This window comes from Agrobacterium sp. MA01 (assembly GCF_009650195.1).
GTDB lineage: Bacteria > Pseudomonadota > Alphaproteobacteria > Rhizobiales > Rhizobiaceae > Allorhizobium.
In genome coordinates this window covers 1-230,686 of sequence record NZ_CP045854.1, presented here as the reverse complement: position 1 = coordinate 230,686, position 230,686 = coordinate 1, and the positions used below count along the sequence as shown (strand labels likewise).

Here is a 230,686-nt window from a genome sequence, read left to right as displayed (position 1 = left end):
TCGGACGAATTCACGGTGGAATTACCGTCCGGGCCGTCATAGCGGCCGACGATCAGACCATTTTCCAGGAACAATACGATCGAGCGACCATCCGTGGTGAAGAGGCCAGAGGGGGTGCGGTCTCCACCGTTGATCTTCAGATCCCACTCAATTTTCACATCATCATCGGCGCCGCCGTTGATGTCAGCCGCGACGAAATTCGACTGCTGAGCGAACTGAGCCGACATGTTCGGATCTTCGCCCTTCGTGCCGACAAACCTGAAGACGTTAAGAGGGCCGTCCACATCTTCGTTCTGCCGCTTGTCACTTTCATCGACCACAAGTGTCTCGTTAGTGTTGCGGGCAACTGCCGTCGGCACGTCATCCTTGATGGTGATCGTGAAGGCATCCTTGAGGATGACGCTGTCGCCATCATGGTCGGTCGCCTTGATGATCGAACCGAAATCGATCGCCTCGACGTCCTTGTAACGGAAACCGTCCTGCAGATCGGTGTTCTGACCTTTACCGAGATCATGGTCGAGCTGGTCATGAAGTTCGAAGGTGTAGGAACCGTCTTCATTGACCGTGAGCTTGAAGACAAGACGATCACCTTCGCCATAACCGGAATTGCCGGCGTCGTTGTCATAGGCGTAAAGCGTCCTGCCCTGGATGTCGTAGCTGAGCTCTGCTCCCTTGGACGACAGACCGAGATACCGCAGCTCTGAGACCGCCGTCTGCTCGCTGATGAAGGAGAAATTGACCGTATCGTCCGCGCCGCCCTTGATCAGGTTGGCGAGCGAACCGGAGATGAAGGCCGGACCCGGCTGGTTGTTGTTCGGGCTGCCGGTGAAGGAGCCGTCGCTGTTGCCGTCGTTCGGGCTGGTGCCGACCGAGCGGCTGGTCTTGATGTCGTCTTCGTCGACGAGGCGCTCTTCCTTGGCACCGCTCAGTTCCGGAACGTCGTCCTTGATGGTGATCGAGAAGGCATCTTTCAGAATGACGCTGTCGCCGTCAAAGTCGGTTGCCTTGATGATCGAACCAAAGTCAATCGCCTCGACATCCTTGTAACGGAAACCGTCCTGCAGATCGGTGTTCTGCCCCTTGCCCAGGTCGTGGTCGAGCTGGTCGTGAAGCTCGAAGGTGTAGGAGCCGTCTTCGTTGACCGTCAACTTGAAGACGAGGCGGTCCCCCTGGCCGTAACCGGCGTCACCCGCGTCGTTGTCATAGGCGTAAAGTGTCTTGCCTTGGATGTCGTAGCTGAGCTTGACGCCCTTCGACGACAGGCCGAGGAACTGAAGCTCTGAGACCGCCGTCTGTTCGCGGATGAAGGAGAACTTCACGGTATCGTCCGCGCCGCCCTTGATCAGGTTGGCGAGCGAGCCGGAAATGAAGGCCGGACCCGGCTGGTTGTTGTTCGGGCTGCCTGTGTATGAACCGTCGCCGTTGCCGTCGTTCGGGCTCGTGCCGACCGAGCGGCTCGTCCTGATGTCGTCTTCATCGACGAGGCGGTTTTCTTCACGGCCGCTCAGTTCCGGAACGTCGTCGCGGATCTTGATCGAGAAGGCATTGTTCAGCGAGACGCTGTCACCATCATAGTCCGTGGCCTTGATGAGGGCACCGAAGTTGATCGCGGTGACATCCTTAAACCACAGGCCATCCTGCAGGTCGAAGTTCTCATCCGAATTGGTCGGGCGCTCCCGGAAATCATCGCCTGGGGCGTCGTGGTCGAGCTGATCGTAGAGACGGAATTCGTAGGATCCGTTGCCATTCAGCTTCAGTTCGAAAACGAGGCGATCGCCAAACTGCGGGTCGTAGCTTTTGCCAAGTTCCGGGCCCGCGTTATCGAAGGCGTAGAGAACGCCGTTGCGAATTTCATAGCTGAGTTCGGCGCCCTTGGAAGAAAGGCCGAGGCTCTCCAGCATGCCGCGCGCGACATCACCGTTGATGAAGGAGAAGGTCAGCGATTCGTCGGCGCCAGACTTAACGAGACTTGCCAGCGAACCCGAGAGGAACGCAGGGCCGGGCTGGTTGTTGCCCTGGCTGCCGGTAAAGGAGCCGTCAGCATTACCATCGTTCGGGCTCGTTCCAAGCGATTCACCGGGGAAACGGTTACCCAATGTGGAAATGTCGTCTTCATCCACCGTGCGGTGTTCGGACGCGCCACGGACGAGTTCCGGAACGTCGTCGCGGATCGTAACGGAGAAGTAGCCCGTCAGCGGCACGCTATCGCCGTCGAAGTCGGATGCCTTGATGATCTGACCGAAGTCGATGTCCCGGACGTCGCCTTCGACATCATCCTGGAGATCGGTGTTCTGCCCCTTGCCGAGGTCGTGGTCGAGCTGGTCGAAGAGCTTGAATGCATATTCGCCGTTGGCTTCCACGGTAAGCGTGAAGACCAGGCGATCCGGCCCCGCATTGTAGACGACACCCGGCTCACCAGCGTTGACGAAGGCGTACAGCGTATCACCGATGAGATCGAAGGACAGTTCGCCACCCTTCGAGGTCAGGCCGAGCCGTGTCAGCACTGCACGGGCCGCGTCCTCATCAATAATCGAATAGGTCGTGAACCGGTTGTCCGCGCCGAAATCAACCATGCCGGCTAAGGAGCCGGACACTGTGGCCGGGCCAGGATTGTTCGATCCACGATCGCCCGTGAAGGATCCATCACGGTTGCCGTCGTTCGGGCTCGTGCCAAGCGACTCGCCCGGAATATCCCGACCAATGGTCGAGATATCGTCTTCATCCACCGTATGAGCGATCGGCCGACCGATGATCACCGGCTCATCGTCCTCGACGCGAACCGTAAACTTGCCATCGGCGCTGTCGCCATCGGAATCGGTTGCCGTGAAGGGGATCTCAAAGTCGAGGAAGTCGACCGGGTTCAGTTTCGGCCCCTCATCGCCATCGAAGATCGCGACCTGCAGTTCAGGACCATCAACCGGAGGCACCTCGATGACCGTGTCGCCGTCAGTCGGTTCATCAACGCGGACTACGGGCTCGTAGTGATCGAGATTGCCAACCAGCTCAAAGGTGTAGGAGCCATTGGCTGTCGTCGGGTTCAGCGTGATGATGAAAATCGTTTCACCTTCGCCCGGATATGGGAATTCGAGGAACTTGTCCCCTTCACCTTCGATGTACAGGGCCTTGAGCGGGCCGTCGAAGAAAGGCTTGTATGCGACCAGCTGATAGCCGCCATTCCACTTGCCGTCTGCGCCAGTGGTGTATTCGATGCGATAGGCCAGCCGGGAACCGTCGGAGCTCAGGCCCGCGAGACCAGGAATCGCCGCCTGGATCTCTTCCGATGTCGAAGAGGTGTCGAGGCCCGTAAAGCTGACTGTACGGCCAACCGGGTCATCACCGTTCGGCTCACCGCCTTCACCCAGAGTTTCGCTTTTGAGATCATTGTCCGCACCCCAGCGAATGCCGAGCGAACCTTCAGCCTTCGAAGTGCTCGAAAGCGGCATATCCGAGTCGGACTCCGAGTCCGAAACACGCTTTACGAGCTTTGACTCGACAACCTTGCTTGTGAGATCGTCTTCGTTGACAGAACCGCCGACCGGGGCGCCAATCGTCGGCGCATCGTCTTGCACGTCTATATTGAAGGTTCCAGTGACGCTGTCGCCGTCCTGGTCGGTGACGGTGTAGGTAAAGCCGAGGCGCAGGAGATCGTCAAGATCATCCTGGGAGCCGTTACTGCCCGCGTCAGGATGCTCGAGCTTGCCAAAAAGTTCGAAGGTGAAGTCACCCTCGACACGGTTGGTGATCGTGATGGTGAAGACGACGTTGCCGGCGGAATCGCGGCCTTCGAGCGCGAGGAAGTCGAGGTCCGCAGCGTCGGTCGGCGCCGGGAAGCTCGTGACCGTGATCGGGAGACCGCCCGAAGTGAAGCCGCCGAGAACCTTGAGGCCATCGCCTTCATTGACATCGGACGCGCCGACGAAACCGATGGCCGTGATCGTGCCGGAATCCGGGCCCGGATTGAAGGGCAGACGGCCGCTGATGATCTTCACGCCATCGCCGCCGGCAATGACAGCCTCGTCATAGATGAACGAGGTCGTCAGTGGGGTCGGGATGGAGGGCCGGCCATTACCACCGAACACGGCAGCCGTGCGAAGTTCGTCGCCGAAGCTGGTATCGCCCAGCAGATCTGCCAGAGCCAGATCTTCCGGGCCGGCGTCAATCGGATCGTCATTGAAGTTGCGGCTCGCAGCGGGCGTCGACTGGGCCGAGAAGGTCCCATCCGGCCCGGCCGCAACGTTGATGTTGCTCTCTTCAAGGGCGGCAAAGAGCGCGACCTGCGGCAGCTCGACATCGCCGACCACAAAGGTCGGGATGTTTGCAGCGCCACCAATCACGGTGATCTCGGTGCCGTCCGCCAGGACGAGGACGAGGTTTTCACCGTCGACCTGGAATTCGAGGTTGTCGAGTTCGATGCCAGCCGGCAGCGTCACGACATTCTCGTTGTCGGGCGTTACTTCGCTCGGGATCACGGCTGCGGCGACGTCAACCGGCTGCTGGGCCGGCAGGCGGTCGGTGCGACCGGCGTCGGGCGTTTCCGCCTGGGCGACCTCGATCCCTTCCACGGTCTCGCTTGCGAAACCCAGATGCTGCTCGACCGCAGAGTCGAACTCGTCGGCTGCGGAAGTATTGTCGATGCTGGACAGGCGCGGATCTTCGATGGACATGGTAACTCACCCCTTAACAAGTTGATCGCAGTTAAATCCCGATGCCGGGGCAAGTGCAACGGTTTCTTAACCCTGAATACATAACGGGTTATGCTTGCAGCGACCATTATTGAAAAAGAAGTTAATTTCGGACCGAAAAATCCTTTTATTTCTGCAGTTTACTCAAATTTTAACGAATGGGCACCGACGGTCGGAATGGCATCCATCGATTGCGCTAGCGAGTGCTGCTTCCACTTGAAGCAGCAACCATGGCAACCCTGAAAACGAGCAATGGCCGGACACTCGTCGAGTGGCCAGCCATTCAAATAAACGGGACGACGGGATCAGTCTTCCGCGAAGATCGGGTCGTCGATGAAGGGGCCGCCCTGATAGACCGCGATCGTATCAGCCGGCTTCGGCCTTGCGACATCTGCTTCGATTTCGGCGCGGAAGCGCTCGGCATTGTCTTTCGGCTGCCAGCCGAGATAAGAGACATGGGAATTGTCCCACCAGCGCGTGTCGTTGTTCGAGCATCCCCAGATCACCGGGCAGCCCAGGCGCGGGACGCGGAAGATGCATTCGATCATCGACAGAAAATCGTCGTAACTCATCCAGGTGGAGAGCATGCGATGGTTTTTCGGCTTTTCCATGCAGCTACCGATGCGCACCAGGGCCGTCTCCTGGCCGAACTTTTCGAAATACATGCGGGCGAGCGCCTCGCCGAAGCATTTGGACACGCCGTAAAGCCCATCCGGGCGCATGGGCATCTCGTGGTCGAGATACTCGTCCTGCCGGTAGAAGCCGATCGTATGGTTGGAGCTGGCAAACAGGATGCGCGGCATGTCGTTCGCGCGCGCGGCCTCATAGAGGTTATACAGACCGAGCAGATTGGCATTCATGATCTTGGAGAACTTGTCTTCAACCGAGATGCCACCAAGATGGATGATGGCGTCACAGCCTTCAACGAGCCTGTCGACGGCCGCCCGATCGCCAAGATCGCAAACCATTGCCTCCTCATGCGCCGCGACCTGACCGAGATCAACGATATCCGAGACCCTGACGATCTCCGCAAGCCCCTTCAAACGCCCGCGCATTGCGCTGCCCAACCCGCCGGCAGCCCCCGTCAGTAAAAGCCTCTTCACGCGCAGTCCTCCATGATGTCACACCTGAACTTATCATACAGGTTGCCCTGACCCGGTCAATATCGTAAACCTTATGGGCGACAGGCTGACAAAGTCCGACGCATCGATGATGATGTGCGCAGGTACACAGGGGCGGGGAAACACGTATGGCATTGCAGGCACGAAGCGAAGCGGGCTCAGGAACGCTTGTGGAGAAACTCGGCGACACGTTGCGCAAGGCGATCGGCGCCGGTCAGTTCCCGCCCGGCAGCAAGCTGCCGAGCGAGGCGCAACTGTCCGAAGCCCATGGCGTTTCCCGAACCGTCGTCCGCGAGGCGATCGCTTCGCTCCGCGCCGACCGCCTGGTTGAAGCCCGACAGGGCGCTGGCGTCTTCGTCCTCACCCCTCAGGAGCCGACGCCCGCGCCGCTGCTGATCGGCAATGTGGATCCGGCGCGCGTTTCGTCGATGATTGAACTCCTGGAGCTCAGAACGGCGGTGGAGGTAGAGGCTGCAGGCCTCGCCGCGTTGCGACGCTCCCCCGCCCAGGAAGAAGTCATACTTGAACGGCACTACGCTATCCGCGCCTGTCTTGAGGCGGGCCAATCGACCACGGAGGCCGACTTCGCCCTTCATCTCGCCATCGCCGAAGCCACCAACAATCCCCGTTTCCGTGAATTTCTTGCAATGATCGGCAAGAATGTCATCCCGCGGGCCGCATTGCGCGACGAAGACAGCGAGGAAGACCAGTCCGCATACCTGCGCCTCATCGATGCAGAACATGCAGATATCGTCGAGGCGATTTCCCAGGGCGACGAGGAGGCCGCTCGCGACGCCATGCGCCGACATTTGCGCGGCAGTCAGGCGCGCTACCGCGCCCTTTTGCGCGAGCAGCGCCAACCTGTACGATAACATTTGACATAGGCGTCGTTAATACGTATGACAACTTGGCCGGAGGAGGCCAAGAGAGGACATTCGAACATGACGCCGCAAGATATCAAGGCCGCGCTCGGCGCCGGCCTGCTCTCCTTTCCTGTCACGCATTTCGATGACGCAGGGAATTTCAAGTCCGACAGCTATGCAGAGCATGTGGCGTGGCTGTCAGGCTTCGACGCGCCTGTGCTGTTTGCAGCTGGCGGCACGGGAGAGTTCTTTTCGCTGACGCCATCGGAAGTTCCGCGCGTGGTTGCCGCAGCCAAGGAAGCCGCCGGGAAGACGGCGATCGTCTCGGGCTGTGGATATGGCACCGACATTGCCATCGAGATCGCGCGATCTGTCGAAAAGGTCGGTGCTGATGGCATCCTGCTGTTGCCGCATTACCTGATCGACGCGCCGCAAGAGGGCATGTACCAGCACGTCAAGCGCATCTGCCAATCCGTCGGCATCGGCGTCATGGTCTACAACCGTGACAATTCGGTTCTCGGTGTCGAGACGCTGCAGCGCCTGTGCGACGAGTGCCCGAACCTGATCGGCTTCAAGGATGGCACCGGCGATATAGGGCTCGTGCGCCAGATCACGGCGACCATGGGCGATCGCCTCACCTATCTCGGCGGCATGCCGACGGCTGAACTCTTCGCCGAGGCCTATCTCGGCGCTGGTTTCACCACCTATTCATCCGCCGTCTTCAACTTCGTGCCGGGGCTGGCCGTCGACTTCTACAAGGCGCTGCGCGCCGGTGAACGCGAGCGGTGCGAGACGATCCTCAAGGACTTCTTCTATCCGTTCATGGCTATCCGCAGCCGGCGCAAGGGTTATGCCGTCTCTGCCGTGAAGGCCGGTGTGCGTCTGCAGGGCTTTGCCGCCGGCAAGGTGCGCCCTCCCCTCGATGATCTGACGGCGGAAGAAGAAGAGATGATGGCCAAGCTTATTGCGCCGTGGAAGCGCTGAGCAAAGGACGCGCAGACATGAAGATCGCAGAGGTTCGCACCCATCTTCTCGAGCACAGGCTCGCCGTCCCGTTCCAGAGCGCTTCCATGCGCTTTGACCGGCGGGCGCATGTGCTGGTGGAGATCGTCTGCGACAACGGGCTGACGGGCTGGGGCGAATGCCTTGGACCGGCTCGGCCGAATGCGGCGGTGGTCGCGGCCTATCGCAACTGGCTGGTCGGCATGAACCCGCTGGAGACCGAGAAGATCTGGGCGGTTCTCTACAACGCCCTTCGCGATCAGGGCCAGCGCGGCCTGACACTCACGGCGCTTTCAGGCATCGACATCGCGCTCTGGGATATCAAGGGCAAGCATTTCGGTACATCCGTGTCGACGCTGCTCGGTGGACGCTTCCGCGAGAGTGTGAAGGCCTACGCGACCGGCAGCTTCAAGCGCGACGGCGTTGATCGGGTCGAGGACAATGCGAGTGACATCGCGCTCTATCGCTCCCAGGGCTTTCACGCATCCAAGATCAAGGTCGGTTTCGGGATCGAGGAGGATCTGCGGGTCATCCGGGCTGCACGCGAAGCAGCCGGCTCCGAGATGCGCCTGATGGCCGATGGCAATCATGGCTATGGTGTTCTGGAGGCCGTCGAATTCGGCCGCCGGGCTGCAGAGTATGGTCTCGACTGGTTCGAGGAACCCGTCGTCCCCGAACACCTCGCCGCCTATCGCGAAGTTCGGGCCAGGCAGCCGATCCCGGTAGCCGGCGGCGAAACCTGGCAAAGCCGCTGGGGCATGAAGGAACCGATCGAGACCCGCGCAATCGACATCGTCCAGCCGGATCTTGCCGGTGTCGGCGGCTTCACCGAGGCGAAACGCGTCGTCGATCTCGCGGCATTGCACGGTGTGCGGGTCGTGCCGCATGTCTGGGGCACGGCCGTGCATATTGCGGCAGCACTGCAGTTCATCGCGGCGATGGTGCCGGATCCGGTGCGCGTCAACCCGATCGAGCCGATCCTCGAATTCGATCGTACCGACAACCCCTTCCGCCAGGCCGTGATCCAGACGCCGATCGAACACGAGAATGGCGTCGTCGCCATCCCCAACGCTCCCGGGCTTGGCATCGAAATCAACCGCGATGCCCTGCAGGAATTCAAGATGAAGGACGAGGCATGAGCCTGATCCGCACCCTGTCCGGCGCCAAGCCAAAGATCGCCCTGCCGAAGGGTGCGATCGACACCCAGATGCATGCCTATCTGCCCGGCTATCCGGCTCTTCCCGGCGGGCCGGGCCTACCAGCCGGCGACCTGCCGACACCTGCGCAATATCGCCAATTCATGGACTGGATCGGCATCGATCGCGTCATCGTCACGCAGGGCATGGCGCATCAGCTGGACAATTCCAATCTCGTCGCATGCCTTGAGCAGTTCGGGGACATCGCCTGGGGCATCGCGGCCGTCGATGCCAGCACAAGCGCAGCCGAGCTCGACCGCTTGTCAGCGGCCCGCGTCCGCGGTGCACGCATCATGAACCTGCCGGGCGGCGCGGCCAATCTGACCAAGCTTGAGGAAGTGGACGCGATCGCTGCCAGCCGCGACTGGATGATCGCCATCCAGTTCGATGGTAGCGACATCCTCGACTACGAGGAGCGGCTCTCGAAACTGAAATCCCGCTGGGTGCTCGACCATCACGGCAAGTTCTTCTGCGGGGTCACGCCCGACAGCCCTCAGGTCAAGGCAACAAAGCGGCTGATCGACGGGGGACGCTGCTGGTTCAAGTTCGCCGGCGCCTACGAATCTTCAAAGACCGGCGGACCGGATTTTGCCGACGTCGCAGCCGTTGCCCGCTCGATTGCCGCCCATGCGCCCGAACGCATCGTCTGGGGCTCGAACTGGCCGCACAATCTGGCGCGAACACAGGCGGACTATCCAGACGATGCCGCGCTTGCCGACACCGTGCTTGGCTGGTTGCCCGATGAGGAAGCCCGCCGTCTCGCGCTCGTGGACAACAGCCAAGAACTTTTCGGCATCCCGCCTTCTGAAGGCAGATAGCCGAACTGCTAATCCGTCGAAACGGGAGGTTTCGACGGCTCAATCAAAGAGGAGGAAGACCAATGAAAACTGCCGCAATGCTTAGCCTCGCAATGGGGCTCACCCTTGGTGCGGGTGCTGCCTTCGCCCAGGAAATCACGCTGCGTTCCGCCGACATCCATCCCGATGGTTATCCAACGGTCGATGCCGTCAAGTTCATGGGCGAATTGGTCAAGGAACGCACCAACGGCCGCATCGCCATTCAGGTGATGAACAACGCCGCACTGGGCTCGGAAAAGGACACGATCGAGCAGACGCGCTTCGGCGTCATCGACATGAACCGCGTCAACAGCGCGCCGTTCAACAACCTCGTACCGGAAACCGTCGTCTTCGGCCTGCCCTTCCTGTTCCGCGACACCGAGCACATGCACAAGGTGGTCGATGGCGACATCGGCGACGAAGTGCTGGCTGCCTTCGAACCGCACGGCCTGATTGGTCTCGCCTTCTACGATTCCGGCGCGCGCTCCTTCTATTCGACCAAAACCCCGATCAACAGCCTTGCCGATCTCAAGGGCATGAAGGTCCGCGTCCAGCAGTCGGACCTCTGGATCGCGATGATGGAAGCCTTTGGCGCGAACCCGACGCCGATGCCCTTCGGTGAAGTCTATTCGTCGCTCGAAACTGGCGTGGTCGACGCTGCCGAAAACAACTGGCCCTCGTATGAGTCCTCGCGTCACTTCGAAGTGGCCAAGAACTACACACTGACCGACCATTCGCTGACGCCGGAAATCCTCGCGATCTCGAAGGTGACCTGGGACAAGCTGACACCGGAAGACCAGACGATCATCCGGGAAGCGGCAAAGGAATCCGTCGGCAAGATGCGTGAGCTGTGGCAGGCCCGCGAAAAGGCGTCGGAGGAGAAGATCCGTGCATCTGGTGCGAACATCATCACCGTCGACAAGGCGGAGTTCGCCGCTGCCATGCAGCCGGTCTATGACAAGTTCATCACCGATCCCAAGATGAAGGATCTCGTCGAGCGCGTTCGCGCCGTCAAGTGAGACAACAGACCGGCCGCATCCGAGATGCGGCCGGTTTTTTCTTATCCTGGATTTCGGAGGGATCCATGTTGCGTTTCATGCGGGCTGTCAGGCCCGGCCTCAGCTGGTTGAGCCGCGCCTGCCTTTATCTGGCCGGCCTCGGCGTGGTCCTGATGACCATCATCATCGGCTGGCAGGTTTTCGGCCGTTACGTGCTCAACGACACACCGAGCTGGTCCGAGCCCCTGTCGCTCCAGCTGATGTCCTGGTTCATCCTGCTGGGTGCTGCCGTCGGCGTGCGCGAAAGCGTGCATCTCGGGCTCGACATCGTTCGCCACAACATGGCGCCTCGCGTCCAGCGCCTGATGGATCTCGTCAGCCTCGGCCTGATCTGCCTGTTCGGTGGCGCCATGTCCTACTACGGGACGCAGTTGGCCATAGGCACCTGGACGGCTCGTATCCCGGTGCTCGGATGGCCGGGTGGCATAGATTTCATCCCGCTCATCGTCGGTGGCGCGATGATCTCCATCTTCGCGCTTGAACGCTTCATCGACACGTTCATCGGACAGGTCGAAGCAGTCGCCGACGAAATCGCTCAGGCCGAGGTGGTGTGATGGCCTATACGATCCTCTTCGGTACCTTCGCCTTCCTGATGGTCCTCGGCATGCCCATCGCTTTTTGCCTTGGGATCGCGTCGCTGGCGACCGTCATCTATATCGGCATCCCGCCGATTGTAATTTTCCAGCAGCTGAATTCGGGGATGAATGTCTTCGCCATGATGGCGATCCCCTTCTTCATCTTTGCTGGCGACCTGATGGTTCGTGGCGGCATCGCCTTCCGTCTCATTCGCTTTGCCTCCGGCTTCGTGGGACACATGCGCGGCGGTCTGGGGCAGGTGAATATCGTCTCATCGACGCTGTTCGGCGGCATTTCGGGTTCGGCGGTTGCCGACGCATCTGCTATCGGCGGCCTGATGGTGCCGCAGATGGCGGCGCGCGGCTACGATCGCGGTTACGCCGTGAACGTCACGATCAGCTCTGCCCTGATCGCCCTGATGATTCCGCCGTCGCACAACATGATCCTTTACTCGATCTCAGCGGGCGGAACGGTCTCGGTTGCGGATCTCTTCACCGCAGGCATCATTCCCGGGATGCTGCTGACCGTCGCCCTGATGGTCACCGCCTATGTCGTGGCCCGCAGACGTGGGTATCCGGCCGAACCCTTTCCCGGCTTCGGGAAACTGCTGGTCTTCTTCTTCGCCGCCCTGCCAGGTCTGTTGCTGATCGCAATCATCTTCGGCGGCGTGCGCTCCGGCGTCTTCACGGCGACCGAAAGCTCCTGCATCGCGGTTATCTACGCCTTTCTCGTCGCCGTTCTCGTCTATCGTGAGCTGAACTGGAGCGGCTTCGTGGAGGCGATCCTGGGGGCTGTGAAAACCACATCATTGGTGTTGCTCGTCATCGGCATGGCCGCTGCCTTTGCATGGCTCATGTCCTTTCTCCAAGTGCAGGTCACGCTCATCCAGCTGGTCAAGTCTATCTCGGACAATCCGATGGTCGTCCTGCTGCTGATCACCGTGGTTCTCCTGATGCTTGGCACCTTCATGGACATGGCGCCTTTGATCATCATCACGACGCCGGTCTTCCTTCCGATCGTCCAAGCCTTCGGCATCGATCCCGTGCATTTCGGCGTCATCATGATCCTGAACGCCGGGATAGGCCTGATCACGCCACCGGTTGGGACCGTGCTCTTCGTCGGCTGTGCCGTGGGCAAGATCACCATCCGGGAGGCGATGCAGACGATCTGGCCATTCTTTGGCGCCTGCGTGACGGTGCTTTTGTTGGTCACCTTCATTCCCGAAATATCGCTCTGGCTGCCAGCGCAGTTCAAGTGATCCTCCCGCCCTCGCATTCCGAGGGTTCTCAGCAGGGGCCTCGGCCCCTGCCTTTTTTCCTGCCCGAGCGACATAGTGCACATTCGATACTGTCATTTTGGCAAGTGAACCACACAAAATGACAGATTCTCGCCATTTCGGCGAAGCGCGACCACCGCTACAGTGATCCAACCTTTGTTTTCAACCGGTGGATCATGACAGCGCCAGCCCCTTCGGAAAAAGCCCTCGTCCCCTTCGTCAGCGTCGAAAACATGATGCGGCTCGTGCATCACATCGGAATCGAGCGCGCGCTCACCGAGCTTACCGACGTTATCGAAGCCGATTTCAAACGCTGGGAACTGTTCGACAAGACGCCGCGCGTCGCGTCGCATTCCCGCGAGGGCGTCATCGAGCTGATGCCGACATCGGATGGGGAGATCTATTCGTTCAAATACGTCAACGGCCATCCGAAGAACATGGCCGAAGGCCTGCAGACTGTGACGGCCTTCGGTCTGCTCGCCGATGTCTCGACTGGCTATCCGGTTCTGCTCACCGAAATGACCCTGCTTACGGCGCTGAGGACAGCGGCAACGTCCGCCATGGCCGCACGCCATCTGGCACCGAAGGGTGCGACCACCATGGCGATGATCGGCAACGGGGCGCAAGCGGAGTTCCAGGCGCTGGCGATGAAGGCCGTGCTCGGCATCACCCATGTCAGGCTCTTCGACATCGATCCGAAGGCAACGGAGAAAACACGGCGCAACCTGGAGGGCTCCGGCCTTCATGTCACGGCCTGCACAACGTCACAGGCGGCGATCGAAGGCGCGCAAATCATCACCACCTGCACCGCCGACAAGCAGTATGCGACCATCCTGACGGACAACATGGTCGGCGCCGGCGTGCACATCAACGCGATCGGTGGCGACTGCCCCGGCAAGACCGAGCTGCATCGCGATATCCTCTCCCGTGCCGACACCTTCGTCGAGTATCCGCCGCAGACGCGGATCGAAGGCGAGATCCAGCAGATGGATCCGGACTATCCCGTCACCGAACTCTGGCAGGTGGTCACCGGTCAGATCGAGGGCCGCAAGAGCGAGAAGCAGATTACACTGTTCGACAGCGTCGGCTTCGCGATCGAGGACTTTTCGGCGTTGCGCTACGTGCGCGAGCGCGTGCTTGGGACCGCCTTCTTCCAGTCCGTCGACCTGATCGCCGATCCGGACGATCCGCGTGACCTGTTCGGCATGCTGCAGCGGGCCAAGGGGTGATCAACCGGTCGGGGCGGCTGCGGCAATTTAAGCAGACAGAAATATTTGGGGCTTAATGTCTCCCTATGGCGGAGGAGCATGCCCGAATGAATGAAGTTGAACGCCTACGGATACTCGATCAATACGGCATTCTGGATACACCACTTGAAGAACCCTTCGAGCGTATCTCGGCTCTTGCACGCCTGATATTCGACACCCCGATCGTGCTAATTTCGCTGGTCGACGACCGGCGCCAGTGGTTCAAGACGAATATCGGCATCGATATTCGCGAAACCCCACGCGAGCAGGCTTTTTGCAACGAGACGATCCGGAGCGATGACGTGCTTGTGATCTCTGACGCAGAACATGATATTCGAACGGCACTAAATCCCCTCGTTACCGGTAGCCCGCACATTCGCTTTTACGCTGGCGCGCCCTTGATTACGCCCGAGAAGGCGCGACTGGGATCTCTGTGCGTCATCGACCGAGCACCCCGTCGCTTCGATGAGCGACAGAAGGCAATCCTTCAGTCGCTTGCCGGTCTCGTAATGAAGGAGATGGAACTAAGGCGGCAGACCGATCATGACTGGCTCACTGGCGCTACGTCTCGCTCCGCATTCTATGGAACTTGGGAGCGACTGGCCGCCCGAATGACGCCACCGTCGATCGGCCTGATCAGCTTCGACATCGATCACTTCAAGCAGATCAACGACCGATTTGGTCATATGGCAGGCGATCGTGTGCTGATCGACGTTGTGGAGGTGTGCCGTGGCGTCCTGCGCGATGGGGATGTGATCTCACGGATGGGAGGCGAGGAATTCGCCGTTCTCTTGCCGGGGGCTACTGCCAAGAGCGCGCTTGCCGTCGCCGAGCGGCTGCGCCAGGCCATCGAAAGTTCGCGGAGGCCAGAGGGCGATGGCACGGTCACGGCGAGTTTCGGTGTCACCATGCTCGATCAGAGCGACATTGGTCTGGCAGATCCGCTGCGACGCGCGGACGACGCTCTCTATCAATCCAAGGCCAACGGCCGCAATCGAGTCACCTGTTCCTGGGCCATGCCTGCGGAAATAGGCCCTGGCGTCGGTAGCGTGCGCAATGGGTCTTTAAGCAGATAGTCTGCCCGTTGGTCCGATCCGTTCATGCCGGCCCGAGAAGAATGTCTTCGGCTTCTTCACGTTCCATTTCGAGCACACGCTTGGCCAGATCGAAGCCGAAACCCTGGCGGGCAAAGGAGGCGATCTCCTTGCTCCAGCGGGCGTCATCGGCTTCAACATCCGGCCGGCGGAAGGGCCCGAAGGCCTTCTTGCGCGCGTAGACCACGGCCGAGCGAAAATCGTCGGCGTCGACGAGAACGGCTTCGACGATACTGCGGTCGACCCCCTTCTCAGCAAGCTTGCGGGCAATCGCACGCTTGGAGCGACCGCTGCGCGCCGCCGAATTCGCACGGATCTCGGCGTAATTCTGGTCGTCTAGCGCCTTCATGCTGCGCCCGAAGGCAAGGGCCGTCTCGGCCAGCGCGTTTAGCTGCCCCTCACTGATATCTTCGAACTTGCTGCGCGCCTTGCGCCTGATGGCGTCGGCGAGTTCCCGTTCGGTCATCATGCGCTTGGCAAGCCGATAGGCAGCCGAGTTCTTCGCCCAGGCCAACATGCGTGGCGTTGGCTGATCTTCAGTGGCTTTCGACGGTTCGTCCATGGGCCCGGTGTCCCAACTTCGTGGGCGATCGTCAACAGACTTCTGGACGGTCGGGATCGGTCAATGAGACCGCAGCCACTCCGCAAGTTCGGCCTCGGCGCGCTCGAGGGCGCTGTAGTTCAACAGCTTGCGCAGAAGCGCGACCGTCACCGCTCGTGCTCGAAGGTTGAAGCGCCCCTCGTCGCTGTCCTCGACCGACATCTGGTAAACACCGAGCTTTTCGTAAAGCTGCTGCAGACGGTTCTGGACGCTGCGGATCGACAGGCCCCGGCGCCGAGCGATCGTGCGGTCAGTGAGGCCGAGCGCGATATCCACCAGGATTTCGTATTCGCTGTCGCTGAAGCCTCGCACCTGACCGAGGCTCTTCTGCTGCATGCCGCGAACCTCGCGGTCGATGACGCATTGCGCCTCGACGAAGATGCTGCGAAGCGCGAGTTTCAGGCGCTCGTCGGAGGCTGATTTGAGCACGTAGCCGTAAGCTGCCCCATCCGGCACGATGCGGGAGACGCCACGCACATAGGCCTCGTCGGAATAGTTCGACCAGAAGAGAATGCGGGTATCAGGGCGCTCCTTCCAGATGGTGCGCGCCGCCTCAATGCCGTTGCGGGCGTTCATCTGCAGGTCCATGACGACATGGGCGGACTTGTGGTCGCGGGCAAGGCGCTCGCCTTCGGCCCCATTTCCGGCTTCGATGACCTTGTCGCATTCGGGAAGAGCGGCACAGACGGCCTCCAGCAAATACGACCGATGCAGCGGATCGTCTTCGACGATGAGAACCTTCACTTGATGTCCTCCAGCAATCCTGCCTTGGCAAGGGTAAGCGGCATCTGCACGCGCATTACCGTCCCTCGTCCCTCGCGCGTCGTCCCCAGTGTCAGCTTGGCGGAAATGAGCCGCGCCCGCGTCACCATATTGTCGATGCCGCCACCGGCGCTGCGGTCCGAGCGGGAAAGACCCTCCCCGTCATCGGACACCTCGATCGTCAGGGCATGTGCCGTACTCTTCAACTTCAGCTCCAGCACATTTGCCTGCGCATGGCGCACGGCGTTGTTGATGGCTTCCTGCGCAATCCGGAACAGGGCGATGCGGACAGACTGGTCGATGGTGTCGATCAGACCGTCCGTGTCGTCGCTGAGGCTCCAGGCAAGCTGCGAGCCGTGGTCGCGCACGGCGCGGTCGAGATGGTTCTCGATGGCGTGGGCAAAGCCGAAGAGCTGCAGGACGGAGGGCTTGGCCTCCTCGATGATTTCGCGGAGGTCCTGCATGCAATGCTGAAGGCCGCGTCCGACCGGCTCCAGCGCCTCGCCTTTCACGTCTCCTTCCTGCATGAGCCGATCGATGCGCCGCGACAGGCGGGTGAGGTCGGCGAGCGTCTGATCGTGCAGATCCATGCCGATGCGCTGCCGCTCGCGTTCCAGTGCTTCCGTCAGGCTCAAAGCCCCGGCCCGCAGCCCCTCCTCGCGGGCGCGTGCCTCGGCCTCGACGATCGCCGATTGTTTGGCCTGTTCGGCGGCTCTCAAGGCAAAGAAGTAGGGCGCGAGTAGGTCGGCGATGGACTGGGCATTGGCCACGTCCTGCTCGGTGTAGAAACCGACCGCATGCGACGAGCAACTGAGCGCGCCGATAACCTCACCGCGCACCTTGAGCGGTACATGGAGACGGCTGCGCAAATTGTGCTCGAAGATCGGGCGCGTGAAGGGCGTGTCGACGTGGTAGCGCGTTTCCTGCTGCGCATCATCCGTCAAAAGGAAGTCGATTTCGCCCCAGAGCAGGGTGCGGATCGGGCTGCTCGCGACCGGTGCGGGCGTGGTCTGACCCCAGAAGGTATCCAGGCCGGTCTCGTAAGCCGTGTGGTAGAGGCCGTTGACCATGGTGATGCAGACATCGAGGTGGTCATGCGGCACGATATGCGATACTTCGACGCCCACGGCCTTGATGGCCGAGCGGAAATCGAGCTGCCCGGCCAGGAGCCTGGATATGCCGAGATAGTGATCGAGCAGCGCTGACGGCGCGATCTTGAGCATGATGTCCTCCCCGCGACCACTCCCACGGCCGCATCTCCTTCATAACACATCTCGACAGGGTGGTCGTCCTGCGGGATCCCGCAGGACTTTGCGCAATTCCCGCAAACGTCCTGCCGTCCCGAACCTGTACAGGCGTCGCCATTGCCTCCATCCTGATCCTGCCGAGAAGAGGAACTCGGCGGGGAATTCAGACCGGGACACGCCCGGCTGTTTGGAGGAAACCGGTGCCAAGAGCGCCGGACAACAGGGAGTGAGATCATGAAGACCAGCAGAACCCTTCTGGCGAGCGCGGCACTGTGCCTTATCGCCACATCCATGCCCGCAATGGCCGATACATCGGCCAAGAAGATTGCCCTTTCGAACAACTATGCCGGCAATTCCTGGCGCCAGGCCATGCTGACCAGCTGGGAAAAGGTGACCGGCGAGGCCGTGAAGGCCGGACAGGTCGCAGCCGCCGACGCCTTCACGACCGCCGAAAACCAGGCGACCGAACAGGCAGCCCAGATCCAGAACATGATCCTGCAGGGTTATGACGCCATCGTCATCAACGCAGCCTCGCCGACGGCACTCAACGGCGCCGTCAAGGAAGCCTGTGACGCCGGCATCACCGTCGTGTCGTTCGACGGCATCGTCACCGAACCCTGCGCCTGGCGCATCGCGGTCGACTTCAAGGAAATGGGCCGCAGCCAGGTCGAATATCTCTCCGGCAAGCTGCCGCAGGGCGGCAACCTGCTCGAGATCCGCGGCCTTGCCGGCGTCTTCGTCGATGACGAAATCTCGGCGGGCATCCATGCCGGTGTCGAGCAATTCCCGCAGTTCAAGATCGTCGGCTCCGTGCATGGCGACTGGGCGCAGGACGTAGCGCAGAAGGCCGTCGCCGGCATCCTGCCGAGCCTGCCGGAACTTGTCGGTGTCGTGACCCAGGGTGGTGACGGCTATGGCGCGGCCCAGGCGATCGCTGCGGCCAACCGTCCGATGCCCGTCATCGTCATGGGCAACCGCGAGGACGAGCTGAAGTGGTGGAAGGAACAGAAGGACGCCAACCAGTATGAGACCATGTCGGTCTCGATTGCGCCCGGCGTATCCACGCTTGCCTTCTGGGTCGCCCAGCAGATCCTCGACGGCAAGGACGTGAAGAAGGACCTCGTCGTTCCCTTCCTGCGCATCGACCAGGACAATCTCGAAGCAAACCTGGCCAATACCCAGGCCGGCGGCGTCGCGAATGTCGAGTATTCGCTCGAAGACGCCCAGAAGGTCATCGATTCTGCGATGTAACCGACCGGAACCTCCCCGAACCGTCCGGCCTTCGGGCCGGGCGGTGTGGGGAACCTTTGGCGCGTGAGTGAGAGAGTTGTGCAGTATGAATGCCATGCTCGATAAGGACGATGGACGGCCCGTCGTCAGCGTTACCGATGCAAGAGTGAGTTTCGGCGCGGTGAAGGCGCTCGACGGCGTCACGCTGGAGATCGGCGCCGGAGAATGCGTCGGCCTGGTCGGCCATAACGGTGCCGGCAAATCCACCATCGTCAACGTCATCAATGGCGGACTCAGCCCGCATGAGGGCACAATCCGATACGGTCACGGCAGCGGAGGCCACAGCATCAATGCTGCGCGCGACGCCGGCATTCGCTGCGTTTTCCAGGAACTGTCGCTCTGCCCGAACCTGACGATCGTGGAGAACACCCGCGTCATGCATCGCAGCTTGAAAGGCTGGGGCTGGCGCAAGCGGGGTGCTGCCCTGATCGAGAGTAAATTGCAGGAAATCTTCCCGGGCCATTCGATCGACTGCCACGAGGCCGTCGGCACGCTCACCATCGCGGAACGCCAGATGGTGGAGATCGCGATCACCTTCTGCGAGATCGGCGCTCCCGTTCGTCTCGTCATCCTGGACGAACCGACTTCGTCGCTGGATGCGCGCCTTGCCGAGCAACTGCTCGCCTATGTCGAGCGCTTTGTCCGCGACGGTGGCTCGATCCTTTTCATCTCCCACATTCTCGGTGAGATACTCTCAGTTTCCAGCCGCATCGTCGTCATGAAAGACGGCAGGGTCGTCAGCCAGAGGCCAGCCGAGGAATTTTCAGAACACGGCCTGATCGAGGCCATGGGCAGCGTGGTGAAGACTCGCGAGGCCCGCACAAACCTGCAGAAGACGAACACGGCAAGTGTGCTGACCGCCGCACCGGTGCGCGGGCGCGGCCTCCCCTTCCAGGCCATGAAGGGTGAGATTGTCGGTTTCGCCGGTCTCGGCGGCCACGGCCAGACGGACATGCTGGTCGGCCTCTTCGAGTCCCGAACCGGCAACTGGCTGCGGGCCAATGACCCCGAAGTCGCCTTCGTCGCCGGCGACCGTGCGGTCAACGGCACCTTCACGCTGTGGAGCATCTTGAGAAACCTCAGCATCGGCATCCTGCCCGATCTGTCGCGACTGCAGACCCTGGATTTCGATCGGGAGGAGACGCTGGGCCAGACCTGGAAGGAGCGGATCGGCATCCGTACCCCCGACATGGACAATCCGATCCTGTCGCTCTCGGGCGGAAACCAGCAGAAGGTTCTGTTCGCCCGGGCGCTCGCCAGCCGCGCGCCCGTGGTTTTAATGGACGACCCGATGCGTGGCGTCGACTTCGGCACCAAGCAGGAGGTCTATGCGATCCTGCGCCAGGAGGCGGACGCCGGGCGGACCTTCGTCTGGTACTCGACCGAGATGGACGAGGTCTGCGTTTGCGACCGCGTCTATGTGTTCAACAACGGCATGATCGTTGCCGAACTGAAGGGGGACGAGGTGACGGAAGAAAACATCCTCTCCGCCTCCTTCCAGGAGGCCGCATGACGAGGTTTCTCTCAGCCGACGGCCTGCGCCTCGTCATCCCGGCCCTATCGCTGGTCGGGCTGCTCGCGGCGGTCTTCTATCTCCAGCCGAGGGCCATGAGCTATACCGGGCTCAACCTGCTGTTCAATCTCGCGGTGCCGATTGCGCTCGCGACCATCGCCCAGATGCTGATCATGACCGTCAACGACCTTGATCTGTCCATGGGCACCTTCGTCAGCTTCGTCGCTTGCGTGACGGCGACCTTCCTGCAGTCCTCGCCTCTGCTGGGTGTCCTCATTCTGATGGCAGCGATCGGAGTCTATGCGCTGATCGGCGTCATGATCTACCTCAGAGACCTGCCGTCGATCGTCGTGACGCTCGGCATGAGTTTCGTCTGGGGTGGCCTGGCGGTTTTGATCCTGCCGGCACCCGGCGGGGAAGCACCGGGCTGGATCCGCGCAATCATGACGGTGAAGCCGCCGCTCGTCCCGATGGCGATCTTGGCCAGCGTCCTGATCGCCGTCGTCAGCCACTATGTCATCATGCGCTCGTCCTTCGGCGTCGTCTTGCGCGGGGTGGGCGGCAATAGCCGCTCGGTTGCCCGGGCCGGATGGTCGATCATCGGCGCACGCGCCGCCGTCTATGGTCTTGCCGCCTTCTTTGCCGTACTCGCCGGCATGGCACTCGTGGGACTGACCACCTCAGCGGACGCCAATATCGCGCTGCGCTACACGCTGCTCTCGATCGCCGGCGTCATTCTCGGTGGCGGCGAATTCGTCGGCGGGCGCGTTTCGCCGATCGGTGCCGTCATCGGTGCGCTCACACTGACGCTGGCCGGCTCCTTCCTGTCCTTCCTGCGGATCTCGCCGGACTGGCAGATCGGCGCCCAAGGCGCGATCCTGATCCTCGTGCTGACGCTGCGTCTTGCCCTCAATCGCGCCGAAGGCCGGAAGGGCAAGTCATGACCCAAGCACTCTCCACGCTCTTCTCCCGGACCTGGATCTGGTCCTTCATTGCTGCGGCCAGCGTCTTCCTCGTCACCATCGTCTTCACGGGCGGGGCGAGCACCGTCGGGCTCGCACAGGCCGCCCTCACCTTCGGCGCCTTCTCGGTGCTGGTCGGCCTCGGTCAGATGCTGGTGATCACGCTTGGCCCTGGAAATATCGACCTCTCGGTTCCCGCCAACATGACACTTGCGGCAACGGTCTCGCTCAAGGTGATGAATGTCGAGAACAGCATGATCCTGACCGGGCTGCTGGTCGCCATCGGTGTCGGGATCGCTATCGGGATCGGCAACTATGCGCTGATCAAACTGCTCCGCATTCCGCCGATCATCGCAACGCTGTCGATGAGTTTCATCGTGCAGTCGACGGCGATCTGGACGAACCGGGGCTTGCGCATCAAGCCGCCAAGCTGGCTTGCGGACTTCACCACTTCTTCAACTGTGGGCATCCCGAATGTCGCGCTCGTTGCCTTGGTGTTCTCCGTCATCGTCTGGTACGTCCTCAACCGCACGGTCTATGGACGCTCGATCGCCGCGATCGGCCAGAGCATCCGCGCCGCACGCATGGCCGGCATCCCGATCGACGGCACGCGGCTTCTTACCTACCTGCTCTGCGCCGTGCTCGCCTCGCTGTGTGGCTATCTGCTCGCCAGCTTCTCCGGCGGTGCGGCGCTCAACATGGGCACGGAATATCTCCTGATGTCGATTGCCGTCGTCGTCATCGGCGGCACGGCGGTTGCCGGCGGGAATTCGAATGTTCCGGGGATATGGGGCGCCTCGCTCTTCATGTTCCTTGTCGTTTCGATGCTGAATACCTACGGTTTTGGCGCAGGCATCCGCCTCATTCTCACCGGTCTCATCATCATCGCCGTCATCATGCTGCCGACCACGCGCAGCGCCGGCAAAACCTGAAGCCCTGCCAGGATCGTCCCATGGAAAACCCGCATTACGAGATCCGCGACCCCCGCTTCTGCGACCTGCTCGTGTCAAGCGCCGGCTTGGATGAGCTTTACACCGGCTGCCGATGGGCCGAGGGTCCCGTCTGGTTCAATGATGGCGGCTATCTGCTGTTCAGCGACATTCCGAACGAACGCGTTCTGCGCTGGATCGAGGGTGCGGGAACCTCTGTCTATCGCTCACCGTCGCATTTCATCAACGGCAATACGCGCGACCGCGAGGGACGGCTCGTTTCCTGCGAACACGGCGGGCGCCGTGTCATCCGCACCGAGATCGACGGGACGATCACGACGCTTGCGGATCGCTACCAGGGCAAGCGGCTGAATTCCCCCAATGACGTCGTGGTGAAATCAGACGGCAGCGTGTGGTTCAGCGACCCGTCCTACGGCATTCTCTCTGACTACGAGGGCTACAAGGCCGACGAGGAACAGGCGAGCCGGAATGTCTACCGGCTCGATCCTACCACCGGCGAGCTTGCCGTCATGATCGACGACTTCCTGCAGCCGAACGGCCTTTGCTTCTCGCCGGACGAGACGTTGCTCTACGTCGCCGATTCCGGCGCCAGCCACAAACCGGATGCGCCGAGATACATCCGCGTCTTCGATGTCACCGATGGCAAGCGTCTGACGAATGCGCGCGTCTTTGTCCATATCGACAAGGGCATTCCCGACGGCATGCGGACGGATGTCGACGGAAACCTCTGGTCGAGCGCTGCCGACGGCGTGCATTGCTTCCATCCCGATGGCACGCTGCTCGGCAAGATCCTGGTGCCGCAGGCGGTCGCCAACCTGACCTTCGGCGGCCCGCGCAAGAACCGCCTGTTCATCACGGCCTCGACATCGCTGTACGCGATCTACACCGCGACACGAGGTGCGCAGACGCCCTGAGTCGCGCCCGACTGCATAAAAAACAGGACCGCCCGCTCAGGAGAACGGGCGGTCGCGCGGTCATGCCACGTGTGGGATATGGCACGACCGGACCGGCCTGGCGGCGACCGATGAGGCGATTACGTGAGGAAGAGCGATCACGCAGTCATGGATTTGAAAGCTTCGGCCTGGCTCTCTACCCAGCTTTCGAAGCTCTGCGGCTCCGTGCCCGTCAGCGTCTTGAAGTCACCAGTGACGCGAGCCAGACCACCGTTTCCGACCATCGTATCGATAGAGGCAAAGACGCGCGCGACGGGTTCGGGCAGACCAGCTCCAACCATGCCCTGCACGAGGCCTTCGACCGGAACATCGATCACGGTGATCTCCTTGCCGGCAGAGGCGGAGATGAGGGATGCCATTTCGCGATGCGTGTAGGAAGAAGAACCCGTCAGCGTGTAGACGGTCTTTTCCTTGTCTGCGGCGACGAGCGCCGCAGCAATCGCACGACCGATGTCATCGCGTGCGATGTGCGCCACCTTGCCGTCACCGGCAGCCGAGTACCAATGGCCCGAGGCAAGGGCGGGGCCTGCGCTCATCATGACGTTTTCGAAATACCAGTTGTTGCGCAGAATGGTCCAGGCCGGCACCGAGCTTGCCTCGATGGCCGCTTCCGTCCCTTCGTGGTCGGGGGCGAAGAGCAGAGCTGAGTTCACGGGCTCGGGCATCGAGGTGTAAAGCAGATGGACGACACCGGCCTTTTCTGCTGCGGCAACGGCTGCGCGATGCTGAACGAGACGATGTCCCGGCCGGTCGAGCGTATCCGTGCTGATGATCAGCACCTTTTCGGCCTCGGCGAATGCAGCCTCCATGGATGCGGCATCATCAAAATCGACCCGGCGCACCAACACGCCCTTCGCAGCCAGTTCTACCAGCTGCTCCGGCTTGCGGCTGGCAGCGATGATGTCGCCTGCGGCGACGCCCGAGGTCTCAAGGAGATGATGGACAACGCGCTGGCCGAGCTGGCCCGATGCGCCGGTGACAAGATACTTCGCGGTCATGGTTCTCTCATTTTCTGGACCCTAAACTTTAGGGATGGTTTAATTTACAGAGTAGGTCTATATTGCAGACTTCATATCTACCGTAAAGTAGGCAGTTTTTTAGAACCAGGTTCTGAGGATGGTACCGATGACAGCACATGGGAAGACGAAGACCGATTACACCGCAGCGATCCGTACGGTGATGGCCATGATCGAGACGCCGGCGAATACGGTTTTCGATGCCGGGAATTGCCCGGTTCGCGATGTCTTTTCCCATATCGGGGACAAATGGGCTTCCCTCATCCTACAGACGCTTGGCTACAGGCCGCACCGTTTCGGCGAGCTTAAGCGAGCAATCCCCGACATCTCGCAGGCCATGCTCACGGGTACATTGCGCAGCCTCCAGCGCGACGGTCTGGTTCATCGCGAGGTCTTCCCGACCCAGCCGCCAAGTGTCGAGTACAGGCTGACGGAGCTTGGGCAATCCTTATTGGGGCCAGTCGCGGCCCTGGTGGTCTGGACGGCGGAACATCATGGTCGCATCCGCGAGGCGCGGGCTCTCTATGATGGCGAGAATCCGCCCGTGAAGAAGAAGGTCGCAGCCGCCTGACTGGCATGCTTCGCTGGTCAGGAATTTGCTAACCATGCAGATGAACGAAAACGATACGCAGCACCCATAAATTACCCCCTTATATATGGGGGTATATTATGTTCAGAAGATTTCTCTGCGACCGCAGTGGCAATTTCGGCGTCTTGACGGCGATCCTGCTTGTGCCCGTCATCGGAGCGGCTGGCCTGGCCATCGATATCAGCAACGCGCTGACGGTGCGAAGCACCCTCCAGGCGGCTGCCGACGCGGCTGCGATCGCAGCCGTTGCCGAAACCTCCGCCGGCGTCATGCAGGCGATGCAGATGAAATCCGACGGACAGCTATCGGCTGCGATCGCAGATGCCAAGAAGGTGTTTCTCGGTCACGCCAAGATGTCTCAGCACTACGATCTCAAGAACTTCGATGTGGAAGTCGTCAAGACCGGAACCCAGCTAAAGGCCGTCTTCACCTTCAACGCGACCATTCCCACCACACTTGCACGGGTCATGGGGCAGAAGGACGTCACCGTCAGCGGCAAGGCCGAAGCCGTCTATCAGACAGACACATTCCGGGACTTCTACCTGCTTCTCGACAACACGCCGTCTATGGGCGTCGGAGCGACTCCGGCAGACGTCACCAAGATGGTCAACAACACCAGAGACAAGTGTGCCTTCGCGTGCCACATCGTCAAAAACGGTGTCGAGGACACGAACAGCTACTATTACCTCGCCAAGAAACTCGGCGTGACGATCCGCATCGACGTCGTGGCCAAGGCGACGGCAGCGCTCATGGACACGGCCAAGAAGTCGCGCAAGAGCTCCAATCAGTATCGCATGGCCGTCTACACCTTCGGCGAACGGGCCGAGGACACCAAGTTGCTGGAGGTCTCCGCACTTACCGACAATCTCGATCAGGTTCAGACCAAGGCGTCCAAGATTGGACTGATGTCGATCCCCTGGCAGGGTTATGACAACGACCAGCAGACAGATTTCGACCGCGCCCTCAAGAGTATCGGCGATCTCATGGGCGCGTCCGGCACCGGTGCTTCTGCAAGTGATCCGGAAAAGATCGTGTTCTTTGTCTCAGATGGAGTGGGCGACGCCTACAAGCCAAGCACCTGCACCAAGAAGACCACCAATGGGCGCTGTCAGGAGCCGATCGACACTGCGCAATGCGAAGCCCTCAAGAAGAAGGGCTATCGCATCGCCGTTCTCTATACGACCTATCTGCCGCTTCCCACCAATGACTGGTACAAGAGGTGGATCAGCCCGTTCCAGTCCGAAATCCCTACGCGCATGCAGTCTTGCGCATCGCCGGGTCTCTATTTCGAAGTGAGCCCGAGCGAGGGCATCGCAGACGCCATGAATGCGCTATTCCTCAAGATCGTGAGCACGCCCCGGATCTCCAGCTGAGAGTACGATCCGAGGGCTCAGCTTCTCCGCATGGGGAAGCCCTGCAGGGACACGGTGTTGCCGTCACTGAACGCCAGGCCCTCTCGCTCGAAGGCCTCTCGAATCGCGCTCAGCGAGGCCGGCCGCGTCGAACGCTCTCCCTCCCCCTCGATCCGCCGGATCGACGAGACCGATACGCCGGACTGCCGCGAAAGGTCTTCGAGGGTCCATTGCAACATGGCCCGTCCCGCCCGGATCTGCATCGGCGTCACCGAGGGATCGGCGGCAGACCCGCCGCTGCCCATCATGGCAAATTCCTGATGGCGGATGATCATGCCCAGCCATTCATGCGAGCGCCCACCCTTGTGAAGCACGGGCACTGCGCGGGCATGAAACCATTCATATTCACCGTCCGCCCGACGGATGCGCTGATTGGAGCTATAAGGAGAGAGCGAGGAAACAGCTTGTTGCCAGGCGGCGTTCACCGCTTCGCGATCATCTGGGTGGACCGCGCTTAGCCAGTTGCCGTCGAACATATCGGACTCACGTTGCCCGGTCAGCGTCGTCCAGCCAGAGGAAAATACGGGCTCGCCAGCCGCCGTCGCGCGCCATTCCATGGTCGCGACGGCGCTGATCAATGCTCTGTAGCGGCCGGTGCTTTCGTCCAGCGCCTGACGGCTCTCATGTTGTTGCGAGACGTCCTGGAGGAGCCCGATGGCGCGCGCCGGGCGCTGCTCGGCGTCAAGCACCACCTCGGACCGGAACTCGACCCAGCGCACGGTCCTGTCGCCGCGGATGATGCGAAAATTCCGATTCACAGGCACACCCGAGCGTATCAGCGACCAGATATCTTCGCAGAATGTGCGATCCTCCGGATGTACCTGGTCGACCAGATCCGTCATTCGGAACGGCAGGGTTTGCTTAACCCCGATCACTCGCAAGAGGCCCGGGCTGCAGCTGCATTGACCGGTGGTGATATCGCAGGTCCAGAAGCCTGTATTGCCGTTTTCTTCGACGAGTTTCAGGAAATGTGTCGACGAAACGCCTGATATCTTCCTGGCGGCAATAGACGCGTCTCCCGCCTGTGCGGAAGAGGCATCACCCAGGGCGGAATCCAGAAAACTTCTCATTGCAGTTCGGCAAAGTCCATCATGCGTCCGACGGGAAAGCCCTCGATCTCGGTCTATTGACAACAGTTCTCCCTGAAATGGGACGCTAGCGGCGGCGAAGGCTGCAGACAAGGGTGAAGTGGAAGATTGTGAATGCGCGCGGCCCGAAGGCGCAGCGTTTCTCTCCGCCATCTCAACAATACGTCCCGATCTCAAGCCTCATCCATGAGGAAACACGCAAGCAGCAGGCTTGTTGTTGGCCCATGATCATGGCAGGAAGTTTCCAGATGAGCATCACGAGAGAGCCATAGCATGTCGAACGTCATCAAGTTCGAGCGCCCGCCCGAAGACAAACCGCCGAAGCCGAAGGCCAGTGTTTCACCTTCGATGCGCAAGATCCTGATCTGGGCCGGGATCGCCGCGGCATTCGTGCTTGCATGGGCCTATTTTACCCTTGTCGGCGGCGGCGCTGCTCCGGCTTGAGCCCAAGGCTCCTCAGGCCTGCGTTACGGCATCCGGGACCAAAGCTCCCCGGGCGCCTATTACCCTACCCGCCAGTCTGGCGCCGGCGGCAACCGCATTCTCAACGGATGCGCCATTCAGTTCTGCAGCCAGGTAGCCAGCGTTGAAACTGTCGCCTGCAGCGGTCGTATCAACAACATGTTCGACCGAGGGGATGGAGAAGCGGGACAGTTCACCGCTGCTGCCTGCAAATGTGACGTCCTCGGATCCGTTCTTGACGATGACCCTTCGAGCCCCTTCCGCCTGATAACGTTTCGCCGTCGCGGCTGGATCGGCATCGCCAAACCATGTCGCCTCGTCTTCGAAGGACGGAAGGCAGAGGTCACTCACCGCGGCCGCCCGATGCACCCAGCCCCTCATGGTCTCCGGGTTGTCCCAGAGACGCGGCCGGAGATTGGGGTCGAAGACAACCGTTCCGCCCTTGCCTGCAAACTGGCCAAGCGCCTCGATCAGCGCCAGACGGTCCTGGTTCGAGAGAATGGCCAAGGTGATGCCGGACCAGTAGGCGAGATCCGCGCCCTCAAGTGCACGATTGAGGGCTGCAGGATCACTGGCGAGCCGCCTTGCGGCACTGTCGTTGCGCCAATAGGTGAAACTGCGCTCGCCGTCCTTCAACGTGATGTAGTAGAGCCCGATCGTCTTGTCGGGCAGGCGGCGGACATGGTCGGTCCCGATGCCCTCGCTCTTCAGGAAATCGACCATACTGTCGGAGAGCCCGTCCGTACCGACGGCGCTCACATAGTCGACCTGCCAGTCCTGCCCCAGACTGTGACGCAGGTAATAGGCGGTATTGAGCGTGTCTCCGGCGAACCCCATGCTGAGCATACCGGGTGAACCGGTCTCCGACAGCTCGCCCATGCATTCGCCGATCGATACGATCCGTCCCATCTTCATCCCCCCGCCTTGTCGCTTCCCGTTCCTACCTAGCGCGCCAGCCAACCGCCGTCGACGGGCAGGATCGTGCCGTGCACATAAGCGGAGGCGTCCGAGGCCAGGAAGACTGCGGCGCCACCGAGTTCTTCCGGATTGCCCCAGCGGCCTGCCGGGATCCGGCCGAGAATGTCGGTGGACCGCTTCGGATCTTCCCGCAAGGCGGTCGTGTTGTTGGTGACGAAATAGCCCGGCGCAATCGCGTTCACGTTAATGCCCTTGGCAGCCCATTCACAGGCCAGCAGGCGGGTCAGCCCCGCGAGGCCACTCTTGGACGCGGTATAGGAGGGAATGCGGATCCCTCCCTGGAAGGAGAGCATGGAAGCGATGTTGATAATCTTGCCGCGGCCACTCGGAATCATGCGCTTGGCGACGGCCTGCGACAGGAAAAAGGCCGTCTTCAGGTTGACGTCCATGACCGCATCCCAATCAGCCTCGGTGAAATCGATGGCATCGGCTCGGCGGATGATGCCGGCATTGTTGACGAGAATGTCGACCGAGCCGAAAGCGGATACCGCCGCTTCGACGATGTCGTCGACCGGCTCGATGGTCGACAGGTCGGCGGTAAAGGATGCGAAACGCCCACCTGCAGAGGCAATCATGGCCTCCGTTTCGCTCATGCCCGATCGGCCGACGCCGACAACAGCGGCACCAGCGCCGGCCAGTGCCACGGCAATGGCCTGACCGATGCCGGTATTGGCTCCGGTGACGATGGCCGTGCGGCCCGAAAGGTCGAAGGATGGTTTCATGATGCTACTCCCGGGATTTCTGGAAAGGATCGCCTGCTTGCTCTAGGCGTCAATGAAGAGGTCGGGATCGAGATGCTCGATGTCGTCCAGTTCCTCAGTCATGCGGCCGATATGCTGGCTCATGGCCAGAACCGCCGCACCGTCGTCGCGGTCACGGATCCCGTCGATGATCGCCGCATGCTCGGCGATGACGATATCCAGCCGCCCTGAACGGGGCAGCGTGATGAAGCGATAGCGGTCGATATGAACCTTGACCTGCGCAATAACCGTCCAGATTCCGGGGTAACCGGCGATGTCGGCGATCAACTGATGGAATTCTGTGTCGAGACGGTGGAAGAGCGGAATGTCGCCGGCCTCGGCCGCTTTTATCAGGGCCGCCTGATTGTCTTCGAGCGAGTGCAAGCGGCTGCCGTCCTTCATCGCGACAATGGCGAGCGAGACGGTGGTCACCTCGAGCGCCTTGCGGATAAGGATTGCCTCGTAGAGCGCACGGCGGGGTATGCGAGACACGAAAGTGCCCGACTGCGGATAGATCTCCACAAGTCCCTCATCCGCCAGTCTCAGCAGAGCTTCGCGCACAGGCGTGCGGCTGACACCGAAGCGCTGGCCGAGTTGCTTCTCGTTCAGGGTATCCAACGGCTTCAATTGCAGGCGGACAATTTCGTCCTGCAAGATCGCATGGATCTGCGTCGCAGCACGTCCATCCCGCGTCCTCCCGCGTTGATGATCGGCAGGAACAATGCGCGAGCGTAACCCGCTTTTGGACATTTCCGACATGCGGCCTCCGAAAACTGAGATACTAGTATATCAGTTTTCGGAGGCTGTAAATGCAAGGAGCCTCTGTTTCAAGCCACCGTTTCTGAAACAGCTATACACTCAGGAAAGGCAGTAACGCGATGACGTCACTTCTCGGCGCAGATCGCGTAGCGGTGCTGAGTGGCTCGCTCCAGGCCTTTGAAAAACGAGAAGTTCTTGCGTTGCGCCCTGTGTATAGCAGCCATGTCCTGATCAACGGTGATTTTTGAGAAGCCCGCCTTCTTCAGAAGATCTGCAACGGCATGCGCGTGAGCACCGCCGGAAAAATGAACGCGGGACAGGATACGGGTGTGCGTTTCGGCCATATCGGGTTTCGGGGCGCCGTGCAGGGCATCGCGGGCCAGACCGAGGCGGCGCGCGAAACCGGTCAGCTTTTTCAAGAGACGGGTCAATGTGGAGGTGTTGACGAAGTCGCCATCGACGATCAGCACCTTGCCACCCGGCTTCAGGACGCGGTGCCACTCCTTGAAGCAGGCAAGCGGATCGACGAGCGTCCAGACAAGGTGACGATTGGTGATCACATCATAGGCCTCGTCGTCCTCCATGGTGCGCTCGGCGTCACCCATCAGAAAGCGGATCTGTCGTCCACGGTCCTTGGCCTTTGCCTGCGCGCGCTCCAGCATTGGCTCGGCCCAATCCAGCCCGGTAACCTTGAAGCCGAGATCGTCGAGCAGGTGCGAGATCACGGCCGTTCCGCAGGCGAGGTCGAGCGCTGCCCGCCCCTCGCCTTCGCCGAGATGCTTGCGGAACAGGGCGTGCCAGGCCGCCCGCTCGTCTTCCGAAAAGATCTCGTGACCCGGCTGAGTGTCGAATGTCTCGGCCCGCAGAGACCAGTAGGCTTTGATTTCGTCGCGAAGGTCATGGTTGGAGAGGGAGCTAACGGCTTGCATTTTCACGGTCTTTCGGATTCGGGCAGAGAGGCTGGAACACTTCTAAAAGATAATTCTTGACTGATAAAGTCATAAAAACATAGATCACGACATAATCACAAGCAGGAGAACTGATCGTGTTCAAAATGGAGAAGGTGGCTTCTGCCGCCGCGATTTCGCTCGTCCTTTTTTCAAGCGTCGCGTTGGCTGGCGAGACCGTGAAGATCACGGACATCACTGGTCGTGAGGTCGAGGTGAGCGTTCCGGTCGAACGCGTCATTCTCGGCGAGGGTCGTCAGATCTACTTCACGGCAGCACTCGACACCGACAATCCGTTCGGCCGCGTCATTGGCTGGCGCGACGACTTCAAGAAGGCCGACCTCGATGGCTACAACATCTACCTGAAGAAATTTCCGGAGATGGAGAAGATCCCAACCTTCGGCGGCATGAAGGACGGCACCTTCGACATCGAGCAGGCAGTTGCACTGAAGCCCGACGTCATCATCATGAACACGGAAGCAAAGTCTGCGACTGAAGAGAGCGGTTATATCGAGAAGCTCGCCGCCGTTGGCATTCCGCTCGTCTACATCGACTTCCGCGAAAAGCCGATGGAGCACACGGATGATTCCATGCGCATCATCGGCAAGCTGTTCGGCAAGGAAGAGCGCGCCGAAGAATTCGTCAAGTTCCATGACGAGCAGATCGCCAAGGTGACCGACGTGCTGGCCAGCCAGACGGACCTGAAAAAGCCTGTCGTCTTCATGGAACGCGCCGGTGGCTATTCCGACGATTGCTGCATGTCCTTCGGCAACGAGAACTTCGGCAAGATGGTCGAACTCGCCGGCGGCGTGAACATGGCCAAGGACTTCATCCCGGGCACCTTCGGCACCGTCAATCCGGAGCAGATCATCGCATCGAACCCCGACCAGGTCATCGTGACCGGCTCGAACTGGGAACTGTATGTTCCCGGCGGCAAGTGGGTCGGCGTTGGTCCGGGCGCCGACAAGGCTGAAGCCGCGCGCAAGCTTTCCGAGCTGATGAAGCGCCCCGGCTTCACCGACATCAAGGCCGTCCAGGATGGCAATGTGCACGCGATCTGGCACCAGTTCTACAACAGCCCGTACCAGTTCGTTGCCGTACAGCAGATCGCCAAGTGGCTGCATCCGGATCTCTTCAAGGATCTCGACGCGGACGCCACCTTCAAGGACATGCATGAGCGCTTCCTGCCGGTCGATTACCAGCCTGGCTACTTCGCCTCGCTGAAGGCTGGCTCCTGACATCCATCCGGCCGGCCGGCGACCGCCGGCCGCTTGCCCTTGGGGGCGTAACCGACAGGAAAAGACTTATGGCCACCACCGTCGAAGCGGCCGCTCCGGCCTCCAGCGACATCTACCGAAGCCTGACGACGAAGCGCCTGGCAATCCTTGCCGGGCTTTCACTCTGTCTGGTGCTGTCGATCGCCGTCGATATGGCCTATGGCCCCGCGCGCTACACCCTGTCGGAAGTCGTCTCGACGATCTGGGATCCGGCCTCGGCAGGCAACCAGCTTCGGGTCGTCATCTGGGATATCCGCATGCCGATCGCGCTGATGGCCGTCACTGTTGGGGCGTGCCTGTCGCTTGCCGGTGCGCAGATGCAGACGATCCTGGCCAATCCGCTCGCCTCTCCCTTTACGCTCGGCATTTCGGCGGCTGCCAGTTTCGGTGCGGCGCTCGGGCTTGTCGCAGGCGTTGCCGTCTTTCCAGCGGCCGTGCAGTACATGGTGCCGATCAACGCCTTCCTGATGGCAATGCTCGCATCGCTCTTCATCTATGGCGTCTCGACCATGCGAGGCGTGACGGTTGAGACCATCATCCTGCTCGGCATAGCTCTGGTCTTCACCTTCAATGCGCTGCTTTCGCTGCTCGAATATCTTGCCTCTGAACAGGCGCTCGCCGCCGTTGTCTTCTGGACCATGGGATCGCTGACCAAGGCGACCTGGGGCAAGGTGGCGGTGACCTTCGCCGTGCTCGTCTTCTGCGTACCCCTCTTTGCGCGCCGCGCCTGGGCACTGACGGCGCTTCGCCTCGGTGACGACAAGGCCGCATCCTTCGGGGTCAATGTCCGGGCACTCCGGCTTGAGACTATGCTGCTCGTCAGCCTGCTCGCCGCCATCCCCGTTTCTTTCGTCGGGACGATCGGTTTCATCGGCCTCGTCGGGCCGCATATCGCTCGTATGTTGCTCGGAGAAGACCAGCGCTTCTTTCTCCCGGGTTCGATCCTCTGTGGCGCGCTCCTGCTGTCCGTCACCTCGGTCGTGTCGAAATTGCTGATCCCGGGCGCCATCCTGCCGATCGGTGTTATCACTGCACTCGTCGGGGTGCCCTTCTTCTTCTCCCTCATCTTCACCAACAGGAGGCGCGCATGGTAGCCCTCAGGCTTGAAGCGGTCGGTGCCCAATACGGTCGCCATCGCGTCTTCACCGACATCACCACCGGTGACATCGCCGGCGGAATGCTGACAGCTGTCATCGGTCCGAATGCGGCGGGCAAGTCGACGCTGTTCAAGCGGATAGCAGGCCTGCTGAAGGGCGAAGGCGTCATCCATGTCTCCGGAGAGGAGAGCCAGCGGCCGATTTGTTACATGCCGCAGGACACAGGTGCCAATGCTGTCCTGACCGTCTACGAGAGCATTCTGCTTGCATCCAAGCAGGGCTCTGGTTGGAAAGTGGCCGACGGCGAACTTTTTGAGATCGATCGCATTCTTGCTTCACTTCGGATTTCGGACCTCGCATTTCGAGATCTTGGGGAACTGTCCGGTGGACAACGTCAGCTCGTCGCCATCGCCCAGGCGCTGGTGCGCAAGCCGGAAGTGCTGTTGATGGACGAGCCGACGTCGGCGCTCGATCTCTTCCGCCAGATCGAAGTCCTTCAATTCATGCGCGAACTTGCAACCGAAAGCGGGATCACCGTTCTGATCGCCCTGCACGACCTGAACCACGCGATGCGTTATTGCGACCATGCGCTCGTGGTTGCGGACGGGCGACTGATTGCAAGCGGCGCGACTGCGGATGTGATCACGCCTTCCCTGCTTCGAGATGTGTACCGGGTCGATGCCCGCATTGAGGCCTGCACGCAAGGCCGGCCTCTCGTCATCGTGGACGCGGCGCTGGCATAAGCCCTTAGCTCAGCCCCATATAACGGCCGGGCTTGTGGTTGATCGCGAGGATCAGGTTGGCGATGGCAGCGCCCAGCACCGAGAGTGCCAACCGGTCGGCCGGCAGCACGAAGAAGGCGATTGCGAGGATCGTGAGATCGACACCAAGCTGGAAATAACCGGCGCGCAGCCCTGTCTTTTCCTGCAGATACATGGCGAGGATATTGATGCCGCCGAGACCCGTGCGGTGGCGGAAAAGCATCAGCAAGCCAGTACCGATCAAGCCGCCGCCGATCACCGTGGCGTAGAGTGGATCGAGATGGGAAAAATCGATCCATTGGCCGTTCAGCTTCGACAGGATCGACACCAGCGCCACGGCTGTGAAGGTGCGCAGCGTGAAGGCCCACCCCATGCGTTTGACCGCCAGGATGTAGAAGGGCAAATTGACGACGAAGAAGATGACGCCGAAGCCCCAGCCACTGACATAGGACAGAAGCAGCGCGAGGCCGGCGCTCGACCCGACCGTCAGCATGGTTTCGGTGTAGATCAGCGTCCCGAGCGACACGAACATCGTGCCGGAAATCATCGCGAGCACGTCTTCATAAAGGCGATGACGCTCTGCGCCCGCCTGGTTCACGGTGGTCGTGGTCATGGTTTCAGCCCAGAAGCGGTTTCAGAACAGCGGCGACGCGCGGAATATCCTGGCTCTTCAGGCCCGCAATATTGATGCGTCCAGAGGTCGGCATGTAGATGCCGTGATCCTTGCGCAGCGACAGCACGTCGGCTTCCTTGAGCGGCAGGAGCGAGAACATGCCCTGCTGCTCGGCGATCTGCGGCGCAAGCTGCCAACCGTCGCCGAGGGCCGTGGCCAGTTCGCGACGCAGGCCATTGAGACGGTCGCGCATGCTGTTCAGTTCGTCGATCCAGTCCTGGCGCAGGCTCTCTGTCGAGAGGATCGTGCGCACGACGGCCGCACCATGATCCGGTGGCATGGAATAGCTGGTCCGCGCCATGGTCACGAGATTGGAGCGAGCAATGTCGGCCGCCTCCTGCGTCTCGGCAACAGCAAAGATGGCGCCTGTGCGTTCACGGTAAATGCCGAAGGATTTGGAGCAGGAAACCGCGACCAAGGCTTCCGGCACTGCAGCGATAATGGTGCGCAGACCAGCGGCATCTTCCTCGATGCCGGCGCCAAACCCTTGATAGGCAGAATCGATCAGTGGCACGAGGCGACGTTCGGCGATCACGGCCGCGAGTTCTTCCCACTGGGCAGACGTGAGCGTGGCGCCGGTCGGGTTGTGGCAGCTCGCATGAATGAGCACGGCATCACCGCGCGGGGCGCTGCTCAGCGCCTTCATCATGCTGGCAAAGCGCACGTCCTGTGTCGGCACGTCGAAATAGGGATAGGTCTCAACGCTGAGGCCGGTGGCGCCGAAGATACCGGCATGGTTCGGCCAGCTGGGCAGACCAAGATGAATGCGGCCGCTGCTCGCGCGCGCGATGAGATCCGACGCAAGACGCAGCGCCCCCGAACCGCCGGGGGTCTGAACGCCCGCGGCGAACTTGCCCTGTCCCTTGCCGCCGACAAGATCCCAGAGCAGGTCGAGGAAGACCCTGTCGCCTTCCGGCGCCACATAGGACTTGCTGTCCTGCTTCTCCAACAGCTCCTTCTCGGCCGCCTTGACCGAGCGCATCACAGGCGTGCGCCCGAGATCATCACGGTAGACTCCGACCCCGAGGTCGATCTTGTCGGCGCGCTGATCGGCATTGTAGAGCCCGATCAGGGCAAGCAACGGGTCATTGGGCTGCGAGGCGAGCTTGTCGAACATCGGGGACCTTCGTCAAAGTGCAATTGTGTTGGACCAGAGATATCAAGTTTGCCGCGCAAAGTCTCTGCGGATTTCATGCCCGGCGTCAGGGGTGACTTAAGATGAATTGCCAGACATCCAGCTTTGACGATAAAATATTGCGCACTGATGGACGGTAGAGATCGATAATGGAAGCTCAGAGCGCCACACTGGACAGGATCGATCGGAAGATCATTGCCTGTCTTCTGAACGATGCAAGCCTGAACAATGCGGAACTCGCCGAGCGTGTCGGGCTGACCGCCGCCCCCCTTTCGCGTCGGCTCGCCAGACTCTATTCGAGCGGCATCATACGGCAGGCGATCGTGGTTGATGCGCCGCGTGTCGGCCTCGGCCTGCAGGCCTTCGTCGAAATCACCCTGGATCGCACGACGCCGCAGGTGGGCGAACGTTTTATCGAACATGTCGGCAAACTGCCCGAAGTAGTCGAGATCCATGCCGTTGCCGGCGACTTCGATTTTCTGTTGAAGATCTCGGTTCGTGACATGACGGACTACAAGCGCCTGATCTGGCAGGAGTTCGATCGCCTCGCCGAGATCAAGACAATCAGGTCGACGATGGTATTCGACAGTCCGAAGATCTCTTACGGCTATCTGCCATAAAGAAAAAGGGCGCCGACCGGGCGCCCTTTGTCATCGCATCAAGCTTTAGAAAGCGATCAACCGGCCGCCGCTGCCAGCTGGCGCTTTGCCATGCGGGCGCGGATCGATTCCACGTCGGCGCGCGGTGTCGCGGCAAATAGCGTGCGTGTATATTCGTGCTGCGGGTCCGAGAAGACCGCATCGCGTGTGCCGTATTCCACGGCCTCACCGTAATACATCACCATCACCTCGTCGGCGATGTAGCGCACAACCGAGAGGTCGTGGCTGATGAAGACATAGGTCAGGCCAAACTCTTCCTGCAGGTCGGCAAGCAGGTTCAGCACCTGGGCCTGGACCGAGAGGTCGAGCGCCGAAACCGGTTCGTCGAGCACGAGCAGCTTCGGATTGAGCATCAACGCACGAGCAATCGCGATACGCTGGCGCTGGCCGCCCGAGAACATGTGCGGGTAGCGGTTATAGTGCTCCGGACCGAGGCCGACCTTGATCAGCATTTCGGTTGCGCGTTCCCGCCGCTCGGCCGAGCTCATCTTGGTGTTGATGAGCAAGGGCTCGCCGAGCACATCGCCGATCTTCTGGCGCGGATTGAGCGAGCCATAGGGGTTCTGGAAGACGATCTGCACCTTCTGGCGCATGTCCGATGTTAGATGGCCAGGACGCAAGTCGACCTTCTGGCCGTCGATCAACAACTCGCCCGCCGTTGGCTCATCGATGAAGGTCAGGATGCGGGCAAGCGTGGACTTGCCGCAACCGCTTTCGCCGACGATGGCGAGCGTCTTACCCTTGTCGAGCTTGAAAGACACGCCTTTGACAGCGTGGACGATCTTGTCTTCCTTGAAGAGACCTTGCGACACACGGTAGTCGCGCTTGACGTCGCGAATTTCGAGCATCGGGGTTTGCATCTCTGTGGTCATGCGGCACCTCCCGTTTCTGCGGCGGCCAGGAAGTCGGAGACCGTCGTCAGGCGGTCGCCGGTGGCGTTTTCCGGCAGGGCCGAAAGCAGCGCGCGGGTATAGGGGTTCTTCGGGTTTTCGAAGAGCGAGAGCACATCGGCCTCTTCCATCTTCCGGCCCTTGTACTGGACGATGACGCGGTCCGCGGTCTCGGCAACCACAGCCATGTCGTGGGTGATCATGATGAGGCCCATGCCGGTCTCGGCCTGGATCTTCATGAGGAGGTCGAGGATCTGCTTCTGGATCGTCACGTCGAGCGCGGTCGTCGGCTCGTCTGCGATCAGGAGTTTGGGATTGCAGGCGATCGCAATCGCGATCATCACGCGCTGACACTGACCGCCCGACATCTGGTGCGGGAAGTGGTTGAGGCGTTCCGCAGGATCCGGCAGTCCGACCAGCTTGAAGAGCTCGATGGCGCGTTCGCGGCATTCCTTTTTGCCGAGGCCCATGTGCAGGCGCAGGACTTCCTCGATCTGGAAGCCGACGGTGAAGCAGGGATTGAGGCTTGCGACCGGCTCCTGGAAGATCATGGCGACATCCTTGCCGATCAGCTTGCGCCGGTCCGCTGCCGAGATCTTCTGGATGTCACGGCCCTGGAATTCCATCTTGTCGGCGGTGATCTTTGCCGTCCACGGCAAAAGGCCCATGACGGCAAGCATGGCGACAGACTTGCCGGAGCCGCTTTCTCCGACGATGGCAAGCACTTCACCCGGCTCCACCGACATCGACACGCCGTCGACGGCCTTGAACCAACCACTGGCCGTCTCGAACTGGACGGTGAGGTTCTGAATCTCGAGAAGTGCCATGATCAGGACCTCTTCAGCTTGGGATCGAGCGCATCGCGCAGGCCGTCACCCATGAGGTTGATGGCGAGAACGGTGATCAGGATGGCGAGACCCGGGAAGGTGACGACCCACCAGGCGCGCAGGATGAATTCACGCGCTTCGGCCAGCATCGTGCCCCATTCCGGTGCCGGAGGCTGCGCGCCCATACCGAGGAAGCCGAGGGCGGCTGCATCGAGGATGGCGTTCGAGAAGGAGAGCGTAGCCTGGACGATCAGCGGCGCCATGCAGTTCGGCAGGATCGTCTTGAACATCAGGCGGAAGGGACTTGCACCGGCTAGCCGTGCGGCCGTCACGTAGTCACGTGTCTTTTCCGACATCACCGCAGCACGGGTCAGGCGGACGAAATGCGGCTGCAGGACCAGCGCGATCGCGATCATGCCATTGGTCAGGCCGGGGCCGAGGATCGCGACGAGCACAAGTGCCAGCAGCAGCGACGGGAAGGCCAGGATGATGTCCATCAGGCGCATGATCGCGGTGTCGAGCCAGCCACCGTAATAGCCGGCGATGACACCAATCGCGATGCCCGTCGTCAGCGACAGCGTCGTAACGAACACACCGATGAACAGAGAATACTGCGAACCGTAGATCAGGCGCGAGAGGATGTCGCGTCCGACGGGATCGGTGCCGAGCACAAAGCTCCAGTTCCCACCTTCAAGCCAGGCGGGCGGAAGCAGAACCGCATCACGATATTGCTCGAAGGGCGAATGGGGTGCGATGACGCCGGCGAAGACGGCGATCAGCACGAGAGCGACGAAGACGACGAGGCCTGCGACGGCACCGCGGTTTTCGGAAAAGTAGAACCAGAATTCGGCCAGCATCTGGCGGCGCATCTGGGCGCTCGAAACCGGCTGGCTGGTTGTTGTCTCTGCCATGGGACTTTATCCTTCTAGTGGCGGATGCGCGGGTTGATCAGGCCGTAGAGCAGGTCGACGATGAGGTTCACGACCATGATGATGCCGGCAATCAGGAGGAGGCCTCCCTGGATGACCGGGTAGTCACGGCGGAACACACTGTCGACCATCCACTTGCCGATGCCCGGCCAGGAAAAGATCGTTTCGGTCAGGATCGCGCCGGCCAGCAGGACACCGATCTGCAGGCCGATCGTGGTGATGACCGGGATCATGGCATTGCGCAGCGCATGCAGGCTGACGACGCGGAAAGGCGAGAGGCCCTTGGCGCGGGCCGTCCGGATATAATCTTCCGACAGGACTTCCAGCATGGCCGAGCGCGTCTGCCGCGCGATGACGGCGAGAGGAATGGTCGCAAGCACGATCGTCGGCAGGATGAGATGGCTGACGGCCGAGGCAAAGGCGCCCTTCTGACCCGACAGCAGGCTGTCGATCAGCATGAAACCCGTGACCGGCGGGAAGAAGAACATCAGCGAGATGCGTCCCGATACCGGTGTCCACTGCAGGATGCCGGAGAACAGGATCATCAATAGAAGGCCCCACCAGAAGATCGGCATGGAATAGCCGACAAGGGCAATTCCCATCATGGTCTGGTCGAAGAATGAACCGCGCTTGATCGCAGCGATGATGCCGGCGGGAACGCCGATCGCGACGGCCAACAGGATCGCACAGATGGACAATTCGACGGTGGCGGGGAACAGCGCGAAGAACTGGTCGATGATCGGGCTCTTCGAGACAATCGAAGTGCCGAAGTCACCGGTCAGGACGCCGCCGAGATAATCGAAGTACTGGACGACGACAGGACGGTCGAGACCGAGCTGCGCACTGATCTGTGCGTGCCGCTCGGGCGACATGACGCGCTCACCGGAGAGCAGCGCAACCGGATCGCCAGGAAGAAGCCGGATGAAAGCGAAGGCAATGATCGAGACGCCGAGAAAGGTCGGGATCAAGACGGCGAGCCGTCGCAGGAGAAAGCCAAACATGTGTGAGACCTGTTGTTTAAGGGAGGTCGAACCACGGCACCAAGGCCATCTGTGGTTACCCGAAACGCTTCACCTGAGCTTTCGAGCATGACGCGAGATTGGTCTTGCATCAACGACAAACGCCGCGGGCTAGGCCCGCGGCGAAAGATTGCGTGTTCCGATTACTCGGCGATGTCGACGTTTTCGAAGGTGAAATCGCCAAGCGGGCTCTGGACGAAGCCAGAGACTTCCTTGCGCATCGGAACGATCGAGAGCGAATGGTCGATCGTGGCCCAAGGCGCTTCGCGCTTGAAGACGAGCTGCGCTTCTTCGTAGAGCTTGGTGCGCTCGGCCTGGTCGGAGGTGACCTTGGCCTTCTTCACCAGGGCGTCGAACTCCTCGTTGCACCACTGAGCGCGGTTGTTGCCGCCGACGGCAGAGCAGCCCAGCAGCGTGTCGAGGAAGTTGTCCGGGTCGCCGTTGTCGCCGGTCCAGCCGAGCATGACGGCGCCGTCACGATCCTTGGCCTTCGAGCGGTCGAGATACTCGGCCCATTCGTAGGAGACGATCTCGACGGTGACGCCGATCTTGGAGAAATCGTCCTGGATGATTTCAGCGGCGCGACGTGCGTTCAGCATGTAGGGGCGCGAAACCGGCATTGCCCAGACCTTCATCGAAAGGCCGGTTACACCAGCGGCTTCGAGTTCTGCCTTCGCAGCTTCCAGGTCATACGCGTCGTCCTGAGTGGACTGGTTGTAAGACCACATGGTCGGCGGGATCGGGTTCTTGGCCGGAGTCGCCATGCCCTGGAATACGGCGTCGACGATGGCTTCCTTGTTGATCGCCTTGTTCAGCGCCTTACGCACTTCCGGCTTGTCGAACGGAGCCTGGGTGGTGTTGTAGGCGAGATAAGCGACGTTCAGGCCTTCCTGTTCCATGACCGTCAGAGCCGGGTCGGACTTCATGGTCTCGACGTCGGCTGCGTTCGGGAACGGCATCAGGTGGCATTCGCCGGCCTTGAGCTTCTGGTAACGAACGGCGGCATCCGTGGTGATCGCGAAGACGAGATCGTCGATCTTCGGCGCGCCACCCCAGTAATCGGCGTTCTTCTTGTAGCGGATGACGGCGTCCTGCTGGTAGCCGACGAAGGAGAACGGACCCGTGCCGACCGGCATCTGGTTCAGCTGTTCCTTCTTGCCTTCAGCTTCGAGCTTGTCGGCATATTCCTTCGAAACGATCGATGCGAAAGGCATTGCGAGGTTCGCGAGGAACGGCGCTTCCGGCTTGTTGAGCGTGATCTTGACCGTCATGTCGTCGACCTTTTCGATCGACTTGATCAGCTCGGGGAAGCCCATGCCTGCGGCATATTCCCAGGAGGTGCCGGCAACATACTGGTTCCACGGATGATCAGCCTTCAGCTGACGGTCCAGCGAGAAGAGGACGTCATCGGCGTTGAAGTCACGCGACGGAGTGAAGAACTCGGTCGTGTGGAACTTGACGCCCGAACGAAGCTTGAAGGTATATTCGGTGCCTTCGGCGTTGACTTCATAGCTTTCGGCCAGACCGGCTTCCGCTTCGGTGGTGCCGGGCTTGAATTCCATCAGGCGGCTGTAGATCGGATGCGCGGAGGCATCAAAGGTCGTGCCGGCGGTGTACATGCCGGGATCGAAGCCTTCCGGCGATCCTTCCGAGCAGTAAACGAAGGTCTTGGCGCTTGCCGCGCCCGACAGGAAAGTGGCGGCAGCGAGTGCTGCAGCTGCAAGAGCGAACTTGGTTTTCATGAACAGTCTCCCAAAGGCAAAGGACGAGCGTCCTCGCCGGTTCTTTTGGTCCCGCGGCGCGTGGATCGCGCCCGTGTTTTGTGAAGGTCGGGGTCAACCGGTCTTCCGGCGATCGAAGGGTCTCCAGCCGCGCGTCGTAATCTGACAAGCAGCAGAGGTCGTCCACTCGATCACTGATGCAGTGTCTTATCGCCTTCGGAAACGTTGTAAAGAGAGATTCGGCTCAATTCCGTCACAGAATTGGTCTGGTTTTCGCCACAATAGACGGATGGCAGTTCAAATGTTTTCTAAAACGACAGGTCGCTTTGGGAACTCATCGAACATTAGAGATCTTTGATTGACCCTAAGAATCAAGGCCGCGCCACGTAGTGCGTCGCAAAAAGACAAGGACATTTGGCCGAGTCGCGGTGGTCTAGCAACGGAAAGAAAATTTATCAACCGATCAAAAAAAACAATGAAACGCAACGCCATCGGCACGGGCGAAAAGGGGAAGGAGGAGAGGCTTGGGGACCCTCTCCTCCTCTCCTTCAGTCACGCTTTGTGGGGAGAGCGACCGAAGAAGAAAGCATAGGCTGCAGGCAGAACCAGAATGGTCAGGACGGTTGCGACGAGAATGCCGCCCATCATCGCGTAAGCCAGCGGCCCCCAGAAGATGCCGCGTGAAATCGGGATCAGCGCGAGAACTGCGGTCAGCGCCGTCAGCATGATTGGGCGGAAGCGGCGGACAGCCGATCCGATGATCGCTTCACGCCGTTCCATGCCAGCTGCGATGTCCTGGTCGATCTGGTCGATCAAAATGATCGAGTTGCGGATGATGATGCCGAGCAGGGCGATAACGCCAAGGATCGCGACAAATCCGAAGGGGGCGCCTGAAATGAGGAGGGCCGCGGCGGCCCCGATGATGCCGAGCGGTCCGGTCGCCAGCACCAGCATGGCCTTGCCGAAATGCTGAAGCTGGATCATTAGCAGCACCACAATGACCAGCAGCATGATCGGCGCCTTGGCCGCAATCGAATTCTGGCTCTCGGCGCTGTCCTCCGCTCCGCCCTGGATCTCGATCGCGTAACCAGCCGGCAGGCTGTCGCGCAAGGACTGCATTTCGTCGAACATCTTCAAGGTCACGTCGTTCGATTGCAGACCGTCCGGCAAGGTGGCTCGCACCGTGATCGTCGGCAAACGATTGCGACGCCATTCGATGCCCTGCTCCAGCTTCGGCACGACCTTGGCAATCTGCGACAAGGGGATGAATGCCCCGAGATCGGTCGGGACATAGATCGAATTGACTGCCGTCAACAGGCGGCGGCTATCTTCCGGCTCCCGGGCCACGATCGAGATTGTTTCCTCACCGGCGCGAACATCGGCGAGTGGCGCACCGCTCATTGTCGCCTGCAGCATCTGACGCAGGCGCTGTGAGGAGACGCCGAGGGCACGGGCACGATCCTGGTCGACGACCAGCGTCATCGCGGGGACCGGCTCAAGCCAGTCGTCATGGACAGCCTGCAAAACGGGGTTCTGGTTGAAGCGCGCCTTTACCTGATCGGCAATGCGACGAACCTCGTCCCGCTCCGGTCCGCTTACACGCATCTGCACGGCCCATCCGGTCGGCGGCCCTAGGAACAGTCGATCGACCTTACCGCGCACCGAGGGGAAGTCTTCCGCCAGTGCCATGCGCAACTTGGTGATCAGACGTTCGCGCGCATCCTCGTCCCTCGCCATGACCAAGAGCTGGGCATAGTTCGGATTGCGCAACTGCTGGTCGAGCGGCAGGAAGAAGCGCGGCGCGCCCTCACCCACATAGGTTGCGACGAAGCGCTGATCCGGATCGGTCAGCAATACCGCTTCGAGGCGCCGGGCCTCCGCCTCGACTTCCTTGATCGAGGTACCCTCGGGCAACCACATGTCGACAAGGATTTCCGGTCGTGACGACTGCGGGAAGAAGTTCTTCGGAATGAACTGGAAGGACCAGAGGCTGACCGCAAAGATGGCGAGCGTCGAGACGATCACGATGATGCGGTGCTCCACCGCCCAGGAGACGGTCGCACGGAGGCGACGATAGAAGCGGGTGTCGAAAGCGTCGTGATGGCTGCCGGCATGGGCCCTCTGCTTCAGGATCATGTAACCGAGCCAGGGCGTGAAGTAGACGGCGACGAACCAGGAAATGACCAGGGAGATACCCACGACATAAAACAGCGAGCGGACATATTCACCGGCTGTCGATTCCGCGAAGCCGACCGGGATGAAACCGGCTGTGGTTATGAGTGTTCCGGTGAGCATTGGAAAGGCCGTCGAGGAATAGGCGAAACTCGCCGCATCCAGCTTCTCAAGCCCCTCCTCCAGTTTTCGCTCCATCATCTCCACGACGATCATCGCGTCATCGACCAGCAGGCCTAGCGCGATGATCAGGGCACCGAGCGAGATCCGCTGCAGGTCGAGCCCGAGTTCGTACATGACGGCGAAGGTTGCGGCGAGCACCAGCGGTATGGCGATCGCAATCACCAGGCCAGAGCGCCAGCCGATGGAGACGAAGGAGACGACGAGCACGATCAGCAGGGCTTCGCCGAGCGCCTTCATGAATTCACCGATTGCCTCGCGAACCACTTCCGGCTGGTTGGAAATCTGCGATACCTCGAGGCCGATTGGCAGCGTCGCCTCGAAACGCTCCAGCGTCTCCTCCACGGCATCACCGACATCGGTCACCTTGAAGCCCTTGGCCATGACGACGCCGACCTGGACGGAGTCCTTGCCGTTGAACCGGAACTTGCGCTGGTAGGGATCCTCGAGACCTTCGGTGACCGTGGCGATATCGCCCAGACGCGTGATCTGGTTGCCGGAATTCAGGCGCAGTTCGCGGATGTCTTCCGCGGCGGAGAAACCGCCATCGACGGATATGCGGACCGATCGGGATCCCGTGTCGATACTCCCGGTGGCATCAATCGCATTCTGGCCGGCAAGTGCGCTCTGCAGGTCGGTGAAGGTCAGACCGCGTTCGGCAAGCGCCTTGGACGACACTTCGATAAATATCTTCTGCGGTTGATCGCCCAAGATCACCGCCTTTTCGACCCCTTCGGTCGACAAGAGGACATCGCGCGCCTGGATCGCATGCTGCTTGAGCTCGGGATAGCTGTAGCCATCGCCGGTCAGCGCATAGAGCGTGATGTAGGTATCGCCGAACTCGTCGTTGAAATACGGGCCCAGCAGACCTTCGGGCAGCTCGTTCTCGATGTCGCCGACCTTCTTGCGGACCTGGTAGAAGGCATCAGCCACATCATCGGCATCGGTATTGCCCGTCACCTGCAGCGTGATGATCGCCGAACCCGGTCGGGTGTAGGACTTAACCCAGTCCAGATAGGGCGTCTCCTGCAGCTTGCGCTCGATCTTGTTGACCACCTGATCCTGCATGTCGGCCAGCGATGCGCCCGGCCAGAAGGCCTGCACCACCATGACGCGGAAGGTGAAGTCTGGATCTTCCTTCTGGCCCATTCGCATCAGTCCGAAGAGACCCGTAAGGATGATCAGGCCGAAGAGGAAACGGGCTATGCTGGGATGAGCGATGGCCCAACGGGACAGGTTGAACGAGCCCGGCTCGACAGGAGAGTTTGTCATGATTGAAATGTCCCGAAGGTAGGGGGCGCGCTGGGCTTACCGGGTTGCGGCGTCGGGCGTGACGGTGGCGGTTGTCGGACCAGCCTCGGCCGAGCGCGAGAGGTTCTCGTTGGCCAGCCGAACTTTCATGTCTTCCGCCATGAACTGCGTGCCTGCCACGACCACGAGATCACCGGGCTTCAAGCCTGCAGAGACCTGGATACCCGTATCGGAAAACGTGTCGATCGTGACCGATCGCGCATGGACCGTGGCGTCGGTCCGATCGACGGTCCAGACTTTCGGCTGCTTGGCGGCATCCTGAGCAAGGGCGGAAAGTGGCAGTTCGAACAGGCTCTTGTCCGATGGTGCCAGCGCCGTCACACGCGCGGTCATGCCAAGCAGGATCTGCGGATTGTCGGGAAGCGTGATGCGCACGGCAAAGGTTCGCGACGTTGCATCCGCGCTGCCCGCAACTTCGCGGACGGTGCCTTTGAGGGCAAGGCCATCCTTCGACCAGAAGCCGACTTCGACCTCCTTGCCGGGGGCGAATGCAAAGATCTCGTTTTCCGGCACTGCGATGAGTGCTTCCTTCTCCCCGTCGGCGGCGACCGTGACAACAGGGCTGCCTGCCGCCACAACCTGGCCGGCGTCCGCGCTGATGGCGGTGACAATGCCCGGCTTGTCCGCCTTCAACTCGCCATAGGCGACCTGGTTTCTCGCCTGCTCAAGCGAGGAACGCTGGCTGTCGCGCGTGGCGAGGGCCTGATTGTAGGTGAGTTGCGCCTGCTCAAGCTGCGCCTTGGTCGTCACCTGCTGGCGGTAGAGGGCATCTGCACGTTTCAGGGCGAAGTCCGCCGTTTCCAGCTGGCGGTCGGCGGCGGCGAGGCTCGCCTCGGCACTGCGCATCTGCAACTGGTAATCCGTCACATCGAGGCGCGCCAGAACATCACCCGGCATCACACGATCCCCAATATCGACCGGGCGCTCGATGATCTTGCCGGCCACGCGGAAACCGGTGGCGGCCTCACTGCGGGCCTTTACCGTTCCGGAATAACGCAATTCACGCGCGGTCGACGGCGCCTCGACTTCGATCACCTTCACGGGGCGAAGGCTCGGCTGCTCCACAGTTTCTGCCCCGCCTTCCGTGCAGGCTGCGAGCCCGAAGGCGGCGAAAAGGGACAATGCAGTCAGGGACAGGCGGGCGCTGGCGGACATAGTGGTTCCTCCCCGGCGGGGGTCTCAGACTTTGAGGGCTCGGATGGCAAATTCGGTCAGATCTTCCGGACTAGCGCGATTGGTCTTGCCAATACACTGGGCGACCATCTGGGGATGGTGCAATGGCGAGGTCGCCGCGCCGAAACAGCGCGCCGCATGGGCCGGATCGCCCTTGGCGAACTCTCCCTTTTCCATGCCTTCGGCAATGATGTCTGTCAGGATGGCCTGGATTTCGTCGATATGCTGATCAATGACGCCCCAGCTCTGCTCGATTGCGGCCACGACCATGTCATGCACCTTGCGCTCATCGAGCATGGTGGCCACGGTGAACTCGAAAAGCGTCATGGAATAGCGGCGCAGCCTTTCCTCCGCGCTGACCGGAAGGGCGGCGATGGACTGGGCGATTGACAGGCTCTGGTGCAAGAGGCGGGCGCAGACGCCCTCCAGCAACTCGCTCTTCGAGCCGAAAAACCTGTAGATGTTGGCAGGCGACATGCCGAGTTCCTTCGCCACATCGGCGACCGTCGTCTTGCTATAGCCATAGTGTCGAAACTGCCGCTCCGCCGCCTCGAGGATGCGGGTGGCCATATCGGCTGTTTCGGTGGCCTGGACTGCGCTTGGGGTCATGATGATTTACGTCTGACGATTTTTGACTTTCGTTAGTCGTAAATCAAAACTCCTCAGCGGTCAATCAGATGAGAGGATAGCGTGTGAAAATGTCGGGCACGGTCCCGCTGCGCAGCAGAACCACTGCGTGCGGGAATAAGAAGCGCCGATCACCGTGAAGAAAGACCTAAGATGCAGATATAACGCCCGAACTTTTAAGGACACCAAAGCAAACGCCTTGCGCAATATCCAAGTGGATGGGTGACACGATAAATATAGGAAGTTCGGGGAATGGTGCCCGGAGGCGGATTTGAACCACCGACACGCGGATTTTCAATCCGCTGCTCTACCAACTGAGCTATCCGGGCATCTCGGCTTGTTTGCAAAGCCTGCCGGTCTTTATTTCAAGACCGCCGGGGCGTTTCCCCGGGAGCGAGCGGGGTTATAACATCTTGTTCGGCCATGTCCAGCGGCTTCGACCACTTTTTTGAAGAAGATGTGAAAATCGCTGAAAGGTGAACGAGAACAAGGGGATCGGGGGAGGTCGCGAACAGGCTTTACGGCCAGCGAGCGATCAGTCGCGGTAGTCGTCGTCCGCCTTGGACTCGTCGTCGGCAACCGGGATGGCGTAGGAGCCCTTCAGCCAGCGCGAGAGGTCGAGATTTCGGCAGCGATCGGAGCAGAACGGGTAATTGTCCCGCGTCGAGGGACGGCTGCATTCGGGGCATGGCCGCGTCTTGCGCAGCGGCTCGACCTTGGCGGTCCGCTGTCCGTCTCCGTCCGCCATGGTCAGCCCTCCGTCCAGCCCGTATGCACGTCATAGCCCTCGCCCGAGAGCATCTGCAGCGTCTCGAAGAGCGGCAGGCCGACAACGTTGGTGTAGGATCCGACGATCTTCTGGACGAAACTGCCGGCAATGCCCTGGATGGCATAGGCGCCGGCCTTGCCACGCCATTCGCCTGACGCGAGGTAGCATTCGATGTCGTAGCCGGAGAGGCGCTTGAAGCGGACCTTGGTCTCGACGATCTTCTGGCGCAGCTTGCCATCAGGGGCGATCAGGCAGACCCCAGTGAAGACCCAGTGGCTGCGGCCCGACAGAAGATGCAGGGCCGAGGAGGCCTCCTGCATCAGTTCAGCCTTGGGCAGGATGCGGCGCCCGACCGCGACCACGGTGTCGGCAGCAAGAATGTAGCTATCGCCCCAGGTCAGATCCTTGCGCACCTGCAGATGAGCCGCCCTCGCCTTGTCTGCCGACAGGCGGCGAGCGAGCGAGCGCGGATGCTCCGACTTCTTCGGAGTCTCATCGAGATCCATCGGCATCAGGCGTGCGGGATCGATACCTGCCTGCTTGAGGAGATCCACGCGGCGCGGCGACCCGGAGGCCAAAATCAGCTTCTGTCTCAATTCCATCCGAACGCGCTCCTCAAGCCTTAAGGTCTTGGCCCAAGGTTTACTTGAAGCGGTAGGTGATACGGCCCTTGGTCAGGTCGTAGGGGGTCATTTCGACCAGGACCTTGTCGCCGGCGAGAACGCGGATACGGTTCTTGCGCATGCGGCCCGCGGTATGGGCGATGATTTCGTGTTCGTTTTCAAGCTTTACGCGGAAGGTGGCGTTCGGCAGCAATTCGGTGACGACGCCTGGGAATTCGAGGACTTCTTCTTTAGCCATAGAGTGGTTGTCTTTCCTGGGGTTTTAGGAGGGGCGCACGAGGGGCCCCTGAAAATGTGGGCGGAAACTACACAATCGCCCGGCATTTGTGAACCTTGTAGATTCGGCTTTTGGATTTTGTTTCAAGAGGGGCAAAACCGGCGCTAATCCGGGGCCAGAACCAGCCTGTCCCGGATCAGCTTCGTCAGGCGATCCCGCACGTCTCGATAGGCGGTGAGCCGCTGTTCGCGACTGCCGGTTTCGACGGTCGGATCCGGCATCGGCCAATATTCAACCTCGACCGCGGAAGACCGCGTCAATTCGAGGGCTGCGTGATGGGCTTCCGGCGTGAGAGTGATCACGAGGTCGAAGTAGTCGTCTTCCAGATCCTCCAGCGTCTGGGGCTGGCGGCGGCCGAGCGACAGGCCGATTTCATCGAGCACGACATCGACGAAGGGATCGCGCTCGCCCTTCTTGACGCCCGCAGAGGCAACCCAGGTGCCGGACGGCAGGGCCTGTCTTGCAATCGCCTCGGCCATGGGGCTGCGGATGACGTTTTGGCCGCACATGAAGAGGACAGCGCCGGGCCGCGACGGACGGCGGCTGTCGTCTGCGCCCTCGCTCATCGAGCCTAGCCCCGCCAATAGAGCACGCAGACCAGGGTGAAGAGACGCCGGGCAGTATCGAAGTCGATCTTGATCTTGCCGGAGAGCCTGTCCATCAGCGTCTGGGAGCCATCATTGTGGATGCCACGGCGGCCCATGTCGATAGCTTCGATCTGCGACGGCGTCGAGGAGCGGATCGCCTCGTAATAGCTTTCGCAAATCATGAAGTAGTCCTTGATAATCCGCTGCAAGGGCGTCAGCGACAGGATGTGCACGGCGACATCCTCGCCGGCCTCCGTCTTGATAGAGAAGACGAGCTTGCGATCCATCAGTGACAGAAAGAGGTGATAGGGACCGCCAGGATGGCCGGCGGGCTCGAACGAGTTTTCCTCGATCAGGTCGAAGATGGCAACGGCCCGCTCATGCTCGACATCAGGGGTCGAGCGCCCGATGGTCTCGTCCAGCACGACATCTGAGAGCCGGAAGTCGCCCGCCGCCATGTGCTAGTCCCCGAGATTGAGGCGGATGGCGACGGAGCGGGCATGGGCTTCGAGCCCTTCCGATTTCGCCAGCGCAATCGCAGCCGGCGCAAGCTTGCGCAACTGCTCCGGCCCGAGCCGCAGGATCGAGGTGCGCTTGACATAGTCCAGCACCCCCAGCCCAGAGGAGAAGCGTGCGGATCGCGCCGTCGGCAGAACGTGGTTCGAACCGCCGACATAGTCGCCGATCACTTCCGGCGTATGGCGACCGACGAAGATCGCACCGGCATTTCGGATGCCTTCGATCAGCGGCTCCGGATCGTCGACGGCGAGTTCCAGATGCTCGGCTGCGATGCGGTTGGCCAGAGGTATCGAATCCTCAAGCGTCTCGACCATGATGATCGCGCCGAAATCACGCCAGCTGGCCGAGGCCGTCTCGGCGCGCGGCAGGGATTTCAGCTGCCGTTCAACAGCCGCTTCCACCGCCTCGCCGAGTGCGCGATTGTCGGTGATGACGATGGACTGGGCGCCCGGATCGTGCTCGGCCTGGGCGAGAAGGTCGGCCGCCAGCCAATCCGGGTCATTGTCTTTGTCGGCGATGATGAGGACTTCGGAGGGACCGGCGATCATGTCGATGCCGACGGTGCCGAAGACGTGGCGCTTGGCTGCTGCGACATAGGCATTGCCCGGGCCGACGATCTTGGCAACCGGCGCGATCGTCTCTGTGCCATAGGCAAGGGCTGCCACGGCCTGGGCGCCGCCAATGCGATAGATCTCGGTGACACCGGCAATGCTCGCGGCTGCCAGCACCGTCGGGTTGATGGTCCCGCCCGTTGCCGGCACGACCATGACAACGCGCGGAACGCCTGCCACCTTGGCCGGCAGCGCATTCATCAACACCGAGCTCGGATAGCTCGCCGTGCCGCCAGGCACGTAAAGGCCGACGGCATCGATCGCCGTCCAGCGCGATCCGAGTCCGACCCCGATCGCATCCTCGTAAATGTCGTCCTTCGGCATCTGCCGGGCATGGTGACGCTCGATGCGCTCCGCGGCGAGCTTCAGGGCGTCGATCAGCTCAGGCGCAGTCGAGGCGAGTGCTGCTGCAATCTCTTCATCCGTCACCCGCATGGAAACGGATGAAAAATCCACGCCATCGAAGCGTTTGGAATAGTCGGCGAGTGCCGCATCGCCACGCGCGCGCACATCGTCGATGATCTTGCGCACGACATCGTTGACGTCGTCGGAAACTTCACGCTTGGTCGTCAGGAAGGCCGCAAAACGCGCCTCGAAATCTCCCGATGCCTGATCCAGCCAGATTGCCACGCCCCGTATTTCCCTCTCAAGCATTCTCAATTCAATCAAGCCGCGACGATTGCCCGCCACTCGGCCTCATCAGCCGGCCTCGTGAGCAAGCCCCGCGATCCAGCCGTCTCAGCCGGCCTCGTGTTCCGGCCGAGCCGTCGTTTCCCAGGCACCGCCGATATCGGCAAGCTGGGCCTCGATGCATTCCACTTCGAGGGCAACCATACCACCGCCTGCCAAGACGAGCTCGACGACGCCATCGGGACCGTCGCCCTTGGGCACGTAACGGATCGCGAGCAGGCTCATGACTTCCTCGGCCTTGCCTCGGTCGAAACCGATCGAGCGAACCGCCTCGACGCGCTTGAAGCTCAAGGCCGCACGACGGCGCTCGAAGCTCTTGGTTGCGCGTGCCGCCTTTTCCCAGACGAAGCGGTTGGCGGCGAGCGAAAACAGGCCCGAGCGGGCCGAAAAGCTCAGGTCACCGACCTTGAACACGGCGTCCTGCATGTGGGCCGAGATGATCGCGAGATCATCGGCATCGAGCGCCAGCAGCTTCAGGTCCGTCATGTCACCTCACAGTATCGCCTCTCGGCGGTGCCCGTCGAATTCATGTTTTGGACATAGGTTGCGGCTTGTCCAGTGGCAACGGGGCAAAAAGACTTTTCGCCCCGCATCGCTGTGAAAGAGTGCGCCCGAGCCGAGGGCTCAGTCGGTGATGCGCTCAACAATGGCACCGCAGCGGGTGAGCTTTTCTTCCAGACGCTCGAAACCGCGGTCGAGATGATAGACGCGGCTGACCATGGTCTCGCCTTCGGCGGCCAGGCCGGCAATGACCAGCGACACCGAGGCGCGCAGATCGGTCGCCATGACAGGTGCGCCACGCAGGCGGGTAACGCCTTCGATGCGGGCTGTCTGGCCCGACAGCGTGATCTTCGCGCCGAGGCGGGCCAGTTCCTGCACATGCATGAAGCGGTTTTCGAAGATCGTCTCGGTGACATGCGAGACGCCATTCGCGCGGGTCATCAGGCCCATGAACTGCGCCTGCAGGTCGGTCGGGAAGCCCGGGAAAGGTTCGGTGACGATATCGACCGGGCGGATTTGATCGCCATGGCCGATAACACGGATGCCGCCCTCGACGGCCGACACTTCGGCACCGGCGCGGCGGATTGCCTCGATGGCCGTGTCGAGGAGCGTGATGTCGGTGCCCGACAGCGTTACATCACCGCCGGTCATGGCAACGGCCATGGCATAGGTGCCGGTCTCGATGCGGTCCGGCAGGACACGGTGACGCGCGCCGGAAAGGCTGGTGACGCCCTCGATCGTGATGGTGGAGGTGCCGGCGCCTGAAATCTTCGCACCCATAGCATTCAGGCAGTTGGCGAGATCGACGACCTCAGGCTCGCGAGCGGCGTTGCCGATCACGGTCGTGCCGCGAGCGAGCGAAGCGGCCATCAGCATGACATGGGTCGCGCCGACCGAGACCTTCGGGAAGGTGTAGCGGGCGCCGATCAGGCCGCCCTTCGGTGCCTTGGCGTTGATGTAGCCGCCGTCGATCTCCATCTCGGCGCCGAGCGCTGTCAGGCCCTCGATGAAGAGATCGACCGGACGCGTGCCGATGGCGCAACCGCCGGGCAGCGAAACGCGGGCCTGGCCTTCGCGGGCAAGCAACGGACCGATGACCCAGAAGCTGGCGCGCATCTTCGAGACAAGCTCGTAAGGTGCGGTGGTATCCGCCACTGTGCGGCAGGTGAAATGCACCGTGCGCGAATAGGAACCGTCCTGATGTTCGCGGCGACCATTGACGGCGATATCGACGCCGTGATTGCCGAGAATGCGGATCAGGCCTTCGACGTCTGCCAGATGCGGCACGTTTTCGAGCGTCAGCGTATCAGACGTCAAAAGCGAGGCGATCATCAGGGGAAGCGCTGCGTTCTTGGCGCCCGAGATCGGGATGATCCCGTTCAACGCATTGCCACCAACAATCCTGATGCGATCCATAAGAGCCTGCGATACGGGCGAGAGATGCCCGCCTTTCCTTGAGAACGTGTGAGGGGAAGCCAATCCGGCGAGGCTGGCTCTTTAGACGAAAACAACGAGCGGTTCAATTGAAGCCGCAACGCTCGGTTAATCACCGGGTTTGGGCGAATTTGCGACAGGATTGGCATTGCCCATATCCCGATCACCGCCCTCGCCCTCCGCCGCGGGCTCCACCGAAGCAGCCTGCGCGGCCGGCAGACCCACGCCGTCTTCAGCCTCACCGGCTCGCCGTGCCCGAGACTGCTGCTTGCGACGGGCGAGATTTTCCCTGAGTTTCGCCGCCGCGCGCTCACGCCGCCGCTGTTCGGCGTCGGAGAGCGCACGTTTTCCACGATCGGCGAGCGGCGCGGCTTCGGGCCGGCCTTCGTCCGCTTCGCCCTTGTTTTCCGGGTCATTTGTCATGAGCGGGTGATATCCGATTGGATAAAAATCGCAAAGTGCCTTCCGCCCCCGTCACAAAACTTGGCTACACAAACGCTTTACGGCTTGCGCTGCCCGAAACTCTATGGCAATAGGCGCCTCGTTCCGGGCCGACCAAACGCGTCGCCCGCCAGATGCTGCTATAGCTCAGGGGTAGAGCACTCCCTTGGTAAGGGAGAGGCCGAGAGTTCAAATCTCTCTAGCAGCACCATTTTCACTCGCATATTCTGATTCACCTGACGTTGATGGTTGTTGCGCTACCAGTCGATTGACGGGTGCACTCAACCTAGGCCCGCGTGCTTTTCGACCATACGGGCTACTGCCCGCTTTTCGGTTTTGGAGCGAATCTGCCTGGAAGTCATTCGCGTGGGAATGAGGATGGTCTGTTGCACTTCATTGCGACGTAGCCTGAACGATCTTTCCGCTGCGGCAAGGCGATCGTGCCACGTGTAGCTGCCAACCGTGACGACCGTGAGCGTGTGAGCCTCAGCCAGTTGGTGCAGAGCGTTTTCCTTGCCGAGCACGGTCGTCAGCAATTCCTCGAAAGAGCCGAGCTCCAGAAAATCGCCGCTGCGCAAGGGGCCCTGAACCAGTTCACTACGCCTGTCTGGCGGCGAAAAGCCGGCGCGATCTGCCTCGCTCAGGGAATAGAGTTGCTCCCGATCGGCAAAGGACAAACGCAGGAAGACCGCCTGGACGAAAATGATTTCGGGGCTCATGTTGGTGATGATGCAACGCGCGGCAATCGTATCGCCGCCTCCCCGGGTGATCAGGATCTTGGGCCGGATCTGGTGCCGATAGCTCGAATAGAAAAGCTGCAGATAGAGCATCCAGACGCCCAGCATCGCGAAGCTCGAAAGAGCCGATATGATGCCGTGATTCTCCTTCAGCCAGATCCACATCGTCCGCTCCCTTCCCATGTCGAACGCCTCGAGCGATGGAAGGTTTCGCGCCCGTCAGAAAGACTGGGTGGCGAATCGGAGCTGCAGGTCCCCGGCCGCCCGGCGCACCAGTTCGGCCACTTCCGTCAGCTGTCTGGCGATGGGGCTCGTCTTTCGCCAGATCATGCCGATCCTCCGTGACGGCTGGGGGTCCTCAAAGCGGGCGATGGAGACGTCGGCGGAGCGGGTTTCGACCGGCATAGCAATCTCGGGAATGAGCGTCACACCGATCCCGGCGCCGACCATTTGGACAAGCGTGGAGAGCGAACTCCCGTCGAGAATCTCGCGTGGACGCACCGCCCCCATGTCGCAAAAAGAGAGGGCCTGCTCGCGGAAACAATGCCCCTCCTCCAGCAGAAGCAGGCGCATCTCGCGCAGCATTTCCCTGTTCGGCACCGGCTTGCCGGCATCTTCCTTCGGGCGGACGAGCACGAAGTTTTCCTCGAAGAGCGGCATCTCGGTCAGCGATGGCTCCGAGACCGGCAAGGCGACGATCGCCGTGTCCAGGCGGCCCTCTGCCAGTTCCTGCAGGAGCTTCGGGGTCACGGTTTCGCGGACATGGATATCGAGATCGGGGTTTTCGCGGGTGAGCGCTGATATCATGCCGGGCAACAGATAGGGGGCGACCGTCGGGATGACACCGATCCTTAGGCGCCCAACCAGATGTTTGCGATGAGCACGGGCGAGGTCGCCCAGTTCGTCGACGGAGCGCAGGATGTCGCGCACCCGCAGCAGGAATTCCTCTCCGAACGCAGAAAGGCGCAGCTGTCTGGCCGAGCGCTCAAACAGTTCCACACCGAGGGTCTCCTCAAGCTCCTTGATCTGAACCGACAGGGCTGGCTGGGAAATCGAACAGGCTTCGGCCGCGCGCCCGAAATGGCCATGACGGGCCAGCGCCTCGAAATAGCGCAGCTGCCGGAGTGTGAAATTGATCATAACCTAATCCTATGGAACTGATCACAATTTCCAACTTACATTAATCGAAAGGCTTTGCTAGAACAATTCCAGATGATGTCGGCGTGTCGCCTAAAGGGGGTGGCACAGCTGGTCTGGTTCCCAAGAAGCCAGGCGGACGACGGATCCGGCGGGACGCTCCAATGTCCTGTCGCCAGTTCATCGGGTTGTGATGCGGACGTGCTCTTCAAGAGTGTCAGCAATCCGATCCTGGGAAAGCGGGTTCTTCAAGGAGGCAATTTATGGATACCCTGAGCAACAAAGGCACCGGCAAATGTCCGGTCATGCATGGTTCGAACACGGAAAGCGGCGCAAACGTCATGGCCTGGTGGCCGAATGCGCTGAACCTCGACATCCTGCACCAGCACGACACCAAGACCGACCCGATGGGCAAAGGCTTCGATTACCGTGAAGCCGTCAAGCAGCTCGACGCTACTGCGCTGAAGGCCGACATGAAGGCCCTGCTGCGCGACAGCCAGGAATGGTGGCCAGCTGACTGGGGTCACTACGGCGGCCTGATGATACGTCTCGCCTGGCACTCTGCCGGCTCCTACCGTCTGGCCGACGGCCGCGGCGGCGGCGGCACGGGCAATATCCGTTTTGCGCCGCTCAACTCCTGGCCTGACAATGCCAGCCTCGACAAGGCACGCCGCCTTCTGTGGCCGCTGAAGAAGAAGTACGGCAACAAGATCTCCTGGGCCGACCTGATCCTCTTTGCCGGTACCGTCGCTTACGAAGACATGGGTCTGAAGACCTTCGGCTTCTCCTTCGGCCGCCCGGATATCTGGGGCCCGGAAAAGGACGTCTACTGGGGTGCGGAAAAGCAGTGGCTTGCGCCCTCTGACAGCCGCTACGATGACGTGACCAAGCCCAACACGATGGAAAACCCGCTCGCCGCTGTGCAGATGGGTCTCATCTACGTGAACCCGGAAGGCGTGAACGGCAAGCCTGATCCGATGGCGACTGCCGCCCAGGTGCGTGAAACCTTCGCCCGCATGGCAATGAACGACGAAGAGACCGCAGCGCTGACCGCTGGTGGCCACACCGTCGGCAAGGCACACGGCAATGGCGACGCGCAGGCGCTCGGCGTCGAGCCGGAAGCTGGTGATCTCGAAAACCAGGGCTTCGGCTGGATGAACCCGAACCAGAACGGTAAGGCGAGCCTGGCTGTCACCTCGGGCATCGAAGGCGCATGGACCGCCAACCCGACGGTCTTCGACATGGGCTATTTCGAGCTGCTGTTCGGCTATGACTGGGAGCTGACGCACAGCCCCGCTGGTGCCCAGCAGTGGGCTCCGATCGGCATCAAGGAAGAGCATATGCCGGTGGATGCTACCGACCCGTCGATCCGCCGCATGCCGATGATGACCGATGCCGACATGGCCATGAAGGTCGACCCGGTCTACCGCGCCATCTGCGAAAAGTTCGTGGCGGATCCGGCCTACTTCCAGGACACCTTTGCCCGCGCCTGGTTCAAGCTGACCCACCGCGATCTCGGTCCGAAGGTTCGCTACATCGGTCCGGAAGCCCCGACCGAAGAGCTGATCTGGCAGGATCCGGTCCCGGCTGGCGTCAAGAACTACGACGTCAGCGCCGTGAAGGCGAAAATCGCCGCTTCGGGTCTGTCGACGGCCGAACTGGTGGCCACCGCCTGGGACAGCGCCCGCACCTATCGTCAGTCTGACATGCGTGGCGGTGCGAACGGTGCGCGCATCCGTCTGGCGCCGCAGCGTGACTGGGAAGGCAACGAGCCGGCCCGTCTCGGCAAGGTCCTGTCGGTTCTGGAGCCGATCGCAGCCGAGTTCGGCGCCAGTGTCGCCGACGTCATAGTTCTGGCCGGCAATGTCGGCATCGAAACGGCTGCCAAGGCTGCTGGTTACGACGTGACCGTGCCGTTTGCCGCTGGTCGTGGCGATGCCACTATCGAGCAGACGGATGCGGAAAGCTTCGCTCCGCTCGAGCCACTCGCCGACGGTTTCCGCAACTGGACCAAGAAGGACTACATCGTCAGCCCCGAAGAGATGCTGCTCGATCGCGCCCAGCTCATGGGCCTGACGGGTGCGGAAATGACGGTGCTGCTCGGCGGTCTGCGTGTGCTCGGCACCAACTATGGCGGCACCAAGCATGGCGTGTTCACCACCCGCGAAGGCCAGCTGACGAACGACTTCTTCGTCAACCTGACCGACATGGGTTTCACCTGGAAGCCGACCGGCAAGAACTCCTACGACATCTGCGATCGCAAGACCGGTGAGAAAAAGTTCACCGCGACGCGCGCCGATCTCGTCTTCGGTTCGAACTCGGTCCTGCGCGCCTATGCGGAAGTTTACGCTCAGGACGACAACCAGGAGAAGTTCGTGAAGGACTTCGTCGCTGCCTGGGTCAAGGTCATGAACGCCGATCGCTTCGATCTCGAAGCCTGAGAGCGAAGGCAACGAGCCTCGTGCCCTGAGGCTCGGAACCGCTAGAAGAAGCCGGAGATGCAGCCGCCTCTCCGGCTTTTTCTTGGTCTCAGCGCAGAAAGGCGCGGAAGCGGCGCAGGGACAGGACGAAGAAGACGGCCGAGATGGCAAGCAGAGCCAGGATCTGAGGCCAGACGACGTCGAGCCCGGCATCCCTGAAAAGTACCGCCTGGGCCATGATGACGAAGTGCGTGTTGGGTGCCGCCGACATGATCCACTGGATCACCTCGGGCATGCTTTCACGGGGCGTCATGCCGCCCGACAGGATCTGCAGCGGCAGAAGAACCAGCATCAGCAACAAACCGAACTGTGGCATCGACCCGGCGACCGTGGCGAGGAAGATGCCCATGGATGTCGCGGCAACAAGTTGTAGCGCCGCCCCGATGAGGAAAAGGCTCATGGAGCCCTGAAGGGGCACGTTTAGCGCACCTTGCACGACGACGAAGAGCGAAAACATAGTTGCCAGCAGCACGACCAGGCCCATCGACCAGATCTTGCTCAGCATGATTTCCGCAGGCGTGACCGGCATGACGAGGAGATGTTCGATCGTACCGTGCTCTCTCTCCCGGATCAGGGCCGCCCCGGTCAGGATAATCGACAGCATGGTGACGGCAGAAATGACTTCGTTGATCGATCCGAACCAGCCCTTGTCGAGCTCGGGATTGAAGCGCGCCCGGAGCGTCAGGCCGACGCTCACCTGATCCGCCGCGTCTCCCCGGTTCAGGAAATCCGTCACTTCACGCGTGACGATTTCTTGAATGTACCTGCCGCCGGAAAAGGCCTGGGTCATCTGGGTCGCGTCAACGTTGAGCTGGATCTGCGGGCTGCGACCGGCCAGAAGATCGCGCTGAAAGCCGGGCGGAATGTCGAGCACAAAGGTGTCGAGACCGGCATTCATGCGCGGATCGATGTCAGCCGGTGTGATCATCTGCGGGGGCAGGAAATAAGGCGGGTAGAGCGCGCTTTCGATACGGGCAGATACCTGTGAGCGATCCTCGTCGACAATCGCGACCGCCGCCTTGTTCAGCGTCTCTGGCTCTGCGGTTGCGGCGGTGTAGATGTTCAGGGTGAAGGCATAGACGATCAGGAATAGCAGGGCCGGGTCGCGAGCGAGGCCGCGCAGTTCCTTGATGCCGAGTTCAAGAATGTTTGCCAGCCGCATGGGTCACACCGCCTGCTTCTTGAGGAGGAAGGTGCCTGCGACCAGCAGGAGCGGACCCACGATTGCGAGCGCCAGCAATTGTGGCTCCAGATCGGCAAACGTCAGCCCCTTGGAGAAGACGCCGCGCGAGATCGTGACGAAATGGCTTGCCGGATAGATCTGCCCGATCAGGGCGCCTGCCCCTTGCAGAGCGGAGACGGGCGACAGCATGCCGGAAAACTGGACGGCCGGGATAATGGTGATCAGCGTGGTGCCGAAGATCGCCGAGATCTGGCTTTTCATGAAGCTCGACAAGAGCAGACCGAGCGCCGTGGCGGCAAAGACATAGAGCAAGGCTCCCAGTGCCAGAACAGCAAAGCTTCCGGTAAGCGGCACCTGGAAGCCGAAGACGGCGAAGGCGGTCAGGGTGAGGAAGTTCAGGAAAGCGATACCGATGTACGGCAGTTGCTTGCCGAGCAGAAATTCGAGACGCGTCACCGGCGTGACGTAGAAGTTGATGATCGAGCCGAGTTCCTTTTCACGCACTACGCTCAACACCGACAACATTGCGGGGATAAGCATCAGCAGGAGCGGGATGACCGCCGGGACCATCGAGACCAGGCTCTCCACATTCGGATTGTAGCGATAGCGCAATTCGATCTCGAAAGGCGCCAGAGTGGCTTTGTCGCCGTAAAGTTCGCGGGCCTTGCGGGCGAGCCAGCTTGCATGCATGCCCTGGACATAACCCGAGACGGTTTCGGCCCGAGCCGGCATCGCTCCGTCGATCCAGGCACCCACGTCGACATTGCGATTGCCACGAGCCAGATCTCGGCCGAAGCCGGGCGGGATCTCGATCGCGAGGCTGATGTCGCCGGCGCGCATGCGGCGATCGAGCTCCTGGTAGTCGATCAACGGCGGCCGCTCGATAAAATATCGGGAACCGGCGATCTCCGCGATGTATTCCCGGCTCAAGACCGTGTCGTCGCGGTCGAGAGCCGCGAAGGTCAGGTTCTCGACATCGAGATTAATGCCATAGCCGATGACGAACATCAGAATGAGGCTGCCGAGCATGGCAAGCGTCGCACGAATGGGGTCACGGATGAGCTCGAGCGCTTCACGGCGGCTGAAGGCGAGCAGCCGACGGCGATCGAGGAGCGGGCGATGACGTTTCACCTTTGTTGTTTTTGCGGGAGGTGAAACGACGGCTTCTTCACTCTCCCCGGCGCCAAAGGTGGGTACTGCCTGTTCGCCGATCGCCTGCTCCAGATGATGAATGAAGGCCTGCTCCAGGTTTTCTGCCCCACTGCCGGAAACGATTGCCTCTGGCGTATCGGTGACCAGGACCTTGCCGGCATGCATCAGCGAGATCCTGTCGCAAAGTGCTGCCTCGTTCATGAAATGGGTCGACACGAAGATGGTCACGCTGTCGCGTCGGGAAAGGTCGGCCAGCAAAGCCCAAAAGCCGTCACGCGCCACGGGATCCACACCCGACGTGGGTTCGTCGAGGATCAGGATGTCGGGACGGTGGATCAGGGCGACGGCGAGCGACAGACGCTGGCGCATCCCGAGCGGCAGGGCGTCGGGGAATTCTTCGAGCGTTCCGACAAAGCCAAATCGATCCGCCAGTACCTCCAGCCGTGGCCCGATTTCGGCATTGGGCATACCGAAGAGACGGCCATGCAATTCGAGGTTCTGCCGAAGCGTCAGTTCGCCGTAGAGCGAGAAGGCCTGGCTCATGTAGCCAACGCGGCGACGGATCGCGATGTCCTTTGGATCGACGGGATGGCCGAAGACTTCCGCCCTGCCCTCGGTCGCGGCCAGCAGCCCCGTCAGCATCTTCATCGTCGTCGTCTTGCCGCAGCCGTTCGAGCCGAGAAAACCGAAGATCTCGCCGCGCGGAATCTCGAAACTGACACCGTCAACGGCGGTGAAATCACCGAAGCGCATGGTCAGATGCTCTGCACGGATCGCGATGTCGCCAACATCCGTCCCTGGACGTCTCGCAATCCGCAGCGGTTCGTTTCGGCCACGTTTCTCTTCGGGCAGCAAGGCGACGAAGGCAGCATCGAGTGTCGCGGTTGCCGTTCTCTCACGCAACTCGCCCGGTGTCCCCGTGTCCAGTATGCGCCCGTCGTCCATGGCGACCAGCCAGTCGAAGCGCTCGGCCTCCTCCATATAGGCGGTCGCCACAATGACACTCATGCCAGGCCGCTCGGCCCTGATGCCGTCGATCAGTTCCCAGAACTGCCGGCGCGACAACGGGTCGACGCCGGTGGTCGGTTCGTCGAGGATCAGAAGATCGGGATCGTGGATAAGGGCACAGCAGAGGCCGAGCTTCTGCTTCATACCGCCCGACAGCTTGCCCGCGGGACGGTCCGCGAAAGGCGTCAGCCCTGTGGCGTGCAAGAGCCCGGCGATGCGCCGCTCGCGCTCGCGCCGATCCTGGCCGAACAGGCGGCCGAAGAACTCGACATTCTCGTAGACCGAAAGTGTCGGATAGAGGTTCTTGCCCAGGCCTTGTGGCATATAGGCGATGCGCGGGCAGGATTTGCTCCGGTGTGAGGCTCGGGCCATATCGCCGCCGAAGACCTCGACCCGACCGGTCTGGATCTGGCGGGCACCAGAGACGAGCGACAACAGGCTCGACTTGCCGACACCATCAGGGCCGATCAAGCCGACCATCCGGCCCGCCGGCACATCCAGCGAGACGTCATTCAGCGCCAGCGTCTTGCCATAGGCGAGGCTCACCCCTTGAAGGCGCACGACAGGACCGACCAATCGCGTTTGCGCCGCGCCGTTCATGTCACTGCACCAGTGTGGCGGTCAGGCTTTCGGGCCAGGGCGCTGCCGGGTCGAGATTGACATAGGCGATCCCTGGCAGGCCAGTCTTGACCTGCTGGATGTATTTCTTGAGCAAAGTCTCGGGGATCTTGGCCTTGACGCGGAACATCAGTTTCTGCCGCTCCTGGTCGGTTTCCACGGTCTTGGGCGTGAACTGCGCGACATCGGCGACGAAACTGACCTTGGCCGGGATGGTATAGGCTGCGGCGGCATCCAGCACGATGCGGGCTTCACTACCGAGCGCGATACGCCCAACCTCTGCCGTCGGCAGGAAGAAGGCCATGTAGACATCGGAGAGATCGACGATGTTCAAGACGCGACCGCCGGCGCTCAAGACTTCGCCGAGCTGGGCAACGCGGTACTGCACGCGGCCATCCCTCGGCGCCCTGAGCGTGCTGTCGGCAATGTCGGCGTCTATGCTTTCGATTGCAGCCGCGGCGGCGGCAACGGCCGCTTCGGCATCGATTACCTGGGCCCGGGCCGCACCGATCGCCGCCTCCGAAGCCGCCACCTGAGCTTTCGATGCGGCCAGTGCCGCACGGGCGCTTGCGGCTGCAGCACGTCCGTCATCAACCACCTGCTGGCTCGTGGTGCGACTTTCCATCAGCCGTTCCGTGCGGGCCAGTGTGGTTTCTGCTGAGTTCAACTGAGCTTCGCGCTGGGAAACCGTCGCAAGGGCGGCCTCGCGCTCGGCCTCCCGCTGGGCAACAATGCTTCTGGCGGTATCGACGGCAACGAGCGTGCGGCGATGTTCAGCCACGGCCTGACGGCGATGTGCATCGAGCTGGTTCGTTTCCATAAACGCCAGCACCTGCCCGGCGCTGACGAAATCGCCTTCGTCGACGAGAATGTCTTTCACCCGCCCTCCGGTCTTCGTGGAAATGTCGATTTCCACTGCCTCGATGCGACCATTGCCGTGCGCGATATTTGCCGGCAGGCCGTCACCTTCAAAGGTCTTCCAGCCATAATAGGCCCCGCCGCCCACCACGATCATCAGCAATGCGACCAGCCAGCCGCTTTGACGCTTTGCCATCCGCCATCTCCGAGATCCGCCTGCCATCGCCGGACATCGGCTTCATCAGGACAACATAGAGATAGACGCCTGGACGGTCAGCGAACTTGATCCACGTCAATTAGAGATTGCTTCGCCCGATCGTTTCACCTCAGCAAAACGCCGCCCCGGCGAACCGGGACGGCGTCTCTCTGGCGCAACGAACCATGCGTCTAGAAACCGCTGGCAAGCCGGCGGCGAAGATCGTCGATATCGGGGGTGGCCCGCTCCTGAAGCCGCCGTTCCCAGGCAAGCGCCGTGTTGACGATGACGCCCAGATCGTCATAGCGCGGCATCCAGTCCAGAACCTGCTTCGCCAGTGCGGAGTCCGCCACGACGAGCGGCGCATCGCCTGGACGACGCGGCGCGTAATCGACCCGGAAATCGGCGTTGGTGGCACGACGCACCGCTTCGATGATGTCGAGCACCGAGTATCCCTTGCCGTAGCCGCAGTTGGCCACCAGGGGCCCGCCACCCTTTCGCAAGTATCGCAACGCCTGGAGGTGCGCATCTACGAGGTCGTTGATGTGAATGTAGTCCCGCACACCCGTGCCATCTGGGGTGTCGTAGTCAGTGCCATAGACAGACATTGAGGACCGTTTGCCGAGTGCTGCCTCACAGGCCACCTTAAGCAGATGCGTGGCACCGACGGCCGAATTTCCGGCGCGCCCCTGCACATCGGCACCGGCGACGTTGAAATAGCGCAGCGCCACGTAGCAGAGACCATGGGCACGCGCCGTATCGCGCAGCATCATTTCGCTCATCAGCTTGGACTGCCCATAGGGCGATTCCGGCCGCAGTGGCGCATCCTCCCGCACTGGCAGCGGCTTGTCCGGCAGACCGTAGACGGCCGCCGTCGACGAGAAGATGACCTTGTCGATCCCCGCCTTGACGGCGGCCGACAGAAGACGGCGGGTGTTTTCGGTATTGTTTTCGTAATAGCTCAGGGGATTGGCGATCGATTCCGGAACGACAATCGAGCCTGCAAAGTGGATGATCGCCTCAATGTCGTTCTCGGCGAAGATCTGCTTGAGGACAGTCGGCTTGGCGATATCGCCGAGGTAGAAGCGCGCCTGGGGCGCGACCGCCCAACGAAAGCCCGTGGACAGCCGGTCGACCACGACCACCTCTTCCCCGGCATCGAGGAGAGCCCATACCATATGGCTGCCGATGAAGCCTGCGCCACCTGTCACCAAGATCGCCATGACTTTTCTTCCCGTGTTTTTCTTATCGGGACATGAAAAGCACACGCATCTTACGGAGTGCTTATCGAAAGCCTCCAAGCCACTGAAACGGCTCAGCTATTCGAATTCTTCGTAAAGTTCGAGTAAGCCGTTTCAGTCAAATTTTATCGATTCACCACCCGATCGTTTCGGGAGATCAGAGAGCCTTGATATAGCTGCTGAGGCGTTCGGCTGCGTCTTCGATATGGGCGGGGTTGCGCAGGAAGCAGGCCCTTAGGAACGGCAGGCCACCCTCGCCGAACGCCGTGCCCGGTGCCATGCCGACGCCGGTCTTGTCGACGATATCAAGGGCTGCCTTGCGGCTGTCGGTGATGCCGTCGATTTTCAGGAAGGCATAGAGCGCTCCTTCCGGCTTCAAGGTCTCGACCCTGTTGGTGGCGATCAGGGCATCGCAGAGGATGTCGCGCGAGGCGGTGGCGCGCGCAATATTCTCCCGTATGAAATCGTCCCCCTGATCGAGGGCCACGACCGCACCGCGCTGCATGAACTGCGCGACGCCCGAGGTCGAATACTGGATGAGGTTTTCGAGCACCTGACCGATTTCCGGCGGGGCAACGATCCAGCCGACGCGCCAGCCGGTCATCGACCAGTTCTTCGAGAAGGAATTGGCAAACATCACCTTGTCGCCCTCTTCCATCACATCGAAGAAAGACGGCGCCCGTTCGGATGCACCATAGTAGTAGAGCGCATAGATTTCGTCGGCGAGGATCCAGATGCCATGGCGGCGGGCGATCTCGAGGATTGCCTTCAGGTCTTCGCGCGTCGCCGTCCAGCCAGTGGGATTCGACGGCGTGTTGATGAAGAGCGCCTTGGTCTTCGGCGTAATCGCCTTTTCCAGCCGATCGAGATCGAGCATCCAGCGACCGTCGGTGAAGGAAAGCGGAACGCAGACGGACTTAGCGCCAGCGAGATCGATCGCCGAGACGATGTTCGGCCAGCAGGGCGAGAGGTAAATCATCTCATCGCCGGGCGAGGTCAAAGCCTGGACGGCAAGCGCAATGGCCTGCATGCCCGAAGCCGTGACGTAAAAATGTTCGACCGGCAGATCGACAGCGAAGTGGCGCTTGTAGTAGCGCGAGAGCGCCTGGCGGAGTTCGGGAATACCGCGCTGCCAGGTGTAGAAGGTCTCCCCACCAAGCAGGGCGTCGCTGGCCGCACGATTGATGAAGTCGGGCGTCGGCAGATCGCCCTCGCCCGCCCAGAGAGGCAGAAGCCCGTCACGACCCCGTGCGTAGTTGATGATCTCGACGATACCGCTTTCCGGTGCGGCGAGCGCGCGGGGGCTGAGACTGTCTAACAGGGCCATGGGAAATTCACTCCTTCGATCGATGCCGACTGTCTAACCGATCACCGGGCAAAAATCCCATGATATTCCTTGAGGACAAGATCGATCCTGCTGATGGGTTCTGCGATCCGCTGCCGGATCGCAGAGAGGTTTCAGCGGGTCTTGAGAAGGTCGCGGATCTCGGTCAGAAGCATCACGTCAGCCGGTGGCGGAGCGGCTTCGGAGGCCTTCAGCTCTTCCTTTTCAATCGACTTGCGCAGCGAATTCACGCCCTTGACCATCAGGAAGATGATCCAGGCGAGGATCATGAAGTTAATGACAACCGTGATGAAGTTGCCGTAGGCGAAGACGGCACCCTGCTCGCGGGCGGCGGCCAGCGTGTTTGCCGTGACATTGCTGCTCAAAGGCAGGAAATAATTGGAAAAGTCGAAGCCGCCAAAAATGAAGCCGACAACCGGCATGACGATGTCCTCGACCAGCGAACTGACGATCAGACCGAAGGCGCCGCCGATGATCACGCCAACGGCAAGGTCCATGACGTTGCCGCGGGCGATGAATGTCTTGAATTCGTGTAGCATATTCCCCTGCTCCTAAATGGTCCGAGAGTCACCGGCGCAGAACCGGTCCAAGATCATGGTTAATCAATCTTCACGCTTTCGAAAATGGTAATTCGGCACACGTCGCCATTCCCTTTCGACTAAGGTCAATATTCGAAACGATTTCAAAAGACGCCGACATGCCCTAAGGTTCCGGCTCGGGCGCAGTCGAGGAGGAAAAGGTGTTCCCAGGCTGGATCATCGTTGCGTCAGCGATCGGTTACCTGTTGCTCCTGTTTGCCGTTGCGAGCTACGGGGACCGGAAGACGCGCGTGCACGGTGTTCCTGCCGGGGGACGGCCGGTCGTCTATGCGCTCAGCCTCGCCGTCTATTGCACGTCCTGGACCTATTTCGGCGGCGTGGGCCTTGCCGCCGAACACGGCCTCGAATTCATGGCGATCTACATCGGCCCGATCCTGATGTATACGCTCGGCATGCCGATCCTGAGGCGGATCGTCGAACTTGCCAAGACAGAAAAGATCACCTCCGGCGCTGACTTCGTGGCGGCACGATACGGCAAGAACCCCGTCGTCGGCATGCTGGTCACCGTGATCTACCTTGTCGGCATCATCCCCTATATCGCGCTGCAGCTGAAAGCGGTCTCGAGTTCGGTTGCGGCCGTCATGGATCCGACCGCCTACGGCATCGGCACCGGCAATCTCTACTTTATCGACCTGCCGCTGATCGTCGCCTTCATCCTTGCCTGCTTCGCGGTGATCTTCGGCACGCGCCATACGGATGCGACAGAGCACCAGGACGGCCTGATCCTTGCCATCGCCATGGAATCGGTCGTCAAGCTCATCGCTTTCTGGACACTCGGCGTCTTCGTCATCTGGGTGATGTTCGATGGACCTGCCGATCTGTGGCAGAAGGCCGTGGAGAGCGAGGCGGTCATGGCCGCACTGACGCATGAAACGCCGCCCAGCCGTTGGCTGCTGTTGATTGCGCTTTCGGCCTTCGCGATCATCATGCTGCCCCGGCAGTTCCACGTTACCGTGGTCGAAAACCGTACACCCCGGGAACTGAAGCTCGCCGGAATCCTGATGCCGATTTACCTGATCGCCATCAACATCTTCGTTTTGCCGGCGGCAATCGCCGGTGTGCTGATGTTTGGCGGCAGCGGCGATGCCGATCTCTACGTGCTCTCGCTGCCACTTGAAGCTGGCTCCGGCTTCGTGTCGCTGCTCACCTTCATCGGCGGCTTCTCAGCCGCGACCGCCATGGTGATCGTCGCCTCCGTGGCGCTGGCGATCATGGTGTCGAACGACATGGTCCTGCCGATCTTCCTGCGGCAAAAGCTGGTGGGGCGACCCAGCCAACGCGAGGACTTCGCCAAGACGCTGCTGCATATCCGGCGCACGGCGATCTTCGGCGTCCTCCTGCTCGGCTATGTATACTTCCGCTCCGCCGACAATACGACGGGGCTCGCCAAGATCGGCCTGCTCTCCTTCACCGCCATCGCGCAGATCGCACCGGCCATGTTCGGCGGCTTGATCTGGCGACGGGCCAATGCACGTGGCGCAATCGCCGGGCTCACCATCGGGTTCTTGGTCTGGGCCTATCTGCTCTTCCTGCCGAGCCTCGGCGCCGAAGATCACTCCTGGATCGCGTCCGCAGTGCTGGGTTTCCTGTTGCCCGGTCTATCGATGTTCGAGCCGCAATATGCGGATCCGCTGGTCAATGCGACAATCTTCAGCCTGCTGATCAACACACTCGCCTTCGTCATCGGTTCGCTCAGCCGCAATCCGCGCCCAGTGGAGCGCATCCAGTCGGCGATCTTCATCAAGCGCCAGCCCCGCTCCAACTCCGCAACCCGGGGATGGAAGACGAGTGTCGCCGTCGGCGACCTCAAGGCTGCGATTGCCCGCTATCTCGGCAATGAGCGCATGGAGCGGTCATTCCGGTCCTACGAGCAGACGGTCGGCCGCAAACTCGCTGACGACAGTCCGGCCGACATGGCCTTCATCCATTTTTCCGAACAGCTGCTCGGCAGCGCGATCGGCTCCTCTTCGGCACGTCTGGTCCTGTCGCTGATCCTGCAGAAGGCCGAGGATCCATCGGCCGATACGGTCTGGCTGCTCGACCAGGCCTCGGAGGCACTGCAATACAATCAGGACATGATGCAGACGGCACTCGCCCAGATGGAGCAGGGGATCGCCGTCTTCGACGCGTCCGACCGCCTGACGATATGGAACCGGCGCTTCCGCACGCTGCTGGACCTGCCGGAGCATGTCGGCCAGGTCGGATTTCCGCTGCTCGACATGATCGCCATTCTGGCGCAGCGAGGCGATGTTCCGGCCGGTGACACACAGGCTGTGATCCGAAGTTTCCACCAGTTCGACAGGCCGTTCCAGATGGTGCTGGCCGGCGGACAGCGGATCATCGAAGTGCGCTGCAACCTGATGCCCGACAAGGGCCTCGTCGCGACTTTCAGCGACATTACCTCCCGAGTTGAGGCTGACCAGGCCCTGAAGCAGGCCAACGAGACACTGGAGCAACGCGTCAGCGAACGCACGGCCGAACTGACACGGGTGAACCATGCCCTGGCGGAGGCCCGCGCGGCAGCCGATGAGGCCAATATCGGAAAAACCCGCTTCTTTGCCGCGGCCGGCCACGACATCCTGCAGCCGCTGAATGCCGCGCGACTCTATTCCTCGTCACTGGTCGAGCGGCTCGGCGATTCCCAGAACAGCGCGTTGGTCGGCAATATCGATTCCGCTCTAGAATCGGTCGAGAGCATTCTCGGTGCCGTTCTCGACATTTCGCGTCTGGACACCGGCGCGATGAAGCCACGCTTTTCCAGCGTGCCGTTGAACAGCCTCTTGCAAAGGATCGAAACCGACTTCGCGCCGATGGCTCGAGAAAAGGACCTCAAGCTCGTGGTGATGCCGACAACACTGTCGGTCCGCTCGGATCCGACCCTGCTGCGCCGCCTCGTCCAGAACCTTGTTTCGAACGCGATCAAGTACACGCCGTCAGGCCGCGTCGTGGTCGGGGCCCGGCGTCAAGGCGACAAGGTGGTGATCCAGGTGACGGATAGCGGCATCGGCATCCCCTCGTCCAAGTTTCGCACCGTGTTCAAGGAGTTCGCGCGGCTCGAAGAAGGCATGCGCACAGCATCCGGTCTCGGCCTCGGCTTGTCGATCGTCGACCGCATCGCCAAGGTGCTGCAACACCCGGTGGAACTCGCCTCGAAGCCTGGCAAGGGTACGACGTTCAAGGTTGTCATGCCGCTCGACGTCGCCAAGCCGGCCGCCCAGGGCGTCGTATCGATCGATGCCGGCAGTCGCTCCACGCCGGCGCTGCAGGGCTTCCGGGTGCTGTGCATCGACAACGAGCCGAAGATCCTCGAAGGCATGCAGCTTCTCATCTCCGGTTGGGGTTGCACTGTCGAATGCGCAGGCTCGATCGCCGAGATGGACGAACTGATCAAGTCCACCAAGGCTCCGGATCTGGTCATTGTCGACTACCATCTGGACGATGGCAGCGGCATCGGGGCAGTTCTCAGGCTAAGAGCACTGACACAGGCCGACATCCCCGCTCTTCTGATCACAGCCGATCGCTCGGCGGAGGTGCGTGCGGAGGCCGAGCGCCATTCGATAACCCTGCAGCACAAGCCGGTGCGGCCTGCTGCGCTTCGTGCCTTCATCACGCAGATCTCCTCGCAACGCAGTGCGGCAGCTGAATAGCTCTGCGGATAAGTGGGCTTGAGATACCCGATATCACCAGCTCTTCAGGGCGCGCAGCGTCGGCGTCTTCTTGAAGACGTGATCGTTCATGCGCCCCATCAGACGGTCGAGAAGCGAGACCGCCTCGACCACGGCGGGCCCCTTGTTCAGCATCACGCATTCGGCCCGCGCCGCCATAGCGGCATCGGTCATCTCGCCGCGTGTCGGAATGCCCTGCTTAACCATGTCTTCCAGCACCTGTGTCGCCCAGATGCAGGGCACGGAGGCCGCCTCGCAGATCCAGAGGATCTCCTCCTGCATTTCCGCCAGCCGTTCAAAGCCGATTTCAGCAGCGAGATCGCCACGTGCGATCATCACACCGAACGGCCCGCGCTGGCGTGCCCGCGCGATAAGGGCCGGAAGATTGGTGAGCGCGAGCGGCTGCTCGATCTTGGCGATCAGGCCGAGCTGCCGATCGGTCCTGCCGTGACGAGCGAGGACGTCGTCGAGCAGATCGATGTCTTCCGGTCGACTGACAAAGGAATAGCCGATCAGATCGGCGCATTCGATGACCATCTCAAGGTCGGCTTCGTCCTTGCTGGTCAGCGGCGAAAGCCCGAGCGCGGTGTCGGGAAGGTTGATGCCCTTTTCGGGCTTCAGGCGAGTGCCGCCGGATTTGGTGCGCCGAACGACGATGATCGCCTCCTCCGCTGCGACGCTTTCGACAACCGCTTCGAGCTTTCCGTCATCGTAACGGAGCCGATCACCGACGGAGAGTCGGGTGACCATTTCCGGTAGCGAGACCGCAGCCGAGTGCGGGGCTTTCTCATCGATACGCGGAGCAGCATTTGCGACAAGGCGGACGCGATCACCGATCTGCAGCCTCGGCTTTTTGTCGACCGAGGCCACGTCGCCCGTTCTGATCTTTGGACCGGCAATGTCCATCAGAACCTTGATGTCACGTCCGCAGACGCCGGCGGCTGCCTGGACGAAAGCTGTCATGGTGCGCCACGCCTCCGGATCGTCATGGGCGCAATTGATGCGGGCGACATCCATGCCGGCCCGGGCGAGATCCAGAATAAGGTCGGGACTTTCGGCGGCCTGACTGGGCAGCGTCACCATGATTCGCGTCCGGCGGCTAGCCGGCTTTGTGCCAAACAGGTCAACAGTGGCAGCCTCAAGCCGCGCCTCGCCAGCAAAAAAATCTGTTTCCGCCGGCATGGCGGGAGCCTCTGCCCGGACGCCCGAGAGCGATGCCAGCGCATGGATCACGGCATCGATCGTCGGCAGGACCCGGCTTTCCAAGCGGCCCATGGAAGAGAGGCCAAGCGACATGAGGCGCCGTTGCAACAGACTAATATCGTGACGACGCAAAGCAAGGTAATGGGCCAGATTGGCGATCGCCGGATCCGCTTCGCCATTTCCTGACGACAAAAGCGAAGCTCCGTCGAGGATCGCTTGCCTAAGCGTCACCATCTCGGTGTGGATTTCAGCTGCGCGAATGGTGGCGTCGGTGGTCTCTCGCATGTTCATGATCGGCCCTGCCTGGTTGTTGCTGAACCCTAATCCCGGCTTGTTGACAGCCCAATGACAGTCGATGTCGCAGGGATCTCAGAGCCTGAGGCTCCATACGGTGGCGTTGACCACGACACCGGGTTCAGCCACGAGCCTTGCCGCCCGTACCGGCTCAAAGCCAGCAATCCGCTTGGTGCCGGCGACGCGCCCGCCATCGGCAAAAACCTCCAGAGAGCCGTAGTCGAGGAAGACGCGCAGGCGGCGGGCGCCGGCCGCCTTCGCCAGATAGCGCGGACCCGGTGGCTCCTCGGGGCGGTCGAGATAGCCGTACAGGATCTCTAGGCCTTCCTCATGCTGGGCAACGGCCAGGCGAATGTCCGGATGGTCGAACTCCAGGCGGAACGCGCCGCCCGCCTCCGACAGCTCGAAGGTTATTTCGGCAGCGCCATTGGGCAGCTCTATGAGTTGCCCGGACGCCAGCCGTGTGCGGTCGAGCATGCGCGCGCGCAGGCTTTCGGCCGCGCCAATGGGAGGCGTCAGCAACGTATCTCCTTCGAGAACCAGCGTGCGCGGCAATGTCATCGCAGAGGGAAAATCGACGGTCGGACCGGTATCCGCCCAATTGCCGAGCCAGCCGATGCCGACCGGCGTGTTGCCATCGACGAATGCCTGGAAAGCATAGTTGTCGGTGCCGAAATCGAGTTCGCGGCCGAAGGACTTGGCGAAACTACGGCCGTCGAACCAACCGATATCGATCATCGTCAGATTATGTCGACCGGTCTCCTTGTCCTCGCCGTTCATCAGGCCATAGATCAGCGCCCAGCGGGTGGCTGGGTCGCGGTAGTCGCCATCCATGGGCAGAAGGCAGGGGCATTCGAGGGCCGAGGTTTGATAGCGCGTCTCGGTGTAGAGCTTGCCGACATAGGCCCAGCCGGCTGCGGCCGTGTTGTCCTCCGTCTGGTAAAGCAGCACCACGCCGCCCGTGCCGCTCTGACTGCCGAGCAGCATTTTCCACAACCCATCCGGACCGCGGAAAACGTAAGGGTCGCGAAAGTCGAATGTCAGGCCTTCGCCATCCGGTCGACGGGGCAGGAAGACTTCTGCTGCACCCGCGCTGAACAGATCAGTCGATGTCGCCGTCAGCTGGATTTCCTGCTCGGGCATGCGCTCGGCGATCTTCTCCGTGAAGAAAACCCGGATGCCGGGCCCGTCGGTCCGCGCAATCGCCGAACCGGAGAAGGCGCCTCCGCGCTTGTCCGGTCGCACCGTCAGTTCCTCGGAGGGGAAGAGGAAGACCGGCAGATGCCGCCAGCGCAAATAGTCCGAAGAGACGGCGTGGCCCCAATGCATGTTGTTCCAGATGCGTCCATGCGAATAGTGCTGGTAGAAGAGATGCGGGCGTCCTCCGAATCGACCGAAGCCGTTCGGGTCATTCATCCAGCCGAAGGGCGGGCGGAAGTGATATCCATAAGGCAGATCCGGCGGCTCGTTCGACGGATTGGTATGGATGACCGTGATGCCAGTCTCCAGCACGTCCGAAGGCGTGAACCAGTAGGCGACAGAGAGCGACGTAACCGCCATGTCATAGGCGAGGGTGACCGTGCCTCCGCCGAATACCTGATAGATGCGGAAGGAGTTCTCTTCCGCATTCGAAGCCTGCACTTCACCAAACTTGCCATTTACGCTGTACAACGACACCGCCCCCGGCTCTTCCGGCGTCACCGCCTTTAGCCAGAGATGCAGCACGGCGTTCACAGGAAGCTCGACTTCGATAGCCCTGTAATGATCCGGTATGCCGGTCGCTGTCATCATGCAGGTCTCCCTTTTCTTTCTAGGCCAGCGCTCAACGGAAGGAGCTACGTGGCTGTTCCATGCCTCGTTGTCACAGAGGCTTCAGAAAACCGTCATGGCGGCTTCACTCGAAGCGCCTACTGCGGCGAGAACGACACTGAAGATCGGAGCCCTGCTCATGCGTCTCGCCGTTCTCGTCCTCGGCCTGCTTCTGACCCTCGTCACGGGGGCTGCAAGCCTTGCCCCCATTCCTCCGTCCAATCGTGCGGCCCTCATTCACGAGCGCCTGACCGAGGCCAACCTCAATCGCGATCATGTCATGGTCGTGGCCCATCGCGCCGGCTGGAAGAAGGATGGGGTCGTCGTTCGCGCCGAAAACTCGTTTGCCGCCATCGACCACGCCGTTTCGACCGGGGTTGAAATGGTGGAGCTCGATGTGAGGCGTTCGAAAGACGGCACCCTTGTCATCATGCATGATGAAACACTCGATCGCACCACCAGCTGCCAGGGAAAAGTGGTCGAGTTCACCCTTGCAGAGCTTAGAACCTGCCGGCTCTTGGTAGAGGGAGACCGTCGCCCGACAGACGAACATGTCTTCACGCTCGAAGAAGCGATGCTGCATGCGCGCGGCCGGATCCTGATCAACATCGACAACAAGCTCGAGCCGGAAGCCCTGGTGGAAGTCGCGGATCTCGCCCGCAGCCTCGGCATGACCGATGGCGTGCTTCTGAAGATGGCAGTGTGGAATGCCGAGCGACTGCAACTCGCTCGCGACATCCGCCGCGCCATCGGGGCGGAGTTCGCTTTCATGCCGATCCTCGCCGATGACGCCGTGACCGAGCCCGCATTCATCGACCGTACCCAATCTGTGCTCGGCGCACCGGCCGCCGAGCTTGTCCACTGGTATCGGGATTCATCGGAGCCGATCACCTCGGATGGCGGACCTCTGCTCTCGCCCCTCGCCCGCGCGGCTGCGGTCCGCAATAACACCCATCTTTGGATCAACACCTATCCGATCACCGATCGCCCTGAGGGCATGGTGGCGGGGGGACGCGGCGATTATCTCGCACTTTCGACAGGGCGACCGGAGGATGTCTGGGGCTTCTTCATCGAACGGGGCGTGACCATCATCCAGACGGACGAGCCGGAAGCAGTTATTGCCTGGCTCGACGCGCAGGGGCTGCGGCGGTCGTATGAGCTGACGAACTGAAGGTTCACACAAGACCCGAACGAAAAAAGGCGGCCTGCGGGCCGCCTTTTCCAATTCATTCAGGACCTAAGCTCATGCGGCCTTAGCGGCTTCGCCGTAGGGGTCGAAGCGGCCGTAGAAGGTTTCACCCTTGGCGGCCATGTCCTTGAGGAGCGGCGTTGGCGTGAAGTGCGGGCCGTAGTCTTTGGCGAGGCGTTCGCAGAGTTCCACGAAGGTCTTCACACCCATGCCGTCGATATAGGACAGGGCACCGCCGGTGTAGGGTGCAAAACCGAAGCCCAGGATCGAGCCGACATCGGCTTCGCGCGGGTCGGTGACGATGCCTTCCTCGACGGTGCGGGCAGCTTCCAGTGCGATCGTCGCGAGGAAGCGTTCCTGCAGTGTCTTGACGTCGACGGCTTCCGGCTTCTGCTGCGGGTAGAGATCCTTCAGGCCCGGCCAGACATGCTTCTTCGCGGGCTTTGCCGGATAGTCGTAGAAGCCCTTGCCGTTCTTGCGGCCGAAGCGCTCTTCTTTTTCGACCATGCGGGCAACCAGCTCCATGTGGCGCGGGTCAATCGCCTTCTCGCCGAGGTCAGCAACAGTTGCCTTCAGGATCTTGTAGGAAAGATCGATCGCCACTTCGTCGTTCAGCGCCAGCGGCCCGACCGGCATGCCGGCGAACTTTGCGGCATTCTCGATCATGACCGGCGGCACGCCTTCGATGAGCATGTTGTAGCTCTCGGACATGTAGCGCAGGACGCAGCGGTTGACGAAGAAGCCGCGCGTGTCGTTGACGACGATCGGGGTCTTCTTGATCGCGGCAACATAATCGAGGGCCACCGCCAGCGCCTTGTCACCCGTCTCCTTGCCGAGAATGACTTCGGTCAGCATCATCTTCTCGACCGGCGAGAAGAAGTGGATGCCGATGAAATCGACCGGGCGCTTGGAGTTTCCGGCCAAGCCCGTGATCGGCAGGGTCGAGGTGTTGGAGGCAAAGATCGCGCCTTCCGGCAGCACGGCCTCGACCTTTTCGATCACGGCCTTCTTGACGTCGCGGTCTTCGAAGACGGCTTCGATGACGAGATCGGCGTCGGCCAGCGTGCCGTAATCATCTGAGGGCGTGATCAGTGACAGGAGCTTTTCACCCTCGTCCTTGGTCAGCTTTCCCTTACCGACGGCACCGGCAACGAGGCCTTCCGAATGGGTCTTGCCCTTTCCGGCAGCTTCCATGTCGCGGTCAATCAGCACGACATTGATGCCGGCAGCGGCTGTCACATAGGCGATCGAGGCGCCCATGAAACCGGCGCCGACGACGCCGACCTTCTTGATCTCGGACTTTGGCTGACCCGCCGGGCGGCGGGCACCCTTGTTCAGTTCCTGCATCGAGACGAAGAGCGAGCGGATCATCGAATAGGCTTCGGTGGTCTGGACGATCTCGGTGAAGTAGCGCTGCTCGATCCTGAGACCCGTGTCGAAGGGCACCTGGAGGCCTTCATAAACGCTCTTAAGGATGGCAAGCGCTGCCGGGTAGTTGCCTGCGGTTTCGCGGCGCATGATCGCGGAAGCGGCCGGCCATAGCTGGGCTGCGGCCGGCGTCCAGATGCCACCGCCGGGAACCTTGAAGCCCTTTTCGTCCCAAGGGGCGACAGGCTTCAGACCGTCCTTGATCATCTGTTTCGCAGCGTTGATCAGTTCGCCTGGCTCGACGACCTGATGCACCAGGTTCATAGCCTTGGCGCGAGCTGCCGACAGCGTCTGACCGGTGGTCATCATCTGCAGGGCGTCCTGCGTGTTGGCGAGGCGGGCGACGCGCTGCGTGCCGCCGGCGCCCGGGAAGATGCCGACCTTGACTTCCGGCAGGCCGATCTTGACCGACTTGGCGTTCGACGCCACGCGGCCATGGCAGGCGAGCGACAGTTCGGTCGCGCCGCCCATGCAGGTGCCGTTGATGGCGGAGACCCACGGCTTGCCGTTGGTCTCGATCTTGCGCCAGAGCCAGGTCATGCGACCGGCGGCGTCAAACAGCTTCTGGACAGCGGCGGTCGGGTCCTTGGCCTTTTCCTCTTCGAGCATGGAGAACATGCCCTTGATCATGGTGAGATCGGCGCCGCCGGAGAAGGAGGACTTGCCCGAGGTGAAGACCACACCCTTGATGCCGTCATCAGCGACGGTCTGGTCGAGGATCTTCTCGATCTCGTCCATCACTTCCACGGTGAAGACGTTCATCGACTTGTCGGGCATGTCCCAGGTGACGAGGGCAATGCCGTCTGCGTCAGTCTCGATGGTAAAGTTCTTGTAGGTCATGATGGGATTCCTCTTCCCTGAAATCTTTTGTCGCTCAGAAGACGCCGAGAACGAAACACAGCCAGGTCACCAGAAGTCCGAGAATCACAACACTGAGCCAAAAGGTGATGCGGTTCGAAAGGACATCCTTTTTGGCGAGGATAGGAGGCCCCTTTTCGGCGGCCTCTTTCATGTCGCTTTCGATCTTTCTCAGCTCGAAGTGTCGTTTGGTCTCGTTGTGGTGACCGGCCATGGTGCGCTCCTCAAACGCGCTCGATAACCGTCGCCGTACCCATGCCGGCGCCGATGCAGAGCGTCACCAGCGCGGTGTTCAGATCGCGGCGTTCCAGCTCGTCCAGCACCGTGCCGAGGATCATCGCGCCGGTGGCACCGAGCGGATGGCCCATGGCGATCGCGCCGCCGGCGACGTTCATCTTCGAATGGTCGACGTTGAAATGCTGCATGAAGCGCAGGACGACGGCGGCAAACGCCTCGTTCAGTTCGAACAGGTCGAAGTCGGAGATCTTCATGCCGGTGCGCTTCAGGAGCTTTTCCGTCACGTCAACCGGGCCGGTCAGCATGAGCGCTGGGTCGGAGCCGATATTGGTGAAGGCGCGGATGCGCGCGCGCGGCTTCAGACCCATCGCCTCACCGCCGGCCTTGGAGCCGACGAGAACGGCAGCAGCACCATCAACGATGCCGGACGAATTGCCGGCATGGTGGATGTAGTTGATGCGCTCGATTTCCGGATGGGCCTGGATGGCGACGGCTTCGAAGCCCCCCATTTCGCCGGGCATCTGGAAGGAAGGATTCAGGCTTGCCAGCGACTGCATGTCGGTGCCGGGGCGCATGTGTTCGTCGCGGTCGAGAATGACGAGGCCGTTGCCGTCCTTCACCGGGATGACGGACTTGGCGAAGTTGCCGGCAGCCCAGGAGGCGGCAGAGCGCTTCTGGCTCTCGACGGCATAGGCGTCGACATCGTCGCGGGTGAAGCCATACTTGGTGGCGATCAGGTCGGCAGACACACCCTGCGGCATGAAATAGCCGGGGAAGTTGACCGAGGGGTCCATGTACCAGGCACCGCCCGACATGCCCATGCCGACGCGGGACATGCTTTCGACGCCACCAGCGATGACGATGTCATCGGAGCCTGCCACGACCTTGCCGGCGGCGAGGTTGATCGCGTCGAGACCGGAGGCGCAGAAGCGCGAGATCTGGATGCCGGGAGCGGCGAAGTCATAACCGGCCTCGAAGGCGGCAGCCTTCGGGATCACGGCGCCGGCTTCCATGACCGGATCGACGCAGCCGAAGATGATGTCATCGACGGTCGAGGTGTCGAGGCCGTTGCGGTCGCGCAGTGCTTCCAGTGTCTTGGCGGCCAGACGGGGGGTCGGCACTTCGTGCAGCGAACCGTCCTTCTTGCCGCGCCCGCGGGGCGTGCGCACATGGTCGTAAATGAAGACTTCAGTCATCGTCTCTCTCCCTTGGGCGCACGGGGGCGCCGGAATTTTTCCCTCTTCTCCCCAGCGGGGAGAAGTGCCGAGCGAATGCGAGGCGATGAGGGGGCCGATTGCGCAAGCGCGCCCCCCTCATCCCAGGCGCAACGCGTTGCGCCTAACCTGTCGGGCCACCTTCTCCCCGCAGGGGAGAAGGGAAAGATCAAAACGCTTCCGCGGCCATTTCCATCAGGCTGTCGGCACCGGTTTCGATACGGGCCTTGCGCAGTGCCGTCTCCGGCATGACCTTTTCCATGTAGAAGCGGCCGGTCATCAGCTTGTTCTTGTAGTAGTCCGCATCGCCAGAGCCTGCGGCCAGGTTGTCATTGGCGGCCTTGGCCATCTTGGCCCACATGTAGCCGAGCACGACGAGACCGAAGAGGTGCATGTAATCGGTCGAACCAGCACCGGCGTTGTCGGGCTTGGCCATGGCGTTCTGCATGAACCACATGGTCGAAGCCTGCAGGTCGTTCAGGCCCTTCTTCAGGCTCTTGGTGTAGGCCGACAGGTTCTCGTCGCCACGGTTCTCCTCGCAGAAATCACCGATTTCCTTGAAAAGCGCCATCACGGCGCGGCCGCCGTTGAGGCCGAGCTTGCGGCCAACGAGGTCAAGCGCCTGGATACCGTTGGCACCTTCGTAGATCATCGCGATGCGGGCATCGCGGACATACTGCGACATGCCCCATTCTTCGATGTAGCCGTGACCGCCATAGACCTGCTGGGCCATGACCGCATGGTCAAAGCCCTTGTCGGTCAGGACACCCTTGAGGATCGGTGTCATCAGGCCGAGCACGTCGTCGGCAAGCTGCTTCTCGGTCGCGTCACCGGAGCGGTGGGCGACGTCTGACTTGAGCGCCGTCCACAGCGTGAAGGCGCGGCCGGCCTCGTTGAAGGCCTTGATAGTGAGCAAGACGCGGCGGATGTCCGGGTGCACGATGATCGGGTCGGCCTTCTTTTCCGGCGCCTTGACGCCCGACAGAGAGCGGCCCTGGATGCGCTCGCGGGCATAGTTGGCGGCGTTCTGATAGGCGATTTCGGAGATCGACAGACCCTGCAGGCCGACGCCGAGGCGGGCCTCGTTCATCATGACAAACATGGCCGCGAGGCCCTTGTTCTCGGCGCCGATCAGATAGCCGGTCGCCTCGTCATAGTTCATCACGCAGGTGGCATTGCCGTGAATGCCCATCTTGTGCTCGATGGCGCCGCAGGTGACCGTGTTACGGCTGCCTACCGAACCGTCGTCGCCGACCATGAACTTCGGCACGATAAAGAGCGAGATGCCCTTGGTGCCCTCGGGCGCACCTTCGATGCGTGCGAGCACGAGGTGGATGATGTTGTCCGACATGTCGTGCTCGCCGGCAGAGATGAAGATCTTCTGGCCGGAGATCTTGTAGGAGCCGTCGCCGTTAGGAACCGCCTTGGTACGCAGCAGGCCGAGGTCGGTGCCGCAATGCGGCTCGGTGAGGTTCATCGTGCCGGTCCAGATGCCCTCGACCATCTTCGGCAGATACTTCTGCTTCTGCTCGTCGGAGCCATGCTCCAGGATCGCGGCGATCGCGCCCTGGGTGAGGCCCGGATACATCATCAGCGCCATGTTGGCGGAAGACATGAATTCTCCGACGGCGGTGTGCAGCGTGTAGGGCAGGCCCTGACCGCCGTATTCGGCAGGCACAGCCAGACCAAGCCAGCCGCCCTGACAATAGGCGTCATAAGCCTGCTTGAATCCCTTCGGCGTCTTGACCGAACCGTCATCCGAACGGACACAGCCTTCCTGGTCGCCGGAGAGATTGAGCGGGAAGAGCTGCTCTTCCGCGAGCTTGGCCGCCTCGCCGACGATCGCCTCGATCATGTCGGGGGTCGCGTCTTCAAAGCCCGGCAGGTTGTTGTACCGCTCGAGACCAAGGACGTCGTTGAGAATGAAAAGCGTGTCGTTTACGGGGGCCTTGTAGACAGGCATCGGTCATCTTCCTCCAAAGACTTCGGTTCCGACGGGATCGGACTGTTCTGGCTTATACAAATAATTGACGTGCGCGTAAACGTCAAAATTTTTAAGCGCGGCATTTTTGCAAGGACCACGGTCCCCTCCCCGTCCATCAAAGGCCTCTAAAGGAAGGCCCTTGTGCGGGGCGTTACGACATACGGGAGATACCCGTATTCACCGATTTTTCGCGAAGCTTAACGGCTTGTTTACCATGTTTCATGAAAGGTTGCGTTTGAAAGCTGGTGATCCACCCGCGATTCCGACGCGCCCTCATGACCCTCGGGGCAAGAGGCATTCGTCGACGTCACACAGGACCACCTGGACGCATTCGGACGCACGCTGCGTCCGGCACCATCGAGGCGAGCAGAACCATGAACGGATCGCGATCCCAGACCCAACGGCCCGGCAACCCGTCCTCGCTGGATGCGTTGAACCGCACCATCGAAGGGCTTGAGGCTCGCATCGAGGGACTGATTGGCCAACAGAGCGCGCGCAGCCGCAGTGCAGACGAGCCGGTGGTACGCCCCCTGCCCGGCCGCCGCGCCGACGACCTTCCGCGCAGCGAACGCGATGTCCGCGACACCCGGCCGGATCCGCTTGCCGAAATCCGCCAGCGCCAGCGCGCGCTCGAGGAAAGCCGTGCCCGCAGTTCCGACCGCAGCCTTTACAGCCGCAGCGAAGAACCCTTGCCGCGCACGACGGTGCGCCAGCCCCTGCCTCCGCTTTCCGATCCGCAGCCGGCCTATGCCGTGCGCGCTCCCGTCGCACCACCCGCGCGCGCCAGCCAGGACATCACGGAAGCGCTGAGCGGCCTGCGCCGCGAATTGAAGCAGGACATCAGCGAAAGCCTGTCGCGCGAGATTGCCGGCTTGCGCAACGAGATGCGCTCGATCCGCCAGCTTGCCGAAGAAAGCCGCCCGCAGGACGACATGCGTCAGGACATTGCCCGTCTGGCCGAAAGCATCCAGCGTCTCGAAGGCATCAAGGCTCCGGGCACCGACGGTCTGCGTGAGGACTTCGACGACCTGCGCTCGCTGATGGACGGCCTTGCCCGCGAGGATTCCATGCGTCGCATGGAGCGCCGCTGGGATGATGTCGAAGTCCGTCTCGATGGCCTCGACACCGGCGCCATGCGCGACGAGATCATTCGCATCGCCGACCGGCTCGACGACATCAAGTCGCAGCTCGGCGGCATGGGCGACACCCGCGCTATCCGGGCTCTCGAAGACAAGCTTGTGACCGTCGCATCTGCTCTCGAACATATCGGCGCCCATATCGATCCCAACGAGCGCAAGCTGACGGAACAGTTCGCCTCGCTCGACATGCGACTCGACGAAATCACGCGCGCCATCGCGGCCGGGAGCCGCAACAGCGGCCCGGGCAACGATCCGGCGACGTTTCATCGGCTGGAAGATCGGCTCTCGGGTCTCGCGCGCCAGATCGAGACCCTCTCCGAGACGCGCGCACCGCAGCTGCCGGATGCCTCGCACGAGATGGCCGAGCGGCTGGAGCTGCTGACCGAGCGCATTGAACAGCTATCGACAGAACAGGGCGCGGTCCGTCTGGAAGAGCGGCTGGACCAACTCTCCTACATGCTGGAGAAGGTGCAGCGGCCTGCGCCGGCGCCGGAACTCACCGGCTATCTTGCCGACATCTCCCGCAAGATCGATGCGCTCGACGGCAGTGCCGTCAACGACCGCCTTGCCGATCGGCTCGAAATCCTGGCGCGTCACATTGAGGAGCTCGACGCGCCGCAGCCGGTCGCCATGATCGATGACAGTGCCCTGCGCAACCTCGAAGACCGCCTGAATGCCGTGGTCGACCGTCTTGAGGAAACCAGCTCCTCCGCCCCTACCGGCGAAAGCGCAAGCCTCAAGGGGCTCGAAGACCAGATCGCCCATCTCTCAGCCCTGATCAGCCAGCCGTCGCCGGCCGATCCGGAGGTCTCCGGCCGCATTTCGGCACTCGAGGATTATGTAGCGACGAGCGACGAATACATCATCGAGGCAGCCCGGCAGGCCGCCGAGACCGTCATGGCCAATTTCGCCCAGCGTTTTCCGGCTGGAAGCCAGGCGGCATCGGCTGACATCTCCGCTCTGTCGGCCCTGTCGGATCATCTCAAGCAGCTCGAAGACTATAGCCGTCACTCGGAAGAGCGGACCCACCGCACCTTCGAGGCCCTGCATGACACACTCGTGCAGATCGCCGGACGGCTCGACGAGTTGCACCATCTCGGACAGCAGCCCGAAGCAGCACCTCTCTTTGCCCAGGCTCCCGTTGCTCCCGCACCGGTGCCGCGTGCACATCAAGCCGCAGCACCGGCTCCAAAACCGCCGCATATGGTCGCCGAACCGGTTGCGGAACCGACACATCCGATCGATCAGGAGCTGCTCGCCGCAGCGGATGATTTCGCCCAGACCATGACCGCGCTGCCGGTGATTGATGCCGCACGAGAAAAGAAGGTTGCGAAGCCCAGCCTGCTCGCCGGCCTCGGCAAGAAGCTGATGCCGGGCAAGAAGGCGCCAAAGGCCCCTGCAGAGCCTCGCCAGATGGTCGATCCTTCGCCGTCGATCGATCCGGTCGACGTGCTGCCGCCCGACGACGCGAATGAACTTTTGGAGCCCGGTTCCGGCGCGCCCGATGTGCGCAAGATCCTTGAGCGCGTTCGTGCCAGTCAGCAGGCAACCAAGGGTGCAACGCCAGCCGGCGCCGACAATGGGGACCGGACCGACTACATCGCCGCCGCCCGGCGCGCCGCTCAGGCGGCCGCCATGGAAATGGATCGCGCCCAGAAGGCAGCGCCTACAGGCAACAAGACCATGGCCGATGTGAAGGCCAAGGCGAAGTCGGGGGAAACCTCCCTCTTCGCGCGGTATCGCCGTCCCATCATGATGGCGGTGGGAGCCGTGCTTCTCGTTGCCATGGCCATGCCGCTCGTCAATACGCTGACCCGCAGCGAAGCGCCCGTCGCCATCGAAGAGACCGGTCAGGACGAGACGAGCGAGGCCATCATTGCAGAACCCGCAGTCGAGACCGCTGATGCAGCCGATGTCCAGGGCGACACCGGCACCGCGACACTTTCTGCGGCGTCTGCGCAGGCAGAGCCTCCAGCCGAGACGGATGAAGATCTTGTCGTCGCTCAGGACACATCGGCGCCGCCTGCAACTGTTCAAGCGGGAGACACGGCCCCTGTCAGCGCTCTGATGGCACCTGCGACGAGCGCGCCGGGCCAGACGCTCGAAGCGCCAACCAGAGTTGCCGATGCGGGGGCCAATGTGGTCGTTGCCGAGGAAATCGCGCCGGCTGCGCCCGCCGCAGAGATCATGGTTCCCTCGGAAATCACGCCACCATCGCTTTCGATCGCTGCCAAGGATGGCGATCCGGTTGCCCTTTTTGAGATCGGCGCACGCTATACCGAAGGTCGTGGCGTAACGAACGACTTCGCCGAAGCGGCCAAGTGGTATCGCCTCGCAGCCGACAAGGGTTTTGCCCCAGCCCAGTATCGTCTGGCCAATTTCCTCGAAAAGGGAACGGGCGTTGCACCCAATATCGGCGAAGCAAAGCGCTATTACGAAATGGCAGCGAATGCCGGCAATGCCAGCGCCATGCACAACCTCGCCGTCATCTATGCCTCCGGCAAGGATGGCGCACAGGACTATGCCAAGGCGGTGGAGTGGTTCGGAAAGGCCGCTGATTACGGGATTTCAGACAGCCAGTTCAACCTCGCGATCCTCAGTGCCCGTGGCAACGGGACCTCGCCGGATCTGGTGACGTCCTACAAGTGGTTTGCGATCGCAGCCAAGGGCGGCGATACGGATGCAGCGCAAAAGCGCGACGAGGTGGCCAATGCGCTCAAGCCCGAGGAACTCGAACGCGCCCGTGCCGAGGTGGACCTCTGGAAGGTCAAAGCGATGGACCCGGACGCCAATTCGGTCAACACGCCAGACGAATGGGCCGGCAAGGGCCTGAAGACCGCAAGCGTCGACATGAAGAAGGCGATCCGTAACATCCAGGCTATTCTCAACAAGAACGGCTATGACGCAGGAACGCCCGATGGTGTGATGGGCGCCAAGACGGTCTCGGCGATCAAGGCCTTCCAGACATCGATCGGTGAACAGCCGACGGGTCAGGTGACGGATAAGTTGGTGACCGAGCTTCTGGCCCGCAACAAATGATACGGCTGTCATAAAAGACCGCGAATAAGGGTCTATGACGGGCTCTCGAATTGACTTGGATGGCCTTGAGGCGCAGAAAAGAATTCGAAGGGGAGCAAGTCCGATCAAGGACTTGCGCCTGGCCAGCATGAGAGAGAACAAGGGGCTGATAGCTCTGACGTGACCGCGCCCCAAGGCGCGGCTACCCGCATTTGAGGTCCTGACGTGACGATCTATCTGCCGATCGCCGAGTTGTCGGTCAATGTGTTCATCATTCTCGGCATGGGCGCGGCTGTCGGCTTCCTCTCGGGCATGTTCGGGGTCGGTGGCGGCTTCCTCATCACGCCACTCCTGATCTTCTACAACATTCCTCCAGTCGTCGCCGTTGCAACCGGCGCGAACCAGGTCGTGGCTTCCTCCGTATCGGGTGCCATTTCGCATTTCCGGCGCGGTACGCTGGATATGAAGCTTGGAACAGTTCTGCTGATAGGAGGTCTGGTCGGTGCGACGATCGGTGTCTACATCTTCTCGTGGCTGAGGCGTCTCGGTCAGCTCGACCTGATCATCTCGCTGCTATACGTGGTGTTCCTCGGCACGGTCGGTGGGTTGATGTTGGCGGAGAGCTTGCGGGCGCTTCGCCGGGCCGCCCGCAACGAAGCCGTCCCCCTGAAGCGGCCCGGGCAGCACAACTGGGTGCACCGTCTGCCCTTCAAGATGCGCTTCAAGAAATCGAAGATCTATCTGAGCGTCATCCCGATCCTCGCGCTCGGTTTCGGCATCGGCATCCTGACTTCGGTCATGGGTGTCGGCGGCGGCTTCATCATGGTCCCGGCCATGATCTATCTGCTGCGCATTCCCACAAATGTCGTCGTCGGCACCTCGCTCTTCCAGATCATATTTACCACCGCCTACACCACGATCGTCCAGGCGGCGACGAACTATTCCGTCGATATCGTGCTCGCCTTCATCCTGATGGTGGCCGGCGTGATTGGCGCGCAATATGGCGTGCGTGTCGGCCAGAAGCTGCGCGGCGAACAGTTGCGCGCGCTGCTGGGGCTTCTCGTGCTCGCCGTCGGCGTGCGTCTCGCGATCGAACTGGTCGTGACGCCCGACGACATCTACTCTCTGGCGATCGGGGGCTGAGATGAAAGCAACTCTCCTCGCTCTCACCATTGCGATGTTCACCGCTTGGTCGACCCCGGCGGCGGCCCAGGATCCGCTGACGACACAGCTTGCGGAACGCGAAGGCCTTGAGATCGGCATCTCCACCAGCGAGATCGCCATTACTTCGGATTTTTCTGGCGCCGATCTGACCGTCTTCGGTGCACTCACCAACACCGACCAATTGCTTCTAGCAATCGGGCAGTATGATGTGGTGGTGACGCTGGAAGGACCACGCGACTGGACGACCGTGCGCCGCAAGGAGCGGCTATTCGGGATCTGGGTCAACCGGACGTCGCTGACCTTCGAACAAATGCCAATCTCCTATTCCTTGGCCAGCACCCGGCCTGTGGAGGAGATCGCCGAGGATGACCTCCTGACCTCGCTCGGCATCGGCATCGATCACCTCGCGCTAACGCCCACGGGTTTCATCAGCAATTCCGCAAACCTCAGCGAGTTTCGCGAGGCGTTTCGCAGACTGAAACAGAATGGCGGTCTCTACCAGCGCGACACGGGCGGTGTGCGCTTCGTATCATCGAGCCTTTTTCAGGCGACGCTTCGGCTTCCTGCCAATATCCCGAATGGCGTTCATACGGTGCATGCCTACCTGTTCAAGTCGGGCGAGTTCATCGGGCAACGGGAATTGCCGCTGCGCGTCATCAAGACGGGTCTGGAAGAAGCGATCACTGAAGCCGCTCATCAACAGCCCCTGGCCTACGGCACATTTGCCGTGCTGCTTGCCTTGATCACGGGCTGGGCGGCAAGCCTGATCTTCCGGAAAGACTGACGGGATCAGCCGAGCAGATTGCCGTAGCGCACCGAATAGATCCGGTCGCGGCCGAGCAGGTGTGCGATCAGGTCGGTACGGGCGAAGAGACCGGTGAAGGCCTTGTGCCGCAGGTCAAGGCCGCCGGTGGTGACGCCGAAGGATGGCATGACCATGCGCAGGCCATCGGTCGCAAAGCATGGACGGCGGACCGATTTTTCGCGGCGGCGTACGGTGGCTGAGGGATGGAGATGACCTGCCACTTCACCCTTGCCATGGGCAAGCGAAGGTTCGTGGCGGAAGGTGAGGCCGGCGAGCGAAAACTCATCCATGGACACGCCCGGCAAAGCCGTTGTGCCATCCGGATCGTGGTTGCCATTGATCCAAACGATCTCACGTCCGGCGACCAGACCATGGATCATCTCGCGAAATACCAGCGGCATCATGGCCGAGCCGACGCGGTCATGGAAATTATCGCCGAGGCTGATGATCGTCGCGGGCTGGTAGCGGTTCACCACGCTCTCAAGCAGACGAAGCGTTGCCAGCGTGTCATAGGGCGGCAGCAGTTGGCCGCGCCTTGCGAAGGCCGCGCCCTTTTCGAGATGCAGGTCTGAGACCACAAGCGTCCGATGATCCGGCAGGTACATGGCGCCGGTCAGATCACAGACCGCGGCCACGCCCGAAAGCGCGATCTCGGCCGTCGTCTCCACAGTCTCGATCGGCGCGAGGCGCCTGGCCGTCATACCCGTCATGTCTTCATTCCGCAGCATCAGGCCTCGTCATAGCCGCTCCGCATGATTCACGCCATGGCTTCGGCGATGAGATCTTCCGCCGCCATGGACAGCACATGCTCCTGTGCTTCGCCCGCCACCGGCTCCTTGCCGATTTCCAGCATCACAGGCACGGCGAGCGGCGAGATCTGGGTGAGGCGCTTGTGCAGGATGTGCCCCCTGATTCGTTCCAGCATATCGGCAAGCCGGGCGATGTCCAAAAGCCCGGCGGCGGCATCCTGTCGCGTTGCCTGCATGAGGATATGATCGGGCTCGTGGCTGCGCAGCACGTCGTAGATCAGGTCCGAGGACACCGTCACCTGGCGCCCGGACTTTTCCTTGCCGGGATGGCGCTGCTCGATCAGGCCGGCGATCACCGCGCAATTGCGGAAGGTGCGCTTCAGCATGAAGCTCTCGTCGAGCCAGGTTTCCAGATCATCGCCCAGCATGTCCTGATCGAACAAGTCTGCGAGGCTGAGTGCTCCCCGCGCGATCAGCGAGCCCATGTCCTCCAAGGCCCAGATCGCGAGCGCATAGTCTGTGGCAACGAAGCCCAGCGGCTTGGCGCGCATGCGCTCCAGCCGGCGGGTGAGCAGCATGCCGAGCGTCTGATGCGCCAGCCTGCCCTCGAAGGCATAGATCACCATGTAGAAGCGCTCGCCGCGCGGGAAGGTCTCGATCAGGAGATCGCCGCGCTTGGGCAGCACCGACTTCTCCGCCTGCAGCGACAGCCAGTCGCGCACCTGGTCGGGCAGACCGGTCCGGCGGTCTGGATCGTCCAGCATGGCGCGGACCTGCTCGGCGAGATAGGTCGAGAGCGGAAACTTGCCGCCAGCATAGGCCGGGATTTTCGGATCCATCGAAAAGGCGTTGGAAACGAGGCACTCGTTGTCTCGGATACCTTCGAAGCGCAGGACCTTGCCTGAGAAGAGGAAGGTATCGCCCTGCGTCAGCTGCTCGAAGAAATATTCCTCGACCTTGCCAAGCGTCATGCCGCCGCGACCGATGGAGCCCAGATGGTTGCGCTTGACCAGCCGGACATTCAGCATCGGCATTTCGACGATGGTACCGAGATTGAGACGATACTGCTGAGCGACCTGCGGGTTCGAGACACGCCAGAGCCCGTCCTTGCGACGGCGGATGCGGGCATAGCGCTCGTAGGTACGCAGGGCGTAGCCGCCGGTTGCGACGAAATCGACGATGCGGGCAAAGGTCTCGCGCGGCAGAGCGGCATAGGGAAGCGCCGTCGTCACCTCGCGGTAAAGCTCATCCTCGTCGAAGGCATCGGCGCAGGCCATGCCGAGCACATGCTGGGCGAGCACGTCGAGCGAGCCCTCCCCCACAGGCGGAGTATCCTGCGCGCCGATGTAGTTGGCATCGAGTGCCGCCTGACACTCCATCACCTCAAACCGGTTGGCCGGAACGAGAATGGCGCGGGACGGCTCGTCCATGCGGTGATTGGCGCGACCGATGCGCTGGGCAAGGCGCGATGCGCCCTTCGGCGCGCCGACATGGATGACGAGATCGACATCGCCCCAGTCGATGCCGAGATCGAGGGTCGAGGTGGCAACGACCGCCCGCAGCCGGTTTTCGGCCATGGCGGCCTCCACCTTGCGACGTTGCGAAACGTCGAGCGAGCCGTGATGCAGCGCGATCGGCAGGTTGTCATCATTGACCGTCCAGAGCTCCTGGAACAGCATTTCCGCTTGAGAGCGCGTGTTGACGAAAAGCAGCGTCGTCTGGAAGTCCTTGAGGACCTTGTAGACCTCGGGGATGGCATAATGTGCCTTGTGCCCGGACCAGGGTATGCGTTCGTCGGTCTGAAGGATGGTGATGTTGGGTCTAGCGCCACCTTCGACAGTGATCAGCCCCGCCGCTGCCTCGCCCTCATCAGGCTGCGCCACCAGCCAGCGGCGCAGGTCCATGGGCTGGGCAACCGTGGCCGAGAGGCCGATGGTCTTCAGACCAGGGGCGAGTTTCCTCAGGCGTGCCAGACCGAGCGAGAGCAGATGGCCACGCTTGGAAGTCACCAGCGAATGCAGCTCATCGAAGATGACGTAGCGCAGATCCTTGAAGAAGCGCTCCGCGTCCGAATGGGATATGAGCAATGCGACCTGTTCGGGCGTCGTCAGAAGAATATCCGGCGGATTGGTCTTCTGACGCTGACGCTTGTGAGCCGGTGTGTCGCCGGTGCGGTTCTCGATGGTGATCGGAAGCCCCATCTCGGTGACGGGCTTCATCAGGTTGCGCTCGATATCGACGGCGAGCGCCTTGAGCGGCGAGATGTAGAGCGTGTGAATGCCGGTGAAGGCCTCGCCTGGCTTCTTGCGGCCGCGCTCGGTCAGATCCGTCAGCGACGGGAGAAAGCCGGCGAGCGTCTTGCCGGCACCGGTCGGGGCGATCAGGAGAAGGCTCTCGCCGCCATTCTCGCCGGATCTCGCCCGGGCCAGCAGCTCCAACTGATGGTCACGCGGCTGCCAGCCCTTTTCGCCGAACCAGCGGAGGAAGGGGGCAGGCAAAAGGGCATGGGCGGAATCAGCTGTCGTCACCGCCCCAAGGTAGTGGACGGGCGGGGAAAGAGAAGGGGCGAAAGAGGTATCACCTCAGCGCAATATACCTGTCCGAGCGGTGGTTGATCGCGAGGAAGAGGTTCAACACCACGGCGCCGATCACAGAATAGAGCACCACGGAGGGGCTGACGACGGCGAAGGCCAGCGCCATGACGCAGAGGTCGAAGGCAAGCTGCACCAAGCCGGCGCGGATGCCGAAGCGGTCCTGGATGTAGACGGCGAGAATGCCGAGGCCGCCAAGGCTGGCGCGGTGGCGGTAGAGCGCCAGAAGGCCGAAGCCGAGCAGCAGGCCACCGAGGATCGCCGCCCAGATCGGCGCGATGCTCTCTATCACGAGGAAGCGGCTCTCGATTTCGACGATGAAGGAGGTGAGGCCGACGGCGATAAAGGTCTTGATGGTGAAATCGAGGCCGACGCGACGCAGCGAAAGAATGTAGAATGGCAGGTTGAGCAAGAAGAAAAGAAGACCGAAGCTCCAGCCGCTCCAGTAGTGCAGGACGAAGGCGAGGCCAGCCATGCCACCGGTCAGAAGTCCGACCTGGGCGAGGAAGTAAAGGCCAAGGGCCGCAATCAGGCTCCCTGCCACGAGTCCTTGCAGATCCTCTGCCGGGGTGTGGCGGGTGGGGTTCGAATTCCAGATTCCCAGCATGCTCGTCAGTTGCGCCATCACGCTCTCCAGAAAATGACCTCCCGAATGCAAATCTTACCCGAGAACCTCTGGAAAACAAGGAGGATAGGTCAGCAATCCTGACCCATGGTGCAGTTCGCAAGAAAGCTGCTCGTCAGGCCTTCCGGCTAGCAAGAAACAGAATGCCGGAGACCGGTTTTCCGCCATCCATGCGAATGGTCGTGCGCGACAGCTTCACGAGGTCGAAGCCGTTTTCATCGAGACGATACCTTACATGCTGTTCGGTGTGGGCATAACGCAGGCTCGGCGCCAGGATAAAGCCGTCGCCCTCGCCCGCGTCTTCGACCGAAAAGGCGAGAAGCGAGCCGGGTTTCAGGAGCTGCGCGGCAAGTGCGAAGGCGTTGGCGAGGTCGCCCAGATACATCAGCACGTCGGCCGCCGAGACGAGGTCGGCTCGGCACTCCGCAAGCCTTTCATCGAAGAGACCGCACGCGATCGGGTCGAGCGATAGATCGGCCTTGGCAAGAAGGTCATAGTGACCCTTCTCCTCGGCTTTTGCGAGCATGTTGACCGAGAGATCGAAACCCTCCAGGCGGGCCACTCTCTCGCGGATCTCGGCACCGAAAAGACCCGTGCCACACCCGAGATCGACGGCCAGATCGAAGCGCCGATCTTCATGCTCGACGATGAGCCGGGCGAGCTTGGCCGGGACCGAATAATCGAGCTTCTCGACAAGTGCAGTATCGAAACGATCGGCATAATCATCGAAAAGCGCCTCTACATAGCGAGAGGGCGGCTGGTCTGGAATATCTTCGGCCCCGAGCAGAGCCAGTTTCAACTGCGCGCCGAACAGATCTTCCGGGTCGAGCTCGAGCAGTCTGCGCAGGGCGGGTATCGCTTTTTCTGCCTGTCCGGCCTTCTCGGCATAGTCCGCAAGACGCAGCAGACCGGCTGGCCAGTCCGGCACCAGTTCCAGGGCCTGCTCCATCAATTCCACTGCTGCCGCATGTTCGCCATTCTCGGCGAGCATGCGGGCATAATCGGCGCGGCGATCGGCGATGACGTCGCCGGACGAGAACTGTGTGGGATGCATCGAAGAGATCCTTGCGCCTGCCAGCATGGGGTGATCCAGCATGGAGCGGGCGCGCGGTCTTGACCGATCACCGGAAAAAACTCAAGTGCTATCGCAAGCACTCGGCTCGCCGGCTTGCACGGCGGGCCGACTGCGCCCATATCAGCGGACGATAACAGGAGACACGCATGGCTGATGGCCTCAATCGATTTCTCGGCGACACGCCGGGCCGCACGATCGTCAAGCTGATCGTCGTTTCGCTCATCGTCGGCTTTGTGATGTCGATCTTCGGGCTTGACCCGATGGACCTGCTCGACGGCATCAGGTTCTTCATCATCGACCTCTGGTACACGGGGTTCGACGCTCTTGGTCGGGTCGGGCAGTATCTGCTGATCGGCGCTACGATCGTCATCCCCGCCTTCATCCTGCTCCGCCTCTTCGCGTCACGGAACTGAAGTCGCCATGCCCGAGCCTGTTCTAAATCGCCGTCGGCTGATCCTGATCTCGGCCGGATTGTTGACGGCAGCGATCGCCGGCTGCCGGTCCACCGACATTCTCAACCCCGATGACGGCCAGGCCCGGGCCGAGACGGACGCCGCGTTGCCGATGGTGAACCGGCTCCGGCAATCGCGTGGCCTCTCCTCCCTCTCCCGCAGTCGCCCCGCGGAAGTGGCGGCCGTGGCCCAGGCCAAGCGCATGGCACGCGCTGGCGAGATGTCGCATCTGATCGGCTTCAACGACAGCTTCGGCGCCCGCATGAAGGGCCACGGGGTGCCGCTGCCGGCGGCCGAAAACATCGCTGCGGGTCAGGATAGCGTCGAACGCGCCGTGCAGGCCTGGATCGATTCCAAGCGGCATCTCGACAACATGACCGGCAGCTTCAACGGGCTCGGCGTCGCCGTCGCCTGGGATTCCGCTTCCGGTAACCGGCCCTATTGGGCCATGGTTCTCTCGGCCTGAGTGATTCCCTCTTCGCTCCGGTCCCCACCGGAGCGATCCATGCATAGCCCATCTTCTTCCGCCACCCGGACCATCGACGTCAATCATCGCAGCGTGCTGGCGATCGCCCTGCCGATGACCCTCGGTTTCGTCACGACGCCACTTCTGGGGCTCACCGATACCGCCGTCGTCGGACGTAGCGGCGACGCGGCCCAACTGGCGGGGCTTGCGATTGCGGCGGCGCTCTTCGATCTGCTCTTCGCCAGTCTGAATTTCCTGCGGGCGTCGACCACGGCACTCGTCGCCCAGGCGCAGGGACGCGGGGAAACATCCGAGCTCTTCGCGGTCTTCTGGCGCTCGATCGTCCTGTCGATCGGCTTCGGGTTGCTGATCCTCGCGGTCTCTCCCCTAATCCTTGGCTTTGGCCCCGCGCTGATGGGCGCCGATGGTGGCGTTCAGGCAGCTGCCGCGACCTATATCGGCATCCGCATTCTGGCGGCTCCCGTGACGCTTTCGAATTTCACCCTGCTCGGCTTTGTGCTCGGCCGTGGACTGGGCTCTGTTGGGCTTGCGCTGCAGATTTTGCTGAACGGCGTCAACATCGCCATGTCGATCCTGCTTGGTCTGACTTTCGGATATGGGATTGCAGGTGTCGCCTGGGGCACCGTCATCGGCGAGTTCGTCGCCATGATCGCCGGCTTTGCCTTCGTCTTCTGGCGCTACGGTCACGCCGCAATCCCGCAGGTCTCGATGATCACCGACCGCGCCAAGCTGATGGCGCTGTTCCGGCTCAACCGGGACATCCTGATCCGCACCTTCTCGCTAATCACTGCCTTTACAGTCATGACGCGGATCGGGGCCGGTTTCGGCGCCGTGACGCTCGCGGCCAATGCCGTTCTGATGAACTTCTTCATGATCGCCAGCTTCTATCTCGATGGCATGGCAACGGCGGCCGAGCAGATCACGGGCGAAACGATCGGCGCCAAACAGCGGCGCGCCTTCGAGCGCGCGGTGAAGCTGACAGGGTTCTGGTCCTTCGGCCTGGCTCTGGCGAGCCTTGCATTCTTCCTGGTCTTCGGTTCGGCGATCATCGGCTTCATCACGACGGCCGGAGATGTGCGCAGCGTTGCCGAGACCTATCTGGTCTACGCGGCCCTGACCGCGTTGACCGGGGCACTCGCCTTCCACATGGATGGGGTCTTCATCGGCGCAACATGGTCATCCGACATGCGCAACATGATGCTCGTCGCGCTGGCCGGCTATCTCGCCAGCGTCGCAGTGCTCGTTCCGCTGTTTGACAATCACGGGCTCTGGATCGCGCTCAACGTGTTTCTTGGTCTACGCGGTCTGTTGCTGCTTGCGCGGCTGAAACCCAAGACCAATCAGACTTTCACCGAAAGCCAGTGATCGAGCCTCGTGTCGCGCAATTCGCGGATATTGGCGACCGTTTCACGATCGAGCAGGCTCGACAGGCCCCGGACGATCCGTCCTGGCAGAGCCGGTCCTTCATAGACCATGCAGGAATAGAGCTGCACCAAGTCTGCACCCGCGCGGATCTTCTCCAGCGCAGTTTCGGCTGAGGACACGCCGCCTACCCCGATGATCGGCAATACCGGACCAACGCGCTTTCGCATACGGGCGAGAACGGCGGTCGACTTGTCAAACAGAGGTGCGCCAGAGAGGCCGCCGGCTTCCCCCGCCAGAGTCGGGTCGGTCAGGCCGTCACGCGACAGAGTGGTGTTGGAAACGATGAGGCCATCGAGATCATGCGCCGCCGCGACCTCGGCGATGTCGTCCATGCCTTCTTCCGTAAGGTCCGGGGCAATCTTGAGGAAGACCGGCAGGCGCTTGCCGGCGCGCAAGGCTTCTTCTGAACGCGCCGCGAGCACGGCAGACAGGAGCGCATCGAGGCTCTCCTTGGCCTGCAGATCACGCAGACCCGGGGTGTTCGGCGACGAGATGTTGGCGGTGAAATAGGTCGCAACGGGATAGAAGCGGCGGATGCCGGCGACATAGTCGGCGATCCGGTCCATCGCGTCCTTGTTGGCACCGATGTTCACACCGACGATCCCTGCGCGGTTGCCGCGGGCGATGAGCCGGGCTAGCGCCGCCTCATGCCCCTCGTTGTTGAAACCGAGACGGTTGATCACCGCGCGGTCGCGCTCAAGGCGGAAAATGCGCGGCTTCGGATTGCCGGTCTGAGGCTTGGGCGTCAGCGTGCCGACTTCGGCAAAACCGAAACCGAGCGACAGCAGTGCATCCGGCACCTCGGCATTCTTGTCATAGCCTGCGGCCATGCCGAGCGGGTTCGGGAAGTGAATGCCGGCAACCGTCTGGGCCAGACGCGGATCGACAGCCGCCTTGCAGGTCGGGACGAAGCCCGTTTTCAACGCGGCAATCGACAGCCCATGGGCGGTTTCCGCATCGAAGAGGAAAAGGCCACGACGGCCGAGAGAAAAGAGATCCAGCATCAGCGTTTCTCCTCGACCATGTCAGGAAAGACGTGCAGTCCGTCAGCACCGAGGGCTAGGGGTTTTTCCCAGAGCACGGCGTCGAGCGGCAAGTCGGCGTAAAGATGCGGGAAGAGATCTCCGCCGCGCGAGGCCTCCCATTTCAGGGCCTCTCCGAAGACGGCTGCATCGACCGCGACAAGCAGCAGATCGGACTGGCCGGCAAAATGCAGACGCGCGGTCTCCACCGCCTGGGCTCCTGTCGAGAAATGGATGTAGCCGTCCCTGAGATCGATGGGCGCGCCTTTGAAAATGCCAGCGCCGCGCGCCTCCTGCCATAATTCTCGCGGCACGATCTTGTATATGGTCTTTTCCAAGGTCCGGTCTCTCGCAGATCATCAGGGTCGAGGCGGGTTTGCCGCAAACGCGGCCAAATGTCCACGCCTGGAGATACGGACGACAGGAGGAGGAACAAGATGTTCATCGCCAAGACATTGCTCACACTGGCGGCGCTCTCGCTCGGCGTTCCCGTCGCCATGGCTCAGGATGCCGCCACCGACCGTTACACGCTGGAGAAATCGGAAAGCGGCTTCGTACGGCTCGATCGGCAAACGGGGGCGGTCACACTTTGCACCGAAGCCGATGGCACACTCACCTGCCGGATGGCGGCCGACGAACGGGCGGCTTATGACGCGGATCTCGCGCGGCTGGAAAAGCGGATCGAAGCTCTGGAAAAACGCGTGGCCGAAGGTACGGCTGCCAAAAGCGACGAGCTTCCGAGCGACGCGGAGATTGACCGCTCGATCGGCATCATGGAGCGCTTCATGCGGACTTTCTTCGGGCTGGTTCAGGAATTTCAGGGACAGGAGCAGGATGGATCGGGAGACCCCGTTCCGGACAGAACCTGACCACAAACAAGCCTCGTTCACCCATTCGTTGCACGACCATTGTCTAGTGCGTCGTCAAGCGCTAAAAGAATGAGACGCATTCGCGCGCAAAATGACATCGCTCTTGGGAGGGGGCTGTGACATGGCTGCATCGACCTTCATCATCGCCGACGACCATCCGCTGTTCCGGGGCGCCCTGCGCCAGGCCGTGACCGGCATAGACGGCACGCAAACCATCATCGAGGCCGGCGACTTCGAAGCTGCCCGCAAGGCGGCCGCCGAGCATTCGGATGCGGACCTCATGCTGCTCGATCTCGCCATGCCCGGCGTCTCCGGTTTTTCCGGTCTGATGGCGCTGCGTGCCGAATTCGCGAGCCTGCCGCTGGTCATCGTCTCTGCCACCGACGATCCCGTCACCATCCGCCGGGCCCTCGAGCTCGGAGCCTCCGGCTTCATTTCGAAGTCAGCGGGGATCGACGAGATCCGCGCGTCGATCCAGTCGGTGCTGGAAGGTGATATCGCCACGCCTGCAAGCTATCAGGGCGGGCAGGAGACGGATCCTGACGTGGCCGATCTGATCAACCGGCTGCGCACGCTTACGCCGCAGCAAAGCCGTGTGCTCGGCATGCTCGGCGAAGGGCTGCTCAACAAGCAGATCGCCTATGAACTCGGCGTGTCGGAAGCAACGATCAAGGCGCATGTCTCGGCGATCCTCTTGAAGCTCAAGGTGGACAGCCGCACCCAGGCCGTGATCCAGCTTGGCAAGATCAACATGGCCATGGTCGCCTGAGACAGGCGAGAGGATTTTATTCCTTTTTGCTTTACTATCGGCCTTTGCTGATCTATTGTTTTCGCCATTGCCGGACCGGGGATCCGAAGTGTTCCGGCTCTGAAGAGGCGCGAACATGCTTTCGCATGACAGCATATGGGCCGCGATCGATCGGCTGGCGGAGCAGCATTCGCTGACGCCTTCAGGTCTTGCGCGCCGTGCTGGGCTCGACCCCACCTCCTTCAACAAGTCCAAGCGTGTCGGTGCTGATGGCCGGATGCGCTGGCCCTCGACCGAATCCATCGCCAAGGTGCTGGAAGCGACCGGCGCCAGTCTTGACCAATTCATGCGCTATGTCTCGCCAGACGCCTTGCGCGGCAGCCCGCTGCCGCAGGGGACATTTCCGCCGCAGGCAAGCTCGATCCCCCTGCTCGGCATGGCCCAGGCGGGTGCCGGCGGATTTTTCGACGATGGCGGCTTCCCTGCCGGCCAGGGCTGGGATCTCGTCGAGTTCCCGGCGGCGCCCGGCCGCAACAACGGCGTCTACGCGCTGGAGGTCCAGGGCGAGAGCATGAAGCCGCTCTACCGCGACGGCGACATCCTGATCGTCGAGCCGGGTGCGCAAGTCCGCCGCGGTGACCGCGTCGTGGTGAAGACCCGCGAGGGCGAAGTCATGGCGAAGATCCTCGCACGGCAGAGCGCAAAATCGATCGAGCTGCAATCCCTCAATCCGGATCACCCTCCGCGCATGCTGGACATGGGCGATGTCGAATGGGTGGCGCGGATCATCTGGGCGAGCCAATAGGAAAACGCGCCTATGCGACGGATCAGCACCTTCATCGCCGGCGCGATCGGGCTCCTCCTGTGGGCCTATCTCGTCATGGCGGCCGGAGCGACGCTCCGCGAAGATCCTGTCGATTACAATATCGAGGATCTGGACGTGCCGGATCCGTCGGAGCTCGACCTGCCCGATGTCGGCTTCCTTCAGGATGACACGACCGGACAACCGACAGTGATGGAAGCCAGACGGCAGGTGCGCAGCATCGAACCGGATGCCTTCGGATCGCCGGCCTTTGCCGACGCGCAAGACCTCGAACGGGTGGCGGCGCGCGCACCGTTGTCCAACGCCGCCGAGCGCACCAAACCGAAAGTGGTTCTGCTGCATCGGCCGTCGAGCCTCGCTGCCGGGGTCGTCGCCTTCGGACCGGATCAGCGCGTACGCCTGGCTGATCTGATCGAGACGCCTGTGGACCGCAGCTGCACCACAGCGGAGGGCGACGTCTGGCCCTGTGGCGCCATGGCACGCACGCAGCAACGCCAGTTCCTGCGAAACCGGTCGCTCACCTGTGAAACAACCGCAACAGCATGGCAGGGCGAGATCCGCACACGATGCTGGGTGGGCGTCCAGGATGTTTCGTCCTGGCTTGCAAAATACGGATGGGCAGAGGCGGAGGCGGGCTCCGCACTTGCCGACCTGACCGAGGAAGCCCGTGCCGCAAGACGCGGGCTTTTTGGTGAGCCCGCACAACGCGCCGGCGCGCTCCCTTGAAACGCCTGGCCGCCCCTCCTACTCTTTGCCCACATCAACTGGAAAGCCTCATACATGAACAAGCCCGTATCCCCGGAAGAAGCCCTGATCTTCGTCATGGTCATGGCGTCTGCCGTCGACAATGCCATGGCCGAGAAGGAACTCGTGCGGATTGGCCAGCTGATCGATATTCTTCCGGTCTTCGAGAATTTCGACAAGGAGCGCCTGATCGAGGTATCACAGCGCTGCGCGAGCCTGCTTTCCGGGCCTGAGGGTCTAGACATCGCGCTCGAAACCATTCGCGACGCCCTGCCGGAGTGGCTGCATGAGACCGCCTATGCGCTGGCTGTGGAAATCGTTGCCGTCGACCTGACCCTTCGCGCCGAGGAAATGCGCCTGCTGCAGCTGCTGCGGGATCGCCTTGCGCTGGACAAGCTCACCTGCGCCGCTCTGGAGCGCAGCGCATCGGCCCGCTATCGCCAGGTCTGATCGCCTCAGAAAAGCCCGACCGGGAAATAGCGCAGATAGATTTCTTCCAGCCGCCCGTCCTTCGACAGCGCAGCAAGGGCGCTGTCGAGCGCGGCGGAAAGGGCTGTGTCCTGTCCGCCGACCATGAGGGTCATGCCTTCGCCGAGATGGCGCTCCGACAAAAAGGGGCCATCGAGAAAGCCGCAGCAGCCAGCGGCTTCAGGGCTCATCATCCAGAAGGAGAGTTGCAGGGCATCAGCGAAGACAGCCTCGACCTGGCTTCCCTTCAGCCCGGCCATGAGCGCTCCCTGGTCCTCGAAGGTCGTCGGTGTGATGCCGGGAAAGAAAGCCTTCAACATGGCTTCGTGCGCTGTATCCTTGACGACGCCAACCTTGCGGCCGGAGAGAGCCTGGGCATCCTGACGAGCAAGGACAACGTCGTTTCCCCTGAGGAAACGCGCGGGCAACAGAAGATAGGGTCGCGTGAAATTGAACCTTTCGCGCATTTCCTCCGTCACCGCGATGCCCGCCATCACCGCTTCCCCCTGCCCGCTTTCCAGCGCCGAGGTCAACTGTTCATAAGGCAGAGCCTGGATCTGGCAGCGGGTCTGAAGACCGAGCTCGTCACAGAGAGCGCGCGCAAGATCGACATGGAAACCCGTCAGCCGGCCGCTCTGGTCGATGAAGTTGAAAGGCGGAAAATCCGTGGTGGTCAGGAAACGCAGCCGAAGCACGCTGCTGACATCCGGCCGCACCAGCCGTTCGCGTGTGTCGAAGAGGACAGGAAGATCGGTTTCCTGAGCCCGCACAGGCGGCGCGGACAGTAGCGCGACGAGAAGAATCGCGGTGACCCAGGGCCACAACCCCACAAAATCTAGGGATGTAACTTTTGCGCGTATCTCTATCATCTTCAACCGTGGTCAGGGTGGGGCGTCGTTCAGACCGGATGACGTGTAGCAGCTTGGTGTGGACGAGGGAATATGGCCCGCGGATGGTCGCCGCGCGCCCAGGATCAACGCGGGGGCAAGAGCAGCGGAGCGCGGTAAGCGCAGCCGATATGGAGAGTCTGAGCCGGCTGAAATGCGAAGCCCGATTGCTGCACGTGCTCGGCATTTCCAAACCGATGATTGCCCGGATGGCGAAGCGCGCCGCTGTCAACGGGACCTCTGTCGAGGCCGAACTGCTCGCCAGCGGCACCGTCGAGGAAGAGGCCTATTTTGCGGGTCTGGCGCGGATGTATGGCCTGCCCTTCCTGCCGGAAATCGATCCTTCGTTGCTTGTGGACCATGCTTACAGCGACACCCAGCTCGCGGAGCCGCGCATGCTGCGGCTGCACTATAGCGACCGACCGCCGATCGTGGCGATTGCCCCGCACATTCTCAACATGGAGGGCCTCGCAAAACGCTTCGGTCGGAACGGACCGGGCGCCGGCACCCTGGTCGTGACGACGCCGACTGCCATCCGGCGTGCCAGCTGGAAGGTGGGGGAAAACAGACGCGTAGGCCAGGCCGTGCGCGGTCTGTTCGATACGCTCCAGCCTCTTTCGGCGCGGCTCGTGGTGACCGGTGACCAAGGCTTCGTGGCCGGGGCCGGGCTCTGTCTGATCTGTCTTTTTTCGATCATGGCGCCGATGCTCGCCGCCGTCATCAGTCACCTCACACTTTCGCTCTTTCATACGGCTGCTCTCCTGCTGCGCATGGCCGTCGTCTCGCATGGGCGACGCCCCCGGGTCTGCGAAGCAAAGCTCGAGCATGGCAGCGATGTTCTGCCTGTCTACACCGTCATGGTGGCGCTTTATCGGGAGGCCGATGTCGTGCCGCAACTACTCGCAGCCCTCGACGAGCTCGAATGGCCGCGCAGTCTCCTGGACGTCAAGCTGGTCTGCGAGGCCGATGATCACGAGACGATCGAGGCGATCCGTCGATCCAATCCCGGCCCTCATGTCGAGGTGGTGGCCGTGCCGGCCATGGCGCCGCGCACCAAGCCCAAGGCACTCACCTATGCTCTGGCCGGCGCACGCGGGGAGTTCCTCACCATCTACGATGCCGAGGATCGGCCACATCCGCAGCAGTTGAGGGAAGCCTATCACGCCTTCCGGCTCGGTCCGCCGGATCTCGCCTGCCTGCAGGCGCCGCTCGTGATCGGCAATGCCGGCGAAAGCTGGATCAGCGCCATTTTCGCGCTCGAATATTCGGCGCTGTTCCGCAGACTACTGCCAGCCCTCGGCTACTACCGCATGCCACTGCCGCTCGGCGGCACCTCCAACCATTTCAAGACCGCCCTCCTCAGAGCCATCGGCGGCTGGGATCCCTACAATGTCACCGAAGATGCAGATCTCGGCATGCGTCTCTACAGAATGGGGTATCGATCATCGACCCTGACGCTGCCAACCTACGAGGATGCGCCGACCGATTTCCGGATCTGGCTCGCGCAGCGGACCCGCTGGTACAAGGGATGGCTGCAGACCTGGCTGGTGCTGATGCGCCAGCCCCTGCGAACCGCGCGCGACATGGGATTTCTGTCCTTTCTCGTCTTTCAGCTCCTGGTCGGCGGCATGCTGATTGCAGCGCTCAGCCATCCCGGCCTGATCGTCTTCCTGACGCTGCTTGCGGTCTCCCTGATGCAGGTCCCGGTTGCCCAGCCGAGCCTCTTCACGACGATCTTGCTCGCCATGGACATATTCAACATCCTCGGAAGCTACGCGATCTTCTTCGTGCTCGGCGCGACCCCGATGAGCAAGGGCGAGAAGGAGGGCGTCGGCTGGAAATGGGCAATGATCCCGGTCTACTGGATGGCCGTGTCGCTGGCGGCCTGGAAGGCCGTGATCGAACTCAGGCTGAAGCCTTTTCACTGGAACAAGACACCGCATCGCCCCAGTCGAGCCATTTTGCCGGCGTCCGAGTGATTGCTCGGACGCCATCGGCACCATAGTGTTGAAGCAACAAATCCGATCGGGAGACGACGAACATGGTGACACTGCTCGGCATTTCGGGAAGCCTGCGCAAGGGCTCGCTCAACACGGCTATGATGCAAGCTGCCGCAGCCTTGCCGGCAGACGGTTACCGGATGGATACAGCCGGCATTCACGGCATACCGCTTTATGACGGCGACCTCGAGGAAGCCGAGGGCATCCCGGCTGCTGTCACCGCGCTCAAGCAAAAGATCATCGCCGCCGACGGCGTGATCCTGTTTACGCCCGAATACAACAACGGCATCCCCGGCGCCTTCAAGAATGCCATCGACTGGCTGTCACGCCCCTCTTCCGACATGGGCAAGGTTTTCGGCAACAAGCCCTTCGCGCTCGTCGGCGCTTCACCCGGCAATTTCGGCACGTTGCTCAGCCAGAACGCCTGGCTCCCGGTGCTGCACACGCTCGGCTGCCGGACGTTTTCGGAAAAGCGGCTGATGGTGTCGCGGGCCCATACGCTGTTCGACGCCGAGGGCAAGCTGACGGACGAAGCGACCGCCAAGCGGCTCGGCGACCTGCTGGCAGCGTTTACGAAGTTTGCCTCGCATTAGCTCCGCATACTTCAGCGCCAGCCCAGTAAGAGCGAAAGTGGAAAAATGAGTGACGCCCCAATTGGTCCTGAAATCTGGTCAATTCTGCTACCGGTCGTCGTGGGCGGAGCTCTCGCAGTACTTGGAGGGGCGATAGGTCCGGTGATGTCGCACCTGTTAGGTTCGCGGGCTTCGCGACAGAGCATAAGGACCCAAAGGTTTGATGAGATGATGGCATCTGCATATGAACACGACCACTGGCTCGATCTGAAAAGAAGGTCACTGGTCTTTGGAGAAAGGTTAGAGGCGGGTCCGCCTCCAATTTACAAAGCGCGATCTATAGTTCTCACCAATTTTAAAGATTTGGTTCAGCCGATCAAGAAGCTAGACGCAGCCTCATCTGGCTACCAAGCTTGGATGGCTAGTGCAGGACAGAAGCGTCTTAACGGGGAAGTGTCTGCCCTCACTAATGGCTTTGACGAAGCATACAAAAATTGGCTGGCCGAATTTCTTAAGTTCCAAGACTCCGCCTCAGACTATGCAATTACTAGAAAAGGAAAAGTCTGAATTCCGGCGAGGTGAAGGGCGTCGCTGGAGCGGGTGAAGGGAATCGAACCCTCGTATTCAGCTTGGGAAGCTGCTGCTCTACCATTGAGCTACACCCGCGCGCGGTCTGACGAATCCAACAGTTCGGCCGAAGTGTCAAGCCGAATGGAATACAAAGGGGCGCGGTGATGCCCCTCTTTCGTCAGGGCAAACGGAAGTGTTTCGACAGCTTCAAGCCCTGCGCCTGATAGTTGGAGCCGAGGCCCGTGCCGTAGAGGCCTTCCGGGCGCTCCTGCATGTGCTCGTAGACCAGGCGGCCGATGACCTGGCCGTGCTCGAGGATGAAGGGCACTTCGTGGCTGCGGACTTCCAGAACCGCGCGACTGCCTGAGCCGCCGGCCGGCGCATGGCCGAAGCCCGGATCAAAGAAGCCGGCGTAATGCACGCGGAACTCGCCGACCAAGGGGTCGTAGGGTGTCATTTCGGCGGCATAGAGCGGCGGCACATGCACGGCCTCGTTCGAGACCAGGATGTAAAACTCGTCCGGATCGAGGATCAGTTCGTCGCGGCCGCGGCTGTAGAGTGGCTCCCAGAAATCCAGCACCTCGTGGGCGCCTTTGAGATCAACATCGATGACCGAGGTGTGGTGCTTGCCGCGATAGCCGATCAGGCCTTGCGGCCCCGATCCCTTCAGATCGATCGACAGCGCAATGCCACCGCCCGAGACATTCGGCATGTCGCTCGCCACCAGCGTCTCGGCCTTGTGCAGGTCGAAGAGTTCGGCCTCGCCGAGCAGCGCATGGCCGGTGCGGAAACGTATCTGCGACAGGCGCGAACCGCGGCGTACGATGATCGGGAAGGTGCGCGGCGAGATTTCGAGATAGAGCTGACCCTTGTAGCCGGCCGGCACCTTGTCGAATTCCTGGGCGTAATCGACCATCACCCGGGTGAAGATGTCGAGGCGGCCGGTCGAGCTCTTCGGATTGGCGGAAGCCGAGATCTCCGCCGGCAGGTCGAGGCTTTCCATCAGGGGCACGATGTAGACGCAGCCGGTTTCAAGCACCGCCCCGTTTTCGAGATCGATCTCGTGCAAGGTCAGGCGTTCCAGCTTCTCGGCAACCGTATGGCCCCTGCCCGGCATGAAGCTGGCGCGCACCCGGATCGCCTTGCCGCCGAGCCTCAAGTCCAGGCTTGCCGGCTGGATCTGGTCGTGGTCGAGCATGGCTTCGCTGATCAGCTGTCCCTGGCCGAACAAGGCGCCGATGGCGCGGTCCGCCAGAATGCCGGGTTTACTGGTCATTTTCTCTATCCTGTTTGGGCTCGACAAAACCAAAGCCCACCAATTGACGCAAGGCCCGCGAAGGCGTAATTGCTGCCTTATCCCGTGGTGATTTGGCCGGTCGGCTTGCAGCCACGTTAAACAAGTGGCTAAATAGACCGGGTTTACGAAACCGGTCCGTTCACGCGACCGGTTTTTTTGTGTTCGAAAGGCACGTGCATGAGCAAGAACTGGCGCCCGGCCACCACCCTCGTCCATGGCGGCACGCTGCGCTCTCCTTATGGCGAGACGTCTGAAGCGATCTTCCTCACCCAGGGCTTTGTCTATGAAAGCTCGGAAGCGGCAGAAGCCCGCTTCAAGGGCGAGAACGACGGCTATATCTACGCCCGCTATGGCAGCCCGACCAATGACATGTTCGAAAAGCGCATGTGCATGATGGAAGGCGCCGAGGATGCGCGTGCGATGGCGTCGGGTATGGCGGCCGTTGCTGCTGCCGTGCTCTGCCAGGTCAAGGCCGGCGACCATATCGTGGCCGCACGCGCCCTGTTCGGCTCCTGCCGCTATGTCGTCGAGACGCTGGCGCCGCGCTACGGCGTCGAGTGCACCCTGGTCGATGGTCGCGACCTTGCAAATTGGGAAGCGGCGATCCGTCCAAACACCAAGGTAATGTTCCTCGAAAGCCCGACCAATCCGACGCTCGAAGTGATCGACGTCGCAGGCGTTGCCAAGCTCGCCGATCAGATCGGCGCGAAGCTGATCGTCGACAACGTCTTTGCTACCCCCCTCTTCCAGAAGCCGCTGGAACTCGGCGCGCATGTCGTCGTCTATTCGGCGACCAAGCATATCGACGGTCAGGGCCGCTGCCTTGGTGGCGTCGTCTTGTCGTCGAAGGAATGGATCAACGAGAACCTGCACGACTATTTCCGCCACACGGGCCCTGCCATGTCGCCGTTCAACGCCTGGACGCTGCTCAAGGGCATGGAAACGCTGCCGCTGCGGGTGAAGCAGCAGACCACGAGTGCTGCAGCGATTGCCGATTTCCTGGCGGAACAGAGTGCCGTTGCCAAGGTCATCTATCCCGGCCGCAAGGATCATCCGCAGGCCGACATCATCGCAAAGCAGATGACAGGCGGCTCAACGCTGGTCTGCTTCGAGCTGAAGGGCGGGAAGGAAGCCGCTTTCAAGCTTCAGAACGCCATGGAGATCGTCAAGATCTCCAACAATCTCGGCGATGCGAAGAGCCTGATCACCCATCCGGCGACCACGACGCACAAGAACCTTTCCGACGAGGCCCGGGCAGAGCTCGGAATTTCGGGGGGTACGGTTCGCTTCTCCTGCGGGATCGAGGATACGCAGGACCTGCTGGACGACTTCGCACGGGCACTCAAGGCAGTCTGAACGCAACGCCCGCGATCATGTACGCAAATATTTCAGCCGCGACAGGCGTTGCGGCTGGAGCATTGCCCTTGACGTAAGCAGTTGCGTCGTTATCCCTTCAAAAGGCATGGTGTTTGTGTGTCGCCCTTGCTGCCGCCACAATGAGCGCCATCTCTATCACTGTTGATGACAAGCTTTCTCAGGGTCCAGGCATGTATCGCGCGCTGACACGGGACATAGAGGTTCTGGTCGAACCTTACTATCTCGAGGAACAGTCGGACCCCGATGACAGCCGCTATGTCTGGGCCTACCGGATCGTGATCTCCAATCGCTCGGGAAAACCCGTGCGGCTGACCCATCGTTACTGGCACATTACCGACCAGAACGGTCAGGTTGACGAAGTGAGCGGACCGGGCGTTGTTGGCGAACAGCCGCGCCTTAATCCTGGCGATACCTACGAATACTCGTCCGGCTGCCCACTCGATACGCCCTCCGGCATGATGTACGGCACCTACCGCATGGAAACCGACGACGGAGAGGCCTTCGACGTCGAGATCCCGGCATTTTCCCTCGACAGCCCAGGCATGGTCCGCACCCTCAATTGACGATTGCCAGTTGAGTTGACTGGCACCAACCGCTATCTGGAGACATCGATCCCGACGCCATCCAGAGGGCCAAACCGGCATGAGCATTACCCATCTCGTCACCCATAGTGGCGGCTTCCATGCCGACGAACTGCTGTCGTCCGTCATCCTCTCGCGGCTTTACCCAGACGCACAGATCGTGCGCAGCCGTGCGCCAGACTGGATCACTCCGGCATCCGACCGGATCATCTACGATGTTGGCGGCGCCTATGACGCCGAAGCGCAGATCTTCGACCATCATCAGCGCGGCGCACCGCTTCGCGACGACGGTCAGCCCTACAGCTCCTTCGGGCTCATCTGGAAGCATTATGGGCGCGCCTATCTTGCGGCCATGGGTCTGCCGGCCGATCATATCGAGGCAATCCACCAGGGCTTCGATGCGAAGTTCGTGCTGCCGGTCGACCTGATGGACAATGGCGCGATCAGCCCTGCCACGGCTGGGCCACTGGCCGATCTCACCCTGCCGAGCCTCCTCGAAACGCTGAAGCCCGTTTTCGACAACAAGGAGCCCGGCGCCGACGATCGCGGCTTCCAGTCCGCCCTTTCGATTGCACGGATGATCGTCGAAGCCGCCATCGGCCAGCGGGCGGCCAAGCTGCGTGCAGAGACCATGGTGCTGGAAGCGATCGCAGCGACAGGCGAAGGTCGCGTCCTGGAATTGCCGATGGGCATGCCATTCCGCCCGGCCATCGTCAAGGCAGGCGCCGACCATCTGCTCTTCGTCATTCACCCGCGCGACAAGGACTGGTGCATTACCGGGATCCGCAAGGCGGAAGGCAGTTTCGAGCAGCGCGCGGACCTGCCCGCTGCCTGGGCAGGTTTGAGCAATAGCGATCTGGAGGCCGTCTGCGGTGTGAAGGGTGCCACCTTCTGTCACAACGGCCGCTTCATCGCGGCGGCAAATTCGCGTAACGCGATCCTCGACATGGCGGAAATCGCGGTCGAGCAGGTAATCGGCGATCGCCCGGCATCATAAGAAGCGTGGGCCTTATCGGCGCCCGCTACGCTCTACACAAAGAAACGGCCGGATCACTCCGGCCTTCTCATATTCAGCGCTTCACTGGATCAAGCCGGCGTCAGCTCTCCCGGCTCGAAATCATAGTTGGTCGAGCAGAATTCGCAGGTCACCGTGATCGTGCCGTCTTCGGTGCTCGCCTCGATCTCTTCAGCGGAGAAGCCCTGGAGAACCCCCTTCAGGCGCTCGCGCGAGCAACTGCAGCGGTCGTAAACCGCCTTTGGCTCGTAAGCCCGCACACCCCGCTCGTGGAAGAGGCGGAACAGCAGCCGTTCGATACCCACCTGCGGATCGGTCAGTTCGTCGGCATGGATCGTCTCGACGAGCATGCGAGCCTCATCCCAGGCATCGTCGCCGTGCAAATCGGCATCCCGGTCGTCGCCGTCTCCACCGCGCAGATCCGGCTGGCGCATCCGCTCTGGCGCATCCGGCAGGAACTGGGCGATGAGACCACCTGCCCGCCATGTGCGACGTGGCTTGCCGTCTGCATCCCGATCGAAGAGTTCGGCGGCTCCCAGGCGTACGCGTGTCGGGATCTGTTCCGACTGGCGGAAGTAGACGCCGGCAATGTCTTCCAACGACGTTCCGTCGAGCGGCACAATACCCTGATAAGGCTGCATGAAGGAGCCCTGATCAATGGTAAAGGCGAGCACGCCTTCGCCGAGGAGCTCCTCGGGCGAAGCACGACCGGCCGCGACTGCATCGGCCACTGCCTGCTCGTCGAAGCGGGCATAAGCGCGCACGTTTTCAGGCGAGCTGAAATCGGCAACCAGCAGGTCGACCGGGCCATCGCCCTTGGTCTGGACCGTGAACTTGCCCTCGAACTTCAGCGATGTGCCGATCAACACCGTCAAGACTATGGCTTCGGCGAGAAGCCGCGCGACCGGCGCCGGATAGGCGTGACGGTCGAGAATGGAATTGATCAGCGGTCCGAGCTGGACCGCGCGGCCGCGCACGTCGAGGCCCTCCACCTGGAAGGGAACCACACGATCGTCACCGGCGAAACCGAATTCGCCGAGTTCTGCTTGTCTCATCGACATGAATGTACTCCCGGCACTTGAAGCGCCAAACGCTGGGCCCGAGCGGCCCGATCAGAAACGGCACAGATGGGATCACCCGTGCCAAAGGTCAAGTCGGGCGCCAAAGCCCCTGCCCGGCCTCAGATCGCGCCGAGGCACCAGGCAAGGATCGACTTCTGCGCATGCAGGCGGTTCTCGGCCTCGTCGAAGACCACCGACTGCGCGCCATCGATCACCTCGTCGGTGACTTCTTCGCCGCGATGGGCCGGCAGGCAGTGCAGGAAGAGGGCCTCCTCCTTCGCCTTCTTCATCAGCTCCGCATTGACCTGGAAAGGCTGGAAGACGTTATGGCCGCGTGCCTTGTGCTCCTGGTTCATCGACACCCAGGTGTCCGTGATCACGGCGTCAACGCCGGCGACCGCACGATCGGCATCATGGCAAAGCATGATCTCGCCGCCGTTGTTGCGGGCCCAGTTGAGGATCTTGTCATCGGGCTCAGAGCCGAGCGGCACGGCCATGTTCATCCGGTAGCCGAAACGGGCCGCACCTTCGACCAGCGAATGGAGGACATTGTTGCCGTCGCCGGTCCAGGCGAGCGTCTTGCCCGTCACGGGGCCACGATGCTCCTCGATGGTCATGATGTCCGCCATGATCTGGCAGGGGTGGGTGAGATCCGTCAGGGCGTTGATGACCGGAACCGTCGCATGCTCGGCCATCTCCAGGAGACGGGTATGGTCAGTGGTACGGATCATGATCGCATCGACATAGCGCGACAGCACCTTGGCGGTGTCGCCAATGGTCTCAGCGCGACCGAGCTGCATTTCCGTGCCCGACAGGAACAAAGTCTCGCCACCGAGCTGACGCATGCCGACATCGAAGGAAACACGCGTGCGGGTGGACGGCTTCTCAAAAATCATTGCCAGCATCTTGCCGGCGAGCGGCTTGTCAGCGGTGCCGGCCTTGGTCGCCTGCTTGCGGGTCTTCGCGTCCTCAAGAATGCCGCGCAGGTCCCCGGCCGTCATGGCGGAGAGATCGAGAAAATGCTTGGGAGATGCCATGAATGGGTCCTGTCTTAGGCAGATGCTTGGACTGCGGCCTTGGCGCGGATGTGCTCCGCAGCGTGTTCGATACGGGCGAGACCGTCGCGAGCTTCTTCGGCGGTCACCGTCAGCGGCGGCAGGAGACGGATAACATTGTCGCCGGCGGGAACGCCGAGCAGATGCTCGTCGCGCATTGCCAACAAGAGTTCGGTGTTCGGGATCTTGGCCTTGATGCCGAGCATCAGGCCTTCGCCGCGCACTTCCTCGATCACATCTGGGTAACGATCCTTCAGCGAGGCGAGACCCTGGCGGAAGACGAGCGCTGTGTCGCGAACATTGTCGAGGAAACCGTCGCCGAGCACGACGTCGAGAACAGCATTGCCGACCGCCATACCAAGCGGGTTGCCGCCATAGGTCGAGCCATGCGTTCCGGGTTTCATGCCGTAAGCGGCCTCTTCGGTTGCCAGGCAAGCGCCGAGCGGGAAGCCACCGCCGATGCCCTTGGCGACCGCCATGAGGTCGGGCGTGATGCCGGCCCATTCATGGGCAAAAAGCTTGCCCGTGCGGCCAACACCGCACTGCACTTCGTCGAGGATCAACAGCAGGCCGTGCTCGTCGCAGAGGTCGCGCAAGGCGCGCAGCATCTCCACCGGGATCGGACGAATGCCGCCCTCGCCCTGCACCGGCTCAACCAGGATTGCAGCGGTCGCGTCTGTGATTGCCGCCTTGACGGCTTCGATGTCACCAAAAGGCACCTGGTCGAAGCCGGGCGCCTTGGGGCCGAAGCCCTCCATATACTTCTCCTGGCCACCCGCTGCGATCGTCGCGATGGTACGGCCATGGAAGGCGCCTTCCATCGTGATGATGTGGAACTTCTCCGGGTGCCCCTTGGCGAAGTGATAGCGGCGCGCCGTCTTGATTGCGCATTCCAGCGCTTCGGCGCCGGAATTGGTAAAGAACACGCGGTCGGCAAAGGTCACATCGGTCAGGCGCTTGGCCAGCACTTCCTGCCCCGGCACCTCGTAGAGATTGGAGAGGTGCCAGACCTTGTCGGCCTGATCTTTGAGGGCGCCGACGACATGGGGATGCCCATGGCCGACCGAGGTGACGGCAACGCCGGCGGCGAAATCGAGATAACGCTCGCCACTTTCCGTCACAAGCCAGACGCCCTCGCCTCGCTCGAAACGCAGCGGCGCCCGATTATAGGTCTGATAGAGCGGCGTAGCTTCGGCCATGGCTTTCACGTTCCTTCTCGACGATCCGCCCAAGGGACGGCGCGGCCCTTTGCAGGCCTCGAAACAATTAAAAATGCCGCCTTGCGGCGGCGCGGGCACTATCGGCATTTCACCCTGCAATGTCAACGAATTCCATAGGAATCGCAGGAGTAGGCGCCGATTTGGCCGGCTCGCGCCAGAAGCGTGCGCGACAAGATTCCACCTGTTGCATACTTGACTCACTCGGGAAGCAAGTTGGGGAAAACCGGAAAATCGATTCCAGATGATTCCCCCGACTCTTGTCACGGAGTCAGCGTGCCACTAGGTTAAATTTCATTAATAGATTGCATGCGGCGGAAGTGCTCACCGACAGTAACGAGGCGGTTATGTTTCGAATTCGTTCGAAGCAGGGGTGACGGATTCTGCCATGACAGACGCGAGCGGCGGAGAGAAGTGGCATGACAACTGCGCAATGGAGTGACGACAGGGTCGAAAGACTGAAACGGCTGTGGGCCGAAGGCCTCAGCGCAAGCCAGATTGCGGCACAACTCGGTGGCGTGAGCCGAAATGCCGTTATCGGCAAGGTACACCGACTGAACCTTCCGGGTCGGGCCAAGGCAGGCGGAAGCTCGACTGCGGCACGTCCGGCAAAACGTCCGGCGCAGACCCAGCGTCCGGCGACCTTCCAGAACCGCCCCGCGGCAGCCACGACCACGCGTACCGTGACCCGTGCAGCTGGTGCGACAATGCTGAAGGAAGAGATCGAGGTCGAGGCTTACGAGGAAGTCGAAGTTCGGCGCCCGCTGAACGTTGTCGTGCCGATTTCGCGGCGCCTCGCCCTGACGGAACTGACCGAGCGCACTTGCAAGTGGCCGATCGGCGATCCGATGAAGGACGATTTCCACTTCTGCGGCTGCGAAATCGCTGACAGCGCGCCCTACTGCACCTATCACGCGAAGCTCGCCTATCAGCCGGTGAGCGAACGCCGCAAGGCAGCCCGCTGATATCAAGCGAAGCTTAGAGCATTAAACGGGTCCCTCGGGGCCCGTTTTTCGTTGCCGCCTGTCGCCCGCGAAAAAGGGCCGCAGCGGACAATCCGCGCGGCCCTTGCCCCATGGTGGGTTCGACTTGTCAGGCTTCCATCGAATAGCCGGCACCGCGAACGGTGCGGATGACATCCTGCATGTTGGAGAAGTTGAGCGCCTTGCGCAGGCGACCGACATGCACGTCGACCGTACGTTCATCGACATAGATGTCGTGGCCCCAGACTCCGTCGAGAAGCTGCGAGCGAGAGAAGACCCGGCCAGGCGACGCCATCAGGAACTCCAGAAGGCGGAACTCGGTCGGCCCGAGACGGACCTCGCGGCTCTTGCGATGCACCCGATGCGTCTCGCGATCGAGCTCGATGTCGCCGCAGCGCAAGACGCTGGACAGAACTTCGGGCTTTGCACGCCGCAGCATGGCCTTGACGCGTGCCATCAGTTCCGGGGTCGAGAATGGCTTGACGACATAGTCGTCGGCACCTGTCGCCAGACCACGCACGCGCTCGCTTTCCTCGCCGCGCGCCGTCAGCATGATGATCGGCAGACGCTCGGTCTCGGGTCGGACACGCAACCGGCGGCACAGCTCGATGCCGGAGACGCCCGGAAGCATCCAGTCCAGGATCAGCAGATCCGGCACGCGCTCCTGAAGCCGGATCTCGGCTTCGTCACCTCGCAGAATCGTCTCGACCTCATACCCCTCGGCTTCGAGGTTATAGCGTAGGAGGACGGACAAGGCCTCCTCGTCTTCTACCACGGCAATCTTCGGCTGCATCAAAAACAAACCTCGCTGGCCAACGTCACTCGGTGATCGCGCCGACGGAAGACGTCAGATCTTCCTTCGGTCGCTCACCTTCCGGCTGGGCGCCGGTGGTCATGTAGTAGATGGTTTCCGCGATGTTGGTCGCATGGTCGCCGATGCGCTCGATGTTCTTGGCGCAGAACAGAAGATGCGTGCAACTGGTGATGTTGCGCGGGTCTTCCATCATGTAGGTCAGGAGTTCCCGGAACAGCGAGGTGTAGATCGCGTCAATCTCTTCGTCGCGGTCACGGATCGATTTCGCCTTCTCAGCCGAGCGGGTCGTGTAGACATCGAGCACTTCCTTGAGCTGGGCGAGTGCCAGGTCGGAGAGATGTTCGAGGCCACGCGCGAGTTTGCGCGGCACGCCGGTCGCCTGGATGGCCACAACGCGCTTGGAATTGCTCTTGCCGAGGTCGCCGACACGCTCGAGATCGGCAGCGATGCGAAGGGCACCGATGATCTCACGCAGGTCGGATGCGACCGGCTGACGCTTAGCGATCGTAACGATGGCCTTGTCGCCGATCTCACGTTCCATGGCATCCATGAGCACGTCGTCGGAGATCACCTTCTGGGCGAGGGCGGCGTCGGAGTTGACCAGAGCACGCACGCTTTCGGCGACCATCTGTTCCGCCAGACCGCCCATTTCGGAAATGCGGCGCATCAGGAACTTCAGTTCATCGTCGAAGGCAGAGTAGATGTGAGAGGAGCCCATGAGAAACGTCCTTGAATTTGAGGTGAGCCGAGGGTGACCTGGAGGCTCAGCCGAAGCGGCCCATGATGTAGTCCTGGGTGCGCTGGTCATCCGGATTCGTGAACATCTTGTCGGTGTCGTTTTCCTCGACCAGTTCGCCAAGGTGGAACATGGCGGTACGCTGCGAGACGCGGGCTGCCTGCTGCATGGAGTGCGTCACGATGACGATCGTGAAATTTTCACGCAGTTCGTGAATCAGCTCCTCGACCTTGGCGGTCGCGATCGGATCGAGCGCCGAGCAGGGCTCGTCCATCAGGATGACTTCCGGGCTGACCGCGATCGCACGGGCGATGCACAGACGCTGCTGCTGGCCGCCGGACAGACCGGTGCCGGTTTCCTGCAGTCGATCCTTTACCTCGTTCCAGAGGCCGGCTTTCTGCAAAGACGTCGCGACGATTTCGTCCATGTCGGCCTTCTTGGCGGCGAGACCATGGATGCGCGGCCCATAGGCCACGTTTTCATAGATCGACTTCGGGAAGGGGTTGGGCTTCTGGAAGACCATGCCCACCTTGGCACGCAATTGCACGGGATCGACCCGGCTGTCGTAAATGTCTTCGCCATCGATCTGGATATCACCCGAGACGCGGGCGATCGACACCGTGTCGTTCATCCGGTTCAAGCAGCGCAGGAAGGTCGACTTGCCGCAACCCGATGGGCCGATGAAGGCCGTTACAGCGCGATCCCGTATGTCGACGTTGACATCCTTCAAGGCATGTTTTTCGCCGTAGTACACCTGCACGCCACGGGCGGTGATCTTGATTTTGGGCTGGTTCACGGAAGTCTCCGTCAATATGGATGCGTGATACATTCGGGGTGTCCTTCAGGGATTTACCAACGGCGCTCGAAACGGCGGCGCAGGACAATGGCAAGGATGTTCATGACCAGCAGGAAGAGCAGCAGAACGATGATGGCACCCGACGACCGTTCGATAAAAGCCGGATCGGCACGCGACGCCCAGGAATAGACCTGTACCGGGAGTGCGCTGGCCGGGTCTAGGAAGCCACCTTCAAACGGTCCCGCCGGATAGTTCGCCACGTAGGCAACCATGCCGATCAGCAGCAGCGGGCCGGTTTCACCCGCTGCGGATGCGAGGCTGAGGATCGCTCCGGTCATGATGCCGGGCGCGGCCAGAGGCAGGACATGGTGGAACACAGTCTGCATCTTCGACGCTCCGACGCCCAAAGCGGCATCGCGAATGGACGGCGGTACCGCGCGGATCGCGGCGCGCGTCGCAATGATGATGGTCGGCAGCGACATCAACGTGATGACCAGCGCCCCGACAATCGGGGAGGATGCCGGGAGCCCTACGAAGTTGATGAAGACCGCAAGTCCAAGGATACCGAAAACGATCGACGGCACGGCAGCAAGGTTCGAGATGTTCACTTCGATCAAATCGGTGAACCAGTTTCGCGGCGCGAATTCCTCGAGATAGATCGCGGCAGCCACGCCGAGAGGCAAGGACATGATCACCACCAGAAACATCATGTAGGCGGTGCCCATAATGGCGATGCCAAGGCCCGCGGCTTCCGGGCGCAAGTCGGACGCATCAGGCGCCGTGATGAAGCTCCAGTTGAACTTCGTCTCAAGTATGCCTGCTTCCACCATCTTGTCGGTCAAGTCCAGCTGTGCCGGCGTCACATTGGAATCCCGTTCAGCGATCTCGCGCGTCACGCGACCCTTGAGATAGCCATCCACGCGGCCTGTGGCGAAAACGTTCACAGTGATCGTCTGGCCTACCAGTGACGGATCGGCCAGGACAGTGTCGCGCAGCCGAGCCGGAGCATCCTTGGAAATCATGTCGGTGACTTCCTTTCGGGACATGCCCTCGACTGCAATACCCTCTTCGGCCAGATGCTTGACCAGAGAATCACCCAAGATGCGCGCGTAGCCGATCGTCGTCACCGAAGCCATCTGCGCCGGATCGCGCGAACCGGTCTTGTCCACGACCGCAGCGTCGATCACGACGGGATAGCTGATCGTCGCCTGAACGAATGCCGAAGAGCCGTCACGGATAATGGTGAACAGCATGATCGCCAGGGTGAGCAGCGCGATCACGATCGCAGCGACACCATACATGCGGAACCGAATTTCTGCGGCATTGCGACGCTTCATCAGCGGGGTCTCGCTCATGAGCGAACTGCCGGCCTGCGGCATTGCGAAAGGAGTGCGATCGATGATGTCGGTCATTCGTATTGTTCCCGGTATTTGCGCACGATCCAAAGCGCGAAGATGTTGAGCCCAAGCGTAATCACGAACAGCGTTAGGCCAAGCGCGAAGGCCACGAGCGTCTCCGGCGAGTCAAAGGCAAGGTCACCCGTCAACTGACTGACGATCTTCACGGTGATCGTCGTCATGGCCTGGAAGGGGTTCAAGTCCAGCTTGGCGGCTGCCCCTGCCCCCATGACCACGATCATGGTTTCGCCGATTGCACGGCTGGCGGCGAGCAGGACAGCCCCGACAATGCCGGGAAGGGCCGCAGGCAGCACGACCCTGCGGATGGTCTCGGATTTCGTCGAACCCAGGCCCAGAGCCCCGTCGCGCATCGACTGCGGCACGGAATTGATGATGTCATCGGCCAGCGACGAGATGAAGGGGATGTTGAGGATGCCGATCACGAGCCCGGCGGTGAGAACCGAGGACCCCGAATTACCGAGACCAAATGGCATGGCGAAATAGTCGCGCAGGAACGGGCCGACGGTCACCAGTGCAAACAGGCCGAACACGACGGTCGGGATGCCGGCGATCACTTCAATCACCGGTTTGACCACTGAGCGGACCCGCGGCGAGGCATATTCTGCCGTGTAAATCGCCGCGAACAGGCCAATTGGAACGGCTACACACATCGAAACGAAACTAATGTAGAGCGTACCCCATAGAAGCGGGATCAGACCAAGTTCGGAACCGCCGCGGAACTGCGGGTTCCAGGTCAAGCCAAAATAGAAGTCCCAGATGGGATAAAGTCCAAAGAAGCGGATACTCTCTGAGAGGAGAGACATCACGATGCCGAAAGTAGTCAGGATCGCCACGCCGGCCGAGGCGATCAACAGCCAGCGCACAAAGGTTTCCGACACATTCCGGGCACGGAAGTCACGGTGAACGCGCATGAAGGCGAAGATGAAGCCCGACACCGCGAGGACCAAGACGGCAACCGTCATCATCGTTGCGCCAGAGCGCTGCATGACGCGGTATTCCTTGGCGGCCTCGAAGATTTCAGGCCGGACTTCTGCACCCAAAGCAACCCCGACCTCGGCCAGGCGCCCCCGAACGTCCGAAAAATCAGCCCGCATGTTCTGCAATTCATCGTCAGACAAGCCGGATCGCTGCTGCAGGGCGTCAAGGCCATCGGCGATGCGGCGCACGTCTTCGACCGCAAGCGTCGTGGATGTGGCGTCGAATGCCACCTGCGAACCCAGCAGACCGACAATGCGCGAGTCGATCCACAAAGGCTGCGCGACAAGCCAGATGGCCATCAGCAGGAAGGCAGGCACTGCCGTAAACAAGGCAACAGTCTGACCATAATAGCCCGGCAGCGAATGAAGGTTCCGGGCATCGCCGTTCGCGCTCTGCATCGCGCGTCGCCTGCCAAAGAAAAAGCCAATCACGGCCAATGTCAGTAGGATTAAGGACAGAATGCCGACGCTCATGGGAAATCCGGTTTTCGCAAGAGGAAGGAGGGCGCCTCGTGGCGCCCTCCTGTGTCAGATAAGGATCACTCTACCGGCGCCATCGGCGTACCAGCGGCAACCATTTCCTGGGTCTTCTTCAGTTCTGGGTCCGACACGAGGCCATAGGCAGCCAGCGGGCCGTCAGGACCAGCCATGTCGTCCGATACGAAGAAGTCGACATATTCCTGGAGGCCTGGGATCACGCCAAGGTGAGCCTTCTTGACGTAGAAGAACAGCGGGCGCGAAACAGGATATTCACCCTTTGCAATTGCTTCAGTCGTCGGGATAACGCCGTTCATCGTAGCAACGCGCAGCTTGTCGGTGTTGTTCTGGTAGAACGACAGACCGAACACGCCGATGCCGTTCTTGTTGGCGTCAACGCGGGCGAGCGTCTCGGTGTAGTCACCGTCGATGTCGATAGAAACGCCATCGGTGCGCAGCGCCATGCAAGCCTTACTGGCTTCAGAGGCCTTCGCCTTGTCGTCAGCAGCCGTGGAAGCAGCGAGGTGCAGGTCATACACGCCCGATGCCTTGCAGCCGGCGATGATGACCTTTTCGTCAAACACTTCGCGCGTGCCGTGCTTGGTGCCCGGTACAAAAACCATGATGTCCTGTGCCGGCAGAGCAGAGTTCACATCAGCCCAGGTCTTGTTGGCGTTGTCGACCAGAGCGCCGTCCTTGGCAACCTTGGCAGCGAGCGCGCCATGAATGTCAGCCGGGGTATAGGCGAATTCAGGACCGTTGATGTCGGAAGCGAAGACAATGCCGTCATAGCCGAAGCGAACTTCCATGATTTCGGTCACGCCGTTCGATACGCAGAGCTCGTAGTCACCCTTGGACATGCGCGAGGACGAGTTGGCGATGTCAACTGTGTTGGCGCCAACGCCTTCGCAAAGCTTCTTGCGGCCAGCACCCGAACCGCCGCCTTCAACGACCGGCGTCGGGAAAGAGAAGTTTTCGCCGAAAGCTTCGGCAACGATGGTGGAATACGGCAGCACGGTCGAGGAACCGGTAACCTGGACCTGATCACGAGCTGCAGCCGCGCCAGTGAAGGCAACGGAGGCGACCAGCGCCGCAACAGAAATTTTCAGAATGTTCATCATACTCTCCCGTGGATGAGTTTTTGTGTCTGTGGCCGCAATCGCGTCCGTCGCGGCCCGGCAGAGACGTCTTAGCGGCTCTTCGGCTTTGCTTTTATGTCAGTTCAATGAAACATTTGTGACAATTCAAGCCTCTGAAATTTAACGGGAAATTTTCAGAAGGCCCGACTTCTTCGGCTGAATGTGTCAGAAGCGCACGGTGAAGACGCTGCCACTGCCCAATTCCGACTTCACCACGAGCCGCGCCCGATGGCGCGTGAGGATATGCTTGACAATCGCAAGGCCGAGCCCGGTCCCCTTTTTCGAACGGCTGTCCTCGACATTGACGCGGTAAAATCGTTCGGTCAGGCGCGGTACATGTTCCGCGGGAATGCCAGGACCGTGGTCGCGGACGCTGACCTCCGTCGCACCGCCAGCATCGCGGCGGAGCGCAACTTCGACCACTTCGCCGTCTTGACCGTATTTGCAGGCGTTTTCGATCAGGTTTTCGAAGACCTCAACGAGCTCGTCGCGCTCACCCAAGACTTCGATCTTCTCCTCGGGGAGATCGAGGCGGATCTCGACGCCGAGCTCGGCTGCCAGCGGAGCGAGGCTGTCCCTGACATGGCCAAGGATCGGCGCGAGCTCCACCCTCTGGTCCGGTGCGACATGGGCCTTGAGCTCCAGCCGCGACAGGGACAGGAGATCGTCCACCAGGCGGCTCATGCGGTTTGCCTGATCGAGCATGATGGCGAGAAACCGGTCCTTGGCCTTCGCATCGTCGCGGGCCGGCCCCTGCATGGTTTCGATAAACCCGCGCAGCGATGCGAGCGGCGTGCGCAATTCGTGACTGGCATTGGCAACGAAGTCGCTGCGCATGCGATCGAGACGGCGAAGCTCCGAGATATCCTTGAACGACAGAAGGAAATAGGATGCGCCAGCCGCCTTGTCGGCATCGATCGGCGCGACCCGCACCACATAGACTCGTTCGGAAGGGTGACGCTCGGAGTGCTCGATCTGGTTGGGCTGAGCGGTTTCGATCGTCTCCCGGATCATGTCGAGGATCCCGGGGGAGCGCCAACGGGTCGAGACATGCAGGCCGACGACGAGCTCGCCGAACACCTTCTGAGCGGCCTGGTTCTGGGCAATCAACTCGGCCTCAGGACTGAGGACGAAGATCGGCATGTCGAGGCCGTCGAGCGATGCAAGGATAAGGGGAAGCGGATCAGCCGGCGGATCGGGCTCCGCAACGGTTAGCGTCGGCGCAGCCGGCGTGTCGTCCTCGGGCAGCTGCCGAAAAACCACGAGCAGGAAGAGCAGGACGAACAGCAGTATCGCATAGCCGGTGGCAGCACCGGTCGCCCAGGCACTGACCGAAAGGACAGCGGCAGCGAGAATATAGACCCAGGCCGAAAGCAGCCGCCGGAGATCCTTGCGCCAACCGTCACCCCTATCATCCTGCATGCGCGCGCATTCTCCGCCCTGTCATTGTCCAAGTCTGATAGCCCTGATTCATGACAGAAGTTACACTGCTGTGCCATCACTTGCCGGGCCCTTTCCCCGGCGGATAGATCGATGTGCCGCAAGATGGAACCGAGATGCTTGAACTTCATTTCGGCTTGGGCTCAATTAAGACCATCGAAACGAGCAAGACAAAGGGAGCCGAGGATGGACGCGCAAACGGAAAAGAGGGCAGTTACCCTCTCGGTCGGTGAAACCCAGCAGGTCTTCGACATCGAACTGCCGGACCTGCCGGACTGGATCGAAGACAAGGCGCTTAAGTCCGGTGGCTTTCCCTATGACAAGAAGCTCTCCGAAAAGAACTACGCAAAGGAACTCACCCAGCTGCAGATCGAGCTGGTGAAGGTGCAGTTCTGGATGCAGAAGACCGGCGAACGCGTCATGGCCTTGTTCGAGGGCCGGGATGCCGCCGGCAAGGGCGGCGCCATCCATGCGACACTTTCTTATATGAACCCCCGCTCCGCTCGCGTGGTCGCCTTGACCAAGCCGACCGAAACAGAGCGCGGTCAATGGTATTTCCAGCGCTATGTCTCGCACTTTCCAACGGCCGGCGAGTTCGTGCTCTTTGACCGCTCCTGGTATAACCGCGCCGGTGTCGAACCGGTCATGGGCTTCTGCACGCCCGACCAGTACGAGAGCTTTCTCGAGCAGGTGCCGCGCTTCGAGAAGCTGATCGAACGGGAGGGCATCCGGTTCTTCAAGTTCTGGCTGGATACCGGCCAGGAAATGCAGCTCAAGCGCTTCCATGACCGTCGTCACGATCCCCTGAAGTGCTGGAAGCTCTCACCAATGGATATTGCAGCCCTGCACAAATGGGACGATTACACGAAGAAGCGCGACCGGATGTTGAAGGAAACCCACACCGAGCGCGCGCCGTGGACGGTGTTGCACGCCAATGACAAGCGCCGCGCGCGGTTGAACCTCATCCGCCACATGCTGCTGTCGCTCGATTACGAAGGCAAGGATGTCGAGAAGATCGGCAAGCTCGACAAGAAGATCATCGGCAGCGGCCCCGACTTCCTGAAGTGACCTTTATCTTTTGGGGGGAGCCAGCCGCACCCCGCCTCAAGCCCGCGTGACTGTCACTGGCCGGGCAGCACGCGGATCGCGTAGAGGTTCACGCCGCGTCCGCTGCCTGAGAGATCCGCATTGATCAAGAGGCGGCCCGGAGTGGACGGTGCCATGCCGTTGTCGAAGGAGACGCGGAACAGCGCATCGAGCTTTTGCGGGTTGACCGTGAAGCGGTGGCGCGGACAGTCGCCCATGCGCGGGAAATCGCATTCGACCGAGATCTGCACAGGCTCGTCATCAATCGACTGCACAGTGAGCGCAATCGTGGAGGTGCGGCCTGCCATTTCACGCAGAACCTCCGTCGGCACGGTCACTTCGATCACGCCAGCCTCGTCACCGCTGCGCGAGACGATCTGGGCGGCACTGCCGTCGCTGGCCGTGACAATATCGACGAGCGCATTGGCGCGGGGACGAAGCGCCGAGACCTGCTGCGGCGCAAAGACCTCGATCCAGTCATCCGAGAAGCCACCGCGTGCATCGAGCGCCTGCGGCCCGGCAGGCTCCGACGGGGAAGTCGTCTCGGGTGCTCCGGTAAAGTCTTCGGCTTCGGCGCGCGGCGGCGGATTGGGCACCGAGGTGTCGCGCTCGGCCTCCGTGAGCAGCAGCCCGGAGGAGTAGATCCACCATGCGCCGATCCCGAGCGTCGCCAAGAAAATCGACATGATGGTCAGTCGAGCCACAATCCCGCGGCGCCGGCGCGGTGCCTGCAGGGGACGCTCGGACCGCATGTCCGGCATTGGCCCTTCATCATCGGCATGAGCGTCAACAGACGCCCTCGCCGCGATTTCGGGCTCTTCGTCGAAAGAAGGCTCGCGGTAGCCTGTCTGGGCGCCGACTGGCGGATCACCCGCGGCGAAGCCGGGCTCGACACGACCGGTTCGCCGATCGGGCGGCGTTGGTGCCGTCGGCTCGGCAGCCCGCTGTGACGGCGCCGCCACCGGTGCGGCCGGGTGAGGCACCGAAGGTTCGGGACGCACTTCCAGACGCGTGCGCTCTTCGAGCTCGATGGAATGGATGAGCGCCTCCAGTCGGCGGCGCTGATAGTCTATGGATTCGGGGTCGTCGATGTTCTGCTTGCGCAGACCCGTTTCGAGCGCCTGACGGGCAGACTGATAGACCCGGGCGCGGGCCTCCGCATTCGAACGGTCGGCGCGCGCCAGGGCGTTCCTGATGGCCGTTTCCAATCCACTCATTGGCCGCCATACTCCTTCGGGGATCGCCCCAGCCACATCGCAATCATAGTTTCGATTCGGTAAACTCTGGATATTTCAAGCACAAGCCCGGAAAACCCGTATGGCGCCGAATAAACACAGGAATGAGGCTGCGTGGGCAATGTCAGCATTTCCGGGATCCGACGCTTGCATGACCGTCGAGCATAGGACCGGCTTTCCTCGCCGTCCATGTTCTGCTATTTGACGTTTGCGTAAACGTAAACTTCATGGGAGGTGAAGTGATGGCCCTGCCGCCGATCCTGAAAGACAATCTGAGGCTCCCCGTCGTCGCCTCGCCGCTCTTCATCATATCACATCCGAAACTGACGCTCGCCCAGTGCAAGGCGGGAATCGTCGGCTCGTTCCCGGCGCTGAATGCCCGGCCGGAGGCGCAACTCGACGAATGGCTGGCCGAAATCACCGAGGAACTCGCCGCTCACAATGCGAAGAACCCGGATCGCCCGGCCGCCCCCTTCGCAGTTAACCAGATCGTGCACATGTCGAACAAGCGGCTCGAGCATGACCTGATGATGTGCGTGAAATACAAGGTGCCCATCGTCATCTCCTCGCTCGGCGCCGTGCCGGAGGTGAATGCCGCGGTGCATTCCTATGGCGGTATCGTGCTGCATGACGTGATCAACAACCGCCATGCCAATTCGGCGATCCGCAAGGGCGCAGACGGGCTGATTGCGGTGGCGACGGGAGCGGGCGGCCACGCCGGAACGCTCTCGCCTTTTGCCCTCGTCCAGGAAATCCGTGAATGGTTCAATGGACCGCTTTTGCTCGCCGGCGCGATTGCCAATGGCGGTGCGGTGCTCGCTGCCCAGGCAATGGGCGCCGACATGGCCTATATCGGCTCGCCCTTCATTGCGACGGAAGAAGCGCGTGCGTCTGACGAATACAAGCAGGCGATCGTCGATGCGCATGCCAACGACATTGTCTACTCCAACTACTTTACCGGCATTCACGGCAACTATCTGAAGCCATCGATCGTCGCCGCCGGCATGGACCCTGATAATCTGCCGGTAGCCGATCCCTCGAAGATGGACTTCGACAAGGCGACCACAGGCGCCAAGGCCTGGAAGGACATCTGGGGCTGCGGCCAGGGCATCGGGGCGGTGAAGGCCGTCGAGCCGGTCGCTGCCGTGGTCGATCGGTTTGAGCGCGAATATATAGGCGCAAAAAAGGCGATTTGCGGCTGAGACTGCCGCTGCTAGCGTCCCCGCAACACTGATTTGCGGGGACCCCATATGCGTCTATCCACTTTGAGCCTAACGCTTGCCGCTCTGGCCGGCAGCTCCTTTGCCGTCAACGCTGCCGACGGCGCCTACAAGGAGTTCAAATCCTGGCAGGTGAGTTGCTCGCAGACGCAGTCCTGCAGCATGCGCCAATTCATCTCCGACAACCCCATCTCGGGCTTGGAGCTGCAGCGCAGTGGCTTGCCGGAAGCGCCCGTCGCGCTTTTGATTTCCCCTTCCGAGAGTGCTCTTCTTGAGGATGAGGGTGAGCTGACTGTTGCGATTTCGATCGACGGCGGTGCGCCAGCAACCTTCAAGGACAGCGAAATCGCGATCGACGCAAATGCGCAGGCTCTCTCGCTGTCCGGCGACTTCATCGGCAGCGGCCTGATCGACAGCCTGAAAAACGGCACAACGGCCAAGATCACCATTTCCCGCAGTCAAATGACTGCCGAAGGCGACGTCCCGCTTGCGGGTGCTGCCGCGAGCCTGCTGTTCATCGACGAGTTCCAGAAACGTGTCGGTCACGTCGATGCCATGAGCGCCAAGGGCGACAAGGCCCCGAATCCGCCGCCGCCGGTATCGGACATCCGCCGCTTCGCTGACTTCCCCGAAACAGTCCGCGCCCGCTTCGCCGATGGGGGCGAATGTGCGGAAACGGAAGAAGCCATGCTTGACGGCAACGCGCTTGCCCACAAAATCGCCGAGGAGCAGACACTTTATATTACGCCCTGCGGCATGGGCGGCGCCTACAACTTTCCCTATGCCGTCTTCGTGGAAGTCTATGGCACGGTATCTACACTGCCTTTCCCGACGATGCAGGAGGGCGCACCGAGTGCCGTCACCAGCGCCTTCAATCTGAGTTATGATTACGAGGCGAAGGCCTTCTCCGCCTTCTTCAAGGGACGCGGCGTGGGCGATTGCGGAACCTACAACGAATGGAAATTCGCAAAAGGCGCAATGGGCCCGCAACTCGTGCTCGTCGAGGAGGCGTTCAGGGACTGCCCGGCCGAGATCGACGAAAACGAGGTCGTTGATCCTGCAAACTGGCCGAAGTCCTGGCCTCTCTGATAATCGGAAAGCAAACAGGGCGGCTGCGGAATTTTTCCGCGGCCGCCGAAATGCGTCTTGAAATCAGCGGACAATCCCTGTATCAGCCCCTCACCAAACGCGACGGGATTTTTCCCGCTCCAGCGCTGGCCGCTTTAGCTCAGGTGGTAGAGCACATCATTCGTAATGATGGGGTCGCAGGTTCGAGTCCTGCAAGCGGCACCATTTCCTGAAATATTCTAAGGCCCTTCCCTTCCCCGCCGAGACATTCTGTGCAATGAGCGCCGTCGGGCGCGAGTGCCGTAAACTTTAGTACGGGCTCGGGCGGGTTGATTGACGTCTCTCCTGCTGCAGCGCGATTACGCTGCCGTCCACCTTGCCCAATTCCATCGACACGAACGGCAAAAGGGCCCCGACTTGCGAGGCCCTTCCGGCAATTTGATTGGTGATCGGCCGATCAGATCCAGTATGGCGGAACACCATAGTAGTCGTAGACCGAGCGACCATTGTTGCGATACCACTCATCGCTATCGTCGCGGGCGCGCGGCGCACCCTCGACCTGTTCCTTGGTCAGATCGATGCGATAGCCGTCCAAGCTCTCGTCATAAGTGAGCTTTTCCCAGGGGAGCGGATAATAGTCGTCGCCAATTCCCCAGAAGCCGCCGAAGCCAAGGACGGCGTAGGCAACGCGTCCACCCTTCTTCTCGAGGATAACGCGCTGGATGGAGCCGATGCGGTCACCATCGCGGCCATAGACGGCAGTGCCTTCGACCTTGTCGCTGGCGATCAGGCTCGGGGTGTCCTTGACGTAAGGATCCTGGCCGGCGGCGGTGTTTCGTTTTTCCTGCAACATGAGAAGTCCTCCTTCTTGGTTGTCGATGAAAGAGGTAACGGGTGGCCCTCAAGCATGGTTCCCCACAAACCACTTGAACAGCCAAGCGACAGAATGTTGACGTTTACGTCAAGGTTATATAGCGTTCTCACACTTGCACTGCCGGTGCGAAAGCATAAGCTTTCGGGACCTGAGGAGGAACCAGTCCCGAAAGGGCGTGCCGGCAGACCAATGATTTTCGGGAGGATTACATGACGGAAACTCTGAGCCGCCTCAGCGGCCGCGCCGCGGAAAAAATCTGGGTCAACTCCTATCCGGCATCGGTTCCGGCCGAGATCGCACCGCATGCGCATCCATCGCTCGGGGCGCTTTTCGAAGCGAGCTGCGCGAAATTTGCCGACCGCCTCGCCTTCTCCAGCATGGGCCGCGGCATGACCTTCCGCGAACTGGAACAGCAGTCCCGCAAGGTCGGCGCCTGGCTGCAGTCGAAGGGCCTCGTCAAGGGCGACCGCGTTGCCGTGATGACGCCGAACATCCTGCAGAATCCTGTCACCGTCTACGGCATCCTGCGCGCCGGCATGACGGTCGTAAACGTCAACCCGCTCTACACCCCGCGCGAACTCGAGCACCAGCTCAAAGATTCCGGCGCCAAGGCGATCGTCGTGCTTGAGAACTTCGCCCATACGGTCGAGCAGGTCGTGGCGCGTACCGACGTCAAGCATGTCGTGGTCTGCACCATGGGTGACATGCTCGGCCTCAAAGGCCACATCGTCAACCTCGTTGTGCGCAAGGTCAAAAAGCTGGTGCCTGCCTGGTCGATCCCGGGCAATACCGGCTTCAAGGCCATGCTGGCCGAAGGTGAAAAACGCACCCTGAAGCCTGTCGAGGTGGTGTCCAGCGATGTCGCCTTCCTTCAGTATACCGGCGGCACCACGGGGGTTTCCAAGGGCGCGACGCTCACCCATGCCAACCTGCTCGCCAACAAACAGCAGATCGCGCTCTGGCTGGAAGCCGCCTTTGCCGGGCAGAACCGCCCTGACGTGCTGAACTTCGTCTGCGCGCTGCCGCTCTATCATATTTTCGCGCTGACGGTGAATTCGCTGATGGGCGTGGCGCTCGGTGCGCACAACCTGCTGATCGCCAATCCGCGCGACATCCCGGCCTTCATCAAGGAGCTGCAGAGCTTCAAGGCGCATGTCTTCCCGGGCCTGAATACGCTGTTCAACGCGATGATGAACAATCCGGAATTCAAGAAGATCGACTTCTCCTCGCTGATGCTTGTGCTCGGCGGCGGCATGGCGATCCAGCGACCGGTTGCCGAGCGCTGGCTGGAGATGACGGGGCGTCCGATCACCGAAGGCTATGGCCTCTCCGAAACATCGCCGGTTGCGACCGTCAACCGCCTCGATGCGCGTGAGTTCACCGGCATGATCGGCCTGCCGCTGCCTTCTACCGACATCGAGATCCGTGACGAGGATGGTGTCACGATGGCGATCGGCGAAGTCGGCGAGATCTGCATCCGCGGCCCACAGGTCATGGCCGGCTACTGGCAGCGCCCGGAAGAGACCGCCAAGGTGATGAGCGATGACGGCTTCTTCCGCTCCGGCGACATGGGCCTCATGGACGAACGCGGCTATGTGAAGATCGTCGACCGCAAGAAGGACATGATCCTCGTCTCCGGCTTCAACGTCTATCCGAACGAGATCGAGGAAGTGGCTGTCATGCATGCCGGCGTGCTCGAATGTGCTGCCGTCGGCGTGCCGGACGAGCATTCGGGCGAAGCGGTGAAGCTCTTCGTGGTCAAGAAGGACGAGAACCTGACCATCGACGAGCTGAAGGCGCATTGCGCCGCCAATCTCACCAACTACAAGCGGCCGCGCTATATCGAATTCCGCACCGAACTGCCGAAAACCAATGTCGGCAAGATCCTGCGGCGCGAGTTGCGCGACGGAAAATAAATCGATTTAAATTTGGGGAGGCTCTAGCCTCCCCTTCGTCTTGATCCCGTCTCAAGTCGCTAATAAGGTCCCCGGCATCATCGTCGAACCAGGGACATTCCGATGCAATCCATCATCGACACGCTGACGAGCACGGTCGCCGCCACCCATGCCGAAGACCTGCGCGCCGCCTTTGCCGCCGATCCTGAGCGCTTCAGCCGGTTTTCCGCTTCGCTCGACGACCTCATGATGGATTACTCCAAATGCGCCGTAAACGACGAGGTGCTCGATCAGCTCGAGCAGCTGCTGGTGACGGCCGGGGTCGCCGAAAAGCGCGACGAGATGTTCTCGGGCGCACCGATCAATTTCACCGAGGGGCGCGCCGTTCTCCACACGGCGCTGCGCAACCGCTCCAACCGTCCCGTCATGGTCGATGGGCGCGATGTCATGCCTGATGTGAACGGCGTGCTCGACGCCATGGGCAAGTTCGCCGATGGCATCCGCTCCGGCGAGATGAAGGGTGCCACCGGCAAGGCGATCACGGACGTCGTCAATATCGGTATCGGCGGCTCGGATCTCGGGCCTGTCATGGCGACGCTTGCGCTCTCGCCCTTCCATGACGGCCCGCGCCTGCATTTCGTCTCCAATATCGACGGCGCGCATATTGCCGACACGCTGAAGACGCTTGCACCCGAGACCACGCTCTTCATCGTGGCGTCGAAGACCTTCACCACCATCGAGACGATGACCAACGCCCAGACGGCGCGCGCCTTCATTGCCGGTGCGCTAGGCAAAGCGGCCGTCGGCCATCACTTCTGCGCCGTGTCGACCGCGCTCGACAAGGTCGCCGCCTTCGGCATCGATCCGGCCCGCGTCTTCGGCTTTTGGGATTGGGTCGGCGGGCGTTATTCGATCTGGTCGGCCATCGGCCTGCCGCTGATGATCGCGATCGGGCCCGACAATTTCGGCGATTTCCTTGCCGGCGGCCATGCCATGGACGAGCATTTCCGCAACGCCCCCTTCCGTGCGAACCTGCCGATGCTGCTCGGCGCGCTTGGCGTCTATCATCGCAACGTGCTGAACTATGCGACGCGGGCGATCCTGCCCTATGACCAGCGGCTGTCACGCTTCCCGGCCTATCTGCAGCAGCTGGACATGGAATCGAACGGCAAGAGCGTCACCATCGACGGAAAGCCGGTCCAGGGCGCGTCGGGGCCTGTCGTCTGGGGCGAACCCGGCACCAATGGCCAGCATGCCTTCTACCAGCTCATCCACCAGGGCACGAGCGTCATCCCGGCCGAATTCCTGATCGCCGCCAACGGCTTCGAGCCGGAATTGCGCCACCAGCACGAACTCTTGATCGCCAATTGCCTGGCACAGTCGGAAGCCCTGATGAAGGGCCGCACGCTGTCTGAGGCCAAGAGCCAGTTGACCGCCAAGGGTGTTGCCAGCGAAGAAGCCGACTTCCTCGCCCCGCACCGCGTCTTCTCCGGCAATCGCCCGTCGATCACCTTCGTCTACAAGCAGCTGACCCCCTATACGCTCGGGCGCCTGATCGCGCTCTACGAACACCGCGTCTTCGTCGAAGGCGTCGTCTTCCGCATCAACTCATTTGACCAATGGGGCGTGGAGCTCGGCAAGGAGCTGGCAACGGGTCTGCTGCCGGTAGTGCAGGGCAAGGTCGCCGCGACCGGGCATGACAGCTCGACGGTTGGGCTGGTCTCGGCGCTGGCGGAGCGGAAGATGGGGTGAGGAGACGGGGGATCGAGGTATTGCCTGTAACAGGCTGCTCTTTGATCCTCAGTTTCGCGGAGAGATTTCGGCCATCGTGCCTCGAACCACGATTACCGTGGCCTTAACCTCCGCTTCCTGAAGCTTGAACGCGCTTTCGGAAAGTTGCGGCTATCGTCTGAGCGCTAGCGCCTCCTCCGACAATTAGCAGCACCTGAAGCTCGTCCTGATCTCGGATCAGCGCAATTTTCATTGACTTTTTCTGACCTCCGTTCTGCCAAACGCCAGTGCCCAGTGCAGAAGGCAACTCGGCTGCCGTACGTTTAGGAACAGGTACGGCCGCTGCATACCAGTCGTTGTTGGCAATGACTTTAAGCGCATCTCCAACCCGGGTGATGGTGAGCGAGCACTTGCGACATTCACCGGCGCTAGACTCTACCTGCCGCCAGGTCCCTTCGAATTCTCCGGCTTTTGCAGAAGCGACACCTGCAGCTGCGATTAAAGCCGCAAAGCACAATGACTTAAACTTCGAATAAAGGTTCATTTCCCGCCTCCAACAGCCAAACACAATCTATGGTGGAGACGTTGCCCGGGGCTTAATTTTTCAGACTGTATTTTACTGTTCGGAACGGAGTGACCTGCGCGTCTGCTAGTTCTCGCGGACGGCACCAACTTTACGTTGATTCATGTAGAGATGCCCCGGCATCGGCAGGCCGAATATACCCCGCCCTTGCAAGACGCTACGCAAATCGTATGGCGATCCTTGCGGTCGTGTCCGTCTCAGAACCCAATCTCAGCCGCCGTTGGCGGGTTGGCCCCTGCCCGCGACACAGTCACGGCTGCCGCCTTCGCGCCGACCATCAGGGCCTCGCGCACAGCCTCTTCCGAGAGCTTTGCTACCGTCTCCTTGGTCAGCAATCCCTGACGCTTCAAGGAAGCCAGAATGCCCGCATCGAACGTATCGCCAGCGCCGACGGTGTCGACGACTTCGACCTTGTTCGAGGGCACCGAGACCTTGAAATTGGCGGTGTAGGCTGTCGCCCCTTCCGCGCCCTTGGTGAGCACCACGAGCTTGGCGCCGCGCGTCAGCCAGTGGGCGGCGCGTTCGTCCTGGCTGCCCTGGAGATCGAACCAATCGAGGTCTTCATCCGAGAATTTCAGGATGTCGGACATATCGGCCATGCGGGCGATGCGGGCCTGGTGAGCCGCCTTGTCCTTGATGAAGCCGGGGCGGATGTTCGGGTCGAGCGAGATGACGCGAGTCTTGTGCTCGCGGGTCATCAGCGCCTCATAGGTGGATCCACAGGGTTCCGGGATCAGGCTGATCGCACCGAAATGCAGGGCCTCACAGCTATCATCGAGCACGGGCAGATCGGCTTCGGTAATCATCCGGCCGGCCGTGTTTTCGTCGTAGAAGGCATAGGATGCCTGGCCGTTCGTCAGCTTGACGAGCGCGATCGTGCAGGGGCGCGAGAGCGTGGCGCAATAGCTGAAATCGACGCCCGAAGATTTCAGCGTGTCGCGCAGAATGTCGCCCAGCATGTCGTCGGAGAGGCCGGTAAAGAAGCCTGTCTTGATGCCCAGACGGCCAAGCGCAATTGCCGTGTTGAAGATAGCGCCGCCGGCATAGGGCGCAAAGGCGCGCTCGCCGAGCGTGGTTTCGCGTGGCAACATGTCGATCAGCGCTTCGCCGCAACACAGGATCATCTCGACCTCCCAAGGATTCCGTTTCAATCGATTTAAACGAAGCTGCTCTTATTTTCCAGTGCGACTTTGGGCATTCGCTCAGCCGAGTGACGAAATCCCACCATTGCGACCCGACCATTTGAGCGGGGCATCGAGGAAGGCCTCGACCTCCGACAGCGTCTTCTCGTCGAACAGCTTCTGGTCGCGGGCAACGGCCAGGACATTGCGCCAGGTGGCGATGTAGTGGAGCTTCACCTTGCCATCATCGAAGCGCTCAAGAGCCTCGGGGAAGATGCCGTAGAAGAAGAGCGCGATGCCGTGATCGACCACGCCGCCGGCAGCCCTGATGGCATCGATGAATTTGAACATGCTGCCGCCGGCGGTCGTCAGGTCCTCGATCACGAGAACGCGCGACCCTTCCGGCATGTGGCCCTCGATCTGTGCGTTGCGGCCGTGGCCCTTGGGAGCCTTGCGGACATAGATCATCGGCAGGCCGAGACGGTCTGCGAGAAGTGCTGCGAAGGGAATGCCCGCCGTCTCGCCACCAGCGATGCAGTCGAACTGCTCGAAGCCGGCATTGCGCATGAGCGTCGCTGCGGCAAAATCCATGACACTGGAGCGAACGCGTGGATAGGAGAGGAGCTTGCGGCAATCGATATAGACAGGGCTCTTCATGCCCGAGGAGAGCTTGTAGGGCTCGGCCGCATTGAAATGTACCGCCTTGATCTCCCAGAGCATCTTCGCCACGAGTTCGGCCATCACGGCGGGATCGGTGAAGGGGGTCTGGATCATGGGGGGCTCCTGTCTGTCTGGTTTCTTCGGCAATAGCAGCTAGCCGGGCGACCCGCCAGATGGGCGTGGCATGGAACAATCAGCCTCGACAGATCTTTACGGCTCACCATCCACGAAGGACAAATCTCCATGGACAACATGCTCGTCATTCAGCCGCTCATCGCTCTCATCGCCGGCATTCTCATTCTCATCATGCCGCGCCTTTTGAACTATGTGGTCGCGATCTATCTTATCGTTATCGGCGTGCTTGGCCTCTGGCCGCAGCTCGGCTCGCTCGGAACCTGACGCAGGCTGTTTCAGCCCCTCCACGCCTTCAAAAAAATGCCTCGCGTTATCAGCGAGGCATTTTTCGGTTCAGGCGACATCCCAGTGCAGCGGGAATTTCGGATTGAAGACCGTCACCGGCCCGGCGCCCGTGAAGATCTTGCCCGGAAACTCGACCGGCTCTGTGCGCTTCACCAGGGTAATGGTCTCTTCGTTTGCGGGCAGCCCGTACCAGGCCGGTCCGTTCAGCGACGTGAAGGCCTCGAGCTTATCGAGCGCATGCTCCTGTTCGAAGACATGGGCAAGGCAGCTCATGGTGTTGATCGAGGTATAGATGCCGGCGCAGCCGCAGGCGCATTCCTTCAGCGGGTCGACATGCGGCGCGCTATCGGTACCGAGGAAGAACCTGGCATCGCCGGAGACGGCAGCCTTACGCAGCGCCTGACGGTGGTTCTCGCGCTTGGCAACCGGCAGGCAATAGTAATGCGGCTGGATACCGCCGACGAGAATGTCGTTGCGGTTGATGATCAGATGATGGGTGGTGATCGAGCCGGCGAGATTGCGCTCGGCGCTGCGGATATACTCGATGCCGTCCTCGGTGGTCACGTGCTCCATCGTGACCTTCAGTTCCGGCAGGCGCTTGCGCAGCGGATCGAGAACCGTATCGATAAAGACCTTTTCGCGGTCGAAGATGTCGACTTCGGGCGTCGTCACCTCGCCATGGACGCAGAGCGGCAGCCCGACCTTTGCCATGCGCTCCAGCACGGGCATGGCCTTCTCCATGTCGCGCACGCCACCATGGGAATTGGTCGTCGCACCGGCAGGATAGAGCTTCACCGCCGTGATCAGGCCGGAGCGTTTGCCCTCTTCCACGTCATCGGGATTGGTGTGTTCCGTGAGATAGAGCGTCATCAACGGCTCGAAGCGGTCGCCCTGTGGCACCGCCTTCAGGATCCGCTCTCTATACGCACGCGCATCATCGGTCGTTACCACCGGCGGTACGAGGTTCGGCATGATGATGGCGCGGGCGAAGTGGCGGCTCGTGTCGCCGATCACGCCTTCCAGCATCGCACCGTCGCGCAGATGCAAATGCCAGTCGTCGGGGCGGCGGATGGTGAGGGATGACATGGGGCGAGCCTCCGGCTTGACGAGAACTCGCCGCCCTTAGCATGTCCATCCCGCCGGATCAAAGGATCAGGCGACCCGTTCGTTCGCTGATACGATCGTCTTTTCCGCTTCCTCCATCTGCTCACGGCGATCCTGCTCCATGATCGCCTGGATCCGCGGAAGCGCCCGCTCGAAGGCGGCCACACAATCCGGATCGAACTGGGTGCCAGCGCGGCCGAGGATATGCTCGACCGTGCGCTCAAAGCTCCAGGCCGGCTTGTAAGGGCGTTCCGTCGTCAGCGCGTCGAAGTTGTCGGCAACGCAGACGATGCGGCCGGAGATCGGGATCGCGGTCCCCACGAGACGGTTCGGGTAGCCCTGTCCGTCCCAGCGCTCATGGTGGCTGGCGGCAATCTCCGAGGCCAGTTGCAGAAGCGAGGAACGGGAGCGCCCGAGAATGTCGCTGCCGATTTCTGCATGCGACTGCATCTGGCGATATTCGGCTTCCGTCAGACGCCCCTGCTTCAGAAGAACCGTGTCGGGCATCGCGACCTTGCCGATATCGTGCATGGGAGCCGCCAGCCGGATGTCGTGGCAGACATGGCTCGGCAGACCCAGCTCGATCGCGATCGCTTCCGAATAAGCCGCGACACGCAATGTGTGGCGGGCCGTCTCGGGATCCTTGTACTCGGCAGCGAGGGTCAGGCGATGGATGATCTCCTGCTCGCGCTCGCGCAGTTCGCCCACGGCACGTTCGACCTCGCGGCGAAGCCACTCGGCCTGGTCGGCAAGCTGGCGACGGGCACGGGAAAGGCTGACGATATTCTGCACACGCGCCTGAAACTCGACCGGGTTCACCGGCTTGGTCAGGAAATCGATCGCACCGGCATTGAGAGCCGCCATGCGGGTCGTCATGTCCTTATCGGCGGTGACGAAGATCACCGGGACGTTGGCATATTTCTCGAAACGGACGATCTCCGTATAGAGCTCCACCCCGTTATACACCGGCATCTGGTAATCGATGATGGCAATGTCGAAATCGAGCTCCGGCAGGGCTGACAGCACGGAATCGGGGCTCGCAAAAGGCAAGGCTTCGCAGTGATCGAGCTTACCGACGAGCTTCGTCAGGAGCTTCAGATTGGTGCTGTTGTCGTCCACCAACAAAATACGCATGAACGCCTCCGTGCTTCTCAGGCAACCAGTTTGAATTTCAGAGCGAGAATTTCCTCGCCCAGCATTTCGATATCCGCGGCAACCGGTCTCTGGCTGCGCAGCGCGTGGGCCTTTACGGCCAGATCATTGAGCCCGACATTCGAGGCTGCGCCCTTGATGGTGTGCAGGACACGGTCGATTTTCTCAGGGTCGTTGCGGCGAAGGGCCTCGTTCAGCTCATCGAGCAGACTGGTCGCATCGTCGAAGAAGGATTCCACCAGCTCCTGGAACACCTCTTCGCCCAAGGCATCCACCAGTTCGGCGTGACGCGCTTCGTCCAGCCCCTCGATGCCGAGGGCGGGCATGTGAAGCGGGATCTCGGCAAAATCCAGTTCAGGCAATTCAAGCTTCTGCGGGGCCGTCGTCGTGGCCGCTGCCGGCGCACTTTCGCGTGCGGAAGACGTCGTGTGGGCAATCATTTTCTTCAATCTCTCAAGTGTCACTGGCTTGGATTCAAATCCCTGCATGCCCGCATCAAGGCAACGGCGTCGATCGTCGTCAGAAGCGTTTGCGGTCATGGCGATGATCGGCACATCGGCAGAGGGGCCGCGCTCGGCAATGATGCGCTTCGTCGCCTCGATGCCGTCCATGACAGGCATCTGCATGTCCATGAGGATCAAATCGAAGCGCTGCTCTCGAGAAATGGACACGGCTTCAGCACCGTCATTGGCAATCTCGACATCCTGGCCCAGTCGCGCCAGGAAACGGGTGGCGACAATCTGGTTCACCTTGTTGTCTTCGACCAACAGGATGCGGCATCGCGGCAACGTCTCTTCGGCGACGACCTGCGCGGCGAGACCGTTCGCTTCTTCGCGGGTTACCGGGACAACGCCCAGTTCGAACCAGAAGATCGAGCCGACACCGACCGTGCTGCTCATGCCGAGCTCGCCGCCCAGCTTCTCGACGATCTGCTTGCAGATGGTGAGGCCGAGACCGGTGCCGCCATAGCGACGGCTGATCGAGGCATCGACCTGGGAAAAGGGCTTGAACAGCTTGTCGAGGCCGGCCTCATCGATGCCGATGCCCGTATCTTCCACCTCGAAGCGGATCATCAGCTTGCCTTCGCGGTAGAAGTCGCGCAGGCGCAGCGTCACCGTGCCGTGATGGGTGAACTTGACGGCATTCGACAGGAGGTTGAGGAGAACCTGGCGCAGACGCGTCGGGTCGGTCTTGACGTAGAGCGCCTGCAGGGAATCCGGCAGGTCGAGGATCACCGTGTTCTCGTGATCGTCGGCGCGGCCGCGGATGATGCTGACCGTGCTTTCAGCGAGCGCGCAGACGTCGAAGGCACGCTCCTCCAGCTCGAGCTTGCCGTGCTCGATCTTGGAGAAGTCGAGGATCTCGTTGATGATCTCGAGCAGGGCCTCGCCAGACGAGCGGATGGTTTTGACGCTCTGGATCGTGTCGTCGGGCAGTTCCGAAAGCTCGAGCAGTTCCGACATGCCGAGGATCGCATTCAGCGGCGTACGGATCTCGTGGCCCATGGTGGCCATGAATTGCGACTTCGCGCGGTTGCCGGCGTCAGCCGCTTCATAGGCCTCACTCAATTGAGTTGCCATGACCTGCAATTCATGGCTCGACTGCCGGACCGAGCGAAGCTGTCGATTGAGCGTAATGACGAGGAAGACCACCGACACCATCAGCAGGCTCAGCATGACGGTGGAGGTTCGCTCCAGGCTGAGGATCGTTGACCGGCTATCGGCGCGCTCGTGGCTGACACGGGTATTGGTATAAAGCAGGAAATCCTCTGCCACACGGCCCATGGAAACCAGTGCAGTGTCGAGTTCCTGCAGCTGCCCGGAGGTCGGAGTTATCCCGTCCGCATAGTCATCAAAGATCGGCTGGACCTTGCGGACACCTTCCGTCACGGCGGCGATGTAGCCGCGAATAAGCTCGTCGCCGGAGAAGTAGGTCCCGAACTTCGCTTGATCGAGGATCGAGACGCGGGAATAGAGGATGTCGTAGCGCAGGGACAGATCGTTGAGCAGTTGCGGATCCTGTGGATCGGCTTTCGCGCTGCTCAGGCTATGACTGAACTGTCGTACTTCGCGGTCCAGTTGATAGACCGACCAGAGCGAATTTTCGCGGACGCCATCCTCCATGATCCGGTATTGGCGCGCGATATCGACAAAGAGAACCAGAAGCACGATCAAAAGCACCGCAGACACGGTCTGCAGAACGAAGGCAACGGTGCCTCCGCCTGCAAATTTCCGAGCTTTGGCGCCTGTCAGTGTCACTGGCCGACCTCGATTTCCTTGATCTGCCAGACAGACCGCGAGAAATACTTCTCGTTGAACAGGTCTGCATTCAGATCGAATGGATAGACCAGCATCAGCGGGCCCTTGTCGCGGATCGACATGGGCTTGCCATCAATCTTGGTGGCGAGGATCGTGTCGAGCTTGGCATCTTCGGCCGGCACATCGGCGGCGTAGTCGTTCAGGGCGCGGACCTTCAAATTCGTGCCGGTCGCACCGACTGCAGCGAGGATTTCGCGCAGGAGCGGGCCTTCGAAGGTCACCCTGCCAGTTGTCCAGGGCGTTTCCATCTCGCCCTTGCGGCCTTTCAGCTTCTCCAGCATCGCCATGTCGAACTGAGCGGCGTCACCGGCGTTGGTATTGGAGATCTTGCCCGTCACGGTCAGCACGACCGGTCCGCTCGGCGCTTCCAGCGCCAGGGCGGCCGTTGCAGAGAGACCGATTGCAAGTATCGCAGCGATAATGCTTTTCATGGTGCAGCTCCTTCCGATCAGGCCGAACGCAGTTCCGGATGCACGGCGCCTGCGCCGATGTGATCCGAAAGCAGCTTGCGGAAGGCGACCGCTTCAACCGGCTTGTGCAGGAAGTCCGTTATACCGGCGGCCTTTGCTTCCTCGCGAAGACGCGGCTCGTCGTCTGCCGTCACCATCACCACAGGAACATCACGGTAACGGTCCATCAGGCGCACGGCCTTGACAAACTGAAGCCCGGACATGCCCGGCAGCATGTGGTCGACAATCAACATTTCGAAGTTCTCGGCATGACACAGCATCAGAGCCGTGTTGCCATCGCCGGCAACCTTGATCTCTTCAACGGTGACCTTCTTTGCGAGATGCTTGATGATCATCGCATTGGTCGGATTGTCTTCGACAATTAGTATGGCCATTTCCAAACCCCCATGAACACGCCCAGCCCAGGCTCCGTCGGCCTTCCAGGCCGGACGGGAACTGCGTTAACCTTTCATGGAGGAGTTGTATCAGGGGGAGGCTGAAATTCGCTGAACCAAACCGGTACAATTTTACCGATGGCACATTTAATTAGAACTTAAGAATTTTCGCAGGCTCGACTACACCTTGAGACGGGCGTGTTCACAGCGTATTGAAGGTGAAATCGGCCGGCGCGCTGCGCTCGATGACGAGCCTACCATTGGGCAAATCATTGCCTTCCACTTTCGCTTCGATCTGTGCCGGTGTGAGACCATAATGGGTCCAGCGTGCTACGAGCCTGCGCTCCAGTTCGCTGATCGGCGGCGCGACCATGACGGTAAGATCGAAGAGATCCGCGAGGCTTGCCCAGCGCCCCTGCTGCAGCAGCAGATAGTTGCCCTCGGCAATGACGATGCGATCTTCCGCGACAATGCATCGCGCGGCGGCGATGGCGAGTTCGCGGTCACGATCGAAGACGGGCGTGAAGACTTCACCGCCGGCCTTGACGGCTCTCAGGATGTCGCCCAGGCCCCTGATGTCGAAAGTATGCGGAGCGCCCTTGCGGGCGATGTCACCGCGCTCTTCAAGGATCGCATTGTCGAGGTGGAAGCCATCCATCGGCAGAACTGCGCTACGGTGGCCCCTCTCCGTCAGAGTTTGATGCAATCGATCCGCCAAAGTTGACTTACCCGCGCCTGGTGGTCCGGCCACACCTACGAGCAGGCGGACGCCATCCTGCGCCCGCCGCTCGATCTCAGTGATCAGATCATCCAGCACCGGCGTCATGCGGCGCGCTCGACCTCTGGGGCCGGACGGGCGCCGGTCATGAAGGCGACGGCATCCGACATGGTGTAGTCCTTAGGATTGATGACGCAGAGACGCTTTCCGAGACGGTGAACGTGGATGCGATCGGCAACCTCGAAGACATGCGGCATGTTGTGACTGATCAGCACGATCGGCAGGCCGCGCGAGCGGACGTCAAGGATCAGTTCGAGTACCTTGCGGCTCTCCTTGACCCCGAGTGCTGCCGTAGGCTCATCGAGGATGATGACCTTGGAGCCGAAGGCCGCCGCACGCGCGACTGCCACACCCTGGCGCTGGCCGCCTGAGAGCGTCTCCACCGCCTGATTGATGTTCTGGATCGTCATCAGGCCGAGTTCGGACAGCTTGTCGCGGGCGATCTTCTCCATCGCCGGCCGGTCCAGCTTACGGAATACGCTACCCATGATGCCCGGTTTGCGCAGTTCGCGGCCGAGGAACATGTTGTCGGCAATCGAGAGTGCCGGCGACAGAGCGAGGTTCTGGTACACGGTCTCGATGCCGGCATTGCGCGCATCGATCGGCGAGCGGAAATTGATCTGCTTGCCTTCGAGCCTGATCTCGCCCTCATCAGGCGAAACGGCACCGGAGATCGCCTTGATCAGCGAAGACTTGCCGGCCCCGTTGTCACCGATGACCGCGAGGATTTCGCCGGGATAAAGATCGAAGTCTGCCTGATCGAGGGCGGTGACGCGGCCGTAACGCTTGACCAGGCCGCGGGCTGTGAGAATGGGTTCCTGGGTCATCAGCCTGCTACCTTTCTGATCCACTGGTCGATTGCCACGGCGGCGATGATGAGAACGCCGATCAAGAGATAGGTCCATTGCGGGTCCGTGCCGATCAGGCGCAGGCCGAGCTGGAAGACACCGACGATCAGCGCGCCGAAGATCATGCCGAGGATCGAGCCACGCCCGCCAAAGAGCGAAATGCCGCCGATCACCACGGCCGTGATGGATTCGATATTGGCAAACTGTCCGGCGGTCGGGGAAACCGAGCCGATTCGGCCGATCAAGGCCCAGCCGGCGAGCGCGCAGATGAGGCCGGACAGCGTGTAGACGGAGATCAGCATGCGCTTGACGTTGACGCCTGCGAGTTCCGCCGCATCCGGATCGTCACCGACCGCATAGACGTGGCGGCCCCAGGCGGTGTGGTTCAGCACATACCAGAGGAGTGCAACGAGGAGCACCATGGCGATAACGCCATAGGTCAGTACCGCGCCGCCCATGCGGATGTTCTCCCCGAAGAACTTAAGGATCGGCGCGTTCGCATCGATGTCCTGGCTGCGGATCGTCTCGTTGGCGGAATAAAGGAAGTTGGTGGCAAGCACGATCTGCCACATGCCGAGCGTCACAATGAAGGGCGGCAGTTTCATGCGCGCCACGAGCACCCCATTGATGAAGCCGCAAAAGGCGCCGACACCGAGACCGCAGATCACGGCAAGCTCGGGAGGAAGGCCATAGCGGAAGGCAAACTGGCCCATGACCACCGACGACAGAACCATGATGGCGCCGACCGAGAGATCGATGCCCTTCGTCAGGATTACCAGCGTCTGCGCTGCTCCAACGATCCCGACAATCGCGACCTGCTGCAGAATGAGCGTCATCGTGAAGGCGGAGAAGAACTTGCCGCCGAGAATAAGGCCGAAGACGGCGATCGACAGAACAAGCACGATCAGCGCAACGGCTGCCGGGCTTGAATGCAAGAAATGCTGGAAGCGCTCGAGGGCACTCTTTTCATGACGGTCGAACGAGGCGACTTCGGTCGAACTCGACGACAGGACCTTTTCAAATTCTTGCGTGGTCCGCGTCTCGGGATTGGCCGGCTGCATGGGTCATCCTCCCTGCCGTTGGTCTCAGTATTTTACATGAAGGATACGCCCGACCTGCCGCCGCGCAAAGGCCGGGCGTTGCGCCTAGCGGCGGGAGACGAGCTCCCGCCGACGTTTCAGTTCAGGCGCAGGAGTTTCGATCAGCCCCAGCACTTCTCGGTGCCGACCTTGGTGTCGATCGACTCGACGCCGGCTGCCGGCTTGTCGGTGACGAGGGCGACGCCCGTGTCGAAGAAGCTCTTGCCTTCGGAGGCCGCCGGCTTTTCACCGGTGTCTGCGAACTTCTTGATCGCTTCGATGCCGAGCGATGCCATCAGCAGCGGATACTGCTGCGAGGTGGCACCGATGACGCCTTCGGCGACGTTCTTGACGCCCGGGCAACCGCCGTCGACCGACACGATCAGCACGTCACCTTCCTTGCCAACGGCCTTCAGCGCTTCATAGGCGCCGGCGGCTGCCGGTTCGTTGATGGTGTGAACGACATTGATGGACGGATCCTTCTGGAGAAGGTTTTCCATGGCGGTGCGGCCGCCTTCTTCATTGCCGTTGGTGATGTCATGGCCAACGATGCGCGGATCGGTTTCGTCGCCGATCTTGTTGATGTCGACCACGTCAATGCCGAAGCCCTTCATGAAGCCCTGGTTACGCAGGACGTCGACCGACGGCTGCGAGGGGGTCAGGTTGAGGAAGGCGATCTTGGCGTCCTTGGCGGCGTCGCCGAGGGTTGCTGCTGCCCACTTGCCGATGAGTTCGCCGGCGAGAAGGTTGTCGGTCGCGAAGGTCATGTCGGCAGAATCGATCGGCTCCAGCGGCGTGTCGAGGGCGATGACGAGGAGACCTGCGTCACGGGCCTTCTGAACAGCCGGAACAATGCCCTTGGTGTCGGATGCGGTGAGCAGAATGCCCTTTGCGCCGTCGGCGATGCAGGTTTCGATGGCGGCAACCTGGCTTTCGCTATCGCCGTCGACCTTGCCGGCATAGGACTTGAGCGTCACGCCAAGCTCGGCGGCCTTGGCGGTCGCGCCTTCCTTCATCTTGACGAAGAAGGGGTTGGTGTCGGTCTTGGTGATGAGGCAGGCAGAAACGTCGGCTGCCTGTGCCGGGGCGGCGAAAACAACGCCGAGGGCAAGGGTCGACAGGGCAGCAGTGATCAGAGACTTTTTCATTTGGTAATCCTCCCGAATGGTGTCGGCCAGCTCCTCCGGCCGCAGCGTGTCGGCACGGATCACCTTCCGGCGATCCGATCGGCTGCCATCAGGCATCCACTCCTCCACGGGCCTATTTAGAACATGAGGACATTTCAGCTGTCAATAAATAAATCCAGTTGAATTATTAAATCGGTGTGACATTCTGCGAGCGCTTTCGTAAAAGGAAGCGGTCGGGAGGAGCGGCCTTCAGTGTCACAGGATGATCATGCACGACTGGCGGATCCGGCGCCCAGGGTGAGCGCCGGCGGCGGCTCGAACCAGGTGCGCGTGCGCGCCTATAACGAGCGGCTGGTGCTATCGCTCGTGCGGCAGAATCCTGGCTGTTCGAAGGCCGATATCGCTCGCCTTACCGGCCTTTCCGCCCAGACCGTCTCGGTTATCATGCGCTCGCTCGAAAGCGACGAACTCTTGATGCGCGGCGAACCGATCCGCGGCCGTGTCGGCCAGCCCTCCGTTCCGATGTTCATAAACCCGGAAGCGGTCTTTTCCTTCGGCGTGAAAATTGGCCGCCGAAGCGCCGACCTCGTGCTGATGGATTTCGCCGGCACGATTCGGGAGCAACGCCACCGCACCTATCGCTACCCCCATCCCGATCATCTCCTGCCCTTCATCTGTGACGGCATCGCCGCCATGGAAGCTGAAATGGACGAACACACGCGGGCACGCATTGCCGGAATCGGCATTGCCGCCCCCTTCGAACTCTGGAACTGGGCCGAGGAAGTCGGCGCACCGGAAGGGGCGATGGATATCTGGCGCAAGGTCGACCTGCAGGTCGAGGTCCAGAGCCGCATGGCGCATCCCGTCTATCTGCGCAACGACGCGACCAGTGCCTGCGGAGCAGAACTGGTGTTTGGCGCAGGCCAACGCTACCCGGATTTCGTCTACTTCTACATCGGCTCATTCATCGGCGGCGGCATCGTCGTCAATTCGTCCCTCTTCGTCGGCCGAACCGGGACCGCAGGAGCGATCGGCCCCCTGCCCGTCCGCGACAAACACGGCCAGACGCGCCAGCTTCTCGACATCGCCTCGATCTTCGTTCTCGAGAACCTGCTGCGAGAGCGCGGGCTCGATCCCCAGCCGCTCTGGTATGCAGCGGAAGAATGGATCGACTTCGGCGAGCCGCTGGAAATCTGGATCCAGGATACGGCAGCAGCGCTGGCCCAGGCCGTGATCGCGGCCGCATCGATCATCGACTTTGCTGCCGCGATCATCGACGGCGGCTTCCCGGCCTGGGTTCGCCATCGCCTGGTCAAGGCCACCATCGAGGCGATGAACCGCCTCGACCTGCAGGGCGTCGTCATTCCCGACATCGTCGAGGGCGAGGTCGGCGATCAGGCCCGCGCCATCGGCGGCGCCAGCCTGCCGATCTTCGACCGCTATCTCATCGATCAAACCGTGTTGTTCAAGGATACCACCCATGCTGAAGGGCATTGACCCCCTCCTAAGCCCCGAACTTCTCGCCACCCTCCGCGCCATGGGCCATGGCGACGAGATCGCCATCGTTGACGGCAACTACCCTGCGCTCGAACATGCGCGGCGCCTGGTACGCCTCGACGGGCATCACCTCGTGCCCGTGCTGAACGCGATCCTCAGCGTGATGCCGATCGACGATTTCGTGCCGGAGGCGATCTTTCGGTCTGTCGTCGGTGGGAGGCCGGACCAGGTCGATCCGGTGCATCAGGAGATCATCGACTGCTGCGCAAAGCATGAGCCGAAAGTACCCGTGACGAAGCTGATCGGTGCGGATTTCTACAACCGGGTCAAGGCCGCCCATACCGTCGTGCAGACGGGTGAGCCGCGCCTCTACGCCAATGTGATCCTGCGCAAGGGCGTGATCTACCCCTGATCCAGCGACTGCGCTCAGCCCTCGAGGGCGCGCGAGATCCGTCGGGACAGTTCCACGGGGTTCTTCAGAACGATGGCGCGGCTGGTGCGCTCCACCAGCTGTTCGCGCGCCAGCCTCGACATCTCGCGCGACACCGTCTCTCGGCTGGCGCCGATATGTTCTGCCAGTTCCGCATGCACCAGCGGCGGCGAAATTATGCGTTCGCGACCACCGTCGTTGCGCACGCGCGAAAGCCTGAGCAGCGTGTTGTAGAGGCGATGCTTGGTGTCGAGGAACGAGAGTTCCGACAGGCGATCGTTCATCGCCCTGATACGCTTCGAAAGAAGCTGCAGCAGCGCCAGCGCGACATCAGACCTCTGCCGCAGAATGTCGAGAAAGACGATGCAGGGGATCACGGTCACCGTTGCGTCGCTAACGGCCATGAGGCTTGCGGAACGGGCCATGTCATCGATGGCGGACTGTTCGCCGAGGATGTCGCCGCGCTTGAAGCTGCCGAGAATGGCCTCCTTACCGACGGAGAAACGCAGCACGGCGCGGATCTCGCCCGTCTGGACGATGAAGACATCCTTGGACATATCCTCGAAGTCGACCAGACTTTCGCCGGCACTCAGCGTACGAGAATGGCAGCGCAAAAGCCATTCGCGGTCCTCTTCCGGCGTGAGACCAGAAAAAATCGCACATCCGCGCAGTGTCGGAAGCGTTGTTGCCGGAAGCGGCAGGGCGGAGCCTGTCGTAGCGTTTGCTTTCATTTACGGATTACTTGTCGCGTTCATGACGATGGAGCTTACTTATTCGCCGGTATCGATGCTTAGCAAGATGTCGAAAACCAAGACCCTTACAATTCGGCTACCGCAGAGCATCGAATTTCATTCAATTTGAAACAATGCAGAAACCGGTGCGCAAGAGTCAACCGATGGAACCCGATGACGGCCCCCAGACGTCGGTGAGGGCAAAGCCCCGCTCGAAGGGATCGAAGGGATCGAGCGCGACCTGATGCAGGCCGAAGGTGAAGCCTCGGCCGCTGATGGTCGGGATGACGGCCGGACGACCGGCCACCTCCGACAGGTCGGCGAGGCCCACCTCGAATTCAGAACCGATGATCGAGCGGGACAGCATCGTGTCGCCGACCGCGACCTTGCCTCGGGCGTGCAGCGTCGCGAGATTGGCAGAGTTTCCGGTGCCACAGGGCGAGCGATCGACGCGACCCGGCCACATCGTGGTGCAGGTGCGGATTGCACCGTCAGGATCGACATCGCGGAACATCACATAGGCAACGCCGGAAATGGCCGGGATCTCGGGATGGACAACGGGGATCTTGCGATTGATCTCTTCCTTCAGGATCATGCCGGCCTCGACAAGCGCCCGGGCATTGCCCTTTTCGATCGTGAGCCCGACCTGACCGACATCGACGAGCGCATAGAAGATGCCGCCATAGCTCAGATCGAAGGTGATGCGGCCCCATTGCTCGGTGTCGAGCGTCACATCCAGCTCGTGCACGAAGGACGGCACCATGGTGAGCTTGACGCGCTCGCAGCGCCCGTCACGGCAGGTGGCGGTCGCCTTGACGAGTCCGGCTGCCGTTTCCAGCATGACGACCGTCTCGGGCTCCTGCATCTCGACCATGCCGCTTTCCAAAAGCGCCGTCGTCACGCAGATCGAGTTGGAGCCGGAGCTCGCATGGGCCTGGTCGGGCTGGAGAATGACGAAGGCGGCATCGGCGGAGGGGTTCTTCGGCGGCAGCAGCAGGTTCACGGAGCCTATCGGTGCGCCGCGCGGCTCGAGCACCAGCATGCGCCTCAGCGCCTCGCCCTTGGGATCCGTGTTCAGCCAAAGCAACTGCTCGGCGACGGTCTCACCCGGGATCTTCGGCACGCCACCGATGGCGACCTTGCCGATTTCACCCTCGGCGTGAACGTCGAGCAATTGAAGAGTGCGCTTCCATCTCATGTCATTACCCCATGCCGGTCGACCAGCCCGTCGCGAAAGCGGGCCACTGCCCTTCAAGAGCACAAGCTTATGCGACATCTCAAGGGGATACATCACAGGTGGCGACCTGCAACGTTGCCGGGGCCGTGTTAAATCAGGGGAACGAGATATCCAAGTGCTTTTATTGCGTGTTCATGAAAACGGCTTTGGCGATCACCCGCGAGTAAGACCGCACGGAGATTCACGGCAATGAGCTTGCCCTTGGTCAGCTGACGCCGACAATCATGCCATGATGAAAGCGAGAGTAAATGGCGCACCCGAAGAGATTCGAACTCCTGACCCCCAGATTCGTAGTCTGGTGCTCTATCCAGCTGAGCTACGGGTGCCTCGACCTAGGGCCCTGATTTCCCTGTTGCACGTTGATTGAAAAAAATCCACCCACTGCCGAGACGCAGCTTGGCTGTGACAGGAGTGTGACCGACGAACGGGCAAACAATAGCCTCACGGCGCCTGAATGTCCAAGGAAGGGTACCACCTTGTTTCCCTACTCCAATAGACGATACCTGCTTTGTAGGGCCACGCAAACTCCGAGAAATTTTTTCTCGGAGTACTATTTCACCACTACCAACCACGTCGCTAAAAGGTTTCCTCGACGTCGCTCACCTACTTTAAAAACTGGTCGTATGTTGGCCTTACGACATTCGGCACGGTGCCGGGATCAATAAGACCCAATGCCTTGATAAAGTTCCTCTTACAGGAGCCTGACGCTGCCACCCGCCTACCCAGATAATTACTATTTGAACTCGCCAGCTGAAGCATTGTCGCAACCTCCAGAGGCGAGAATCCTTGAATTATCTTGTCGTAGCTCGGCACTGCGGCGTTGGAGACTCCGTATCCATTTCCTATCCTGCAGCAAACCACAACTCGGACGAACTCTTCCTGAATTGTTTCGGGAACCGCACCTTGACTTGAGAGTTCATGCAATCGTTCTGCGAACGGCGGTTCGTTATAAAAGTTATCTGTCGCAGTATGCACCGACCACAGACGGTCAATGGCTCTATGGAATATGTTGTGCTGCTCGGATTCATTAAGCAGTTTGATCAGTCCAAGTTTCTCAAAAAATTGAGAAGATGCGGTGTAGCGTGGCTCGTCGCCCTTCGCTGCATATTCCCCATGCTTGTGAACCAGATCAGAGCGAAGGGACTGTGTGAACCCATTTACAAGGGCCTCACAGATTTCAAGCGAATTGAGACGGGCCGGTTCTGAGGTGTTGGGATCACAGTAAATGCCGTGAACCATCCCGATTAAAAGTTGCCGCTGAGCCGCATGAGTCTGCAAAAGGCGATCAACCCACGTAGTCAGCTGATTTGCAGTGAATCTTCCACCCTTCAACGCACTGATAAACGATCCAATATCTACGCCCTTGGGAGACGATGCGTCAGCGAGCGCATACCGGACACATCGATTAAGGAATGTTGTGAACTCGCGATCATTGACCGCTCCCATCGTTGGATGGGCAGCTGAGAAGTTATTACGGATATCTCTGCACTGGTCTAGGAAAAAGAAGCCGTCTTCATCCACCAGATTTATCTTCAAACATAGATCTAGCAGCTTGCTATCCTGCATCTCATTGAGATGTTTTTCTTCGAAGTCTGCCTGAAGAATTTGAGCTACTACGGGCAACCCGAACGTACGCACTTTCGTCCTGAGATGTATTATGGCGGCATTCCAAATATAGTTCATCGCACCGTCAAACAGTCCGGCGCTTACCGCAACGCACATCCTCGCGACCAACTCACCACGCAAGTCGACCGGGATTTCCTTCAGTTCACGAGGCAGGTCACGCCATGCGTGCTCGATATCATCGTCGCTAGCGAGGACGTCGCGAGGAACTCCTAGTGCGGCAGTGAGGGCTGCAATGGCAGGAAGCACCGTGTCAGGAAGCGCCGGAAGATTCGGCGGTGCTGCTTTTGCGATAATGAGTCCGGACAATATCTAATCCCTCCGTAACAATGACAATAGACCGGCTCGCCAGCTCACTTCCCGTGAGGGCGGCTCGGGAAGATAGTACTGGGTCTCAGGCAGCATGCTCTTGTTTCGAAAGCGAAGTTAACACCGCACGGAAGCTATTAAGACCTGCCTCCAAGTTCTCGATAATCTCCTCAGCAAGCTCGTCCGGCTCCGGCAAATTGTCGAGGTCGGTGAGGCTTTTGTCTTTCAACCAGAACACATCGAGACTGGTTTTGTCGCGCGCGATAAGCTCTTCATAATTGAATTTCCGCCAACGGCCCTCCGGATTCCCTTCGGCATCCCAGGTCTCTCTGCGCTCATGCCGATTCGCCGGGTTGTAACAAGCTATGAAGTCCGAAAGATCTTCAAACCGCATCGGCTTCTTTTTCAAAGTATGATGGACGTTGGTGCGGTAGTCGTAATACCACACTTCCTTAGTCCAGGGGCTCGGGCTGGCCTTTCGGTTGTCGAAGAAGATGACATTCGCTTTTACGCCGTTCGCATAGAAGATTCCCGTCGGGAGCCGCAGGATGGTATGAAGGTCCGTATTTTCCAGAAGCTTCTTGCGGATCGTTTCTCCGGCACCGCCTTCAAAAAGCACGTTATCAGGGACGACAATGGCGGCGCGCCCCGTCGTCTTGAGCATCGTGCGGATATGCTGGACGAAGTTCAGCTGCTTGTTCGATGTCGTCGCCCAGAAGTCTTGCCTGTTGTAGGTCAGGTCGTCGGTTTCCTGCTCCCCTTCTTCGTTGGTGAAGCTCATGGAGCTCTTCTTGCCGAAGGGCGGGTTTGCCAGGACGTAGTCATATGTCCGGACGCTTGGCGCAACGAGGGCGTCGTTCGGTGAGACCGCACCTTCGCCGTCGATCTCGCCGATGTTGTGCAGGAACATATTCATCAGGCACATACGGCGGGTATTGGCGACGATCTCGTTTCCGTGGAACGCATCGTGCTTCAGGAACGCCTTCTGCGCCTTGTCGAGCTGGTAGTTCTTGGGCTCGGTTATGAAGTCATAAGCCGCTAGGAAGAATCCGCCTGTGCCACAGGCCGGATCGGCTATGGTCTTGCCCGGCTCGGGCTGTACACATTCCACCATGGCACGAATGAGCGCGCGCGGGGTAAAGTATTGTCCTGCGCCGGATTTCGTGTCCTCCGCATTTTTTTCCAGCAGGCCCTCGTAGATATCGCCTTTGACATCGGCGCCCATCGTAACCCACTGCACGTCATCAACCATGTCGATTAGCCGGTACAGCTTGGCGGGGTCCTGAATCTTGTTCTGCGCCTTCGTGAATATCTGACCCAACATCCCTTTCTGGGTGCCGAGTTCGCGCAAGAGCTCGATGTAGTGGCCCTCAAGCTCTGCCCCGCGTTTCGCTTTCAAGCTCTGCCAGGAGTATTCTTTCGGAATCCCCACATCGCGACTGTATGGCGGCTTTGCGTACTCATCGGCCATCTTGAGGAAAATCAGGTAGGTCAGCTGCTCTAAGTAGTCGCCATAACCAACGCCGTCATCACGAAGCGTGGTACAAAAACTCCAGACCTTGGAAACAATAGGTGCCGTACTCATGCATTTACCGCCATCAGTTGAATTTCTTCGCTATCGGTGTCGTCGACCTTTTCATGGCTGATGCCGCGGTCGATGACCTTACCCATGGCCTGCTCTACGAGATCGAGCAGGCTCTGCCGTCGGCGCTCATAGAAGAGCTCGAAATCATCGCTCCGGAGGGTCGTAGCATCGATCAGATGCGATGTGACAATCGCGTCCATTGCAGCATCCTGCAGACCGACCTGCTTGTGAGACTGGATCGATCCCAGATATTCAGAGGGCGCTTTGCGGCCAATCATCCGGTTCGCCTTGTATGATATCGGCGTCTTGTTGATGATGGCGTCAAAGACCGCCGGTTTGATTTTGTTGTCCTCACACCATGCCTTCGGGAAAATGTGATGGATATCTAGGGCCACCTCTTCATGGTCGAGGTCCTGCACTGTCGATTTCCAAAAGAAATCCTTGGCGCCCTGCCGCAAGACGAGCGTGTTCAAGCCTTTGTATGCAGCGCTCAGGCGCGAGCGGAGGGTTCCCAAACGCCCTGACTGGAACGATGCCTCGGTGATAGTCCGGGGAATTATGCCGCCAACAAGGTCCGCAGCGTCGTCGCTAAGCGGGCTTTCAATCCAGCGGAGCAACTCCTCAACATCGTTCGCGATGCGAGTCTCGACCGCGCCGCCATAGAGCTCGCCCAGCACCCCGCACCAGAACCAGCGGCAGAGCTTGTCATGTACCTTGGGCTCAAGCCAGCGCTCCTTAAGGGATGATAGTACCGCAGCCAAAGGCACGATCTGCGTGCGGTACGGCAGATCACGCGCCGTGAAAAAGCATTCCTTGCGCAGGAATTTCGCCGCCAACAGGAAGCCCTTCTCAACCTCCGGCGCCCATTTCTGGTACTCGGCGAGCGTCAACGACAGAACGGACACCCGCTTCGCACTTACCGCCGATATAGCCTTGCCCGTCTTCCCCGCAGCAATGTCAGCCTGACGCCTCTCATGCGTTTCAAGTAGGCTGATGGCCTGCAGGAAATCTGTAGGCTCGACCGAGCTTAATGCCGCCTCCGCCTTGATCCGCTCAGCGCGGCCCTTCACTTTGCGCAGGCCGCTGCCGTACCAGTCATCACGAAGATTGAAATTCTCTGCAGCAAAGCTGGCGGTGACAAGCTCAAATACAGACAGCGGCACGCCGCCCGTATTCACCTTCTCAAACACAAGGCATACGGCTTCCTTGGTCGTCGCCTTGCCCAGCACGATCAACGGCAGCTGATAGCTGCGAAAGGCAGCGAGCACCTTCTTGCGAAACTGCATATAAGTTTGGAACTTGTCAGGCGCGAACTCCTGCAGGCTCTCTTCCCAGGCATCCGAATTAAGTATTTGATTGCAGGGAAAATAGAAAGCCTCACATTCCTTTTGTGCTGACGAGAGATCGAGTACGACATCACGGCCAAAATTTTCCTTGACCTTCCTGTCCTGTTCAACGGCGATAAAGGCCTCTTCCAGTCGCCCTTCTTCGAGTGCTAAGTTGATATCGACATAATAGTACCTGTCGATCGGCTTGCCTTTTTCGTTAAACGTCTTAACCGGCGTATCGAGCGCCAGCACCTGAGTCAGGGATGTCAGTCGCTGCTGCCCGTCAAGAATAAGCCGTTCCGGCTCCGAGATTGCACCAGCGAAAGTCACATTCTCAACGGGGCGAACCTGAAACCGAATATCCCCACCCGTCTCAAGCAGCATAACCGCCCCGACAGGAAAAGACCGTGCGATACTCACCAGCAGAGAGCGAACATGGTCATCATCCCAAACCCAGCCCCGCTGAAAATCCGGCAGCTGCACCTTGCCTTCGGTGATCTGTTTGATGATTTCGGGCAGCGGGGTCTTGGTGCTGTCAAAGGTGCTCATGCGGCCTCCTTCTTGCCATTCTTTTTGTTTCGCCGCGATGCTTTCTTGTCGCTTTGCTCGTAGTTCGCGCTAATGCGCGCCAGCAACTCGAATGCCGGTTCATCTGCAGGGTCTTGTGCAACGAGTTGGCCAGAAAACGCGCGCTTGAGAATTGACTGGCGCATTGCTTCGGCGCGGGCGAGGGCAGCGTCGATTTCCGCTTCCATCAAGTCTGCGGTTTCAAGCCTGCTTTCGAGGATTCGAACGATTTGAGTCTGTTCATAAAGTGAGGGCAACGCCACAGGAATTTGCCGTATGGTTCCCATTGAGAGCGATGGCTGTGCCACTGCTTTGACGGACGAGAGAGCGAGTTCGCGCCCCTGGGGTGAACGCAGAAAATATTCGACATACTGCGGATTGATACGATCTGAGGTGACCCTCATCATTCCGATGTTTGGACCAAGGAAGAATGTGCGACCTTCGGGTACCATGGCTACGTTGCCTGTCCCCGCACCGACGAAGACCATTAGTAGCTCGCCACCATGTAGCTGCGACCGCTCTAAAGCCGCTACGGTTTCGCTGCGTATCCGAGAGAAATCGGTTTCACGGAATCCGTTTGGCCCTGCGTTCTCCGCCTTGATAACTTCAAGGTCGCCATTGTCGTCATACCTAACGAACTTGGTGTACTCGAAGCCTGCCAGTTTTGTTACGAAGGCAAAATCGCCAAGCTGCACCCACTCCCAAGAGGGCGGCAGATCAACCATAAGGCTTGCTTGCTTAGGACTTGGTTTGTCTGCTGCTGTAGGCTTGCTCGGCTTTCTCGGCCTGGGAAGGTTTGCGGTCTCTGCCTCGCAAACTGCTTTTTTCCAAACACTGAGATCGTCTTTGTATTGTCGCTCTCGCTCCAGCTTAATGTGCTCAAGTAGGGCAGTTCCTGTATCGAGCTTGCAGGAGTTTTCAATGCGCCAATCCTTTGTTAGTTTCCCCTCAAAAGCAGCCTTTAAGACAGATTGACGATAGACCTTGAGCTGCGCGTGCGCGGTGATCAGGCTCTCCACGCCGTTATCGAGTTCGGAAAACAATTCCTCGATCTTGGCAACGATGCGGCGCTGTTCATTTAGCGGCGAGATCGGTATTGCCTGAGCAAGATAATCTGGAAAGCGCAAGTTACGAAGATTGTTGCTTCCTGCCTGAAGAGCTTTTGTGCCTCCGACAGAGTAGAAGTGCTGTAGATACCAATTAATGTAAGCAGTATTTATATTAATTTTTGGACGGCAAAATCGAAAGAAGTTTGTGCACACGAAATCACAGTTCTGATCCGCGCTCAGCACTTCATTTGTGATCAAAACGGTTCGCCCAACCGCTTGATCGGGACCACCTCCCGATACTTCGACCAGAATATCGCCGGTCCGTAGGCGGCGCTTCTCAATACTAGAGTTTTTCAAGCGACGGATCGCAGCAGTCTTGCCTTTTCGCGTCCCCCAATCGCGCAGCTCAGAAGCTCGTATGCAACGCACTAGCGAGCTATCATCGAGAGCATCAGAGGGATCTGATCCCCAATCGCCACCCAGAACGATTTGGAATAACTCTTCAAGCGCTACTTGCGTCCAGCTGTTAGGCAGATTCATCATGCCGCCAGCGCCTCATTCAATTCCGCAATCACGTCGTCCATTTTCTCCCCAAACAGCTGGTACATCCGCCCCATCCCGCCCTTAGAATCGAACGGCGCCATTTCCAAATCGTCACGCTCGACATGGAACGAGTCGATCACATGGTCACGGATCATCCGCAACCACTCCATCTGTTCTTCCGTGAACTTTTCCCCGCTGCCGCTGTGGCGCTGCATGATCCAGTTCTGGAAGTTTTTGCGCACAGTCTCCGAGAACGGTGAGACGGTCGCATCAATCCCGCAAACGCGGCGGACAAGGGCGACCAAGGCCGCAAGCTCTGTTGAGGGGTTGCCGCCCTTGTAGTCATCGAGGTGGGCATAGGCCCGCCAGACGCGCAGCGGCGCAAGCTTGGGCCGATCCTTCTTCAACCGGTCCATGACCTCCTTGATCATGGCATAGGTCAGCTCCGAGCGGCGCGCGGGCTGACTGTAGAGGATGGTCAGTGCGTCGATCTCATCCCGGTTCTGCTCAAGGTACTCGGCAAAGTCTTTCGCCATGGCCTCAGCATTCTCTTGAGCATCGCCGCTCCAGGCGGCCTCGATCAGGGTGTCAAGATTGTCATGGTCGATGGTCTGCTCTTTCTCGCGGCGGATGCCGTCGATGAGCGTGATCAGCGGGCCGTTGAAGACGGATGCTGCATACCCGACCAACTCGTCGCGCGCCTTGATGCGCTGCTCGTCCGTCGGCTCACCGCCGCCTGATACCTCTCGCGCCTTCTCCTCGATGCGATCGGCGTCCAGCGCCGCAACCAACCCGCTCACGATGTCCGAAAGCGCCATTCCGCCAGCGGCCTCCGCGATGCGGGCCTGTTCCTTCTCATCCAGTTGCTTGTTCAGGCGCGCCAGACGCCCGGCGAGCGAGCTGACGGTATCTTCATCGCGCACACCCATCATGACCCCGGTGGCGAGGTCTTTCAGCGGTACATTCGGCTTGGTGATGAGCGGCTGGCTCGCCGTCTTTAGGGACTTGGTGACCCCAATCGCGTCGACAATAACATAGTGGGTCTTGGCCGTGGTTGCCGACGGTGTGACCTTCTTCAGCCCGTCCGCGTCAAGCGTCCGTGTACCGCGCCCCTTCATCTGCTCGAAGTAGTTTCTGCTCTTCACATCACGCATGAACAACAGGCATTCAAGCGGCCTCACGTCCGTGCCGGTTGCGATCATATCGACCGTCACGGCGATGCGCGGATAGTAGTCATTGCGGAACTGGGCGAGGACGGACTTGGGGTCCTCAGTCGCCTGGTAGGTGATCTTCTTGCAGAACTGATTGCCTTCGCCGAACTCCTCGCGAACGATCTGAATAATGTCGTCGGCATGGCTGTCGGTTTTCGCGAAAATGAGGGTCTTGGGAACCTCATTCCGGCCAGGGAATATCTCCGGCAACTTGTCACGGAAGGTGCGGATGACGGTGCGAATCTGATCGGGGTTTACGAACTCCCGGTCGAGCTGCTTGGCGGAATATGCCTCGTCTTCGTCCTGCCGCTCCCACCGCTTGGCACGGGTCAAGCGCTCGCGACGCTCGATCTGCTGGTGCGCTTTGATCTGAGCCCCTTGCTTGGTGCGCTCGGTTTCGATGACGAAAATCTCGTTTCCGACATTCACGCCGTCAGCAACCGCCTGGTCGTGGTCATATTCGCTGACGACGTTCTTGCGGAAAAAGCCGTAGGTGCGGTTGTCCGGCGTGGCCGTAAGGCCGATGAGGTAGCCGTCAAAATATTCGATCACCTGCCGCCACAGATTATAAATGGAGCGGTGACACTCATCGATGATGATAAAATCGAAAAACTCCGGCGGAATCTTCTTGTTGTAGACGACCGGCAGCGGCTGCTTGCCCCGGACCAAGGCTTCAGCCGGGTTTTCCTCTTCCGCCGCCTCGTCGAGCGGCTCATCCTTCAGCAGCGAGTACATACGCTGAATCGTACTGATGCAGACCTGCGCGTCCTTGGCGACGAAGGAGGATTTCAGGCGCTGGACGTTGTAAAGCTCGGTGAACTTCCTGTTGTCGTCGTTGGGCAGGAAAGACATGAACTCCTGCTCCGCCTGCTCACCGAGGTTCTTCGTATCGACAAGAAAGAGCACGCGCTTCGCGTCCGCGTGTTTCAGCAAGCGATAGACAGAGGTGATTGCGGTGTAGGTCTTGCCGGAACCGGTCGCCATTTGCACAAGTGCGCGCGGCTTATCGGCCTTAAAGGACTGCTCCAGATTTTCGATCGCTTTGATCTGGCAGTCGCGCAGGCCGTCATGCGGCAGCTGTGGCATCGCTTGAAGGCGAGCCCGCAGGGACAAGGGTTTGCTCAGCCACTCCGCCATTGTTTCAGGACGATGGAACGTGAATACCTCGCGCGAACGCGGCTTGGGATCGCGACCATCGGTGAAACGCGTTATGACGCCGGTGCTCTCATACACGAAGGGCAAAGGCTGCTGGTTGTTGACCCATTTCAGAGTCGCAGCAGCATAGCCGCCGGACTGCTCTTCGACGGTGGTGAGCTTGTGACCCCACTCGCTGGGCTTGGCTTCAATGACGCCGACGGCTTTCTTGTCGACGAAGAGCGCATAGTCGGCAGGGCCCACGTCCGTCTGATACTCGCGAACCGCGATGCCCTGGCCCGCGTTGAAATTGATGGCCTTCTTGTCCTGAACGGCCCACCCTGCCTCGATCAGCAGCGCATCAATCTGATCGCGTGCCAGCTGCTCGGGATTTTTGTTGCTGTCGTTCACGGTGCCTGCATCCCCCTCGCGCGCCTCTAGTCTTGGCCACTGGGGCCCGCTCAGCTTAGCCGAAATCAGTTAAGACCGTCACGCCGAGAAGGGGGCGCTATTGCTAGCATAAATCCCTTCCAAGCTTAGGCAGACAATACGTGCGCACCAGGATCATCGAGTTGAGCGCGGCTGAATCTGCAACCTCTCCGGTACTGCTTTTTGTTTGAGTTAAAGCATGTCGTCAAGTCCCTCTATCATCCAGGCGGTAGATTCGCGATCCAAACCACCAAGAACGTCGAGGTTACGATTGAGGAGCCAATCGCGAGAAAATTCCCAAGATTCTCTGTCTTCAAGGAGCCACGAAAGTACTTTGTCGGGGCGGTAATAAATCTTGTTCCCCCTCCCCCTCCTCATGGGCTCTGGTTCCGGTCCAGTTTTCCGAACCCTCCAATTAGCAAGAGATTGAAGGGAAACCCCGAGCACCTGGGCAAGCTCCCTGCTGCTTATTGGACGCCATGGGGGGGTGCGGCGGGTCACGAAGAAGTCTGCAATGGAGGCTTTGTCAAATTCGTGTTGCATTGTTACGGTGTTTCACTCTTAAAAATCTAGATCATTGTTGTTTCTTATGTAGTTGCTTAAGGGCTGAGGGCGGAGGGTTTCCCCTACCCCCCCCCTGCTGAGTGCAACGTGAAACAGTGAGACGGAAACAGCTCCGCCCTGCTTTGACAGTCAGCGCGGCTGCAGTTGCACCAAGTGACTGCGGACTTCGTCCGGGGCAGCTGCCTTCCAGCGATCTACATTGGTCCATGCCCAAAAACGCATGACCCTGTCGCCCACCCTGATGGGTTCGAGCCTCTCAGCGCCCAACGCCTTAAGCGCAGATTTAACCTCGTTCAGCGTCGGCATCTTACCCAAGCGCTTTTGAAGTTCACTTCTGACATCGTTCAAACTGACAATGTCACGCCAGAAGACGGGAGCGTTCTCTTCGATCAGTGCTTCCACTTCTTGGGTCACCTGCGACCGCGAGGAGCCAATGATTTCAGCTTTAGCCTGAGTGAGCGGAGGCGCTTTGTTCGGATTGAAGCCGGAAATGTTGCGACCAAGGAGATAATTAAGGAACGCTCCGGCTTCCTGCTCGATGGAAAGTGCCAATGCCTCATAATACTCCCTCCCCTGCGGCTCCATAGTGGAATCGCAGATAAGGAAGCGCCGGTCTCCAACCTCAAGCGTGATGGGGATCTCGTGGTTTGATGTTCCCATAATGAAATCAGGTGTCCTGGCTTCGAAAACCGGAATGTTCTTCTCCTCCACGCTCATGGTCCGTGCGGTAATCAAAGTCTTGATGGCGTTGTAGGTTTCGCGGCGCTCCAGTGTCCAAAGCTCTTCGCAGATGAGAAGCTGGACATTCGAGATATGAGCGTTGAACCGCGTGCCCAGGCTGCTGCTCTCGATCGTCCGGCAATTGTGATTGCCGAAGAGCTTTTTTACCAACTCGAACAACAGGCTTTTTCCCGTCCCCTGCCTTCCGGTCAGCACGAATGCGTGGGCTACCTTCTCACCAGGCCGCTGCACCATGAAGGCGAGCACATCAAGGAGATGATTCCGCACTTCATCGTCAGGCAGCATTTTCATCAGATGAAGATGAATCGCCTCGCATTCACCCTCTTCCGGCTTCAGCCCAGACGGCTTCCAAAGATTTACAGCTTCCTGCCCATTCTCCAGCGTCTGGAAAAGATCGGCAGATCCAGGCAGATAAGCGGCAACCTGGACTTTGCGGGTAAGTTCGTCCTTCGCAAGCTTCGTGTGCGGCGTCACATCCTTCGTAATGTGACTGTAGCGATCATTAAAGGCACGAGTGGATGAGAAAGCACCCGTGTTAAGATCGAGATACCTACCTGTCTCCGTCTCGAGAACATGTCGGCTCATGAGATGCACGATTTCTGCCGGCCTGTAACCCAGCCGGATTGGAGAACTGATTTTTCCGGCGAAGACGCATTTCCCACATCCGTCATAAGCAAGGCCATCACGAATGTTTTCACAAGTCCGCGGCTTTGCATCTGCGACTGCATGCTTGAGCTTTGCTGCAGCTTCCTGTTCATCGTAGCGCCCATCAAGAGCCGAAATGTCTTGGTAGATCTCCGCGCCGTTGCCGCAGTATCCGACAATGCCCGCAAAGCCATACCAAGTTGGTTCGTCCATCCGCGAGTCTTCGGCACAGCTCCTCACCCAAGAGCATCCAGCACGAATAGCTTCGAAGTCAGCCAAGTTGGCGTCATTCAAATGGTCGGTTTTTTTCGATTTGGCTTTGGTCCTCACTGAAGGTTCGGGCGGCAACGCGCTGGCCATCCATGCTTCAATCTGCTGAGGTGTATAGATCGAAATCGCTTCCATCACATCACCTCCACCTTCTTCGGCGGCTTTGTTTTATGGTTTTTGGTGCCTGGGTAGCGAAGTACCCGAGCGAGATCACCAGTGTTGTCAAAGTCCCATCCCCTGCGAGCCTTTGCCAACTTGATGATGGTCTTCTGGAATGATGAAAGCGTCATTTTTGCCTTTGCACGACGGTCTTGGTCGCGAAGATCCAAGGGTTCGTGGAAGAGCCAGTAAGCATGAACACCGTTACCGGAATGGACCATGACGGAGGGCAGCGGAATGCCCACTTCGGCCATGAAATCACGCAATTCGTCCATGCTCTTCGGCAACGCTGTTTTCGCATGTGCGCTCTGATCACTGAACAGGTCAAAGTCAGCATGGACACAAGGAAGATACGAGACATCATTGGCGGAACCCCGCCCATGAGCCGCTGGCCGCTCCAGCAACGCCACGGTGAAGTAGACATCATCTTGGGCAGCAATGGCCTTCATATAGGCGTCCGCCTCTTCGAATTCGGTGGAGCGGAAAAAGCGGATAGCATTCCGCTTGGTCCAAGTAGAGAGATACCCCTCTGGCGGGTTAGGCCACAGGCACTTCAGAAAATTCGACATTTCATATCCTCGGTTAACACCGGCACGGCGCCGGCAAGAGAGGACATAAAGTGCGACGAACTGACATTGGAGGTCGAAACGTTCGGAGTACATGGTACTCCCGACGATCAACTTATATGGGTACTTTAGGCGCACTTAAACTTTGGGGCTTTTGTCGTTTTAATCCTACAGCTTCGCTGCGATTTTCCTTGGATCAAGGTGCGTATAACGCAGCAGCATTTTAGGGTCTCGATGCCCTGAAATCAGGGCTACCTCCGGAAGCGTGAGGCCAGCCTCAAAGAACCTAGACACAGCCTCGTGGCGTATGTCGTGAAACCTGAGATCGTTGAGTCCAGCCTTCGTCCTTAGCCTCTGCCAAGACAACCTCACGGCATTTGCAGAGATAGGGAAGACAAGCTCTTCTGTCTCGCTCGCAGTGACGCTAAGGTCGGCCAATACCTTCAATGCCCGCCGTGAAAGCGGAATTGTACGAGGATGACCGTTCTTGGTCACAGGGATGGTTAGCAAAGCCTGCTTTTGGTCAACGTGCTGCCACTCAACTCGAAGAATTTCGCCTCTGCGCATACCCGTAGCCAGGGCAAACAAGATCACGTGACGCAGCAGTGGATTCCGAAAGGTTTGCAGACCTTTGGCAATGGCACGAAGATCGGAGAAATGAACCCGTCTTGTTCTCGCTTTAGCTGGCGGCGGCTTCCGCACATCGTCTACGGGGTTAGCGGCAATCTTCAAACCCCACTCCCGTCGAGCCACGTCCAGCACCTGACGCAACAAGACGAGGTCTTGTCGTGTTGTCTCACCCGAGACGCTTTCCAGACGCTCATCGCGATAAGATGCCACCTGAGCTGGCATAAGCTTCGCTGCCTGGGTATTCGCAATCGAATGCCGTAGGATCTTGTCGATGCGATAGCGCTCTACGGATGCTGATTTCTTATGGGGGGTTATCTTGTCTCTGTAGGTGACAAGTAGATCCCCCAACGTCCGTGAATCGGAGGCCTGTCGAGCAGGCAGTGCTTCACTTTGGTCGAGACGCCTCTCGACATCTCTAGCCCAGGCCTCCGCATCTTTGCGATTGATAAAGCTCTTGGAGACCGGGGAATGCCCCTGCCGTCTCACCTGCACTTGCCACTTGCCGTTCCGCTTACGCAGAGTAGCCATTTATGCCTCACTGTGACCACAGCGTGACAAGGAAGCTAGGCGCTAGCCGATACCGATTCTAAATCATTGGAAAGAATGGCGCACCCGAAGAGATTCGAACTCCTGACCCCCAGATTCGTAGTCTGGTGCTCTATCCAGCTGAGCTACGGGTGCTTGCCAAGGCCGACTGTGCGTCGGCGTGTGGCGATCCTCTAAAGCGGGACGATCAGGATTGCAAGCGCCCTTTTCGAAAAAAGAGTCATTTTCCTGTCACGTGCCTCGCCGGACGGCCTCAGGCGCGGGCGCGCCAGTCGTCGAGAGCCACTGGCCTGTCGGGGATTTCGACACGGAACATGGTGCCGGGACCCGGCTTTTCCACAAGGGCGATTGTTCCACCATGGGCGATCACCAGCTCGCGGGCAATCGCCAGGCCAAGGCCCGTGCCGCCGGAACGCGCCGAACCACGGAAGGCAGTGAAGAGGTTCTCCCGCGCCTTGCGCGGCATGCCGGGGCCCGTGTCGTCGATGACGATGGCCACGACCGATCCGGTTCGCTGGGCGGATACGGTGATGCGTCGGACATGCTCGGGATCATCAGGCGTGAAGGTGGCCAGCGCCTGAATGGCGTTGCGGCAGATGTTGTGAATGACGCGGAAGAGTTGCTCGCTATCGGCATCGACCTCGATGTCGACGCCGACGTTGTCGATGAATTCGATACCCGCCTCGTGGCTCAGATGCAGGAGATCCCGAACCTCCTGACAGACTTCAGACAAAAGGAAGCGGCGACGGCGCGGCTCGGCTTCCGAGGTCTGGCCATAGGAGAGAACCTCGCTGGTATAGCCGACGGCGCGATCGATGGTGCGCAAGAGCTTGGGGGCGAAGCTTTTCACCAGGGGATCGTCGACATCGACCAGACGGTCGGACATCAGCTGGGCCGAGGCCAGGATGTTGCGCATGTCGTGATTGATCTTGGAGACGGCGAGACCGAGGTCGGCGAGCGTCTTCTGCTGCCGCAGCGTCTTCTGCAATTGGTCCTGCATCCGTGAAAGATGACGCCCAGCAACCGCGATCTCGTCATTTCCGACGGTCGGCGGCAACACGCGCGTGGGATCTTCGGGATTTTCCGCGAACACCTGCATGCTTCGGGCCAGACGTCGCACCGGCATGATCATCACGCGATTGATCGCCAGGAACATCAGGACGGCAGCGATAACGGAAATAATCAAGGAGATGAAGAGGATGTTGCGGGCATAGCCGAGCATGGCCTTGCGCAGCGGCGCTTCGTCCATGACGATCTCGACGGTCACGTCACTGCCTTCCGCGATGGGCCCATAGACGCGCAACAGGCGGTCGCCGCCGAAGATCAGCGTGTAGAAGGCGTCGCGGATCGATCCGAGCTCCGAGTAATCCGAGAGGTCGAAGGCGGCATCCACTTCGCTCGGCATCTCGGTCACGGCAAGCAGGCGCGAGGTGCCGTCCTTGCGAAGCACGATGGCCTTCGTTCCCGTGGTCGTCAGCGTATCTTCCTGAACACCACGGGGCAGCTCCAGCGGCTGGAGTCCATCGATCACCACTCCAGCAGCAGCCGCTGTGTTCAGCCGATCCTGCAGCCAGCGCTGGCGCATCGTGGCAACGGACGGTGCAAAGATCAGGATCTCAGCCAGCATTACGAAGGCGATTGTCAGCCACAGGAGCTTGCCGGATAGTCCCCTGATGCGGGACGGCATGGCATACCCCCCGGAGAGGTCGGCCTGCAGATGATTGTCCTGCCGGTCGAGCATCGGCCCTCATTCCTTATCGTTCCGGCCTGCCCAAATATGGCGCCGTCCGGCACGACTTCACGTCAGTGTGAAGCTGTCTTCTCATGCGTATCACGCGCAAGCCGCGAAGGAACATGAAAGTTTGGTCATGTTCTTTGCGTGGTCACCAGTATAAACGATGGAGCCGGCGTGGCGGATGTGTGGCGAGACGCGGTTTTTTCGCCTTTATTCGCAAGATAGAGGCTAAAAAGCCGCGTGATTGACTCCTGTGCGCCCTGACACTATAAGCCGCGCACGTTCGGATACAGGCGCCCGGCGGCGCTCACCCGTGCGACGAACCAAAACGCTGTTGCAATTTGCACATCCAAGAAGGGCCGCACACCGCGGTATTAAATAAATGTCGAAGCGTACTTTCCAACCTTCCAAGCTTGTTCGCAAGCGCCGCCACGGTTTCCGTGCGCGTATGGCCACCAAGGGCGGCCGTCAGGTCCTCAACGCACGCCGCGCTCGCGGTCGCGCGAAGCTCTCGGCCTAAGGCCGGATGAGCCCGACGAGACTGACGGGCCCATGACGTCCACGGACTCCAAGACATCTGTTGGCCGGCTCAAGAGCCGGCCTCAGTTTCTCGCCGTCAGGCACGGCGAAGCGCGCAAGGGTCGCACCTTCCTTCTGGAGGTTCTCGACCGCAAGGATGACGCGCCGCCCCGCGTGGGCTTCACAGTCACCAAGAAACACGGCAATGCAGTGGAACGTAACCGCATGCGGCGCAGGCTGAAAGAAGCCGTGCGACTGAATGCGGCGTTTGCAATGCAGCCGGGACACGACTATGTCATTGTCGCCCGGCGCGAGGTACTCGATGTACCTTTCGATCAATTGTCCCGGCAATTGATCCTGCGCATCGAAAACCGCCAGACGAATAACTCCCGGTCGAACAAGACCGCTCCCAGGAAAGAGTGATGCAGAACAACCGCAACTATTTCATCGCGATTGCCTTATCGGTGGTGATCGTCCTCGCCTGGCAGTTCTTCTATATGAACCCGCGTATCGAGGCCCAGCGTCAGGCTCAGGAGGCGCAGATCGCCCAGCAGCAGGCGCAGGCCGAGCAGCAGGCGACGAGCCCTGCAGCCACGGTTGACGGTAGCTTGCCAGCGGGTGCGGCCGCCAATCCGGAAGCAAGCCGCGATGCCGCCGTCGCCCGGACGGCCCGCGTCGAGATCGACACCCAGGATCTCGTCGGCTCCATCAATCTCACCGGTGCCCGCTTCGACGATCTGAAGCTGCGACAGTACCGCGAGACCGTCGATCCGACGAGCCCGATCGTTACCCTGTTCAATCCTGCCGAAACACGGGACGGCTATTTTGCCGAACTCGGCTTTATCGCCGGCGAAAATGCCGGTTCCGTTCCGGGCCCCAACACCGTCTGGACGGCACCCGAAGGCGCAAAGCTGACCGAGGCGACACCTCTTACGCTGACCTTCACCAACGAAGCCGGCCTCACCTTTACCCGCACGATCGCCGTCGACGAACATTACATGTTCACCATCGAAGACCAGATCGTGAACAATGGCGCTGCGTCCGCAAGCCTTGCGCCCTATGGCCGCGTGACCCGCTACAACAAGCCGTCCACGCCTTCGATCTTCGTTCTGCATGAAGGTTTCCTCGGCGTCGTCGGCACCGAGGGCAGCCTGGCGGAATACGACTATACGGATGTAGAGGAAGACGCCGTTGCCAATGCCAAGGCCACCGGTGGCTGGCTCGGCATCACGGACAAGTACTGGGCGACGTCGCTCATTCCGCAGCAGACCCTGCCTTACGAATCGCGCTTCTCCTACTTCACCGACGGTCAGGCCCGCTTCCAGGCCGATTACAAGAACGATGCCGTCAGCATTCCGGCCGGCCAGAGCACCTCGGTCAAGACCCTCTTGTTTGCCGGTGCCAAGCAGGTTCCGGTCATCGATAGCTACCAGGAAAGCCTTGGTATTCCGAAGTTTGATCTGATGATCGACTGGGGCTGGTTCTACTTCATCACCAAGCCAATGTTCCACCTGATGGACTACTTCTTCCATCTCGTCGGTAATTTCGGCGTGGCCATCCTGCTCACCACCATCGTCGTCAAGCTGTTGTTCTTCCCGCTCGCCAACAAGCAGTACGCCTCCATGGCCAACATGAAGCGTGTGCAGCCGAAGCTCGAAGAACTGAAGACCAAGTATGCCGACGACCGCATGGGCCTGCAGCAGGCGATGATGGCGCTCTACAAGGAAGAGAAGATCAATCCGGTTGCCGGTTGCTGGCCGGTACTCCTGCAGATCCCGGTCTTCTTCGCGCTCTACAAGGTCATCTACGTCACCATCGAAATGCGCCACGCGCCGTTCTTCGGCTGGATCCAGGATCTCTCCGCTCCCGATCCGACGAGCTTGTTCAACCTGTTCGGTCTGCTGCCCTTCACGCCACCGCTCTTCCTGATGATCGGCGTCTGGCCACTCATCATGGGCGTCACCATGTGGGTCCAGATGCGCATGAACCCGACGCCGCCGGATCCGACGCAAGCGATGCTGTTCAACTGGATGCCCGTTGTCTTCACCTTCATGCTCGGCACGTTCCCCGCCGGCCTGGTGATCTACTGGGCATGGAACAACACGCTGTCGATCCTGCAGCAGGCCTTGATCATGAAGCGTCACGGCGTGGAGATCGAGCTGTTCAAGAACATCGCCAACATGTTCCGGCGGAAACCGGCCCAGACCAAGTGACGATCAAAAGCCCCGGCCATGCCGGGGCTTTTTCTATGGTGATCGAGATTTAATCCCATGTCCGACTCCTCCGCCACACAACGTTCCTGGCTCGGCATTGCTCTCGTTGCCGGCTCGGCGGTCGCGTGGAGCTATGGCGGAGCGATCCAGCGTTTCATCGGCGTGGAGGATGGCTGGACGATCGTGTTCTGGCGCTGCCTGTTCGCTGGCCTTTTTCTCCTTGCCTTCATGCTGATCCGTGATCGGATCGATGGCACGATACGCCTGTTCCGCGCCATGGGCTGGCCGGGCTTCTGCATCGCCGTCGGTTTTGCCCTTGTCTCGACCTTCTTCGTGCTTGCCGTCACCATGACACCGGTGGCCAATGTCGTGCTGTTCATGGCATCCATCCCGCTGTTTGCAGCCCTTCTCGCGCGCGTCGTACTGGGGGAACCGATCACGCCGGTCACCTGGGGCGCCATCGCAGCCGTCATCCTCGGTGTGGGCATCATGGTCTCGGCCTCGATCGGTGACGGCGGCTCGATCCTCGGGCTGACCCTGGCCGCCGCCATTCCGGCGATCTTCGCCTGCATGACGGTGCTGACCCGCCGCTATCCCGGCATCCGCATGACGCCGGCTGCCTGTGGCGGATCCTTCATCGCATCCGCGATTGCCGCCACCCAAGCCGGTGCCTTTGCCGTTGGCTTCCAGGATCTCACTTTGCTCTTCTGCTTCGGCGCCCTCAATCTCGGGCTCGGCATGGCGCTTTACGTCACCGGTGCCCGGATGATCCCCTCGGCACTCGCGGCGTTGCTCGGTACCGCCGAGATGATCCTTGCGCCGGTCTGGATGGTGATCCTGCACGACGAGATCCCGTCGGGGCGCACGATCATCGGCGGCGCGCTCGTCATGGCCGCCCTATTCACCTATCTCATAAGCCACGCGCGGCAGGCGTTGCGGCCCGTTCCGACCTCTGCTGCTTGACTTTCCGGGCCAAAACCCGGATCTGTCCCGCTTACGAAAGGCCATCCCATGACCGAGACACACGACAAACCCGACCAGCCGCTTTTCGGCCGCCCCTGGATCTTCATCCGCGGCGTGCCGTCGATGGAATTCCTGCCGCCGGAAGGCCCGCTCGAAGTGGCCTTTGCCGGGCGCTCGAATGTCGGCAAGTCGTCGCTGATCAATGCGCTCGTCGGCCAGAAGGGTCTGGCACGCACGTCGAACACGCCCGGTCGCACGCAGGAGCTCAACTACTTCGTGCCCGACGGCTATTCCGGCGGCGCCGGAGACCTGCCGCCGATGGCGCTCGTCGACATGCCCGGCTACGGCTATGCCCAGGCGCCGAAGGAACACGTCGATGCCTGGACGAAGCTGGTATTTGATTATCTTCGGGGTCGCGCGACGCTGAAGCGCGTCTATGTGCTGATCGACAGCCGCCATGGCCTCAAGAAGAACGACGAGGAAGTGCTTGGCCTGCTCGACAAGGCGGCCGTCTCCTACCAGATCGTTCTCACCAAGACCGACAAGATCAAGGCTCCCGCCGTGCCGAAGCTGATCGCGGAAACGCAGGAAAAGATCAAGAAGCGGCCTGCCGCCTTCCCGGGCGTTCTCTCGACATCATCTGAAAAAGGTGATGGCCTCGACCAATTGCGCGGGGCAATCAGCGAGGCCATCGGTCGGAGCCTTTGACGCTCTGGCTCCGATCAGGTCGACCCTATCAGGCGGAGATCGGGCCGAACCGTAGTTCCTTACATCTTCGGCAGGATCACCGTGTCGACGACATGGATGACGCCGTTCGACTGCTTGACGTCGGCGATCGTGACGGTTGAGACGCCACCATTCTCGTCGGTCAGCGTGACCTTGCCGTCTGCTGCCTTGCCCTTCAGCACGCAGCCGCCGACGGTTGCGACATCGGCTTCACCGCCATTGTCGGAGATCATCTTGACGAGGGCTTCGGACATCACGTCAGCTGCCACCACGTGGCAGGTCAGAACCTTGGTGAGCTGTTCCTTGTTCTCCGGCTTCAGCAGCGTGTCGACAGTGCCGGCCGGCAGTTTGGCGAAGGCATCATTGGTCGGTGCGAAGACGGTGAACGGACCGGCGCCCGACAGGGTTTCAACGAGACCGGCTGCCTGGACGGCGGCAACGAGCGTCGTGTGATCCTTCGAATTGACGGCGTTTTCGACGATGTTCTTGGTCTCGAGCATTTCACCACCGCCGACCATCGGATTGGCGGCATAGGCTGCGGCAGCGCCTGCCAGGATGGCTGCGGAGAATGCGAGCGGGCGAAGAGCGGTCTTGAACATTACGGTTTCCTCTTATCCTTGGTGTTCACGATCGTGTCCCTGCGGTTCGGGCGGGACATCGGGGGCGTTCCTCAGCGGGAACACCACCAAGGACGGCGCGTTGTTCAAAGAAGTTTCAGGCGGCCCGGCAAAATCGACCGCCTGAAAATAATCCATTGAATTCATGAGGGAATTTCTTCTTCAGGGACGAACTTCGCCGAGCGCCACGACAGGCCCGGTGGCTTTTCCAGTTGGCGATCCACCGAAAGGCTCGAGGCTGACGGCCAGCACGACACCCTCCGTCAGGCGCGCACGCAGCGCCTCGGGAACAGCGAGTTCGCCTTGCCCGGTCTGCGGCAGCACGCCGAGCGATATCGGCGGCTGTTCACCCTCGACGAGCCAGAGTTCGAGCGACTTCTCATCTGAACCACCGCTTGCGACGGGCGTGACAGCAAGGCGGCCCGAGTTCCCGTCGTAGCGTGCATGCAGGGCAATCGCCTGGTTCTCGCCAGCAAGTTCGGCGGTCAGAGCGGCCTGCGGCTTTGGACGCATGCGTTCTGCATAATCGAGCCCGAACACCAGACCGAGTGCCGCAATGGAAGCAAAGCTCAGGCCGCGCCAGAGCACCAGCGAATTCCACAGGCTGCCCTTTACCGCCGCGACCGCGGCAGGAGACGCAAACAGCCGATCCTCGATCTTCGAAAACAGCTGATCCGGCGGTGACGCCTCGGCGTAATCGTCGTTGAACTGGGTGAGGTTCTCTTCCCAGCGCTTGACCATGGCGGCGAACTGCCGGTCGTGGCGCAGGCGCGCGTCCACCTTCTGACGCTCAGTTCCGCTCAGGACTCCGAGGACATATTCGCCCGCAAGAACTTCGTCCCGCGACCGGTCTCCCTTGCTTTGGTCAGGCGTGCTCATCCATGCACTCTCTCAGTTTCAAAAGGCTGCGCCGCAGCCAGGTACGCATCGTGTTCAAGGGAACGGCGAAATGGTCGGCCAGTTCCTGATAGGACAGTCCTTCCACATAGGCCTGGCGAACGGCGAGCGCCCGATCAGGATCCAATGCCTCCAGGCATGTGTCAATGCGGCCACCCTCGGATCGGAGCATCGCATGCTGCTCTGGATCCGGCGCGAGATCCGCCAGATCGATCGCCGCCTCTATGTCTTCCCCCTGCGGTCGACGCGCCCGAAGACGATCAATGCAGTGGTAGCGGACGATGGCGCAGAGCCATGGATAGGCATTGTCGCCGTCGCCCGTATAGCTGCCGGCCTTGTGCCAGATCTTGACGAACACGTCCTGGAGCGCCTCTTCGGCCTCTCCCCTGTCTTTGAGCATACGGATGCAGATAGCGAAAAGTTTCGCCGATATACGACCATAGAGCAAGGAGAAGGCGCTCCGGTCCCGCAGGGCTATCCGGGCCAGCAATCCGCCGATGTCGTCGCGTTCCATAGAGCCCCCTCACCCAGTGGCCTTGATATAGCACGACATCTTCGGTGGACAATGCGACGAGAAGAAGAAGCATGTCACGTGCCGCTTATATTGTGGCTCGATTATTCCCTACAGGCGACACATGCGCTAAAAGGCCGCCATCCAATGCGAGGTTTCCCATGACATCGACCGAAAGCGAAATGCAGGCCCGCCTTCTCGTCCAGGCCCTGCCCTTCATGCAGCGCTACGAGAACAAGACGATCGTCGTCAAATATGGCGGCCATGCCATGGGCAATCCCGAGCTCGGCAAGGCCTTTGCCGCCGATATCGCACTTCTGAAGCAGTCGGGCGTCAACCCGATCGTCGTGCATGGCGGCGGCCCGCAGATCGGCGCGATGCTTGCCCGTATGGGCATCGAATCACGCTTCGAGAACGGCCTTCGCGTCACCGACCAGAAGACCGTCGAGATCGTCGAAATGGTGCTGGCCGGCTCGATCAACAAGGAAATCGTCGCCCTCATCAACCAGACGGGAGAATGGGCGATCGGGCTCTGCGGCAAGGACGGCAACATGGTCTTTGCCGAGAAGGCACAGAAGAAGGTGCGTGATCCCGACAGCAATATCGAGCGCGTGCTCGATCTCGGCTTCGTCGGTGATGTCGTCGAAGTCGACCGCACCCTGCTCGATCTTCTGGCCCGCTCAGAGATGATCCCGGTCATCGCGCCTGTTGCTCCCGGCCGCGACGGCGCGACCTACAACATCAACGCCGATACCTTTGCCGGTGCGATTGCCGGTGCCCTCAATGCCTCGCGCCTGCTCTTCCTCACCGACGTACCCGGCGTGCTCGACAGGCAAGGCAATCTGATCAAGGAATTGTCGGTCGCTGAAGCCCATGCGCTGATCAAGGACGGCACGATTTCCGGCGGCATGATCCCGAAGGTCGAGACCTGCATCGAGGCCATCCAGGCCGGCGTGCAGGGCGTCGTCATCCTGAACGGCAAGACCGCCCATTCGGTCCTGCTCGAGCTCTTCACCGAGACGGGTGCGGGCACGCTGCTCGTTCCCTGACCCGGATCTCAACGCTGCCGGTCACTCGATCGGCAGCGGACGCTCCAGCTTCTCGCTTCCCGGCGTCACTGTGCGCATCGAGGCAACCGCGATCAGCACGATCGCATAGGCGACGAAGTTGTAGATCAGGCCGAGGCTCAGGCCTTCGGCATAAACCTGCTGTCCAGACATCCCCGCGGCAGCATTCCTCGCCAGATCCGAGAAGAAGATCTCGCTGACGATCGCGATCCCCAATGCGCTTCCCACCTGCTGGATCGCCTGAAGCGCCCCCGATCCGCCACCGGCATCCTGCGGCGGCACCCCGGCCAGCACGAGTTGGAACATCGGCGCAATCGCAATGCCCATGCCAAGGCCGCTGAGCAGGAACCAGGGCAGGAGCGCCATGCGGTCAATGCTGTCCCCTACAGTCTGGATCTCGCTCCGCAACAGCCCCATGCCGATCACCACCATGACGACACCGACGACCACACGGATGCGCGGCGCAATACTGCTAAGGCGGCCTGAAATCAACGAAGCGATGAAGATGCCAACGGAGAAGGGCACGGTGGTCATGCCTGACTGAAGCGGGGTGAGGCCATAACCCTGTTGCAGGAACATCGCGAAGATCAGGAAGAAGCCGGGCAGCGTCGAGAAGAAGGTCGCAGTCATCAGCGAGCCGATGACATAGTTGCGGTTTTTCATCAGCGCCACGGGTAAAAGTTCCGGTGCCTTGATGCGGTGCTGGCGACGCTCCCAGAAACCGAAAGCCACGCCAAAGGGAATGGCCATCGCGACCATCACGAAGCACCAAAGGGGCCAGCCGAAACCGCGTCCCTCGATCAGCGGGAAGATGATGCAAAAGATCGTCAGGGCAGCCAGAATGATGCCGACGAAATCGTTCTTCAGGCCGGGCTTGGGCGGAAGTGCCGGGATCAGACGCCAGCCTAGCAGGATCGTCATGATCCCGACCGGAATATTGATGAGAAAGATCGGCCGCCAGCCAAGCCCGAGTACATCGAGACTGATCAGCCAACCGCCGAGGATGGGCCCGGACACCGAAGCGAGGCCGGCGCTGAGGCCGAACAAGGAGAAGGCCGCAGCCCGCTCTTTCGGCGGGAACATCATCTGGGCAATCGCCAACACCTGAGGCGTCATCACCGCAGCCCCCGCGCCCTGCAGCAAGCGTGCGAAGACCAGCCAGCCGATGTCAGGCGCCAGGCCGCACAGCAGCGAGGCGATAGTGAAGGCCGCCACACCGACGAGAAAAACCTGCTTCTTACCCCGGACATCGCCGAGCCGGCCAAACGGCAAAAGCCCGAGCGCGAAGACGAGCACATAGCCGGCCACCACCCATTGGATCTGGCTCGAGGTCGCGCCAAGCTCCGACTGAAGGCTCGGCAGCGCGACATTGACGATGGTGACATCAAGCAGGTTCATGAAGTTCGCCAGCATCATGACCGCCAGAGCCGTCCAGCGCTTGGGGTATGGATGCGACGCGTCGGCGCTGATCGTTGGTGACGCGGGTGTCTTGGTGTGCACTTTTGTCTCCCCGCCCTCGGCGCGCTTGTGCCGTACGGTGTATCGCGCAGCGGGATGGGTCGCAACGGGGCAAAGGGTGTCCACTATGCCGAGGTGGGCGTGGGGTCCCATCTCCCCCTTGGTGGGGAAAGCGATTTCGATGAATTAGGCCAGTGCAAATGGCCTAAACATCAGAAATCGCAAGTGAGCGGGTCCGTGATGTCGTGGCAACGGAACCGATCCCCTCACCAACAAAATCTGAGGTTTAGCCCTGATCGGGCTAGGCCCTCGATTTTGCAACCTCTCCCACAAGGGGGAGAGGGGTATCGCCCCCTCACACCAGCACCAGCAACAAAACCCCGAACACAATCAGCACGCATCCCGCAATCTCCAGCCTGTTGATCCTCTCCTTGAAGAACAGCACCGACGACGCAAAGGTGAACAGCATCTCGACCTGGGCGAGCGCCTTGACCACCGCCACCTGCTGCAGCGTCATAGCCGTGAACCAGCCGAAGGAGGCCGTGGCGCCAACGAAACCGACGAGGGCGCTGACCTTCCAGGCAGCGCGGACGCGGGTCAGCTCTGTCCGATCACGCCAAGCCATCCAAAGAAACATCGACAGGGTTTGGATCGTGATGACGACGCAAAGCGTGTAGCCGGCCTGCACCATGGCATCCGGCGCGGGCAGGCTCGGGGCCAGTGACAGTGAGGCGGTGCGGTAGGCGATCGCGGAGACGCCGAAGAAGAAACCGGAGGCGAGGCCGATGAGTGCCGTACGGCTTCCAACCGAGGTGACGAGGCTCATGGGCGTGAAGGCCGTACGCGCCACGGAAATCAGCATGACACCAAGAATCGAGACGAGGATTGCGGCGGCCGTGCCCAAGCCGATCGTCTCTCCGAACAGAAGAAGCGCCAGCAAAGCCGCTTGCGCGGGTTCGGTGCGCGAATAGGCGGTACCGACGGCGAAGTTTCGGAACGAAAAGAGGTGCACGAGCAGGAAGGTGGCGGTGATCTGCGCGAGCGCCCCGATGACCGCCCAGATCGCAAAGGTCAGCCCCGGCACCGGCAGCGGACGGTCGAGGCCAAGATGCAGGATGGCGAGATAGAGGAAGGCGAAGGGCAGGCCGAAGCCAAAGCGGACGAAGGTGGCACCTGTTGTGCCCATCCGGCCTTTAAGGTGTTTTTGCAGCGTCGAGCGCAGGTTTTGCAGGAAGGCGCTGCAAACCGTGATGAGGGCCCAAAGTTCCATGGGAGAGCGTCCAGAAGAGCCGCAGCGCAGGGATGTCGGCTTGCGGTAGGAAATCGGAAAGGGGGGAGGTCTTGCCTGAGCTTACGCCTCAGGTCCTGCGGCTCACGCCTGACGCTGGCGAATCGTACCGGCGCTGACCGGATGAAAACGCGCGGGCAGGCGCTTGCGGTCCTGCAGGACCACGACCCGCTCCATTGCAGAAATCGCCATCTTCTTTCCCATCTTTTCCAGATAGCACTTCCCGAAGCGGCGACCAATGCTAATTAGAGGCAACGCGCCTGATGTCGTCAGGCCTTTCGCACTGCCCAAGAGGACCTGATGAACACGCCAGCCAAGATCCCCTCGCCCGCCGATTTTTCCCATGTGCGCGACTGGGTCTTCGACCTCGACAACACGCTCTATCCGCATCACATCAACCTCTTCGCGCAGATCGATACGAACATGACCGCCTTCGTGTCCGAGCTTTTGCAGCTGGAGCCGGCCGAGGCGAAGCTTCTGCAGAAGCGCTACTACCACGAACACGGGACGACGCTTGCCGGGCTGATGCTGCATCACAAGGTCGATCCGAACGCGTTTCTCGAGAGGGCGCATGCGATCGACTATTCGGCGCTTCTCCCCGACGAGGTCCTGGGGTCTGCGATCAAGCGGCTGCCGGGCCGCAAATTCATCTTCACCAACGGCACGGTTGCGCATGCGGAAGCGGCGGCCCGGGCACTCGGCATCCTCGACCATTTCGACGACATCTTCGACATTGTCGCTGCCGATTACGTACCGAAGCCGGCAGGCGCGACCTACGACAAGTTTGCGAGCCTCAACCGCATCGACACGAAACATGCCGCGATGTTCGAAGACCTGCCGCGCAATCTGATGGTGCCAAAGGCACTCGGCATGAAGACGGTGCTGCTCGTGCCCCGTAATCTCGACACCGCGATCCTTGAGACCTGGGAGCGGGTCGAGCATATCGATGCCGATATCGTCGACTACCTCACTGACGATCTCACCAGCTTCCTGCAGCGGCTGCTCTCCGATGCAGCGTGAGCACAAGCTTACGAAAGTTTCATGCAGCTTACCGAGAGTTAAGTAGGGCCTGAGCCTTGCCGCCGTTACGGTTATCCCATCGAAGCAGACACTTGAAAGGATATCCCAATGAACGGCAAGACCCTGACGCTGGCCGCCGTGGCAGCCTCCCTGCTCATCGGCACGACCGCCGGCGGCGCCTTTGCGCAGGACCGCGGCGAGCGCCGTGGCGGTCCGGAAGTGATGTTCGTGCAGATGCTGCAGCAGCACGACACCAACAAGGACGGCAAGATCAGCAAGGAAGAAGCGACGGCTGCGGGCAACGCAATGTTCACCGCCATCGATGCCGACAAGGACGGCGTGCTCATCCCTGGCGAGATGCGCCAGCATCGGGAAGCGATGCGCGAAGAGCACAAGGCGGCCCGGGAAGCCATGCGGGCCGAGCGCCAGGCGGAACGCGAAGCCGCCAAGGCCGATGCGTCCACCCCACCCCAGGGTGGCGCACCGCAGGAGCAAGCCATGAACGGCGACGGTCCCGGTCGGGATGGCCGAGGCCATGACGGCAAAGGACATGAAGGCAAGCGCCATGGCTGGCACAACGAGCGCGCCGATCGCGGCGGGGATCGCGGTGGCCGAGACGGCATGCGCGGCGAGGGCCGGATGATGCGGGTGGCCGATACCGACGAGAACGGCCAGATCAGCCAGGCGGAAGCGACCGCCATGGCCGACCGGATGTTCACCCGGATGGACCGTAACAATGACGGCGTCATCAGCGCCGAAGATATGCCGAAGCGGCCGGTCATGATGCGCTGATTGCGCGATCACATCACCAAATCAACTGACGGCGGCCCCTCATGGGGCCGCTTCGTCGTTCAGATCATAGAAATCAGCGATGATCTTCCAGGCCTCTTCGGCCGTTTCGGCGAACTGGAAAAGCTCTAGATCGTCAGGGGCGATCGTGCCGAAGGCGGCGAGCGCCTCGAAGTTGATGATGTCCTCCCAGAAGGCGCGGGAGAAAAGGATCAGCGGGATCGGCGCCATACGCTTGGTCTGAATGAGCGTGATCGTCTCGAAAAATTCGTCCAGCGTGCCGAAGCCGCCTGGAAAGATGGTGATCGCCTTGGCACGCATCAGGAAATGCATCTTGCGGATGGCGAAATAGTGGAAGTTGAAGCTGAGCTCTGGCGTGACATAGGGGTTGGGCGCCTGTTCGTGCGGCAGGACGATGTTGAGGCCGATCGAGGGGGCGCCCACCTCCTGAGCCCCGCGATTGCCAGCTTCCATGACACCGGGGCCCCCGCCGGTCACGACCACATATTCCTGGTAGTCGCTGTGTTGTGCATGCTCAGAGCAGAGCTGAGCAAACTTGCGGGCTTCCTCATAATAGATCGAAGCGTCTTCCAGGTTCTTCTTCTGGATATCGTTCTTCGCCGCCCAGGCAGCTTCGCCGGGCGCGGGGATGCGGGCGCCGCCGAACATGACGACCGTCGACTTGATGTTTCGTTCGGTGAGGATCATTTCCGTCTTCAGCAATTCGAGCTGTAGACGCACCGGCCGAAGTTCCTCGCGGCAGAGGAATTCATCGTCGACATAGGCAAGCGTATAGGACGAAGACGCCGATTGCGGCGTGCGCGGAATGACTTCAGCCGTCTGCTTGTCGGTCGAGCTATCCTTCAGCGGATCCCAGGATCCGTCCTTGCGTCTGTGCTTGCCATTCTTCCACCGTGCCATGCCTCTTCCTTTCCAAAGCGCAGAGCTCCCACGGCTGTTTTCTTCCAGCCCTTTATGCGCTAGAGCTTTGCGCGAATTTTCGATCAGATCCTGATCGGTTCCATCCCCACGGTAGACAACGAAGTTTAAGGAATTCAGATGAGCGCCTCCGATCTCGCCCAGCTCGAACACGTCATCGAAGCGGCATTCGACAACCGCGATACGGTTTCGACCACCACCACGGGCGAGATCCGCGACGCGGTCGAAACAGCGCTCAACCTCCTGGACAGCGGCCAGGTTCGTGTCGCAGCCCGTGGCGAAGACGGGACCTGGACCGTGCATCAGTGGCTGAAGAAGGCCGTGCTCCTCTCCTTCCGTCTGAACGACATGGAAGTCGTAAAGGGCGGTCCGGGTGCTTCCACCTGGTGGGACAAGGTGCCGTCGAAGTTCGAAGGCTGGGGCGAGAGCGAATTCCGCTCGGCCGGCTTCCGCGCCGTGCCGAACGCCGTCGTCCGCCGCTCGGCTTACGTGTCCAAGGGCGTCGTCCTGATGCCGTCCTTCGTCAATCTCGGCGCCTATGTCGGTGAAAACACCATGGTCGACACCTGGGCGACGGTCGGCTCCTGCGCCCAGATCGGCGCGAACGTGCATCTGTCCGGCGGCGTCGGCATCGGCGGCGTGCTTGAGCCGCTGCAGGCCGGCCCGACGATCATCGAGGACAATTGCTTCATCGGTGCCCGCTCGGAAGTCGTCGAAGGCTGCATCATCCGCGAAGGCTCGGTTCTCGGCATGGGCGTTTACATCGGCAAGTCGACCAAGATCGTCGACCGTGCCACCGGCGAAGTGATGTATGGCGAAGTGCCGCCCTATTCCGTCGTCGTTGCCGGCTCCATGCCGTCGGGCAATGCCGTCATGGCAAACGGCTTGGCCGCGCCGCATCTCTACTGCGCCGTCATCGTCAAGCGCGTCGACGAAAAGACCCGCTCGAAGACCGGCATCAACGAACTGCTCCGCGACTGATCCCTGATGGCGGAGCCGGGGCGTGAGACGACCGTCGGCTGGGCGCTCTTCCTATGGGACGGGCGCATCGGTCGGCGCATCTTCATCCTCGGCACCCTTTTCTGGATGATGACGAACGCGGCCGTGATCGCGTTCGTCACCGGGCAATCAGACGAGCAGGTCGCACCCGGCTTCCTCTCGCTCTTCCTCGCCTCTGCTTCGCTCTCCCTCCTGTCGTTGCTGATGCTCGGCACCAAGAGGCTGCACGATATCGGCATGCCGGGCGTGGTGGCGGCGCTCCTGATCATGCCTGCGTTCTCACTGATCATCTTCTTCGCGCTCTGTGTCTGGCCCTCGGTCGAGGATGACAACCGCTATGGACCGGGTCCTGATATGCGTTCGACCTGAGCGGGGCGCGTGGTGGGTGACAGGCTCCGGCGGATCGGCTAAGTCTGCCTTATCTTCTCAAGGCACCGACGGCCGGGCTGAACCGGCACTCGGTCAATCCCGTAAAAGTTTTCATGACCGCTACCAATCCCGTCGATATCCTCCAGGCCCTTATCCGCTGCCCGTCCGTCACGCCCGCCGAAGGCGGCGCGCTTGATGTGCTGGAAGGCCTCCTTTCGCCTCTCGGCTTCAAGGTCGATCGTATGGTCGCAAGCGACGAGGGCACGCCTGATATCGAGAACCTCTATGCCCGGGCCGGATCTGATGGACCGCATCTGATGTTTGCCGGCCATAGCGATGTCGTGCCCGTTGGTGCCGAGACCGACTGGAGCGCTGGCCCGTTCTCGGGCGACGTTCGTGACGGAATGCTCTATGGCCGTGGCGCTGTTGATATGAAGGGCGGGATCGCCTGCTTCATCGCGGCTTATGCGCGGCTGGTCGAAGCCGGCAAGCTGCCGAAGGGCTCGGTCTCGCTGCTGATCACCGGCGACGAGGAAGGACCCGCCGTCAACGGCACGGTGAAGTTGCTCGAATGGGCGGCGACGCGTGGCGAGCGCTGGGACGCCTGCCTGGTCGGTGAGCCGACCAATCCCGATGCACTCGGCGACATGATCAAGATCGGCCGGCGGGGCTCGGTTTCGGGCACCGTTACGGTGAAGGGCGTGCAGGGTCACGCGGCCTATCCGCATCTCGCCGACAATCCGGTGCGCGGGGCGCTGTCGCTGGCGAAAAGCCTGATGTACCCGGCCTTCGATCAGGGCACGGAAAACTTCCAACCGTCCAACCTCGAAGTGACCACCATCGATGTCGGCAATGCGGCAACGAATGTCATCCCGGCATCCGCTCGCTTCAAGTTCAACATCCGCTTCAACGATGTCTGGACCGCCGACAGCGTCAAGGCCGAGATCATTCGCCGGCTCGAAGCTGCGGCTGTGGATCCCGAGCTGCGCCCGGATCGCGCTGCGATCGGCTACGATATCGTCTGGTCGGAGCGTCCGAGCCATGTTTTCCTGACGCGCAACAACGCGCTGATCGCCTCGCTGTCGGGTGCAATCGAGACGGTAACGGGCAAGACGTCGAAGCTCTCGACCACCGGCGGCACATCGGATGCCCGGTTCATCAAGGATTATTGCCCGGTGGTCGAATTCGGCCTTGTCGGGCAGACCATGCACATGGTCGACGAAAGGGTTGCCGTTTCGGATCTGGAAACGCTCACCGTGATCTACCAGACCTTCATCGAACAGTGGTTCGCCCATGCCGACGCTTAGAGAGGTCGAGTTCTATCTCAGGGGCCTCTGGCTGCTGTTCAAGCAGGATCCGTCAGGCTTCTCCTATCTCGACCTGACCGACCGCGGCGCGATGCGCTCTTTCTGGGCCGTGCTCTGGGCGCTGCCCGCGATCCTGATCTCGTTTGCCTGGTGGCGGCTGCTCTATCTCCAGGGCCTGCCGGAGGGGACGGAGACAGGCGCCCTGTTCTTCTTCCGCCTGGCGCTGGTCGAGGCCTCCAACTGGCTGTTTCCGCTGATATTGCTTGGCATTCTCTGCTGGATGGTCGGGATCGGCGAGAAATACGCATCGATGGTCGTGGCGATCAACTGGCTTGCTCTGCCGGTCTCCTATTCCTACGGCCTTCTGGTCCTGTTGATGATGTTCCTGCCCGGCCTGGCAGGCCTCGTGGCGCTGTTGTGGTTTCTGCTGATGATCACCGTCATCGCGGCGCTCTTCCGCATCATACGCATGATCGTCGGCGACCAGTTGCTGATGGTCTCAACCATCGTTCTGATCCTGCTCGTGCCCGCCATGATCATTGCCGAGGTGCTGGAACGCTATCTCGGCGTCTATCCGGGTTGAGCCTTGAGCCTCAGCCGCTGAACGGCTCGTCGCCGGGATAGTCCACAGCCATGAAGAACAGTCCTTCCGGTGGCGCGACCGGCCCGCAGGCTGCCCGATCACGGGCTTCGAGTGCAGCGCGCACATCGGCCGGTGTCATCTTGCCCTCGCCCGCGAGCTTCAACGTGCCGGCAAAGGAGCGGATCTGATTGTGCAGGAAGCTCTGGGCCGTGGCGCGGATCTCGATGAGATTGTCGGAGCGCGTGACATCCAGGCGATCCAGCGTGCGGACTGGGCTCTTCGCCTGGCAATGGGCAGAGCGGAAGGTGGTGAAGTCGTGGTGACCGACAAGCTGCTGCGCCGCCGCATGCATCGCCTCGTGATCGAGCGGCTTCGGCACCCACCAGGCACGTTTGTCCTCCAGCGCGAGACGCGCCGGGCGGGTGATGATGCGGTAGAGATAATGCCGGCGGAGCGCCGAGAAGCGGGCGTCGAACTCATCAGGTACGGCCTGCACATCGATTACGGCGACCTGTTCCGACGCCATGGCAAGATGAGCGTTCAGCGCGTTGCGCAGCTTGTGCGGCTCCCAGGCGCGGGAAAGATCTGCATGGATGACCTGGCCCATGGCATGGACACCGGAATCGGTGCGGCCTGCGCCCCGGATCACGACAGTCTCGCTGGTCAAAGACAGGATCGCCTGTTCGAGGGCGGCCTGGATGGAGTGGCCGTTGTCCTGGCGCTGCCAGCCGACATAGGCCGAGCCATCATATTCGACGGTCATCCGGAAGCGGGGCATCAGGCGATCACCGTGCCCTTGGGGAGTGGGGTGCCACGCAGGAAGTCTTCGGCGTTCAGTGCCTTGCCGCCGGCCTTCTGGAGGCGGACGAGGCTGATTGCGCCCGTACCGCAAGCGATCGTCAGGTGCTCGTCAAGGGCCGTGCCGGCAGCCGCCAACACTTTATCCTTCTCGGCGAGATGCGAGGCGAGGAGCTTGACGCGTTCGAGCTTGCCATTGACCTCGATCTCGGTCCAGGCGCCCGGGAAGGGCGAGAGGCCGCGGATATGGTTGTGGACCTCAGTTGCCGAACGGGCGAAGTCGACGCGGGTCTCGGCCTTGTCGATCTTTGCCGCGTAGAGCACACCGTCTTCGGCCTGGGAGACGGTTACGAGTGTTCCAGCTTCCAGCCCCGCCATTGCCTCGACCATGGCTTCGGCGCCGGCCAAGCTCAGAGCGTCGTGCAGTTCGCCGGCGGTCATGTCGGGACCGATCGCAACCTTGCGTGTGAGTGCTACGGGGCCCGTGTCGAGGCCCTTGTCCATTTTCATCACCATCATCCCGGTCTCGGCATCGCCGGCCATGATGGCGCGCTGGATGGGGGCAGCCCCTCGCCAGCGCGGCAGCAGGGAGGCATGGCCGTTATAGGCGCCGAGACGCGTGCCGTTGAGGATCGCCTCCGGCAACAGCAAGCCATAGGCAACGACCACCGCGACATCGGCCTCAAGCGCGACAAAGGCATCACGGTCGGCCGGATCGCGGAAATTCAGGGGGTGGCGGACTTCGATGCCGAGGTCTTCGGCCGCCTGATGCACCGGCGACTTCTGCAGGTCCAGGCCACGGCGACCGCCCGGACGGGGCGGTTGCGAGTAAGCGGCGACGATCTCGTGGCCTGCCGCATGCAAGGCTTTCAGGGTCGCGACGGAAAAGTCCGGCGTGCCCATGAAGATGATGCGAAGTGCCATTCTGTCAGCCTTCAAGCGCGGGTTAAACTACGCCCAGAGCATTTCCGGCGAAAACGGAGCGCCGTCAATGCTCTATCATTTTGTTTATACGCAATTCCGGACGCAAAACCGCTTCGCACTTTTGCTAGATTTGCTCGATATCAGATCTTCTGACGGGCGGCCTTGGTGAACCTCTTGATCACCATCTCGCGCTTCAGGCGGGAGATGTGGTCGATGAAGAGCACGCCGTTCAAATGGTCGATTTCATGCTGAAGGCAAGTGGCGAGCAGGCCGTCGGCCTCGGTCACCGTCTCCTTGCCGTCGCGGCCGACCGACTTCACTGTAATCGAGGCCGGACGTTCAACCTCGGCATAATAGTCGGGGATCGACAGGCAGCCTTCTTCGTAGACCGAGCGCTCGTCCGAGCTCTTGAGGATCTCCGGATTGATGTAGACGAGAGGCGCCGGCTCTTCGCCTTCCTTGGCGAGATCGATCACCAGCAAACGGCGCGGCACGCCGACCTGGATCGCCGCAAGGCCGATGCCCGGCGCTTCGTACATGGTTTCGAGCATGTCATCGATCAACTGCTCGAGCTCGGCATCGAAGCGCTCGATGGGCGCGGATACCTGACGCAGCAGGGGATCGGGCAGGATGATGAGAGGCTTGATGGTCATGGCCTCCCTTAGCGCAACTTCCCCACGGAGGAAACGGAAAAAACGCTTCCGTTTCTCCGATTCTGAGCTGGATCAGGCGACCCGTCGTTCCATCATGCGACGCCCCTGCGGGGCTGCGTCGGCACGGGTGCGGATCTGAGACAACTGCTCGACGAGACCGGCGACCTCGGCCCGCAGGCGGCGCGTCTCGTCCGACGTGCGCTCGACCATGTCGCTGTTCTCGTGGGTCAGGAGATCCATGTTGCGGGTCGCCTGGTTCACTTCATTGAGGCCGATCGCCTGGTCCTTGGCCGCGGTCGCGATGTCGGAGACGAAAGTGTCGATCGCATCGATGCGCGTGATGATGTCGGTCAGGGCTTCACCGGTGCCAGTAACGAGACCGACGCCTTCCTTCACCTGGGCGGAGCTCTGGGAAATCAGCTGCTTGATTTCCTTCGCCGCATCGGCTGAGCGCTGGGCAAGCTGGCGGACTTCCTGGGCGACCACGGCAAAACCCTTGCCGGCATCGCCAGCGCGTGCTGCCTCAACGCCGGCGTTCAGCGCGAGCAGATTGGTCTGGAAGGCGATTTCATCGATCACCCCGATGATCTTGGAGATCTCGGTGGAGGACTTTTCGATCGCATCCATGGCGGAGACAGCCTTCGACACGACCGTACCTGACGTCTTCGCCTGCTGCTGCGTATCGCGCACTTCCTGCGAGGCACGCTCGGCATTGGCTGCCGTCTGACTGACGCTGACGGACAGCTGCTGCAAGGCGGTGGAGCTTTCCTGCACGCCGCTGGCCTGGCGGGTCGTGCGGCTCGCCAGTTCGCTCGAGGCGTGAGCGATCGCATCGGTTCCGCTCAGAATGCCTTCCGAGGCGCGGCGGATCGCGGCAAAGGAAACGTTCAGGCGATCGACCGTATCGTTGTAATGCCCTGCCATCTCCTTGAAGTTCTCAGGCAGGTCCGTGGTCATGCGGGCTTCGAAGTCACCTTGGGCCAGCGATTCCAGGCCACGACGCAGATGCTCCATGGCGATCGCCTGATCGGCCTCAAAACGGGCACGCTCTTCCTCGAGCGCCCGGCGCCGGCTTTCCAGCTCTTCCAGGTAGACGGAAATCGAATAGTCCATGTCGAGCATGGCGGCCTTGACCACGGCGCGCATCTTGTCGGCGAGCGAGGCGGCATGCTGTTTGCCGAACGGGAAAGGCCAGTGCTTGACCAGGATGCCGGCCAGTAGTTCGCCAACCAGCATCGAATAGCCGCCGATATACCAGCGTGGCTCGAGCCCGATACGGGCATGGGCCTTGCCGACCGCCGTGACCCCGCGCACGTAGTTTTCATCGAAGTTGCCACTGGCGACCTTGTCCCAATGGCCGATCTGGGCGCTCTTTGCGCCATTCATATGGGCGCCATCGCGGAAATGCGCGGCGGTCTTCCCGGTCTTTGAAACCTTGGCGTAAAACTTATCCAATGCCCCGCCCAGGACCTCCTTGATCGAAGGCCGAAGCTCGGCGAGCGTGTTGCGCGTCTTCTGATCGATCTCCAGGAATTCAAGACGTTCGGTGAGGTCGTTCTGAGTGTTCGAGGTCATGATGTGACGAAGACTTTCGGTTTGGCTGGTATCAGTCAGAACTGCCACGGTTTGCTGAACAGTTTCTAAACAGTCGCGCGGTTTCCGCGCGACCGTGACGGGCAAGGGCCGGATTACGAGGCCATGCGGTAGTTGCTACCCGGGTTCGACGTCTGCGTGCGGCTTCCGCTCGTCTTGAAACCTTGCAGCGCCTGGACGAGGCGCCCGGCCTCTTCCATCAGCGTCGCGGTCTGGGCCGAGCTTTCCTCGACCATGGCGGCGTTGCGCTGGGTGATCTGATCCATCGACTGAACTGACGTGTTGACCTCGCGCAGGCCGCCGGACTGGTCGGCTGCGGCAAGCGCGATCTTGCCGACGATGTCGTTGATCTCGCCGATGCGGACGATGATCTTGCCGAGTGCATCGCCAGCATTGTTGACGAGGCCGACACCAGCTTCGACCTGTGTCGAGCTCTGCGAGATCAGGTTCTTGATCTCGCGGGCGGCGTTGGCGCAACGCTGCGCAAGCTCACGAACTTCCTGCGCGACGACCGCGAAGCCACGCCCGGCCTCACCCGCACGGGCAGCCTCCACGCCGGCGTTCAGCGCCAGAAGGTTGGTCTGGAAGGCAATCTCGTCGATGACGCCGATGATCTTGGAAATCTCGTCGGAGGATTTCTCGATGGCCCCCATGGCGGTGACAGCGCGGGAGACAACCTCTTCGGAGACGCGGGCTTCCGTCAAGGCAGCACCGACGACCGTGGCAGCCTCCTTCGCGCCATCGGCGGTCAAGGTGACATTCTGGGTCAGCTCGTGCAGCGCGGCAGTGCTTTCCTCGAGACCCGCCGCCTGCTGCTCGGTGCGCTGTGCGAGATCATCGGTGGCATCGGAAATCGCAGTCGTCGACTTGAAGATTTCGTCGGCAGAATGGCGCACGGTCGTAATCGTAGCGCGCAGGGCATCGACCGACGCATTGTAGTCCTCGGCCATCTGCGCGAAATTGGCCGGCAGATCGTTCGGCAGCCGGGCTTCAAGATCGCCGGCAGACAGCTTGCCGAGTGCGCCGCGCAGGGCTGCGAGCGCCGTTGCCTGCTCGGCTTCCGCCTTCAGCCGGGCGTCTTCCGCAGCCTGACGCTGCTCGGCCAGGATCGCCAGATAGACGGAGATGGAATAGTCCATGTCGAGCAAGGCAGCCTTGACCACGACGGAAATCTCCTCCGCGAGCTGCTCGGAATTGCGCCGACCGAAACGGCTCGGCCAACGTTCGCGAACGACCGCATGCACGAGTTGCTCGAGAACGAGCGCATAACCACCGATATACCAGCGTGGCTCGAGGCCAATGCGCGCATGGGCCTTGCCGACCTTGGTGACACCCTCGACATAGCTATCCGTATAGTCTGCGGTGCCGACGATGCCCCAGTGTTCTTCCTGACGCTTCTTGGCACCCTTAATATGATCGTCGTTGCGAAAGAAAGCGGCGGTCTCTGGAACCTTGCGGATCTTGTCGTAGAAGATTTCGAGTGCACCGCCGATGTTCTTGCGGATCAGCGGTCCAAGTCTTCGCAGAGTTTCCCTGCCCTTGTCGTCCAATCCCAGGAAGCGAAGACGGTTCTTCAGATCTGCATTTTCGGTTTGCGACGCCATGGCCGGTACTTCACTCTTCTGGTTCACAAAAACATCAGCGATTGCTGATAAGCGACATTCAGAGAATTCTAAAATGGTAAATGTTCAGTTGTCGGGGGAGAGCATATTTTTGCCTTCGCGAGCGTATCGCGGTCGTACTGAACGAAAAACGTCCAGATTTCCGGGGAAGGATTGATTATCGTCACATACTGAAGACGCGTATCTTTTCGCTATAGCAACCTGTGACTTCCCGGCAAGGGAGACGTACGTTCACTCTTTGATCTGTTTTCGCGGTCCGAATCAGCTATCATCCCGCGCATGACCCTTCTCGACATTCCGGCAGTGACCATCGGCTCAGTCACCCTTCAGCCCGCGTTCCTCATCGGCCTCGTGGCTCTTCTGTTTTTCCTGCCCCTCGTCTTGATCGTCATCGCGACGATGCGGGCCGCACGTCTGCGCGCCGAATTGCGGGAAGAGACTGCACGGCGGGACGAAGCTGCGGAAGCGCGGCTTGCGGAACTGCTGAAGGCCCAGGCCGAAATGCAAGGACGGCTTGCAACCATGGCCGAAGTGTTCGGCAGCCGCCAGGCCGAGCTCAATCAGTCGATCAGCCAACGGCTTGATGGCATGACGCATCGGTTAGGCACGACGATCACCGAGCAGACCAAGTCGACGCATGACAATCTGCGCACGCTGCAGGAGCGACTGGCGGTAATCGATGCCGCGCAGAACAACATCCAGTCGCTGGCCAAGGATGTCGTCGGCCTTCAGGCGATCCTGTCCAACAAGCAGACGCGCGGCGCCTTCGGCCAGTCGCGCATGGAGACGATCGTCGCCGACGGACTGCCGATGGGCGCCTATGCGTTCCAGACGACACTCTCCAACGGGTCGCGCCCCGACTGCACCATCCGGATGCCGAACAATTCGCCGCCACTGGTGGTGGATGCGAAGTTCCCCCTCGAAGCCTGGAACGTGATCCGGGAGACGGAAAATCCGGAACAGAAGAAGGCTGCCTCGCAGCAGTTCCGCCGGGATATGGAGGTGCATATCCGCGACATCTCGGAGAAGTACCTGATCCCCGGCGAGACCCAGGATATGGCCTTCCTGTTCGTGCCGTCGGAATCGATCTTCGCTGAGATCCACGAGAACTTCGAAGGCGTTGTGCAGAAAGCGCACCGGCAGAAGGTGGTGATCGTGTCGCCATCGCTGCTGATGCTGTCCATCCAGGTGATTCAGGCCGTACTGAAGGACCAGCGCATGCGTGAGCAGGCGCACCTGATCCAGGGCGAAGTCATCCGATTGATGGAGGACCTTGGACGTCTGGACGACCGGACGCGAAAGCTTCAGAGCCATTTCCTCGCGGCCCAGAAGGATGTCGAGATGATCATCACCTCCTCGGACAAGCTGGCAAAACGCGGCGCCAAGATCGAAGCCATGGAATTCGAAACACCCGGCGGACGAGAGGATGGCGACGATGCGCCCAGCCGCGCCGTCGAGAGCCGCACGGGTCTACTCAAGCTCAGGGTTGTTGACGAGGACTGAGACCCGGTCCAAAAGAGCGCGACAGCCTAGAGCATTCAGGGAGGCACCGCGCTCATGATCACCGTCTTCGGCTCCATCAACATGGACCTCGTTGCCACCACGCCCAGGCTGCCAAAGCCGGGTGAAACGGTCGCCGGGACGGGATTTGCAACGGCAGCGGGCGGCAAGGGTGCAAATCAGGCGCTGGCAGCCCGGCGCGCCGGGGCCGAGGTGCGCATGGTCGGCGCTGTCGGTCGCGACGAGTTCGCAGGCCCGGCGCTTGATCTTCTCGACAAGGCAGGCGCAAACCTTTCGGCCGTTGCCCGCGTCGATGGCCCGACCGGTACCGCGCTCATCCTGGTGGGGGGCGACGGCGAGAACATGATCGCCGTCGTGCCCGCCGCCAATGGTACCGTCAGCGCTGCGCAGGCCGAGAGCGCTATAGAGGGCATGCAGGACGGCGATATCCTGATGGTGCAGCAGGAGGTGCCGGCAGGCTCCGTCGAGGCTGCGCTGAAGAGCGCGAAAGCACGGGGCGTCCGGACGGTGCTGAACATCGCACCCCTCATCCCGGAGACAGAAGACCTGGCGGCGCTTGCGGATATCGTCATCGCCAACGAGACCGAATTCGAACGGCTGGTCGGCCGTGACAACCTGACAGGCGAAGAGCGGGAGCAGATCCTCCTCGACATGCATGGCAAGACCGGTCAGATCCTGATCGTCACCCTCGGCGCCGATGGCGTGATTGCTGCCGAAGGTGGCACTGTGCACCGGACCAAGGGCCTGAAGATCGTGCCGGTCGATACGGTCGGCGCAGGAGATACCTTCTGCGGCTATCTTGCCGCGAGCCTGGATGCTGGTCTTGCTTTCGGCGATGCACTGCGCCGCGCCGCCGTCGCCGGATCGCTTGCCTGCCTCAAGGCCGGCGCCCAGCCGTCGATCCCCGTGGCCGCCGATGTGACGGCCTCGCTTTGATACTTAAACAGGCCGCTTAAGTCTGATTTATTGCCCGTTAAGCAATGGAACATAGCATCGGTCGCGATCGGGGTATGCGAAAGCGTGCCCGGCCGCGCCATGACAGCGCGGAACGAATGTCCCTGCGTCCTGATCCTCAGTTTTCGAGGCTCCCATGTTCGCCTTCTTTACCCGTTCGATCGCCGCCAAACTTCTGGTCGTCACCGGCGTTGCCATCGGACTTGTGCTTTTCCTTTCCAATCTCGTTCTGATTTCTCAGACCCGTGATCGGGTTCATTCCCTGACAATGGAACAGGCCAATGCCGAGGCCAAATCCATCGCCCGCGAGATCGCCGGGGACATCGGCGAACTGGCAAGTGCGGCGCGCACCATGTCCGGCGTCATCGGTCGCGGCCACGAAGGAAAATCGCTCGACCGCCAGGGGATCACGAACATCCTCAAGGCCAACCTTGAGCAGAACCCATTCGCCTTCGGAAGCTGGATGGCGGAGGAACCCCGCGCCATCGACGGTCAGAAGGATGAAATCAAGGGCAAGCTTGAGCTCTCCGCCAATGACGACGGTGACTTTACGCCGTATTGGTCGAAAGATCGTAATGGCGACATTCAGTTCTCCACCTTCCGCGCGGACTATCCGGCAGAATGGTACGCACTCGCTGCCAAGAGCGGCAAAGGCGCGATCACCGCACCCTATCTCGCCGAAGGCACCGACGTTCCGACGACGATGAGCTCTATTGCCTATCCGGTCTATTCCGGCGGCAAGCTGCTCGGCGTGACGGGCGTCGACATGTCCCTGCTTTCGCTCTCCGAGAAGCTCAAGGCGTTGAAGCCATTTGAAACCGGGCGTGTGCTGCTCGTGGCGCAAGGCGCGCAGTGGCTCGTGGCCCCGACTGACGAGCTTCTGATGAAGTCATACGAAGCCGAAGGGGCCGACGCCCTCAAGACTTCGCTGTCGAACGGAACCGGCAGCCTCGTACCAAATCTTTCCGACGCAAGCGGCGAAGGCTACGACCGCCTGCTCTACCCCTTTGCCGTTCCCGGCGTGAACGCCACCTGGGCGGTGATCATCGACATTCCGCATGCTGCGATCAACGCACCGATCGAGGCACAGACCATGATGATGATCATTGGCGGCCTGATCGTACTTGCAGCCGTGATGCTGGCGCTGTTCCTTGCAGTGCGTTCGATCGCCCAGCGCCCGCTGCACGGGCTGGTCGGCGACGTCGAACGCATGACCAAGGGCGACTACGCCAGTGACGTCTCAAACCAAGATCGCCAGGATGAGATCGGTCTTGTCGCCAAGGCGCTCGACGGCTTCCGCCACAAGCTCGCCGAAAGCAACATGCTTGCCGCCGAAGCCGATGCACAGCGCAAGGCCGCTGAAGGCGAGCGCCGTCGCAACGAAGACGAACGCACTCAATCCGCTTCGGTGCAACAGCATGTCGTGACCGCGCTCGGAAGCGGTCTCGCGCAGCTTTCTCAGGGCAATCTCACCTATCGGATCGCCGACGAATTCCCCGGCGAGTATGCCGCGCTGAAGCGCGACTTCAACGATGCCGTGACAAGCCTCGAACAGGCGCTCGCCTCTGTGAACGGCAGCGTGGTCAACATCGCCGCCGGCACCAGCGAGATCTCCGAAAGCGCTGCAGACCTTTCCAAGCGAACCGAGCAGCAGGCGGCGAGCCTTGAGGAGACGGCGGCGGCTCTCAACGAGCTGACCGAACAGGTCAATTCGAGCGCCGACAATGCAGGGACAGCGGCAAACACCGTTTCGGTTGCAGTGAAGGATGCCGAAAAGTCTGGCGAGGTAGTACAGAAAGCAGTTGCCTCGATGCATGGCATCGAGCAGTCGTCGCAGGAAATCTCCCGCATCATCGGGGTCATCGACGAGATCGCCTTCCAGACCAACCTGCTCGCGCTCAATGCGGGCGTGGAAGCGGCGCGTGCCGGGGAAGCAGGAAAGGGCTTTGCCGTCGTCGCGCAGGAAGTCCGTGAGCTCGCCCAGCGTTCGGCAACGGCCGCCAAAGAGATCAAGGCGCTGATCAATGCCTCGGCCGCCCAGGTCAAGGACGGCGTCGAGCTTGTCGGCGAAGCCGGTCAGACGCTCGAAAAGATCGCCCAGCAGGTCATGCAGATCAACGGCCTCATCCGCCAGATCTCCGCTTCGGCAAGCGAACAGGCATCCGGCCTCAAGGAGGTCAATGCCGCGGTCAACCAGATGGACCAGGTGACCCAGCAGAACGCTGCGATGGTGGAAGAGACGACGGCGGCCAGCATGGCGCTGCGCAACGAGTCCGATACGCTGCGCGGCCTGGTGGCGAAGTTCCAGGTCGCGGGTGCCGCCGCGCCCGTTGCGGCCCTGCGTGCTACTGCGGAGACGATGCGAAGCCCCGCAACCTCAACGGCTGCGAGCCCCAGAGCACCGGTCTATACTCCGGCCCCACGCAAGATGGCGGCGGCAGGCGGCGCTGCGGCAAGCGCGGACAATTGGGAAGAGTTCTGAGGTTCAGAGCCCAAGTCCAAATCCAAATCAAAGGGCGCTGCCGAGGCAGCGCCCTTATTCGTTTGATCAAAGGCGGGCAAAGCGCTCGATCAACAGATCGAAGAAGCCGTCGGCATCGACGCTGCGCATGAAGGTCGCATTCGGCGTGCGGCCGGAGACGCGCCACCAGTCGACAACGGTCATGCCGACCGTCAGCTCGGACTCTAGCTCGATCTCGACATTGCAGTGGCGTCCGCTGAAGAGCTCCGGCTTTAGAAGGTAGGCAACCACCGTCGGATCATGTAGCGGGCCGCCATCAGAGCCGTATTTCTCCTCGTCGAAGCGCTCGAAGAATTCCAGCCACTCAACCATGACCTTGGCCGGCTTTGTGCCGAGCGCCGCCATGCGCGCAACGCGGGCCTTGGTGGTCATCAGCTGGTGGGTGACATCGAGCGGCATGATGGTGACCGGGATGCCCGAGCCGAGGACGGCAGCCGCGGCATGCGGATCGACATAGATGTTGAATTCGGCGGCCGGCGTGATGTTGCCCCCCTCGGAGAAGCCACCACCCATCATCACCAGTTCCTTGACGCGCGGGGCGATGTCCGGCGCCTTCTGAAGCGCAAGGCCGATGTTCGTCAGCGGGCCGAGCGTGCAGAGCGTGACGGTGCCTGCCGGCTCGTTGCGGACCGTCTCGATGATGAAGTCCACGGCGTGCTGGCTCTGGACGGCCATTGTCGGTTCGGGGAGAACCGCACCATCAAGTCCGGTCTTGCCATGGACGTGTTCGGCTGTGACGAGCGGGCGTACCATGGGCCGATCAGCCCCTTCGAAGACGCGCCGGTCGGTCTCGCCGCAGAGCTCGCAGACGATGCGGGCATTGCGGCTCGTCATCGTGAGGGGCACGTTGCCGGCGACCGTGGTGATGCCAAGCAGGTCGAGTTCATCCGGGCTCGCAAAGGCGAGCATGAGGGCGGCGGCATCGTCCTGACCGGGGTCGGTATCGATGATGATCTTGCGGGGTTCTGTCATGGAGCAATCCTAAAGTCGAAAGGCCGAGGCTTGGAACGCGGGTTCGCTTTTGTCAAGCAAGACAGTGCTTGTCGAGGGCCGTGCGATTTCCCATATTTGGCAGACGACGACAGTCCTTGAGGGCTGCACAAGGGAATGAAATGACGCGCAACAGACTGCCATCCGAAGCCTTCATCATCACCTTCGACACCGGCGACGGTAGCGCCTTTCGGCGCCCACGGGGTAGCGATGGCTACCCGCCCTATGACATCGAGCGACTGCCGCCGCAGAAAGGCAGCGAACGGCTGCGCGTGACGCTCGCCGTGGCAGGCTTCGCAGAGGACGAACTCGATGTCAGCGTGGAGGCCAGTCAGCTCGTGATTCGTGGCAAGCAGGCCGAACGCGAGGAGGCAGACTATCTCTTCCGAGGCATTGCCTCACGTCAGTTCCAGCGGGTCTTTGCCATCGAAGACGGCATGGAGGTGACCGGGGCCTCGCTGAGAAACGGTCTTCTGGCAATCGAGATCATCCGCCATGATCCCGTGCATCTGGTAAGGAAAATTAACATCTCCACCGCAGAATGAAGTTCGCGGCAATGTTCTGCCGCCTCTCCCTCATTCGCGGAGGATCGGAATGTTACTCAAAGAAGCCTCATCCCGCCTGACGAAATCCGAACTGGCGCATCTCGGCGCCGGCGAAGTGGGCTATATCAGGAAGATGAAATCGGACGACGTGTCCCGCTGCTTTCCGGAGGCCCCGGAAATCGATCCAACGCTGGATCTCTGGGCGCTGTTTGCCGCAGACGGCACGCCGATCCTGCTCACCGACAACAGGTCCAGCACCTTTTTCAAGGCAGCGGAAGACGACCTCAAGACCGTTTCGCTGCACTAACAAGTGCAGCGAGCCGCCATCTCACAGAGATGCAAATCGGCGCTTTTGAAATGTGAGATAGGCCGACGACCGGCCTTCACGCCGAGCCTTGGCTTCATAGCGTGTCCCCGGCCAGCCCTCATAGGGCGTGAGCCAATCGCTCGCATTGCGGGCCAGCCACTCAAAACCACCATGATCGCGGCAGTGTTGCAGCGTCCAGTTGACGTAGGTGTCGATGTCGGAGGCGAAGCAGAAGGTGCCTTCCGGCTTCAGGACCTTGTGGAAGCGCTGCAGGTTCACTTGCGAGACGAAACGTCGCTTCCAGTGCTTTTTCTTGGGCCAGGGATCAGCGTAGAGAAGATCGATCTGGTCGATCTGGCCTTCCGGTAACCAGTCCAGCAATTGGGTCGCGTCATCATCATAGACGCGAATGTTCTTCAGACCCTCGGCCTCGACGACCGCGAGTAGTTTTGCCATGGAATTGACGAAGGGTTCGACACCGATAAAGCCGGTCGTCGGATTGTTCCGGGCCCGGTGAACCAGATGCTCACCGCCCCCGAAGCCGATTTCGAGACGGATCTTGTCGACGGGAATAGGGAAGAGCGACTTGAGATCACCCGGCACCGGCGACGCCAGGTCGACCTTCAGCTCCGGCAGGACGGTTTCCATGCGCTCGACCTGTTGCTCGCGCAACGGCTTGCCCTTGCGTCGACCGAAGAAAGCTTCGGTCGACCTCGTCCTGCGTTCCTGTTCCGTCATTCAGATCAAGCCTTGATCGTATCCTTGAGCGGCTTGACCAGATCCAGCTTCTCCCAGGAGAAGGAACCATCACGGCCAGCCTTGCGGCCGAAATGGCCGTAGGCCGACGTCTTAGCATAGATCGGCTTGTTCAGGTCAAGATGGCGGCGGATGCCCGATGGGGACAAGTCCATGACCTTGCGGATGCCGGCTTCGACCTCGTCCTCGGTCACCTTGCCGGTGCCATGCAGGTCGACATAGATCGACAGCGGCTGGGCAATGCCGATGGCATAGGAGATCTGGATCGTGCAGCGGTCAGCCAGACCGGCAGCGACGACGTTCTTTGCGAGGTAGCGGGCAGCGTAAGCGGCCGAGCGGTCGACCTTGGTCGTGTCCTTGCCGGAGAAGGCGCCACCGCCATGGGGGGCTGCACCGCCATAGGTGTCGACGATGATCTTGCGGCCGGTGAGGCCGGCGTCACCATCCGGGCCGCCGATGACGAACTTGCCGGTCGGGTTGATATACCAGGCGCAATCGTCGGCAATTTTCAGGTCGCCCAGTGCTTCCTGGATATAGGGCTCGACGACCTCGCGAACCTTCTTGGAGTCCCAGCTCTCGTCGAGGTGCTGGGTGGAGAGAACGATCGACGTTGCTTCGGCAGGCTTGCCGTCAACGTAACGGACGGTGACCTGGCTCTTGGCATCAGGGCCGAGCTTGCCGACATCGCCCTCGCCCTTCTTGCGGGCGGCAGAGAGCGTCTGCAGGATCTTGTGCGAATAATAGATCGGGGCCGGCATCAGGTCCGGCGTTTCCTTGCAGGCGTAACCGAACATGATGCCCTGGTCGCCAGCGCCTTCGCTGTTGGAACTGTCGGCCGCCTTGTCGACGCCCTGGGCGATATGAGCCGACTGCGAATGCAGGAGCACATCGATCTTGGCCGTCTTCCAGTGGAAGCCGTCCTGCTCATAGCCGATGTCGCGGATTGCCTTGCGTGCGGCGGACTTGAACTTCGCGGGGTTGATGACCTCGTTGCCATTCTTGTCGGTCTTCATCAGGCTCGGCGGAAGGCGGACTTCACCGGCAATAACGACACGGTTGGTGGTGGCAAGCGTTTCGCAGGCGATGCGTACGGTCCAGGGATCGACACCAGTCTTGGCGGCTTCGCGGTAAACGAGATCGACGATTTCGTCGGAGATTCGGTCACAAACCTTGTCCGGATGACCTTCGGATACGGATTCGCTGGTGAAAAGATAATTCGCACGCATCGGGATTCCCCTCAAAGTATGGATGGCGGGCATCGTTACTCAGTTCGAAACCCGATGACAAGGACACAACCACATAAATATATCTTTATGTGAGTAAATTTTTCCTTCCGCGGGCACAAAAAAAGCGGCCCTGCGGCCGCTCTCTTTGTCAGGAGTGCATCCAGCTCACTCGCTGTCTGCTTCAGCCGCCAGCGCCTTGACGAGGTCAACGATCTTGCGACGGACCTTGGCATCGCCAATCTTTACAAAGGCGCGGTTGAGCTGGAGGCCTTCGGAAGACGACAGGAAGTCGACAACGTAATTCGAGCTGGAGGCTTCTGCCATGCCCGCACCCGACGGCTGCTCGCCCGGCGCATCTTCGAAGAAGAAGGAAACCGGCACAGTCAGAATGTTGGAGATGTTCTGAAGGCGGCTCGCACCAACGCGGTTGGTACCCTTTTCATACTTCTGGATCTGCTGAAAGGTGATCCCGAGGCTTTCACCAAGCTTCTCCTGGCTCATGCCCAGCATCGTACGACGAAGGCGAATCCGGCTTCCGACATGGATGTCAATCGGGTTCGGCTTCTTCTTGTTCTCGATCATTAATGTCGTCCTGACAAAATTGTTGGCGTTGCGACCATAACCCCTTGCCCGCCAAACCATAACGAGACGTTGTGCTCGCCATCGATCATCTTTCAGCATACTTGCAGATTATCGGTCTGATCCACTATGCAATTTTAGGGGTTTTTGGTCAATTCGTCCGCCTAATAAAACCCAGACTAGAAACTACAGCCAGAAGGCTCATGAACACCAGCACCAACCAAAAGTTTAAATTGTGGTTGTGGATGTTTTTTTCCGAAACAGATTCTATACCGAAGGTTGAATCTGCAGCTCCGACGGCATCAAGAGAAAGTCCCTCAATGACACGTCCATGGGGGTCGATCACAGCGGAAATGCCGTTATTGGCTACCCGGATCAGCGGCACGCCAGTCTCCACGGCGCGCAAACGGGCCTGAAGGAAGTGCTGGTATGGGCCCGGGGTTGCGCCGAACCAGGCGTCATTGGTGACGTTCAAGATGACACTGGCGCCGGCGAGATCAGGGGCAATTTCCGCCGGAAAGATCGCCTCGTAGCAGATCAACGGATAGAGCCCGATGCCGGAGGGAAGCGTCAGTGGCGTGCGGCTGGATGCTGCGGTGAAGCCGCCGGGCAGGCTTATCAGCTCCTCGATCCCGAATTCCCGCAACAGCCCCTCATAGGGCACGTATTCGCCGAAGGGCGTGAGATGGACCTTGTCGCTTGCGGCGAGGATCTGGCCCTCGTCGTCGATCATGTAGACGGAATTGTAGTAGAGCGGCATCTGGCCCGCGCCCCGCTCCTCGGCCCGAACGGCGCCAGTCAGCAGGATCTGCCCTTCCTCGAGCACATCGCCAATGCGCGCCAGAGCATCAGGGTTTTCCGTCAGGATGAAGGGGACCGAGGTTTCCGGCCAGACGATCACATCCGGCCGGGGCTTGCCTTCCTCCGGTGCTGCTGCCGTCAGCGCCAAGTGCTTCTCGAAGATGCCGATGCGGTCGGTGTTCTCCATCTTTTGCGACTGATCGATCGATGGCTGCACGAGGCGGACAGTGAGCGTCTTGTCCGTCGGAACCACCGGCGCGACATACAGGCGGTAGGCGCCATAGCCTAGATGAGCGCTGAGAAGGCTCGCGGCCAGCAGCAAACCGGGCCACGCCCCGCGACGCGTGCCGAGGAGTGCCGGAGCTGCAAAGACAAAGACGGCCAGCGGTGTGATGGCGAGGACGCCGAGCACATGGCTCGACTGCATCATCAGGGGGACGGGCATGGCGGCATAGCCGATCGCATTCCAGGGGAAACCGGTCGCGACGAAGCTGCGGAGCCACTCGGCAAAGCCGAAGGCGGCAGCAAGTGCTGCTATGCGGCCCATCCCATCCGACCAGACGAGACGTGCAAGCATCGTGGCCAGTCCATAGAAGATGGCGAGCACGGCGGGCAGGCCGAGAACCGCAAGCGGGATTGCCCAGGCGAATTCGTCCGCTTCCAGAAGCAGAGCGTTTCCGAGCCACCAGAGGCCACAGACAAAATACCCTAAACCAAAGAGCCAGCCCGTCCAGAAGGAGGACGACAGCCCTGCCCTGCCCGTATCGGCATTGCCGGTCGCACCGTCCAGCAGCCAGACCAGCAGCGTGAAGGAGATGAACATCGATGCGAAGATGTCGAAGGGCGGCAGGGCGAGCGCCCCGATTGCGCCTGCGAGCACCGCGAGCCCTGCCCGCCTGAGACCCCACATGAGCAGGATCCTCGCTGCCAAAGCCTGCATGTCCACCCCTTCTGCCCCGAATCAATCGCGGGCAGTCTCCCAAAAAACGGAGGCCCTGTCGCGGTTTTCGCTGCGGAGTGTGGCGACCGTCAGACTGACGGGCGCTCGGCGTTTTCCATCTCGGCCACGGTGCCTTCCGGGACGGTCTCGGCTGCAGGTGGCGTTTCGACCTTTGGCGCGCGGGGCTTGGCGGCGGCCCTTGTCCGTGGCTTCGGTGCAGCCTCACCCGCGGAGACGGCTGTGGCGTTCGGGGTCTTCGTCTCGGCAGCCTCGTCAGCACGCGCCTCAACATCACCCTTGGCGGTCGAGCGACGGCGGGCGCCGGCCCGCTTGCGGCCGATCCGGACGCGCTTGATGCGACGTGGATCTGCATCCAGAATGTGGAATTCGAAGCCGGGCAGAGCCTGGACAACTTCGCCACGCGCCGGGATGCGTCCAAGCGCCGAGAAGATCAAACCACCCAGCGTGTCGACGTCTTCGATCCGGTCGGCAATGTCGAAATCCGGGCCGATCGCTTCGGCGATCTCTTCGAGTTCGACGCGGGCGTCGGCGATAATAACGTCGTCGGAAACACGGCTGAACATGACTTCTTCGTCGTCATGTTCGTCATCGATGTCGCCGATGACCATTTCGACGATGTCCTCGTGGCTGACGAGACCGTCGGTGCCACCATATTCGTCGATCACGAGCGCCATCTGGGTGCGCGCTGCTTGCATGCGGCTCATCAGGTCGGAGGCGAGCATCGAGGGCGGCACGAAAAGGATCGAGCGGATGATGCCGGCTTCGGCGACCGTCTTGCTGAGGTCGATGCGGGCCAGATCAAAGTCGATCTTCGGCTTGGCAGACTTCTCGACCTTTTCGGCCTTTTCAGCCTTCTCGCCACCGTTCGCTCCGGTGGTGGCCTTGGCCGTCACACGCCGGCGACTGCGGGCCTGCTTGGTGACGTAGGACAGCAGGTCACGGATGTGGACCATGCCGCGCGGATCGTCCAGCGTGTCGGCATAGACGGGCATGCGCGAGCGACCGGAAACGTCGAAGATGGTCATCAACTCGCCAATGGTCACACTCTGATCGACCGCTTCGATATCGACACGCGGCACCATAATGTCTTCAACGCGCACTTCGCGGAAGCGGAGAATGTTGTTGAGCATCGCCCGCTCTTCGGGCGTGAAAGCCTCTCCGAGGCTGGCATCGGCGCTCAGGGCGACCGTCAGGTCTTCGCGCAGGGTCGTGGTGGAGGACGGCTTCAGTATTCGGCCCAGACGGGCCCAGAAGGAAGGATGTTGGCGTGCCGAGCTTTCCGCTCGGGTAGGACTACTGCCCTCGTCCGAAGACGATCCTTCGTTGCTTTCTTTGGCCTCGGGGGCCGTTTTCGTCGCAAAATCGGTCATTGTTCCAAACTATCAGATGGGGTCCTGCCCCGCATAGGGGTCAGATAGGCCAAGTTCCGCCAGAATGCGAGTCTCCAGCGCTTCCATTTTTTCGGCGTCATCGGCCTCGATATGGTCGTAGCCGAAGAGATGCAGGAATCCGTGAACCATCAAGTGGGTCAAATGATCCTCGAAACTTTTTTCGAGATCGACTGCCTCACGCTCGACTGTCTCCCGGGCGATGATGATATCGCCGAGCATCGGACCCGGCATCTTGCCGGGGGTCACCGGGAAAGCGGGAAAGGACAGGACATTGGTCGGCTTGTCCTTGTTGCGCCATTCCGCATTGATCTCGCGGATCATATCATCGTCGCCAAAGACGAGCGAAACCTCTGTCGGCTGCATCGGAAAGGGCTGACGTTCTTTTGCAGCGAGATGGTTTTCAGCAGTACCGAGAACGCGAAGGGCCAAAGCCTCCAACGCGGTCTCGTCTGCCCAACCCTCGGCCTCGACGGCAATCTGTATATCCAACTTGGTCATAGTTTGATCGCAGAGCGGGCTTAGTGCTCGCTCTGCTCGCTCTCGTCCTGTACCTTGTACTTGGCGTCATAGGCCTGCACGATGCGGCCGACAAGCGGGTGGCGCACCACATCCGTATCCTTGAAGCGGACGACCGACACGCCCTCCACGCCCTTGAGCACCTGCAAGGCCTCGACGAGACCTGAGGTCACGCCGCGCGGAAGGTCGACCTGGCTCGGGTCGCCGGTGATGATCATGCGGCCGTTCTCCCCGAGACGGGTGAGGAACATCTTCATCTGCATCGAGGTGGTGTTCTGCGCCTCGTCGAGGATGATCGCGGCATTGGCCAGCGTCCGTCCGCGCATGAAGGCGAGCGGGGCAATTTCAATGACGCCAGCGGTGATGGCGCGTTCGACCTTGTCGCCGGGGATCATGTCGTAGAGCGCGTCATAGAGCGGGCGAAGATACGGATCGACCTTTTCCTTCATGTCGCCGGGCAGGAAGCCGAGACGCTCGCCAGCTTCGACGGCCGGACGGGTCAGGACAATGCGATCGACAACGCCGCGCTCCAGCAACTGGGCCGCATGGGCAACGGCGAGATAGGTCTTGCCGGTGCCGGCAGGACCAACGCCGAAGACCATTTCCGATCGTTCGAGCGCGCGCATGTAGGCGTCCTGGGTCGGGGTGCGGGCGGCAATCGTCTTCTTGCGCGTGGAAATCTGCGCCATCGAGAGCTTGGCTTTGCGCTCCATCGTCGGAAGAGAAAGCTGATCGTCGGCGGCCACCGCCATGCGGATTGCCCCTTCGACATCCGAAGCGTCGACCGAGACGCCGCTCTGCAGGCGGGCATAGAGGAAATCGAGTGCGCGTCGGGCCTGGTTGGTGGCCTGCAACTCACCCGTGATGGCGACAGAATTGCCACGGGCGCGGGCTTCGATCTGAAGGCGCTGCTCGAGAAGTTTCAGATGTTGGTCGAATTGACCGAAGAGCTCGCTCGCAAGCCGGTTGTTCTCGAACGTCAAGATGAAGTGATTGGCGTCGGTCGCAGTTGTGCGGACATTGCGCGAGGGTGAAGAAACCACTTCTGTTGCGTTCAAGCGATCAGGCTCCTGTTCGATCAGGTTCAGGCCCTCACTCTAACCCTCTGCCACCTCGGCAAACAAGCTGTTTGGGCCGGCTGCGGTGATTCGTACCTGTATAATGTCACCGATTTGCGATGACTTTGCATCAACATTCACAGACTGCAGCCAGGGCGAACGGCCGATGAGCTGTCCCGGCATGCGGCCCGGCTTCTCCAGAAGCAGATCGATGGTCTTGCCGATCATCGACTGCATGAAGGCTTGCTGCTGGTCGAGCAGCAACGCCTGCAGCCGTGCCAGGCGTTCCGTCTTCACATCCTCGGCCACGTGATCGGGCAGGTCGGCGCCGGGTGTGCCGGGACGTGTCGAATACTTGAACGAATAAGCCTGCGCGTAGTTCACTTCGCGAACGAGATTCATTGTGTCCTCGAAGTCCTGATCCGTCTCGCCCGGGAAACCGACGATGAAATCGCCCGAAAGCGCGATGTCTGGACGGACAGAGCGGATGCGCTCAATCAGGGCGACGTATTCGGAGGCCTTGTGGCGCCGGTTCATGGCCTTGAGGATCCGGTCGGAGCCGGACTGCACCGGCAGATGCAGATAGGGCATCAACATGCGCAGGTCGCGATGTGCCTCGATCAGACGGTCATCCATGTCGCGCGGGTGGCTGGTGGTGTAGCGCAAACGGGCGAGACCGGGGATTTCCGCCAGCTTGTAGAGGAGGTCACCGAGACCGATCGCCCTGCCCTCTCCATCCTCGCCATGCCAGGCATTGACGTTCTGGCCGAGCAGTGTCAGTTCGCGCACGCCTGAATCGACGAGGCGACGGGCTTCGGTCAGCAATTGGGAGAGCGGGCGGGAGACTTCCGAGCCACGGGTATAGGGCACCACACAGAAGGTGCAGAACTTGTCGCAGCCTTCCTGAACGGTGAGGAATGCCGTGACCGAGCGCGGCTTGCCAACGACCTTGGTCGGGTCCGGCAGATGCTCGAACTTGTCTTCCAGCGCATATTCGGTATCGACCACGCGCTCGCCGGCGCGGGCCTTGTGCAGCGCCTGCGGCAGACGGTGATAGGTCTGCGGGCCAATGACGACGTCAACGGCCGGCTCTCGACGGGAAATCTCCTCGCCCTCGGCCTGTGCCACACAGCCGGCGACGCCGATCATGAATTCCTTGCCTTCCGCCGCACGCACCTTCTTGTGCTCACGCAAGCGGCCGAGCGCCGAATAGACCTTTTCGGCGGCCTTCTCGCGGATATGGCAAGTGTTCAAGAGGACGAGATCGGCCTCTTCCATGACCTCGGTCGGGGAATAGCCATCCGCCGCCAGGGCATCGGCCATGCGGCCGCTGTCATAGACGTTCATCTGGCAGCCATAGGTCTTGATGAAGACCTTGCGCGTGTTGGCGGCCGGCGCCGGGGTTTCGGAGAGGGTCGCGGTTTCCTGGGTCATGGCGCGCTATTTAGTGGTTTTCGGGCCGCGATTAAACCGAAAAATTGTCTGTAGGGCTCAGCGACCGTGACGGCCGCGCAGATGGGCGAGCAGCATCGAGCGCAACTGCTCCTCAATACGGGTGGCAAGAGTCTTGCGGCTGTCGCCCTTTTTGAACTCCACCGTCTCTCCAAAGGTGACATCGACATCGATGGCCCCTGCACGCAGGACGCCGAGCAGATGCTCCACCAGGCCGATGTCGCCTGGCCAGCCAGCGATCGGCCGGTGATAGCGGCCCATGGGCATGCCCTGAACGCGGGTATAGGCGATCGCGACCGGCTGGACATGTACCACCGCGTCGTCTTCGGGTGGCAGGGCGGCTGCGGCCGCCCCAAAGAGCGAGGACTTGATGCCTAGAATACGATTGCCATCGGAGGTCGTACCTTCCGGGAAGAGCACGACGATTTCGCCATCGGCCATGCGGGCCGCGATCTCGTTGACCTGGTCACCGGTTCGGCGCTTTTCTTCCCGCACGACGAAGATGGTTTTCTGCAACCTTGCCAGGAAGCCGAAGACGGGCCAGGAAGCGACCTCGGTCTTGGCGATGAAGGTGACGTCGGCGAGGGAACCGAGGACGAGAATATCTTTCCAGGAGGCGTGATTGGCGGCGATCATCAGCGGACGGCGGGTGTCGAGCGCGCCGTGGACATGGACGCGGATGCCGAGGAACCAGAGGGCCAGACGGTGCCAGTGGTGCGGCAAACGCCGGCGAAGCGGCCAGTCGAAGCGCAGTGCCAAAAGCTGGACCGGGATCAGCAGGCCAGAGACCACGAGCAGTACGATCAGATAGAGCCCGACCCTCAGCCAGTTGATCACGCGGGCCTCACTGGCATGGCGGGCATTGGCTCACTTCTCGTCTTTCGACAGCGGAATGCCATAGAGCTCAAGGCGGTGACCGACGAGGCGGAAGCCGTGTTCGCGGGCAATGCGCTCCTGGAGCGCTTCGATTTCCGGAGAGTGGAATTCGACGACGGTGCCGGTCTTCAGGTCGATCAGGTGATCGTGGTGTTCTTCCGGCACAGTCTCGTAGCGCGAGCGTCCATCGCGGAAATCGTGGCGCTCGATGATGCCGGCGTCTTCGAAGAGTTTGACGGTGCGGTAGACCGTCGAGATCGAGATTTTGGCGTCGATCTTGGAGGAGCGACGATAGAGCTCCTCGACATCCGGGTGATCGTCGGATTCTTCGAGGATGCGAGCGATGACGCGGCGCTGCTCGGTCATGCGCATGCCCCGCTCGGCACACAGCGCTTCCAACGATTTCAGGGCGTCATTCATGGTGTCAGCATATCCGCAGAAGGTCGGTTCGTCCAACCGACCGGTTAGCGAAGATCACGGCGCATGACAAGCGCAGAGGACCGGCGGCCGTTTTCGTCGGTGTAATAGGCCGGACGCTCGCCGGCCTTCTCGAAGCCGAGCTTGCGGTAGAGGCCAAGGGCTGCGTGGTTGCCGTCATCGACCTCGAGGAACATGGATTCACCGCCCCTCGCCTTCGCCTCGCGCAGAGCCGCCTGCATGAGGCGCCAGCCGAGGCCGAAGCGGGCGACCTTGTCGCCGACGGCAATCGTCAGGATCTCCGCCTCGCCGGCCACTTCGCGGGAGAGGACAAAGCCGGCCAACGGCGCCTTGAAGACCAGCGTATTGGTCTGCCAGGCAGCAAAGCCGAAGCTGTTGGGCTGGAGGAGCAGGCTGAGGAACTCGCCATCGCCCCAGGCGCGGGGGAAGCGCTGGGCATGCAACTCGGCCACTGCACGGCAGTGTTCGGAGGTCATGGGCACGATTTCGAATTCGGGCTGGCGGTAGAACAGGCTGTCGCGCATGTCAGGCTCTCGATACGGCAAATCCCGTCTGCGGTTTCGCATCCGGTCCGCGCAGATAAAGCGGCTTCGGCTTGCCCTGAGCTTTCGCCGTTGCTGAAATGCGCGCGACGATCTCGATCGGATAGTGATCGGGGGCGGTTTCAGCCTCGTGGTCGGCGGCGAGAGCCGAGGCCGAACCGACGAGCACCGTGCCCGGAATGGCAGCTCGGGCGAGATAGTCGTCGAGCTCCAGCAGTAGTGGCTCGCCCTGAGGCGCACCGTGTTCGAAGCTCTGGGCATATACCTGATCGCGATGGGCGTTGATCGCGGCCAGCACGGGCTTTTCCGGTTCGGATGCGGTCTGCGCCAGCACTTCGAGTGTCGAGACGCCGACGCATTCCACGCCGAGCGCGAGAGCCAGGCCACGGGCCGCGGCAACACCGACACGGATGCCGGTGAAAGAGCCGGGTCCGACGGTCACGCCAATGCGCTCGATATCGCCGAGCGTCAGCCCGGCTTCGGCGAGCGCCTCGTCGATCATCGCCATTAGCCGTTCGGCATGGCCACGGCCGATTGTTTCGCTAACGCGACCGAGAATGGTGCCGGCATCAGAATCAAAAACGGCGGCTGCGCAGTCCACACCCGCCGTGTCGATCGCAAGAACGATCATGTCGTCTCCAGTCCGGTCAAATCAGACCGCTTCGACTTCCTGCACTTCCGGTACGAAGTGGCGCAGCAGGTTCTGCACGCCATGCTTCAGGGTTGCCGTCGAGGACGGGCAGCCAGCGCAGGAACCCTTCATGTTGAGGAAGACTTTGCCGTCCTTGAAACCGCGGAAGGTGATGTCGCCGCCATCCTGGGCGACGGCGGGGCGGACGCGGGTCTCGAGCAGTTCCTTGATGGTCGCCACGATCGTCTCGTCGCCGGCATCGAAGAATTCCTCATCGCTGTCGTTCTGTGCTGAGGTCGAGGCCGTGCCCATGACCGGGGCACCGCTCATGAAATGCTCCATAATGGTGCCGAGGATCGCCGGCTTCAGGTGATGCCATTCGGGGCCGTCCTTGGAGACAGTGACGAAATCGTAGCCAAAGAAGACGCCGGTAACGCCCGGGATCGCGAAGATGCGTGCCGCAAGCGGAGAAGCGCTCGCGCTGGTGGCATCGCGGAACTCGGCGGTGCCGGTTTCCATGACCACCTTGCCGGGGAGGAATTTCAGGGTCGCCGGGTTCGGCGTGGCTTCGGTCTGGATGAACATGTTGGCCTCCGGGCGGTGAGTGCACCGCTAAAGATTAGAATGTTTCAAAAATAGACCCTGCAGGCTCCATCTTCAAGACGTGATCGGCAGGATGCTCAAATTAGCAAAGCGCGTCGATTTCTTCATTGGTCAGCGTATCCGGCAGGACCGTGACCGGGATAGGGAAAGCGGCAGCCCGACCGGCGATCATCGAGACCAGAGGGCCCGGACCGTCCTTGGTCGAGCCTGCGGCCAGAACGAGGATCGCGATGTCGCGGTCTTCTTCGATCAGACTATTGATCTCGGGATAGGCGCTTCCCTCGCGGATGATCAGCTCAGGCTCGATGCCGATGGTATCGCGTACCGTCTGGGCAGCCTTGGCCATGATGGCTTCGGCCTCTTCCCGGGCTTCTGCCCGCATGATCTCCTCGACACCCAGCCATTGCTGGAAATCACCTTCCGGGATCACATAGATCAGCACCAGTCCGCCATTGGAATTCTTGGCGCGGCGGCCGGCATAATGGACCGCACGCGAGCATTCCGGGGTGTTGTCGATCACCGCCATGAACTTGCGGCGGTGACCTTCAAGACGTGACAGACGCGTTGAAACCATAGAGAACCCCGCCGCCGGACTGATAACATGTGACGCGGGCGGGCTCCGGGCGGACCCGCCAGCGACCGAGACCTTATCGCACGAAGCCGATGATGTCGCGGACTTCGTTCATGGTCTTTTCGGCGCGGGTGCGGGCACGCTCGCCGCCGTCCCGGAGGACCGCATCAATGTGACCGGGGTCTTCCATGAGACGACGCATCTCGGCATTGATCGGGCCCAGTGCCGCGACCGCCAAATCGATCAGTGCCGGCTTGAAGACGGAGAACTGCTGGCCGCCGAACTCCGAAAGAACATCCGCTTTGGAGCGGTCCGCGAGCGCTGCGAAGATGCCGACGAGGTTGTCGGCCTCCGGGCGACCCTTGAGGCCATCGACTTCGCTCGGCAAGGCATCCGGGTCGGTCTTGGCCTTGCGGATCTTCTTCGAGATGGCGTCCTGGTCGTCCATCAGGTTGATGCGCGAAAGGTCTGATGGATCCGACTTCGACATCTTCTTGGTGCCGTCCTTGAGGCTCATGACACGGGGCGCCGGGCCATCGATCAACGGCTCCACCATCGGGAAGTAAGCATGTACCGGCTCTTCGCCAACCTTGATGTCGATGCCGAGGCCCGTCGGCTTGATCTTGTCATGGAAGTCCAGGTTGAACTTCATGGCGATGTCGCGGGCGAGCTCCAGATGCTGCTTCTGGTCTTCACCAACAGGCACATGGGTCGCGCGGTAGACGAGTATATCTGCGGCCATCAGGCTCGGATAGGCATAGAGGCCGAGCGAGGCCTGCTCGCGGTCCTTGCCCGCCTTGTCCTTGAACTGGGTCATCCGGTTCATCCAGCCGATCCGGGCGACGCAGTTGAAGATCCAGGCCAGTTCCGCGTGCTGCGGCACCTGGGACTGGTTGAAGACGATGTGCTTCTTCGGGTCGATGCCGGCGGCGAGGAAAGCCGCGGTGATCGAGCGGATCTGGGTCGCCATGTCCTCGTGGACGAGCTGGGCCGTCAGCGCATGCAGGTCGACGACGCAGTAGATGCAGTCGTTGTTTTCCTGGAGCGCGACGAACTTTCTGATGGCACCGAGGTAGTTTCCGAGATGGAGATTGCCGGTCGGCTGAACGCCGGAGAAAACCAGCGGCTTGAACTCAGTCATAATAATCCTCAACAGGCTGGTGGAGGGCCCGATCATCTGATCGCGTCGGTCAGGGCTTATGCACGGCGAGCGGGGCGCAATCAAGCGGTCACTTTGGCGGAGACCGAGGGGTCGGCTGGCGCCGGCTCGATCAGGTCCCAGAGATTGCCGTAGAGATCCTGGAAGACGGCGACGGTTCCATAGACTTCATGGCGCGGCGCCTCCTGGAAGACGACACCCGCCTTCACGAAGCGTGCCTGGTCGCGGGCGAAATCATCCGTTTTCAGAAAGAAGCCGACGCGGCCACCGGCCTGGTTGCCGATCGCGGCACGCTGGGCATCGTTCGACGCCTCGGCGAGCAGAAGCGAGGCGCCTTCGGAACCGATTGGACGGACCACCAGCCAGCGTTTGCCGTCGGGCATCTGGGTGTCCTCAAGGCACTCGAAGCCGAGGGCATCGCAATAGAAGGCCTTGGCCCGATCATAGGTGTCCACGACCAGACTGACGAGAAAGAGGCTGTTTCCGCTCATGAAATCGCACTTTCGGTTTGATGTGTGATCAAGACGCCCTCGATGTCACGCATAGGGAAATTTCCTCCCGGAATCGAGTGGTTTAGGGAATGAATTCGCGATGTGACAAGACCGCGATTCGCGAGCTGACGTGGGCTCGAAAAGCAGAAACGAGCAAAGCGCACCAAATTTGACACATTTCGGGGAATAAAAACCCGCCGAAAGCGATCTGGATCGCTCCAAAGAACAATCCCATTCCAGAAGGTCACTCATGCGCACTTTGTTTCGCGTCGCGCTCGGCTGCGTTCTTTCGCTCTGTCTCCTCTCCCCCGTCGAGGCCGTGGAGAAGAAGAAGCGACACTTTTTCATGAAGCACGATACTGCTGTCGCCTACACGCTGCAGCGGGTCAGCGTCAAAGCCAACTGCTTTCCCGACGAATTGAAGGCGATCCTGGCCCATATTGCCAAGAAGACCGGCAAGAAGCCGGTCGTAACCTCAGGACATCGCCCGCGCTCCGGCCGCTCGCAGCACAGCCATTGCTTTGCAGCGGACATTCGCGTGCCCGGCGTGCCCGAGAAGAAGATCGTGGCCGCCGCCCGCAGCGCCCCCGGCATCGGCGGCATCGGGCGCTACTGCAACGGCATCGTGCATGTCGATATCGGACCGAAGCGGACCTGGACTTACTGCTGACCCGGGTCGGGTGAGGTCGTTGCGGCCTCGTCAGCCGTTTTCTTCCTGCGCTGGAGGCTGCGACGGACCAGGCGCCAGTCCGCACCGCCGATCAGGAAGGCGATGCCGAAATAGACCGGCATGGCGATTGCGATCAGCCCTCCCAGCGCCAGCAACTGATCGAAGAGCGGGCTTGATGGTGAAAGCCAGGCAGCCCAACGATCGGAGAGGTAGACGAGCAGCCCGGCCATGATGGCGGAGGCGATGATCAGACGCAGGGTGCGCGTGAGCAGTGACCACTCGAAAACGAGGTGGCCCCGCCATAGCAGCACCGAAAACAACAGGATGGTGTTGGTCCAGCCGGCGGCAGCCTCGGCCATGGCAATGCCGCTCTCCTCGAAGATCGGGAAGAGCGTGATGGCAAGCCCCGTGTTGAGCGCGACCGACACTATGGTGAAACGCATCGGCGTCTTGGTGTCTTCGCGGGCGTAGTAACCCGGCTGAAGCGCCTTGATCAGCACGAAGCCCGGCAGGCCTATACCGTAGATCGCAAGGATCGAGGCGACGACGGCGGTGTTCTGTTCGGAAAAGGCGCCGCGCTCGTAAAGCACCCGGATGATTTCATCGGAGAGCACCCAGATCGCGGCAGCGGCCGGCAGCGTCAGGAAGAGAACGAACTCGATCGAGCGGTTCTGAAGCCCCTTCGCCTCGTTCATGTGACCGCCCTTCAACGCGCGCGCGAGTTCCGGCAGCAGGACGACGCCGACGGCGACCCCTACGACGCCGAGCGGCAGCTGATAGATGCGGTCGGCATATTGCAGGGCGGAGATTGCCCCCTCTTTCGTCGAGGCAATCGCCTGGCCGATGAGCTGGTTGATCTGGGTGATGCCGCCGGTGATGGCAGCGGGAACGGCGAGCACCAGCAGGCGCTTGACGTTGGGGGTAAAACGCGGACGCTTGAAGCCGATGCGGATGCCGGCATTGCGCACGCCGAGATAAACGACGGCCATCTGCAAGAGGCCTGCCCCCAGCACGGACCAGGACAATGCCCAGGCGGTCGCAGCGGGATCAGCGCCCGTCCACAGAGCCCAGCCAAGCGCACCGATCATCAGCACATTCAGAAATACGGGCGCGATGGCGGCTGCAAAGAAATGATGCAACGAGTTGAGCATGCCGCTCAGCATGGCCGTCAATGACATGCACATGAGATAGGGGAACATGACGATCGCGAGGCGGACCGTCAGGTCGAACTTCTCCGGGTCATCGGCAAAGCCCGGCGCGATGATCCACTGGACCAGTAGCGGCATGGACAGCTGCATGCCGATGGTCAGGATCAACAGGACCGAAAAGAGAACTCCGAAAACCTCTTCGGAAAATCGCTTGGCGCCATCAATGCCATTCGCCTCGATCTCCTTGGCGAAGAGCGGCACGAAGGCAGCGTTGAAAGCGCCCTCGGCGAAGAGGCGGCGGAAGAGATTGGGGAAGCGGAAGGCGGCATAGAAGACGTCGGCAACCGGGCCTGTGCCGAGTGCCGCGGCCATCAGGGTTTCGCGGGCGAAGCCGAAGATGCGGCTGCCGAGCGTCGCCCCACCGACCGTCATGAATTTCTTGACGAGGCTCATTCCTCAGGCCCGTGCCTTTTTCGGCGCCGGCGCTGCGCGGTGTGGCTGGGCGATGATGCCCGAGGGCATGTTGTCCTTGAGCTCGTCCGGCTGTTCGGTCATCACCGGCTTCAGGCGATTGGCAATATTGGCCTGCCGGTTCTCGTTGGTCACCTTCTGTCCGACGAGGTCGGTGACATAGAAGGTATCGATGACCTTTTCCCCGAAGGTGGTGATCCGTGCCGAATGAATGTCCAGCGACAGGTCCGACAGGACTGCGGTGATCTCGGCAAGGAGACCGATGCGGTCGAGGCATTCCACCTCGATAACCGTGAACTTGTTGGACAGCGCGTTGGAGATTCGGACATCCGGCTGAACCGGAAAGGTCTTGTTCCGCTTCTTGCCCTTTGTGCGCGTGGCAATGACCTCTGGCAGGCGCTTACGGCCCGACAGCACGTCCTCGATCATCTTGCCGATGGTGGCCGCGCGGCGGGTTTCGTCCTCGTCGATCGGGAACTCCCGGTTGATCAGGATCGTATCGAGGGCCCGGCCGTCCGAGGTCGTGAAGATCTGGGCATCGGCGATGTTGGCGCCGGCCGCCGCACAAGCGCCGGCGATGATCGACAGGAGACGTGGATGGTCAGGAGACAGCACGGTGATCTCGGTGATCGCGTGGAACTGGTGAGTGCGCACCATGGTCGCCAGCGCCTGGCCCGACTTGTCGGTCTGACGGATGAAATGGGCGTGGCGGACCTGGTCTTCGAGATCGACCGAGAGCAGGTAGGGCTCGTAGTGCAGCTTGGTATAGGTGCGCTGGTCCTTCTGGCTCCAACCTTCGAGCGCCTGGCTGAGCTGCTCGGCGGCATGCTTGGCGCGTTCCTTGCGCGAGACCTGGGAGAAGCCGCCTGACAGCAGCAGTTCGGTCTCGTAATAGAGCGTGCGCAAAAGCTGGCCCTTCCAGCCATTCCAGACACCCGGGCCAACGGCCCTGATATCGCAGATGGTCAGAACCAACAGCATCTTCAGCCGGTCGAGAGACTGCACCTTTTCGGCGAAGTCGGTGATGGTCTTGCGGTCGTGCAGGTCGCGCGTCTGAGCCACCATCGACATCAGCAGATGCTGGTCGATCAGCCAGGCGACCATTTCGGTCTGCTTGGGCGAGAGGCCGAGACGCGGGCAGAGCTTGCGGGCGACCTTGGCGCCGGCGACGGAGTGATCCTCCTGGCGGCCTTTGGCGATATCGTGCAGGAGGATCGCGACATAAAGCGTCTGGCGATCCTCGATTTCCGGCATGATCTTGTTGGCGAGCGGATGGATCTCCTCCGCCTTGCCGTTGTCGATCTCGGAGAGCACCTCGACCGTGCGGATCAGATGCTCGTCGACGGTATAGTGATGATACATGTTGAACTGCATCATCGAGACGATCTTGCCGAATTCCGGCATGAAACGACCGAGCACGCCGGCCTCGTTCATGCGCCGAAGGATGAAACCCGGATCCTTGCGTGAGGTCAGGATCGAGAGAAACAGGCGGTTGGCCTCTTCGCTTTCGCGGAAATCATTGGTGATCAGCGACAGCGAGCGGGTGACGGCCTTCAAGGCATCAGGATGGAATTCGAGCCCGTTCAGATCCGCCACGTGGAAGAGGCGCATGATCGACATCGGGTCCTTCTTGAAGACGCCGGGATCGGCAAGCGCAATACGGCCGCGATCATCGATGAATTCGCTGGCGCCGGGGATCTTGCGCGGGCGGTTGGCAAAACGGCCGATCATGCCACCGATACCGGGGGCGGCCTTGGCCTGCTGGTCTTCAAGTGCTGCCGCAAAGATGCGGGTGAGATCGCCGACGTCTTTTGCCACAAGGAAGTAGTGCTTCATGAAGCGCTCGACGGCGGAAAGACCCGGGCGCGCCTGATAGCCGAGGCTCTTGGCGATCTCCGGCTGGATATCGAAATACAGGCGCTCTTCCGGCTTGCCGGTCAGATAATGCATGTGGCAGCGAACCGCCCAGAGGAAATCGTCAGCCTTCTGGAAAAGGCGCCACTCGTGGCGGGAGAGCACGCCGAGACGCACCAATTCGCCGGTGTCGCGGACATGGTAATTGTATTTGGCGATCCAGAAGAGGGTCTGCAGATCGCGCAAGCCCCCTTTGCCTTCCTTGACATTGGGCTCGACGAGGTAGCGGCTGTCGCCAGCCTTGCGGTGCCGCTCGTCGCGTTCGGCAAGCTTGGCGGCGATGAATTCAGGCGCAGTACCGGTCGTTACCTCCTGGTCGAAGCGGCGCTGGAGCTCGGTGACCAGAGCCTCGTCGCCGCAGATATGGCGGGTTTCGAGGATCGCGGTCCGAATGGTCATGTCCGTGGTTGACAGGCGGATGCACTCCTCCACCGTGCGGGTGGCGTGGCCGACCTTGAAGCCGACATCCCACAACAGATAGAGGACGAACTCGACCGCCTTGTGCATGGCGGGACCAGCCTTCGGCGGCAGCAGGAAGAGCAGGTCGATGTCGGAGCCTGGCGCCAGGGTTCCGCGGCCATAACCGCCGACGGCGGCGACGGCCAGACCGTTGGCGTCCTTCGGATAGACATGGGTGCGGGCGAAATCGAAGATGACCGAGATCAGCTGATCCTGGATCCAGGAAATCCGGTTGGCGCAGTTCATGCCGCTGCCGTCTTCGAAAAGCTTCAGCCGCGCCTGTTCGCGGGCCTCGGCAGAGGCCTTCTTCAGGATCGGCAGGAGCTTCGAGCGGGTCTCCAGCATATTGCCGCAGCCAGCCTCCGCGATGGTTTTGCAGGACGCACGGAGCGCGTCGATGTCGAGGAGATCGTCGAAGGCAAGCTCTGCTGTGGCCATGGGTGCGGCATCATCTCTTGGGACCGGGGAATCAACCGGATCGGTGGCGCTATAGCGCTTTTCGGGCGCGATTGACAGGCACTCTACCGGTCAAGGCTTGCCAAGTTGTTTCTTCAGATCATAGAGCGCATCCAGCGCCTGGCGAGGCGTGAGATCGTCAAGATCGAGTGAGCGCAAGGCCTCCTCGACCTTCGACGGGCCGGATTTCTGGATCTCCTCGCGGCGCACGGCGACCTGGAAAAGCGGCAGATCATCGATCAGCTGGGCGGCAGGGTTCTTGCGGTCGCTGTCTTCCAGGCGGGTCAGAACTTCCCGAGCACGGGCAACGACGGCAGCCGGCAGGCCGGCCAGACGGGCGACCTGGATACCATAGGAGCGATCGGCGGAACCGGGGCCGACCTCATGCAGGAAGATGACATCGCCGTCCCATTCCTTGACCCGCATGGTGACATTCGACATGCGGGCGAGTTTTTCGGACAGCGCCGTCAGCTCGTGGAAATGGGTGGCAAAGAGCGAGCGGCAGCGGTTTGCCTCATGCAGGTGCTCGACGGCGGCCCAGGCGATGGAGAGGCCATCGAAGGTGGCAGTGCCGCGACCGATTTCGTCTAGGATGACCAGCGAGCGATCGGTGGCCTGATTGAGGATGGCCGCCGTTTCGACCATCTCGACCATGAAGGTGGAGCGGCCGCGCGCCAAATCGTCGGAGGCGCCGACGCGAGAGAAGAGGCGATCGACGATCCCGATATGGGCGGCGCCGGCGGGCACGAAGGAGCCCATCTGGGCAAGGATGGCAATCAGCGCATTCTGGCGCAGGAAGGTCGACTTACCGCCCATGTTGGGGCCGGTCAGCAGCCAGATGGCGCCGGGGCCCTTGGTATCGTTGGGCGAGAGATCGCAGTCATTGGCGATGAAGGGGCTGGCGGCCTGGCGGCGCAGAGCCTGCTCGACCACCGGATGGCGGCCAGCGGTGATGGCGAACATTCTGCTATCATCGACCAGCGGGCGGCAATAGCCCTGCTCTTCCGCCAAGGCCGCGAGGCCGGCTGCGACGTCGATCACCGCAAGCGCCCGGGCCGCGGCTTTGATAGGTTCTGCGGCGGAGACCACCTGGCTCACCATCTGATCGAAGGCTGCGAGTTCGAGCGAGAGTGCCTGCCCGGCGGCGTTCGCAATCCGGCTTTCGAGATCGGCGAGTTCGGTGGTGGTGAAGCGCATGGCGTTTGCCATGGTCTGGCGATGGATGAAGCGGGCCTTGGCTTCGTCGCCCTCGGTCATCGGACCGGCATTGCCGGCGGTTACCTCGATAAAATAGCCGAGCACATTGTTGTGCTTGATCTTCAGCGACTTGATGCCGGTTTCCTCGGCATATTGCAGCTGAAGGCCGGCGATCACACGTCGGGACTGGTCGCGCAGCGCGCGCAGCTCGTCCAATTCCTGGATCGCGCCATCGCGCAGGAAGCCGCCATCGCGCTTCAGAAGCGGCAGTTCCTCGGCGAGCATCGCGGCCAGGCTGGAGCCAAGATCGGCGGGCAAGGCTGCGAGGTCGGCAAGGGCTTCGAACAGTTCCGCTGGCAGGCTTGATGGGTGCAGAAGGCGGCCGACCTCAGCGGAGGCTGCGAGACCGGCGACGATGGCACCGAGGTCGCGCGGGCCACCGCGATCGAGCGCCAAACGGGAAAGGGCGCGCGGCATGTCGGGCACGCGCTTCAGGGCGTCGCGGAGGCGGTCGACGAGCAGGCCATCGGCCAAGAGATGGGCGATCGAGTCCTGGCGGTCGGCAATCGCTTCGGGGTCCGTCAGTGGCGACATGAGGCGCTCTGCCAGCAGGCGCGCACCGCCACCGGTGACGGTGCGGTCGATGGCCTTCAGCAGCGAGCCGTTGCGGTCGCCGGACAGCGTCTTCACCAGTTCGAGATTGGCGCGGGTCGCGGGATCAATGAAGAGGGTCGAGGCCGCATTCTGCCGTTCGGGCAGACCGAGCGGCGGGCGCTCGGAGATCTGGGTCTTTTCGACATAGGCGACGGCGGCGGCGGCGGCAGCAATCTCGGCGCGGGAAAAGGCGCCGAAGCCATCCAGCGTCCCGACACCGAAGTAACGGGCGATGCGGCCTTCAGCACTTGCACTGTCGAAGAGCACGCCCGGCTGAGGCACGACGACACGACCGAGCACGTCGAAGGCGGGCTTCAGTTCTTCGTCGTGGAAGAGCGTATCGGGCACGATCAGCTCGCGCGGCTCGATGCGCAGGATGTCCGCGAGCAGGCGCGTCTCGGTGGTCTCCGCGAGGCGGAAGATGCCGGTGGAGATATCGATCCAGGCGAGTGCCAGCTGTGGGGCTGAGCCACCACGGATGCGGGCGAGTGCCATCAGGTAGTTGGATTCGAAGGGCGAGAGGAGTTTGTCCTCGGTGATCGTGCCCGGTGTGACGAGGCGGACGACGTCACGCTTCACCACGGATTTCGAGCCTCGCTTCTTGGCCTCTGCCGGATCCTCGATCTGCTCGCAGACGGCAACGCGGAAGCCGAGCGAGATCAGTTTCTGCAGGTAATCATCGGCAGCATGGACCGGCACGCCGCACATGGGGATATCCTGGCCGAGATGCTGGCCGCGCTTGGTCAGCGTGATGCCGAGCGCGCGGGAGGCGTCGACCGCATCCTCGAAGAACAGCTCGTAGAAATCGCCCATGCGATAGAAGAGCAGGCTACCCGGATTGGCGGCCTTGATCTCGATGAATTGCTCCATCATCGGAGTGGCCGTGGCGCGGCTCTCCTCCGAGGTCAGCTCGGCGACGTTCAGGACATCACTTTGGGTGGCTTGATATAGCGTCACGGGCTCAATGTTTTCTTGAAAAGGAAGTCGTGCAACACTAACGACTTAAGGCGAGGAAAAACAACCAGGATGGGCCGCTCAAGGTCCGCTGCCCACAACAAGGTGAGGGGAAGCATGGCAAATGAGAAGACGACCGGCCGGACGAAAGTCTCGGTGACGGAACAGGAAGCGCTGGACTTTCACTCCCAGGGGCGGCCGGGCAAGCTGGAGATTACCCCGACCAAGCCAATGGCGACGCAGCGCGATCTGTCGCTTGCCTATTCCCCCGGCGTTGCCGTTCCCGTGAAGGCGATCGCTGCCGATCCTGCCACCGCCTATGACTATACGACCCGCGGCAACATGGTGGCAGTCATCTCCAACGGCACAGCGATCCTTGGCCTCGGCAATCTCGGGGCGCTGGCCTCGAAGCCAGTGATGGAAGGCAAGTCCGTTCTCTTCAAGCGCTTTGCCGATGTCGATTCGATCGATCTTGAGGTGGACACGGAGAATGTAGACGAGTTCATCAATTGCGTTCGTTATCTCGGCCCCTCCTTCGGCGGCATCAACCTCGAAGACATCAAGGCGCCCGACTGCTTCATCATCGAAAGCCGGCTGCGCGAGCTGATGGACATCCCTGTTTTCCACGACGATCAGCATGGCACGGCGATCATCGCGGCTGCCGGCCTGATCAACGCGCTGGAACTGACCGGCCGCGACTTCAAGACGACCAAGCTTGTCTGCAACGGCGCGGGGGCTGCGGCGATTGCCTGTATCGAGCTGATCAAGGCCATGGGCTTCAACGGCGAGAACATCATTCTCTGCGACACCAAGGGCGTGATCTACCAGGGTCGCACCGAGGGCATGAATCAGTGGAAGTCGGCCCATGCCGTCAAGACCGACCGGCGGTCGCTGAAGGAAGCCATGGTGGGTGCTGATGTCGTGTTCGGCCTCTCCCAGAAGGGTGCCTTCGCCGCCGACATGATCGCCTCGATGGCTGACAATCCGATCATCTTTGCCATGGCCAATCCGGACCCGGAAATCACGCCTGAGGAAGTGGCCGAGATCCGCTCAGATGCGATCATGGCCACCGGGCGCTCGGACTATCCGAACCAGGTGAACAATGTTCTCGGCTTCCCTTACATCTTCCGGGGTGCTCTCGACGTGCGGGCAAGCCAGATAAACGATGCGATGAAGATCGCCGCCGTCCGGGCGCTCGCCGATCTGGCGCGCGAGGACGTGCCTGACGATGTGGCCGCGGCCTATCAGGGCGAGCGGCCGCGCTTCGGGCCGCAATACATCATCCCCGTACCCTTCGACCCGCGCCTCATTTCGGCAATCCCGGTTGCCGTCGCCAAAGCAGCGATGGAAAGCGGCGTGGCACGCAAGGAAATCGAGGATCTCGGCGCCTATGCGCATGAGCTTTCCGCCCGCCGCGACCCTATCGCGGCCGCGACGCAGCGCATCTACGAGCATGTCCGCAGCCACCCCAAACGCGTCGTCTTTGCCGAAGGTGAAGAGGAGCAGGTCATGCGTGCGGCGATCTCCTTCGTCAATCTCGGCCTCGGCACCGCGATCCTGCTGGGCCGCGACGAGCCCTTGAAGGCGACCGCCGAGCGGGCCGGCATCGATCTCGACCGTCCAGGCATCGAGGTGGTCAACGCCCGCATGTCCACCCGCGTCGAGGCCTATACCGAATATCTCTATGCCCGGCTGCAGCGGAAGGGCTACCTGCATCGCGATGCGCAGCGGCTGATCAACACCGACCGCAACCACTTCGCCGCCTGCATGGTGGCGCTTGGCGATGCGGATGCCATGGTAACGGGCACGACACGCAACTATTCGACGGCACTCGAGGACGTGCGCCGCTGCATCGACACGGCACCCGGCCACCGGGTAATCGGCGTGTCGCTGGCTCTGGCGCGTGGCCGCACGATCGTCGTGGCAGACACCGCCGTGCACGACATGCCGACGGCGGATGAGCTGGCCGATATCGCCGAAGAGGCGGCGGGTGTCGCCCATCGGCTGGGGCTTGTGCCGCGCGTGGCGCTGCTGGCCTATTCCACCTTCGGCCATCCAACCGGCGAGCGCTCCGAGCGGGTGCGGGAAGCCGTGAAGATCCTCGACCGGCGCGGCGTCTCCTTCGAATATGACGGCGAGATGGGGGCGGATATCGCGCTCAATAGCCACCGGATGGAGCAGTATCCGTTCTGCCGTCTGTCGGGCACGGCCAATGTGCTGGTCATGCCGGCGATCCATTCGGCGGCGATCTCGACGAAGATGCTGCAGGAGCTGGGCGGCTTGACCGTAATGGGGCCGCTCTTGATCGGGCTCGAAAAGTCGGTGCAGATTGCCCAGATGGGCGCGAAGGACAGCGACATCGTCAATATGGCAGCGATTGCGGCCTATAACGCGGCGGGTTAAGCGAAGACCGGAGCGGCTTTTGCAAGCCGCTCCATGTCGTCCTCGATCTCGCGCTTCAGCCAGCGCTTGAACTTTTCCACCTTCTCCGAGCGCCTCGCGTTCTCGGCGGTCACGAAGTAGTGGCCGAAGCCGGTTTTGACCGCCGGACCAAAGGGCGCGACTAGCTGGCCGTGCTGCAGCTGATGCGAGGCGATCGTTTGCCAGGCGAGCATCACCCCCTGCCCCGCGATGGTCGCGTCGAGGCAGAGCGAAGCCTCGCTGAAGGTGTGGCGGGCCTTGATCTCAGCGCCTTCGAGACCGACGGCGGAGAGCCAGACATCCCAGGTAAACATGGCCCTGCCATCGATGACCTTCGGCAGGTCGAGGATATCTGCGGGCTCGCGCAGCTTTTCGGCCATGGCCGGGGTGCAGAGCGGGGCCACCCGCTGTTCGAGAATGAGTTCGGCCTTGAAGCCCGGCCAGTGACCCCGTCCGACACGAATTCTGAGATCGACATCTGTCTGCCTGGCATCGGTCAGGCGGTCGTTGGCGTCGATGCGCAGGCTGATCTGCGGGAAACGTTCGGAAAAGTCTGCAATTCGATGCACGAGCCAGCGGGCGGCGAAGACCGGGGCGACCGAAATGGTCAGCAGGCTGTCGTCGCTGCGCCTGGCGAGGGCCACGGCGCCCGAGAGGTGGCGGAAGCCATCCGAGAGGCGTGCCAGCATATCTGTCGCCGTTTCTACCGCGACCATGCCACGGCTCGTGCGCTCGAAAAGCATGCGACCGAGCTGCTGTTCGGTCTTGATGACTTGCTGGCTGACGGCGCCGATGGAGACGCCAAGCTCTTCCGCCGCCGCCTGGAGTGAGCCGAGACGTCCCACGGCTTCGACGGCGCGCAGGCCGTTCAGATGCAACTGATTGAGGTTCTTCATATAGGAAAACTATAATCGGTCGAGGCAAAACTCAATTGAATTGTGCAAGCCAGAAGCTGAGGATCAAGCCTCGTTCAATCCGAACTCGCGTCCTTCTGGCGCGCGGAAGGCAAGGTCATGCTCAAGATTTTCTGGAAGCAAGCGACAGCTAAGGCGAAAGAAAGGGCAGACTGGCGGCATGACCCCTTGGGGCATCCGGCTTTACAGGAGATGAGCCTGCTAGAGCTTGCCGATCTTCCGATGGTGGCGGAAGTGCAGATACGGCAAGGTCGAGCGGAGGTGGTCGAAGATTGTCGTCTAAGCGCCAGCCACGGGCATCGAGCTGGATGCAGTGTATCGCGCTGATTCCAATGGTGAAGGGATGCGGCTTCGCCGCCCCCTCATCCCAGGTGCAACGAGTTGCACCTGAGCGCTGCGCGCCACCTTCTCCCCGATGGCGAGAAGAGGATCAGCTGGCGCTGGCGAAGCGGCCGGCGTCTGCGCCGTAATAGTTGACGTAACGACCGGAAATGCTGGCGATCGGCAGGATGATCAGGACGTCTGTCGTGTTGAAGGCCTGGTCAACCACCGCGCCGTTGCCGACCATGGCGCCGAGGCGCAGATAACCCTTGATCAGCGGCGGCATGGCGAAGAGGGCGCGTCGGGCATTCACGGCTTCCGACGGCATCAGGTCCATCTCGCGGTAGAGATGCGGCAGCGCGTCAACGGCCCACTCGCCCCTGGCGACGGCGTTCTGGTGCAGGAAGGAAAGCGCCAGCGCATGCTCCTCCGGCTGCGTGCCGGGGAAGGAGCCGCAGCCGAACATGGCGTCGATGCGGTTATGCAAGGCATAGGCCCAGCAGCCCTGCCAGAGCAGTTCGACCGTGCGCTTTGTGCGGTACTGCGGCAGGACGCAGGAGCGGCCGAGCTCCATGAAACGCTTTTCCGGATGGCGGGCGACGAGGGCGTTGACGCCGAATTCGGAGCCGGAATAAAAGCCGCCATGGGCGATCGCCACTTCATGGCGCAGCAGGCGGTAAGTGCCGACAATCTGGTCTTCGGCGTCGCCATCGATCGAGCGGTCGAGGACCAGAAGATGATCGCAAAGGCTGTCCCAGCTGTCGACTTCCCGGCCGCGGCGCGCATCTTCGACGCAGACCTGCGCCTTCATCTCCTCGACAAACACGCGATAACGTACGGCCTGGGCCGCGTCGATCTCGCGTTCGGTGCGGGCGATGCGCGTTTCGAGGCTACCGATTCGGCCCAGGATATCGCGCGAAGCGGGAAGTCCCAACGGCATACCGGCCGGGTTTTCCAAAAGAAGGTCTCGTTCGATCAGTTCCACGCTCATGGGATCTATCCAGCGTTGAAGTCACGGCCTTTAAACACGAGACTGCTACAGGAAAGTGACAAAACTTCGAACAGCTTCGCTGCCTTTCAAGCCTCCGGCGGCTTCGGCTTGCGATGCTGGATGATCTCATCGACGACGATGCAGATGGCGCCAATGGTGATGAAGCTGTCCGCCAGGTTGAAGACCGCGAAGGACCAGGTATCTGTGTAAAACAGAATGTAATCGACCACATAGCCATAGGTGAAGCGGTCGATGATGTTGCCGAGAGCACCGGCGATGATCATCGCAAAGCCGAGATGGGCGAAATGTTGTTCGGGGCCCGTCTTGCGCCAGAGCCACAAGACAAAACCGACGATGACCAGGCGCAGGCCGATTATGAACCAGCCGTCGAGATGCGACAGCATGGAGAAGGCGACGCCGAGATTGTGGGTGCGGTAGAGCGCCCAGAACGGCAAAACCGGGATCAGCTCATGCATCGGCAGATAGACTTCCACCGCATATTTGATGGCCTGATCGAGGATCAGGACGATGGCAACGAAGGTCAGGACCGGACCGGGCCGGTTAAAGGCGGCAAGCATCGTCACTTGGCTCCGTCGAGGGCGAGCAGATGGCGGCGGACCTCGAACAGCATTACGCCGGTGGCGACTGCAAGGTTCAGGCTGTCGGCCATGCCGACTTGGGGAATGCGGGCGAGCTTGTCTGCGGCCTGAGCCAGTTCATCCGGCAGACCTGATTGTTCGTTGCCCATCATCAAGATGACCGGCTTCGACTTGTAATCAATGGTGCGGTAATCGACGGCGCCGGCCAGATGCGTGGCGACGAGGCGGGCGTCGACGGATTTCTTCCACTTGAGAAAGTCGGCGGGCGTAGTTTTTACCAGCGGCAGGGCGAACATCGAGCCCATGGTGGCGCGCACGGTTTCCATCGAAAAGGGATCGGTGCAATCGCCGACCAGGATGACGCCTGCGGCGCCGGCCGCGTCGGCGGTTCGTATAATTGTGCCGAGATTTCCGGGATCGCGGACCCGGTCGAGTGCGATCCAGGTCTCCGAGCCCTTCGGCTGGATGTCCTTGAGCGGTGTCCAGCGCTGTTCGAACACGGCGGCGACCATCTGCGGATTGTCACGCCGGGTGATGGAAGACATAACCTTTTCGCTGACTTCCAGCACCAGTCCACCTGATGCCACCGTGCGTGCGGCGACCTTTTCGATCAGCGGCTTGCCCTTGCCGGCCTTGGCATAGACGAGGGTGCGGATGGTCCAGCCGCGATCGAGCGCATCGATCACGAGCTTCAGGCCTTCCGCAAGGAAGGTGCGGCTTTCGTCGCGGCTCTTCTTCTGCGAGAGGGCCTTGATGTCCTTGATGATGGGATTGGCGAGGCTGGTGACTTCCTTGACCTGGCCGACGCGACGCGGGCCGTCCTGGCGATAATCATCGGTCATTTCGGTACCCAGCGGCTGAAGAGAGAGGTGGAGAGCGCACGCCCCGGCGTCTTGCCGTCGAGACCTGCCTCGCGGATGACGAGCTCGCCTGACTCGACCAGGCCGCCCTTGCCGCGCATGGTTTCCCGCATCAGCTCGTGGATCGAGTAGAAGCTGGCACGGATCGAATAGGCGGTCAGAACAAGCCCGACGGCCTTGGGCGCCAGTAGTTCGCGGCATATGTCGAGCATCAGCGGCAGATGGTCGAAGAGCTGCCAGACTTCACCGTTCGGGCCACGGCCGAATTTCGGCGGGTCGGTGAGAATGATGTCGTAGCGATGACCGCGCCGTTCCTCGCGCAAAATGAACTTCATCGCGTCCTCGCAGATCCAGCGGATCGGCGCCTTGTCGAGGCGGCTCAGCGACTGGTTCTCGCGGGCCCAGCCGATCGCCTTCTTGGAGGCGTCGACATGGGTGACTTCGGCGCCCGCAGCGGCGGCCACCAGCGAGGCGACGCCGGTGTAACCAAAGAGGTTCAGGACCTTCAGCGGCCTGTCGGCAGCCTCGATCTTCTCTTTCATCCAGCTCCAATGGGCGATCTGCTCCGGGAAGACGCCGACATGGCGGAAGGCGGTGAAGCGACCGTGGAAATCGACGCCGAGCAGGGAGAGCGGCCAGGTTTCGCCGAGTGCTTCACGCTGGAAGCGCCAGCGGCCCATGCCGTCTTCGTCGGTATCGCCGGTGAAGACAGCGTCGGCCTTATCCCAGACATGGGTCGGCAGCGCCTTTGGCCACAGCGCCTGGGCTTCGGGGCGAACGATACGATAAGGGCCGTATTGCTCAAGCTTCAACCCGTCGCCGCTGTCGATCAGGTGGAAATCGCCAGCGCCTGAGGATTCGAGGATCAGCGGCACGCGCTCGGCCGGGCGGTCACCGTTGCGGATCGTCAGGGCGCGGGCGGGTTCGGCCGTCACATCGGGCGATTGCGGCTGTGGCTTTGGCTTTGGTGCCTCGGCATCACGGCGCGGCGGGCGGGCCTGGCGATCGTCCCTGCCCTTCGACGGGTACGGCTTCGCTGATCCGGGCCGTGTGTCGCCACTGGCTTTCGCCTTCGCTCCCGGGAATGGCTTGGCGCCGGGGCGACGTTCCTTGTTCTTCACGTCAATGATCCGTGGGTTGTGTTCGTTTGCGCCAGCCCATAGCATTGCCGGCCCGGCGCGGAAAGGAAATTTGCCGCGAGACCGAATGACCTGATGTCACTTGGCGCCGAGTTGGGGCAGCGTCGAACCGGCAATCTGTTCGGCCCTTGTCTTCTGGCGATCGGCCTCGGCCTGCCATTGCTGCGCCTCACGCGACTGGCTGCGTGCCTTCTTGCGATGTTTGCCCTGGGTGAACCAGGTCACAACAGAGCCAAGGAGCACACCGAGCATGACCGCAAGAATGAGGAAGACGAAGAAGGGTGCGGAGACAGACAGAGCCTGATCCGCGGGATTGAAGGGGTTGAGCGCGAGACTGACGACGCCGCGATTGGCCACGGCCAGAACGATGAGCAGCACACCGAGGGGCAGAAACACCACGAGGCTCACGACTTTCCGGATCATCTGGACAACTCCCTGTTCACTCCGAGGTGAATGCATCACCTCTTTGGGCTCAAGTTAAGGACAGGGGCGGAATTTTCAACGCGAAAAGCGCTTATTCGTCGTCCTCGTCACCCATGCCCGGGTTGAGGCGCTCGCGCAGTTCCTTGCCCGTCTTGAAGAACGGAACCCATTTCTCCTCGACAAACACGGTTTCACCTGTACGCGGATTGCGCCCCGAGCGCGAGGGACGGTTCTTGACGGAAAAGGCACCAAAGCCGCGGAGCTCCACGCGATTGCCGGCGGCCAGCGCATCAGTGATTTCGTCCAGAACCGCATTGACGATATTCTCGACATCGCGATGATAGAGATGCGGATTGCGGGCCGCGACGATCTGCACCAATTCCGACTTTATCACGCGGACCCCCTGAAATTTCTATTGTGACGTTGAGCGGCGATAACGTTGCCAAAGCAAAAAAGCTCAGTCAAGGAACAACTTAACCATAAATTGCCGGCTTTGCGAGAGATATGACGAGCGTCACACGCAATATCGTGATCGCGAGGGTCACATTTTCACCCTCCGCGTGCTGCATGGCTTGTGTGGCGCTTTCTTGTAACAAGTCTGCCATAATCCATATTGGCAAGGCCGAACGGACATGCGAAACGACGAACAGGCGGCTTGCTGACGGCCACCGCCACAATATTACGGATCCTAGGGAATGCTGGAAGCGACACATGAAGGCCTGCCGCCGCTGGAGCGCCGATCCGAAGCCGATGCCTATCGGCGGGCGGTCAGCCATTCGCGTCGCGTCCGGCGTCTGCGCTTCCTTCTACCTGTCGTCGCACTGGCCATCACGCTGGCATTCGTTGCGGTTTCCTTCGTGCGCAGCCTGATGCCCGACGAATTGCAGATCGAGTCCGCCACTATAGAAGACGGTAAGGTCGTGATGGAAAAGCCTGCGATCGCGGGCCGCAACGACGAGGGCGTGCGCTATTCGATGCGCGCTGAGCGAGCGCTGCAGGACATCAAGAATCCCAATATCATCGCGCTCGAGACCATTGCCGCTGCCGTGCCGGTCAACGACAAGATCATCGCCCGCGTTGTCGCCTCGAGCGGCATCTTTGACCGTGGCGCGAACACCCTCAACCTCGACAAGCCGTTCACCCTCAATCTCAGCAGCGGCATCGACGCGCAGTTCAATTCCGCCAATCTCGATATTGCCGGTGGCACGATGAAGACAAATGATCCTGTCGCCATCCAGACCAAAGGCGCGTCGATTGTTGCGAACTCGCTCGAGATGAAGGATAAGGGGCGAACCATGATCTTCGCGGGCAGTGTAAAGTTGAACATCGAGCCGTCCGCCATTCAAAGCAATCGGTCCACGGAAGCCGCCCAGCCATGATTCACAGCACCTTCGCCAAGTTTTCCTTTGCTGGCTTCCTTCTGGTTTCGGCAGGTCTAATTGCCGGACCATCGGCGGCACAGACGACGAACAGCCAGATGAACGGTCTGAAGCTGTCCAACGATCAACCCATTCAGATTGAAAGCGATCAGCTGGAGATCCGCGAGCAGGAAAAGAAGGCCTTCTTCACCGGCAATGTGAAGGTTGTGCAGGGCACGACGACGCTGCAGGCCGGGACCATGGTCGTTCACTATCGCGGCGAGGGCCAGACGGTGACCCAGGGCAATGCCGATATCGAGAAGATCGACGTGGCCCAGAAGGTATTCCTGTCATCCGGCACGCAGCAGGCGACTGCCGATACGGGGTATTTCGACATGGCGCAGCAGGTCTTCGTACTCGAAGGCGAGCGCGTCGTGCTTTCCGAAGGGCAGAACGTCTTTGTCGGCTGCAAACTCACCGTCCAGATGAATTCCGGCCAGGCCAAGCTCGACAGCTGTGGTCGGCGCGTTCAGATTCAGCTCGACCCCAAGTCCCAGCAGAGCAACTGACGGGTTCGCTTGAACGTGCACATTCCATTTTTCTCCAGGACGAAGCAGCCCAAAAAGGCGGCGAACCCGACCGGCCTGCCGGGCGACAAGTCGCGCTATGAAGGCACACTGATCGCGCATGGACTGACGAAGACCTACAATTCGCGCCGCGTCGTCAACGGTGCTTCGCTGGTGGTCCGCCGCGGCGAAGCCGTCGGGCTGCTCGGGCCCAATGGGGCGGGCAAGACGACCTGTTTCTACATGATCACGGGCCTCGTTCCGGTCGATGCCGGCACCATCTCGATCAACGGCAACGACGTCACCTCCATGCCGATGTATCGGCGCGCCCGTCTCGGCGTCGGCTATCTGCCGCAAGAAGCGTCGATCTTTCGCGGCCTGACGGTGGAAGAGAACATTCGCGCAGTGCTTGAGGTCCATGTCTCCGAGAAGCGCAAGCGCGAAGAGAAGCTCGACGAACTGCTCGCCGAATTCCACATCGAGAAACTGAGGAAGTCGCCGGCTGTCGCGCTTTCCGGCGGTGAACGCCGACGTCTGGAAATCGCACGTGCCCTTGCGACCGATCCGACATTCATGCTGCTGGACGAACCCTTTGCGGGCGTCGATCCAATCTCGGTCTCCGACATCCAGAACCTCGTGCGACATCTGACGGCACGCGGCATCGGCGTTCTCATCACCGACCACAATGTGCGTGAAACGCTCGGCCTGATCGACCGCGCCTATATCATCCATGCCGGTGAAGTGCTCACCCATGGCCGGGCCAACGACATCGTCAACAATGCCGATGTGCGTCGCCTCTATCTCGGCGAACAGTTCAGCCTCTGACGGATCTTTGAAGAAAAGACCGCCTCACCATTCCCACGGCTTGACCAAAACAAAATAAAAAGCAATTTTTGGGCCAAGTGGAATTTCCCGCCATAAAAGGCGGGATTGCGGGGAAATGTAGGGGAGTCGAACGTCCGCCATGGCCTTATCCGCCAATCTGTTCCTGCGACAAAGCCAGTCCCTGGTAATGACTCCCCAGCTGATGCAGTCGATTCAGCTGTTGCAGATGACTCACCTCGAACTGATGCAGTTCATTGCGCAGGAAGTGGAGCGGAATCCGCTGCTCGAAATGGCGGCAGATGATGGTGATTTGGGCGGCGAAATGCCTGACAATGCCGATCGCCACAGCAATACGACGCAGGAAAACCAGGCCGCTGCAGACGAGGCTGGCGCCTCCCCATCGCTCGACAGCGATTGGTATGAGAACGGTGCGAGCGAGCGGCTGAACGACAGGCTCGATACGAATTACGATACCGCCTTTGCCGACGAAGGCTCCACGCAGCGGCCCGATGCGCCGGAGCTGCTTGGGCAATGGAAATCCATGCCCGGTCAGTCCGGTGACGGAAGCGAGGGCTATGACCTCGACGATTTCGTTGCCGGTCAGGTCAGCCTCAGGGACCACCTGAACCAGCAAGTCCCCTTCGCACTCTCTTCGGCCTCGGATCAGTTGCTCGCCTCCGTGCTGATCGACCATCTGGATGAAGCGGGCTATCTGCGCGCAGATCTCGACGAGGTGGCGTCTCGCCTCGGTCTGAGCGGCGCGGATGTCGAGGCGGTTCTTGCGACCCTGCAGACGCTCGAGCCCGCCGGGGTCTTTGCGCGCAGCCTCAGCGAATGCCTGGCGATCCAGCTGCGTCAACGTGATCGGTATGATCCGGCGATGGCAGGTCTCATAAACAATCTCGAATTGCTTGCAAAGCGCGACTTCGCCACGCTGAAGAAGATCTGCGGCGTCGACGAGGAAGATCTCGTCGACATGCTGTCGGAGATCCGCAAGCTCAATCCGAAGCCGGGTAGCAGCTTTGAGCATGCGGTCAGCGAATCCGTGACGCCCGATATCGTCGTACGTCCCGACGGGCTTGGAGGCTGGCAGGTCGAACTCAATCCGGATGCGCTTCCGCGCGTGCTTGTGAACCATAGCTACATGGCCGCTGTTGCGCGCCCGAAGGCGTCCAAGGACGCCCCCGACCAGGCCTTCATGTCGGAATGCCTGCAGAACGCCAATTGGCTCACGCGCAGCCTCGACCAGCGCGCGCGAACGATCACCAAGGTCGCAGCCGAGATCGTGCGCCAGCAGTCCGCCTTCCTCGACCACGGCGTCGACCACCTGCGGCCGCTGAACCTGAAAACGGTCGCCGATGCCATCAAGATGCACGAATCGACCGTCAGCCGCGTGACGACGAACAAATACATGCTCACGCCCCGCGGGCTGTTCGAACTCAAATACTTCTTCAGCGTGTCGATCGCCTCGGCGGAAGGCGGCGACAGCCATTCAGCGGAAGCCGTGCGCCACAGGATCCGCGCATTGATCGAGAAGGAAAGCCCTGAAGCGGTTCTCTCCGACGACGATATCGTCGACCAGCTGAAATCATCAGGCGTCGATCTCGCCCGGCGCACCGTCGCCAAATATCGCGAGTCGATGAACATCGCTTCTTCCGTCCAGAGACGTCGCGAGAAGCGCGCCATGGCCAAGGTTTCGGCCGGCTGACGGCCCCCTTCCCGCCTTAAAGATTAACAGGAGATTGACTCTTTCCCCGTGGGCGGCTAGAAGCGCGCCGCAATCGACAGCGCACACTGTCAACCGAAGGACAGATCCTTCGACGACGCCCGACAAACGAAGGCACAGACTAACCTAACCGTTCGAAAAGCTTGGACGCGGCCGTCGCTTGGCGTAAAATGGATACGCAACCAATCATAAGAAGGGAAACTCCATGAGTGTGCGTGTATCCGGCAAGCAGATGGAAATCGGCGAAACGTTCCGGCAGCGGATCGAAGATCGAATCCAGGATGCGGTTACCAAATACTTCGACGGAGGGTATTCCGGGCAAGTGGTCGTCTCGAAGTCGCAGTCGCGCTTCGCGGCAGATTGCCTGGTGCATCTCGATACCGGCGCAAACCTGCATGCAGCAGGTGAGGCCAATGATCCGCAAGTGGCCTTTGACACCGCCTTCGAGCGCGTCGAGAAGCGCCTGCGCCGCTACAAGCGCAAGCTGAAGGATCATCACGCGGGAGAAGCACAGAACCCGTCGATCGAGGTCGCCTACACGGTTATGGATTCCGTCGACGAGGATCACGAGGAACTTCCCGAGGACTATGCGCCGACGATCGTTGCCGAGAGCACCAAGAAACTTCGGACCATGTCCGTCGCTTCCGCAGTTATGGCTCTCGACATGACTGACGACCCGGTTCTTCTGTTCAGAAACCCGGGAAGTGAACAATTGAATATCGTTTATCGTCGGAATGACGGTAATATCGGGTGGATCGATTCCGCCAACATCAAAGGCTGAAGATCGGCTTGGGCGGCTGCGCGAGGCAGCCGCCCGTTCCTCGATCCGAGGCATGAAGGACATTGATATGGCATTGGCAGATTTGCTGCAGCAGGATGCTGTCGTACCGGCTCTCCGGGTGAACTCCAAGAAGCAGCTGCTTCAGGAACTTGCGGCCAAAGCCTCCAAGCTTACCGACATTCCGGAACGGGAAATCTTCGACGTGATCCTGCAGCGCGAGCGCCTCGGCTCGACGGGCGTGGGCAACGGCATCGCCATCCCGCATGGAAAGCTGAACAAGATCAGCAAGATCACGGGCGTCTTCGCAAGGCTCGAAACGCCGGTCGATTTCGAAGCGCTCGACGATCAGCCGGTCGATCTGGTCTTCCTGCTGCTCGCGCCCGAGGGTGCCGGGGCAGATCATCTCAAGGCCCTGTCACGCATTGCGCGCGTGCTGCGCGACCAGGACCTGGTGGCCAAGCTCCGGGCGACTGAATCGGCCTCGGCGATCTACACCTTCCTCAACGAGGAACAGGCGTCGAACGCCGCCTGAGCGACTGCCTTCAAGCCCAGACAGCAAAAAAGCGCCCGAATGGGGCGCTTTTTTTCATTCACGCGATATCACGCCTGCTCACGCCTTGGCGGCATCCTCGGCTGCGGCTTCCTTCGGGCCGCCCTTGGCAACACCGACCATGGCCGGGCGCAGCACACGCTCGCCGATGGCGTAGCCGGCCTGAACGACCTGCACGACCGTGTTGTTGGGGACGTTCGGATTGGGCACCTCGAACATCGCCTGATGGAAGTTCGGATCGAACTTCTGGCCTTCCGCCTCGATCTTGCGCACGCCATGGCGCTCGAGCGTTGCCAGCATGCCGCGCTCGGTCATCTCGACGCCTTCGATCAGAGCGGTGACGGTCGCGTCTGCGGCGGCGCGAGCCTCGTCCGGCAGCGTCTCGATCGCGCGGCGCAGGTTGTCGGAAACGGAGAGCATGTCGCGGGCGAAGCCGGTTACCGCATAGGACTTCGCGTCCTTGATTTCGCGGTCGGTGCGGCGGCGCAGATTGTCCATTTCAGCGGCCAGGCGCAGGAAACGGTCGCGCAGATCGGCGTTTTCTGCCTTCAAAGCGTCGATCGGATCATTCTCCTGCGCGGACCCGGCCTCGCTTTCGTTCGCAACCTGTCCTTCTTCGGTGGCCGCGGTTGCTTCTGCCTCGGTAGCTGCCGCGTCAGGTCCGTTCTTGTTGGTTTCTTCGGTCATGACGTTCTCCGGATGATGTCTCGTTTTCGAAGCTCAAAGCTTTCGAATGCGTGCCCGATATCAGGGTTTGACGAGAAAAAATCAAGGGTTTGTCGGGAAATTGGCTCACCGCGCGCCGCGCGAGAGCCTCGCCATCAGCTGTGCGGTGTAATCGACCATCGGCACGATGCGCGAATAGTTGAGGCGGGTCGGACCAATTACGCCGACGGCGCCGACGATACGGTCTTCGCCATCGCGATAGGGGGCTACGATCAACGAGGAACCGGAGAGCGAAAAAAGCTTATTTTCGGATCCGATGAAGATCCGGACCCCCGGGCCGCTTTCGGCCAGATCAAGGATTTCGATCAAGCTTTCCTTGCGCTCCAGATCATCGAAGAGCAGGCGCAAGCGATCAATGTCCTCGGAGCCGGCCAGACCTTCGAGCAGATTGGCGCGACCGCGGACGATCAGGCGGGCGGGCTGCTTTTCGGCCACTTCGCCCGACCAGACGGCGAGGCCGCGCTCGACCAGATCCTGGGACAGGGTGTCGAGCTCGGTCGCCACCTGGGACTTCAGGCTTTCAATCTGGCCACGCAGTTCGCGCAGCGTCTGACCTGCCAGGTTGGCGTTCAGGAAATTGGCCGCCTCGGTCAACTGCGAGGCCGTGATGCCTGCCGGCAGTTCGATGATGCGGTTCTCGACCTGATTGTGCTCGCCGACGAGAACGGCGAGCGCCTTGGTCGGTTCGAGCCGAATGAATTCGACATGCTTGAGAACGGGATCGTTCTTTGCCGAGATGACAAGACCGGCGCCACGCGACAGGCCGGACAGCATGCGGCTTGCCTCGGTCAGCATGGCCTCCATCGGCTGATCGGCACTGGAAGGCCTGATCTGGCGCTCGATTTCGTCCCGCTCACCTTCGGAAAGATCGCCGATCTGCATGAAGGCGTCAACGAAGAAGCGCAGGCCGGCCTGCGTGGGCAGGCGTCCGGCGCTGATATGCGGCGCGTAGATGAGGCCGAGTTCTTCGAGATCACTCATGACGTTACGCACGGAGGCCGGCGAGAGCGACATCGGCAACAGGCGCGAAAGATTACGCGAACCGAGCGGATCACCGCTGTCGAGATAGGTCTCGACGATACGGCGAAAGACCTCCCGGGAGCGGTCGTCCAGGGAGGCGGACACGTCTGCGACGGTCGTCTTCGGTGATGCCATTATCGGAGCGAACATGATCTCAGAGGTTTCATGCAAGAAATATAGTCACTGCTTACGGGATGACCAAGGGGTATTTCGCCGCGCGCAAGGCTCTCTGCGCTGCGGCATGGTTTTTCTTTGCAAATAAGCTGCTCCGTCCTTAGAAGGCAACTAACAACCCAGGAGATTGCAATGCGGCCATCCGGCAGAAAAACCGATCAAATGCGCAAGGTTTCATTCGAGCGCAACTTTTCCAAGCATGCAGAAGGCTCCTGCCTGGTGAAGTTCGGCGACACGCATGTGCTGTGCACCGCGAGCCTGGAAGAGAAGACCCCGCCGTGGCTGCGCAATTCGGGCAAAGGCTGGGTGACGGCGGAATACGGCATGCTGCCGCGCGCCACCGGTGATCGCATGAAGCGCGAGGCCGCCTCGGGCAAGCAAAGCGGCCGTACCCAGGAAATCCAGCGCCTCATCGGCCGGTCCCTGCGGGCGATCGTCGATCTCGAGGCTCTCGGCGAACGCCAGATCTCGATCGACTGCGACGTTATCCAGGCGGATGGCGGCACGCGCACGGCGGCGATCACCGGCGCCTTCATTGCCCTGCATGACTGCCTGAAGTGGATGGAAGCCCGCAGCATGATCAAGGTCGAGAAGGTCCTCAAGGATCATATCGCGGCCGTTTCGTGCGGCATCTTCGCAAGCCAGCCTGTGATCGACCTCGATTATCTGGAAGACTCGGCTGCCGAGACGGACGCCAACTTCGTCATGACTGGCTCTGGCGGCATCGTCGAGATCCAGGGCACGGCAGAAGGCAAGCCGTTCAGCCAGGACGAGTTCCTGACGTTGCTTGGTCTGGCGCGGAACGGCATCGACGAACTGGTGGCGCTGCAGAAGCAGACAATCGCCTGAGAAGAAGGGCCGCATGATCGAAGGTATCCTCGAAACCGCACTCTATGCGGACGATCTGGACAAGGCAGAGGCGTTTTATGACGGCGTCCTCGGCCTTGAAAAGATCCGCCGTGGCGGCAACCGGCATATCTTCTATCGGTGCGGGTCCGGCGTCCTTCTGATCTTCAATCCGGCAGAAACGGAGACACCCATCGCCGACGACCCCTTCCCTGTCCCGACCCACGGGACGAGGGGCCCTGGCCATGTCTGTTTCATCGTCCGTCACGACGATCTCGATGCCATGCGCAGTCGGTTGCAGCAGGCCGGTATACCGGTCGAATCCGAACTGACATGGCCGAACGGCGCATGCTCGATCTACTTCCGCGATCCGGCCGGAAACAGCCTGGAATGCGCGTCCCGCACCCTTTGGACTTCTTGAACGGACCTATCGCATGCGCAAACTCGACACCCGCACCATCATCGTTGCCAGCCACAATGCCGGCAAGATCGCTGAAATCGCCGACCTGATCGGCCCCTTCGGCTTTTCTGCCAAATCGGCCAAGGACCTTGCCTTCGTCGAGCCAGATGAAACCGGTACGACTTTCGAGGAAAATGCCGCGATCAAGGCGCTCGCCTCTGCCAAGGCTTCGGGGCTGCCTGCGCTCTCGGACGACAGCGGCCTCGTCATCGATGCGCTCGACGGCGCCCCAGGCGTCTATACGGCGAACTGGGCCGAGCGCGAGGATGGCAGCCGCGATTTTCAGATGGCGATGGAGAAGGTCGAGAAGGCTCTCCAGGAGCGCGGCGCAACGGATGCGGCTCAGAGAACCTGTCGCTTCGTCAGCGTGCTCTGCCTCGCCTGGCCGGACGGTCATACCGAATTCTTCCGGGGCGAGGTCGAGGGCGTGGTTGCCTGGCCGCCGCGCGGCACCGCCGGTTTCGGCTATGACCCCGTCTTCCAGCCCGAGGGGCATCAGCGCACCTTCGGAGAGATGACCGCGGACGAAAAACATGGCTGGAAGCCCGGCAATGCAGAGGCTCTGTCGCACCGTGCCCGGGCCTTCAAGCTTTTCGTCGAAACCTGCCTGGAGGCATGACGCCTTGACCGATCGGTCCTTTACGCTCCTGCCCGACACTGGCGAGCCTGGTTTCGGGGTCTACGTGCATTGGCCCTTCTGCGCGGCCAAGTGTCCGTATTGCGACTTCAACAGTCATGTGCGGCACCAGCCGGTCGATCAGGCGCGCTTCGTCGCCGCCTTTCTTGCCGAGCTGAAGGCTGTGCGGGCCATGTCCGGGCCGAAGACCGTCACCAGTGTCTTCATGGGTGGTGGTACGCCGTCGCTGATGGATCCCTCGACGGTCGGCGCGATCCTCGACGGCATTGCGGCCAACTGGCATATGCCAGACGGCATCGAGATCACCATGGAGGCGAACCCGTCCAGCGTCGAGGCGACCCGCTTCCACGGCTATCGGGCAGCGGGCGTCAATCGTGTTTCGCTCGGGGTGCAGGCGCTGAACGATCCGGACCTCAAGTTCCTCGGACGCCTGCATGATGTCGCCGATGCACTCAAGGCGATCCGACTGGCGCGCGAGATCTTCCCGCGCATGTCCTTCGACCTGATTTACGCCCGACCCAACCAGACGGTGGAAGCATGGGAGCGTGAGCTGAAGGAGGCGATGTCGTATGCCGTCGATCATCTTTCGCTCTACCAGTTGACGATCGAAGAAGGCACAGCCTTCTATGGCCTGCACAAGGCCGGCAAGCTGATTGTCCCCGATGACGAGCACGCCGCCACACTCTACGAGGCGACGCAGGAAATCACCGCGCGTGAAGGACTGCCGGCCTATGAGGTTTCCAACCACGCCCGCCCGGGCGCGGAGAGCCGCCATAACCTGACCTACTGGCGTTATGGCGATTACGCCGGCATCGGTCCAGGCGCGCATGGGCGCCTCACCCAGGGTCGCACGAAGATTGCAACGGTCGCCGAACGGCATCCGGAAACCTGGCTTTCGGCCGTCGAGCAGAATGGTCACGGCATTATCGAACGCGAAGAGCTCGATCACGAGGCGCAGGCCGACGAGCTTCTCCTGATGGGCTTGCGGCTTCGCGAGGGCGTAGATCTCGCCCGGTGGCAGCAGCTGTCCGGCCGCGACCCCGATCCGGACAAGGAGCAGTTTCTGCTGGATCAGGGCTTCATCGAGCGGCTCGGCAATTCGCGGCTGCGCTGCACACCGCCGGGCATGCTGATCCTCGACGCCGTGGTCGCGGATCTCGCCTGCTGAGAATCCTCAGATCTTCAGTTTAGCCGGCGACATTCGGTTTGGTGTAGCACGGTCCAACGACAAAGCCCGCCGATGCATCATCGGCGGGCCTTTCTATTCGGTTCGTCAGGAACTCGCTTACTCGTTTATCAGACGGCGCAGAAGTTCGATTTCCTGCGACAGCTTCTGGTCTGCCGAGATCAGCTCTTCGATCTTGCGGACGGCATGCAGTACGGTCGTGTGGTCACGTCCACCGAAGCGACGACCGATCTCCGGGAAGGAGCGCGGGGTGAGCGTCTTCGACAGATACATGGCAATCTGGCGCGGCTTGACGATCACGCGGGTGCGGCGGTTCGATACAAGTTCCTGGCGCGAGACGTTGTAATGACGGGCCACGACGCGCTGGATGTCCTCGATGCGCACGCGCTTCTGATCACCGGCGCCGACGAGGTGAGCGAGCAGTTCGTCCACGCGCTCGATCGACAGGTTCGGCTCGAAGGAGCGGCGGAAGAGCAACTGGTTGAAGGCGCCTTCCAGATCGCGGCCGCTGCTGGTGATGTTGCGGGCCACATGCTCCAGGATCTCGGCGGGGATGTCGATCGACGGATCGTCCTTGCGGGCGACGTCGAGGCGCGACTTCATCATGTCGAGGCGCATGTCGTAATCGGGCGCTTCCATCTCGATGGCAACGCCACCCTGCAGGCGCGAACGAACGCGCGGATCGAGCGATTCCAGTTCCCAGGGCGCACGGTCGGCGGCGACGACGACCTGCTTGGCGCTGTCGAGCAGCATGTTCAAGAGGTGGCAGAACTCGTGCTGGATCATCTTACCCTGCAGGAACTGCATGTCGTCGATGATCAGAAGGTCGATATTGCGCAGCGAGTCCTTCAGCGTCAGGGCATCATTGTCGCGGATCGCGGTTGCGAAACGCCACATGAAGTATTCTGCCGTGAGATAGACGACCCGCGGCTGCCGCGGGCTCTGGATTGCGGCATTGGCGATGGCCTGCAACAGGTGCGTCTTGCCGAGGCCGACGGACGAATGGATGAAGAGCGGGTTGAACCGCACGGCGCCGGCGCCGGCTTCAGCGATCGTCTTGGCAGCTGCGAGCGCCACGCGGTTCGAGGACCCTTCCACGAAACCATCGAAGGTATAGCGGCTGTCGAGTGGCGAGCCGAACAGCGGACCTGCCTGTGTGGTACGGGCGTTCGACGGTGCCTGGGTCTGGGCCGAGGCGATCTGGCCTACGGTCTGCGGTCCGGTCTTGCGCGGCGAAGTCGGCTGGCTGACGTCCGATCCGACCGAACGCTCCTCGACGACAGGACCACGGGTGCTGCGGCTAGCGCTGCGCACCATGATTTCAACCTTCAGGATCGACGGATCTTCAGCCTGGAAGATCGACGTGATCAGGTCGAGGTAACGGTTGTTGATCCACGACTTCAGAAATGTCGTCGGTACGGTCAGGCGCACCACGCTTTTCGATGCTGAGTGCAGCTTCAGACGCCCAAACCAGCTCTGGTATACGTCCACACCCACCTGAGCCTTGAGCCGCTTGCTGAAACGATCAAACAGAGCATCATGCTTCATCTCGGCATTGTCTCCTGCCCCTTCGGAGCATGCGGCGCCGAGCGCCGAATGTGCATTGTCCCCGTTCGCCAACGCACCGGCCGTCATAGAGTTCATATGCAT

At 61.1% G+C, this 230,686-nt stretch carries 207 protein-coding genes, 6 tRNA genes and 1 riboswitch (1 of these 214 cut by a window edge); of the genes, 81 read left to right on the top strand and 132 right to left on the bottom strand.

The window, feature by feature from the left end; translation table 11 throughout:
• Both GH983_RS01060 and GH983_RS01055 read right to left on the bottom strand, forming a co-directional pair.
• Positions 1-4,664, bottom strand: the start of a protein-coding gene (locus GH983_RS01060; RefSeq protein ID WP_153761388.1) for a DUF5801 repeats-in-toxin domain-containing protein. Its footprint begins 5,683 nt before the window's first position; only the first 4,664 of its 10,347 coding nucleotides appear in the window; it begins with the start codon at positions 4,662-4,664; its stop codon lies beyond the left edge, outside the window.
• Positions 4,665-4,987: 323 nt separating this feature from the next.
• Positions 4,988-5,785 (bottom strand): NAD(P)-dependent oxidoreductase, encoded by a 798-nt coding sequence (locus tag GH983_RS01055; RefSeq protein ID WP_054148996.1) that lies wholly within the window; start codon positions 5,783-5,785, stop codon positions 4,988-4,990.
• 146 nt (positions 5,786-5,931) lie between these two features.
• On the opposite strand from GH983_RS01055, the gene GH983_RS01050 reads away from it, so the two are divergent.
• From GH983_RS01050 to GH983_RS01010, 9 genes are all read left to right on the top strand, one after another.
• Positions 5,932-6,675 carry a FadR/GntR family transcriptional regulator gene (locus tag GH983_RS01050; protein ID WP_054148997.1) on the top strand — a complete coding sequence of 248 codons (744 nt, stop codon included), beginning with the start codon at positions 5,932-5,934 and terminating at the stop codon, positions 6,673-6,675.
• Positions 6,676-6,744: 69 nt separating this feature from the next.
• Positions 6,745-7,650, top strand: coding sequence for a 5-dehydro-4-deoxyglucarate dehydratase (gene kdgD / locus GH983_RS01045; RefSeq protein ID WP_054148998.1), 906 nt, complete (start codon positions 6,745-6,747; stop codon positions 7,648-7,650).
• 17 nt (positions 7,651-7,667) lie between these two features.
• Positions 7,668-8,807: a mandelate racemase/muconate lactonizing enzyme family protein gene (locus GH983_RS01040; protein ID WP_153761387.1), complete on the top strand. Its 1,140-nt coding sequence runs from the start codon at positions 7,668-7,670 to the stop codon at positions 8,805-8,807.
• Positions 8,804-9,682, top strand: coding sequence for an amidohydrolase family protein (locus GH983_RS01035; protein ID WP_153761386.1), 879 nt, complete (start codon positions 8,804-8,806; stop codon positions 9,680-9,682). Before GH983_RS01040 ends, GH983_RS01035 begins: the two co-directional genes overlap by 4 nt.
• A 62-nt stretch (positions 9,683-9,744) precedes the next feature.
• A complete protein-coding gene (locus GH983_RS01030) occupies positions 9,745-10,719 on the top strand; it encodes a TRAP transporter substrate-binding protein (RefSeq protein ID WP_054149001.1) in 975 nt (324 codons plus the stop codon).
• Between the two features lie 65 nt (positions 10,720-10,784).
• Positions 10,785-11,312 carry a TRAP transporter small permease gene (locus GH983_RS01025; RefSeq protein ID WP_054149002.1) on the top strand — a complete coding sequence of 176 codons (528 nt, stop codon included), beginning with the start codon at positions 10,785-10,787 and terminating at the stop codon, positions 11,310-11,312.
• On the top strand, positions 11,312-12,592 hold the full coding sequence (locus GH983_RS01020; RefSeq protein ID WP_054149003.1) for a TRAP transporter large permease: 1,281 nt from the start codon (positions 11,312-11,314) through the stop codon (positions 12,590-12,592). Before GH983_RS01025 ends, GH983_RS01020 begins: the two co-directional genes overlap by 1 nt.
• A 194-nt stretch (positions 12,593-12,786) precedes the next feature.
• On the top strand, positions 12,787-13,839 hold the full coding sequence (locus GH983_RS01015; RefSeq protein ID WP_153761385.1) for an ornithine cyclodeaminase: 1,053 nt from the start codon (positions 12,787-12,789) through the stop codon (positions 13,837-13,839).
• Positions 13,840-13,925: 86 nt separating this feature from the next.
• The gene (locus tag GH983_RS01010; protein ID WP_171901567.1) at positions 13,926-14,933 is read left to right on the top strand and encodes a diguanylate cyclase; all 1,008 of its coding nucleotides are present in this window, start codon (positions 13,926-13,928) and stop codon (positions 14,931-14,933) included.
• A 22-nt stretch (positions 14,934-14,955) separates the two neighbouring features.
• On the opposite strand, the gene GH983_RS01005 is transcribed toward GH983_RS01010, so the two are convergent.
• From GH983_RS01005 to GH983_RS00995, 3 genes are read right to left on the bottom strand one after another with little or no spacing between them, the layout of a single operon-like run.
• Positions 14,956-15,513, bottom strand: coding sequence for a regulatory protein RecX (locus tag GH983_RS01005; protein ID WP_069042320.1), 558 nt, complete (start codon positions 15,511-15,513; stop codon positions 14,956-14,958).
• A 60-nt stretch (positions 15,514-15,573) separates the two neighbouring features.
• Complete coding sequence (locus tag GH983_RS01000; protein WP_054149007.1) at positions 15,574-16,296, bottom strand: response regulator transcription factor; 723 nt, start codon at positions 16,294-16,296, stop codon at positions 15,574-15,576.
• Entirely contained in the window at positions 16,293-17,537 is a 1,245-nt protein-coding gene (locus GH983_RS00995) for a sensor histidine kinase (protein ID WP_069042321.1), read from the bottom strand. The genes GH983_RS01000 and GH983_RS00995 overlap by 4 nt, the downstream gene beginning before the upstream one ends.
• A gap of 258 nt (positions 17,538-17,795) precedes the next feature.
• Between GH983_RS00995 and GH983_RS00990 the strand changes: the two genes are divergently transcribed.
• The 5 genes from GH983_RS00990 (at position 17,796) to GH983_RS00970 (ending at position 23,190) form a co-directional block, all read left to right on the top strand.
• A complete protein-coding gene (locus tag GH983_RS00990) occupies positions 17,796-18,812 on the top strand; it encodes an ABC transporter substrate-binding protein (RefSeq protein ID WP_153761384.1) in 1,017 nt (338 codons plus the stop codon).
• Positions 18,813-18,897: 85 nt separating this feature from the next.
• A complete protein-coding gene (locus GH983_RS00985; protein WP_153761383.1) occupies positions 18,898-20,364 on the top strand; it encodes an ATP-binding cassette domain-containing protein in 1,467 nt (488 codons plus the stop codon).
• Positions 20,361-21,308: an ABC transporter permease gene (locus GH983_RS00980; protein WP_153761382.1), complete on the top strand. Its 948-nt coding sequence runs from the start codon at positions 20,361-20,363 to the stop codon at positions 21,306-21,308. The genes GH983_RS00985 and GH983_RS00980 overlap by 4 nt, the downstream gene beginning before the upstream one ends.
• On the top strand, positions 21,305-22,258 hold the full coding sequence (locus GH983_RS00975; RefSeq protein ID WP_153761381.1) for an ABC transporter permease: 954 nt from the start codon (positions 21,305-21,307) through the stop codon (positions 22,256-22,258). Before GH983_RS00980 ends, GH983_RS00975 begins: the two co-directional genes overlap by 4 nt.
• Positions 22,259-22,278: 20 nt before the next feature.
• On the top strand, positions 22,279-23,190 hold the full coding sequence (locus GH983_RS00970; protein WP_153761380.1) for an SMP-30/gluconolactonase/LRE family protein: 912 nt from the start codon (positions 22,279-22,281) through the stop codon (positions 23,188-23,190).
• A 137-nt stretch (positions 23,191-23,327) separates the two neighbouring features.
• On the opposite strand, the gene GH983_RS00965 is transcribed toward GH983_RS00970, so the two are convergent.
• Entirely contained in the window at positions 23,328-24,227 is a 900-nt protein-coding gene (locus GH983_RS00965) for an SDR family oxidoreductase (protein ID WP_054149014.1), read from the bottom strand.
• A gap of 127 nt (positions 24,228-24,354) precedes the next feature.
• On the opposite strand from GH983_RS00965, the gene GH983_RS00960 reads away from it, so the two are divergent.
• On the top strand, positions 24,355-24,816 hold the full coding sequence (locus GH983_RS00960) for a helix-turn-helix domain-containing protein (RefSeq protein ID WP_082347620.1): 462 nt from the start codon (positions 24,355-24,357) through the stop codon (positions 24,814-24,816).
• 98 nt (positions 24,817-24,914) lie between these two features.
• Positions 24,915-26,207 (top strand): TadE/TadG family type IV pilus assembly protein, encoded by a 1,293-nt coding sequence (locus GH983_RS00955; RefSeq protein ID WP_054149015.1) that lies wholly within the window; start codon positions 24,915-24,917, stop codon positions 26,205-26,207.
• A 17-nt stretch (positions 26,208-26,224) separates the two neighbouring features.
• Here the strand turns inward: GH983_RS00955 and GH983_RS00950 are convergent, their stop codons facing one another.
• Entirely contained in the window at positions 26,225-27,316 is a 1,092-nt protein-coding gene (locus GH983_RS00950) for a PAS domain-containing protein (RefSeq protein WP_054149016.1), read from the bottom strand.
• Positions 27,317-27,607: 291 nt separating this feature from the next.
• Here GH983_RS00950 and GH983_RS24060 point away from each other — a divergent pair, with 291 nt between their 5' ends.
• A complete protein-coding gene (locus GH983_RS24060; protein ID WP_171901568.1) occupies positions 27,608-27,778 on the top strand; it encodes a hypothetical protein in 171 nt (56 codons plus the stop codon).
• A 12-nt stretch (positions 27,779-27,790) separates the two neighbouring features.
• Here the strand turns inward: GH983_RS24060 and GH983_RS00945 are convergent, their stop codons facing one another.
• The 4 genes from GH983_RS00945 to GH983_RS00930 all read right to left on the bottom strand — a co-directional run bounded on the left by GH983_RS00945 (position 27,791) and on the right by GH983_RS00930 (position 31,202).
• Entirely contained in the window at positions 27,791-28,705 is a 915-nt protein-coding gene (locus GH983_RS00945) for a sugar kinase (protein ID WP_371418400.1), read from the bottom strand.
• A gap of 35 nt (positions 28,706-28,740) precedes the next feature.
• On the bottom strand, positions 28,741-29,496 hold the full coding sequence (gene kduD / locus GH983_RS00940; protein WP_153761378.1) for a 2-dehydro-3-deoxy-D-gluconate 5-dehydrogenase KduD: 756 nt from the start codon (positions 29,494-29,496) through the stop codon (positions 28,741-28,743).
• Between the two features lie 42 nt (positions 29,497-29,538).
• The gene (locus tag GH983_RS00935) at positions 29,539-30,273 is read right to left on the bottom strand and encodes a GntR family transcriptional regulator (protein ID WP_054149019.1); all 735 of its coding nucleotides are present in this window, start codon (positions 30,271-30,273) and stop codon (positions 29,539-29,541) included.
• 125 nt (positions 30,274-30,398) lie between these two features.
• Entirely contained in the window at positions 30,399-31,202 is an 804-nt protein-coding gene (locus tag GH983_RS00930) for a class I SAM-dependent methyltransferase (protein WP_153761377.1), read from the bottom strand.
• A 125-nt stretch (positions 31,203-31,327) separates the two neighbouring features.
• On the opposite strand from GH983_RS00930, the gene GH983_RS00925 reads away from it, so the two are divergent.
• The 3 genes from GH983_RS00925 (at position 31,328) to GH983_RS00915 (ending at position 34,337) form a co-directional block, all read left to right on the top strand.
• Positions 31,328-32,458: an ABC transporter substrate-binding protein gene (locus GH983_RS00925; RefSeq protein WP_171901617.1), complete on the top strand. Its 1,131-nt coding sequence runs from the start codon at positions 31,328-31,330 to the stop codon at positions 32,456-32,458.
• A gap of 68 nt (positions 32,459-32,526) precedes the next feature.
• Positions 32,527-33,591, top strand: coding sequence for an iron ABC transporter permease (locus GH983_RS00920; RefSeq protein ID WP_054149022.1), 1,065 nt, complete (start codon positions 32,527-32,529; stop codon positions 33,589-33,591).
• The gene (locus tag GH983_RS00915; protein ID WP_054149023.1) at positions 33,585-34,337 is read left to right on the top strand and encodes an ABC transporter ATP-binding protein; all 753 of its coding nucleotides are present in this window, start codon (positions 33,585-33,587) and stop codon (positions 34,335-34,337) included. Before GH983_RS00920 ends, GH983_RS00915 begins: the two co-directional genes overlap by 7 nt.
• A 4-nt stretch (positions 34,338-34,341) precedes the next feature.
• On the opposite strand, the gene GH983_RS00910 is transcribed toward GH983_RS00915, so the two are convergent.
• Both GH983_RS00910 and GH983_RS00905 read right to left on the bottom strand, forming a co-directional pair.
• Positions 34,342-34,968, bottom strand: coding sequence for a YitT family protein (locus GH983_RS00910; protein ID WP_054149024.1), 627 nt, complete (start codon positions 34,966-34,968; stop codon positions 34,342-34,344).
• Between the two features lie 4 nt (positions 34,969-34,972).
• Positions 34,973-36,145, bottom strand: coding sequence for an amino acid aminotransferase (locus GH983_RS00905; protein WP_069042330.1), 1,173 nt, complete (start codon positions 36,143-36,145; stop codon positions 34,973-34,975).
• Positions 36,146-36,312: 167 nt separating this feature from the next.
• Between GH983_RS00905 and GH983_RS00900 the strand changes: the two genes are divergently transcribed.
• A complete protein-coding gene (locus GH983_RS00900; RefSeq protein WP_153761376.1) occupies positions 36,313-36,783 on the top strand; it encodes an Lrp/AsnC family transcriptional regulator in 471 nt (156 codons plus the stop codon).
• Positions 36,784-36,839: 56 nt separating this feature from the next.
• Here GH983_RS00900 and GH983_RS00895 read toward each other — a convergent pair whose 3' ends face one another.
• From GH983_RS00895 to GH983_RS00810, 18 genes are all read right to left on the bottom strand, one after another.
• Complete coding sequence (locus tag GH983_RS00895; protein WP_054149163.1) at positions 36,840-37,682, bottom strand: dipeptide ABC transporter ATP-binding protein; 843 nt, start codon at positions 37,680-37,682, stop codon at positions 36,840-36,842.
• Positions 37,683-37,690: 8 nt separating this feature from the next.
• Positions 37,691-38,539: an ABC transporter ATP-binding protein gene (locus GH983_RS00890; protein WP_076391946.1), complete on the bottom strand. Its 849-nt coding sequence runs from the start codon at positions 38,537-38,539 to the stop codon at positions 37,691-37,693.
• Between the two features lie 2 nt (positions 38,540-38,541).
• Complete coding sequence (locus tag GH983_RS00885; protein ID WP_054149027.1) at positions 38,542-39,450, bottom strand: ABC transporter permease subunit; 909 nt, start codon at positions 39,448-39,450, stop codon at positions 38,542-38,544.
• Between the two features lie 14 nt (positions 39,451-39,464).
• Positions 39,465-40,469, bottom strand: coding sequence for an ABC transporter permease subunit (locus tag GH983_RS00880; protein WP_069042332.1), 1,005 nt, complete (start codon positions 40,467-40,469; stop codon positions 39,465-39,467).
• Positions 40,470-40,630: 161 nt separating this feature from the next.
• On the bottom strand, positions 40,631-42,229 hold the full coding sequence (locus tag GH983_RS00875; RefSeq protein ID WP_054149029.1) for an ABC transporter substrate-binding protein: 1,599 nt from the start codon (positions 42,227-42,229) through the stop codon (positions 40,631-40,633).
• 531 nt (positions 42,230-42,760) lie between these two features.
• Complete coding sequence (locus GH983_RS00870) at positions 42,761-45,832, bottom strand: efflux RND transporter permease subunit (protein WP_153761375.1); 3,072 nt, start codon at positions 45,830-45,832, stop codon at positions 42,761-42,763.
• Between the two features lie 36 nt (positions 45,833-45,868).
• Positions 45,869-47,026 (bottom strand): efflux RND transporter periplasmic adaptor subunit, encoded by a 1,158-nt coding sequence (locus GH983_RS00865; protein WP_054149031.1) that lies wholly within the window; start codon positions 47,024-47,026, stop codon positions 45,869-45,871.
• A 24-nt stretch (positions 47,027-47,050) separates the two neighbouring features.
• Positions 47,051-47,653, bottom strand: a complete 603-nt coding sequence (locus GH983_RS00860; protein ID WP_194842767.1) for a TetR family transcriptional regulator — start codon at positions 47,651-47,653, stop codon at positions 47,051-47,053.
• Positions 47,654-47,924: 271 nt separating this feature from the next.
• Positions 47,925-48,000, bottom strand: a tRNA-Phe gene (locus GH983_RS00855).
• A 206-nt stretch (positions 48,001-48,206) separates the two neighbouring features.
• Positions 48,207-48,419 carry a DNA gyrase inhibitor YacG gene (gene yacG, locus GH983_RS00850; protein WP_153761374.1) on the bottom strand — a complete coding sequence of 71 codons (213 nt, stop codon included), beginning with the start codon at positions 48,417-48,419 and terminating at the stop codon, positions 48,207-48,209.
• A gap of 2 nt (positions 48,420-48,421) precedes the next feature.
• On the bottom strand, positions 48,422-49,042 hold the full coding sequence (locus GH983_RS00845; RefSeq protein WP_054149034.1) for a Maf-like protein: 621 nt from the start codon (positions 49,040-49,042) through the stop codon (positions 48,422-48,424).
• 40 nt (positions 49,043-49,082) lie between these two features.
• Positions 49,083-49,301, bottom strand: coding sequence for a translation initiation factor IF-1 (gene infA / locus GH983_RS00840; RefSeq protein ID WP_004435948.1), 219 nt, complete (start codon positions 49,299-49,301; stop codon positions 49,083-49,085).
• A gap of 143 nt (positions 49,302-49,444) precedes the next feature.
• Positions 49,445-49,906 carry a low molecular weight phosphatase family protein gene (locus GH983_RS00835; RefSeq protein ID WP_069042370.1) on the bottom strand — a complete coding sequence of 154 codons (462 nt, stop codon included), beginning with the start codon at positions 49,904-49,906 and terminating at the stop codon, positions 49,445-49,447.
• Between the two features lie 5 nt (positions 49,907-49,911).
• Positions 49,912-50,385 carry a UPF0262 family protein gene (locus tag GH983_RS00830; RefSeq protein WP_054149036.1) on the bottom strand — a complete coding sequence of 158 codons (474 nt, stop codon included), beginning with the start codon at positions 50,383-50,385 and terminating at the stop codon, positions 49,912-49,914.
• Between the two features lie 3 nt (positions 50,386-50,388).
• Positions 50,389-51,687 carry a histidinol dehydrogenase gene (gene hisD / locus GH983_RS00825; protein WP_153761373.1) on the bottom strand — a complete coding sequence of 433 codons (1,299 nt, stop codon included), beginning with the start codon at positions 51,685-51,687 and terminating at the stop codon, positions 50,389-50,391.
• A 108-nt stretch (positions 51,688-51,795) separates the two neighbouring features.
• On the bottom strand, positions 51,796-52,233 hold the full coding sequence (locus GH983_RS00820) for a DUF2948 family protein (RefSeq protein ID WP_054149038.1): 438 nt from the start codon (positions 52,231-52,233) through the stop codon (positions 51,796-51,798).
• Between the two features lie 138 nt (positions 52,234-52,371).
• Positions 52,372-53,664 (bottom strand): UDP-N-acetylglucosamine 1-carboxyvinyltransferase, encoded by a 1,293-nt coding sequence (murA, locus tag GH983_RS00815; RefSeq protein WP_153761372.1) that lies wholly within the window; start codon positions 53,662-53,664, stop codon positions 52,372-52,374.
• Between the two features lie 126 nt (positions 53,665-53,790).
• Positions 53,791-54,105 carry a hypothetical protein gene (locus GH983_RS00810; protein WP_069042374.1) on the bottom strand — a complete coding sequence of 105 codons (315 nt, stop codon included), beginning with the start codon at positions 54,103-54,105 and terminating at the stop codon, positions 53,791-53,793.
• 154 nt (positions 54,106-54,259) lie between these two features.
• Here GH983_RS00810 and GH983_RS00805 point away from each other — a divergent pair.
• Positions 54,260-54,334: transfer RNA gene (locus tag GH983_RS00805), tRNA-Thr, on the top strand.
• Positions 54,335-54,404: 70 nt separating this feature from the next.
• On the opposite strand, the gene GH983_RS00800 is transcribed toward GH983_RS00805, so the two are convergent.
• Together GH983_RS00800 and GH983_RS00795 are read right to left on the bottom strand one after the other, a co-directional pair.
• Positions 54,405-54,968 (bottom strand): hypothetical protein, encoded by a 564-nt coding sequence (locus GH983_RS00800; protein ID WP_153761371.1) that lies wholly within the window; start codon positions 54,966-54,968, stop codon positions 54,405-54,407.
• A gap of 111 nt (positions 54,969-55,079) precedes the next feature.
• Positions 55,080-56,000: a hydrogen peroxide-inducible genes activator gene (locus tag GH983_RS00795; protein ID WP_054149041.1), complete on the bottom strand. Its 921-nt coding sequence runs from the start codon at positions 55,998-56,000 to the stop codon at positions 55,080-55,082.
• 260 nt (positions 56,001-56,260) lie between these two features.
• Here GH983_RS00795 and katG point away from each other — a divergent pair, with 260 nt between their 5' ends.
• Positions 56,261-58,438 carry a catalase/peroxidase HPI gene (gene katG / locus GH983_RS00790; RefSeq protein ID WP_153761370.1) on the top strand — a complete coding sequence of 726 codons (2,178 nt, stop codon included), beginning with the start codon at positions 56,261-56,263 and terminating at the stop codon, positions 58,436-58,438.
• An 88-nt stretch (positions 58,439-58,526) separates the two neighbouring features.
• On the opposite strand, the gene GH983_RS00785 is transcribed toward katG, so the two are convergent.
• The 6 genes from GH983_RS00785 to mscL all read right to left on the bottom strand — a co-directional run bounded on the left by GH983_RS00785 (position 58,527) and on the right by mscL (position 66,617).
• A complete protein-coding gene (locus GH983_RS00785; RefSeq protein WP_153761369.1) occupies positions 58,527-59,639 on the bottom strand; it encodes an ABC transporter permease in 1,113 nt (370 codons plus the stop codon).
• A gap of 3 nt (positions 59,640-59,642) precedes the next feature.
• Positions 59,643-62,420, bottom strand: a complete 2,778-nt coding sequence (rbbA, locus tag GH983_RS00780) for a ribosome-associated ATPase/putative transporter RbbA (protein ID WP_153761368.1) — start codon at positions 62,418-62,420, stop codon at positions 59,643-59,645.
• A 1-nt stretch (position 62,421) separates the two neighbouring features.
• Entirely contained in the window at positions 62,422-63,492 is a 1,071-nt protein-coding gene (locus GH983_RS00775; protein WP_153761367.1) for an HlyD family secretion protein, read from the bottom strand.
• A 191-nt stretch (positions 63,493-63,683) separates the two neighbouring features.
• Positions 63,684-64,715 carry a UDP-glucose 4-epimerase GalE gene (gene galE, locus GH983_RS00770; RefSeq protein ID WP_153761366.1) on the bottom strand — a complete coding sequence of 344 codons (1,032 nt, stop codon included), beginning with the start codon at positions 64,713-64,715 and terminating at the stop codon, positions 63,684-63,686.
• Positions 64,716-64,890: 175 nt separating this feature from the next.
• The gene (locus tag GH983_RS00765; protein ID WP_153761365.1) at positions 64,891-66,060 is read right to left on the bottom strand and encodes a pyridoxal phosphate-dependent aminotransferase; all 1,170 of its coding nucleotides are present in this window, start codon (positions 66,058-66,060) and stop codon (positions 64,891-64,893) included.
• Between the two features lie 131 nt (positions 66,061-66,191).
• A complete protein-coding gene (gene mscL, locus GH983_RS00760) occupies positions 66,192-66,617 on the bottom strand; it encodes a large conductance mechanosensitive channel protein MscL (protein WP_153761364.1) in 426 nt (141 codons plus the stop codon).
• A gap of 200 nt (positions 66,618-66,817) precedes the next feature.
• On the opposite strand from mscL, the gene GH983_RS00755 reads away from it, so the two are divergent.
• A complete protein-coding gene (locus tag GH983_RS00755; RefSeq protein WP_069042382.1) occupies positions 66,818-70,324 on the top strand; it encodes a PAS domain-containing hybrid sensor histidine kinase/response regulator in 3,507 nt (1,168 codons plus the stop codon).
• A 33-nt stretch (positions 70,325-70,357) separates the two neighbouring features.
• Here the strand turns inward: GH983_RS00755 and GH983_RS00750 are convergent, their stop codons facing one another.
• On the bottom strand, positions 70,358-71,836 hold the full coding sequence (locus GH983_RS00750; protein WP_153761363.1) for a pyruvate kinase: 1,479 nt from the start codon (positions 71,834-71,836) through the stop codon (positions 70,358-70,360).
• Positions 71,837-71,914: 78 nt separating this feature from the next.
• Positions 71,915-73,630 (bottom strand): GH32 C-terminal domain-containing protein, encoded by a 1,716-nt coding sequence (locus GH983_RS00745; protein WP_153761362.1) that lies wholly within the window; start codon positions 73,628-73,630, stop codon positions 71,915-71,917.
• Between the two features lie 94 nt (positions 73,631-73,724).
• Here GH983_RS00745 and GH983_RS00740 point away from each other — a divergent pair, with 94 nt between their 5' ends.
• Positions 73,725-74,819 carry a glycerophosphodiester phosphodiesterase family protein gene (locus tag GH983_RS00740; protein ID WP_246727468.1) on the top strand — a complete coding sequence of 365 codons (1,095 nt, stop codon included), beginning with the start codon at positions 73,725-73,727 and terminating at the stop codon, positions 74,817-74,819.
• Positions 74,820-74,891: 72 nt separating this feature from the next.
• Here GH983_RS00740 and GH983_RS00735 read toward each other — a convergent pair whose 3' ends face one another.
• From GH983_RS00735 to GH983_RS00720, 4 genes are all read right to left on the bottom strand, one after another.
• Entirely contained in the window at positions 74,892-77,108 is a 2,217-nt protein-coding gene (locus GH983_RS00735; RefSeq protein WP_153761361.1) for an FAD-dependent oxidoreductase, read from the bottom strand.
• A 31-nt stretch (positions 77,109-77,139) separates the two neighbouring features.
• Positions 77,140-77,337, bottom strand: coding sequence for a hypothetical protein (locus GH983_RS00730; RefSeq protein ID WP_069042386.1), 198 nt, complete (start codon positions 77,335-77,337; stop codon positions 77,140-77,142).
• Positions 77,338-77,347: 10 nt separating this feature from the next.
• A complete protein-coding gene (locus tag GH983_RS00725; RefSeq protein WP_113377099.1) occupies positions 77,348-78,556 on the bottom strand; it encodes an acetyl-CoA C-acetyltransferase in 1,209 nt (402 codons plus the stop codon).
• Positions 78,557-78,743: 187 nt separating this feature from the next.
• Complete coding sequence (locus GH983_RS00720; protein WP_153761360.1) at positions 78,744-80,537, bottom strand: acyl-CoA dehydrogenase C-terminal domain-containing protein; 1,794 nt, start codon at positions 80,535-80,537, stop codon at positions 78,744-78,746.
• A 395-nt stretch (positions 80,538-80,932) separates the two neighbouring features.
• Here GH983_RS00720 and GH983_RS00715 point away from each other — a divergent pair, with 395 nt between their 5' ends.
• From GH983_RS00715 to GH983_RS00705, 3 genes are all read left to right on the top strand, one after another.
• The gene (locus tag GH983_RS00715; RefSeq protein ID WP_153761359.1) at positions 80,933-84,736 is read left to right on the top strand and encodes a peptidoglycan-binding protein; all 3,804 of its coding nucleotides are present in this window, start codon (positions 80,933-80,935) and stop codon (positions 84,734-84,736) included.
• 204 nt (positions 84,737-84,940) lie between these two features.
• Positions 84,941-85,858 carry a sulfite exporter TauE/SafE family protein gene (locus tag GH983_RS00710; protein ID WP_054149056.1) on the top strand — a complete coding sequence of 306 codons (918 nt, stop codon included), beginning with the start codon at positions 84,941-84,943 and terminating at the stop codon, positions 85,856-85,858.
• A gap of 1 nt (position 85,859) precedes the next feature.
• On the top strand, positions 85,860-86,663 hold the full coding sequence (locus GH983_RS00705) for a TIGR02186 family protein (RefSeq protein WP_083229619.1): 804 nt from the start codon (positions 85,860-85,862) through the stop codon (positions 86,661-86,663).
• Positions 86,664-86,668: 5 nt separating this feature from the next.
• Here GH983_RS00705 and pdeM read toward each other — a convergent pair whose 3' ends face one another.
• The 4 genes from pdeM to GH983_RS00685 all read right to left on the bottom strand — a co-directional run bounded on the left by pdeM (position 86,669) and on the right by GH983_RS00685 (position 91,703).
• Positions 86,669-87,385 carry a ligase-associated DNA damage response endonuclease PdeM gene (gene pdeM, locus GH983_RS00700; RefSeq protein ID WP_194842819.1) on the bottom strand — a complete coding sequence of 239 codons (717 nt, stop codon included), beginning with the start codon at positions 87,383-87,385 and terminating at the stop codon, positions 86,669-86,671.
• A gap of 56 nt (positions 87,386-87,441) precedes the next feature.
• Positions 87,442-89,961: a ligase-associated DNA damage response DEXH box helicase gene (locus tag GH983_RS00695; RefSeq protein WP_153761357.1), complete on the bottom strand. Its 2,520-nt coding sequence runs from the start codon at positions 89,959-89,961 to the stop codon at positions 87,442-87,444.
• 49 nt (positions 89,962-90,010) lie between these two features.
• Positions 90,011-90,649, bottom strand: coding sequence for a YitT family protein (locus GH983_RS00690; RefSeq protein WP_054149059.1), 639 nt, complete (start codon positions 90,647-90,649; stop codon positions 90,011-90,013).
• Between the two features lie 115 nt (positions 90,650-90,764).
• Positions 90,765-91,703 (bottom strand): methyltransferase domain-containing protein, encoded by a 939-nt coding sequence (locus GH983_RS00685; protein WP_054149166.1) that lies wholly within the window; start codon positions 91,701-91,703, stop codon positions 90,765-90,767.
• Between the two features lie 167 nt (positions 91,704-91,870).
• Between GH983_RS00685 and GH983_RS00680 the strand changes: the two genes are divergently transcribed.
• Genes GH983_RS00680 through GH983_RS00670 form a run of 3 tightly spaced genes read left to right on the top strand, consistent with a single transcriptional unit; the run spans position 91,871 to position 94,028 of the window.
• Positions 91,871-92,137, top strand: coding sequence for a DUF6460 domain-containing protein (locus GH983_RS00680; RefSeq protein WP_006727939.1), 267 nt, complete (start codon positions 91,871-91,873; stop codon positions 92,135-92,137).
• Between the two features lie 7 nt (positions 92,138-92,144).
• Positions 92,145-92,642 (top strand): CAP domain-containing protein, encoded by a 498-nt coding sequence (locus GH983_RS00675; RefSeq protein ID WP_054149060.1) that lies wholly within the window; start codon positions 92,145-92,147, stop codon positions 92,640-92,642.
• Positions 92,643-92,681: 39 nt separating this feature from the next.
• Positions 92,682-94,028, top strand: a complete 1,347-nt coding sequence (locus tag GH983_RS00670) for an MATE family efflux transporter (RefSeq protein ID WP_153761356.1) — start codon at positions 92,682-92,684, stop codon at positions 94,026-94,028.
• Here GH983_RS00670 and GH983_RS00665 read toward each other — a convergent pair.
• Positions 94,004-95,092 (bottom strand): quinone-dependent dihydroorotate dehydrogenase, encoded by a 1,089-nt coding sequence (locus tag GH983_RS00665; protein WP_153761355.1) that lies wholly within the window; start codon positions 95,090-95,092, stop codon positions 94,004-94,006. The genes GH983_RS00670 and GH983_RS00665 overlap by 25 nt on opposite strands.
• Positions 95,092-95,448: a DUF952 domain-containing protein gene (locus tag GH983_RS00660; RefSeq protein ID WP_153761354.1), complete on the bottom strand. Its 357-nt coding sequence runs from the start codon at positions 95,446-95,448 to the stop codon at positions 95,092-95,094. The genes GH983_RS00665 and GH983_RS00660 overlap by 1 nt, the downstream gene beginning before the upstream one ends.
• Before the next feature lie 99 nt (positions 95,449-95,547).
• Here GH983_RS00660 and GH983_RS00655 point away from each other — a divergent pair, with 99 nt between their 5' ends.
• The 5 genes from GH983_RS00655 to GH983_RS00635 all read left to right on the top strand — a co-directional run bounded on the left by GH983_RS00655 (position 95,548) and on the right by GH983_RS00635 (position 98,744).
• Positions 95,548-95,979 (top strand): hypothetical protein, encoded by a 432-nt coding sequence (locus tag GH983_RS00655; RefSeq protein WP_153761353.1) that lies wholly within the window; start codon positions 95,548-95,550, stop codon positions 95,977-95,979.
• A gap of 121 nt (positions 95,980-96,100) precedes the next feature.
• Positions 96,101-96,748 (top strand): response regulator transcription factor, encoded by a 648-nt coding sequence (locus tag GH983_RS00650; RefSeq protein ID WP_054149065.1) that lies wholly within the window; start codon positions 96,101-96,103, stop codon positions 96,746-96,748.
• A gap of 115 nt (positions 96,749-96,863) precedes the next feature.
• Complete coding sequence (locus GH983_RS00645) at positions 96,864-97,532, top strand: helix-turn-helix transcriptional regulator (RefSeq protein ID WP_054149066.1); 669 nt, start codon at positions 96,864-96,866, stop codon at positions 97,530-97,532.
• 12 nt (positions 97,533-97,544) lie between these two features.
• Complete coding sequence (locus GH983_RS00640; protein WP_054149067.1) at positions 97,545-98,276, top strand: thermonuclease family protein; 732 nt, start codon at positions 97,545-97,547, stop codon at positions 98,274-98,276.
• 54 nt (positions 98,277-98,330) lie between these two features.
• Positions 98,331-98,744, top strand: a complete 414-nt coding sequence (locus GH983_RS00635; protein WP_069042397.1) for a tellurite resistance TerB family protein — start codon at positions 98,331-98,333, stop codon at positions 98,742-98,744.
• A gap of 5 nt (positions 98,745-98,749) precedes the next feature.
• Here the strand turns inward: GH983_RS00635 and GH983_RS00630 are convergent, their stop codons facing one another.
• A complete protein-coding gene (locus tag GH983_RS00630; RefSeq protein ID WP_153761352.1) occupies positions 98,750-99,586 on the bottom strand; it encodes a transporter substrate-binding domain-containing protein in 837 nt (278 codons plus the stop codon).
• Positions 99,587-99,780: 194 nt separating this feature from the next.
• Between GH983_RS00630 and GH983_RS00625 the strand changes: the two genes are divergently transcribed.
• From GH983_RS00625 to GH983_RS00615, 3 genes are all read left to right on the top strand, one after another.
• Positions 99,781-101,628 (top strand): glycosyltransferase family 2 protein, encoded by a 1,848-nt coding sequence (locus GH983_RS00625; protein WP_153761351.1) that lies wholly within the window; start codon positions 99,781-99,783, stop codon positions 101,626-101,628.
• A gap of 62 nt (positions 101,629-101,690) precedes the next feature.
• The gene (locus tag GH983_RS00620; protein ID WP_153761350.1) at positions 101,691-102,242 is read left to right on the top strand and encodes an NADPH-dependent FMN reductase; all 552 of its coding nucleotides are present in this window, start codon (positions 101,691-101,693) and stop codon (positions 102,240-102,242) included.
• Between the two features lie 207 nt (positions 102,243-102,449).
• A complete protein-coding gene (locus tag GH983_RS00615; RefSeq protein WP_153761349.1) occupies positions 102,450-102,788 on the top strand; it encodes a hypothetical protein in 339 nt (112 codons plus the stop codon).
• A 25-nt stretch (positions 102,789-102,813) separates the two neighbouring features.
• On the opposite strand, the gene GH983_RS00610 is transcribed toward GH983_RS00615, so the two are convergent.
• Both GH983_RS00610 and GH983_RS00605 read right to left on the bottom strand, forming a co-directional pair.
• Positions 102,814-102,887: transfer RNA gene (locus tag GH983_RS00610), tRNA-Gly, on the bottom strand.
• 82 nt (positions 102,888-102,969) lie between these two features.
• Positions 102,970-104,067, bottom strand: a complete 1,098-nt coding sequence (locus tag GH983_RS00605; RefSeq protein WP_069042401.1) for a 2'-deoxycytidine 5'-triphosphate deaminase — start codon at positions 104,065-104,067, stop codon at positions 102,970-102,972.
• Positions 104,068-104,141: 74 nt separating this feature from the next.
• Positions 104,142-104,220: riboswitch (SAM riboswitch) on the top strand.
• 45 nt (positions 104,221-104,265) lie between these two features.
• On the opposite strand from GH983_RS00605, the gene GH983_RS00600 reads away from it, so the two are divergent.
• The 3 genes from GH983_RS00600 (at position 104,266) to GH983_RS00590 (ending at position 107,043) form a co-directional block, all read left to right on the top strand.
• Positions 104,266-105,444, top strand: coding sequence for an O-succinylhomoserine sulfhydrylase (locus tag GH983_RS00600; RefSeq protein WP_069042402.1), 1,179 nt, complete (start codon positions 104,266-104,268; stop codon positions 105,442-105,444).
• A 191-nt stretch (positions 105,445-105,635) separates the two neighbouring features.
• Positions 105,636-106,028: a Co2+/Mg2+ efflux protein ApaG gene (apaG, locus tag GH983_RS00595; protein WP_054149073.1), complete on the top strand. Its 393-nt coding sequence runs from the start codon at positions 105,636-105,638 to the stop codon at positions 106,026-106,028.
• A gap of 79 nt (positions 106,029-106,107) precedes the next feature.
• Positions 106,108-107,043: an MYG1 family protein gene (locus GH983_RS00590; protein ID WP_153761348.1), complete on the top strand. Its 936-nt coding sequence runs from the start codon at positions 106,108-106,110 to the stop codon at positions 107,041-107,043.
• Between the two features lie 89 nt (positions 107,044-107,132).
• On the opposite strand, the gene GH983_RS00585 is transcribed toward GH983_RS00590, so the two are convergent.
• The 3 genes from GH983_RS00585 to GH983_RS00575 form a co-directional block, all read right to left on the bottom strand.
• The gene (locus GH983_RS00585; protein WP_153761347.1) at positions 107,133-108,122 is read right to left on the bottom strand and encodes an Hsp33 family molecular chaperone; all 990 of its coding nucleotides are present in this window, start codon (positions 108,120-108,122) and stop codon (positions 107,133-107,135) included.
• A gap of 119 nt (positions 108,123-108,241) precedes the next feature.
• Positions 108,242-109,159: an ornithine carbamoyltransferase gene (argF, locus tag GH983_RS00580; protein ID WP_054149076.1), complete on the bottom strand. Its 918-nt coding sequence runs from the start codon at positions 109,157-109,159 to the stop codon at positions 108,242-108,244.
• Positions 109,160-109,173: 14 nt separating this feature from the next.
• The gene (locus tag GH983_RS00575) at positions 109,174-110,376 is read right to left on the bottom strand and encodes an aspartate aminotransferase family protein (RefSeq protein ID WP_153761346.1); all 1,203 of its coding nucleotides are present in this window, start codon (positions 110,374-110,376) and stop codon (positions 109,174-109,176) included.
• A gap of 437 nt (positions 110,377-110,813) precedes the next feature.
• Between GH983_RS00575 and GH983_RS00570 the strand changes: the two genes are divergently transcribed.
• Complete coding sequence (locus GH983_RS00570) at positions 110,814-111,359, top strand: GcrA family cell cycle regulator (RefSeq protein WP_069042407.1); 546 nt, start codon at positions 110,814-110,816, stop codon at positions 111,357-111,359.
• 127 nt (positions 111,360-111,486) lie between these two features.
• Here the strand turns inward: GH983_RS00570 and phoB are convergent, their stop codons facing one another.
• The 7 genes from phoB to phoR form a co-directional block, all read right to left on the bottom strand.
• Positions 111,487-112,170 (bottom strand): phosphate regulon transcriptional regulator PhoB, encoded by a 684-nt coding sequence (phoB, locus tag GH983_RS00565; RefSeq protein ID WP_006727960.1) that lies wholly within the window; start codon positions 112,168-112,170, stop codon positions 111,487-111,489.
• A gap of 25 nt (positions 112,171-112,195) precedes the next feature.
• Positions 112,196-112,909 (bottom strand): phosphate signaling complex protein PhoU, encoded by a 714-nt coding sequence (gene phoU / locus GH983_RS00560; protein ID WP_054149079.1) that lies wholly within the window; start codon positions 112,907-112,909, stop codon positions 112,196-112,198.
• Between the two features lie 46 nt (positions 112,910-112,955).
• A complete protein-coding gene (pstB, locus tag GH983_RS00555) occupies positions 112,956-113,756 on the bottom strand; it encodes a phosphate ABC transporter ATP-binding protein PstB (protein WP_054149080.1) in 801 nt (266 codons plus the stop codon).
• Positions 113,757-113,776: 20 nt separating this feature from the next.
• Entirely contained in the window at positions 113,777-115,135 is a 1,359-nt protein-coding gene (gene pstA, locus GH983_RS00550; RefSeq protein ID WP_153761345.1) for a phosphate ABC transporter permease PstA, read from the bottom strand.
• Positions 115,132-116,592 (bottom strand): phosphate ABC transporter permease subunit PstC, encoded by a 1,461-nt coding sequence (pstC, locus tag GH983_RS00545; protein ID WP_054149082.1) that lies wholly within the window; start codon positions 116,590-116,592, stop codon positions 115,132-115,134. Before pstC ends, pstA begins: the two co-directional genes overlap by 4 nt.
• A 65-nt stretch (positions 116,593-116,657) precedes the next feature.
• On the bottom strand, positions 116,658-117,713 hold the full coding sequence (locus GH983_RS00540) for a substrate-binding domain-containing protein (RefSeq protein ID WP_054149083.1): 1,056 nt from the start codon (positions 117,711-117,713) through the stop codon (positions 116,658-116,660).
• Between the two features lie 186 nt (positions 117,714-117,899).
• Positions 117,900-119,156 (bottom strand): phosphate regulon sensor histidine kinase PhoR, encoded by a 1,257-nt coding sequence (phoR, locus tag GH983_RS00535; RefSeq protein WP_153761344.1) that lies wholly within the window; start codon positions 119,154-119,156, stop codon positions 117,900-117,902.
• Between the two features lie 204 nt (positions 119,157-119,360).
• On the opposite strand from phoR, the gene ppk2 reads away from it, so the two are divergent.
• Complete coding sequence (gene ppk2 / locus GH983_RS00530; RefSeq protein WP_054149084.1) at positions 119,361-120,242, top strand: polyphosphate kinase 2; 882 nt, start codon at positions 119,361-119,363, stop codon at positions 120,240-120,242.
• Positions 120,243-120,295: 53 nt separating this feature from the next.
• Here ppk2 and GH983_RS00525 read toward each other — a convergent pair whose 3' ends face one another.
• Complete coding sequence (locus tag GH983_RS00525; RefSeq protein WP_069042411.1) at positions 120,296-121,477, bottom strand: hypothetical protein; 1,182 nt, start codon at positions 121,475-121,477, stop codon at positions 120,296-120,298.
• A 260-nt stretch (positions 121,478-121,737) separates the two neighbouring features.
• Between GH983_RS00525 and GH983_RS00520 the strand changes: the two genes are divergently transcribed.
• The 3 genes from GH983_RS00520 to GH983_RS00510 all read left to right on the top strand — a co-directional run bounded on the left by GH983_RS00520 (position 121,738) and on the right by GH983_RS00510 (position 124,008).
• On the top strand, positions 121,738-122,697 hold the full coding sequence (locus tag GH983_RS00520) for a nitronate monooxygenase family protein (protein WP_153761343.1): 960 nt from the start codon (positions 121,738-121,740) through the stop codon (positions 122,695-122,697).
• A 48-nt stretch (positions 122,698-122,745) separates the two neighbouring features.
• Positions 122,746-123,804, top strand: a complete 1,059-nt coding sequence (locus GH983_RS00515; protein ID WP_153761342.1) for a DUF1176 domain-containing protein — start codon at positions 122,746-122,748, stop codon at positions 123,802-123,804.
• Positions 123,805-123,932: 128 nt separating this feature from the next.
• Positions 123,933-124,008, top strand: a tRNA-Thr gene (locus tag GH983_RS00510).
• A gap of 232 nt (positions 124,009-124,240) precedes the next feature.
• Here GH983_RS00510 and GH983_RS00505 read toward each other — a convergent pair.
• The gene (locus GH983_RS00505; protein WP_054149088.1) at positions 124,241-124,636 is read right to left on the bottom strand and encodes a PRC-barrel domain-containing protein; all 396 of its coding nucleotides are present in this window, start codon (positions 124,634-124,636) and stop codon (positions 124,241-124,243) included.
• A gap of 230 nt (positions 124,637-124,866) precedes the next feature.
• Here GH983_RS00505 and GH983_RS00500 point away from each other — a divergent pair, with 230 nt between their 5' ends.
• Positions 124,867-126,573 carry a long-chain fatty acid--CoA ligase gene (locus GH983_RS00500; protein WP_069042414.1) on the top strand — a complete coding sequence of 569 codons (1,707 nt, stop codon included), beginning with the start codon at positions 124,867-124,869 and terminating at the stop codon, positions 126,571-126,573.
• Positions 126,574-126,675: 102 nt separating this feature from the next.
• Complete coding sequence (gene pgi / locus GH983_RS00495; protein ID WP_153761341.1) at positions 126,676-128,304, top strand: glucose-6-phosphate isomerase; 1,629 nt, start codon at positions 126,676-126,678, stop codon at positions 128,302-128,304.
• Between the two features lie 103 nt (positions 128,305-128,407).
• On the opposite strand, the gene GH983_RS00490 is transcribed toward pgi, so the two are convergent.
• The 3 genes from GH983_RS00490 to GH983_RS00480 all read right to left on the bottom strand — a co-directional run bounded on the left by GH983_RS00490 (position 128,408) and on the right by GH983_RS00480 (position 130,761).
• Positions 128,408-128,827 (bottom strand): hypothetical protein, encoded by a 420-nt coding sequence (locus GH983_RS00490; RefSeq protein WP_153761340.1) that lies wholly within the window; start codon positions 128,825-128,827, stop codon positions 128,408-128,410.
• Positions 128,828-129,063: 236 nt separating this feature from the next.
• A complete protein-coding gene (locus tag GH983_RS00485; protein WP_153761339.1) occupies positions 129,064-129,990 on the bottom strand; it encodes a carbohydrate kinase in 927 nt (308 codons plus the stop codon).
• Positions 129,991-130,068: 78 nt separating this feature from the next.
• Complete coding sequence (locus tag GH983_RS00480) at positions 130,069-130,761, bottom strand: orotate phosphoribosyltransferase (protein WP_153761338.1); 693 nt, start codon at positions 130,759-130,761, stop codon at positions 130,069-130,071.
• 129 nt (positions 130,762-130,890) lie between these two features.
• On the opposite strand from GH983_RS00480, the gene GH983_RS00475 reads away from it, so the two are divergent.
• Entirely contained in the window at positions 130,891-131,046 is a 156-nt protein-coding gene (locus GH983_RS00475; protein WP_069042418.1) for a DUF3096 domain-containing protein, read from the top strand.
• 69 nt (positions 131,047-131,115) lie between these two features.
• Here the strand turns inward: GH983_RS00475 and pyrC are convergent, their stop codons facing one another.
• The 9 genes from pyrC to GH983_RS00430 all read right to left on the bottom strand — a co-directional run bounded on the left by pyrC (position 131,116) and on the right by GH983_RS00430 (position 140,338).
• Positions 131,116-132,153, bottom strand: a complete 1,038-nt coding sequence (pyrC, locus tag GH983_RS00470) for a dihydroorotase (protein WP_153761337.1) — start codon at positions 132,151-132,153, stop codon at positions 131,116-131,118.
• 66 nt (positions 132,154-132,219) lie between these two features.
• On the bottom strand, positions 132,220-133,305 hold the full coding sequence (locus GH983_RS00465; protein ID WP_054149095.1) for an HD domain-containing phosphohydrolase: 1,086 nt from the start codon (positions 133,303-133,305) through the stop codon (positions 132,220-132,222).
• A gap of 17 nt (positions 133,306-133,322) precedes the next feature.
• A complete protein-coding gene (locus GH983_RS00460) occupies positions 133,323-135,581 on the bottom strand; it encodes an ATP-binding protein (protein WP_246727466.1) in 2,259 nt (752 codons plus the stop codon).
• A complete protein-coding gene (locus GH983_RS00455) occupies positions 135,578-136,072 on the bottom strand; it encodes a molybdopterin-dependent oxidoreductase (protein WP_069042420.1) in 495 nt (164 codons plus the stop codon). The genes GH983_RS00460 and GH983_RS00455 overlap by 4 nt, the downstream gene beginning before the upstream one ends.
• Positions 136,073-136,089: 17 nt before the next feature.
• Entirely contained in the window at positions 136,090-136,485 is a 396-nt protein-coding gene (locus GH983_RS00450; RefSeq protein ID WP_054149097.1) for a response regulator, read from the bottom strand.
• Positions 136,486-136,687: 202 nt separating this feature from the next.
• Positions 136,688-137,311 (bottom strand): nucleoside triphosphate hydrolase, encoded by a 624-nt coding sequence (locus tag GH983_RS00445; RefSeq protein WP_153761336.1) that lies wholly within the window; start codon positions 137,309-137,311, stop codon positions 136,688-136,690.
• Positions 137,308-138,090, bottom strand: coding sequence for an ATP-binding cassette domain-containing protein (locus tag GH983_RS00440; RefSeq protein WP_054149099.1), 783 nt, complete (start codon positions 138,088-138,090; stop codon positions 137,308-137,310). Before GH983_RS00440 ends, GH983_RS00445 begins: the two co-directional genes overlap by 4 nt.
• Positions 138,090-139,172 carry an ABC transporter permease gene (locus GH983_RS00435; protein WP_054149100.1) on the bottom strand — a complete coding sequence of 361 codons (1,083 nt, stop codon included), beginning with the start codon at positions 139,170-139,172 and terminating at the stop codon, positions 138,090-138,092. Before GH983_RS00435 ends, GH983_RS00440 begins: the two co-directional genes overlap by 1 nt.
• Before the next feature lie 140 nt (positions 139,173-139,312).
• Positions 139,313-140,338 carry a sugar ABC transporter substrate-binding protein gene (locus GH983_RS00430; protein ID WP_054149169.1) on the bottom strand — a complete coding sequence of 342 codons (1,026 nt, stop codon included), beginning with the start codon at positions 140,336-140,338 and terminating at the stop codon, positions 139,313-139,315.
• Positions 140,339-140,569: 231 nt separating this feature from the next.
• On the opposite strand from GH983_RS00430, the gene GH983_RS00425 reads away from it, so the two are divergent.
• Complete coding sequence (locus GH983_RS00425; protein ID WP_054149101.1) at positions 140,570-141,814, top strand: ROK family transcriptional regulator; 1,245 nt, start codon at positions 140,570-140,572, stop codon at positions 141,812-141,814.
• Positions 141,798-142,226, top strand: a complete 429-nt coding sequence (locus GH983_RS00420) for an RbsD/FucU family protein (RefSeq protein ID WP_054149170.1) — start codon at positions 141,798-141,800, stop codon at positions 142,224-142,226. The genes GH983_RS00425 and GH983_RS00420 overlap by 17 nt, the downstream gene beginning before the upstream one ends.
• 14 nt (positions 142,227-142,240) lie before the next feature.
• Here the strand turns inward: GH983_RS00420 and GH983_RS00415 are convergent, their stop codons facing one another.
• The 13 genes from GH983_RS00415 to GH983_RS00355 form a co-directional block, all read right to left on the bottom strand.
• Entirely contained in the window at positions 142,241-142,975 is a 735-nt protein-coding gene (locus GH983_RS00415; protein WP_054149102.1) for a Crp/Fnr family transcriptional regulator, read from the bottom strand.
• A 157-nt stretch (positions 142,976-143,132) separates the two neighbouring features.
• Positions 143,133-144,173, bottom strand: coding sequence for a 4-hydroxyproline epimerase (locus GH983_RS00410; protein ID WP_069042423.1), 1,041 nt, complete (start codon positions 144,171-144,173; stop codon positions 143,133-143,135).
• A gap of 288 nt (positions 144,174-144,461) precedes the next feature.
• Positions 144,462-144,538, bottom strand: a tRNA-Arg gene (locus tag GH983_RS00405).
• A gap of 277 nt (positions 144,539-144,815) precedes the next feature.
• On the bottom strand, positions 144,816-146,144 hold the full coding sequence (locus tag GH983_RS00400) for a hypothetical protein (protein ID WP_210251763.1): 1,329 nt from the start codon (positions 146,142-146,144) through the stop codon (positions 144,816-144,818).
• Positions 146,145-146,229: 85 nt separating this feature from the next.
• On the bottom strand, positions 146,230-147,729 hold the full coding sequence (locus tag GH983_RS00395) for a class I SAM-dependent DNA methyltransferase (RefSeq protein WP_153761335.1): 1,500 nt from the start codon (positions 147,727-147,729) through the stop codon (positions 146,230-146,232).
• Entirely contained in the window at positions 147,726-149,606 is a 1,881-nt protein-coding gene (locus GH983_RS00390) for a DUF262 domain-containing protein (RefSeq protein ID WP_153761334.1), read from the bottom strand. The genes GH983_RS00395 and GH983_RS00390 overlap by 4 nt, the downstream gene beginning before the upstream one ends.
• Positions 149,603-151,216: a restriction endonuclease subunit S gene (locus tag GH983_RS00385; protein WP_153761333.1), complete on the bottom strand. Its 1,614-nt coding sequence runs from the start codon at positions 151,214-151,216 to the stop codon at positions 149,603-149,605. Before GH983_RS00385 ends, GH983_RS00390 begins: the two co-directional genes overlap by 4 nt.
• A complete protein-coding gene (locus GH983_RS00380) occupies positions 151,213-153,972 on the bottom strand; it encodes a DEAD/DEAH box helicase family protein (protein ID WP_153761332.1) in 2,760 nt (919 codons plus the stop codon). Before GH983_RS00380 ends, GH983_RS00385 begins: the two co-directional genes overlap by 4 nt.
• A gap of 711 nt (positions 153,973-154,683) precedes the next feature.
• Positions 154,684-156,345: a primase-helicase family protein gene (locus GH983_RS00375; RefSeq protein WP_153761331.1), complete on the bottom strand. Its 1,662-nt coding sequence runs from the start codon at positions 156,343-156,345 to the stop codon at positions 154,684-154,686.
• Complete coding sequence (locus tag GH983_RS00370) at positions 156,345-156,938, bottom strand: hypothetical protein (RefSeq protein WP_153761330.1); 594 nt, start codon at positions 156,936-156,938, stop codon at positions 156,345-156,347. The genes GH983_RS00375 and GH983_RS00370 overlap by 1 nt, the downstream gene beginning before the upstream one ends.
• A 165-nt stretch (positions 156,939-157,103) precedes the next feature.
• Complete coding sequence (locus GH983_RS00365) at positions 157,104-158,093, bottom strand: site-specific integrase (protein WP_153761329.1); 990 nt, start codon at positions 158,091-158,093, stop codon at positions 157,104-157,106.
• Between the two features lie 76 nt (positions 158,094-158,169).
• Positions 158,170-158,246 (bottom strand) — tRNA-Arg (locus tag GH983_RS00360).
• 118 nt (positions 158,247-158,364) lie between these two features.
• Entirely contained in the window at positions 158,365-159,852 is a 1,488-nt protein-coding gene (locus GH983_RS00355; protein WP_069042424.1) for a HAMP domain-containing sensor histidine kinase, read from the bottom strand.
• 376 nt (positions 159,853-160,228) lie between these two features.
• Between GH983_RS00355 and rpmH the strand changes: the two genes are divergently transcribed.
• Genes rpmH through yihA form a run of 5 tightly spaced genes read left to right on the top strand, consistent with a single transcriptional unit; the run spans position 160,229 to position 164,249 of the window.
• Positions 160,229-160,366, top strand: a complete 138-nt coding sequence (rpmH, locus tag GH983_RS00350; RefSeq protein ID WP_006727993.1) for a 50S ribosomal protein L34 — start codon at positions 160,229-160,231, stop codon at positions 160,364-160,366.
• Between the two features lie 32 nt (positions 160,367-160,398).
• On the top strand, positions 160,399-160,788 hold the full coding sequence (gene rnpA / locus GH983_RS00345) for a ribonuclease P protein component (protein ID WP_069042425.1): 390 nt from the start codon (positions 160,399-160,401) through the stop codon (positions 160,786-160,788).
• Positions 160,788-162,578 carry a membrane protein insertase YidC gene (yidC, locus tag GH983_RS00340; protein WP_150127457.1) on the top strand — a complete coding sequence of 597 codons (1,791 nt, stop codon included), beginning with the start codon at positions 160,788-160,790 and terminating at the stop codon, positions 162,576-162,578. The genes rnpA and yidC overlap by 1 nt, the downstream gene beginning before the upstream one ends.
• Positions 162,579-162,635: 57 nt before the next feature.
• Positions 162,636-163,541 (top strand): DMT family transporter, encoded by a 906-nt coding sequence (locus tag GH983_RS00335; RefSeq protein ID WP_153761328.1) that lies wholly within the window; start codon positions 162,636-162,638, stop codon positions 163,539-163,541.
• 48 nt (positions 163,542-163,589) lie between these two features.
• Positions 163,590-164,249 carry a ribosome biogenesis GTP-binding protein YihA/YsxC gene (gene yihA, locus GH983_RS00330; RefSeq protein ID WP_054149108.1) on the top strand — a complete coding sequence of 220 codons (660 nt, stop codon included), beginning with the start codon at positions 163,590-163,592 and terminating at the stop codon, positions 164,247-164,249.
• Positions 164,250-164,308: 59 nt separating this feature from the next.
• Here yihA and GH983_RS00325 read toward each other — a convergent pair whose 3' ends face one another.
• The 3 genes from GH983_RS00325 to GH983_RS00315 form a co-directional block, all read right to left on the bottom strand.
• Entirely contained in the window at positions 164,309-164,866 is a 558-nt protein-coding gene (locus GH983_RS00325) for a fasciclin domain-containing protein (protein ID WP_054149109.1), read from the bottom strand.
• 180 nt (positions 164,867-165,046) lie between these two features.
• Positions 165,047-165,763, bottom strand: a complete 717-nt coding sequence (locus tag GH983_RS00320) for an anti-sigma factor domain-containing protein (RefSeq protein WP_153761327.1) — start codon at positions 165,761-165,763, stop codon at positions 165,047-165,049.
• On the bottom strand, positions 165,750-166,295 hold the full coding sequence (locus GH983_RS00315; RefSeq protein WP_153761326.1) for a sigma-70 family RNA polymerase sigma factor: 546 nt from the start codon (positions 166,293-166,295) through the stop codon (positions 165,750-165,752). Before GH983_RS00315 ends, GH983_RS00320 begins: the two co-directional genes overlap by 14 nt.
• A gap of 158 nt (positions 166,296-166,453) precedes the next feature.
• On the opposite strand from GH983_RS00315, the gene argB reads away from it, so the two are divergent.
• Entirely contained in the window at positions 166,454-167,341 is an 888-nt protein-coding gene (argB, locus tag GH983_RS00310) for an acetylglutamate kinase (RefSeq protein WP_153761325.1), read from the top strand.
• A 21-nt stretch (positions 167,342-167,362) separates the two neighbouring features.
• On the opposite strand, the gene GH983_RS00305 is transcribed toward argB, so the two are convergent.
• Positions 167,363-168,859 carry an MFS transporter gene (locus tag GH983_RS00305; protein WP_153761324.1) on the bottom strand — a complete coding sequence of 499 codons (1,497 nt, stop codon included), beginning with the start codon at positions 168,857-168,859 and terminating at the stop codon, positions 167,363-167,365.
• A gap of 313 nt (positions 168,860-169,172) precedes the next feature.
• The gene (locus GH983_RS00300) at positions 169,173-170,087 is read right to left on the bottom strand and encodes an EamA family transporter (protein ID WP_153761323.1); all 915 of its coding nucleotides are present in this window, start codon (positions 170,085-170,087) and stop codon (positions 169,173-169,175) included.
• A gap of 318 nt (positions 170,088-170,405) precedes the next feature.
• On the opposite strand from GH983_RS00300, the gene GH983_RS00295 reads away from it, so the two are divergent.
• Positions 170,406-171,125, top strand: coding sequence for a pyrimidine 5'-nucleotidase (locus GH983_RS00295; RefSeq protein ID WP_153761322.1), 720 nt, complete (start codon positions 170,406-170,408; stop codon positions 171,123-171,125).
• 108 nt (positions 171,126-171,233) lie between these two features.
• Entirely contained in the window at positions 171,234-171,917 is a 684-nt protein-coding gene (locus tag GH983_RS00290) for a calcium-binding protein (protein ID WP_153761321.1), read from the top strand.
• 39 nt (positions 171,918-171,956) lie between these two features.
• Here the strand turns inward: GH983_RS00290 and GH983_RS00285 are convergent, their stop codons facing one another.
• Complete coding sequence (locus tag GH983_RS00285; RefSeq protein WP_054149117.1) at positions 171,957-172,835, bottom strand: LOG family protein; 879 nt, start codon at positions 172,833-172,835, stop codon at positions 171,957-171,959.
• A gap of 138 nt (positions 172,836-172,973) precedes the next feature.
• On the opposite strand from GH983_RS00285, the gene dapD reads away from it, so the two are divergent.
• The 4 genes from dapD to GH983_RS00265 all read left to right on the top strand — a co-directional run bounded on the left by dapD (position 172,974) and on the right by GH983_RS00265 (position 176,111).
• Positions 172,974-173,834 (top strand): 2,3,4,5-tetrahydropyridine-2,6-dicarboxylate N-succinyltransferase, encoded by an 861-nt coding sequence (gene dapD / locus GH983_RS00280; protein WP_054149118.1) that lies wholly within the window; start codon positions 172,974-172,976, stop codon positions 173,832-173,834.
• A 6-nt stretch (positions 173,835-173,840) separates the two neighbouring features.
• A complete protein-coding gene (locus tag GH983_RS00275) occupies positions 173,841-174,221 on the top strand; it encodes a DUF805 domain-containing protein (RefSeq protein ID WP_153761320.1) in 381 nt (126 codons plus the stop codon).
• A gap of 113 nt (positions 174,222-174,334) precedes the next feature.
• Entirely contained in the window at positions 174,335-175,528 is a 1,194-nt protein-coding gene (gene dapE / locus GH983_RS00270; protein WP_153761319.1) for a succinyl-diaminopimelate desuccinylase, read from the top strand.
• Positions 175,515-176,111 (top strand): hypothetical protein, encoded by a 597-nt coding sequence (locus GH983_RS00265; RefSeq protein WP_153761318.1) that lies wholly within the window; start codon positions 175,515-175,517, stop codon positions 176,109-176,111. The genes dapE and GH983_RS00265 overlap by 14 nt, the downstream gene beginning before the upstream one ends.
• Before the next feature lie 10 nt (positions 176,112-176,121).
• Here GH983_RS00265 and truA read toward each other — a convergent pair whose 3' ends face one another.
• The 5 genes from truA to GH983_RS00240 form a co-directional block, all read right to left on the bottom strand.
• The gene (gene truA / locus GH983_RS00260) at positions 176,122-176,889 is read right to left on the bottom strand and encodes a tRNA pseudouridine(38-40) synthase TruA (protein WP_153761317.1); all 768 of its coding nucleotides are present in this window, start codon (positions 176,887-176,889) and stop codon (positions 176,122-176,124) included.
• Positions 176,889-177,833, bottom strand: a complete 945-nt coding sequence (gene fmt / locus GH983_RS00255; protein WP_153761316.1) for a methionyl-tRNA formyltransferase — start codon at positions 177,831-177,833, stop codon at positions 176,889-176,891. The genes truA and fmt overlap by 1 nt, the downstream gene beginning before the upstream one ends.
• A gap of 140 nt (positions 177,834-177,973) precedes the next feature.
• On the bottom strand, positions 177,974-178,486 hold the full coding sequence (def, locus tag GH983_RS00250) for a peptide deformylase (RefSeq protein ID WP_153761315.1): 513 nt from the start codon (positions 178,484-178,486) through the stop codon (positions 177,974-177,976).
• 72 nt (positions 178,487-178,558) lie between these two features.
• Positions 178,559-180,061 (bottom strand): globin-coupled sensor protein, encoded by a 1,503-nt coding sequence (locus GH983_RS00245; RefSeq protein WP_153761314.1) that lies wholly within the window; start codon positions 180,059-180,061, stop codon positions 178,559-178,561.
• A 113-nt stretch (positions 180,062-180,174) separates the two neighbouring features.
• Complete coding sequence (locus tag GH983_RS00240) at positions 180,175-181,683, bottom strand: globin-coupled sensor protein (RefSeq protein ID WP_153761313.1); 1,509 nt, start codon at positions 181,681-181,683, stop codon at positions 180,175-180,177.
• 297 nt (positions 181,684-181,980) lie between these two features.
• On the opposite strand from GH983_RS00240, the gene GH983_RS00235 reads away from it, so the two are divergent.
• The 3 genes from GH983_RS00235 (at position 181,981) to GH983_RS00225 (ending at position 186,658) form a co-directional block, all read left to right on the top strand.
• On the top strand, positions 181,981-183,204 hold the full coding sequence (locus GH983_RS00235) for a DNA recombination protein RmuC (RefSeq protein ID WP_153761312.1): 1,224 nt from the start codon (positions 181,981-181,983) through the stop codon (positions 183,202-183,204).
• A gap of 54 nt (positions 183,205-183,258) precedes the next feature.
• Entirely contained in the window at positions 183,259-184,158 is a 900-nt protein-coding gene (locus GH983_RS00230; RefSeq protein WP_153761311.1) for a ribokinase, read from the top strand.
• Between the two features lie 154 nt (positions 184,159-184,312).
• Entirely contained in the window at positions 184,313-186,658 is a 2,346-nt protein-coding gene (locus tag GH983_RS00225) for a methyl-accepting chemotaxis protein (protein WP_153761310.1), read from the top strand.
• 66 nt (positions 186,659-186,724) lie between these two features.
• Here GH983_RS00225 and GH983_RS00220 read toward each other — a convergent pair whose 3' ends face one another.
• Complete coding sequence (locus tag GH983_RS00220) at positions 186,725-187,669, bottom strand: nucleoside hydrolase (RefSeq protein ID WP_153761309.1); 945 nt, start codon at positions 187,667-187,669, stop codon at positions 186,725-186,727.
• A gap of 140 nt (positions 187,670-187,809) precedes the next feature.
• Here GH983_RS00220 and GH983_RS00215 point away from each other — a divergent pair, with 140 nt between their 5' ends.
• Together GH983_RS00215 and GH983_RS00210 are read left to right on the top strand one after the other, a co-directional pair.
• Entirely contained in the window at positions 187,810-188,232 is a 423-nt protein-coding gene (locus GH983_RS00215; protein ID WP_054149131.1) for an Hsp20 family protein, read from the top strand.
• Positions 188,233-188,281: 49 nt separating this feature from the next.
• Positions 188,282-188,539, top strand: coding sequence for a DUF1150 family protein (locus tag GH983_RS00210; RefSeq protein ID WP_054149132.1), 258 nt, complete (start codon positions 188,282-188,284; stop codon positions 188,537-188,539).
• Positions 188,540-188,560: 21 nt separating this feature from the next.
• Here the strand turns inward: GH983_RS00210 and trmB are convergent, their stop codons facing one another.
• The 16 genes from trmB to GH983_RS00130 all read right to left on the bottom strand — a co-directional run bounded on the left by trmB (position 188,561) and on the right by GH983_RS00130 (position 202,590).
• Entirely contained in the window at positions 188,561-189,277 is a 717-nt protein-coding gene (trmB, locus tag GH983_RS00205) for a tRNA (guanosine(46)-N7)-methyltransferase TrmB (protein ID WP_069042445.1), read from the bottom strand.
• 5 nt (positions 189,278-189,282) lie between these two features.
• Positions 189,283-190,521: a methionine adenosyltransferase gene (gene metK / locus GH983_RS00200; protein WP_069042446.1), complete on the bottom strand. Its 1,239-nt coding sequence runs from the start codon at positions 190,519-190,521 to the stop codon at positions 189,283-189,285.
• A gap of 165 nt (positions 190,522-190,686) precedes the next feature.
• Positions 190,687-191,103 carry a helix-turn-helix domain-containing protein gene (locus tag GH983_RS00195; RefSeq protein WP_054149135.1) on the bottom strand — a complete coding sequence of 139 codons (417 nt, stop codon included), beginning with the start codon at positions 191,101-191,103 and terminating at the stop codon, positions 190,687-190,689.
• Between the two features lie 148 nt (positions 191,104-191,251).
• On the bottom strand, positions 191,252-192,841 hold the full coding sequence (gene lnt / locus GH983_RS00190; RefSeq protein WP_153761308.1) for an apolipoprotein N-acyltransferase: 1,590 nt from the start codon (positions 192,839-192,841) through the stop codon (positions 191,252-191,254).
• Positions 192,842-192,930: 89 nt separating this feature from the next.
• Positions 192,931-194,232: a hemolysin family protein gene (locus tag GH983_RS00185; protein WP_246727463.1), complete on the bottom strand. Its 1,302-nt coding sequence runs from the start codon at positions 194,230-194,232 to the stop codon at positions 192,931-192,933.
• A gap of 12 nt (positions 194,233-194,244) precedes the next feature.
• Complete coding sequence (gene ybeY, locus GH983_RS00180; RefSeq protein ID WP_153761307.1) at positions 194,245-194,751, bottom strand: rRNA maturation RNase YbeY; 507 nt, start codon at positions 194,749-194,751, stop codon at positions 194,245-194,247.
• A gap of 20 nt (positions 194,752-194,771) precedes the next feature.
• Complete coding sequence (locus GH983_RS00175; RefSeq protein ID WP_054149138.1) at positions 194,772-195,827, bottom strand: PhoH family protein; 1,056 nt, start codon at positions 195,825-195,827, stop codon at positions 194,772-194,774.
• 39 nt (positions 195,828-195,866) lie between these two features.
• On the bottom strand, positions 195,867-197,261 hold the full coding sequence (gene miaB / locus GH983_RS00170; protein WP_153761306.1) for a tRNA (N6-isopentenyl adenosine(37)-C2)-methylthiotransferase MiaB: 1,395 nt from the start codon (positions 197,259-197,261) through the stop codon (positions 195,867-195,869).
• 57 nt (positions 197,262-197,318) lie between these two features.
• The gene (locus tag GH983_RS00165; RefSeq protein ID WP_069043953.1) at positions 197,319-198,113 is read right to left on the bottom strand and encodes a lysophospholipid acyltransferase family protein; all 795 of its coding nucleotides are present in this window, start codon (positions 198,111-198,113) and stop codon (positions 197,319-197,321) included.
• Positions 198,114-198,146: 33 nt separating this feature from the next.
• The gene (locus GH983_RS00160; protein WP_006728031.1) at positions 198,147-198,575 is read right to left on the bottom strand and encodes a Fur family transcriptional regulator; all 429 of its coding nucleotides are present in this window, start codon (positions 198,573-198,575) and stop codon (positions 198,147-198,149) included.
• Positions 198,576-198,619: 44 nt separating this feature from the next.
• On the bottom strand, positions 198,620-199,117 hold the full coding sequence (locus GH983_RS00155; RefSeq protein WP_054149140.1) for a GNAT family N-acetyltransferase: 498 nt from the start codon (positions 199,115-199,117) through the stop codon (positions 198,620-198,622).
• 1 nt (position 199,118) lies between these two features.
• The gene (gene tsaB, locus GH983_RS00150) at positions 199,119-199,766 is read right to left on the bottom strand and encodes a tRNA (adenosine(37)-N6)-threonylcarbamoyltransferase complex dimerization subunit type 1 TsaB (RefSeq protein WP_054149141.1); all 648 of its coding nucleotides are present in this window, start codon (positions 199,764-199,766) and stop codon (positions 199,119-199,121) included.
• 21 nt (positions 199,767-199,787) lie between these two features.
• On the bottom strand, positions 199,788-200,351 hold the full coding sequence (locus tag GH983_RS00145; RefSeq protein WP_054149142.1) for a NifU family protein: 564 nt from the start codon (positions 200,349-200,351) through the stop codon (positions 199,788-199,790).
• A 100-nt stretch (positions 200,352-200,451) separates the two neighbouring features.
• Positions 200,452-200,943 (bottom strand): universal stress protein, encoded by a 492-nt coding sequence (locus GH983_RS00140; protein WP_054149143.1) that lies wholly within the window; start codon positions 200,941-200,943, stop codon positions 200,452-200,454.
• 73 nt (positions 200,944-201,016) lie between these two features.
• Complete coding sequence (gene trpS / locus GH983_RS00135; protein ID WP_054149144.1) at positions 201,017-202,081, bottom strand: tryptophan--tRNA ligase; 1,065 nt, start codon at positions 202,079-202,081, stop codon at positions 201,017-201,019.
• An 80-nt stretch (positions 202,082-202,161) separates the two neighbouring features.
• A complete protein-coding gene (locus tag GH983_RS00130) occupies positions 202,162-202,590 on the bottom strand; it encodes a VOC family protein (protein ID WP_153761305.1) in 429 nt (142 codons plus the stop codon).
• Positions 202,591-202,840: 250 nt separating this feature from the next.
• On the opposite strand from GH983_RS00130, the gene GH983_RS00125 reads away from it, so the two are divergent.
• A complete protein-coding gene (locus GH983_RS00125; RefSeq protein ID WP_054149146.1) occupies positions 202,841-203,260 on the top strand; it encodes a DUF882 domain-containing protein in 420 nt (139 codons plus the stop codon).
• Here GH983_RS00125 and murJ read toward each other — a convergent pair.
• The 3 genes from murJ to mutS all read right to left on the bottom strand — a co-directional run bounded on the left by murJ (position 203,251) and on the right by mutS (position 210,432).
• Complete coding sequence (murJ, locus tag GH983_RS00120; protein ID WP_153761304.1) at positions 203,251-204,861, bottom strand: murein biosynthesis integral membrane protein MurJ; 1,611 nt, start codon at positions 204,859-204,861, stop codon at positions 203,251-203,253. The two genes, GH983_RS00125 and murJ, sit on opposite strands and share 10 nt — an antisense overlap.
• Positions 204,862-204,864: 3 nt before the next feature.
• Entirely contained in the window at positions 204,865-207,690 is a 2,826-nt protein-coding gene (locus GH983_RS00115) for a [protein-PII] uridylyltransferase (RefSeq protein ID WP_153761303.1), read from the bottom strand.
• Between the two features lie 90 nt (positions 207,691-207,780).
• Positions 207,781-210,432 carry a DNA mismatch repair protein MutS gene (gene mutS / locus GH983_RS00110; protein ID WP_246727598.1) on the bottom strand — a complete coding sequence of 884 codons (2,652 nt, stop codon included), beginning with the start codon at positions 210,430-210,432 and terminating at the stop codon, positions 207,781-207,783.
• A 198-nt stretch (positions 210,433-210,630) separates the two neighbouring features.
• Here mutS and GH983_RS00105 point away from each other — a divergent pair, with 198 nt between their 5' ends.
• Positions 210,631-212,916, top strand: coding sequence for an NADP-dependent malic enzyme (locus GH983_RS00105; RefSeq protein ID WP_054149173.1), 2,286 nt, complete (start codon positions 210,631-210,633; stop codon positions 212,914-212,916).
• Here GH983_RS00105 and GH983_RS00100 read toward each other — a convergent pair.
• From GH983_RS00100 to GH983_RS00070, 7 genes are all read right to left on the bottom strand, one after another.
• Positions 212,913-213,830 (bottom strand): LysR substrate-binding domain-containing protein, encoded by a 918-nt coding sequence (locus tag GH983_RS00100; protein ID WP_153761301.1) that lies wholly within the window; start codon positions 213,828-213,830, stop codon positions 212,913-212,915. The genes GH983_RS00105 and GH983_RS00100 overlap by 4 nt on opposite strands.
• A 448-nt stretch (positions 213,831-214,278) precedes the next feature.
• Complete coding sequence (locus GH983_RS00095) at positions 214,279-215,109, bottom strand: GNAT family N-acetyltransferase (RefSeq protein ID WP_371418504.1); 831 nt, start codon at positions 215,107-215,109, stop codon at positions 214,279-214,281.
• A 137-nt stretch (positions 215,110-215,246) separates the two neighbouring features.
• The gene (gene lspA / locus GH983_RS00090; protein WP_153763512.1) at positions 215,247-215,738 is read right to left on the bottom strand and encodes a signal peptidase II; all 492 of its coding nucleotides are present in this window, start codon (positions 215,736-215,738) and stop codon (positions 215,247-215,249) included.
• 2 nt (positions 215,739-215,740) lie between these two features.
• On the bottom strand, positions 215,741-216,601 hold the full coding sequence (locus tag GH983_RS00085; RefSeq protein WP_153761300.1) for an RNA methyltransferase: 861 nt from the start codon (positions 216,599-216,601) through the stop codon (positions 215,741-215,743).
• On the bottom strand, positions 216,598-217,740 hold the full coding sequence (locus GH983_RS00080) for a class I SAM-dependent methyltransferase (RefSeq protein WP_153761299.1): 1,143 nt from the start codon (positions 217,738-217,740) through the stop codon (positions 216,598-216,600). The genes GH983_RS00085 and GH983_RS00080 overlap by 4 nt, the downstream gene beginning before the upstream one ends.
• Positions 217,741-217,836: 96 nt before the next feature.
• Positions 217,837-218,181 carry a LapA family protein gene (locus GH983_RS00075; protein ID WP_054149156.1) on the bottom strand — a complete coding sequence of 115 codons (345 nt, stop codon included), beginning with the start codon at positions 218,179-218,181 and terminating at the stop codon, positions 217,837-217,839.
• Between the two features lie 91 nt (positions 218,182-218,272).
• Positions 218,273-218,575 carry an integration host factor subunit beta gene (locus GH983_RS00070; protein WP_054149157.1) on the bottom strand — a complete coding sequence of 101 codons (303 nt, stop codon included), beginning with the start codon at positions 218,573-218,575 and terminating at the stop codon, positions 218,273-218,275.
• A 301-nt stretch (positions 218,576-218,876) separates the two neighbouring features.
• On the opposite strand from GH983_RS00070, the gene lptC reads away from it, so the two are divergent.
• The 6 genes from lptC (at position 218,877) to ptsN (ending at position 223,969) form a co-directional block, all read left to right on the top strand.
• On the top strand, positions 218,877-219,560 hold the full coding sequence (lptC, locus tag GH983_RS00065) for an LPS export ABC transporter periplasmic protein LptC (RefSeq protein WP_054149158.1): 684 nt from the start codon (positions 218,877-218,879) through the stop codon (positions 219,558-219,560).
• Entirely contained in the window at positions 219,557-220,108 is a 552-nt protein-coding gene (locus GH983_RS00060; protein WP_054149159.1) for an LptA/OstA family protein, read from the top strand. Before lptC ends, GH983_RS00060 begins: the two co-directional genes overlap by 4 nt.
• A 75-nt stretch (positions 220,109-220,183) precedes the next feature.
• On the top strand, positions 220,184-220,930 hold the full coding sequence (lptB, locus tag GH983_RS00055; protein ID WP_054149174.1) for an LPS export ABC transporter ATP-binding protein: 747 nt from the start codon (positions 220,184-220,186) through the stop codon (positions 220,928-220,930).
• Positions 220,931-221,069: 139 nt separating this feature from the next.
• Entirely contained in the window at positions 221,070-222,638 is a 1,569-nt protein-coding gene (gene rpoN / locus GH983_RS00050; protein WP_153761298.1) for an RNA polymerase factor sigma-54, read from the top strand.
• Between the two features lie 223 nt (positions 222,639-222,861).
• On the top strand, positions 222,862-223,437 hold the full coding sequence (gene hpf / locus GH983_RS00045; protein WP_054149161.1) for a ribosome hibernation-promoting factor, HPF/YfiA family: 576 nt from the start codon (positions 222,862-222,864) through the stop codon (positions 223,435-223,437).
• Positions 223,438-223,504: 67 nt separating this feature from the next.
• The gene (gene ptsN, locus GH983_RS00040) at positions 223,505-223,969 is read left to right on the top strand and encodes a PTS IIA-like nitrogen regulatory protein PtsN (protein WP_054151256.1); all 465 of its coding nucleotides are present in this window, start codon (positions 223,505-223,507) and stop codon (positions 223,967-223,969) included.
• 78 nt (positions 223,970-224,047) lie between these two features.
• Here ptsN and grpE read toward each other — a convergent pair whose 3' ends face one another.
• Together grpE and hrcA are read right to left on the bottom strand one after the other, a co-directional pair.
• A complete protein-coding gene (gene grpE, locus GH983_RS00035; protein WP_069042462.1) occupies positions 224,048-224,674 on the bottom strand; it encodes a nucleotide exchange factor GrpE in 627 nt (208 codons plus the stop codon).
• A 105-nt stretch (positions 224,675-224,779) separates the two neighbouring features.
• On the bottom strand, positions 224,780-225,868 hold the full coding sequence (hrcA, locus tag GH983_RS00030) for a heat-inducible transcriptional repressor HrcA (RefSeq protein ID WP_054151196.1): 1,089 nt from the start codon (positions 225,866-225,868) through the stop codon (positions 224,780-224,782).
• Between the two features lie 171 nt (positions 225,869-226,039).
• On the opposite strand from hrcA, the gene rph reads away from it, so the two are divergent.
• From rph to hemW, 4 genes are read left to right on the top strand one after another with little or no spacing between them, the layout of a single operon-like run.
• Entirely contained in the window at positions 226,040-226,756 is a 717-nt protein-coding gene (rph, locus tag GH983_RS00025; protein WP_054151197.1) for a ribonuclease PH, read from the top strand.
• 13 nt (positions 226,757-226,769) lie between these two features.
• Positions 226,770-227,174 carry a VOC family protein gene (locus GH983_RS00020; protein ID WP_153761297.1) on the top strand — a complete coding sequence of 135 codons (405 nt, stop codon included), beginning with the start codon at positions 226,770-226,772 and terminating at the stop codon, positions 227,172-227,174.
• Positions 227,175-227,187: 13 nt separating this feature from the next.
• The gene (gene rdgB, locus GH983_RS00015; protein ID WP_054151199.1) at positions 227,188-227,832 is read left to right on the top strand and encodes an RdgB/HAM1 family non-canonical purine NTP pyrophosphatase; all 645 of its coding nucleotides are present in this window, start codon (positions 227,188-227,190) and stop codon (positions 227,830-227,832) included.
• 4 nt (positions 227,833-227,836) lie between these two features.
• Positions 227,837-229,018 (top strand): radical SAM family heme chaperone HemW, encoded by a 1,182-nt coding sequence (gene hemW / locus GH983_RS00010; protein WP_153761296.1) that lies wholly within the window; start codon positions 227,837-227,839, stop codon positions 229,016-229,018.
• A 117-nt stretch (positions 229,019-229,135) separates the two neighbouring features.
• On the opposite strand, the gene dnaA is transcribed toward hemW, so the two are convergent.
• A complete protein-coding gene (dnaA, locus tag GH983_RS00005) occupies positions 229,136-230,686 on the bottom strand; it encodes a chromosomal replication initiator protein DnaA (RefSeq protein ID WP_054151257.1) in 1,551 nt (516 codons plus the stop codon).

Excerpts from the sequence above, each read along its gene's own strand:
- GH983_RS01050 (WP_054148997.1), top strand. The coding sequence starts at position 5,932 with ATGGCATTGCAGGCACGAAGCGAAGCGGGCTCAGGAACGCTTGTGGAG.
- kdgD (WP_054148998.1), top strand. The coding sequence starts at position 6,745 with ATGACGCCGCAAGATATCAAGGCCGCGCTCGGCGCCGGCCTGCTCTCC.
- GH983_RS01040 (WP_153761387.1), top strand. The coding sequence starts at position 7,668 with ATGAAGATCGCAGAGGTTCGCACCCATCTTCTCGAGCACAGGCTCGCC.
- GH983_RS01035 (WP_153761386.1), top strand. The coding sequence starts at position 8,804 with ATGAGCCTGATCCGCACCCTGTCCGGCGCCAAGCCAAAGATCGCCCTG.
- GH983_RS01030 (WP_054149001.1), top strand. The coding sequence starts at position 9,745 with ATGAAAACTGCCGCAATGCTTAGCCTCGCAATGGGGCTCACCCTTGGT.
- GH983_RS01025 (WP_054149002.1), top strand. The coding sequence starts at position 10,785 with ATGTTGCGTTTCATGCGGGCTGTCAGGCCCGGCCTCAGCTGGTTGAGC.
- GH983_RS01020 (WP_054149003.1), top strand. The coding sequence starts at position 11,312 with ATGGCCTATACGATCCTCTTCGGTACCTTCGCCTTCCTGATGGTCCTC.
- GH983_RS01015 (WP_153761385.1), top strand. The coding sequence starts at position 12,787 with ATGACAGCGCCAGCCCCTTCGGAAAAAGCCCTCGTCCCCTTCGTCAGC.
- GH983_RS01010 (WP_171901567.1), top strand. The coding sequence starts at position 13,926 with ATGAATGAAGTTGAACGCCTACGGATACTCGATCAATACGGCATTCTG.
- GH983_RS01005 (WP_069042320.1), bottom strand. The coding sequence starts at position 15,513 with ATGGACGAACCGTCGAAAGCCACTGAAGATCAGCCAACGCCACGCATG.
- GH983_RS00995 (WP_069042321.1), bottom strand. The coding sequence starts at position 17,537 with ATGCTCAAGATCGCGCCGTCAGCGCTGCTCGATCACTATCTCGGCATA.
- GH983_RS00990 (WP_153761384.1), top strand. The coding sequence starts at position 17,796 with ATGAAGACCAGCAGAACCCTTCTGGCGAGCGCGGCACTGTGCCTTATC.
- GH983_RS00985 (WP_153761383.1), top strand. The coding sequence starts at position 18,898 with ATGAATGCCATGCTCGATAAGGACGATGGACGGCCCGTCGTCAGCGTT.
- GH983_RS00980 (WP_153761382.1), top strand. The coding sequence starts at position 20,361 with ATGACGAGGTTTCTCTCAGCCGACGGCCTGCGCCTCGTCATCCCGGCC.
- GH983_RS00975 (WP_153761381.1), top strand. The coding sequence starts at position 21,305 with ATGACCCAAGCACTCTCCACGCTCTTCTCCCGGACCTGGATCTGGTCC.
- GH983_RS00970 (WP_153761380.1), top strand. The coding sequence starts at position 22,279 with ATGGAAAACCCGCATTACGAGATCCGCGACCCCCGCTTCTGCGACCTG.
- GH983_RS00965 (WP_054149014.1), bottom strand. The coding sequence starts at position 24,227 with ATGACCGCGAAGTATCTTGTCACCGGCGCATCGGGCCAGCTCGGCCAG.
- GH983_RS00960 (WP_082347620.1), top strand. The coding sequence starts at position 24,355 with ATGACAGCACATGGGAAGACGAAGACCGATTACACCGCAGCGATCCGT.
- GH983_RS00955 (WP_054149015.1), top strand. The coding sequence starts at position 24,915 with ATGTTCAGAAGATTTCTCTGCGACCGCAGTGGCAATTTCGGCGTCTTG.
- GH983_RS00950 (WP_054149016.1), bottom strand. The coding sequence starts at position 27,316 with ATGAGAAGTTTTCTGGATTCCGCCCTGGGTGATGCCTCTTCCGCACAG.
- GH983_RS24060 (WP_171901568.1), top strand. The coding sequence starts at position 27,608 with ATGTCGAACGTCATCAAGTTCGAGCGCCCGCCCGAAGACAAACCGCCG.
- GH983_RS00945 (WP_371418400.1), bottom strand. The coding sequence starts at position 28,705 with ATGGGACGGATCGTATCGATCGGCGAATGCATGGGCGAGCTGTCGGAG.
- kduD (WP_153761378.1), bottom strand. The coding sequence starts at position 29,496 with ATGAAACCATCCTTCGACCTTTCGGGCCGCACGGCCATCGTCACCGGA.
- GH983_RS00935 (WP_054149019.1), bottom strand. The coding sequence starts at position 30,273 with ATGTCGGAAATGTCCAAAAGCGGGTTACGCTCGCGCATTGTTCCTGCC.
- GH983_RS00930 (WP_153761377.1), bottom strand. The coding sequence starts at position 31,202 with ATGCAAGCCGTTAGCTCCCTCTCCAACCATGACCTTCGCGACGAAATC.
- GH983_RS00925 (WP_171901617.1), top strand. The coding sequence starts at position 31,328 with ATGGAGAAGGTGGCTTCTGCCGCCGCGATTTCGCTCGTCCTTTTTTCA.
- GH983_RS00920 (WP_054149022.1), top strand. The coding sequence starts at position 32,527 with ATGGCCACCACCGTCGAAGCGGCCGCTCCGGCCTCCAGCGACATCTAC.
- GH983_RS00915 (WP_054149023.1), top strand. The coding sequence starts at position 33,585 with ATGGTAGCCCTCAGGCTTGAAGCGGTCGGTGCCCAATACGGTCGCCAT.
- GH983_RS00910 (WP_054149024.1), bottom strand. The coding sequence starts at position 34,968 with ATGACCACGACCACCGTGAACCAGGCGGGCGCAGAGCGTCATCGCCTT.
- GH983_RS00905 (WP_069042330.1), bottom strand. The coding sequence starts at position 36,145 with ATGTTCGACAAGCTCGCCTCGCAGCCCAATGACCCGTTGCTTGCCCTG.
- GH983_RS00900 (WP_153761376.1), top strand. The coding sequence starts at position 36,313 with ATGGAAGCTCAGAGCGCCACACTGGACAGGATCGATCGGAAGATCATT.
- GH983_RS00895 (WP_054149163.1), bottom strand. The coding sequence starts at position 37,682 with ATGCAAACCCCGATGCTCGAAATTCGCGACGTCAAGCGCGACTACCGT.
- GH983_RS00890 (WP_076391946.1), bottom strand. The coding sequence starts at position 38,539 with ATGGCACTTCTCGAGATTCAGAACCTCACCGTCCAGTTCGAGACGGCC.
- GH983_RS00885 (WP_054149027.1), bottom strand. The coding sequence starts at position 39,450 with ATGGCAGAGACAACAACCAGCCAGCCGGTTTCGAGCGCCCAGATGCGC.
- GH983_RS00880 (WP_069042332.1), bottom strand. The coding sequence starts at position 40,469 with ATGTTTGGCTTTCTCCTGCGACGGCTCGCCGTCTTGATCCCGACCTTT.
- GH983_RS00875 (WP_054149029.1), bottom strand. The coding sequence starts at position 42,229 with ATGAAAACCAAGTTCGCTCTTGCAGCTGCAGCACTCGCTGCCGCCACT.
- GH983_RS00870 (WP_153761375.1), bottom strand. The coding sequence starts at position 45,832 with ATGACAAACTCTCCTGTCGAGCCGGGCTCGTTCAACCTGTCCCGTTGG.
- GH983_RS00865 (WP_054149031.1), bottom strand. The coding sequence starts at position 47,026 with ATGTCCGCCAGCGCCCGCCTGTCCCTGACTGCATTGTCCCTTTTCGCC.
- GH983_RS00860 (WP_194842767.1), bottom strand. The coding sequence starts at position 47,653 with ATGACCCCAAGCGCAGTCCAGGCCACCGAAACAGCCGATATGGCCACC.
- yacG (WP_153761374.1), bottom strand. The coding sequence starts at position 48,419 with ATGGCGGACGGAGACGGACAGCGGACCGCCAAGGTCGAGCCGCTGCGC.
- GH983_RS00845 (WP_054149034.1), bottom strand. The coding sequence starts at position 49,042 with ATGGAATTGAGACAGAAGCTGATTTTGGCCTCCGGGTCGCCGCGCCGC.
- infA (WP_004435948.1), bottom strand. The coding sequence starts at position 49,301 with ATGGCTAAAGAAGAAGTCCTCGAATTCCCAGGCGTCGTCACCGAATTG.
- GH983_RS00835 (WP_069042370.1), bottom strand. The coding sequence starts at position 49,906 with ATGAGCGAGGGCGCAGACGACAGCCGCCGTCCGTCGCGGCCCGGCGCT.
- GH983_RS00830 (WP_054149036.1), bottom strand. The coding sequence starts at position 50,385 with ATGGCGGCGGGCGACTTCCGGCTCTCAGATGTCGTGCTGGACGAGACC.
- GH983_RS00820 (WP_054149038.1), bottom strand. The coding sequence starts at position 52,233 with ATGACGGACCTGAAGCTGCTGGCGCTCGATGCCGATGATCTCGCGATC.
- murA (WP_153761372.1), bottom strand. The coding sequence starts at position 53,664 with ATGGATCGCATCAGGATTGTTGGTGGCAATGCGTTGAACGGGATCATC.
- GH983_RS00810 (WP_069042374.1), bottom strand. The coding sequence starts at position 54,105 with ATGACAAATGACCCGGAAAACAAGGGCGAAGCGGACGAAGGCCGGCCC.
- GH983_RS00800 (WP_153761371.1), bottom strand. The coding sequence starts at position 54,968 with ATGCTGGGCGTCTGGATGCTCTATCTGCAGCTTTTCTATTCGAGCTAT.
- GH983_RS00795 (WP_054149041.1), bottom strand. The coding sequence starts at position 56,000 with ATGATCAATTTCACACTCCGGCAGCTGCGCTATTTCGAGGCGCTGGCC.
- katG (WP_153761370.1), top strand. The coding sequence starts at position 56,261 with ATGGATACCCTGAGCAACAAAGGCACCGGCAAATGTCCGGTCATGCAT.
- GH983_RS00785 (WP_153761369.1), bottom strand. The coding sequence starts at position 59,639 with ATGCGGCTGGCAAACATTCTTGAACTCGGCATCAAGGAACTGCGCGGC.
- rbbA (WP_153761368.1), bottom strand. The coding sequence starts at position 62,420 with ATGAACGGCGCGGCGCAAACGCGATTGGTCGGTCCTGTCGTGCGCCTT.
- GH983_RS00775 (WP_153761367.1), bottom strand. The coding sequence starts at position 63,492 with ATGGCAAAGCGTCAAAGCGGCTGGCTGGTCGCATTGCTGATGATCGTG.
- galE (WP_153761366.1), bottom strand. The coding sequence starts at position 64,715 with ATGGCGATCTTGGTGACAGGTGGCGCAGGCTTCATCGGCAGCCATATG.
- GH983_RS00765 (WP_153761365.1), bottom strand. The coding sequence starts at position 66,060 with ATGGCCCTGTTAGACAGTCTCAGCCCCCGCGCGCTCGCCGCACCGGAA.
- mscL (WP_153761364.1), bottom strand. The coding sequence starts at position 66,617 with ATGCTACACGAATTCAAGACATTCATCGCCCGCGGCAACGTCATGGAC.
- GH983_RS00750 (WP_153761363.1), bottom strand. The coding sequence starts at position 71,836 with ATGAACATGCGAGAGACCACCGACGCCACCATTCGCGCAGCTGAAATC.
- GH983_RS00745 (WP_153761362.1), bottom strand. The coding sequence starts at position 73,630 with ATGATGACAGCGACCGGCATACCGGATCATTACAGGGCTATCGAAGTC.
- GH983_RS00740 (WP_246727468.1), top strand. The coding sequence starts at position 73,725 with ATGGCGGCTTCACTCGAAGCGCCTACTGCGGCGAGAACGACACTGAAG.
- GH983_RS00730 (WP_069042386.1), bottom strand. The coding sequence starts at position 77,337 with ATGGCCGGTCACCACAACGAGACCAAACGACACTTCGAGCTGAGAAAG.
- GH983_RS00725 (WP_113377099.1), bottom strand. The coding sequence starts at position 78,556 with ATGACTGAAGTCTTCATTTACGACCATGTGCGCACGCCCCGCGGGCGC.
- GH983_RS00720 (WP_153761360.1), bottom strand. The coding sequence starts at position 80,537 with ATGCCTGTCTACAAGGCCCCCGTAAACGACACGCTTTTCATTCTCAAC.
- GH983_RS00715 (WP_153761359.1), top strand. The coding sequence starts at position 80,933 with ATGAACGGATCGCGATCCCAGACCCAACGGCCCGGCAACCCGTCCTCG.
- GH983_RS00705 (WP_083229619.1), top strand. The coding sequence starts at position 85,860 with ATGAAAGCAACTCTCCTCGCTCTCACCATTGCGATGTTCACCGCTTGG.
- pdeM (WP_194842819.1), bottom strand. The coding sequence starts at position 87,385 with ATGACGGCCAGGCGCCTCGCGCCGATCGAGACTGTGGAGACGACGGCC.
- GH983_RS00690 (WP_054149059.1), bottom strand. The coding sequence starts at position 90,649 with ATGGCGCAACTGACGAGCATGCTGGGAATCTGGAATTCGAACCCCACC.
- GH983_RS00685 (WP_054149166.1), bottom strand. The coding sequence starts at position 91,703 with ATGCATCCCACACAGTTCTCGTCCGGCGACGTCATCGCCGATCGCCGC.
- GH983_RS00680 (WP_006727939.1), top strand. The coding sequence starts at position 91,871 with ATGGCTGATGGCCTCAATCGATTTCTCGGCGACACGCCGGGCCGCACG.
- GH983_RS00675 (WP_054149060.1), top strand. The coding sequence starts at position 92,145 with ATGCCCGAGCCTGTTCTAAATCGCCGTCGGCTGATCCTGATCTCGGCC.
- GH983_RS00670 (WP_153761356.1), top strand. The coding sequence starts at position 92,682 with ATGCATAGCCCATCTTCTTCCGCCACCCGGACCATCGACGTCAATCAT.
- GH983_RS00665 (WP_153761355.1), bottom strand. The coding sequence starts at position 95,092 with ATGCTGGATCTCTTTTCTCTCGGCCGTCGTGGCCTTTTCCTCTTCGAT.
- GH983_RS00655 (WP_153761353.1), top strand. The coding sequence starts at position 95,548 with ATGTTCATCGCCAAGACATTGCTCACACTGGCGGCGCTCTCGCTCGGC.
- GH983_RS00650 (WP_054149065.1), top strand. The coding sequence starts at position 96,101 with ATGGCTGCATCGACCTTCATCATCGCCGACGACCATCCGCTGTTCCGG.
- GH983_RS00645 (WP_054149066.1), top strand. The coding sequence starts at position 96,864 with ATGCTTTCGCATGACAGCATATGGGCCGCGATCGATCGGCTGGCGGAG.
- GH983_RS00640 (WP_054149067.1), top strand. The coding sequence starts at position 97,545 with ATGCGACGGATCAGCACCTTCATCGCCGGCGCGATCGGGCTCCTCCTG.
- GH983_RS00635 (WP_069042397.1), top strand. The coding sequence starts at position 98,331 with ATGAACAAGCCCGTATCCCCGGAAGAAGCCCTGATCTTCGTCATGGTC.
- GH983_RS00625 (WP_153761351.1), top strand. The coding sequence starts at position 99,781 with ATGGAGAGTCTGAGCCGGCTGAAATGCGAAGCCCGATTGCTGCACGTG.
- GH983_RS00620 (WP_153761350.1), top strand. The coding sequence starts at position 101,691 with ATGGTGACACTGCTCGGCATTTCGGGAAGCCTGCGCAAGGGCTCGCTC.
- GH983_RS00615 (WP_153761349.1), top strand. The coding sequence starts at position 102,450 with ATGATGGCATCTGCATATGAACACGACCACTGGCTCGATCTGAAAAGA.
- GH983_RS00605 (WP_069042401.1), bottom strand. The coding sequence starts at position 104,067 with ATGACCAGTAAACCCGGCATTCTGGCGGACCGCGCCATCGGCGCCTTG.
- GH983_RS00600 (WP_069042402.1), top strand. The coding sequence starts at position 104,266 with ATGAGCAAGAACTGGCGCCCGGCCACCACCCTCGTCCATGGCGGCACG.
- apaG (WP_054149073.1), top strand. The coding sequence starts at position 105,636 with ATGTATCGCGCGCTGACACGGGACATAGAGGTTCTGGTCGAACCTTAC.
- GH983_RS00590 (WP_153761348.1), top strand. The coding sequence starts at position 106,108 with ATGAGCATTACCCATCTCGTCACCCATAGTGGCGGCTTCCATGCCGAC.
- GH983_RS00585 (WP_153761347.1), bottom strand. The coding sequence starts at position 108,122 with ATGTCGATGAGACAAGCAGAACTCGGCGAATTCGGTTTCGCCGGTGAC.
- argF (WP_054149076.1), bottom strand. The coding sequence starts at position 109,159 with ATGGCATCTCCCAAGCATTTTCTCGATCTCTCCGCCATGACGGCCGGG.
- GH983_RS00575 (WP_153761346.1), bottom strand. The coding sequence starts at position 110,376 with ATGGCCGAAGCTACGCCGCTCTATCAGACCTATAATCGGGCGCCGCTG.
- GH983_RS00570 (WP_069042407.1), top strand. The coding sequence starts at position 110,814 with ATGACAACTGCGCAATGGAGTGACGACAGGGTCGAAAGACTGAAACGG.
- phoB (WP_006727960.1), bottom strand. The coding sequence starts at position 112,170 with ATGCAGCCGAAGATTGCCGTGGTAGAAGACGAGGAGGCCTTGTCCGTC.
- phoU (WP_054149079.1), bottom strand. The coding sequence starts at position 112,909 with ATGGGCTCCTCTCACATCTACTCTGCCTTCGACGATGAACTGAAGTTC.
- pstB (WP_054149080.1), bottom strand. The coding sequence starts at position 113,756 with ATGTATCACGCATCCATATTGACGGAGACTTCCGTGAACCAGCCCAAA.
- pstA (WP_153761345.1), bottom strand. The coding sequence starts at position 115,135 with ATGACCGACATCATCGATCGCACTCCTTTCGCAATGCCGCAGGCCGGC.
- pstC (WP_054149082.1), bottom strand. The coding sequence starts at position 116,592 with ATGAGCGTCGGCATTCTGTCCTTAATCCTACTGACATTGGCCGTGATT.
- GH983_RS00540 (WP_054149083.1), bottom strand. The coding sequence starts at position 117,713 with ATGAACATTCTGAAAATTTCTGTTGCGGCGCTGGTCGCCTCCGTTGCC.
- phoR (WP_153761344.1), bottom strand. The coding sequence starts at position 119,156 with ATGCAGGATGATAGGGGTGACGGTTGGCGCAAGGATCTCCGGCGGCTG.
- ppk2 (WP_054149084.1), top strand. The coding sequence starts at position 119,361 with ATGGACGCGCAAACGGAAAAGAGGGCAGTTACCCTCTCGGTCGGTGAA.
- GH983_RS00525 (WP_069042411.1), bottom strand. The coding sequence starts at position 121,477 with ATGAGTGGATTGGAAACGGCCATCAGGAACGCCCTGGCGCGCGCCGAC.
- GH983_RS00520 (WP_153761343.1), top strand. The coding sequence starts at position 121,738 with ATGGCCCTGCCGCCGATCCTGAAAGACAATCTGAGGCTCCCCGTCGTC.
- GH983_RS00515 (WP_153761342.1), top strand. The coding sequence starts at position 122,746 with ATGCGTCTATCCACTTTGAGCCTAACGCTTGCCGCTCTGGCCGGCAGC.
- GH983_RS00505 (WP_054149088.1), bottom strand. The coding sequence starts at position 124,636 with ATGTTGCAGGAAAAACGAAACACCGCCGCCGGCCAGGATCCTTACGTC.
- GH983_RS00500 (WP_069042414.1), top strand. The coding sequence starts at position 124,867 with ATGACGGAAACTCTGAGCCGCCTCAGCGGCCGCGCCGCGGAAAAAATC.
- pgi (WP_153761341.1), top strand. The coding sequence starts at position 126,676 with ATGCAATCCATCATCGACACGCTGACGAGCACGGTCGCCGCCACCCAT.
- GH983_RS00490 (WP_153761340.1), bottom strand. The coding sequence starts at position 128,827 with ATGAACCTTTATTCGAAGTTTAAGTCATTGTGCTTTGCGGCTTTAATC.
- GH983_RS00485 (WP_153761339.1), bottom strand. The coding sequence starts at position 129,990 with ATGATCCTGTGTTGCGGCGAAGCGCTGATCGACATGTTGCCACGCGAA.
- GH983_RS00480 (WP_153761338.1), bottom strand. The coding sequence starts at position 130,761 with ATGATCCAGACCCCCTTCACCGATCCCGCCGTGATGGCCGAACTCGTG.
- GH983_RS00475 (WP_069042418.1), top strand. The coding sequence starts at position 130,891 with ATGGACAACATGCTCGTCATTCAGCCGCTCATCGCTCTCATCGCCGGC.
- pyrC (WP_153761337.1), bottom strand. The coding sequence starts at position 132,153 with ATGTCATCCCTCACCATCCGCCGCCCCGACGACTGGCATTTGCATCTG.
- GH983_RS00465 (WP_054149095.1), bottom strand. The coding sequence starts at position 133,305 with ATGCGTATTTTGTTGGTGGACGACAACAGCACCAATCTGAAGCTCCTG.
- GH983_RS00455 (WP_069042420.1), bottom strand. The coding sequence starts at position 136,072 with ATGAAAAGCATTATCGCTGCGATACTTGCAATCGGTCTCTCTGCAACG.
- GH983_RS00450 (WP_054149097.1), bottom strand. The coding sequence starts at position 136,485 with ATGGCCATACTAATTGTCGAAGACAATCCGACCAATGCGATGATCATC.
- GH983_RS00445 (WP_153761336.1), bottom strand. The coding sequence starts at position 137,311 with ATGACGCCGGTGCTGGATGATCTGATCACTGAGATCGAGCGGCGGGCG.
- GH983_RS00440 (WP_054149099.1), bottom strand. The coding sequence starts at position 138,090 with ATGACCCAGGAACCCATTCTCACAGCCCGCGGCCTGGTCAAGCGTTAC.
- GH983_RS00435 (WP_054149100.1), bottom strand. The coding sequence starts at position 139,172 with ATGCAGCCGGCCAATCCCGAGACGCGGACCACGCAAGAATTTGAAAAG.
- GH983_RS00430 (WP_054149169.1), bottom strand. The coding sequence starts at position 140,338 with ATGAAAAAGTCTCTGATCACTGCTGCCCTGTCGACCCTTGCCCTCGGC.
- GH983_RS00420 (WP_054149170.1), top strand. The coding sequence starts at position 141,798 with ATGCTGAAGGGCATTGACCCCCTCCTAAGCCCCGAACTTCTCGCCACC.
- GH983_RS00415 (WP_054149102.1), bottom strand. The coding sequence starts at position 142,975 with ATGAAAGCAAACGCTACGACAGGCTCCGCCCTGCCGCTTCCGGCAACA.
- GH983_RS00410 (WP_069042423.1), bottom strand. The coding sequence starts at position 144,173 with ATGAGATGGAAGCGCACTCTTCAATTGCTCGACGTTCACGCCGAGGGT.
- GH983_RS00395 (WP_153761335.1), bottom strand. The coding sequence starts at position 147,729 with ATGAGTACGGCACCTATTGTTTCCAAGGTCTGGAGTTTTTGTACCACG.
- GH983_RS00390 (WP_153761334.1), bottom strand. The coding sequence starts at position 149,606 with ATGAGCACCTTTGACAGCACCAAGACCCCGCTGCCCGAAATCATCAAA.
- GH983_RS00385 (WP_153761333.1), bottom strand. The coding sequence starts at position 151,216 with ATGATGAATCTGCCTAACAGCTGGACGCAAGTAGCGCTTGAAGAGTTA.
- GH983_RS00375 (WP_153761331.1), bottom strand. The coding sequence starts at position 156,345 with ATGGAAGCGATTTCGATCTATACACCTCAGCAGATTGAAGCATGGATG.
- GH983_RS00370 (WP_153761330.1), bottom strand. The coding sequence starts at position 156,938 with ATGTCGAATTTTCTGAAGTGCCTGTGGCCTAACCCGCCAGAGGGGTAT.
- GH983_RS00365 (WP_153761329.1), bottom strand. The coding sequence starts at position 158,093 with ATGGCTACTCTGCGTAAGCGGAACGGCAAGTGGCAAGTGCAGGTGAGA.
- GH983_RS00355 (WP_069042424.1), bottom strand. The coding sequence starts at position 159,852 with ATGCTCGACCGGCAGGACAATCATCTGCAGGCCGACCTCTCCGGGGGG.
- rpmH (WP_006727993.1), top strand. The coding sequence starts at position 160,229 with ATGTCGAAGCGTACTTTCCAACCTTCCAAGCTTGTTCGCAAGCGCCGC.
- rnpA (WP_069042425.1), top strand. The coding sequence starts at position 160,399 with ATGACGTCCACGGACTCCAAGACATCTGTTGGCCGGCTCAAGAGCCGG.
- yidC (WP_150127457.1), top strand. The coding sequence starts at position 160,788 with ATGCAGAACAACCGCAACTATTTCATCGCGATTGCCTTATCGGTGGTG.
- GH983_RS00335 (WP_153761328.1), top strand. The coding sequence starts at position 162,636 with ATGTCCGACTCCTCCGCCACACAACGTTCCTGGCTCGGCATTGCTCTC.
- yihA (WP_054149108.1), top strand. The coding sequence starts at position 163,590 with ATGACCGAGACACACGACAAACCCGACCAGCCGCTTTTCGGCCGCCCC.
- GH983_RS00325 (WP_054149109.1), bottom strand. The coding sequence starts at position 164,866 with ATGTTCAAGACCGCTCTTCGCCCGCTCGCATTCTCCGCAGCCATCCTG.
- GH983_RS00320 (WP_153761327.1), bottom strand. The coding sequence starts at position 165,763 with ATGAGCACGCCTGACCAAAGCAAGGGAGACCGGTCGCGGGACGAAGTT.
- GH983_RS00315 (WP_153761326.1), bottom strand. The coding sequence starts at position 166,295 with ATGGAACGCGACGACATCGGCGGATTGCTGGCCCGGATAGCCCTGCGG.
- argB (WP_153761325.1), top strand. The coding sequence starts at position 166,454 with ATGACATCGACCGAAAGCGAAATGCAGGCCCGCCTTCTCGTCCAGGCC.
- GH983_RS00300 (WP_153761323.1), bottom strand. The coding sequence starts at position 170,087 with ATGGAACTTTGGGCCCTCATCACGGTTTGCAGCGCCTTCCTGCAAAAC.
- GH983_RS00295 (WP_153761322.1), top strand. The coding sequence starts at position 170,406 with ATGAACACGCCAGCCAAGATCCCCTCGCCCGCCGATTTTTCCCATGTG.
- GH983_RS00290 (WP_153761321.1), top strand. The coding sequence starts at position 171,234 with ATGAACGGCAAGACCCTGACGCTGGCCGCCGTGGCAGCCTCCCTGCTC.
- GH983_RS00285 (WP_054149117.1), bottom strand. The coding sequence starts at position 172,835 with ATGGCACGGTGGAAGAATGGCAAGCACAGACGCAAGGACGGATCCTGG.
- dapD (WP_054149118.1), top strand. The coding sequence starts at position 172,974 with ATGAGCGCCTCCGATCTCGCCCAGCTCGAACACGTCATCGAAGCGGCA.
- GH983_RS00275 (WP_153761320.1), top strand. The coding sequence starts at position 173,841 with ATGGCGGAGCCGGGGCGTGAGACGACCGTCGGCTGGGCGCTCTTCCTA.
- dapE (WP_153761319.1), top strand. The coding sequence starts at position 174,335 with ATGACCGCTACCAATCCCGTCGATATCCTCCAGGCCCTTATCCGCTGC.
- GH983_RS00265 (WP_153761318.1), top strand. The coding sequence starts at position 175,515 with ATGCCGACGCTTAGAGAGGTCGAGTTCTATCTCAGGGGCCTCTGGCTG.
- truA (WP_153761317.1), bottom strand. The coding sequence starts at position 176,889 with ATGCCCCGCTTCCGGATGACCGTCGAATATGATGGCTCGGCCTATGTC.
- fmt (WP_153761316.1), bottom strand. The coding sequence starts at position 177,833 with ATGGCACTTCGCATCATCTTCATGGGCACGCCGGACTTTTCCGTCGCG.
- def (WP_153761315.1), bottom strand. The coding sequence starts at position 178,486 with ATGACCATCAAGCCTCTCATCATCCTGCCCGATCCCCTGCTGCGTCAG.
- GH983_RS00245 (WP_153761314.1), bottom strand. The coding sequence starts at position 180,061 with ATGACCTCGAACACTCAGAACGACCTCACCGAACGTCTTGAATTCCTG.
- GH983_RS00240 (WP_153761313.1), bottom strand. The coding sequence starts at position 181,683 with ATGGCGTCGCAAACCGAAAATGCAGATCTGAAGAACCGTCTTCGCTTC.
- GH983_RS00235 (WP_153761312.1), top strand. The coding sequence starts at position 181,981 with ATGACCCTTCTCGACATTCCGGCAGTGACCATCGGCTCAGTCACCCTT.
- GH983_RS00230 (WP_153761311.1), top strand. The coding sequence starts at position 183,259 with ATGATCACCGTCTTCGGCTCCATCAACATGGACCTCGTTGCCACCACG.
- GH983_RS00225 (WP_153761310.1), top strand. The coding sequence starts at position 184,313 with ATGTTCGCCTTCTTTACCCGTTCGATCGCCGCCAAACTTCTGGTCGTC.
- GH983_RS00220 (WP_153761309.1), bottom strand. The coding sequence starts at position 187,669 with ATGACAGAACCCCGCAAGATCATCATCGATACCGACCCCGGTCAGGAC.
- GH983_RS00215 (WP_054149131.1), top strand. The coding sequence starts at position 187,810 with ATGACGCGCAACAGACTGCCATCCGAAGCCTTCATCATCACCTTCGAC.
- GH983_RS00210 (WP_054149132.1), top strand. The coding sequence starts at position 188,282 with ATGTTACTCAAAGAAGCCTCATCCCGCCTGACGAAATCCGAACTGGCG.
- trmB (WP_069042445.1), bottom strand. The coding sequence starts at position 189,277 with ATGACGGAACAGGAACGCAGGACGAGGTCGACCGAAGCTTTCTTCGGT.
- metK (WP_069042446.1), bottom strand. The coding sequence starts at position 190,521 with ATGCGTGCGAATTATCTTTTCACCAGCGAATCCGTATCCGAAGGTCAT.
- GH983_RS00195 (WP_054149135.1), bottom strand. The coding sequence starts at position 191,103 with ATGATCGAGAACAAGAAGAAGCCGAACCCGATTGACATCCATGTCGGA.
- lnt (WP_153761308.1), bottom strand. The coding sequence starts at position 192,841 with ATGCAGGCTTTGGCAGCGAGGATCCTGCTCATGTGGGGTCTCAGGCGG.
- GH983_RS00185 (WP_246727463.1), bottom strand. The coding sequence starts at position 194,232 with ATGACCGATTTTGCGACGAAAACGGCCCCCGAGGCCAAAGAAAGCAAC.
- ybeY (WP_153761307.1), bottom strand. The coding sequence starts at position 194,751 with ATGACCAAGTTGGATATACAGATTGCCGTCGAGGCCGAGGGTTGGGCA.
- miaB (WP_153761306.1), bottom strand. The coding sequence starts at position 197,261 with ATGACCCAGGAAACCGCGACCCTCTCCGAAACCCCGGCGCCGGCCGCC.
- GH983_RS00160 (WP_006728031.1), bottom strand. The coding sequence starts at position 198,575 with ATGAATGACGCCCTGAAATCGTTGGAAGCGCTGTGTGCCGAGCGGGGC.
- GH983_RS00155 (WP_054149140.1), bottom strand. The coding sequence starts at position 199,117 with ATGCGCGACAGCCTGTTCTACCGCCAGCCCGAATTCGAAATCGTGCCC.
- tsaB (WP_054149141.1), bottom strand. The coding sequence starts at position 199,766 with ATGATCGTTCTTGCGATCGACACGGCGGGTGTGGACTGCGCAGCCGCC.
- GH983_RS00145 (WP_054149142.1), bottom strand. The coding sequence starts at position 200,351 with ATGTTCATCCAGACCGAAGCCACGCCGAACCCGGCGACCCTGAAATTC.
- GH983_RS00140 (WP_054149143.1), bottom strand. The coding sequence starts at position 200,943 with ATGGTTTCAACGCGTCTGTCACGTCTTGAAGGTCACCGCCGCAAGTTC.
- trpS (WP_054149144.1), bottom strand. The coding sequence starts at position 202,081 with ATGACTGAGTTCAAGCCGCTGGTTTTCTCCGGCGTTCAGCCGACCGGC.
- GH983_RS00130 (WP_153761305.1), bottom strand. The coding sequence starts at position 202,590 with ATGAGCGGAAACAGCCTCTTTCTCGTCAGTCTGGTCGTGGACACCTAT.
- GH983_RS00125 (WP_054149146.1), top strand. The coding sequence starts at position 202,841 with ATGCGCACTTTGTTTCGCGTCGCGCTCGGCTGCGTTCTTTCGCTCTGT.
- murJ (WP_153761304.1), bottom strand. The coding sequence starts at position 204,861 with ATGAGCCTCGTCAAGAAATTCATGACGGTCGGTGGGGCGACGCTCGGC.
- GH983_RS00115 (WP_153761303.1), bottom strand. The coding sequence starts at position 207,690 with ATGGCCACAGCAGAGCTTGCCTTCGACGATCTCCTCGACATCGACGCG.
- mutS (WP_246727598.1), bottom strand. The coding sequence starts at position 210,432 with ATGATGGAGCAATTCATCGAGATCAAGGCCGCCAATCCGGGTAGCCTG.
- GH983_RS00105 (WP_054149173.1), top strand. The coding sequence starts at position 210,631 with ATGGCAAATGAGAAGACGACCGGCCGGACGAAAGTCTCGGTGACGGAA.
- GH983_RS00100 (WP_153761301.1), bottom strand. The coding sequence starts at position 213,830 with ATGAAGAACCTCAATCAGTTGCATCTGAACGGCCTGCGCGCCGTCGAA.
- GH983_RS00095 (WP_371418504.1), bottom strand. The coding sequence starts at position 215,109 with ATGCCGTTGGGACTTCCCGCTTCGCGCGATATCCTGGGCCGAATCGGT.
- lspA (WP_153763512.1), bottom strand. The coding sequence starts at position 215,738 with ATGCTTGCCGCCTTTAACCGGCCCGGTCCGGTCCTGACCTTCGTTGCC.
- GH983_RS00085 (WP_153761300.1), bottom strand. The coding sequence starts at position 216,601 with ATGACCGATGATTATCGCCAGGACGGCCCGCGTCGCGTCGGCCAGGTC.
- GH983_RS00075 (WP_054149156.1), bottom strand. The coding sequence starts at position 218,181 with ATGATCCGGAAAGTCGTGAGCCTCGTGGTGTTTCTGCCCCTCGGTGTG.
- lptC (WP_054149158.1), top strand. The coding sequence starts at position 218,877 with ATGCTGGAAGCGACACATGAAGGCCTGCCGCCGCTGGAGCGCCGATCC.
- GH983_RS00060 (WP_054149159.1), top strand. The coding sequence starts at position 219,557 with ATGATTCACAGCACCTTCGCCAAGTTTTCCTTTGCTGGCTTCCTTCTG.
- rpoN (WP_153761298.1), top strand. The coding sequence starts at position 221,070 with ATGGCCTTATCCGCCAATCTGTTCCTGCGACAAAGCCAGTCCCTGGTA.
- hpf (WP_054149161.1), top strand. The coding sequence starts at position 222,862 with ATGAGTGTGCGTGTATCCGGCAAGCAGATGGAAATCGGCGAAACGTTC.
- ptsN (WP_054151256.1), top strand. The coding sequence starts at position 223,505 with ATGGCATTGGCAGATTTGCTGCAGCAGGATGCTGTCGTACCGGCTCTC.
- grpE (WP_069042462.1), bottom strand. The coding sequence starts at position 224,674 with ATGACCGAAGAAACCAACAAGAACGGACCTGACGCGGCAGCTACCGAG.
- hrcA (WP_054151196.1), bottom strand. The coding sequence starts at position 225,868 with ATGGCATCACCGAAGACGACCGTCGCAGACGTGTCCGCCTCCCTGGAC.
- rph (WP_054151197.1), top strand. The coding sequence starts at position 226,040 with ATGCGGCCATCCGGCAGAAAAACCGATCAAATGCGCAAGGTTTCATTC.
- GH983_RS00020 (WP_153761297.1), top strand. The coding sequence starts at position 226,770 with ATGATCGAAGGTATCCTCGAAACCGCACTCTATGCGGACGATCTGGAC.
- rdgB (WP_054151199.1), top strand. The coding sequence starts at position 227,188 with ATGCGCAAACTCGACACCCGCACCATCATCGTTGCCAGCCACAATGCC.
- dnaA (WP_054151257.1), bottom strand. The coding sequence starts at position 230,686 with ATGCATATGAACTCTATGACGGCCGGTGCGTTGGCGAACGGGGACAAT.